General features: G+C 63.9%; 219 protein-coding genes, 4 tRNA genes, 1 other RNA gene and 13 pseudogenes (2 of these 237 running past the window's edge). 120 read left to right on the forward strand and 117 right to left on the reverse strand.

The window, feature by feature from the left end:
- From IVA98_RS34710 to IVA98_RS34745, 8 genes are all read left to right on the forward strand, one after another.
- Nucleotides 1-238 carry the 3' portion of a TRAP transporter small permease gene (locus IVA98_RS34710; protein ID WP_247277892.1) on the forward strand. 272 nt of this gene lie to the left of the window's left edge, so 238 of the gene's 510 nt are visible here — the last part of the coding sequence; its start codon lies beyond the left edge, outside the window; the stop codon is at nt 236-238.
- Between the two features lie 2 nt (nt 239-240).
- Nucleotides 241-1,560 carry a TRAP transporter large permease gene (locus IVA98_RS34715; RefSeq protein ID WP_247294557.1) on the forward strand — a complete coding sequence of 440 codons (1,320 nt, stop codon included), beginning with the start codon at nt 241-243 and terminating at the stop codon, nt 1,558-1,560.
- Nucleotides 1,561-1,572: 12 nt separating this feature from the next.
- Nucleotides 1,573-2,034, forward strand: a complete 462-nt coding sequence (locus IVA98_RS34720) for a DUF3237 domain-containing protein (RefSeq protein WP_247294556.1) — start codon at nt 1,573-1,575, stop codon at nt 2,032-2,034.
- Between the two features lie 239 nt (nt 2,035-2,273).
- Complete coding sequence (locus IVA98_RS34725) at nt 2,274-3,083, forward strand: crotonase/enoyl-CoA hydratase family protein (protein WP_247294555.1); 810 nt, start codon at nt 2,274-2,276, stop codon at nt 3,081-3,083.
- Nucleotides 3,080-4,963: a feruloyl-CoA synthase gene (locus IVA98_RS34730; RefSeq protein WP_247294554.1), complete on the forward strand. Its 1,884-nt coding sequence runs from the start codon at nt 3,080-3,082 to the stop codon at nt 4,961-4,963. Before IVA98_RS34725 ends, IVA98_RS34730 begins: the two co-directional genes overlap by 4 nt.
- Nucleotides 4,964-4,988: 25 nt before the next feature.
- Entirely contained in the window at nt 4,989-5,750 is a 762-nt protein-coding gene (locus tag IVA98_RS34735) for an SDR family NAD(P)-dependent oxidoreductase (protein ID WP_247294552.1), read from the forward strand.
- A gap of 10 nt (nt 5,751-5,760) precedes the next feature.
- The gene (locus IVA98_RS34740; protein ID WP_247294550.1) at nt 5,761-6,180 is read left to right on the forward strand and encodes an acyl-CoA thioesterase; all 420 of its coding nucleotides are present in this window, start codon (nt 5,761-5,763) and stop codon (nt 6,178-6,180) included.
- A gap of 90 nt (nt 6,181-6,270) precedes the next feature.
- On the forward strand, nt 6,271-7,422 hold the full coding sequence (locus IVA98_RS34745; RefSeq protein WP_247294547.1) for an ABC transporter substrate-binding protein: 1,152 nt from the start codon (nt 6,271-6,273) through the stop codon (nt 7,420-7,422).
- Nucleotides 7,423-7,570: 148 nt separating this feature from the next.
- Here IVA98_RS34745 and IVA98_RS34750 read toward each other — a convergent pair.
- Both IVA98_RS34750 and IVA98_RS34755 read right to left on the reverse strand, forming a co-directional pair.
- Nucleotides 7,571-8,298, reverse strand: a pseudogene (locus IVA98_RS34750) (glutathione S-transferase family protein).
- Nucleotides 8,299-8,334: 36 nt separating this feature from the next.
- Nucleotides 8,335-8,595, reverse strand: coding sequence for a hypothetical protein (locus tag IVA98_RS34755; protein WP_247294543.1), 261 nt, complete (start codon nt 8,593-8,595; stop codon nt 8,335-8,337).
- 113 nt (nt 8,596-8,708) lie between these two features.
- Here IVA98_RS34755 and IVA98_RS34760 point away from each other — a divergent pair, with 113 nt between their 5' ends.
- Nucleotides 8,709-9,407 carry a helix-turn-helix transcriptional regulator gene (locus IVA98_RS34760; RefSeq protein WP_091890491.1) on the forward strand — a complete coding sequence of 233 codons (699 nt, stop codon included), beginning with the start codon at nt 8,709-8,711 and terminating at the stop codon, nt 9,405-9,407.
- Between the two features lie 5 nt (nt 9,408-9,412).
- Nucleotides 9,413-9,736 carry a YkgJ family cysteine cluster protein gene (locus tag IVA98_RS34765; RefSeq protein WP_247294541.1) on the forward strand — a complete coding sequence of 108 codons (324 nt, stop codon included), beginning with the start codon at nt 9,413-9,415 and terminating at the stop codon, nt 9,734-9,736.
- Here the strand turns inward: IVA98_RS34765 and IVA98_RS34770 are convergent.
- Nucleotides 9,733-10,143, reverse strand: a complete 411-nt coding sequence (locus tag IVA98_RS34770) for a hypothetical protein (protein ID WP_247294539.1) — start codon at nt 10,141-10,143, stop codon at nt 9,733-9,735. The two genes, IVA98_RS34765 and IVA98_RS34770, sit on opposite strands and share 4 nt — an antisense overlap.
- Before the next feature lie 185 nt (nt 10,144-10,328).
- Nucleotides 10,329-10,676 (reverse strand): DUF3307 domain-containing protein, encoded by a 348-nt coding sequence (locus IVA98_RS34775; RefSeq protein ID WP_247277938.1) that lies wholly within the window; start codon nt 10,674-10,676, stop codon nt 10,329-10,331.
- Nucleotides 10,677-11,078: 402 nt separating this feature from the next.
- On the opposite strand from IVA98_RS34775, the gene IVA98_RS34780 reads away from it, so the two are divergent.
- From IVA98_RS34780 to IVA98_RS34795, 4 genes are all read left to right on the forward strand, one after another.
- Nucleotides 11,079-12,524: a TAXI family TRAP transporter solute-binding subunit gene (locus IVA98_RS34780; RefSeq protein ID WP_247356686.1), complete on the forward strand. Its 1,446-nt coding sequence runs from the start codon at nt 11,079-11,081 to the stop codon at nt 12,522-12,524.
- Between the two features lie 124 nt (nt 12,525-12,648).
- Nucleotides 12,649-12,867, forward strand: a complete 219-nt coding sequence (locus IVA98_RS34785) for a hypothetical protein (RefSeq protein ID WP_247294533.1) — start codon at nt 12,649-12,651, stop codon at nt 12,865-12,867.
- 162 nt (nt 12,868-13,029) lie between these two features.
- Complete coding sequence (locus IVA98_RS34790) at nt 13,030-14,139, forward strand: cyclic nucleotide-gated ion channel (RefSeq protein WP_247294532.1); 1,110 nt, start codon at nt 13,030-13,032, stop codon at nt 14,137-14,139.
- Nucleotides 14,140-14,151: 12 nt separating this feature from the next.
- On the forward strand, nt 14,152-14,934 hold the full coding sequence (locus tag IVA98_RS34795; protein ID WP_247356688.1) for an enoyl-CoA hydratase/isomerase family protein: 783 nt from the start codon (nt 14,152-14,154) through the stop codon (nt 14,932-14,934).
- A 72-nt stretch (nt 14,935-15,006) separates the two neighbouring features.
- On the opposite strand, the gene IVA98_RS34800 is transcribed toward IVA98_RS34795, so the two are convergent.
- Nucleotides 15,007-15,627, reverse strand: coding sequence for a glutathione S-transferase N-terminal domain-containing protein (locus tag IVA98_RS34800; protein ID WP_524536453.1), 621 nt, complete (start codon nt 15,625-15,627; stop codon nt 15,007-15,009).
- The gene (locus tag IVA98_RS37895; RefSeq protein ID WP_524536449.1) at nt 15,557-15,712 is read right to left on the reverse strand and encodes a hypothetical protein; all 156 of its coding nucleotides are present in this window, start codon (nt 15,710-15,712) and stop codon (nt 15,557-15,559) included. The genes IVA98_RS34800 and IVA98_RS37895 overlap by 71 nt, the downstream gene beginning before the upstream one ends.
- Nucleotides 15,713-15,740: 28 nt before the next feature.
- Between IVA98_RS37895 and IVA98_RS34805 the strand changes: the two genes are divergently transcribed.
- Nucleotides 15,741-16,721, forward strand: a complete 981-nt coding sequence (locus tag IVA98_RS34805; protein WP_247356699.1) for a helix-turn-helix transcriptional regulator — start codon at nt 15,741-15,743, stop codon at nt 16,719-16,721.
- A gap of 135 nt (nt 16,722-16,856) precedes the next feature.
- Nucleotides 16,857-17,105, forward strand: coding sequence for a hypothetical protein (locus IVA98_RS34810; RefSeq protein ID WP_247294526.1), 249 nt, complete (start codon nt 16,857-16,859; stop codon nt 17,103-17,105).
- A gap of 61 nt (nt 17,106-17,166) precedes the next feature.
- Here the strand turns inward: IVA98_RS34810 and IVA98_RS34815 are convergent, their stop codons facing one another.
- The 3 genes from IVA98_RS34815 to IVA98_RS34825 all read right to left on the reverse strand — a co-directional run bounded on the left by IVA98_RS34815 (nt 17,167) and on the right by IVA98_RS34825 (nt 20,104).
- Nucleotides 17,167-18,114: a fatty acid desaturase gene (locus tag IVA98_RS34815; RefSeq protein WP_247294524.1), complete on the reverse strand. Its 948-nt coding sequence runs from the start codon at nt 18,112-18,114 to the stop codon at nt 17,167-17,169.
- Between the two features lie 14 nt (nt 18,115-18,128).
- Nucleotides 18,129-19,145 carry an alpha/beta fold hydrolase gene (locus IVA98_RS34820; protein ID WP_247334974.1) on the reverse strand — a complete coding sequence of 339 codons (1,017 nt, stop codon included), beginning with the start codon at nt 19,143-19,145 and terminating at the stop codon, nt 18,129-18,131.
- A gap of 155 nt (nt 19,146-19,300) precedes the next feature.
- Complete coding sequence (locus tag IVA98_RS34825; RefSeq protein ID WP_247334972.1) at nt 19,301-20,104, reverse strand: MBL fold metallo-hydrolase; 804 nt, start codon at nt 20,102-20,104, stop codon at nt 19,301-19,303.
- A 185-nt stretch (nt 20,105-20,289) separates the two neighbouring features.
- On the opposite strand from IVA98_RS34825, the gene IVA98_RS34830 reads away from it, so the two are divergent.
- Nucleotides 20,290-21,489 (forward strand): MFS transporter, encoded by a 1,200-nt coding sequence (locus IVA98_RS34830; RefSeq protein WP_247294518.1) that lies wholly within the window; start codon nt 20,290-20,292, stop codon nt 21,487-21,489.
- Between the two features lie 134 nt (nt 21,490-21,623).
- On the opposite strand, the gene IVA98_RS34835 is transcribed toward IVA98_RS34830, so the two are convergent.
- Entirely contained in the window at nt 21,624-23,237 is a 1,614-nt protein-coding gene (locus IVA98_RS34835; RefSeq protein WP_247294516.1) for an acyl-CoA synthetase, read from the reverse strand.
- Between the two features lie 211 nt (nt 23,238-23,448).
- Between IVA98_RS34835 and IVA98_RS34840 the strand changes: the two are divergent.
- Nucleotides 23,449-24,652: pseudogene (locus IVA98_RS34840) on the forward strand (ABC transporter substrate-binding protein).
- Nucleotides 24,653-24,748: 96 nt separating this feature from the next.
- Here IVA98_RS34840 and IVA98_RS34845 read toward each other — a convergent pair.
- Entirely contained in the window at nt 24,749-27,805 is a 3,057-nt protein-coding gene (locus IVA98_RS34845; RefSeq protein WP_247334968.1) for an ATP-binding protein, read from the reverse strand.
- A gap of 259 nt (nt 27,806-28,064) precedes the next feature.
- Between IVA98_RS34845 and IVA98_RS34850 the strand changes: the two genes are divergently transcribed.
- A complete protein-coding gene (locus IVA98_RS34850; RefSeq protein ID WP_247277917.1) occupies nt 28,065-28,559 on the forward strand; it encodes a hypothetical protein in 495 nt (164 codons plus the stop codon).
- Nucleotides 28,560-28,867: 308 nt separating this feature from the next.
- A complete protein-coding gene (locus IVA98_RS34855) occupies nt 28,868-29,905 on the forward strand; it encodes a thermonuclease family protein (protein WP_247294510.1) in 1,038 nt (345 codons plus the stop codon).
- 89 nt (nt 29,906-29,994) lie between these two features.
- Here the strand turns inward: IVA98_RS34855 and IVA98_RS34860 are convergent.
- Nucleotides 29,995-30,071: transfer RNA gene (locus IVA98_RS34860), tRNA-Met, on the reverse strand.
- Between the two features lie 511 nt (nt 30,072-30,582).
- Complete coding sequence (locus IVA98_RS34865; RefSeq protein ID WP_247294508.1) at nt 30,583-31,344, reverse strand: SDR family oxidoreductase; 762 nt, start codon at nt 31,342-31,344, stop codon at nt 30,583-30,585.
- Nucleotides 31,345-31,480: 136 nt separating this feature from the next.
- Between IVA98_RS34865 and IVA98_RS34870 the strand changes: the two genes are divergently transcribed.
- The gene (locus IVA98_RS34870; RefSeq protein ID WP_247294507.1) at nt 31,481-31,993 is read left to right on the forward strand and encodes a CvpA family protein; all 513 of its coding nucleotides are present in this window, start codon (nt 31,481-31,483) and stop codon (nt 31,991-31,993) included.
- 201 nt (nt 31,994-32,194) lie between these two features.
- Entirely contained in the window at nt 32,195-32,977 is a 783-nt protein-coding gene (locus IVA98_RS34875) for an SDR family oxidoreductase (RefSeq protein WP_247294506.1), read from the forward strand.
- A gap of 47 nt (nt 32,978-33,024) precedes the next feature.
- Here the strand turns inward: IVA98_RS34875 and IVA98_RS34880 are convergent, their stop codons facing one another.
- Nucleotides 33,025-33,501, reverse strand: a complete 477-nt coding sequence (locus IVA98_RS34880; protein WP_247294505.1) for a DUF3775 domain-containing protein — start codon at nt 33,499-33,501, stop codon at nt 33,025-33,027.
- A 112-nt stretch (nt 33,502-33,613) separates the two neighbouring features.
- Between IVA98_RS34880 and IVA98_RS34885 the strand changes: the two genes are divergently transcribed.
- The 6 genes from IVA98_RS34885 to mbfA all read left to right on the forward strand — a co-directional run bounded on the left by IVA98_RS34885 (nt 33,614) and on the right by mbfA (nt 39,487).
- Nucleotides 33,614-34,462, forward strand: coding sequence for an MBL fold metallo-hydrolase (locus tag IVA98_RS34885; RefSeq protein WP_247294504.1), 849 nt, complete (start codon nt 33,614-33,616; stop codon nt 34,460-34,462).
- A gap of 210 nt (nt 34,463-34,672) precedes the next feature.
- Nucleotides 34,673-35,515, forward strand: a complete 843-nt coding sequence (locus IVA98_RS34890; RefSeq protein WP_247294503.1) for a fumarylacetoacetate hydrolase family protein — start codon at nt 34,673-34,675, stop codon at nt 35,513-35,515.
- 175 nt (nt 35,516-35,690) lie between these two features.
- Complete coding sequence (locus tag IVA98_RS34895) at nt 35,691-36,302, forward strand: glutathione S-transferase family protein (protein WP_247294502.1); 612 nt, start codon at nt 35,691-35,693, stop codon at nt 36,300-36,302.
- Nucleotides 36,303-36,317: 15 nt separating this feature from the next.
- Nucleotides 36,318-37,187 (forward strand): MBL fold metallo-hydrolase, encoded by an 870-nt coding sequence (locus tag IVA98_RS34900; RefSeq protein WP_247294501.1) that lies wholly within the window; start codon nt 36,318-36,320, stop codon nt 37,185-37,187.
- A gap of 116 nt (nt 37,188-37,303) precedes the next feature.
- Nucleotides 37,304-38,452 (forward strand): alpha/beta hydrolase, encoded by a 1,149-nt coding sequence (locus IVA98_RS34905; protein WP_247294500.1) that lies wholly within the window; start codon nt 37,304-37,306, stop codon nt 38,450-38,452.
- A gap of 63 nt (nt 38,453-38,515) precedes the next feature.
- Complete coding sequence (gene mbfA, locus IVA98_RS34910) at nt 38,516-39,487, forward strand: iron exporter MbfA (RefSeq protein ID WP_247294499.1); 972 nt, start codon at nt 38,516-38,518, stop codon at nt 39,485-39,487.
- A gap of 62 nt (nt 39,488-39,549) precedes the next feature.
- On the opposite strand, the gene rnhA is transcribed toward mbfA, so the two are convergent.
- Genes rnhA through ispH form a run of 3 tightly spaced genes read right to left on the reverse strand, consistent with a single transcriptional unit; the run spans nt 39,550 to nt 41,981 of the window.
- Nucleotides 39,550-40,014, reverse strand: a complete 465-nt coding sequence (rnhA, locus tag IVA98_RS34915; protein ID WP_247294498.1) for a ribonuclease HI — start codon at nt 40,012-40,014, stop codon at nt 39,550-39,552.
- Nucleotides 40,011-41,006 (reverse strand): homoserine kinase, encoded by a 996-nt coding sequence (locus IVA98_RS34920; RefSeq protein ID WP_247334960.1) that lies wholly within the window; start codon nt 41,004-41,006, stop codon nt 40,011-40,013. The genes rnhA and IVA98_RS34920 overlap by 4 nt, the downstream gene beginning before the upstream one ends.
- Before the next feature lie 6 nt (nt 41,007-41,012).
- Nucleotides 41,013-41,981, reverse strand: coding sequence for a 4-hydroxy-3-methylbut-2-enyl diphosphate reductase (gene ispH, locus IVA98_RS34925; protein WP_247294494.1), 969 nt, complete (start codon nt 41,979-41,981; stop codon nt 41,013-41,015).
- Nucleotides 41,982-42,247: 266 nt separating this feature from the next.
- Here ispH and IVA98_RS34930 point away from each other — a divergent pair, with 266 nt between their 5' ends.
- Complete coding sequence (locus IVA98_RS34930) at nt 42,248-42,943, forward strand: DUF1013 domain-containing protein (RefSeq protein ID WP_247294491.1); 696 nt, start codon at nt 42,248-42,250, stop codon at nt 42,941-42,943.
- A gap of 141 nt (nt 42,944-43,084) precedes the next feature.
- Nucleotides 43,085-43,270: a hypothetical protein gene (locus IVA98_RS34935; RefSeq protein ID WP_247294489.1), complete on the forward strand. Its 186-nt coding sequence runs from the start codon at nt 43,085-43,087 to the stop codon at nt 43,268-43,270.
- Between the two features lie 208 nt (nt 43,271-43,478).
- On the opposite strand, the gene IVA98_RS34940 is transcribed toward IVA98_RS34935, so the two are convergent.
- From IVA98_RS34940 to IVA98_RS34955, 4 genes and pseudogenes are all read right to left on the reverse strand, one after another.
- Entirely contained in the window at nt 43,479-43,745 is a 267-nt protein-coding gene (locus tag IVA98_RS34940; RefSeq protein ID WP_247294487.1) for a hypothetical protein, read from the reverse strand.
- 124 nt (nt 43,746-43,869) lie between these two features.
- Nucleotides 43,870-45,780 (reverse strand): propionyl-CoA synthetase, encoded by a 1,911-nt coding sequence (locus IVA98_RS34945; RefSeq protein WP_247334958.1) that lies wholly within the window; start codon nt 45,778-45,780, stop codon nt 43,870-43,872.
- Nucleotides 45,781-46,153: 373 nt separating this feature from the next.
- A pseudogene (locus IVA98_RS34950) lies at nt 46,154-46,387 on the reverse strand (lysozyme inhibitor LprI family protein); the annotation flags it as partial.
- 155 nt (nt 46,388-46,542) lie between these two features.
- Nucleotides 46,543-47,304 carry a tetratricopeptide repeat protein gene (locus IVA98_RS34955; protein ID WP_247334956.1) on the reverse strand — a complete coding sequence of 254 codons (762 nt, stop codon included), beginning with the start codon at nt 47,302-47,304 and terminating at the stop codon, nt 46,543-46,545.
- Between the two features lie 82 nt (nt 47,305-47,386).
- Between IVA98_RS34955 and IVA98_RS34960 the strand changes: the two genes are divergently transcribed.
- Both IVA98_RS34960 and IVA98_RS34965 read left to right on the forward strand, forming a co-directional pair.
- A complete protein-coding gene (locus tag IVA98_RS34960; protein ID WP_247334955.1) occupies nt 47,387-48,964 on the forward strand; it encodes a cation:proton antiporter in 1,578 nt (525 codons plus the stop codon).
- An 84-nt stretch (nt 48,965-49,048) separates the two neighbouring features.
- A complete protein-coding gene (locus IVA98_RS34965; RefSeq protein ID WP_247294483.1) occupies nt 49,049-49,819 on the forward strand; it encodes a hypothetical protein in 771 nt (256 codons plus the stop codon).
- 63 nt (nt 49,820-49,882) lie between these two features.
- Here the strand turns inward: IVA98_RS34965 and IVA98_RS34970 are convergent, their stop codons facing one another.
- From IVA98_RS34970 to IVA98_RS34990, 5 genes are all read right to left on the reverse strand, one after another.
- Nucleotides 49,883-50,689 (reverse strand): SDR family NAD(P)-dependent oxidoreductase, encoded by an 807-nt coding sequence (locus tag IVA98_RS34970; protein ID WP_247294482.1) that lies wholly within the window; start codon nt 50,687-50,689, stop codon nt 49,883-49,885.
- Between the two features lie 17 nt (nt 50,690-50,706).
- Nucleotides 50,707-51,120, reverse strand: coding sequence for a DUF1850 domain-containing protein (locus IVA98_RS34975; protein ID WP_247294481.1), 414 nt, complete (start codon nt 51,118-51,120; stop codon nt 50,707-50,709).
- Nucleotides 51,081-53,192 (reverse strand): TRAP transporter permease, encoded by a 2,112-nt coding sequence (locus tag IVA98_RS34980; protein ID WP_247294480.1) that lies wholly within the window; start codon nt 53,190-53,192, stop codon nt 51,081-51,083. Before IVA98_RS34980 ends, IVA98_RS34975 begins: the two co-directional genes overlap by 40 nt.
- A 112-nt stretch (nt 53,193-53,304) precedes the next feature.
- Nucleotides 53,305-54,252 (reverse strand): TAXI family TRAP transporter solute-binding subunit, encoded by a 948-nt coding sequence (locus tag IVA98_RS34985; RefSeq protein ID WP_247294478.1) that lies wholly within the window; start codon nt 54,250-54,252, stop codon nt 53,305-53,307.
- Between the two features lie 263 nt (nt 54,253-54,515).
- The gene (locus IVA98_RS34990; RefSeq protein WP_247281447.1) at nt 54,516-54,995 is read right to left on the reverse strand and encodes a hypothetical protein; all 480 of its coding nucleotides are present in this window, start codon (nt 54,993-54,995) and stop codon (nt 54,516-54,518) included.
- Nucleotides 54,996-55,188: 193 nt separating this feature from the next.
- Here IVA98_RS34990 and IVA98_RS34995 point away from each other — a divergent pair, with 193 nt between their 5' ends.
- Entirely contained in the window at nt 55,189-55,494 is a 306-nt protein-coding gene (locus IVA98_RS34995) for a hypothetical protein (protein ID WP_247281448.1), read from the forward strand.
- Nucleotides 55,495-55,609: 115 nt separating this feature from the next.
- Here the strand turns inward: IVA98_RS34995 and IVA98_RS35000 are convergent, their stop codons facing one another.
- Both IVA98_RS35000 and IVA98_RS35005 read right to left on the reverse strand, forming a co-directional pair.
- The gene (locus IVA98_RS35000) at nt 55,610-56,824 is read right to left on the reverse strand and encodes a hypothetical protein (protein WP_247294476.1); all 1,215 of its coding nucleotides are present in this window, start codon (nt 56,822-56,824) and stop codon (nt 55,610-55,612) included.
- 56 nt (nt 56,825-56,880) lie between these two features.
- Nucleotides 56,881-57,507 carry an NUDIX hydrolase gene (locus tag IVA98_RS35005; protein WP_247294473.1) on the reverse strand — a complete coding sequence of 209 codons (627 nt, stop codon included), beginning with the start codon at nt 57,505-57,507 and terminating at the stop codon, nt 56,881-56,883.
- Between the two features lie 71 nt (nt 57,508-57,578).
- Between IVA98_RS35005 and IVA98_RS35010 the strand changes: the two genes are divergently transcribed.
- The 5 genes and pseudogenes from IVA98_RS35010 (at nt 57,579) to IVA98_RS35030 (ending at nt 61,907) form a co-directional block, all read left to right on the forward strand.
- Nucleotides 57,579-58,004, forward strand: coding sequence for a PaaI family thioesterase (locus tag IVA98_RS35010; protein WP_247294471.1), 426 nt, complete (start codon nt 57,579-57,581; stop codon nt 58,002-58,004).
- Between the two features lie 271 nt (nt 58,005-58,275).
- On the forward strand, nt 58,276-59,298 hold the full coding sequence (locus tag IVA98_RS35015) for an aldo/keto reductase (RefSeq protein ID WP_247356701.1): 1,023 nt from the start codon (nt 58,276-58,278) through the stop codon (nt 59,296-59,298).
- 15 nt (nt 59,299-59,313) lie between these two features.
- Nucleotides 59,314-60,626 (forward strand): annotated as a pseudogene (locus IVA98_RS35020) (tetratricopeptide repeat protein).
- A 196-nt stretch (nt 60,627-60,822) separates the two neighbouring features.
- Nucleotides 60,823-61,401, forward strand: a complete 579-nt coding sequence (locus tag IVA98_RS35025; RefSeq protein WP_247281454.1) for a hypothetical protein — start codon at nt 60,823-60,825, stop codon at nt 61,399-61,401.
- Between the two features lie 185 nt (nt 61,402-61,586).
- Nucleotides 61,587-61,907 (forward strand): hypothetical protein, encoded by a 321-nt coding sequence (locus tag IVA98_RS35030; protein WP_247294466.1) that lies wholly within the window; start codon nt 61,587-61,589, stop codon nt 61,905-61,907.
- A 45-nt stretch (nt 61,908-61,952) separates the two neighbouring features.
- Here IVA98_RS35030 and IVA98_RS35035 read toward each other — a convergent pair whose 3' ends face one another.
- From IVA98_RS35035 to IVA98_RS35120, 18 genes and pseudogenes are all read right to left on the reverse strand, one after another.
- Nucleotides 61,953-63,224 (reverse strand): flavin monoamine oxidase family protein, encoded by a 1,272-nt coding sequence (locus tag IVA98_RS35035; RefSeq protein ID WP_247334949.1) that lies wholly within the window; start codon nt 63,222-63,224, stop codon nt 61,953-61,955.
- An 8-nt stretch (nt 63,225-63,232) separates the two neighbouring features.
- Complete coding sequence (locus tag IVA98_RS35040) at nt 63,233-63,943, reverse strand: RibD family protein (RefSeq protein WP_247356703.1); 711 nt, start codon at nt 63,941-63,943, stop codon at nt 63,233-63,235.
- A gap of 41 nt (nt 63,944-63,984) precedes the next feature.
- Nucleotides 63,985-64,137 (reverse strand): annotated as a pseudogene (locus IVA98_RS35045) (FABP family protein); the annotation flags it as partial.
- A 339-nt stretch (nt 64,138-64,476) separates the two neighbouring features.
- Nucleotides 64,477-65,256 (reverse strand): DUF2182 domain-containing protein, encoded by a 780-nt coding sequence (locus IVA98_RS35050; RefSeq protein ID WP_247294459.1) that lies wholly within the window; start codon nt 65,254-65,256, stop codon nt 64,477-64,479.
- Between the two features lie 63 nt (nt 65,257-65,319).
- Nucleotides 65,320-65,952, reverse strand: a complete 633-nt coding sequence (locus tag IVA98_RS35055) for a DUF1326 domain-containing protein (protein WP_247294455.1) — start codon at nt 65,950-65,952, stop codon at nt 65,320-65,322.
- Nucleotides 65,953-66,281: 329 nt separating this feature from the next.
- On the reverse strand, nt 66,282-66,428 hold the full coding sequence (locus IVA98_RS35060; protein ID WP_247294452.1) for a hypothetical protein: 147 nt from the start codon (nt 66,426-66,428) through the stop codon (nt 66,282-66,284).
- A 171-nt stretch (nt 66,429-66,599) separates the two neighbouring features.
- Nucleotides 66,600-66,675, reverse strand: a tRNA-Phe gene (locus tag IVA98_RS35065).
- A 182-nt stretch (nt 66,676-66,857) separates the two neighbouring features.
- Nucleotides 66,858-67,040: a DNA gyrase inhibitor YacG gene (gene yacG / locus IVA98_RS35070; protein ID WP_247281461.1), complete on the reverse strand. Its 183-nt coding sequence runs from the start codon at nt 67,038-67,040 to the stop codon at nt 66,858-66,860.
- Between the two features lie 150 nt (nt 67,041-67,190).
- Complete coding sequence (locus IVA98_RS35075; RefSeq protein WP_247294449.1) at nt 67,191-67,820, reverse strand: Maf-like protein; 630 nt, start codon at nt 67,818-67,820, stop codon at nt 67,191-67,193.
- Between the two features lie 155 nt (nt 67,821-67,975).
- Nucleotides 67,976-68,443, reverse strand: coding sequence for an arsenate-mycothiol transferase ArsC (locus IVA98_RS35080; RefSeq protein WP_247294447.1), 468 nt, complete (start codon nt 68,441-68,443; stop codon nt 67,976-67,978).
- 5 nt (nt 68,444-68,448) lie between these two features.
- Nucleotides 68,449-68,946, reverse strand: coding sequence for a UPF0262 family protein (locus IVA98_RS35085; protein WP_247281464.1), 498 nt, complete (start codon nt 68,944-68,946; stop codon nt 68,449-68,451).
- Entirely contained in the window at nt 68,943-70,238 is a 1,296-nt protein-coding gene (hisD, locus tag IVA98_RS35090) for a histidinol dehydrogenase (protein ID WP_247356705.1), read from the reverse strand. The genes IVA98_RS35085 and hisD overlap by 4 nt, the downstream gene beginning before the upstream one ends.
- Nucleotides 70,239-70,404: 166 nt before the next feature.
- Entirely contained in the window at nt 70,405-70,848 is a 444-nt protein-coding gene (locus IVA98_RS35095; RefSeq protein ID WP_247294442.1) for a DUF2948 family protein, read from the reverse strand.
- Nucleotides 70,849-71,039: 191 nt separating this feature from the next.
- The gene (locus IVA98_RS35100) at nt 71,040-71,864 is read right to left on the reverse strand and encodes an alpha/beta fold hydrolase (RefSeq protein ID WP_247294440.1); all 825 of its coding nucleotides are present in this window, start codon (nt 71,862-71,864) and stop codon (nt 71,040-71,042) included.
- Between the two features lie 19 nt (nt 71,865-71,883).
- Nucleotides 71,884-72,393: a hypothetical protein gene (locus IVA98_RS35105; protein ID WP_247294438.1), complete on the reverse strand. Its 510-nt coding sequence runs from the start codon at nt 72,391-72,393 to the stop codon at nt 71,884-71,886.
- A 234-nt stretch (nt 72,394-72,627) separates the two neighbouring features.
- Nucleotides 72,628-72,936, reverse strand: coding sequence for an EthD family reductase (locus IVA98_RS35110; RefSeq protein WP_247281469.1), 309 nt, complete (start codon nt 72,934-72,936; stop codon nt 72,628-72,630).
- A 191-nt stretch (nt 72,937-73,127) separates the two neighbouring features.
- Nucleotides 73,128-74,834 (reverse strand): FAD-dependent oxidoreductase, encoded by a 1,707-nt coding sequence (locus IVA98_RS35115; protein ID WP_247335042.1) that lies wholly within the window; start codon nt 74,832-74,834, stop codon nt 73,128-73,130.
- Nucleotides 74,835-74,873: 39 nt separating this feature from the next.
- Entirely contained in the window at nt 74,874-75,056 is a 183-nt protein-coding gene (locus IVA98_RS35120; RefSeq protein ID WP_247294434.1) for a hypothetical protein, read from the reverse strand.
- 316 nt (nt 75,057-75,372) lie between these two features.
- Here IVA98_RS35120 and IVA98_RS35125 point away from each other — a divergent pair.
- Nucleotides 75,373-75,447, forward strand: a tRNA-Thr gene (locus IVA98_RS35125).
- A 1,254-nt stretch (nt 75,448-76,701) separates the two neighbouring features.
- On the opposite strand, the gene IVA98_RS35130 is transcribed toward IVA98_RS35125, so the two are convergent.
- From IVA98_RS35130 to IVA98_RS35140, 3 genes are all read right to left on the reverse strand, one after another.
- The gene (locus IVA98_RS35130; RefSeq protein ID WP_247294590.1) at nt 76,702-77,178 is read right to left on the reverse strand and encodes a cyclic nucleotide-binding domain-containing protein; all 477 of its coding nucleotides are present in this window, start codon (nt 77,176-77,178) and stop codon (nt 76,702-76,704) included.
- 733 nt (nt 77,179-77,911) lie between these two features.
- Entirely contained in the window at nt 77,912-78,544 is a 633-nt protein-coding gene (locus IVA98_RS35135) for a ferric reductase-like transmembrane domain-containing protein (protein ID WP_247294432.1), read from the reverse strand.
- A 14-nt stretch (nt 78,545-78,558) separates the two neighbouring features.
- The gene (locus tag IVA98_RS35140; protein WP_247281471.1) at nt 78,559-79,062 is read right to left on the reverse strand and encodes a peptidase associated/transthyretin-like domain-containing protein; all 504 of its coding nucleotides are present in this window, start codon (nt 79,060-79,062) and stop codon (nt 78,559-78,561) included.
- 245 nt (nt 79,063-79,307) lie between these two features.
- Between IVA98_RS35140 and IVA98_RS35145 the strand changes: the two genes are divergently transcribed.
- The 6 genes from IVA98_RS35145 (at nt 79,308) to IVA98_RS35170 (ending at nt 84,054) form a co-directional block, all read left to right on the forward strand.
- Nucleotides 79,308-80,315: an LLM class flavin-dependent oxidoreductase gene (locus IVA98_RS35145; protein WP_247294430.1), complete on the forward strand. Its 1,008-nt coding sequence runs from the start codon at nt 79,308-79,310 to the stop codon at nt 80,313-80,315.
- A complete protein-coding gene (locus IVA98_RS35150) occupies nt 80,312-80,530 on the forward strand; it encodes a hypothetical protein (protein ID WP_247334944.1) in 219 nt (72 codons plus the stop codon). Before IVA98_RS35145 ends, IVA98_RS35150 begins: the two co-directional genes overlap by 4 nt.
- 60 nt (nt 80,531-80,590) lie before the next feature.
- A complete protein-coding gene (locus tag IVA98_RS35155) occupies nt 80,591-81,886 on the forward strand; it encodes an O-acetylhomoserine aminocarboxypropyltransferase (RefSeq protein WP_247356707.1) in 1,296 nt (431 codons plus the stop codon).
- 4 nt (nt 81,887-81,890) lie between these two features.
- Nucleotides 81,891-82,673, forward strand: coding sequence for an alpha/beta fold hydrolase (locus tag IVA98_RS35160; protein WP_247356710.1), 783 nt, complete (start codon nt 81,891-81,893; stop codon nt 82,671-82,673).
- Nucleotides 82,674-82,741: 68 nt separating this feature from the next.
- A complete protein-coding gene (locus tag IVA98_RS35165) occupies nt 82,742-83,245 on the forward strand; it encodes a DUF6496 domain-containing protein (RefSeq protein ID WP_247281475.1) in 504 nt (167 codons plus the stop codon).
- Between the two features lie 77 nt (nt 83,246-83,322).
- Entirely contained in the window at nt 83,323-84,054 is a 732-nt protein-coding gene (locus IVA98_RS35170) for an SDR family NAD(P)-dependent oxidoreductase (protein ID WP_247294421.1), read from the forward strand.
- A gap of 231 nt (nt 84,055-84,285) precedes the next feature.
- Here IVA98_RS35170 and IVA98_RS35175 read toward each other — a convergent pair whose 3' ends face one another.
- Genes IVA98_RS35175 through phnG form a run of 9 tightly spaced genes read right to left on the reverse strand, consistent with a single transcriptional unit; the run spans nt 84,286 to nt 91,272 of the window.
- Nucleotides 84,286-84,897, reverse strand: a complete 612-nt coding sequence (locus IVA98_RS35175) for a pyridoxamine 5'-phosphate oxidase family protein (protein ID WP_247302868.1) — start codon at nt 84,895-84,897, stop codon at nt 84,286-84,288.
- Nucleotides 84,898-84,926: 29 nt separating this feature from the next.
- On the reverse strand, nt 84,927-85,523 hold the full coding sequence (gene phnN / locus IVA98_RS35180) for a phosphonate metabolism protein/1,5-bisphosphokinase (PRPP-forming) PhnN (protein ID WP_247302866.1): 597 nt from the start codon (nt 85,521-85,523) through the stop codon (nt 84,927-84,929).
- Entirely contained in the window at nt 85,520-86,677 is a 1,158-nt protein-coding gene (locus IVA98_RS35185; RefSeq protein WP_247356721.1) for an alpha-D-ribose 1-methylphosphonate 5-triphosphate diphosphatase, read from the reverse strand. The genes phnN and IVA98_RS35185 overlap by 4 nt, the downstream gene beginning before the upstream one ends.
- Nucleotides 86,678-86,688: 11 nt before the next feature.
- Nucleotides 86,689-87,399 (reverse strand): phosphonate C-P lyase system protein PhnL, encoded by a 711-nt coding sequence (gene phnL / locus IVA98_RS35190; protein WP_247302863.1) that lies wholly within the window; start codon nt 87,397-87,399, stop codon nt 86,689-86,691.
- A 10-nt stretch (nt 87,400-87,409) separates the two neighbouring features.
- Nucleotides 87,410-88,207 carry a phosphonate C-P lyase system protein PhnK gene (gene phnK / locus IVA98_RS35195; RefSeq protein WP_247302861.1) on the reverse strand — a complete coding sequence of 266 codons (798 nt, stop codon included), beginning with the start codon at nt 88,205-88,207 and terminating at the stop codon, nt 87,410-87,412.
- Entirely contained in the window at nt 88,200-89,090 is an 891-nt protein-coding gene (locus IVA98_RS35200; RefSeq protein WP_247302859.1) for an alpha-D-ribose 1-methylphosphonate 5-phosphate C-P-lyase PhnJ, read from the reverse strand. Before IVA98_RS35200 ends, phnK begins: the two co-directional genes overlap by 8 nt.
- Nucleotides 89,087-90,190, reverse strand: coding sequence for a carbon-phosphorus lyase complex subunit (locus tag IVA98_RS35205; protein ID WP_247302857.1), 1,104 nt, complete (start codon nt 90,188-90,190; stop codon nt 89,087-89,089). Before IVA98_RS35205 ends, IVA98_RS35200 begins: the two co-directional genes overlap by 4 nt.
- Nucleotides 90,191-90,194: 4 nt before the next feature.
- Nucleotides 90,195-90,803 (reverse strand): phosphonate C-P lyase system protein PhnH, encoded by a 609-nt coding sequence (phnH, locus tag IVA98_RS35210; RefSeq protein WP_247302855.1) that lies wholly within the window; start codon nt 90,801-90,803, stop codon nt 90,195-90,197.
- A 4-nt stretch (nt 90,804-90,807) separates the two neighbouring features.
- Nucleotides 90,808-91,272 (reverse strand): phosphonate C-P lyase system protein PhnG, encoded by a 465-nt coding sequence (gene phnG / locus IVA98_RS35215; protein WP_247302853.1) that lies wholly within the window; start codon nt 91,270-91,272, stop codon nt 90,808-90,810.
- A gap of 107 nt (nt 91,273-91,379) precedes the next feature.
- Between phnG and phnF the strand changes: the two genes are divergently transcribed.
- Nucleotides 91,380-92,111, forward strand: a complete 732-nt coding sequence (gene phnF, locus IVA98_RS35220) for a phosphonate metabolism transcriptional regulator PhnF (RefSeq protein WP_247302851.1) — start codon at nt 91,380-91,382, stop codon at nt 92,109-92,111.
- Nucleotides 92,112-92,293: 182 nt separating this feature from the next.
- Here phnF and phnE (IVA98_RS35225) read toward each other — a convergent pair whose 3' ends face one another.
- The 4 genes from phnE (IVA98_RS35225) to phnC all read right to left on the reverse strand — a co-directional run bounded on the left by phnE (IVA98_RS35225) (nt 92,294) and on the right by phnC (nt 95,904).
- On the reverse strand, nt 92,294-93,181 hold the full coding sequence (phnE, locus tag IVA98_RS35225; RefSeq protein WP_249817377.1) for a phosphonate ABC transporter, permease protein PhnE: 888 nt from the start codon (nt 93,179-93,181) through the stop codon (nt 92,294-92,296).
- On the reverse strand, nt 93,139-94,023 hold the full coding sequence (gene phnE / locus IVA98_RS35230) for a phosphonate ABC transporter, permease protein PhnE (protein ID WP_247302848.1): 885 nt from the start codon (nt 94,021-94,023) through the stop codon (nt 93,139-93,141). Before phnE (IVA98_RS35230) ends, phnE (IVA98_RS35225) begins: the two co-directional genes overlap by 43 nt.
- A gap of 74 nt (nt 94,024-94,097) precedes the next feature.
- Nucleotides 94,098-95,033 (reverse strand): phosphonate ABC transporter substrate-binding protein, encoded by a 936-nt coding sequence (gene phnD / locus IVA98_RS35235; RefSeq protein ID WP_247302846.1) that lies wholly within the window; start codon nt 95,031-95,033, stop codon nt 94,098-94,100.
- A gap of 61 nt (nt 95,034-95,094) precedes the next feature.
- The gene (gene phnC, locus IVA98_RS35240) at nt 95,095-95,904 is read right to left on the reverse strand and encodes a phosphonate ABC transporter ATP-binding protein (RefSeq protein ID WP_247334941.1); all 810 of its coding nucleotides are present in this window, start codon (nt 95,902-95,904) and stop codon (nt 95,095-95,097) included.
- Between the two features lie 187 nt (nt 95,905-96,091).
- Here phnC and IVA98_RS35245 point away from each other — a divergent pair, with 187 nt between their 5' ends.
- From IVA98_RS35245 to IVA98_RS35255, 3 genes are read left to right on the forward strand one after another with little or no spacing between them, the layout of a single operon-like run.
- On the forward strand, nt 96,092-96,763 hold the full coding sequence (locus tag IVA98_RS35245; RefSeq protein WP_247302842.1) for an LbetaH domain-containing protein: 672 nt from the start codon (nt 96,092-96,094) through the stop codon (nt 96,761-96,763).
- Complete coding sequence (locus IVA98_RS35250) at nt 96,760-97,953, forward strand: alpha-D-ribose 1-methylphosphonate 5-triphosphate diphosphatase (protein ID WP_247302840.1); 1,194 nt, start codon at nt 96,760-96,762, stop codon at nt 97,951-97,953. The genes IVA98_RS35245 and IVA98_RS35250 overlap by 4 nt, the downstream gene beginning before the upstream one ends.
- Before the next feature lie 18 nt (nt 97,954-97,971).
- Nucleotides 97,972-98,667 carry a DUF1045 domain-containing protein gene (locus tag IVA98_RS35255; protein WP_247302838.1) on the forward strand — a complete coding sequence of 232 codons (696 nt, stop codon included), beginning with the start codon at nt 97,972-97,974 and terminating at the stop codon, nt 98,665-98,667.
- Nucleotides 98,668-98,673: 6 nt separating this feature from the next.
- On the opposite strand, the gene IVA98_RS35260 is transcribed toward IVA98_RS35255, so the two are convergent.
- The 6 genes from IVA98_RS35260 to IVA98_RS35285 form a co-directional block, all read right to left on the reverse strand.
- The gene (locus IVA98_RS35260) at nt 98,674-99,282 is read right to left on the reverse strand and encodes a hypothetical protein (protein ID WP_247302884.1); all 609 of its coding nucleotides are present in this window, start codon (nt 99,280-99,282) and stop codon (nt 98,674-98,676) included.
- 83 nt (nt 99,283-99,365) lie between these two features.
- On the reverse strand, nt 99,366-100,766 hold the full coding sequence (locus IVA98_RS35265) for a selenium-binding protein SBP56-related protein (RefSeq protein WP_247356723.1): 1,401 nt from the start codon (nt 100,764-100,766) through the stop codon (nt 99,366-99,368).
- Nucleotides 100,767-101,050: 284 nt separating this feature from the next.
- Nucleotides 101,051-101,989, reverse strand: a complete 939-nt coding sequence (locus tag IVA98_RS35270) for a dihydrodipicolinate synthase family protein (RefSeq protein WP_247302834.1) — start codon at nt 101,987-101,989, stop codon at nt 101,051-101,053.
- A 131-nt stretch (nt 101,990-102,120) separates the two neighbouring features.
- Nucleotides 102,121-104,202, reverse strand: a complete 2,082-nt coding sequence (locus tag IVA98_RS35275) for a methyl-accepting chemotaxis protein (RefSeq protein ID WP_247334938.1) — start codon at nt 104,200-104,202, stop codon at nt 102,121-102,123.
- A 119-nt stretch (nt 104,203-104,321) separates the two neighbouring features.
- Complete coding sequence (locus IVA98_RS35280; protein ID WP_247302831.1) at nt 104,322-105,092, reverse strand: enoyl-CoA hydratase; 771 nt, start codon at nt 105,090-105,092, stop codon at nt 104,322-104,324.
- Nucleotides 105,089-105,538 carry a MarR family winged helix-turn-helix transcriptional regulator gene (locus tag IVA98_RS35285; protein ID WP_247302828.1) on the reverse strand — a complete coding sequence of 150 codons (450 nt, stop codon included), beginning with the start codon at nt 105,536-105,538 and terminating at the stop codon, nt 105,089-105,091. Before IVA98_RS35285 ends, IVA98_RS35280 begins: the two co-directional genes overlap by 4 nt.
- 234 nt (nt 105,539-105,772) lie before the next feature.
- Here IVA98_RS35285 and IVA98_RS35290 point away from each other — a divergent pair, with 234 nt between their 5' ends.
- On the forward strand, nt 105,773-107,500 hold the full coding sequence (locus IVA98_RS35290; protein WP_247334934.1) for an ATP-dependent Clp protease adaptor ClpS: 1,728 nt from the start codon (nt 105,773-105,775) through the stop codon (nt 107,498-107,500).
- Between the two features lie 37 nt (nt 107,501-107,537).
- Here IVA98_RS35290 and IVA98_RS35295 read toward each other — a convergent pair whose 3' ends face one another.
- The 6 genes and pseudogenes from IVA98_RS35295 to IVA98_RS35320 all read right to left on the reverse strand — a co-directional run bounded on the left by IVA98_RS35295 (nt 107,538) and on the right by IVA98_RS35320 (nt 114,597).
- A complete protein-coding gene (locus tag IVA98_RS35295) occupies nt 107,538-109,199 on the reverse strand; it encodes a tannase/feruloyl esterase family alpha/beta hydrolase (protein ID WP_247302822.1) in 1,662 nt (553 codons plus the stop codon).
- Nucleotides 109,200-109,280: 81 nt separating this feature from the next.
- Nucleotides 109,281-110,525 (reverse strand): phosphoglycerate dehydrogenase, encoded by a 1,245-nt coding sequence (gene serA / locus IVA98_RS35300; RefSeq protein WP_247302821.1) that lies wholly within the window; start codon nt 110,523-110,525, stop codon nt 109,281-109,283.
- Between the two features lie 149 nt (nt 110,526-110,674).
- Complete coding sequence (locus IVA98_RS35305) at nt 110,675-111,907, reverse strand: rhodanese-like domain-containing protein (RefSeq protein ID WP_247302819.1); 1,233 nt, start codon at nt 111,905-111,907, stop codon at nt 110,675-110,677.
- A gap of 104 nt (nt 111,908-112,011) precedes the next feature.
- Nucleotides 112,012-113,301 carry a DUF1963 domain-containing protein gene (locus IVA98_RS35310; protein WP_247302817.1) on the reverse strand — a complete coding sequence of 430 codons (1,290 nt, stop codon included), beginning with the start codon at nt 113,299-113,301 and terminating at the stop codon, nt 112,012-112,014.
- Nucleotides 113,302-113,445: 144 nt separating this feature from the next.
- A pseudogene (locus IVA98_RS35315) lies at nt 113,446-113,679 on the reverse strand (PepSY domain-containing protein); the annotation flags it as partial.
- A 33-nt stretch (nt 113,680-113,712) separates the two neighbouring features.
- Nucleotides 113,713-114,597, reverse strand: coding sequence for a dihydrodipicolinate synthase family protein (locus IVA98_RS35320; protein WP_247302815.1), 885 nt, complete (start codon nt 114,595-114,597; stop codon nt 113,713-113,715).
- 161 nt (nt 114,598-114,758) lie between these two features.
- Here IVA98_RS35320 and IVA98_RS35325 point away from each other — a divergent pair, with 161 nt between their 5' ends.
- The gene (locus IVA98_RS35325; RefSeq protein ID WP_247356725.1) at nt 114,759-116,171 is read left to right on the forward strand and encodes an FAD-binding oxidoreductase; all 1,413 of its coding nucleotides are present in this window, start codon (nt 114,759-114,761) and stop codon (nt 116,169-116,171) included.
- Nucleotides 116,172-116,182: 11 nt separating this feature from the next.
- Nucleotides 116,183-116,899: a GntR family transcriptional regulator gene (locus IVA98_RS35330; protein WP_247302811.1), complete on the forward strand. Its 717-nt coding sequence runs from the start codon at nt 116,183-116,185 to the stop codon at nt 116,897-116,899.
- A gap of 6 nt (nt 116,900-116,905) precedes the next feature.
- Here IVA98_RS35330 and IVA98_RS35335 read toward each other — a convergent pair whose 3' ends face one another.
- On the reverse strand, nt 116,906-117,043 hold the full coding sequence (locus IVA98_RS35335; protein ID WP_247302809.1) for a hypothetical protein: 138 nt from the start codon (nt 117,041-117,043) through the stop codon (nt 116,906-116,908).
- A 289-nt stretch (nt 117,044-117,332) separates the two neighbouring features.
- Between IVA98_RS35335 and IVA98_RS35340 the strand changes: the two genes are divergently transcribed.
- The 4 genes from IVA98_RS35340 (at nt 117,333) to IVA98_RS35360 (ending at nt 121,734) form a co-directional block, all read left to right on the forward strand.
- On the forward strand, nt 117,333-119,354 hold the full coding sequence (locus IVA98_RS35340; protein ID WP_247302883.1) for a YgiQ family radical SAM protein: 2,022 nt from the start codon (nt 117,333-117,335) through the stop codon (nt 119,352-119,354).
- Nucleotides 119,355-120,016: 662 nt separating this feature from the next.
- The gene (locus IVA98_RS35345; RefSeq protein WP_247302806.1) at nt 120,017-120,592 is read left to right on the forward strand and encodes a DUF1993 domain-containing protein; all 576 of its coding nucleotides are present in this window, start codon (nt 120,017-120,019) and stop codon (nt 120,590-120,592) included.
- A gap of 427 nt (nt 120,593-121,019) precedes the next feature.
- Nucleotides 121,020-121,220 carry a DUF6494 family protein gene (locus IVA98_RS35355; protein WP_027547784.1) on the forward strand — a complete coding sequence of 67 codons (201 nt, stop codon included), beginning with the start codon at nt 121,020-121,022 and terminating at the stop codon, nt 121,218-121,220.
- A 166-nt stretch (nt 121,221-121,386) separates the two neighbouring features.
- Nucleotides 121,387-121,734, forward strand: coding sequence for a hypothetical protein (locus IVA98_RS35360; RefSeq protein WP_247302804.1), 348 nt, complete (start codon nt 121,387-121,389; stop codon nt 121,732-121,734).
- Between the two features lie 260 nt (nt 121,735-121,994).
- Here the strand turns inward: IVA98_RS35360 and IVA98_RS37900 are convergent, their stop codons facing one another.
- Entirely contained in the window at nt 121,995-122,114 is a 120-nt protein-coding gene (locus IVA98_RS37900; protein ID WP_524536454.1) for a GreA/GreB family elongation factor, read from the reverse strand.
- 1,023 nt (nt 122,115-123,137) lie between these two features.
- On the opposite strand from IVA98_RS37900, the gene IVA98_RS35365 reads away from it, so the two are divergent.
- The 4 genes from IVA98_RS35365 (at nt 123,138) to IVA98_RS35380 (ending at nt 126,103) form a co-directional block, all read left to right on the forward strand.
- Nucleotides 123,138-124,160: an LLM class flavin-dependent oxidoreductase gene (locus IVA98_RS35365; RefSeq protein ID WP_247302802.1), complete on the forward strand. Its 1,023-nt coding sequence runs from the start codon at nt 123,138-123,140 to the stop codon at nt 124,158-124,160.
- A 354-nt stretch (nt 124,161-124,514) separates the two neighbouring features.
- Nucleotides 124,515-124,859 (forward strand): DUF1236 domain-containing protein, encoded by a 345-nt coding sequence (locus IVA98_RS35370; protein ID WP_247302801.1) that lies wholly within the window; start codon nt 124,515-124,517, stop codon nt 124,857-124,859.
- Nucleotides 124,860-124,973: 114 nt separating this feature from the next.
- The gene (locus tag IVA98_RS35375; RefSeq protein WP_247302799.1) at nt 124,974-125,333 is read left to right on the forward strand and encodes a hypothetical protein; all 360 of its coding nucleotides are present in this window, start codon (nt 124,974-124,976) and stop codon (nt 125,331-125,333) included.
- A gap of 233 nt (nt 125,334-125,566) precedes the next feature.
- Nucleotides 125,567-126,103, forward strand: coding sequence for a hypothetical protein (locus IVA98_RS35380; protein WP_247302797.1), 537 nt, complete (start codon nt 125,567-125,569; stop codon nt 126,101-126,103).
- Nucleotides 126,104-126,214: 111 nt separating this feature from the next.
- Here IVA98_RS35380 and IVA98_RS35385 read toward each other — a convergent pair whose 3' ends face one another.
- Nucleotides 126,215-126,484: a hypothetical protein gene (locus IVA98_RS35385; protein ID WP_247302795.1), complete on the reverse strand. Its 270-nt coding sequence runs from the start codon at nt 126,482-126,484 to the stop codon at nt 126,215-126,217.
- Between the two features lie 50 nt (nt 126,485-126,534).
- Between IVA98_RS35385 and IVA98_RS35390 the strand changes: the two genes are divergently transcribed.
- A complete protein-coding gene (locus tag IVA98_RS35390) occupies nt 126,535-126,963 on the forward strand; it encodes a hypothetical protein (RefSeq protein WP_247302793.1) in 429 nt (142 codons plus the stop codon).
- Between the two features lie 169 nt (nt 126,964-127,132).
- Here IVA98_RS35390 and IVA98_RS35395 read toward each other — a convergent pair whose 3' ends face one another.
- The 3 genes from IVA98_RS35395 to IVA98_RS35405 all read right to left on the reverse strand — a co-directional run bounded on the left by IVA98_RS35395 (nt 127,133) and on the right by IVA98_RS35405 (nt 128,210).
- Nucleotides 127,133-127,588 carry a hypothetical protein gene (locus IVA98_RS35395; protein ID WP_247302791.1) on the reverse strand — a complete coding sequence of 152 codons (456 nt, stop codon included), beginning with the start codon at nt 127,586-127,588 and terminating at the stop codon, nt 127,133-127,135.
- Between the two features lie 10 nt (nt 127,589-127,598).
- Complete coding sequence (locus tag IVA98_RS35400; protein ID WP_247281520.1) at nt 127,599-127,817, reverse strand: hypothetical protein; 219 nt, start codon at nt 127,815-127,817, stop codon at nt 127,599-127,601.
- A gap of 234 nt (nt 127,818-128,051) precedes the next feature.
- Nucleotides 128,052-128,210, reverse strand: coding sequence for a hypothetical protein (locus IVA98_RS35405; protein WP_247302789.1), 159 nt, complete (start codon nt 128,208-128,210; stop codon nt 128,052-128,054).
- Between the two features lie 241 nt (nt 128,211-128,451).
- Here IVA98_RS35405 and IVA98_RS35410 point away from each other — a divergent pair, with 241 nt between their 5' ends.
- Entirely contained in the window at nt 128,452-128,778 is a 327-nt protein-coding gene (locus tag IVA98_RS35410; protein ID WP_247302787.1) for an antibiotic biosynthesis monooxygenase family protein, read from the forward strand.
- 84 nt (nt 128,779-128,862) lie between these two features.
- Here the strand turns inward: IVA98_RS35410 and queD are convergent, their stop codons facing one another.
- From queD to IVA98_RS35425, 3 genes are all read right to left on the reverse strand, one after another.
- A complete protein-coding gene (queD, locus tag IVA98_RS35415; RefSeq protein ID WP_247302785.1) occupies nt 128,863-129,219 on the reverse strand; it encodes a 6-carboxytetrahydropterin synthase QueD in 357 nt (118 codons plus the stop codon).
- 66 nt (nt 129,220-129,285) lie between these two features.
- Nucleotides 129,286-129,362 (reverse strand) — tRNA-Arg (locus tag IVA98_RS35420).
- 253 nt (nt 129,363-129,615) lie between these two features.
- Nucleotides 129,616-131,118: an ATP-binding protein gene (locus tag IVA98_RS35425; RefSeq protein ID WP_524536450.1), complete on the reverse strand. Its 1,503-nt coding sequence runs from the start codon at nt 131,116-131,118 to the stop codon at nt 129,616-129,618.
- 350 nt (nt 131,119-131,468) lie between these two features.
- On the opposite strand from IVA98_RS35425, the gene rpmH reads away from it, so the two are divergent.
- The 10 genes from rpmH to dapE all read left to right on the forward strand — a co-directional run bounded on the left by rpmH (nt 131,469) and on the right by dapE (nt 140,228).
- A complete protein-coding gene (rpmH, locus tag IVA98_RS35430; RefSeq protein ID WP_212501943.1) occupies nt 131,469-131,603 on the forward strand; it encodes a 50S ribosomal protein L34 in 135 nt (44 codons plus the stop codon).
- A 28-nt stretch (nt 131,604-131,631) separates the two neighbouring features.
- Nucleotides 131,632-132,024: a ribonuclease P protein component gene (gene rnpA / locus IVA98_RS35435; protein WP_247302783.1), complete on the forward strand. Its 393-nt coding sequence runs from the start codon at nt 131,632-131,634 to the stop codon at nt 132,022-132,024.
- Nucleotides 132,024-133,892 (forward strand): membrane protein insertase YidC, encoded by a 1,869-nt coding sequence (gene yidC, locus IVA98_RS35440; RefSeq protein ID WP_247302781.1) that lies wholly within the window; start codon nt 132,024-132,026, stop codon nt 133,890-133,892. The genes rnpA and yidC overlap by 1 nt, the downstream gene beginning before the upstream one ends.
- A 140-nt stretch (nt 133,893-134,032) precedes the next feature.
- Nucleotides 134,033-134,686: a ribosome biogenesis GTP-binding protein YihA/YsxC gene (yihA, locus tag IVA98_RS35445; protein ID WP_247302779.1), complete on the forward strand. Its 654-nt coding sequence runs from the start codon at nt 134,033-134,035 to the stop codon at nt 134,684-134,686.
- Nucleotides 134,686-135,051 (forward strand): DUF423 domain-containing protein, encoded by a 366-nt coding sequence (locus IVA98_RS35450; RefSeq protein ID WP_247334922.1) that lies wholly within the window; start codon nt 134,686-134,688, stop codon nt 135,049-135,051. The genes yihA and IVA98_RS35450 overlap by 1 nt, the downstream gene beginning before the upstream one ends.
- Nucleotides 135,052-135,157: 106 nt before the next feature.
- Nucleotides 135,158-136,045, forward strand: a complete 888-nt coding sequence (argB, locus tag IVA98_RS35455; RefSeq protein ID WP_247276433.1) for an acetylglutamate kinase — start codon at nt 135,158-135,160, stop codon at nt 136,043-136,045.
- A 230-nt stretch (nt 136,046-136,275) separates the two neighbouring features.
- On the forward strand, nt 136,276-137,262 hold the full coding sequence (locus tag IVA98_RS35460) for a DUF1036 domain-containing protein (RefSeq protein ID WP_247302879.1): 987 nt from the start codon (nt 136,276-136,278) through the stop codon (nt 137,260-137,262).
- Nucleotides 137,263-137,276: 14 nt separating this feature from the next.
- Nucleotides 137,277-137,966 (forward strand): pyrimidine 5'-nucleotidase, encoded by a 690-nt coding sequence (locus IVA98_RS35465; protein WP_247334921.1) that lies wholly within the window; start codon nt 137,277-137,279, stop codon nt 137,964-137,966.
- A 239-nt stretch (nt 137,967-138,205) separates the two neighbouring features.
- Nucleotides 138,206-139,051, forward strand: a complete 846-nt coding sequence (gene dapD / locus IVA98_RS35470) for a 2,3,4,5-tetrahydropyridine-2,6-dicarboxylate N-succinyltransferase (protein ID WP_247356726.1) — start codon at nt 138,206-138,208, stop codon at nt 139,049-139,051.
- 10 nt (nt 139,052-139,061) lie between these two features.
- The gene (gene dapE / locus IVA98_RS35475) at nt 139,062-140,228 is read left to right on the forward strand and encodes a succinyl-diaminopimelate desuccinylase (protein WP_247302770.1); all 1,167 of its coding nucleotides are present in this window, start codon (nt 139,062-139,064) and stop codon (nt 140,226-140,228) included.
- Nucleotides 140,229-140,321: 93 nt separating this feature from the next.
- Here dapE and truA read toward each other — a convergent pair whose 3' ends face one another.
- From truA to def, 3 genes are all read right to left on the reverse strand, one after another.
- A complete protein-coding gene (gene truA / locus IVA98_RS35480) occupies nt 140,322-141,059 on the reverse strand; it encodes a tRNA pseudouridine(38-40) synthase TruA (RefSeq protein ID WP_247302877.1) in 738 nt (245 codons plus the stop codon).
- Nucleotides 141,060-141,178: 119 nt separating this feature from the next.
- Nucleotides 141,179-142,114 (reverse strand): methionyl-tRNA formyltransferase, encoded by a 936-nt coding sequence (gene fmt / locus IVA98_RS35485; protein ID WP_247302768.1) that lies wholly within the window; start codon nt 142,112-142,114, stop codon nt 141,179-141,181.
- 126 nt (nt 142,115-142,240) lie between these two features.
- Nucleotides 142,241-142,765: a peptide deformylase gene (gene def, locus IVA98_RS35490; protein ID WP_247302766.1), complete on the reverse strand. Its 525-nt coding sequence runs from the start codon at nt 142,763-142,765 to the stop codon at nt 142,241-142,243.
- A 171-nt stretch (nt 142,766-142,936) separates the two neighbouring features.
- On the opposite strand from def, the gene IVA98_RS35495 reads away from it, so the two are divergent.
- The 3 genes from IVA98_RS35495 to IVA98_RS35505 all read left to right on the forward strand — a co-directional run bounded on the left by IVA98_RS35495 (nt 142,937) and on the right by IVA98_RS35505 (nt 146,088).
- The gene (locus tag IVA98_RS35495; protein WP_247302764.1) at nt 142,937-144,136 is read left to right on the forward strand and encodes a DNA recombination protein RmuC; all 1,200 of its coding nucleotides are present in this window, start codon (nt 142,937-142,939) and stop codon (nt 144,134-144,136) included.
- Nucleotides 144,137-144,266: 130 nt separating this feature from the next.
- Nucleotides 144,267-144,569 carry a GIY-YIG nuclease family protein gene (locus IVA98_RS35500; protein WP_247302762.1) on the forward strand — a complete coding sequence of 101 codons (303 nt, stop codon included), beginning with the start codon at nt 144,267-144,269 and terminating at the stop codon, nt 144,567-144,569.
- Nucleotides 144,570-144,729: 160 nt separating this feature from the next.
- Nucleotides 144,730-146,088 (forward strand): AmpG family muropeptide MFS transporter, encoded by a 1,359-nt coding sequence (locus tag IVA98_RS35505; protein ID WP_247302760.1) that lies wholly within the window; start codon nt 144,730-144,732, stop codon nt 146,086-146,088.
- A gap of 144 nt (nt 146,089-146,232) precedes the next feature.
- On the opposite strand, the gene IVA98_RS35510 is transcribed toward IVA98_RS35505, so the two are convergent.
- The 6 genes from IVA98_RS35510 to IVA98_RS35535 form a co-directional block, all read right to left on the reverse strand.
- Nucleotides 146,233-146,667, reverse strand: coding sequence for a hypothetical protein (locus IVA98_RS35510; protein WP_247302758.1), 435 nt, complete (start codon nt 146,665-146,667; stop codon nt 146,233-146,235).
- 27 nt (nt 146,668-146,694) lie between these two features.
- Nucleotides 146,695-147,297 carry a recombination mediator RecR gene (recR, locus tag IVA98_RS35515; protein ID WP_247302756.1) on the reverse strand — a complete coding sequence of 201 codons (603 nt, stop codon included), beginning with the start codon at nt 147,295-147,297 and terminating at the stop codon, nt 146,695-146,697.
- Nucleotide 147,298: 1 nt separating this feature from the next.
- The gene (locus IVA98_RS35520) at nt 147,299-147,619 is read right to left on the reverse strand and encodes a YbaB/EbfC family nucleoid-associated protein (protein ID WP_247276423.1); all 321 of its coding nucleotides are present in this window, start codon (nt 147,617-147,619) and stop codon (nt 147,299-147,301) included.
- A gap of 26 nt (nt 147,620-147,645) precedes the next feature.
- Nucleotides 147,646-149,463, reverse strand: coding sequence for a DNA polymerase III subunit gamma/tau (locus tag IVA98_RS35525; protein WP_247302753.1), 1,818 nt, complete (start codon nt 149,461-149,463; stop codon nt 147,646-147,648).
- 92 nt (nt 149,464-149,555) lie between these two features.
- An RNA gene (ffs, locus tag IVA98_RS35530) (signal recognition particle sRNA small type) lies at nt 149,556-149,652 on the reverse strand.
- A gap of 127 nt (nt 149,653-149,779) precedes the next feature.
- Complete coding sequence (locus tag IVA98_RS35535; RefSeq protein ID WP_247334915.1) at nt 149,780-150,781, reverse strand: GlxA family transcriptional regulator; 1,002 nt, start codon at nt 150,779-150,781, stop codon at nt 149,780-149,782.
- 105 nt (nt 150,782-150,886) lie between these two features.
- On the opposite strand from IVA98_RS35535, the gene IVA98_RS35540 reads away from it, so the two are divergent.
- From IVA98_RS35540 to IVA98_RS35570, 7 genes are all read left to right on the forward strand, one after another.
- Nucleotides 150,887-151,528: an HD domain-containing protein gene (locus IVA98_RS35540; RefSeq protein WP_247302750.1), complete on the forward strand. Its 642-nt coding sequence runs from the start codon at nt 150,887-150,889 to the stop codon at nt 151,526-151,528.
- Nucleotides 151,529-151,868: 340 nt separating this feature from the next.
- Entirely contained in the window at nt 151,869-152,288 is a 420-nt protein-coding gene (locus IVA98_RS35545) for an HIT domain-containing protein (protein WP_247276420.1), read from the forward strand.
- A gap of 9 nt (nt 152,289-152,297) precedes the next feature.
- Nucleotides 152,298-153,242 carry an NAD(+) diphosphatase gene (gene nudC, locus IVA98_RS35550; RefSeq protein WP_247302748.1) on the forward strand — a complete coding sequence of 315 codons (945 nt, stop codon included), beginning with the start codon at nt 152,298-152,300 and terminating at the stop codon, nt 153,240-153,242.
- A 13-nt stretch (nt 153,243-153,255) separates the two neighbouring features.
- The gene (locus IVA98_RS35555; RefSeq protein ID WP_247302746.1) at nt 153,256-154,209 is read left to right on the forward strand and encodes a sugar kinase; all 954 of its coding nucleotides are present in this window, start codon (nt 153,256-153,258) and stop codon (nt 154,207-154,209) included.
- A 67-nt stretch (nt 154,210-154,276) separates the two neighbouring features.
- Entirely contained in the window at nt 154,277-154,786 is a 510-nt protein-coding gene (locus tag IVA98_RS35560; protein WP_247276417.1) for an Lrp/AsnC family transcriptional regulator, read from the forward strand.
- A gap of 138 nt (nt 154,787-154,924) precedes the next feature.
- Nucleotides 154,925-155,209, forward strand: a complete 285-nt coding sequence (locus IVA98_RS35565) for a hypothetical protein (protein ID WP_346657763.1) — start codon at nt 154,925-154,927, stop codon at nt 155,207-155,209.
- On the forward strand, nt 155,206-156,672 hold the full coding sequence (locus IVA98_RS35570; RefSeq protein WP_247302873.1) for a methyl-accepting chemotaxis protein: 1,467 nt from the start codon (nt 155,206-155,208) through the stop codon (nt 156,670-156,672). Before IVA98_RS35565 ends, IVA98_RS35570 begins: the two co-directional genes overlap by 4 nt.
- A 65-nt stretch (nt 156,673-156,737) precedes the next feature.
- On the opposite strand, the gene IVA98_RS35575 is transcribed toward IVA98_RS35570, so the two are convergent.
- The 6 genes from IVA98_RS35575 to IVA98_RS35600 all read right to left on the reverse strand — a co-directional run bounded on the left by IVA98_RS35575 (nt 156,738) and on the right by IVA98_RS35600 (nt 163,729).
- Nucleotides 156,738-158,237, reverse strand: coding sequence for a phosphomannomutase/phosphoglucomutase (locus IVA98_RS35575; protein ID WP_247334907.1), 1,500 nt, complete (start codon nt 158,235-158,237; stop codon nt 156,738-156,740).
- Between the two features lie 150 nt (nt 158,238-158,387).
- The gene (locus IVA98_RS35580) at nt 158,388-158,696 is read right to left on the reverse strand and encodes a HepT-like ribonuclease domain-containing protein (RefSeq protein ID WP_346657759.1); all 309 of its coding nucleotides are present in this window, start codon (nt 158,694-158,696) and stop codon (nt 158,388-158,390) included.
- A gap of 28 nt (nt 158,697-158,724) precedes the next feature.
- A complete protein-coding gene (locus tag IVA98_RS35585) occupies nt 158,725-159,021 on the reverse strand; it encodes a nucleotidyltransferase family protein (protein WP_247302740.1) in 297 nt (98 codons plus the stop codon).
- Between the two features lie 61 nt (nt 159,022-159,082).
- Nucleotides 159,083-159,595, reverse strand: a complete 513-nt coding sequence (locus IVA98_RS35590; protein ID WP_247302738.1) for a TIGR02281 family clan AA aspartic protease — start codon at nt 159,593-159,595, stop codon at nt 159,083-159,085.
- A gap of 159 nt (nt 159,596-159,754) precedes the next feature.
- Nucleotides 159,755-162,229, reverse strand: coding sequence for an ATP-dependent helicase HrpB (gene hrpB / locus IVA98_RS35595; protein ID WP_247302736.1), 2,475 nt, complete (start codon nt 162,227-162,229; stop codon nt 159,755-159,757).
- Nucleotides 162,230-162,412: 183 nt separating this feature from the next.
- Nucleotides 162,413-163,729: a UDP-glucose dehydrogenase family protein gene (locus IVA98_RS35600; protein ID WP_247302734.1), complete on the reverse strand. Its 1,317-nt coding sequence runs from the start codon at nt 163,727-163,729 to the stop codon at nt 162,413-162,415.
- 194 nt (nt 163,730-163,923) lie between these two features.
- Between IVA98_RS35600 and IVA98_RS35605 the strand changes: the two genes are divergently transcribed.
- The 3 genes from IVA98_RS35605 (at nt 163,924) to IVA98_RS35615 (ending at nt 168,961) form a co-directional block, all read left to right on the forward strand.
- A complete protein-coding gene (locus IVA98_RS35605) occupies nt 163,924-164,994 on the forward strand; it encodes an acyltransferase family protein (RefSeq protein WP_247302732.1) in 1,071 nt (356 codons plus the stop codon).
- 102 nt (nt 164,995-165,096) lie between these two features.
- Nucleotides 165,097-168,177 (forward strand): DNA polymerase I, encoded by a 3,081-nt coding sequence (gene polA / locus IVA98_RS35610; protein ID WP_247356730.1) that lies wholly within the window; start codon nt 165,097-165,099, stop codon nt 168,175-168,177.
- A gap of 148 nt (nt 168,178-168,325) precedes the next feature.
- A complete protein-coding gene (locus IVA98_RS35615) occupies nt 168,326-168,961 on the forward strand; it encodes a LysE family translocator (RefSeq protein WP_247302728.1) in 636 nt (211 codons plus the stop codon).
- A gap of 48 nt (nt 168,962-169,009) precedes the next feature.
- On the opposite strand, the gene IVA98_RS35620 is transcribed toward IVA98_RS35615, so the two are convergent.
- Complete coding sequence (locus IVA98_RS35620; protein WP_247302727.1) at nt 169,010-169,636, reverse strand: glutathione S-transferase family protein; 627 nt, start codon at nt 169,634-169,636, stop codon at nt 169,010-169,012.
- A 174-nt stretch (nt 169,637-169,810) separates the two neighbouring features.
- Between IVA98_RS35620 and pyrE the strand changes: the two genes are divergently transcribed.
- Both pyrE and IVA98_RS35630 read left to right on the forward strand, forming a co-directional pair.
- Nucleotides 169,811-170,374, forward strand: a complete 564-nt coding sequence (pyrE, locus tag IVA98_RS35625; RefSeq protein ID WP_027575142.1) for an orotate phosphoribosyltransferase — start codon at nt 169,811-169,813, stop codon at nt 170,372-170,374.
- Nucleotides 170,375-170,623: 249 nt separating this feature from the next.
- The gene (locus IVA98_RS35630) at nt 170,624-171,397 is read left to right on the forward strand and encodes a DUF2865 domain-containing protein (protein WP_247302724.1); all 774 of its coding nucleotides are present in this window, start codon (nt 170,624-170,626) and stop codon (nt 171,395-171,397) included.
- 105 nt (nt 171,398-171,502) lie between these two features.
- Here IVA98_RS35630 and IVA98_RS35635 read toward each other — a convergent pair whose 3' ends face one another.
- Both IVA98_RS35635 and IVA98_RS35640 read right to left on the reverse strand, forming a co-directional pair.
- Nucleotides 171,503-171,934 carry a hypothetical protein gene (locus IVA98_RS35635; RefSeq protein ID WP_247276404.1) on the reverse strand — a complete coding sequence of 144 codons (432 nt, stop codon included), beginning with the start codon at nt 171,932-171,934 and terminating at the stop codon, nt 171,503-171,505.
- A 198-nt stretch (nt 171,935-172,132) separates the two neighbouring features.
- Entirely contained in the window at nt 172,133-172,366 is a 234-nt protein-coding gene (locus tag IVA98_RS35640) for a hypothetical protein (protein ID WP_247302722.1), read from the reverse strand.
- Nucleotides 172,367-172,578: 212 nt separating this feature from the next.
- Here IVA98_RS35640 and IVA98_RS35645 point away from each other — a divergent pair, with 212 nt between their 5' ends.
- Complete coding sequence (locus IVA98_RS35645; protein WP_247302720.1) at nt 172,579-175,095, forward strand: glycogen/starch/alpha-glucan phosphorylase; 2,517 nt, start codon at nt 172,579-172,581, stop codon at nt 175,093-175,095.
- 211 nt (nt 175,096-175,306) lie between these two features.
- Nucleotides 175,307-176,122, forward strand: a complete 816-nt coding sequence (locus tag IVA98_RS35650) for an acyl-CoA thioesterase (RefSeq protein ID WP_247302719.1) — start codon at nt 175,307-175,309, stop codon at nt 176,120-176,122.
- 164 nt (nt 176,123-176,286) lie between these two features.
- On the opposite strand, the gene IVA98_RS35655 is transcribed toward IVA98_RS35650, so the two are convergent.
- The 3 genes and pseudogenes from IVA98_RS35655 to IVA98_RS35665 all read right to left on the reverse strand — a co-directional run bounded on the left by IVA98_RS35655 (nt 176,287) and on the right by IVA98_RS35665 (nt 179,704).
- The gene (locus tag IVA98_RS35655) at nt 176,287-177,903 is read right to left on the reverse strand and encodes a phosphoenolpyruvate carboxykinase (RefSeq protein WP_247276400.1); all 1,617 of its coding nucleotides are present in this window, start codon (nt 177,901-177,903) and stop codon (nt 176,287-176,289) included.
- Between the two features lie 464 nt (nt 177,904-178,367).
- A pseudogene (locus IVA98_RS37905) lies at nt 178,368-178,538 on the reverse strand (CHAT domain-containing protein); the annotation flags it as partial.
- A gap of 416 nt (nt 178,539-178,954) precedes the next feature.
- Entirely contained in the window at nt 178,955-179,704 is a 750-nt protein-coding gene (locus IVA98_RS35665; protein ID WP_247302715.1) for a HugZ family pyridoxamine 5'-phosphate oxidase, read from the reverse strand.
- A gap of 242 nt (nt 179,705-179,946) precedes the next feature.
- Here IVA98_RS35665 and IVA98_RS35670 point away from each other — a divergent pair, with 242 nt between their 5' ends.
- The 5 genes from IVA98_RS35670 (at nt 179,947) to IVA98_RS35690 (ending at nt 183,931) form a co-directional block, all read left to right on the forward strand.
- Nucleotides 179,947-180,648, forward strand: coding sequence for a response regulator transcription factor (locus tag IVA98_RS35670; RefSeq protein ID WP_008542552.1), 702 nt, complete (start codon nt 179,947-179,949; stop codon nt 180,646-180,648).
- A 116-nt stretch (nt 180,649-180,764) separates the two neighbouring features.
- Nucleotides 180,765-182,561, forward strand: coding sequence for a sensor histidine kinase (locus IVA98_RS35675; protein ID WP_247334900.1), 1,797 nt, complete (start codon nt 180,765-180,767; stop codon nt 182,559-182,561).
- Nucleotides 182,558-183,082, forward strand: coding sequence for an HPr kinase/phosphorylase (locus IVA98_RS35680; RefSeq protein WP_247302711.1), 525 nt, complete (start codon nt 182,558-182,560; stop codon nt 183,080-183,082). The genes IVA98_RS35675 and IVA98_RS35680 overlap by 4 nt, the downstream gene beginning before the upstream one ends.
- A gap of 133 nt (nt 183,083-183,215) precedes the next feature.
- Nucleotides 183,216-183,617, forward strand: a complete 402-nt coding sequence (locus tag IVA98_RS35685) for a PTS sugar transporter subunit IIA (protein ID WP_007597752.1) — start codon at nt 183,216-183,218, stop codon at nt 183,615-183,617.
- A complete protein-coding gene (locus tag IVA98_RS35690) occupies nt 183,614-183,931 on the forward strand; it encodes an HPr family phosphocarrier protein (RefSeq protein WP_247276396.1) in 318 nt (105 codons plus the stop codon). The genes IVA98_RS35685 and IVA98_RS35690 overlap by 4 nt, the downstream gene beginning before the upstream one ends.
- 114 nt (nt 183,932-184,045) lie before the next feature.
- On the opposite strand, the gene IVA98_RS35695 is transcribed toward IVA98_RS35690, so the two are convergent.
- Entirely contained in the window at nt 184,046-185,671 is a 1,626-nt protein-coding gene (locus IVA98_RS35695; RefSeq protein ID WP_247302709.1) for a glycosyltransferase family 39 protein, read from the reverse strand.
- 114 nt (nt 185,672-185,785) lie between these two features.
- On the opposite strand from IVA98_RS35695, the gene lepA reads away from it, so the two are divergent.
- From lepA to IVA98_RS35725, 6 genes and pseudogenes are all read left to right on the forward strand, one after another.
- The gene (gene lepA, locus IVA98_RS35700) at nt 185,786-187,597 is read left to right on the forward strand and encodes a translation elongation factor 4 (protein WP_247276394.1); all 1,812 of its coding nucleotides are present in this window, start codon (nt 185,786-185,788) and stop codon (nt 187,595-187,597) included.
- 641 nt (nt 187,598-188,238) lie between these two features.
- A pseudogene (locus tag IVA98_RS35705) lies at nt 188,239-188,483 on the forward strand (plasmid stabilization protein).
- A 10-nt stretch (nt 188,484-188,493) separates the two neighbouring features.
- On the forward strand, nt 188,494-188,727 hold the full coding sequence (locus IVA98_RS35710; RefSeq protein ID WP_247276393.1) for a metallothionein: 234 nt from the start codon (nt 188,494-188,496) through the stop codon (nt 188,725-188,727).
- Between the two features lie 71 nt (nt 188,728-188,798).
- Complete coding sequence (locus IVA98_RS35715) at nt 188,799-189,740, forward strand: complex I NDUFA9 subunit family protein (protein WP_247302706.1); 942 nt, start codon at nt 188,799-188,801, stop codon at nt 189,738-189,740.
- 460 nt (nt 189,741-190,200) lie between these two features.
- Nucleotides 190,201-191,358 (forward strand): acyl-CoA dehydrogenase family protein, encoded by a 1,158-nt coding sequence (locus IVA98_RS35720; RefSeq protein ID WP_247356732.1) that lies wholly within the window; start codon nt 190,201-190,203, stop codon nt 191,356-191,358.
- A 15-nt stretch (nt 191,359-191,373) separates the two neighbouring features.
- A pseudogene (locus IVA98_RS35725) lies at nt 191,374-191,572 on the forward strand (acyl-CoA dehydrogenase family protein); the annotation flags it as partial.
- Here the strand turns inward: IVA98_RS35725 and IVA98_RS35730 are convergent.
- Nucleotides 191,521-191,762 (reverse strand): annotated as a pseudogene (locus IVA98_RS35730) (SRPBCC domain-containing protein); the annotation flags it as partial. The pseudogenes IVA98_RS35725 and IVA98_RS35730 overlap by 52 nt on opposite strands.
- Nucleotides 191,763-192,201: 439 nt before the next feature.
- Between IVA98_RS35730 and IVA98_RS35735 the strand changes: the two are divergent.
- Together IVA98_RS35735 and IVA98_RS35740 are read left to right on the forward strand one after the other, a co-directional pair.
- Entirely contained in the window at nt 192,202-193,422 is a 1,221-nt protein-coding gene (locus IVA98_RS35735) for an MFS transporter (RefSeq protein WP_247334897.1), read from the forward strand.
- Between the two features lie 11 nt (nt 193,423-193,433).
- Nucleotides 193,434-194,585, forward strand: coding sequence for an acyl-CoA dehydrogenase family protein (locus tag IVA98_RS35740; protein ID WP_247302702.1), 1,152 nt, complete (start codon nt 193,434-193,436; stop codon nt 194,583-194,585).
- Here the strand turns inward: IVA98_RS35740 and IVA98_RS35745 are convergent.
- Nucleotides 194,512-194,803 (reverse strand): annotated as a pseudogene (locus tag IVA98_RS35745) (hypothetical protein); the annotation flags it as partial. The gene IVA98_RS35740 and the pseudogene IVA98_RS35745 overlap by 74 nt on opposite strands.
- A gap of 26 nt (nt 194,804-194,829) precedes the next feature.
- The gene (locus IVA98_RS35750) at nt 194,830-195,189 is read right to left on the reverse strand and encodes a winged helix-turn-helix transcriptional regulator (RefSeq protein ID WP_247276386.1); all 360 of its coding nucleotides are present in this window, start codon (nt 195,187-195,189) and stop codon (nt 194,830-194,832) included.
- Nucleotides 195,190-195,297: 108 nt separating this feature from the next.
- On the opposite strand from IVA98_RS35750, the gene IVA98_RS35755 reads away from it, so the two are divergent.
- From IVA98_RS35755 to modC, 7 genes and pseudogenes are all read left to right on the forward strand, one after another.
- Complete coding sequence (locus tag IVA98_RS35755; protein ID WP_247302700.1) at nt 195,298-196,002, forward strand: glutathione S-transferase family protein; 705 nt, start codon at nt 195,298-195,300, stop codon at nt 196,000-196,002.
- Between the two features lie 107 nt (nt 196,003-196,109).
- On the forward strand, nt 196,110-197,054 hold the full coding sequence (gene mepA / locus IVA98_RS35760) for a penicillin-insensitive murein endopeptidase (RefSeq protein ID WP_247302698.1): 945 nt from the start codon (nt 196,110-196,112) through the stop codon (nt 197,052-197,054).
- Between the two features lie 174 nt (nt 197,055-197,228).
- A complete protein-coding gene (locus IVA98_RS35765) occupies nt 197,229-197,438 on the forward strand; it encodes a TOBE domain-containing protein (protein ID WP_247302696.1) in 210 nt (69 codons plus the stop codon).
- Nucleotides 197,435-197,631 (forward strand): annotated as a pseudogene (locus tag IVA98_RS35770) (hypothetical protein); the annotation flags it as partial. The gene IVA98_RS35765 and the pseudogene IVA98_RS35770, both read left to right, overlap by 4 nt.
- 191 nt (nt 197,632-197,822) lie before the next feature.
- Complete coding sequence (modA, locus tag IVA98_RS35775; protein ID WP_247302694.1) at nt 197,823-198,608, forward strand: molybdate ABC transporter substrate-binding protein; 786 nt, start codon at nt 197,823-197,825, stop codon at nt 198,606-198,608.
- 13 nt (nt 198,609-198,621) lie between these two features.
- Nucleotides 198,622-199,317, forward strand: a complete 696-nt coding sequence (modB, locus tag IVA98_RS35780) for a molybdate ABC transporter permease subunit (RefSeq protein WP_247302693.1) — start codon at nt 198,622-198,624, stop codon at nt 199,315-199,317.
- Between the two features lie 2 nt (nt 199,318-199,319).
- Nucleotides 199,320-199,982, forward strand: a complete 663-nt coding sequence (gene modC / locus IVA98_RS35785) for a molybdenum ABC transporter ATP-binding protein (RefSeq protein WP_247302691.1) — start codon at nt 199,320-199,322, stop codon at nt 199,980-199,982.
- A 26-nt stretch (nt 199,983-200,008) separates the two neighbouring features.
- On the opposite strand, the gene IVA98_RS35790 is transcribed toward modC, so the two are convergent.
- Complete coding sequence (locus IVA98_RS35790; protein ID WP_247302689.1) at nt 200,009-200,269, reverse strand: PepSY domain-containing protein; 261 nt, start codon at nt 200,267-200,269, stop codon at nt 200,009-200,011.
- Between the two features lie 166 nt (nt 200,270-200,435).
- Nucleotides 200,436-202,229 carry a potassium/proton antiporter gene (locus IVA98_RS35795; RefSeq protein ID WP_247356734.1) on the reverse strand — a complete coding sequence of 598 codons (1,794 nt, stop codon included), beginning with the start codon at nt 202,227-202,229 and terminating at the stop codon, nt 200,436-200,438.
- Between the two features lie 217 nt (nt 202,230-202,446).
- On the opposite strand from IVA98_RS35795, the gene IVA98_RS35800 reads away from it, so the two are divergent.
- From IVA98_RS35800 to IVA98_RS35825, 6 genes are all read left to right on the forward strand, one after another.
- On the forward strand, nt 202,447-203,760 hold the full coding sequence (locus IVA98_RS35800; protein WP_247302685.1) for a mechanosensitive ion channel family protein: 1,314 nt from the start codon (nt 202,447-202,449) through the stop codon (nt 203,758-203,760).
- A gap of 118 nt (nt 203,761-203,878) precedes the next feature.
- Nucleotides 203,879-204,697 (forward strand): type I methionyl aminopeptidase, encoded by an 819-nt coding sequence (map, locus tag IVA98_RS35805; RefSeq protein WP_247302683.1) that lies wholly within the window; start codon nt 203,879-203,881, stop codon nt 204,695-204,697.
- Between the two features lie 89 nt (nt 204,698-204,786).
- A complete protein-coding gene (locus tag IVA98_RS35810; RefSeq protein WP_247356736.1) occupies nt 204,787-205,389 on the forward strand; it encodes a JAB domain-containing protein in 603 nt (200 codons plus the stop codon).
- Between the two features lie 163 nt (nt 205,390-205,552).
- Nucleotides 205,553-206,794, forward strand: coding sequence for a tyrosine-type recombinase/integrase (locus IVA98_RS35815; protein ID WP_247356737.1), 1,242 nt, complete (start codon nt 205,553-205,555; stop codon nt 206,792-206,794).
- Nucleotides 206,737-208,155: a PDDEXK nuclease domain-containing protein gene (locus IVA98_RS35820; RefSeq protein WP_247356738.1), complete on the forward strand. Its 1,419-nt coding sequence runs from the start codon at nt 206,737-206,739 to the stop codon at nt 208,153-208,155. Before IVA98_RS35815 ends, IVA98_RS35820 begins: the two co-directional genes overlap by 58 nt.
- A complete protein-coding gene (locus IVA98_RS35825; RefSeq protein ID WP_247356740.1) occupies nt 208,152-209,054 on the forward strand; it encodes an abortive infection family protein in 903 nt (300 codons plus the stop codon). Before IVA98_RS35820 ends, IVA98_RS35825 begins: the two co-directional genes overlap by 4 nt.
- Here the strand turns inward: IVA98_RS35825 and IVA98_RS35830 are convergent, their stop codons facing one another.
- The 4 genes from IVA98_RS35830 to IVA98_RS35845 are packed head-to-tail and all read right to left on the reverse strand — an operon-like array spanning nt 209,055 to nt 213,612.
- The gene (locus IVA98_RS35830; protein WP_247356769.1) at nt 209,055-210,431 is read right to left on the reverse strand and encodes an SAVED domain-containing protein; all 1,377 of its coding nucleotides are present in this window, start codon (nt 210,429-210,431) and stop codon (nt 209,055-209,057) included.
- Nucleotides 210,432-210,477: 46 nt separating this feature from the next.
- Nucleotides 210,478-210,933 carry a Mov34/MPN/PAD-1 family protein gene (locus tag IVA98_RS35835; protein ID WP_247356742.1) on the reverse strand — a complete coding sequence of 152 codons (456 nt, stop codon included), beginning with the start codon at nt 210,931-210,933 and terminating at the stop codon, nt 210,478-210,480.
- On the reverse strand, nt 210,911-212,602 hold the full coding sequence (locus IVA98_RS35840) for a ThiF family adenylyltransferase (protein ID WP_247356743.1): 1,692 nt from the start codon (nt 212,600-212,602) through the stop codon (nt 210,911-210,913). The genes IVA98_RS35835 and IVA98_RS35840 overlap by 23 nt, the downstream gene beginning before the upstream one ends.
- On the reverse strand, nt 212,599-213,612 hold the full coding sequence (locus tag IVA98_RS35845) for an SMODS domain-containing nucleotidyltransferase (protein ID WP_247356745.1): 1,014 nt from the start codon (nt 213,610-213,612) through the stop codon (nt 212,599-212,601). Before IVA98_RS35845 ends, IVA98_RS35840 begins: the two co-directional genes overlap by 4 nt.
- Before the next feature lie 385 nt (nt 213,613-213,997).
- On the opposite strand from IVA98_RS35845, the gene IVA98_RS35850 reads away from it, so the two are divergent.
- Together IVA98_RS35850 and IVA98_RS35855 are read left to right on the forward strand one after the other, a co-directional pair.
- Nucleotides 213,998-217,570: an AAA domain-containing protein gene (locus IVA98_RS35850; protein WP_247356747.1), complete on the forward strand. Its 3,573-nt coding sequence runs from the start codon at nt 213,998-214,000 to the stop codon at nt 217,568-217,570.
- Nucleotides 217,567-219,447 carry a phospholipase D-like domain-containing protein gene (locus IVA98_RS35855; protein ID WP_247356749.1) on the forward strand — a complete coding sequence of 627 codons (1,881 nt, stop codon included), beginning with the start codon at nt 217,567-217,569 and terminating at the stop codon, nt 219,445-219,447. The genes IVA98_RS35850 and IVA98_RS35855 overlap by 4 nt, the downstream gene beginning before the upstream one ends.
- A gap of 49 nt (nt 219,448-219,496) precedes the next feature.
- Here IVA98_RS35855 and IVA98_RS37910 read toward each other — a convergent pair.
- The 3 genes and pseudogenes from IVA98_RS37910 to IVA98_RS35860 form a co-directional block, all read right to left on the reverse strand.
- A pseudogene (locus tag IVA98_RS37910) lies at nt 219,497-219,678 on the reverse strand (IS110 family RNA-guided transposase); the annotation flags it as partial.
- An 89-nt stretch (nt 219,679-219,767) separates the two neighbouring features.
- Nucleotides 219,768-219,896: a DUF2274 domain-containing protein gene (locus tag IVA98_RS37060; protein WP_346657760.1), complete on the reverse strand. Its 129-nt coding sequence runs from the start codon at nt 219,894-219,896 to the stop codon at nt 219,768-219,770.
- 50 nt (nt 219,897-219,946) lie between these two features.
- On the reverse strand, nt 219,947-220,855 hold the full coding sequence (locus tag IVA98_RS35860) for a restriction endonuclease (protein ID WP_247356752.1): 909 nt from the start codon (nt 220,853-220,855) through the stop codon (nt 219,947-219,949).
- A 541-nt stretch (nt 220,856-221,396) separates the two neighbouring features.
- Between IVA98_RS35860 and relB the strand changes: the two genes are divergently transcribed.
- The 3 genes in view from relB to IVA98_RS35875 are tightly spaced (each overlapping or abutting the next) and all read left to right on the forward strand, a layout consistent with a single transcriptional unit that may run on beyond the window.
- Nucleotides 221,397-221,972, forward strand: a complete 576-nt coding sequence (gene relB, locus IVA98_RS37915; RefSeq protein WP_247356753.1) for a type II toxin-antitoxin system RelB family anti-toxin — start codon at nt 221,397-221,399, stop codon at nt 221,970-221,972.
- Nucleotides 221,969-223,288 (forward strand): SIR2 family protein, encoded by a 1,320-nt coding sequence (locus tag IVA98_RS35870; RefSeq protein WP_247356755.1) that lies wholly within the window; start codon nt 221,969-221,971, stop codon nt 223,286-223,288. The genes relB and IVA98_RS35870 overlap by 4 nt, the downstream gene beginning before the upstream one ends.
- Nucleotides 223,288-223,676 carry the 5' portion of a hypothetical protein gene (locus IVA98_RS35875; RefSeq protein ID WP_247356757.1) on the forward strand. Its footprint extends 142 nt past the window's final position, so the window shows 389 of its 531 coding nt (coding positions 1-389); it begins with the start codon at nt 223,288-223,290; the stop codon falls past the right edge of the window. Before IVA98_RS35870 ends, IVA98_RS35875 begins: the two co-directional genes overlap by 1 nt.

Here is a 223,676-nt window from a genome sequence, read left to right on the forward strand (position 1 = left end):
CGCAACGCTGGTGCTGCTGTTCGTCGTCACGGTGCAGACCTGGACGCTGTTCGACAAGGTGCGCGGCACCTACAACGACAACGTCCAGACTTTCGACATGCACATGCCGACCTGGCCATTCTTCGCGATCGCATGGATCGGCGACGTCTCCGCCGTGCTGCTGATCGCGATTCGCACCTACCGGCTGATCTTCCATCCCGAAGAGATGCACGATCCCAAAATCAAGGCGACGGAGTGATCATGAGCACCGATGCCGTCGCCGTAATCGGCTTCGTTTCCCTGTTTGTCCTGATGCTGTTGCGCGTGCCCGTCGGCATGGCCATGGGCCTCGTCGGCGTCTCCGGCTTCTCCTATCTGGTCGGCGCGACGCCCGCGCTAAAGCTGGTTGGCCAGACTTCGATGCGCACGGTCACCGACTACACCTTCGGCGTCATTCCGATGTTCCTGCTGATGGGTTCCTTCGTCAGCAATTCCGGCATGAGCCGCGAGCTATTCCGCGCCGCCAATGGCTTCGTCGGGCATCTGCGCGGCGGGCTCGGCATCGCCACAGTCGGTGCCTGCGGCGGCTTTGCCGCGATCTGCGGCTCCTCGGTCGCAACCGCCGCGACCTTCTCCGCCGTCGCCTATCCGGAGATGCGCCGCTTCGGCTATCCACAGTCCTTTGCCACCGGCGTGATCGCGGCCGGCGGGACGTTAGGTGCGATGTTGCCGCCCTCCACCGTGCTCGCGGTCTACGGCATCATCACCGAGCAGGACATCGGCAAGCTCTTCATCGCCGGCATCATCCCGGGTCTGCTCGCGATGACCATGTACATGATCACGATCGGCCTGATCGGCTATGTCAGGCCTGACTTCCTGCCCAAGGGCAAGGTGCTGCCGTGGCGTGAACGCTTTGCCGGATTGAAGGACATCTGGGCGCCGGTGCTGCTGTTCGTGTTCGTCATCGGCGGCCTGTACGGCCTGCCGTTCCTGCCGCGCTTCACCCCGACGGAAGCCGGCGGCGTCGGCGCCACCGGCGCCTTCATCATCGGCGTGCTGACCGGCCGGCTCGACCGCGAGAAGGTGCTGGCCTCACTGCTGCAGGCGACGCGCACCGCGGCCGCGGTGTTCACGGTGCTGATCGGCGCGCTGATCTTCGGCTACTTCCTGACGGTGACGCAGACGCCGCAGAAGGTCACGGAATTCCTCACCGGGCTCGGCCTCGGTCCCTACGGCGTGCTGGCGCTGATCATGGTGATGTATCTGGTGCTCGGCTGCCTGATGGACGCCATGGCGATGATCATCCTCACCGTGCCGATCATCTTCCCCGTGATCATGCATCTTGGCTTCGACCCGATCTGGTTCGGGGTCATCATCGTCATGACCGTCGAGCTTGGCCTGATCCATCCGCCGGTCGGCATGAACGTCTTCGTCATTAAGAGCGTGGTGAAGGACGTCTCCTTCTCCACCATCTTCAAGGGCGTGATCCCGTTCGTGGCGACGGATTTGGTGCGCCTCGTGATCCTGATCGCCTTCCCGCTGCTGGCAACCTGGCTGCCGACGCGGATGATGGCGCATTGACGAGGTGACGCGATGACCAATCCGACGCTCGAGACAAAGTACGTCTTCACCATCACAGCAAAAATCGGCGACGTCGTCAGCGCCGGCGAGACCGGGATCGGCGTGCGACGCATCATTCCGATCATCGGCGGCGAGGTGACGGGCGCGATCGCCGGTCGTGTGCTCCCCTTCGGCGCCGACTTCCAGACCATCCGTCCCAACGAGCTGATCGACCTCGAAGCCAGATACGCCTTCCAGACCGACGACGGCGCGACCGTTTATGTCGAGAACAAGGGCATGCGCTTCGGCCCGGTGGAGCTGCTGCAAAAGCTCAAGCGCGGCGAGCCGGTCGATCCGAAGCTGATCTATTTCCGCACCGTGCCGAGATTCGAGACCGGGCACGAGACCTATCGCTGGCTGATGGAACATATCTTCGTGGCGTCAGCCGCGCGCCATGCCGACCGCGTGGTGATCGATGTGCACCAGGTGATGTAAAACACACCCCGCCGTCCTCCTGGCGAAGGCCCGGACCCCTACCGCGTGGTCCATCGATTGTAGACGGCCGGAGTACCGGGCAAGGGGTCTTCGCCAAAGTGCTCCCTGGGGGGTATGGGTTTCGGCCTTCGCCGGGACGACGTCGCGTTTTGGAGCAGCATTCTGGCGCGCCTGGACCGCCCCCGCCTTGACTCCCCCAAAATTCGTTATACAACATAACTATTCTGACAAGGACGCAAATGACACAGGGAAACGCCGAGACCGCGAAGGCGGGCGCCTCCGGGCTGTTGAGGATCGAGCGGGCGGACCGGATTCTGACCGTGGGTCTGAACCGGCCGGCCAAGCGCAATGCGCTCAATGACGGCATCATCCTGGAAATCGGCGAGTGTTTTGCGTCCCTGCCCGACGATATCGGCGCGGTCGTCATTCACGGCATCGGTGACCATTTCTCCAGCGGTCTCGACCTGTCCGAGCTGACCGAGCACGACGCGACCGGCGGCCTGCTCCATTCCCAGATGTGGCACCGGGTGTTCGACCGCATCCAGTATAGCCGCGTGCCCGTGATCGCCGCGCTCAGCGGCGCCGTGATCGGCGGCGGGCTGGAGCTCGCCTGCGCCGCGCATATCCGCGTCGCCGAGCCCTCGACCTATTTCGCGCTGCCGGAGGGGCAGCGCGGCATCTTCGTCGGTGGTGGCGGCTCGGTGCGCCTGCCGCGGCTGATCGGCGTCGCCAGGATGATGGACATGATGCTGACCGGCCGGGTCTATAGCGCGACCGAAGGCGCCTCCTACGGCTTTGCGCAATATCTGACGGATGCCGGTAACGGACTCGGCAAGGCGTTGGAGCTTGCGACCAAGGTGGCCTCCAACGCGCCGCTGACGAATTTTGCCGTGCTCCAGGCACTGCCGATGATCGCGGAGGCCAATCCGCAGACCGGCCTGCTCATGGAATCCCTGATGGCGACCGTCGCGCAGAGCGACAAGGAGGCCAAGCGCAGGATCCGCGAGTTCCTCGAACACAAGACCGCAAAAGTGAAGCCGAAGTCATGAGCGCGCAGCCGTCCTCTTCCAGCATGGAGCGCGGCGCGAGCACTTTCCCGCTGCGGCCCATCTCGTTCGGCGATCCCCTCGTCGATATCGAACGCCGCGACGACGGCACGATCTATCTCAGGCCAAAGCAGCCGCTCGGCGACTATCCCCTTCGCATCACCGACCGCCTGCATCATTGGGCGAACACGACGCCCGACCGCGTCTTCATGGCCGAGCGCGAAGGCGGCCGCGGATGGCGCAAGATCACCTATGCCGAGCTGCTCACGGCGAGCCGGCACATCGCATCAAGCCTGATCGCGCGCGGCCTGTCGGCGGAGCGGCCAGTCGTCATTCTCTCCGGCAATTCGATCGATCACGCACTGCTCGCCTTCGGCGCGTTCTATGCCGGCATTCCGTTCTGCCCGGTGTCGCCGGCCTACTCGCTGGTGTCAAAGGACTACGGCAAGCTGTCCTACCTGATGAAGCTGCTGACGCCCGGCCTTGTCTTCGCGGAGGATGCCGACAAGTTCGCCGGTGCGCTCGCCGCCAATGTCTCGCTCGGCACCGAGATCGCCGCGTCCTATGGCAAGGTGCCGGGCCGCGACGTCACCCTCCTCGCCGACCTCATGGCGACGCCGATCCGCAGCGATCTCGACGGCGTCCACGGCAGGATCGGCCCCGACACGATCGCAAAGTTCCTGCTGACATCGGGCTCGACCGGCAATCCCAAGGCCGTCATCAACACCCAGCGCATGATCTGCGCCAACCAGGTGATGCTGCGCGAGACGCTCGCCTTCCTCAAGGACGAGCCGCCCGTCATCGTCGACTGGCTGCCCTGGAATCACACTTTTGGCGGCAACCACAATATCGGGCTGACGCTCTACAACGGCGGCTCGATGTATCTGGACGCCGGCAAGCCGGTGCCCGGCGGCATCGAGGAAACGGTGCGCAATCTCCAGGAGATTTCGCCGACGGTCTATTTCAACGTACCCAAAGGCTACGAATCGCTGCTGCCGTATTTGCGCGACGACCAGGGCCTGCGCGCAAAGTTTTTCGACCGGCTGCATGCGATGTTCTTCTCGGGCGCGGCGCTGTCGCCCTTCGTCTGGAACAGCCTCGACGAGCTCGCGGTGAAGGAGAAGGGCTATCGCGTGCCGATGCTGACCGGCTTAGGTGCCACCGAGACCGCGCCGTTCTTCATGTCCGTCAATCCGCGCACCAGCCGCTCCGGCCATGTCGGGCTCCCGGTGTCAGGCAATGACGCAAAACTGGTGCCGAACAACGGCAAGCTCGAGGTCCGCGCCAAGGGGCCGAACGTGATGCCCGGCTACTGGCGCCAGCCCGACATCAGCGCGAAGTCGTTCGACGAGGAAGGATTTTACAAGCTGGGCGACGCGCTCAAGCCCGCCGATCCCAACGATCTCAACGCCGGCTTCGACTTCGACGGGCGCGTCAGTGAAGACTTCAAGCTCGCCAGCGGCACCTGGGTCAGCGTCGGCCCCTTGCGCGCGCGCTTCGTTGCGGCCTGCGCGCCGCTGGTGCGCGATGTCGTCATCGCCGGCATCAACCGTGACGAGATCTCTGCGCTCGTGGTGCTCGACCTCGACGGTTGCCGGCTGATCAATCCGACGCTGCCCGCCGACGATCTCGTCGTCGCTGCGCGCGACCGGCTCGTGCGCGAGGCGTTCCGCGAACGCCTGACCGGTTTCCTGTCTTCGGCGACCGGCTCGTCCACACGGATCACGCGCGCGATCCTGATGGACACGCCGCTCTCGATCGACAAGGGCGAGGTCACCGACAAGGGCTCGATCAACCAGCGCGCCGTGCTCGAGCATCGCGCTGCATTGATCGACGAGCTCTATGCTGCCAATCCATTCGACCGTGTGATATCGGTCGGGTAAGAAACCATCGCTCTAGGAGAACGCCATGTTGTTGAAGGATCAGCCAGCCATCGTCACCGGCGGCGCATCGGGATTGGGCGCGGCGACCGCGCGAAAACTGGCGGCGCAGGGCGCCAAGGTCGCGGTGTGCGACCTCAATGCCAAGCTCGCGGAGACGGTTGCCGCCGAGATCAAGGGTGTGGCCGTGACCTGCGATGTTTCCGATGCCGCCTCGGCTGAAGCCGCCATCGCGCAGGCGATCAAGGCCCACGGCCCAGCCCGCGTGCTGGTCAATTGCGCCGGCATCGGCGTTGCAAAACGCGTGGTCGGCCGCGACGGTCCGATGGCGCTCGCTGATTTCGACAAGGTGATCAAGGTCAATCTGATCGGCACCTTCAACATGCTGCGCCTTGCCGCCGCCGAAATGTCCAAGCTCGAACCGCAGGCAACCGGCGAGCGCGGCGTCATCATCAACACCGCCTCGGTTGCCGCCTATGATGGCCAGATCGGCCAATCCGCCTATTCGGCCTCGAAGGGCGGCATCGTCGGCATGACGCTGCCGATCGCGCGCGAGCTCGCACAATTCGGCGTCCGCGTGTTGACGATCGCGCCGGGCCTGTTCCTCACGCCCCTGCTCGCCAACCTGCCGCAGGAAGCCCAGGATTCGCTCGCCGCCGCGATCCCCTTCCCTCGCCGGCTTGGCAACGCCGACGAGTTCGCCGCGCTCGCGCTGCACATGGTCGAGAATGCCTATCTGAACGGCGAAGTGGTGCGCCTCGACGGCTCGCTGCGCATGGCGCCGAAATAAGGCGCGTCGCATGTTCGTGAACAGGCGCGACGTCCAGATCCAGTGGGGCGATTGCGACCCCGCCAATATCGTCTACTACCCGCGTTATTTCGCGATGTTCGACGATTCGACGTCGACCCTGTTCGAGGTCGCTGGATTCTCCAAACAGGATCTAGTCCGCAAATACGGCCTGGTGGGGATTCCCATGGTCGACACGCGGGCCAAGTTTTACATCCCCTCGACCTACGGCGACTGGATCACGATCGAGACCAGAATCGAGAGCATCAAGCGCTCGAGCTTCGAGGTGAAGCACAACGTCTACAAGGGTGACGCGCTGGCGCTCGAGGGATTCGAGACCCGCGTCCTGGTCGGGCGCGATCCCGTTAACCTCGACAAGCTGAAATCGGCACCGTTCCCCGCGGAAATGGTAGCCAAATTCACGGGGAGTTAGAGCCCGGAGCTAATCGCCGCATCACCAAAAGAGGGGGCTGAATTACCCCCCGATTTCTGCTTTCAAAGAAGAACGTAAAGGGAGGAATAGATGAAACGCTTTTACCTGACCGCTGTCGTCACCGCGGCCGCGCTGGCGCTGCCGGCCCTGCCCGCGCTGGCTCAGACCAGCGAGATCACCATCGGCATCACCACCACCACGACCGGCCCGGGCGCTGCGCTCGGCATTCCCGAACGCAACGCGCTGGAATTCGTGCCGAAGGAGATCGGCGGCGTGCCGCTGAAAGTGATCGTGCTCGATGATGGCGGCGATCCCACCACCGCGACCACCAACGCCCGCCGCTTCGTGACCGAATCCAAGGCCGACATCATCATGGGCTCGGCGCTGACGCCGCCGACCATCGCGGTCTCCAACGTCGCCAACGAGGCCGGCATTCCGCATTTCGGCCTCGCGCCTTTCCCGATTACGCCGGAGCGCATGAAATGGTCGGTGGCGATGCCGCAGCCGATCCCGATCGTGGGCAAGGTGCTGTACGACCACATGAAGGCCAAGGGCGTGAAGACCCTCGGCTATATCGGCTATTCCGACTCCTATGGCGACCTCTGGTTCAACGACCTCAAGGCCCAGGCCGTGCCGATGGGCATCACCATCGTCGACGAGGAGCGCTTCGCCCGTCCCGACACCTCGGTGACCGGTCAGGTGCTGAAGCTCGTCGCCGCCAATCCCGACGCGATCCTGGTCGGCGCCTCCGGCACCGCGGCCGCGCTGCCGCAGACCGAGCTGCGCGAGCGCGGCTATCAGGGCCTGATCTACCAGACCCATGGCGCGGCCAGCATGGACTTCATCCGCATCGCCGGCAAAGCGGCCGAGGGCGTGCTGATGGCCTCGGGTCCGGTGATGGACCCGGAAGATCAACCGGACACCGCGCTGACCAAGAAGCCGGGACTCGCACTCAACTCGGCCTATGAAGCCAAGTATGGTCCGAACAGCCGCAGCCAGTTCGCCGGCCATTCCTACGATGCGTTCGAGATCCTCAAGCGTATCATTCCGGCGGCATTGAAGACGGCCAAGCCCGGTACGCCGGAATTCCGCGAAGCGATTCGTCAGGCCTTGCTGACGGAGAAGGAATTGGCGGCAAGCCAGGGCGTCTACAACTTCACCGAAAAGGACCGCTACGGCCTCGACGACCGCTCGCGCATCCTGCTCACGGTGAAGAACGGCAAGTACTCGCTGGTGAAGTAGCCACGGCGAAGGTTTCCCAAAGAGAAGAGCCGGCCCGATGGGCCGGCTCTTCCGTTTTACGGTTGAGACCCTCACCCGGCGCTTCGCGCCGACCACCTCCCCCAAACAAGCGGGAGAGGTGCAGCGAGCGGTGGACGCGAATTGCGTCTCAAGCCGCCTGCCGCAGCGGGGTCCAGGCGAACTCCGGATAATACGTGTCCATCATGCGGTCGACATAGGCGGTGAGGTTCGGAAATCCCTCGGCGCGCTTGCGCAAGGCCGATTCGAAGAACGGCGTCAGGATCCCGGCAAGTGCGCCGAAAGCGGTGGCATCGACACCGCAGGGCCTGCTGCCCATCAGATACGACTTGTCGCCGAGCTGCACCGAGAGCGCGAACAGCGAGCGCACGGCGAGATCGACATCGTCGTCGGGCGCATGGCGGCCCAACCCGGAGAGCAGATAATTCTCGGCAACACGGAATTGCGCGTCCTCGCGCAGCTTCTCACGGTTGTGCTCGGGCGCGCCGTCGAAAAAATGCGACGGGCCCTTGGCGAAATTGACCGGATCGACCCAACGCGCCCCGACCAGTGCCCAATAGACGTGGTGCTCGATCATCCGCTCGAACGCCCAGGCCTGTGCGCGCTCGGTCAGCGACAGGCCGGCGTCGAAATCGAAGCCGTAGCGCCGCTCGATATGGGCGCGGATGAAGGTGGAATCGGCCACCGCCTCGCCGCCGTCGTCGATGAAGGGCAGCTGCCCCTTGGGCGAAGCGGGCGGCATCGCGCGCTCCTTCCGGTAGGGCAGCCCCGCCTCTTGAGCTGCACCTCCGTCTTGGTGACGAAGGGGCTGATTTCCGGCAGGCCGAAGCCGGTGCCAAAGCCGTAAAGCGTGATCATGAAACCTCTCCTGAACCTACCGAAAACTGCCGGAACCTATCTGCCGGCTGCTGCCACCATGGTGGCAGCAGCCGTGATATCTTCTGCAAAACGGGCCCCCTGCCAGGCGCGGGCCATGACGTGGTGGACGAGCGCGTCCGCAGCCTGGATCAGCGAGCGTGCCACCACGCTTGCGAACGCAAATCGGAGGTCAGCAGCCATGAGATCGAACGAGACGAGGCGGCGAAGCCCCCGGGCCTGCCACATCTGGGCGCGCCACAGCGGACCGGCCGAGCCGAAATGGGTTGGAATGATCATGGACAAATCCTCTTCAGTCGACGTGTTGTCCCGGTATAGAACTCCCCTGCTGCCAACATCCTGTCAGCAGCCGCGCGCCGCCTTTTGAAAAGACCACGAACAAGAGACCAGTCATGAGACGTGCCGACCGGCTGTTTCAGATCATCCAGGTGCTGAGGCGTACGCGTAAACCGCTGACGGCGGACGCGATCGCGGCCGAGCTCGAGACTTCGAAGCGCACCATCTATCGCGACATCGCAACGCTGATCGGCCAGCGCGTCCCGATTCGCGGCGAAGCCGGCATGGGCTACATCCTGGAAAAGGGTTTCGACCTGCCGCCGCTGATGCTGACGCCCGACGAGATCGAGGCAGCAGTGCTGGGCGCGCAATGGGTCGCGGGCCATGCCGATTCCGCGCTGGCGCGCGCCGCCGAAGATTTGATGGCCAAGATCGCCGACACCGTCCCCGAGCGCCTGCGTCCCTTCGTGCTGGAGCCGGCGAGCCGCGCGCGGCCAAGCTGGAACAGGGAGCCGGACCGCCTCGACATGGCGCGCACGCGCACGCAGATCCACGAAGGCAAGAAGATTATGTTGCGCTATCGCGACGAGCAGGGCCGCGCCAGCGAGCGCATGATCTGGCCGATTTCGGTCGGCTATCTCGAAGCCGTGCGCCTGCTCGCGGCTTGGTGCGAGCTGCGCAGCGACTTCCGCAGCTTCCGCACCGACCGCGTGGTGGAGGCGACCTATCTCGACGAAAAATATCCGGAGCGGCGCGACGTGCTGCGCGCAAGATGGCGGCAGAGCCTGGTCTGGGGTCCGCCAAAGGACACGTGACCACGATGGAACAGATCTCGCCGCTCGATCCGTCGAGCTGTTGCCAGAGTTGCGGTGCCTGCTGCGGCTATTCGGCGAACTGGCCGCGCTTCTCGATCGAGAGCGACGAAGAGCTTGCAGCTATCCCGGAGGCGCTCGTCAACGCGCGCCAATCCGGGATGCGCTGCGAGGGCGATCGCTGCTCGGCGTTAAAGGGAGAGATCGGCACGACGACGGCATGCGGCATCTACGCGGTGCGGCCGGAGGTGTGCCGCACCTGCATGCCGGGTGACGCCGAATGCACGATGGCGCGGCGGAAATTCGGGCTCCCGGCGCTAGAGGCCGTCTAAGCCGGAACGGCTACGCCGATCTCGCCGCTGATCTCGTCGTCGAGCTCGTCCTCGAGCGGGGCCAGCACCGAGAGCGGCTTGGTCGACAGCGTGATCGGCTTGCGCCCGCCCGAGAGCGACGGCGAGGATTTCGCAGCGCCTGCGCGCGACAGCGCATAGAGCGTCGAACCGACGCGGCCGCCGTTCTCGATCAGGTCGCGCTCGCTACAGCTTGCGGCGATCGCGAGCGCCAGCGGATGCAGATGGCTGCGGCGATAGCAGAACAGCGCCAGCCTGGCGCGCGCGTCAGGGGCAACACTCTCGACCAACCTTGGCAGGCCACTCTCGCTGGCGCGGTACATCTCGCCAAGGAGCTCGTCGCGGACCGGGCAGAAATCGCTTTCAAAGGTGTCGCGGCTTGAAAACATTGCAGTTCTCCCTCGTGTACGGAAGATGCCGCGCAATTCTCTAACGAAAGGTTAACCACGCCGCCCGGTAGTCACCCGGGGTCCTTGCGCCCTGGCCGCGAATCGCGGGACGCGACTGCCGCCACAGCGCTCTGGCCGCGCCTTTATGCCGGTCAGGAATTGCCCCGCATCGCGCTAGCCCGGGCTCAGTTCGCCGCCATGAAGATGGAGAGGCCGAAGCCGGTGAGGTGATGCAGTGCCTGATCGACGCCGATCAGGGTCCAGAACCAGGGGTGCGCCATGTCGACACCGAAATTGGCCGAGACCAATCCCTTGGCGCGGTCGATCGTGATGTGGATCACGAAATCGATGAATGCCACGAACCAGAATTTCGGGGCCACGATCAGGATCAGCGGCAACGCAACCGCAAGGTGAACGAGGCAGTGCACCAAAAGCGGCAGGGCCCAGCCGTGCTTCTGATCCTTACCCTGCGCCATCCAGGCGGTCTGGAGGACGAAATCGGCGATGATGTGCTTGAAGGTGAGCAGCAGCATCCAGCCAATGAGCGCTTCAACCGGAACCGCCGATGACATGGGTGGAAACGACAAGCTGACGCCCTCATGACGTGACAAGAAAAATTGGAGCGTTCAGCGCAACTTCTTCTTGGACCGGTCAAACGGCCGGGACCTGTGATTTATGACATCTCCCGCGGCGGAATGCAGCCGGGGGGAACCGGAAAATCATCAACTGTGGCTAACTGGTGATAGGATGACCAATCGCCGCGGTGGCGCCGAGTAAGGTTACCTACGGCTCGAAATTTGCATTCCGCGACCTTGGCGCTATCATCACCGGTAGAGAAATACGTTCTTTTTTCAGGCGTTTACGAATTACAAGCGCCCGCTGCGCTTCCCGTCCACGCGCCGCCGCCAGCCAAAGAATAAGGCCAGAGTGCTGCCATGAGTGCTGAAGGCCCCACCGTATCACCGATCGAGCCTCCGCCCCGGCGCCCCAAAGTGATCAAGACCAACCAGCAGCAGGTTTTCCTCTACGTCGTGCTGACTCTGCTGCTGTCGCTTGCCACCGTCTGGGCCGGCCGCACGTTGGTGCACAATTCGGAAACGCTGACCTTTGCCGTCGGCGGGCCCAATAGCGACGAGGCGCTGTTCGCGGCCAAGCTCGCCGCTCTCCTGAAGAACAACGCCTCGCGCTTTCGGATCAAGATTGCCAACAATGCGGACAACGGCAAGGCGATCGCACAGTTCGACCGCAAGCAGGCCGACCTCGCCGTGCTGCGCACGGACGCAAAAGTGCCGCTGCGGGCGCGCACGCTTGCGGTCCTCGAGCACGATCTCGTGCTCCTGCTTGGTCCCGGCAACAAGAAGATCAAGTCGCTCGCCGAGTTGAAAAAGAAGAAGGTCGCGGTCCTCGCCGAGAACGAATCCTCGCTCGCCTTCGTCCGCAGTGTTCTCGACGTCCCCGACGGCCCCGATGCCACGAAAATCCAGATGGCGCCGCAGGGCGCAACGTTCGACAAGCTGTTTGCCCCGGCAAATGGCTTTGGCGCGGTGATTGCCATCGTCCACGCCTCCAGAGCTGTCAGGGACAAGTCCTATCAGCAGGTCGCCAAGCGCGGCGGCTTCACGCTCAACGCGATCGATGAGGCCAAGGCCCTGGCGCGCAAATTCCCGGGCATTTCCGACGAGACGCTGACAGCGGGCACGTTATCGACATCCCCGCAAATTCCCGAGGACGATCTCGACACCATCGGGCTCGAATGGCTCCTGGTCGCACAATCGAGGATGTCGCCGACCACCGCAGGCGAGCTCGCGCGCATCGTCTACGAGAACAAATCCGCGCTCGGGCTCGACAACGGCTTTGCCACCAGGATAGAGCCGGCCTCTGTCGAGAAGGATGCCTTCGTGATCGCGCATCGGGGCGCCGCCGATTACATCAACGACGACACCAAGTCGTTCATGGATAAGTACAGCGACCTGCTGTATCTGGGCGCCGCCGCGTTCAGCATCATCGGCTCGATCTTCGCTGCGATCTACGCCAAGATCACGAGGATCGCGCCGGAGAAGGCCAGCGAGCTCTCCACCGCCATTCTCGACATCGGCGAGCGGATCGAGCACGCCCATTCGCTGGATCAGCTCGAGTGCCTCCAGGATGAGTTGGAGAGCATCTTGCGCGGGGCCGTCATTGGACTCAGAGACGGTACGATCAGCACCGACGGGCTCGATACCTTCAAGCTCGGCTATGAGCTCGTCCGCGACGAGATCGGGATGCGCCGCGACTATCTGAAACGTCATGCCAGTGAGAATGAACAGGCCGCCCGCGATGCCGGCTCGCCCCAGCACGACGATAGCAATGTCGTGGTGGTCAAGACTGCCCAGAGCGCCTGATCCGCGGGTTTGATGCCCTCAGCTCGGGCTGACGGACGTCCTGCCCGGGAGATCGACGGCAGGAACTCAGGAACCGTCACCAGCCACAACCGTTGGCTCCCGGATTGCAACCGGAGAACGCGCCATGCGTACACTCCTCGTCATCTTCCTGCTGGGAATGCTGGCGGCGGTTGGCTATTTCGCCTATTCCGCCATGGCGGTCGAAGGCGAGCCGATCCCGGCGGAAGGCTATTGGGCCCTCGCGCTGGGGGCCGGATTTTCCGTCGTCGTCGGCATTGGCCTGATGGTGCTGCTGTTTTTCAGCAGCCGCCGCGGCTACGACGAGCCACCGCATTTCAGGTAGCGTCTCTCGGCTTGGCGCTCCGCCAGGCACCTTGCCTGCCCTCAGTGTCCGCCCCCGACGACGCTGCGGCCCGAGGCCGTCGTTGACGGCCTAGGCCCGGGCGGGCACTTTGGTCCTGAAGTCCCAGCCGGGACCACGAGCCAGAACCGAGCCGCCTTCCCCATGTCCAAGCCGCTGATCTCCGCTCTGGCCCAGTTCGCGGCCGCCACGGCCGGCCGCAACATGACCAAGGCGGCCTATGTGGCCGTCGGCGTTGGCGTGCTCGGCATGGTGCTGCTGACGGTCAATCCGGCTTATGAGGCGTCGCGCCGCTGGGTCGATATCCTGCTGTGGGCCTGCCTCCTCTATTTCGTATTCGAGTGGCTGGTCCGGCTGCGCCATATGGCGCGGCAGGGGCGGCTTTCGCTCTACATGTCGTCCTCGGCCGGCATCGTCGACGCGGTCGGAGCGCTGGCCGTGCCGACTGCGCTGGTTCTCGGCGTCGAGCCGAAGACGGCATGGCTGCTCAGCGTGCTCTGGGTGCTGAAGGTGGTGCCGGGCATTCCGGGCTTGCGGCAGCTGCGCCGCGTGCTGGTGCTGGAATCGGGACCGCTGATCAGCGTGCTCGTGATCTTCTTGATGGTGATCTTCCTCGCCTCGGTCGCCGAATATTTCCTGGAACGGGACGTGCAGCCGCAGACGTTTGGCAGCGTCCCTGCCGCGCTATGGTGGGCCGTCGCCACACTGACGACGACGGGCTATGGCGACGTCGTGCCGATCACTCCACTCGGACGCATGGTGGCGGCGCTGGTCATGATCTCCGGCCTCGGCGTGTTCGGGCTATGGACCGGTATTCTGGCGACCGGCTTTGCCGCGGAGACCAGGCGCGACAATTTCCTCAAGACCTGGGAATCCGTCAGCAAGGTGCCGTTCTTCGCGGCGCTCGGGCCTGCGGCCATCGCCGACGTCACCCACATGCTGCGTACCATGGAGCTGCCAGCACGCACCGTAGTCATCCGCAAGGACACGCAAGGCGACTGCATGTATTTCATCGCCGCCGGCGAGGTCGAGGTCGACCTGCCCGGCAAGAAGGTGCAGCTCGGCGAGGGTGCCTTCTTCGGTGAGATGGCGCTGCTCGGCAACAACAAGCGCGGCGCCAATGTCTCGACCACGAAAGTGTCGCGGCTGTTGGTGCTCGACCTCGTCGATTTCCGCGTGCTGATGGCGCGGCATCCCGAGCTCGCCAAGACCATCGACGCCGAGGCGAAGCGGCGCGCGCTCGAAAACACATGAATGGAGACAAGAATGTCGGACGCAGCCGACGCGACCAGCCCCGTGCTCGAAATCACTGGCGCACGCGCCACGATCCGCCTCAATAGACCAAAGCATCTCAACCGGCTCCAGGCGGAGGATCTTGGCGAACTGGTCAAATTGTTCGACCGAATCGAGAGCGATCCTGAGATCCGCGTGCTGGTGCTCACCGGCACCGGGCGCGCCTTCTCCGCGGGCTACGATCTCAATTCGGTGGCGGAACGCGCTGTCAGCGCCCAGGAGCAGCAGAGCGCGGGCTCGGCTTTCGAGGCGGTCGTCAATCGGCTCGAGGATTTGGGCGTACCGACGATCTGCCGGCTCAACGGCGGCGTCTATGGCGGCTCGACCGACCTCGCGCTGGCCTGCGATTTCCGCATCGGCGTCGACACCGCCGAGATGTTCATGCCGGCGGCGCGGCTCGGGCTGCATTATTACCCGAGCGGCATCAAACGCTACGTGACCCGGCTCGGCGTCGACAATGCCAAGAAACTGTTTCTGACCGCGCAGAAGATCAGCGCTCCCGAAATGCGGCGCATCGGCTATCTCACTGCCATGGAGCCGCTGGAATTCCTGGACGAGGAGGTCGACAGGCTCGCCACTATCCTCGCCGGCAACGCGCCGCAGGCGATGCGCGGCATGAAGCGCGCCATCAACGAATTCGCCCGCGGGGAGCTGGACGAAGCCGCCGCCGACCAGCGTCACCGCGACAGTATGCGCGGCGACGAGATCAAGGAAGGCATCAAGGCGTTCGCGGAGAAGCGGCCGCCGCGGTTTTGAGAGCTTGTGGCCGACGATGCCGCCCCATATTGCATCGTCGTCCCGACCAGCGCGCCGCGGGCGCGCGACCCATCACCCTCCAGCGGCCGCCGCATGCTGCGCGGCCATCTCCTCATCCGCCGCATTGATGCGCTGGAACGCAGGCCGCGATGTCATGCGCTCGGCATAGCGGACGAAAACGTCCTTCTTCGGCACGATACCGAACATCATGGTCCAGCTTAACGCGACGCCCCACAGCACGTCCGCCGCCGTCATGCGCTCGCCGAGCAGATACGGCCCCTTCGCCAGCTGCGTCTCGAGGGCGCCCAGCATGGTGTCGTAATCGGCATAGGGCGATTGCGTGATCGGCGCCGGCTCGCGCTGCATGAACTTGTCGATGAGGGCCGGTTCGAAGGATGAGCCGTAATAGGCAATCCAGCGCAGGTAGGGCCCGCGCAGCGGATCGTTCAACGCGGGCGTCAGCCCCGCCTGCGGGAAGAGATCGGCGAGATAGATGGTGATGGCGACCTGCTCGGTCACAAGCGCCTCGCCGTGGCGGACCGCGGGCACCTTGCCGAGCGGGTTGATGGCGAGATAGGCGGGCTTGCGCTGCTCGCCGGCCTTCATGTTGAGGACATGGAGATCATAGGGGGCACCCAACTCCTCCAGCAGCACCCGCGTGCCGGTGGCGCGGCTCTGGGGCGAATAATACAGCGTGATGCGGTTCGGATCGGTCATGGCGGGTCTCCCATCTGGCCTTTTGGCTATAGTGCAGCTTGTAGCGGAGCATACCTGACATCTTGTGTCAGGTATGATCTAAGGAGATCATGCGCGCGAGCCGGATGTTGTCGATCCTCACCACCCTCCAGGCCAAGGGGCAGGTCACCGCGCCCGAGCTGGCGGAAGCCTGCGAGGTGTCGGTGCGCACGATCTATCGCGACATCGATGCGCTCGCTGCGTCCGGCGTGCCTGTCTACGCCGACCGCGGCGCCGAGGGCGGCTATCGCCTGCTCGACGGCTATCGCGTGCGGCTGAACGGACTGTCGCAAAGCGAGGCAGGCGCGCTGTTCCTGGCGGGATTGCCGGGCCCGGCCGCGGCGCTCGGGCTCGACGCCGCGATGATCGCCGCGCAGAACAAGTTGATGGCGGCGCTGCCCGCGAATCTGCGCGAGGACGCCGGACGGATGCAGGAGCGATTTCACCTGGACGCGCCGGGCTGGTTCGGCGAGGCCGAAGAGCCAAAGCATCTGCGCACCATCGCTGGCGCAGCTTTGCGCGGGACGCTGATCAAGATCCGCTACCAGAGCTGGCGCGCTGAGAAGCAGCGCCGCGTCGCTCCGCTCGGCCTCGTGCTGAAGGGCGGCAGCTGGTATCTCGCAGGGCAAGTCGACGGCAATGTGCGCACCTACCGCGTTGCGCGGGTGCTCGACTGCACGGCGCTCGACGATCGCTTCGATCGTCCCGCCGGGTTCGATCTCGCTTCTTACTGGCAGGCCGCGATACTTCGTCTCGAGGCCGAGATGCACCCCAATGTGGCGATCGTCCGGCTGTCGCCATTCGGCGTCAAGCTGCTGGACGCGTTGAGCCAGCCTTACGTCAAGGCACGCACGCAGCTTGAAGCTACCGCCGACGCAGACGGCTGGCGCATCGCCAGGGTCCCGGTCGGCAAGACGTCATGGCATGCCGCGGCCGAACTGCTGCGGTTGGGCCCCGAGGCCGAAGTGCTGGAGCCCGCCGATCTCCGCGACAAGATGATCCAGCTGACGCAGGCGATGGCCGCACGCTATCACGTGACGCGGAAAGCCTGACGGCGGCACTATTGTCGCGGCGCACGAAACAATCCTGAAACACGATTCTCAGCCAACGCCATGAACGCATTCGCGTCTCGGTCCGACCGAGATGCAGGGACACAACAATGGCACTGCGCCAAATGGAGAATGAAGATGTTTCGTAAGCTTGCACTTGGTCTGATCGCTGCCGGCTCGCTCGGCGTTGCCGCGCTCGCCCCCACCGCCGCCTCGGCCGGCGGCTTCCATCACCATTGGGGCCATCACCATTGGGGTCCCGGCTGGGGCTTTGGCGGCGTCTACGTCAACACCGGCGTCAGCAACTGTTACCAGGAGCGCCTCATCCAGACCCGTCACGGCCTGCGCGTGCGCGTCGTGAATGTCTGCGCCTACGGGATCTACTGATACCTCGCATCGTCGACAGAGCCCCGATCGCTCCGCGATCGGGGCCTTTGCGTTGAGCTAGCTAGCCAAGCTGCCGCTGCCGACGAAACCAGGCCCAGGTCTCGCGCGTCGTTCTGATGTAGCCGCGGCCGCGATGGACGATCTCGCTATCGACGATCTCGTTCAGCTTCGGCAGCGCATGAAAGGGGATCGAGGGATAGGCGTGATGCTCGATATGATAGGGCATATTCCACGCGAACCATTTGACGATCGCGCCGGTATAGGTCGTGCGGGTATTCTGGAAGGCGCTGCGGGTGCGGTCGCAGCCAGTATGCTCGGCGTAGAGATAGGGCCGCAGGAACAACTGCCCGACCACGAGCGGGACGGTCCAGACCCAGAGCAGCATGGCCGACGAGAGCCACAGCGACAGCGCAAGCAACATCGCGTAGAGCGCGACATAGGCGCGCGCCTCGGCCACGATGATGGCGCGTTTGCTCTCAGGGATCCAGGGCACGACGACCTTGCCGGTGACGGCATGGCCGAGCATCAGCCATAGCCGGCCGGCGACCTGAAGCAGGCCGCTATAGGCGATCGCGAGCTGGGTGTCGGATTTCGGCTTCACGCCGACGATCAGCTCGGGGTCTTTGTCCGGATCCTGGGTGTAGCGGTGGTGATCCCAGTGGAACAGGCAATAATATTCGTAAGGCAATCCGATGATGAAAGCCGAGAGATAGCCAACAGCGAGATTGAGGCCGCGGCTTTTGAAAGCGGTCTTGTGCGCTGTCTCGTGCACCGCCATGAACAGGAAGGCAACGATATAGCCCTGCACAGCCATCAACGGCAGCGCCCAGAGCACGCCATGGCGCGATGCGACCATCCAAATCAGCATGCCCACCAGCACGATCGCGCCATAATGACCGAGGCTCTGCGCCGCGCCCCTGAGGTCGGAGCGGACCGACAATTGGCGCAGCATCGCCGGTGTCAGCGGTTTCAAGCGATGGCCGGGATCTGAAACGGTTGTGTCAGCCATGTCCGAATGCCTGCCTACCTGCTGAGAAGCGCTGCGATCTCGGCCTTGATGAAAGCCTGATCGCGCGGATTGTTGACGGGGTTGCCGGCGCGATGGCCGTGCAGCGACGGGATCGGATGCAATACCGCCGATTTCGCGCTGGTCAACCGGCCGAGCTCATCTTCGTTGTCGCGGACGTCGAAATAGCGATCGGTCGCACCGGGCATCAGCAACATATGTGCCTTGATCGCGGCGAGCGCGCGGCCGAAATCGCCACCGAATGCGGCGCAGCGGCTGACATCGCCATTCTGCCAGATCTCGATCTGCGCCAGGAGATCGTTGGCGTCGCGTCGCGCAAAGGCGGCATCCCAGCCACGCACGAGATAATCTTCGAGCGAGGTGAAACCGGCGTCGCGCCAAATCTCGTCGCGATAGAAGCCGTGCGACATCGCCCAGCCGGCATAGACACGTCCCATCGCGCGGTAGCCGGCGACGGGCTTCTCGACGAAGCGGCCATCGCGGAAGGCGGGATCGGCGGTCAGGGCGGCCTTCACGCTTTCCAGAAAGACATGATTATAGGGCGCGCAGCGCGCGCTGCCGCAGACGATCGCTGCGCGCTCCACCATATCAGGGTGCAGCGCCACCCAATGATAGGCCTGCATACCGCCCATCGACCAGCCATAGACCAGCGCGAGCTTCGAGATGCCGAAACATTCGGTGAGCAGCCGGTGCTGGACCGAGATCGCGTCGTGATAGGTGACCTTCGGGAACGGCGCGGCGGTATTCGACGGCGATGAGGACAGGCCGTTGCCGAACAGGTTCGGTATGATGATGAAGTAGCGTGTTGGATCGAGCACGCCGTCGGGCCCGATCAGCCATTCGGTGTCGACGTGCTGCGCGCTGAAGGAGGTCGGGTAGAGGATGACGTTGTCCCTGGCCCGGCTCAGCGTTCCATAAGTCTTGTAGGCGAGCTTCAGCCCGGGAAAGACGGTGCCGGACTGGAGCGTGACGTCGCCGGCCTCGAATATCTCGTAATCGCTCGCTGCCGTCATGGGCCAAACTCCCGCTCACGCATCGCAAGGCGTGCGGCGTTTGGCAATGCACCGATCATGCCGAATCCACCAGCGCGCCATCGCGCCCGCACTCAATAATGTACTTATAGTACAGTTATTCTGGCGCGGCAAGCGCTCCCAAACCGGCATGTGACTCAGGCGATGGCCGCCAGATAGCGTGCGACCGAGGCAGCAAAAGCGGCCTTGGCGCCTGCGGCGACGTTGCGGCCCCACCAGGCGCCATAGATGCGGTCGAAGGCGAGCGGCTCGACGGCAGATGCGATCCGCCGCACCGCGGCGGCGTTGAGCGGCATGTAGTTGGGGTAGGAATACATGAAGCTGACGAACCGGCGATCCATCGTCACCTGCGCGATATCGCCGGTGAGCAGCGCGCCCCTGCCGTCCGCACCATGCCGCCAGTGCAACACGGTGGCACCGGCGAAATGACCGCCGGTGCGCAGCAGCAGCACGTCGTCGGAGATGCGGTGGTAATCGCCGGTCCAGTGCACGATCGATGCATGCGGCCGCGTCACCCATTGGCGATCATCTGCGTGTAGATAGACCGGCACGCCGCCGAACGCCTCGCTCCAGTCGGCGAGCGCGCCATAATAATGCGGATGCGAGATCGCGATCGCCTTCAGTTCGCCGAGCGAACGCACATGCGCAATCGCCTCTGGTGTTGCCAGCGGTATGCAGTCCCACATCATGCAGCCGCCGCTGAGCGGGACCAGCAGCGCGCGCTGGCCGATAGCGAAGCTCGGCTCGAGCGAGAGGCCGGTCAGGCCGAGATCGTCGCGCCAGACGACGCCGTGGCGTTCTGCCAGCGCCTCGCGCGTCAGGAAACTTTGCCCTTTCCAGCCCACAAACTGCCGTTCGTCCTCGCAGATCGGACAGGATGCGGGCGGACGTCCGCTGTCCGGAAATTGCGCGCCGCAGGTTTCGCAAGTCCAGAGTGGCATGGCCGAGATCCTGATTGAGACAGTCGCAAGTATGACATGACGTCGCGGTCCTGCGATCGCAAGGGCGATCGGAACCAACGCGACGAGCGCAGGTTAGGTTCTGGTCCGCCCGGGCATCTATGGGCCCGAACCCTCCGCCTCATGCGAGATCCTATTCGATCGGCAGCATTGCGTTCAGCGTCTCGATGACATCGCGCCCTTCACCGTCTCGTATCTGGCCCCTATTCGCGCTCAACTTCTTCATGGCCGACATGCAGTCGGGCATCGGGCCGTTCGTCGGCGTCTTCCTCCAGGAGCGCGGCTGGGCGAGTGGATTGATCGGCACTGCACTGACGATCGGCAACGTCGCGGGCATGTTGATCACCACCCCGATCGGCGGCTTAATCGATTCCAGCCGCAACAAGCGCATGTGGGTCGTCATCCCCGGCATCTGCGTGGTGCTGGCATCTGCAATCATCCTGATCTCGCAAAATTTCTGGGCCGTCACCTTTTCCCAGGTCGCCCAATCGCTGGCGAGCGCCGCGATCGTGCCAGCGGTGACAGGCATCACGCTCGGCATCGCCAAGCAGAAGGGCTTCAACGCGCTCAACGGCCGCAATCAGGCATTCAACCACGCCGGCAACATGGTCGGCGCCGCGCTGTCGGGCTATCTCGGCTACAAGTTCGGCTATGTCGCCGTGTTCGTGCTGGCGGCCATATTCGGCGCGATCGCGATCGCCTGCGTGCTGATGATTCCTGCCAAGGCGATCGACGATCGCGCCGCGCGCGGCAGCAAGGAGGACGATTCCAAAGCTCCGCCGGATGCGATGACGATGCTGCTCAAGCACAAGCCGCTGCTCGTGTTGGCACTCGCGCTCGCCCTTTTCCATCTCGGCAATGCCGCGATCGTGCCACTCTATGGACTTGCGGCAGTGGCCGACGGCCAGGCCAATGGCCCGAGCTTCGTCGCGACCACTGTCGTGATCGCGCAGGGCGTGATGATCGTGACCTCGCTGATCGCGATGAAGGCCGCGAGCAAGCGCAATTACTGGCCGGTGATCCTCATCTCCTTCATGTTCCTGCCCATCCGCGGCGTGCTCGCTTTCTTCGTCACGGGATGGTGGGGCGTCGTGCCGATGCAGGTGCTCGACGGCATCGGCACCGGACTCCAGACCGTTGCCGTCCCCGGCATGGTCGCGCGGTCGCTTAACGGAACCGGTCGCATCAATCTAGGCCAAGGCGCGGTAATCACGGTGCAGGGCGTCGGCGCGAGCTTCAGTCCCGCGCTCGGTGGCTGGATCGCGCAATGGATCGGCTACGGCCCGACGTTCCTGCTGCTCGGCAGCTTTGGGCTAGCCTCGATGGCGCTGTGGCTGGCGTTCGCCGCGACGGTGAAGAAGTATTGAGGGCGCATCTCCGCAATGACGATGTGGAAACGCTGTTGTTCCAAGGCTGACCGTGGAGTCGCGGGGCTCCCTCACCCGGGATTCTCTCTCAAATTCCAGCTCTCCCGGCACGCATGGAGAGGCGAAAAGCGCGTTCATGTTCCAAAATTCTTCTGGATCGCCTTGTCGAGCGTGTCGCCGCCGACGAAGCGCTGGCGCAGCTCCCGCTTGAGCAGCTTGCCGCTCGGATTCTTCGGCAAGCTATCCACGAAGATGACGCGCTTGGGCACCTTGAAATGCGCCATCTGGCCGGCGCAATGCTTGATGACGGCCTCTTCGTCCAGCGTCTCGCCGTTCTTGACCACGATAATCGCGGTCACCGCCTCGATCCAGCGCGGATCGGGCAGGCCGACGACGGCGACCTCGGACACAGCGGGGATGCGGTAGACCATTTCCTCGACCTCGCGGCTTGCGACGTTCTCGCCGCCGGTCTTGATCATGTCCTTGACGCGATCGACCACGGTGATGTGGCCCTCGTCGTCGACGGTCGCGAGATCGCCCGAGTGAAACCAGCCGCCTGAAAACGCCGCCGCGGTCTTCACCGGATCGTTGTAATAGCCGGAGAGCAGATGCGGCGAGCGGTGCACGATCTCCCCGACCTCACCCACCTTGACGTCCTCCATGGCAGTGTTGACCACCCGCGTCTCGACGTTGAGCACCGGCTTGCCGGCCGAGCCGGCCTTGCGCAACTGATCCTCCGGTCGCAGCACGGTCGCGAGTGGCGCAATCTCGGTCTGGCCGTAGAAATTCCAGAATCTGACGTTGGGCAGGCGGCGCTGCAGTTCGAGCAGCACCTCCACCGGCATGATTGAAGCGCCGTAATAGCCCTTCTGCAAGCTTGACAGGTCGGTCTTGTCGAAATTCGGCGAGCGCAGCATCGCGATCCAGATCGTCGGCGGCGCGAAGAACGAGGTGATCTTGTGCGCCTGGATGTGCGCCAGGATGTTGTCGGCGGTCGGCTTGCCCGTGATCACGCCGGAAGCGCCGAGATAGATTTGCGGCCCCAGAAAGACGTCGAGCTGGGCGCAATGATAGAGCGGCAATGCGTGCAGGAACTTGTCATCCACGCTCATGCCGCCGTCGATGATGCAGCTAACATACTGCCACATCACGGCTTCATGGGTCAGCATCGCGCCCTTGGGCAGCGATTCCGTGCCGCTGGTATAGACGATTTGTGCGAGATCGCGGCTGTCGACCGACGCGTCCAGGAACGAGCCGTCGGCATGCAAGATATCATCGAAGGTGGTGAGGCCCGAAGGTGCCGTGGCCGGATCCTCGCCCGGCACCCAGATCATCTTCTCGACGGCGCAATCCTTGGCGCTGGCCGCGCGCCCTGGCTCGACGAAATCAGGACCGGTTGCGAGCAGCTTTGCCCCAGAACTCTTCAGGATGAAGTTGATCTCGTCCGGATTGAGCATGAAGTTGATCGGCACCAGCACGGCGCCGATCCGTGCCACGGCAAAGCGAAGCGCCGCGAAGGCGTGCGAATTGCGCGAGAGCACGGCGAGACGGTCGCCTTTTTTGACGCCGAGACGGACCAAGCCGCGGCCGAGCCGGTTGCAGATCATGTCCATCTCGGCAAAGCTCCAGCTCACATCGCCGCAGCTCACCGCGAGCTTGCTCGGCTCGCGGCCTGCCGACCGACGTAGGAGATCGCCGATGGAATGCTCGCGGGCTTTCGCGATGGTGGCTGCGGTATCGCTGGTCATTTCCGTCCCCTGATTTGCGATCTGCGCGGAGCCGGCCCGAACAGTCGTCAGGCGGGTTGCATGCGCACGCTTCCCATGTTTGCGCAAACCGTAGTTGGCGCGATCGCCCGCGTCAATTCAGCCGGTGAGCGCGGCGCCGTTACGCAAGAATTGGCACTTCAGAGAGGCAATCTGGGCTGGTGCACCAATTATAAATATCAGAGGAAATGCCATGTGTCGGATTATGCGTGCCGCTTTCGCGGCCGGACTCGCCGTGCTCGCGACCAGCCCGTCTTCTGCCCAGCAGGCACCGCTCAAGATCGGCGTGCTCTCCGACTTCTCCTCCGTCTATTCCGACATCGGCGGCATGGGGAACGTCGAGGCCACCAAAATGGCGATCGAGGATTTTGGCGGACAGATGTTCGGCAAGCCGATCGACCTGGTCTCGGCCGACGTGCTCAACAAGCCCGACGTTGCCTCCACCATCGCCCGCAAATGGTGGGAGACCGAGGGCGTCGACATGATCATCGACCTGCCGACTTCGGCCACTGCGCTCGCGGTGATGGAGCTGTCGAAGCAGTACGAAAAGATCATGATCGTAACCGATGCGGCCAGCTCCGACATCACCGGGAAATCCTGCTCGCCTTACACCGCGCACTGGACTTACGACACCTATTCCAACGCCCACACCGTCGGCAGCGCCATCGTCAAGAACGGCGGCGACAGCTGGTTCTTTCTCACCGCGGACTACGTGTTCGGCCATTCCATCGAGCGCGACACCGGCGAAGTGGTGAGGGCGGCTGGCGGCAAGGTGCTCGGCAGCGTCAAGCATCCGCTCAACACCGCGGACTTCTCGTCATTCCTGCTCCAGGCCCAGGCCTCCAAGGCCAAGATCATCGGGCTCGCCAATGGCGGCGGCGACACCATCAACGCGATCAAGCAGGCCGGCGAGTTCGGCATCGTCGCCGGCGGCCAGAACCTGGCTGCGATCGTGATGTTCATCTCCGACGTGCACAGCCTTGGGCTCAAACTCGCGCAGGGGCTGATCGTCACCGAGGCCTATTACTGGGATCTCAACGACAGGACCCGCGCCTTCGGCAAGCGCTTCCTGGAGCGCGTCAAGCGCATGCCGACGATGAACCAGGCCGCGACCTACAGCGCCACGCTGCATTACCTCAAGGCCGTGCAGGCCGCGGGCACGAAGGACACCAAGACGGTCATGGCCAAGATGCGCGAGCTGCCGGTGCGCGACGCCTTCACCGACAACGGCGTACTGCGAGAGGACGGCCGCATGGTGCACAGCATGTACCTGTTCCAGGTGAAGAAGCCGGAGGAATCGAAAGGTGCCATGGGACTACTACAAATTGCTCGCCGAGGTGCCCACCGACCAGGCGTTTCGGCCGTTGAAGGACGGTGGCTGTCCGCTGGTGAAGTGAGGCTCGCGGCAAGCATAGAACCCGTCGGTCGGCCTCAGTTCGTTCGCAGTGACGCTGAGGTCGGCCGCAGCGGTGCCGTCGCGGACCCTGTCGGGGTCAGGTCAGCTCGTCGCCCCGCGCCAGCATATCGTTCAGCATCGCCTCGGCCTTGTGCTGGAGCGGCCGCGCGCCGCTCTCGGAGGCGATCGCGATGCTGGCGCGCAGCGCGGCGAGGACGGCGGCCTTGCCTTCGGCGCTGGACGCCGGCGTCACCACGGCTTCGCCAAGCAGGGCCTCGGCCTCGAGGCCCGAAAACCCCTGCTGGCGCGCCGTGTTGCGCGCCTCGCGCAGCATGTTCTGCGCAGTCCCGGCATCGCCGAGGCGCCAGGTCGCCAGCGCCAGGTAGATCGAGCTGCGCAGCACCGCCGAGGTATAGCCGACCGCCTTCGCCTCCTCGCGCGCCTCGGTCAACATGCCCCGCGCCCGGTCGAACAGGCCCTGGTCCAGATAGGCCATGCCGAGATGGCAGGCGAGCACCGGCACGAACAGCCGGATGCCGTGCTTCTGCGCGAGGACAAACCCGTCCTCAAGGATGGAAGCGGCGGCTGCCGGATCATTCTGCCCCAGCTTCAGCCAGCCGCCGCTATAGGCGGCTGCGACGCGGTCGTAGGGACGACCCGTCTCCCCCGCTATCGCAGCGGCCTCACGCTGGAGCTGCTCGGCGACATCGAGCTCGCCCATCACGGTGCGGGTGATGCTGTTCATCATGCAGCAAAGGAGGAGCAAAGATCGTGGGGTCGTGCCGATCGGAGCACTCGCTGTTGGACTCGCGAGATGGGCGCGGGCCGTGGCCAGCATCTTCTCGGCGTGATGGTAGCGGCCGGAAAGAAAATAGGCCTGCCCAAGACCATATTGGGCGAGGTTGCGCCAGCCGGGATTGCCCGAGCTTTCGGCCAGATCCACCACGTCTTCCCCGATCGCGACAGCTTCGACCGGCGCTCCATAGAAGTTCTGTGCGCCCGCCCTCATGGTCATGGCCGCGACCTTGCGCTCAATGTCGTTGATCGCATCGGCTCGCCGTTCGGCCTCCCTTCCCAGATCCAGGGCTTCCGCGACGCGCCCAGATCCGGCAAAGGCCAGACGTGCTTCCATTCGGATGTCAATGGCGTCCACCTCTCGCGCGTGCGTCATTGGGGTCTTGTCGAGAGATCCCATCGCAATCTCGAAATAGTCGACCGCGCCGGCATAGGCCGAGCGAACCAGGCATTTTCGAGCAGCGCTCCTGCCATGCTCGAACGCCTTCTGCCAGTCCTTTGCTCGCGTCGCGTGATAGCAGAGCGTATCCGGATCGTCGGCCCATGCCTCGTCGCCTTCGAGGGCGGCAAGTATGCTGGCATGGATGCTTTCGCGCACCTTCTCGACCATCGAATCGTAGGTCACCTGCCTGACCATCTCGTGCCGAAATTCGAGCGAGTCCTCCAACTCACTGTCGATCTTGACCAGCAATTCGGCCCGGTCGAGTGCGGCGAGGCAATCCTGCAGGACTTTTTCCGGCAGGGCCGCTACTTTCCGCAACATGGCTTGGTTGGCCCGGCGTCCGAGCGCCGCGGCGATCTGAAGAAGTGACCTTTCCTGCCGAGACACGCGATCGAGCCGTGCCGCGATCACACCTTGAATGCTGCTGGGAATGCCGAGCTCGTCCACAGGACGCACAACGGAAAGATCACCCCACTGGCCAAGAAGCAGGCCGCTGTCCTTCAGACTGCGGCAGACCTCCTCGATGAACAGCGGAACGTTGGCCGTGTGAGAGATGATCCGATTCTTCAGGTCCGTATTCGAGGTAGCGGGGCCAAGCATCTCCGCGAGCATGGCCAGACCCGAATCGTCGTCGAGAGGCCGCATCGCCACGATCTCCGCCTGACAATTTGCGATCCACACCGGCATTCCGTTGGGCCGCGTCGTCAGCAGCACAAGCAAATCGGGGCTTTGCAGCCCGGAGAGGGTGGCCACAATCGTGTCGCTGGCCCGATCGATCCAATGCAGGTCTTCGATCAGAAGGACGGTGCGTTGGCGACGGGCGACGCTCGCGACGATCGCGCAGCTCGCGTCTGAAATCGCGCGGCCGCGGGCGTGAGGCTCCAATTCGTCCCATTGCGGATCGGAAATCGGTAAGTCCAGGACCGCATCGATGGCGCGCTGCTGCACCACCGGCAACGCGCCTCTGGGATTATCCGTCCTGGTCTGATCCCTCCCAGCTGCATCAAATACCGACAGCAACAAGCGCTTGAGGGCGCTGTACGGAGCGCCCTGGAGATTCGGGCTGCACTCGGCATCGATCAGCCGCCAGCCGCTGGCTCGAAGGTCCTGGGCGAACTCATGTGCGAGCCGCGACTTACCAATGCCGGCATCCCCCATCAGCAGAACCGTTTGCCGGCCGGCGGCGACCCTTTCCGTCGCGCGCCATAGCAATGCCCGCTCCGTCGTGCGGTCGACGAAACGGGAAACGCTGCGCGCACGTCGGACCCGCCAGCTCGACAGATCGCTCGCGCCCATGATCCGGTACACGGGCATGGGCTCGCCAAAACCACGGAGCGCTTTTCGGCCCAGGAATTCAAAGCGCACATGTCCGTCCGCGAGCTCCTGGCAGGCTTGCGAAACATAGATCTGGTTCGCCTCGGCCGCGGCTTCCAGCCGGGCTGCCAGATGCTGGGCGGCTCCGCCGATCTCATAGACTTTGGAAAATTCGCTGGCGACCATGTAGGCCACTACATGGCCTGAGTGGAGGCCAACCCGGACCTGAAGCCCCGGGTCCCCCAGGCTGCCGACACGCCGGACAAGTTCGATGGCTGCGTGGCACGCTAGCGGGGCATGGTTGTCGTCGGCGATCGGAGCGCCGAATACCGCGGCCAACCCGTCGCCCAACTCTTTACTGACGATGCCGCCAAACTGGCGCACCGCGCCTCTCATCGCCGCAAGAGCCGGTTCGAGACGCGACACCGCCGCCTCGGGCTCCAGCTCGGCAACAAGTCCCGTGGAATCGACGACGTCAGCGCGCAGAATGGTCACAAAGCGTCGCTCGCTGTCGGGATCAACACGCTCGCGCACCGCCGCTCCGCATTTGGAGCACCAGCTATCGCCGGGATCAATCGTCGACTGACACGCGAAGCAATGCATTTCAGCCCCTTCAACGAACTGCCTCGGCAGTCCCGCTTCCAACGCCTGCGAGGCGTTTGGCGTACATTACCCATAGAGGAATGCATGGCAATCGGGCTTGCGCGATACGCGATGTTACCGGATCGTGGCTCTCTGGACGAAGTGCAGTCGTGGGTGGTAGCGTGCCTGCACACAACGAATGTGTGATCGGCGGCAGCGTGACGCGTATTTCGGCCGCCAGCACCAAGTTTTGACAACAGGCATATCGGGGAAAGAGGCGATGGCCGGACTGGTATATAGCGGCAAGGCATTTCGAGACTTGATGAACAGAAATTACTATCCCCTGGCGAACATGAAAAAGAGCGTCGCCAAGCTCAAGGAATCGGACGACATCGATCTGCCGACGCTGGAATATGGCCAGTACCACCTGATCCTGAACCCGCCATCCAAGTGGCCGCAGGGAAGCGCCAAGTACTGGCACAAGGAGAAGGGCCGGGCCCGCGTCGACCTCAGCACCCAGCCGAACACGGCCCCGCTGTCCAAGGACGAGCCCGGTGTCATCCCTCTGACGCGATGCGATCTGCTCGATGCGTGCGTCCGGAAATGTTTCAATTCCGAACCGCCGATCCCGATGAAGACGAACATCATCACGCACAAGGCGAGCGATGCCTATGCGCACCGCCACGAGATCCGGCTGGAGTGGGAGTACAGGAATGGCGAGGACAAGGCGCCGACGCTGCTCTATCTGACGATGGTCTGTCCGCACCGATCGTGATCTTCAGAAGCATTCTTCTTGGTTCAAGAACCCATTGCCGCCCGCGCGACAGGCGCGCGGGCGCCTTATTGCGACTGACGCCACTCGCCCAAGGCCTGCCGTCCGGCGCTCTACCCCTTCGAGCGCATGCCCCCGTGACAACGTCGTTGCCAGCATGGCGTAGCCGAGAGCTGGCGCCACGGCGGCAACGCGTCGCGCCTGTCCTGGCCGCCGTCATGGGCCTGTCGCACGAAGATGCTCGGTTACGCCTCACTGTTCGCGCGAATCGCTTCCTCAGAAGTCGTCGTGCGCCGTGACAGGAGCGGCCAATGCCCGTTGGACTGTTGGAGGTTGAAGGTACGATTGATGTCGGCCAGTTCTGGCCGGAGGGGCGGTCGGACGCCGACACCACCAAGGTCGTGGTGGCCATCGCGCCGGACGCGATCCGCTTCCGCAAGAACGACTCTTCGCCATTCCAGCCGACCCACGCCTTCGGGGGCGCCAAGGTCAAGGGCCGGACCACAACGGCACCGATCAAGAACGGCAAGCTCACCGTCCGCCTCCAGGGCATCGACGCACCGGAGCTGCACTACCAGCCCTCGCCTCTCTCGACGGCCGAGAAGAAGGGGCTGACGGAGGCCAAGCGGCAGGCCTATCACGAGGTCACGCATTCCTACCGGCAATTCCTCGGCGCCACCGCCAGCAAGGTGCTGCACGATTTCCTCAGCCGTCCCGGCGAAGTCACCCTTCCCTGCCGCGTGTTCACCCATGTCGATGCGCCGAACGAGGTGTTCGACACTTATGCGCGGCTGGTCGGCGACATCGAGGTGACGATTGGTGGCGAGACCATCGACATCAATCACTGGCTGGTCGAGCAGGGCTTTGCCTATCCGACGTTCTACTCCTCGATGAATGAGGACGAGATCAGGGCCTTCCTCGCGCTCGCCAAGACGGCGCGCGCGAAGAAGCTGCCGGTCTGGAAACATCTCGCCAAGACGATTGGCGCCTTCGACTTCGGCCTGCGCGAGCCCAGGGCCGGCGAGACCGCTGTGCTCGCGACCGACAAGGGCCCGGTGATCCTGCCAAAGCTCTACCGCCGCTACACCAACTGGTCGGCACGCAAGAAGGCCAAGATCGCGAGCCAGACCTTCCAGAAGTTTTTGGGCGAAGGCTCCGGTGGCAAGCCCGACACCTGTTACGAGATCGATGACTTCCTGGCGAACGGCGTGCACTCGGCGACGCCGCGCAATTTTGCGGAGTTCGTCGAGGGCGGGAAGACCATCAAGTTTCAGCCGGAGGGGCTGGTGTTTGGGGAGGCGCCGTCGACGCTGGTGGGCGCGGACGGGAAGGTGGTTAGGGAATTTTGAGGGGCGGGCTTTAGCAAACAAACATTTACTGAACAAAAATGGCCCGCTTCATGCGGGCCATTTCGTATCAGATCTGGTCAATCCGAATTTGGTTGCGGGGATAGGATTTGAACCTATGACCTTCAGGTTATGAGCCTGACGAGCTACCGGGCTGCTCCACCCCGCGTTAAACACTTGCTTTGCCTTCGCCAAAGGCCGGGGACGATCGGTTGAGGCCGGCGCTGTTCGCGTGGCTTGCTTCGTCCGTCCCAAAGGCTTCCTTGGAAGGCGACCCGGGGCAAAGCCCGTCGGGTGCGGGGCGTATGTAACAAGGCGGGCCGCCTTTGGAAAGGGCTGCGGGAACGTTTTTTTCGACTTTGTGACATGCGGATGGACCGGTTTTGGGGCCGCTTGGCATGCACTTGCCAGGAGTTCCGCATAGAGCCAGCTTGGCCGCAGCAAAATCAGGGTGCATCGTCATTTTTGGGGAATGCTGCCAGGACCGTGCCTGGACCACCCCTTGGACAGTCCCTGACAAACACCCCGCTGTGCAGGCACTGGAGGATGCCTTTCGTGCCATGGTCGCGCGGGCGCGGCCGAGCCGGGTCGCGGCGGCCGCGGGACGCAATCTGATGCCTGTTGCTTTGTCCGGGACGAGATCGGAGTAAAGCTCTCGCGCGCCAATAGCGCAGCGTAACTCAATTCAACAAGAACCCGCCGTCCACCGTCACCACACTGCCCGTCATGTAGCGCGAGGCGTTCGACGCCAGCAGCAGGATCGCGCCGTCGAGATCGGACTCGGCGCCGACGCGGCGCTGGGGGATGCGCTTGGTCAGGCGCTCGCCTGCGGGCGTCGACCAGAAGGCGTGGTTCATCTCGGTATCGATATAGCCGGGCGCGAGCGCGTTGATGCGGATGTTCTGGCCCGCAAGCTCCAGCGCCATCGCCTTGGTCGCTTGGAGGATGCCGGCTTTGGAGATCGCGTAAGGAGAGACCGCCTTCAGCACGCCGGTGCCGAGCACGGAGGCGATGTTGACGATGTTGCCCGGCTGCTTGCGCGCAATCATGCGCCGCACCACTTCCGTCGCGAGAAAGTAGGCGCCCTTCAGGTTGGCGCCGATCACGGCATCCCAATCAGCCTCGGTCTGCTCGGTCGCGAGCTTCTCGATGGCGATGCCGGCATTGTTAATCAGCACGGTGACAGGCCCGAGCGCGGCTTCCGCCGCATCGACCGCCCTGGCGATCGACGCGGTATCGGTGACGTCGAGCGCGACAGCCGCGGCGCGACCACCCGTGCCGCGGATCTCTTCTTCCAGGCTCTTCAGCTTGTCGGTCTGCCGCGCCGCAAGCGCGACGGATGCACCATGCGCCGCCAGCACCCGGGCAAATTGCCGCCCCAGCCCCTGGCTCGCGCCGGTCACGAGGATGGTTTCTTTACTGACGTCGAATAGGTCTGCCATGACGATTTCCTTGGGCGTAATCCCTGAGCTTTTGAAGCCATCAATACAGACGATTTTAGCGATCTGAAACCGGAATGATCGGCTTGGCGTTCATTCGTTCCAGCGCAGCAGCGTTCGCCGAGGTGGGCTCGCAGGCATGAACAGTTTCGATCTCGCGGTCTATTCGGCACTCGCCATCGCGGTCGGCCTCGGTTTCAGGACCGGGCTGCTGCGCAGCGCCATGACCATCCTCGCCTATCTGCTCGCCGCGCCGATGGCGGTGGCGCTGATGCCGCTGATCGCGCCGCAGATCGCAGCCAACGCGAATTCACCGCTGCTCCAGAACTGGATCTGGTTCTTCGCCATCTTCGTGGTGATCGGCATGCTGCTCGGGCATATCGGCCGCACCGCGCTGAACGACACTATCGGCGAGGCCGGCATCGGCGACCGGCTCGGCGGCGCCGCGCTCGGCACCATCAGGGTCGGCCTCGTCGCCACCACGCTGGTAGCGGTGTTCGACCAGATCGTGCCGGCCAACCGCCAGCCGCCTTTTCTCGCCGGCTCGCATCTGCGCCCGCTGTTCTCGACGGTAGGACAGATGGGATTCAAGTCGCTGCCGCCGGAGGCGGCTGCCGCGATCGACCGCCTCAAGCAGGAGCGGCGCATCTGAAGCGCGATAAGATCGCGCTTTGTTGTTTGGGCATGATCTCTTCGGAAAACCGCGATAAATTCTTCCGGACCATGCCTGCGCATTTGCATCGCCGCAACGCGCGCCATGCATTTTGAAGCGGGCCCGTCCCTTATCAGCAGCGTTGAGGTTGGATAGAGTAGCCGCTGTCCAAAACCAATCTGACATTACGGGAGTGAAACAGTGGATCTTGGGATCAAAGGTCGCCGCGCCATCGTCTGCGCATCCAGCAAGGGCCTCGGGCGCGCCTGCGCCATCTCGCTGGCCGAGGCCGGGGTTCATGTCACCCTAACCGCGCGCGGTGCCGAGGCCTTGAAGAAGACGGCCGACGACATCCGCAAAGCCTATCCCGACGTGACCGTCACCGAGATCGTCGGCGACATCACGACGCCGGCAGGCCGCGAGGCCGTGCTGAAGGCCTGCCCCGAGCCTGATATCCTGATCAACAATGCCGGCGGCCCGCCGCCCGGCGATTTCCGCAACTGGACTCGCGACGATTGGATCAAGGCAATCGACGCCAACATGCTCACCCCGATCGAGCTGATCAAGGCGACGGTGGACGGCATGATGGCGCGCAAGTTCGGCCGCATCGTCAACATCACCTCGGCCGCCGTGAAGGCGCCGATCGACATCCTCGGCCTTTCCAACGGCGCGCGCGCCGGCCTCACCGGCTTCATCGCCGGCCTGTCGCGCAAGACCGTGATCAACAACGTCACCATCAATGGCCTGTTGCCTGGCCCGTTCGAGACTGACCGCCTGACGGGCACCGCCAAGGCCGAGGCCGACAAGCGCGGCGTCACGCCGGAGCAGATCCTGGCCGAGCGCGCCAAGCAGAACCCCGCCGGCCGATTCGGCCAGCCCGACGAGTTCGGCTATGCCTGCGCCTTCCTGTGCGGCGCCAAGGCCGGCTTCATCACCGGGCAGAACATTTTGCTGGATGGCGGCGCGTTCCCGGGGACGCTGTAGTCGCGCATCTCGCTCTCCCCGTTCTTACGGGGAGAGCACTCTCCGTCTCACCGCTGCTTGGTCGGCTCGTCTTCGTCCTGCTGACTTGGAGCCGAGGAATCAGCGGTGGTGCGCTCGTCGGTCCAGTCGATGCCGAATGCGTCGAGACCGTCGGCGAGCAGATCGCCCAGCATGGGCTCGCCGAGCAGATAGCGCACCGTTTCGCGGCGCGGACTGCGATATTCACTCCGCGCCTCCACTGCGCGGGTGCGCAAATCGTCCCAATCATCGATCGTGCCGTCGCCGCGGCCGAGCCAGGTCAGCGCGACGAGATCGAGCTGCTCGTCCTCGTTCAGGGCAATCATGAAGCTCCCGAGCTCTTGGACGACGGGATCGGAGCCGTCGTCCTCGAGAACGTCGAGCGCATCGTCATCGCTCGGGTTCGAGCCGGAATCCGGATCGGAATCGCCCTCCTTGACGTCCAATTCGCGCGCCTTCTCAATGATGAAAGCGACTTTTTCAGCGGATATTGCAAGCTCTGGCATGGCTCCTCCTCCGGTTCCCGCGATAACGCCGCATCGCGTCAGATGATCCATTGCGCTCCATGGCGGAAGGCCGCATGTTTCGGCACCAAAACAAGAACATGGGAAGGCGCCGATGCGGTGGAAGGTGGGCAGGGTCAAAATCACGAAGGTGGTGGAATTGGAGACGGTCGGCTCGACCCGCTTCATCCTGCCGCTCGCAGGGAACGCAGAGATCCAGAAGTTGCCGTGGCTGATCCCGCATTTCGCCACCGAAGAAGGCCGGCTGAAGATGTCGATCCATTCGCTGGTGGTGGAGACGCCGACGCGCCGGATCGTGGTCGACACCGGGCTCGGCAACGACAAGCAGGGCCGCAACGTCCCAACCTGGAATCATCGCAGCACACCATTTCTGGAGACGATGACAGCGGCAGGCTTTGCGCCTGACAGCATCGACACGGTGCTGTGCACGCATCTTCACGTCGATCATGTCGGCTGGAATACGACGCTGGTCGACGGCCGATGGGTGCCTACATTCCCGAAGGCGCGGTACGTCTTCGGCAAGACCGAATACGAGCACTGGCGCGACCACTCCGCTGAACCGGACAAGGCAGCGGTGTTCAATGATTCCGTGCAGCCGATCATCGATGCCGACAGAGCCGATCTTATCGCGAGCGACCACCGGCTCTGCGACGAGATCAGCATGATCCCGACGCCAGGCCACAGCCCCGGCCATATGAGCATCCTGATCCAGTCCGACGGCGAGCAGGCTCTGCTCACCGGCGACGTCGCTCATCATCCTTGCCAGATGGCGCATCTCGACTGGTCCTCGACCGCGGATTCCAACCAGGCGCAATCGGCCGAAACGCGGCGCGACTTGTTCGGCCGCTTTGCCGACACGCCGACGCTGGTGATCGGCGGGCATTTCTCGGCCGGGCATATCAAGCGGGATGGAGATGCGTTCAGGTTTGTGGCGCTGGGGTGACGGTACTCCTCATGGTGAGGAGCGCGTCTTCGCGCGTCTCGAACCATGAAGGCCCCGCCCGCGGCCATCCTTCGAGATGCCCGCCTTCGACGGGCCCTCAGGATGAGGGGGTGTAATGCGGAAACGCCCGGCAGTGAGCGGTTGAATTTCCCGCCGCCCTGTTCCATGAAGCTGTTCAACCGATCGGTCCATTCCCAGGGAGAAACGAGAATGAAGCTTGTTCGTTATGGCGAGAAGGGTGCGGAAAAGCCCGGCCTGATCGACAAATCCGGCCAGTTGCGCGACCTGTCGGCGCATGTGAAGGACCTGACCGGTGAGGCCTATGCGCCGGAATCTCTGAAAAAGCTGGCGGGCCTCGACCCCGCCTCGCTGCCCGCGGTGTCCGGCAAGCCCCGCTTCGGCGCACCCGTCACCGGCATCTCGAAATTCGTCGCCATCGGCCTCAATTACAGCGACCACGCCAAGGAGACGGGCGCTGCAATCCCGACCGAGCCGATCATCTTCATGAAGGCCAACACCTCGCTCTCCGGCCCGAACGATCCGGTCGAGAAGCCGCGCGGCTCGACCAAGCTCGACTGGGAAGTCGAGATCGCCGCGATCATCGGCACCCGCGCCAAATATGTCTCGGAAGCCGACGCGCTGAACTACGTCGCCGGCTATTGCGTCTGCAACGACGTCTCCGAACGCAACTTCCAGACCGAGCGCCTGGGCCAATGGACCAAGGGCAAGTCGCACGACACGTTCGGCCCGCTCGGCCCATGGCTCGCCACCAAGGACGAGATCAAGGACGTGCAGGAGCTCTCGATGTGGCTCGACGTCAACGGTCAGCGCCGCCAGACCGGCTCGACCAAGACGATGATCTTCTCGATGGCCAAGTGCGTCTCCTACGTCTCGCAGTTCATGACGCTCTTGCCCGGCGACATCATCACCACGGGCACCCCGCCCGGCGTCGGCCTCGGCATGAAGCCGCCGACCTTCCTCAATGTCGGCGACGTCGTCACGCTCGGCATCGAAGGTCTCGGCGAGCAGCGCCAGGAGATCATCGCGGCGTAGGCGTCTCCGCCTCATCCTGAGGAGCGCGCAATGCGCGTCAAGGATGCGCCAATAACACGGTCACTCGACGCATTGGCCGGGTGACGAGAGAACGCCTCCCATTCCATCCTTCGAGACGCGCGAAGAGGCGCGCTCCTCAGGATGAGGCTTGTATGTTTGGATAGAGGTTATTCAGATGAAACTCACCTTCTCCCCCGCCTCGCCCTTCGCCCGCAAGGTGCGCATCGCTGCGATCGAGCTCGGGCTGATCGACAAGATCGAGCTCGTGCCCGCAACGGTCGCGCCGGGCATGGCCAACGAGGATTATTCGCGCATCACGCCGCTGAAGAAGCTGCCGGTGCTGATCACCAACGACGGCGACGTGATTTTGGACTCCTACGTCATCGTCGAATATCTCAACGAGATCGCCGGCGGCAGCCTGATCCCGGACTACGGGCCGCGGCGCTGGAAGACCAAGACCAACCACTCGCTGCTCAACGGCATGCTCGATTCCATGCTGCTGTGCCGCTACGAGAAGATGGTGCGGCCGCAGGGCCTGCAATGGCAGGCATGGTCGGACGACCATTGGAACAGGGCCTGGACCGGCATGGCACGCTTCGAGAATATGCCAGAGGTTCTGAACGGCCCGTTTGACATCTCGCAGATCGGCCTCGTTTGCGTGCTCGGCTATGCCGACTTCCGCTTCGCCGATTGCGGCTGGCGCAAGGCCTATCCGAAGCTCGACGCCTTCCATCAGAGAATGCTGGAGCGGGCTTCCGTGAAAATCTCGGCGCCGCCTCCGGCATAATTCGCAGGAGCTCTCATGAGCCTCAAATACTCCGTCGGCGAGCTCACCATCCATCGCGTCATCGAGCAGGAAGTCCCGTTCTTCCCGGCGCTGGAGTTCATTCCCGGGCTGACGGCGGAGGTGCTGGCCGAGAACCGGGCATGGATGCGGCAGGCCAAGGCACTGGACGAGCAGGACACGCTGATCCTGTGCTTCCAGTCCTACGTGGTGAAGACGCCGCATCACACCATTCTGATCGACAGTTGCATCGGCAACGACAAGCCGCGGCCGCAGCGGCCGAAATGGCACATGAAGACCGACGACACGTATCTGCGCGGGCTCAATGCTGCCGGCGTATCGGTGGACGACATCGACTTCGTGATGTGCACGCATCTGCATGCCGATCATGTCGGCTGGAACACCCGGCTCGAGAACGGCCGCTGGGTGCCGACCTTCCCCAAGGCGCGCTACGTCTTCGCTAAGCGTGAGTTCGACTACTGGACCGAGCAGAATGCGAAGGCGGAGATCCCGCCCTTTGCCGACAGCGTGCTGCCGGTGGTGGAGGCGGGGCGCCACGAACTCGTCGGCAGCGACCATCAGATCGGCGATCACATCCGCATCCTGCCGACGCCGGGCCACACGCCGGGCCATGTCGCCTTCACTGCCGGACGCGGCAAGGACGATGCGGTGTTCTCCGGCGATCTCATCCACTCGCCGTTGCAGGCGCTCTATCCCGAGCTGTCGATGAAGTTCGACGTCGATCAGGCGACCGCGGCGAAAACGCGCCGCGGCTTCCTGGAGCGCTATTGCGACACCGACACGCTGTGCTGCACGGCGCATTTCCCATCGCCGTCGGTGGGCAAGATCAAGCGCAAGGGCAGCGGCTTCGTCTGCGCGGCGGCCTAGCGGAACGGCCTCTCTTCACATGCCCGGGCTTGTGCCTGGCATCTAGGTTCTTACAATCAACGGCAACGAAGAACGTAGATGGCCGGGACAAGCCGGGCCATGACGAGGAAGCGCCTATGGCCGATCTCCCCGACATCCCGCTCCCCGCGGGCATCCGCGCACGCTATGTCGATGGCATCAACGGCTTGCGCATGCATGTGCTGGAAGCCGGGTTCGAGACCGGGGGCCGGCCCTGCATGCTCCTGCTGCACGGCTTTCCCGAGCTGGCCTTCTCCTGGCGCAAGGTGATGCCGGTGCTAGCTGGGGCGGGCTATCACGTGATCGCGCCGGACCAGCGCGGCTATGGGCGCACGATGGGATGGCGCGCCGAGTACGACGGCGATCTCGCGCCCTTCTCGCTCTTCAACCTGGTGCGTGATGCGCTCGCCCTGGTGGCGGCGTTCGGCTACCGGCAGCTCGATGTGGTCGGCCACGATTTCGGCAGCGCGGTCGCGGCCTGGTGCGCCCTGATCCGACCCGACGTGTTTCGCTCGGTGACGATGATGAGCGCGCCGTTCGGCGGACCGCCGCCGCTGCCTTTCAACACAGTCGACACGCCGGCAAAGCCCGCGGCCGAAGACGCCGTTCATCGCGAGCTCGCAGCGCTGCCGCGTCCGCGAAAACACTATCAATGGTACTATTCGACACGCGCAGCCAACGCCGACATGCACTGCGCGCCGCAGGGCGTACACGATTTCCTGCGCGCCTATTATCATCACAAGAGCGCGGACTGGTCCGACAACAAGCCGTATCCGCTGGCGTCATGGTCGGCGAATGAACTGGCGAAGCTGCCGACCTACTACGTGATGGACCTGAACGAGACGATGGCCGAGACGGTGGCCAAGCAGATGCCGTCGCCGGCCGCGATCGCCGCCAATCAATGGCTGCCGGATCGCGAGCTCGCCTACTACAGCGCCGAATATGGCCGCACCGGATTCCAGGGCGGGCTGCAATGGTATCGCTGCGGCACCTCGGGCGCTTTCAATCGCGAACTGCAATTGTTCTCTGGCCGCAGCATCGACGTGCCCTCCTGTTTCATCTCGGGCAAGCAGGATTGGGGCACCTATCAGCGCCCCGGCGCGTTCGAGGCGATGCAGGCGCGCGCGTGCACGAAGATGCTCGGCTGCCATCTCGTCGATGGCGCCGGTCATTGGGTGCAGCAGGAGCAGCCGGCCGAAGTCAGCCGGTTGTTGCTGGACTTCCTCGCCAAGGCCCGCACCGGCTGATTTGACCGGGGAACCGCGGCGGCCTATAGTTTAGAATAGTTCTAAACTAATGGCAGGGCCGTCGTGAAGAACTTTGCCGACCTGACCGAGCGCGAGGTGCTTGCGGTCGCGATTTCCTCCGAGGAGGAGGACAGCCGCATCTACATGACCTTCGCCGAGGACTTGCGCGAGCGCTACCCGGACACGGCCAAGATCTTCGAGGAGATGGCCGAGGAGGAACGCGGCCACCGGCATCGCCTGCTCCAGCTCTACGAGGCGCGGTTTGGTACGCATCTGCCGCCGATCCGCCGCGAGGACGTGAAGGGTTTCCTGCGCCGGCGCCCGATATGGCTGACCAAGAACCTGCCGCTCGACACGATCCGGAAGGAAGTCGAGACCATGGAGCTCGAAGCCGAGCGCTTCTACGCGCGGGCTGCCGAGCAGGCCGAGGATGTCGGTGTGCGCCGCCTGCTCGGCGATCTCGCCGAGGAAGAGAGGCATCACGAGAACCGGGCCGTCGCGCTCACCGACGAGATCCTCAAGCCCGACGTGCGCGCCGAGGAAGACCGCACGCGGCGGCGGATGTTCGTGCTGCAATATGTGCAGCCGGGCCTCGCGGGCCTGATGGACGGATCGGTCTCGACGCTCGCGCCGCTGTTTGCGGCAGCCTTCGCCACGCATCAGAACTGGCAGACGTTTCTGGTCGGCCTTGCGGCGTCGATCGGCGCCGGCATCAGCATGGGCTTTGCGGAAGCGCTCTCCGACGACGGCTCGCTCACGGGGCGCGGCTCGCCCTGGCTGCGCGGCCTCACCTGCGGCGCAATGACGACGCTCGGCGGGCTCGGCCACACCGCGCCCTATCTCGTGCCCGACAGCTGGGCCAACGCATTCTGGGTCGCGACCGCCATCGCCTGCGTCGTCGTGTTCTTCGAATTGTGGGCGATCGCCTTCATCCGCTCGCGCTACATGGACACGCCGTTTCTCCAGGCCGTGTTCCAGATCGTGCTCGGCGGCGCCATCGTGCTGGCGGTCGGGATCGTGATCGGGGCGGCGTAGTAGCCTCACCCTCGGTTGGCCGGACGATGACGCTGGAGAGAGCTTGGCGACGCCCGAGACGCTTACTCCTGCACTCTCTGCTGCAACCGCGCCATCGCGATCCCGTCCCGCGCCAGCTGATCGGCACGCTCGTTCTCCGGGTGCCCGGCATGGCCCTTGACCCAATGCCAGCGGACCTCGTGCTGCTTCAGCGCGGCATCGAGACGCTGCCACAGTTCGACATTCTTCACCGGTTTTTTGTCGGCGGTGCGCCAGCCGTTGCGCTTCCAGCCGAAGATCCACCCCGTGATGCCCTGACGGACATATTGGCTGTCGGTATAGAGATCGACCGTGCACGGCCTCTTCAGTGCTTCGAGCGCGGAGATCGCCGCCATCAACTCCATCTGGTTGTTGGTGGTGTGGCGCTCGCCGCCGTTCAGCTCCTTCTCCTTGTCGCCGAACTTCAGGATTGCGCCCCAGCCGCCCGGACCGGGATTTCCCGAGCAGGCGCCGTCGGTATAGATCGTGACGTTGGGACGCTCGCTCACGCCACCAGTCCTGACGGCATCAGCCCATAGTCGCGCACGCTCGTCACGCTCTGGTGGAAGCGCAGCTTGCGGACATATTCCAGCGGATCCTTTGGCCGCACCAGCGCGCCCGGCGGCACGTTGAGCCAGTCGACCAGCCGCGTCAGCAGGAAACGGATCGCAGCGCCGCGCGCGAGCAGCGGCAGCGCCGCCTCTTCGGCTTCGGAGAGCTTTCGCACCCGGCCATAGGCATTGAGGAAGGCGCGCGCCTTGGTGACGTTGAAGGAATGATCCGGCTCGAAACACCAGGCGTTGAGGCAGATCGCGACGTCATAGGCCAGTATGTCGTTGCAGGCGAAGGTGAAGTCGATGATCCCCGAGAGCCGGTCGCCGAGAAAGAAGACGTTATCGTTGAAGAGGTCGGCGTGGATCACGCCCTCCGGTAGATTGGTGGGCCAGACCCCGCTCGAGAGATGATCGAGCTCGGCGGCGAGAAAAGCGCGCAGACCCGGCTGCACCTCGTCGGCGCGGCTTGCGGCGGCATCGAACAGCGGCCGCCAGCCCGCGACCGAGAGCGCATTGGCGCGCTTGATCGCAAAGTTGGCGCCAGCCAGGTGCATCTTCGCCAGCGCCTCGCCGACGCCGGCGCAATGGGCCACATTCGGCTTGCGCGGCCACATGCCCTCGAGAAAGGTGATGATCGCGGCCGGCCGGCCCGCCAGCTCGCGCAGCGCCTCGCCGTCCCTCGCCTTCACCGGCAACGGGCAGTTGATGCCATGCTCGGCGAGATGCGTCATCAGCGCGAGGAAGAACGGCAGGTCGTTCTTCGCCACGCGCTTCTCATAGAGCGTGAGGATGAACGAGGCCTGCGTGTTTCCCTGGCGCGTGTGCAGCAGGAAGTTGGAGTTTTCGACGCCCTCGGCGATGCCCTTGTAGGAGAGCAGTTCGCCGAGATCGTATTGCTTCAGGAAATCCGCAAGCTCATCGGCGGCAACGTCGGTGTAGACCGCCATGCAGATTTACTCTGCGGCGGCTTCGGGGCGCACCGAGCGCGGCAGCGGGAAGAACTCGTTCTCTTCCGCGGCCGAGACCGTCTCCACATGCAGCGTGTAGCGCTCTGCGAACGCGTCCATGATCTCCTCGACGATCACTTCCGGCGCGGATGCCCCCGCGGTGATGCCGAGGCTGGCGATGTTGTCGAACTTGCCCCAGTCGATGTCGGCGGCGCGCTGCGCCAGCACCGCGGTCTTGCAGCCCTCACGCTCGGCGACCTCGCGCAGGCGCTGCGAGTTCGACGAGTTCGGCGCGCCGACCACGATCAGGGCGTCCACCACCGGCGCCACCTTCTTCACCGCGAGCTGGCGGTTGGTGGTGGCGTAGCAGATGTCTTCCTTGTGTGGCCCGTTGATGTTCGGGAAGCGTTCCTTGAGCAGCGCCACGATCTCCGCCGTGTCGTCGATCGACAGGGTGGTCTGGGTCACGAAGGCGAGGTTGTTGGGGTCCTTTGGAGTGATGGTCTTGGCGTCCTCGGCGGTCTCGATCAGGGTCACGGCGCCGACTGGAAGCTGGCCGAGGGTGCCGACCACTTCAGGATGATGGGAGTGGCCGATCAGGAAGATCTCGCGGCCCCGCTTGAAGTGGATCGCGGCCTCGCGGTGCACCTTGGTCACCAGCGGGCATGTCGCATCCAGCGAGAACAAATTGCGGGACTGGGCATCGGCCGGAACCGACTTCGGCACGCCATGGGCCGAGAACACCACTGGCGCGGTGGTATTCTCAGGGATTTCCGCGAGCTCCTCGACGAAGATCGCGCCCTTCTTCTTCAACCCATCGACGACGTACTTGTTGTGCACAATCTCGTGGCGAACATAGACGGGAGCACCGTATTTATCGAGCGCCCGTTCCACGGTGTCGATCGCCCGGACCACCCCGGCGCAGAAGCCGCGGGGAGAACAAAGCACGATCTTGAGGTCTGGTTTGGCTGACATTGAGCGATCTCGGGACCGAATCACCCGTTTCGCCTTCTGGCGGGGGGCGGTCGATGGATGGATTGGGCTTTAAAACAGTCTGCCTGGACTTTACAGGCACTTCAGAGGGAATTGGGCCCCCTTTCGGGCGCTGTCAAGGCACTATCTATAGCAGAACCATTGCGTGGCTACCCCCTCCGGGCTTATATAGCGCGAATTCCCTGTCATCGCTGATGACCACCGGTTTCGCCTCCAGAGGGGTGGGCGAAGCACAAAGGAGATTTGCCATGAGCAACGCACCTCTGATGCCCAAGGCGACCGCCGTCTGGCTGCTCGACAACACCGCGCTGACCTTCGACCAGGTCGCCGATTTCACCAAGATGCATCCCCTCGAGGTGCGCGCGATCGCCGACGGCGACGCGGCCCAGGGCATCAAGGGCATGGACCCGCTCTCCAACGGCCAGTTGACCCGCGAGGAGATCGAGAAGGGCGAGAAGAACCCGGACTACCGGCTCCGCCTCCAGGAGAGCAAGGTGGTGCTGCCGCCCCAGCCCAAGCGCAAGGGCCCGCGCTACACGCCGGTCTCGCGCCGCCACGAGCGCCCGAGCGCCATCCTCTGGCTGCTGCGCAACCATCCTGAGCTGAAGGACGCCCAGATCATGCGTCTGGTCGGCACCACCAAGAGCACGATCGCGAGCGTGCGCGACCGCACCCATTGGAACACGTCGGCGCTGACCCCGATCGACCCTGTCACTCTCGGCCTGTGCTCGCAGATCGAGCTCGATTTCGAGGTGCAGCGCGCAGCCAAGGAAAAGCCGATCGACGCAGCCTATGGCGGCGCCACGCTGCTGCCGGCCTCCGAGACCACCCGCAAGGACGAGTACGAGCCCGCGCAGAAATCCAGCGACGACCTCAATGTCGACGCGGTATTCGCCAAGCTCAAGACGCTCGGCGGCAAGAAGCAGGAGAACGAGCAGGAGTAGGCTCACTTCCCTGCACTGCATCCGGTTCGAACGCGGCGGGAGCGATCCGCCGCGTTTTTGTTTGCGAGGGGAACTTTCGCGACGCCTCTGCCGGGAACGATGCGGCCGACCTCGCATTGTTTCCAGCGCGGAGGATCAGCGATGCGGGACGACGAAGATCATTTTGCGTTGATGCTGGGACGCGCTGTCCTGGCAGCGTGGGGCGACATGCCCCGGGATATCCAGGAAGCCTTGTTCGAGATTGCCGTCAGAGACCGCCCTGGCGATCGCGACGACCTGGCGAAGCTGCTGCATGATCGGCATCCGCGGACGGTGCACGCCGGCTAGCCGCGTCCCGTGTGTTCACATTCGCCGATGTGACGGCGCCAACCGCACCGTCAAGGTCAGCATCTCCTTCAGCTATTTGTAGCGCGTTGTTGCGCGAGTCAACGTCGGAACAGAGAGCGGACAACGATTTCGACTGCTGCGTTGCAGGCGCATCATGGGAGACGTGAATGCGAGCAAGCGGCGCGGCACGATAATTCCGGGTCGGCACTCACGGCCGTTCGGGATGGTTCAGCATGTATTCGCCGAGATCACGCTGACGGCGATCGGCACGCGCGGTGGCCGCATTGCGCTGGACATCACGATCCTTGCGGCAGGCCACGTATTCCGGCGAGCCCTGCGCATAACCGCGGCTCTGGCACACCGCGTCGTCATCGTCGCCGCCGACCGCTATAGGCGTCTGGTAACGCGCGGAGCAGGCGGAGAGTGCGATGGCGAGTAGGAAGATGGCGCCATACTGCGCGAGCTTGGCTGACATTGATCGGTCCTGTCTCATTCGTCATTGCCGGGCTTGACCCGGCAATCCATCGAAATCAAGGCAATTGCCTGCTCATTGATGGATGCCCGGGTCAAGCCCGCGCATGACGACCGGAGCGCACAATTCACACCCGTCCCTTCAGCGCCGCGCCGATCTCGTCGAGCACCTTCGGATCCTCGATCGTCGCCGGCATGGTCCAGGCTTCGCCGTCGGCGATCTTCTTAATGGTGCCGCGCAGGATCTTTCCGGAGCGCGTCTTGGGCAGGCGGCCGACGGTGATCGCAAGCTTGAAGGCGGCGACCGGGCCGAGCTTGTCGCGCACCAGCGCGACGATCTCCTTCTCGATCTCGGCGGGCGCACGCGTCACGCCCGCTTTCAGCACCAGGAAGCCGCAGGGCACCTCGCCCTTGATCGCATCCTTGATGCCGAGCACGGCGCATTCGGCCACGTCCGGATGCGACGCCAGGATCTCCTCCATGCCACCGGTGGAGAGGCGATGGCCGGCGACGTTGATGATGTCGTCGGTACGGCCCATGACGAAAACATAGCCGTCCTCGTCCTTGTAGCCGGCGTCCGAGGTTTTGTAATAGCCGGGGAATTCGCTGAGATACGCTTCCTTGAAGCGCGCGTCCTGATTCCACAGCGTCGGCAAGCAGCCCGGCGGCATCGGCAGCTTGATGACGATCGAGCCCATGGTGTTGGGGCCGACCGGCTTTGCGGATTCGTCGACGATCTCGACCTGATACCCCGGCATCGGCACCGTCGGCGAGCCGTGCTTCACCGGCAGCATGCCGAGGCCGACCGGGTTGCCGGCGATGCACCAGCCGGTCTCGGTCTGCCACCAATGATCGATCACCGGCACCTTCAACTGCTGCTCCGCCCATTCCACCGTCGGCGGATCGGCGCGCTCGCCGGCGAGGAACAGCGTGCGGAATTTCGAGAGATCATATTGCCGGATGAATTTGCCTTCGGGATCCTCCTTGCGGATGGCGCGGAAAGCGGTCGGCGCCGTGAAGAAGGCGACCGCCTTGTGCTCGCTGATGACGCGCCAGAACGCGCCGGCATCGGGCGTGCCGACCGGCTTGCCCTCATACATGATCGAGGTCGCGCCGTGCAGCAGCGGGCCGTAGACGATGTAGCTGTGACCGACCACCCAGCCGATGTCCGAGCCGCACCACCAGACCTCGCCCGGCTTGACGCCATAGAGGTTGAACATCGACCATTTCACCGCGACGAGATGGCCGCCATTGTCGCGCACCACACCCTTGGGAATGCCCGTTGTGCCCGAGGTGTAGAGGATGTAGAGCGGATCGGTCGCGGCAACCGGCATGCAGGGCGCCTTCTTGCCGTCGTTCAGCGCCTTGCGCCGCAGGCTCGCCCAATCATAGTCGCGTCCCGGAGTGAGGTCGCAGGTGTGCTGCGGACGTTGCAGCACGATGCAGGCCTTCGGCTTCGCGCTCGCGAGCTTGATCGCCTCGTCGAGCAGCGGCTTGTACTGCACGATACGGCCAGGCTCGACACCGCAGCTCGCGGAGAGAATGAGCTTTGGCTGCGCATCGTCGATGCGGGTGGCGAGCTCCTTGGCAGCAAAGCCGCCGAACACCACGGAATGCACCGCGCCGATGCGCGCGCAGGCGAGCATCGCGACGACCGCCTCCGGCACCATCGGCATATAGAGGATGACGCGATCGCCCTTGGCGACACCAAAATCCTGCATGATTGCGGCGAGTGCCTGCACCTCGCTCAAGAGCTCGGCGTAGGTGAATTTGGTGATGCTGGCCGTCAGCGGCGAATCATGGATCAGCGCGACCTGGTCGGCGCGGCCGCGTTCGACATGGCGGTCGAGCGCATTGTAGCAGGTGTTGACCACGCCGCCGGTGAACCAGCGGCCGTAGGTTCCTTGCGTCGCATCGAAGATCGTTTTCGGCGGCTCGATCCAGTCGATCTCCTTGGCCGCCTCGGCCCAGAATCCTTCCGGATCGGCCAGCGAGCGCGCATGGACCTCGTGATAGAGACTCTTGCCCTGGATGTTCATTCCCGCGCTCCCGTTCCCTTTGGTCGCCTCGTCTTGACCTGACGGCAGGAGAAGCGTCCCGCCAGGACCAGGATCAAGTGCCGGCCTTGCTTGACGCGTATTTTCCCGGGAACGGGCCGCGGTTCAAGCCGAAAAGGATGGGCCTTTTGGAGGAGAGGCGTAGAGCTTGCGCGCATCGGCACTCCCTCTTCCGCCTGCGAGGAGGCTGGGGTGCCTCCGCGTCGGGAGGCCTATGGAGGAAGTCTGCAAGGCGATAAAGCCCTCACCCGCCGCGCTCTGGAAGATGCTTCGCACCGCCGGGGAGACATCGATCTCTTCCGCAAGCGGGAGAGCTAACCGAGCCCGCCGTGCGACTTCGGTTCTTCAGTGCTTCTCAGCTTGCCATCGCATTGAGCCACTGCAGGCGGTCCTTCGGGACCTTCTTCAGATCATAGCCGGGGCGGCCGAAGCTCGCGTTGCGCGTCGTGAGGAAATCGCGCTGGGTTTTGCGCAGGTCGGCCGCCAGACGCGCTGTCGCAGCCCGCAGCACACGCTCGTAGGTCTCGGCGATCTGGCGGTCCAGCACGCCGAGTTGCGGATCGGCACAGATCACCTTCTCGACCTCGCGGAGGTGCGCACATTCGCTTCGGCGCGCGCGACGAGGGCCGCGGAGCGATCCGACGCCGGATTTGCGGTCTGGTGGCAAAGGATGGGTTCAAATCGGGCGTGCGGAGAGCTGCCCGCACTCCCTCGCCCCGCTTGCGGAGAGAGGCGGAGGTCCCGTCAATATCCGTCCACACCGTTCAGCCGCTGCAGGCGCTCCTGCATCGCCTTCTTCAGGTCGTACCCTGGCCGGCCGAATCCGGCATTGCGACGCGCGACGAATTCATCCTGCGCGCGCTGGAGCGTCTTGGCTTCACCCGCATTGCGCGTCTCCCGGACCACGCGCTCATTGGCGGCAAAGATCTCCCGGTCGAGATCGGCGAGCTCGCGATTGCCGCAGATCGCCCTTTCCACGGCGCGTCGCGCACGGGCGCAATTGAAGCTGGGCTTGCCGGCGACCGCCATCTGCGCCCCGATCCGCTCGAGCTCGCGCGCCATTGCCTTGTGATTGGCCTTGGCCTTCTCGTGGTTGGGATCAATCTTCAATGCCGCGCCGAAATCCTGCACTGCCTTGGGCCTGTCCCCCTTCTTCAGCCAGAGCTCACCGCGCGCGTTGAAGATGTCGGCGAGACCGGGATCGAGCTGCAGAGCCCGGCTGTCGTCCGCGATCGCACGGTCGATCTGCTCGTGCCGCGCATAAAGCGCGCCCCGCGCGACCAGTGCCTTGATCAGGTCTTCCTTCGCGGTCTTCTCATCGTCGATCACTGCCGCGCAGGCCGTGAGGGCCTTGTCCATATCGTCGGCCGCGGTCGCCGCAAGGCATGGCGCGACATCGACCTGCGCCACCGCGACCGGCTCGCCGCCCGTCGCGGCATGGGCCGCGGCGACCGAGAGCGCGCAGAGCAACCCCGCGCCTGACAGTCGAATGAGAAAGGAACGCATGTTCGTCACGGTCGGAACGTCTTGCCTTCAATCTTGCCGGTCGCCCCACTATCCATCATTACGGCCGGATTGGTGCTAGCTTGTGGCGCCGCTCAAATCGGTTTCGGGAATCATCGTGTCGACATTCGAATGGATCATCGTGCTTCTGCTCGGCGCCGTCGGCTTATCGGCGCTGGCGCGGCGGATCAAGGTCCCCTACCCGACCTTCCTCGCCATTGGTGGCGCGCTGATCGCTTTCGTGCCGTCGAGCCCGTCCTGGACGCTGGAGCCGGACCTGGCTTTGGCGCTTTTTGTCGCACCGGTCCTGCTCGATGCCGCGTTCGACACCTCGCTGCGCGATCTGCGCAACAATTGGGTTCCGGTCTCGACCCTGGTCGTCGCCGCGGTCGGCTTGACCACGGCCGCCGTGGCCTATGTCGCGCACCGGCTGATGCCCGATATGCCCTGGGCTGCCGCGGTCGCGCTCGGCGCCATCGTGGCGCCGCCGGACGCCGCGGCTGCGGTCGCGATCCTCAGCCAAGTGAAGCTGCCCCACCGGATGGTGAAGGTCCTGGAGGGCGAGAGCCTGCTCAACGACGCGACTGCGCTCTTGATCTATCGCATCGCGGTCGGCGCGGTTGCTACCGAGCACCTGACGTGGAGCCAGGTCGCACCGACCATGGCGCTGGCGCTGGTTGGCAGCGTCATCGCCGGCCTGCTCGCGGGCCGCATTGTTCCGCTGTTCATCGAACGGGTGAAAGAGGCACCGAGCGCGATCATCTTGCAGTTCGCCACCACCTTCCTGGTCTGGATCGCCGCCGAGCATCTCGGGCTTTCCGGCATTCTCACCATCGTCGTCTATGCCATGACGATGGCACGCAGGGCGGGGCTGCGCATGCCGGCGCGGCTACGGGTGCCCTCCTATGCGGTGTGGGAGACGATGGTGTTCGTGCTCAACGTGCTCGCCTTCATGCTGATCGGCATGCAGATGCGACCGATCTGGACGCGGCTCGATGCCGACGTGCGCTGGGAATATTGCGTCGCCGCCGCCTGGATCCTGCTCACGGTGGTGCTGGTCCGGCTGCTCTGGGTGACGTTCTACCGGACGACGCTCCGCGCGCTGATCGCGCAGCGGATCTATCGCCCGAAGGATCCGAAGCAGGTCGCCTCTGCCAAGGGCGGCCTCATCATCTCCTGGTGCGGCATGCGCGGCCTCGTCACGCTCGCCACCGCTTTTGCCCTGCCGGAACACTTTCCACATCGGGATTTCATCGTCTTCATCGCCTTTGCGGTGGTGCTGGGTTCGCTGGTGATCCAGGGCCTGACGCTGCGGCCGCTGATCCTGACGTTCGCCCTCAGGGACGACGATCCCGTCGGCATCGAGGTCGCGCGCGGACGCGCGGTCGCCTATCGCGCCGCGCTCGACGCCATCGAGAGCGATCCGTCGGAGGAAGCGGAAATCCTGCGGCTCGAATATCGCGCGATCCTGATGCAGGCGGAAAACGATCCGAACGGCGGCATCGCCAATGGCGAGCTGCCCGCCGATCCCCTGCGCCGCCGCGCCATCGAAGCCGCGCGCAAATCGATCTTCGACCTGCGCGCGACCGAGGTGATCGGCGACGACGCGTTCCACAAGCTTGAGGAAGAGCTCGATCGCGCCGAATTGAGCGCGGGGGGATAGTCTCATCGTCCCGGATCTGCGCTTACACTTGTGCGGGACGACAGCGGGATTGAACCAAACCCCGCCTTGCCAGACTCATTCCAGATGACGACCCTGATCGACGACCGTCGTGTCCGCGCGCGTGATGCGTCGCCAGCACGATATTTCTATCCCCATATGTCGCTCGCTTGCGCGGCTACCGCGTTTCTGGGCTTTGCACCGACCTATTGGGTGCCGCTTGCCAACCGGACATTCTCCGCAAGTCCCGTGATTCATTTTCACGGTCTCTTGTTCTTCACCTGGTCACTCTATTTCGTGCTTCAGACCTGGCTCGCAGCCTCGGGCCGCGTGGCCAATCACCGCGCACTCGGCATCGCCGGAGTCTCGCTCGCGACCGCGATGACGATCTTCGGCTTCCTGGCCTCCGTGCATGTGATGCAGCATTCCGCCACGCTCGGGCAGAAGGAGGCCGGCATCGCGTTCTCGATCGTCCCGATGAGCGGGATCGCGTTTTTCGCGATGGTATTCGTGCTCGCGATCGTGAACGCGCGGAGACCCGAGGTCCACAAGCGCCTGATGCTGCTCGCGGCGGTGTCAATTCTGGATGCCGCGATCGCGCGCTGGTTCCTCACCTTCCTCGCGCCTCCAGGACCGCCGGGGCCGCCGCCGGTGCCCGTCACCATCGCGCCGGCCGCCGTCGCCTCGCTCCTGCTCCTCGTCGCCATGGTGCGCGACTGGCGCACCATGGGCCGCGTGCATCTCGTCTACATCTACGGCACGCTCGCACTGCTGGCGGTGAAGGTGCTGAACTGGCCGGTCAGCGAGACGGCGGCTTGGCACGCGTTTGCGGGCGGGATTCTGGCGCTGGCACAGTAGGTAGCTCTCACCTCCGCTGTCGTCCCGGATGAGCGAAGCGCAGATCCGGCACGACGGCGGCGCCTAGGCCCCCGCCTTGCAGGTGATCCCGCCATCAACCACGAGCTCGATCCCCGTCACGTATTTCGACTCGTCCGACGCCAGGAACAGCGCGGCGTTGGCGACGTCGAAGGCATCGCCCATGTGGCCCATCGGCACCTGCGCATCGCGCGCGCGCCACATCGCCTCGACGTCGCCCTTGGCATAGCTCGCGGCAAGCCCGGCAGAGTGCTCGACCATCGGCGTCTTCATCAGGCCGGGCAGGATTGCATTGACCCGCACATGATGGCGCGCGAACTCGATCGCGGTGGTGCGCGTCATCTGGTTCATCGCCGCCTTCGAGGCGCCGTAGGTGACGTAGGAGATGCCCATGTGGCGGATCGAAGCGATCGAGGAGATGTTGATGATCGAGCCGCCACCCTGCTTCACCATCACGGGAATGACGTGCTTCATAGCGAAATAGGCGCTCTTGAGGTTGACGCTGAAGACACGATCCCAGCTCTCCTCGGTCACCTCGACCACGCTGCCCATCTCGGCGATGCCGACATTGTTGTCGAGCACGTCGATGCGGCCATGGGCCTTCAGGCACGCCGCCACCATCGCCTCGATCTCGGCAGGCCGCGAGACGTCGGCCGTGAATGCCGTCGCCTTGCCGCCTTCGCCATTGATGATCTTCGCGGTCTCCTCGGCCGCCGCACCGTTGCGATCGACGCAAAACACCTGCGCGCCCTCGCGCGCAAAGGTCACCGCGGTCGCCTTGCCGTTGCCCCAGCCGGGTCCAATCGAGCCGGCGCCCACCACCATGGCAACCTTGCCGTTGAGCCGATCCATCGTGATCTCCCTTATTTCTATTGTTGTTCGCAGATGCTCATTTTGGTGACGTTAGCACCGATCGGATGGCCGACAATCTCTGACAATGTCCGGCACTTTCCAGCATGGCACAGCCGCCACTCCCCCGCCGTGCCCGAATTGCCCAGCACCACCTCCGGCATCGGCGCGCGGTTCGGCTGCCACTGAAACCAGCCGTCGACCAGCCGCGCCGCGGGCGGCGGCTCCATACCGGGGCCAGTGCCCTTGACGCGGGCCTGCACCAATTCGAGGCCGGCGGGCGTGGCCCGCCAGTCTTCCTGCCACTCGACCTTCGCGATCGAATGCGTCCAGGCCAACGTGAAGGCGGACAGCGCCAGCGCCTTGACGCCGCCTGCCGTTGCCAAGCAGAGGCTCACACTGCCTCGACCGCCGCCGGCGGACGCCGGTGCCATTGCCACAGCACCAGCGCCGCGGAGAGCACGAAGCCGGCCGTGTCGCTGAACGGGAATTCGCCGAGCAGGCAGAACGCGGCGCCGAGCGCGACCAGCCGCTCGACCAGCGTCAGCCGCGTGAACAGGAAGCCGATCGCGACCATGCCGAACAGCGCAATCGCCACCAGCGCCTTGAAGCTCGCGAGTGCCACCGCGCCGTAGAAGCCGAGCTTGGCCGCCATGGGATCGCCGGCCTGCAGCATCAGCGCAGGCGAATAGACGAAGATGAAGGGGATGACGTAACCGGCGAGCGCGATGCGCATCGCCTCCCAGCCGATCTTGTCCGGGTTCTCCTTCGCGATCGGTGCCGCCGCCAGCGCGGCGAGCGCCACCGGCGGCGAGAGGTCGGCCATGATGCCGTAATAGAACGCGAACATGTGGCTCGCGATCAGGGGAACGCCGAGCTTGGCGAGCGCCGGCGCGGCGAGCGCGGCGGTGATGATGTAGGTCGGGATGGTCGGGATGCCGGTGCCGAGCAGAATCGACAGCAGCATGGTCATGATCAGCGCCAAGAACAGGCTCTTCTCGCCGAGGCCAATCACCCAGCCGCCGAAGATGGTGCCGACACCGGTCTGCGACATCATGCCGATGATGACGCCAACGATGGCGCAGGCCATGCCGACGGTGATGGCGGATTTGGCGCTCTCGGCCAAGGCATCACGGCAGGCGCGCAACGCCGCAAAGCCGCCGCGCACGAACGCCGTGATCACGATGAGCCCGACCACGACGCAAGCGACCGGCACGATCTGGAGGCCGTCGCGCGACAGCGCGGCGACGACCAGCGCGAGGCCGATCCAGAAGATGTAGCGAATGACCGTCGCGGACATGCCGGCCGTGATGCTGGTCCCCAGGATCAGCGCCACGGTCAGCGCAAGGCCCATGCTGCCGGCATAGAGCGGCGTAAAGCCTTCGAACAGCATGTAGACGAGCGCGGCGAGCGGCAACACGAGATACCAGCGCGTCACCAGCGCCTTCCAGGCGCTCGGGATCTCCGAGCGCTTCATGCCGACGAGCCCGTGCTTGCCGGCTTCCAGATGCACCATCCAGAACGCTGAGGCGAAATACAGGATCGCAGGAATTGCCGCCGCCTTCACGATCTCCGAATATTGCACGCCGAGCGTCTCGGCCATGATGAAGGCAACCGCGCCCATCACTGGCGGCATGATCTGCCCGCCCATCGAGGCCGTCGCCTCGACGCCCGCCGCGAACGCGCGGCGGTAACCGAACCTGATCATCAAGGGGATCGTGAACTGGCCAACCGTGACGACGTTGGCAACCCCGGAGCCGGAGATCGTGCCCATCATGCCCGAGGCGAACACAGCAACCTTGGCAGGTCCGCCGCGGGTGCGGCCGAACAGGCCGAGCGAGACGTCGGTGAAGAGCTGGATCATGCCGGCGCGCTCCAGGAAGGAGCCGAACAGGATGAACAGAAAGATGTAGGTCGCCGAAACGTAGATCGGCACGCCGTAAAAGCCTTCCGTGCCGAACGACAGATGCGTGACGATCTGGTCGAAATCATAGCCGCGATGGTTGAGCGGCGACGGCAGATATTGGCCGAAGAACCAGTAGACGAGACAGGCGCCGCACATCAGCGGCAGCGCCGCGCCCATCAGCCGCCGCGTGCCCTCGAAGATCAGCACGGCCAGCAGCGTGCCAACGACGAGATCAAGCCGCGTGGGATCGCCGTCCCGGGCGATCAGGTCGGCATAGAAGATCCATTGATAGAGCCCGCAGAAAAAACCGGCGCCGCCGATCACCCAGCCGAGCGCACGGCCGAAATTACTCTTGGCGGTGAAATTGCCGATCAGGCCAAAGGTGAGCAGCACGAGGAAGCCGACATGGACGCCGCGCACCACCTGGCTCGGCAGATAGTTGAAGGCGGCGACATAGAGCTGGAAGGTGGCAAACGCGATTCCGATCCAGTAAGCGAGATGGCCCCACCAGCCCGGACCAAAGCCTTCCGGAAAGCCGTGCTCGAAATTGTCGAACTCGACCTTGATGGGCGCAGCTTCGGTGCCCTCTGCCTGCAACATCGATATGTCCCCGCGCCCTGAAATCGTCATGCCCGGGCTTGACCCGGGCATCCATCGAAAGATGAATCCTGGTGGATGGATGGCCGGGTCGAGCCCGGCCATGGCACCTGTATTACTTGATCAGCCCCTTTTCCTTGTAATAGCGGATCGCGCCGGGGTGCAGCGGAACCGGGCTGCCGCTGGCGGCCGTCTCGAGCTTGATCTCCTTGCCGGCTGCATGCGCGTTGGCGAGCTCGGGCAGCGACTCGTAGACCAGTTTCGTCATCTGATAGGCGAGATCATCCGACACCGCCGAGCTGGTCACGAGGTAGTTCACGACGGCAGCCGTCGGCACGTCCTTGTCCTGCCCGGTGTAGGTGTTGGCCGGAATGATCGCGGAGATGAAGGGCGGGCCGATCTTGTCGACGGTCTCCTTCGGCACCGACACCACCGTGATCGGGCTCGAGGTCGACAGGTCCTTCAGCGAGGCGACGCCGAGGCCGGCCGATTGCAGCGTCGCAGCGAGCTGGCGGTTCTTCATGAGATCGACGGACTCGGCGAAGGGCAGATATTCGACCTTTCCGAGATCCTTGTAGCTCATGCCGGCGGCGGCGAGGATCGCGCGGGAATTGAGCTCGGTGCCGGATTTGGGCGCGCCGACCGAGAGGCTCTTGCCCTTGAGGTCGGCGAGCGTCTTGATGCCGGACTCAGTGGTCGCAACGATCTGGATGTAGTTCGGATAGATCGCGCCGATGGTCCTGAGCTTGTCGAGCTTGGTCTTGAAGCCCGCCTCCTCCTCGCCGTTCCAGGCGGCTTTGAGCGAGTCACCCAGCGTGAAGGCGAGCTCGCCGCGGCCCTGCTGCAGCAGGATGAGGTTCTCGACCGACGCCTTGGTGGCCTGCACCTGCGTCTTCACATTCGGAATCTTATCGCCGTAGATCTTTCCGATCGCGACCCCGAGCGGATAGTAGACGCCGGAGGTGCCGCCGGTCAGCACATTGATGAAGGATTGCGCCTGAGCGCAAGGCGCCGACGCCGCCAGAGCAAGAGCCGCGGCTACGCCGAAGATCGTCCGTTTCATGGTTGTTGTACTCCCCAAACCGGCGGCGAAATTGGCCGGATGAAGGGGACGGGTCAACCCATCCAAAAGGCAAAACAGGACTGCGGTAAACGGCCGTTCCGGCTCGATTTTTTTGGGGAACCCGGCGGGGTGCGGCGAGGTGGCGCAGCGCTCGCCTCTCCCGCTCGCGGAGAGGTCGCGAGGCTCTCTCCTCTAGGGGGATTGCCCCGACCGCGGATGCCCGCTCTCGCCAACACTCCCCGCAAGCAGGAGGGAGCGCACCCTCACTGGAAGGTCATGTCCAGGCACTTGGAGATATCGGAGCCGAGGCCGGAGGAGATGATGATGCAGCCGCGCACCTTTTGCGCGCTGGCATCGGCGGCCCAGACCGAATAGCCGCCGGGGCCGAAGAACGAGTTGGTGTTCGGCGGCTCGGTCTCGGTGGCGTCGAAATCGTATTTGCCGTCGGTCTCGAAGATGCGCGGCTTCCTGGTGCAGCCGCCGTCGGTCTGGACGTTGATGACTTCCTTGTTGTCGCGGGTCAGCGCCAGCGAGACCTGGCAGCGGAAATATTCCGAGGTCTTGGTGTTGAACAGATAGGTGTAGGACTTGCAGGTCGCGGTGTTCAGCTTGCCGGGGGCAAGGCCGCGGCTGCACGAAATGCGCTGGTTGTGGCTGAGCTGGTAATCATCGGCCCGGGCGGCTGGTGCCAGCGCCGTCAGTGACAATGCAGCAGCCCAGCAGAGTTTAATCACATGGCGCATCCGAATCATCCCCACCCATAATTTGTCGAGTTGCGTTCTAGACGGAAAGCGGAACATAGTCGCGAGGGGACGAAGGGAAAATCACAAACCGCTGGGCGAGACGTGATGCGCTGCGGCGCTTTCGCGAATTGACCCGGAAATACCGTTCGTGATTTGTTCAAACCCAGAATGTCCCGACGGTGGGAGGATGGGAATGACGGGATTTTCAACCAAGTCATTTGCAATTGCAGTCGCGCTCGGCGCCGTTGCCGCGCCCGCACTGGCGCAGACCGCGGCAACGCCGTGGGAGCTCAAGCCCGACACGGGCTACGCCTACGACAAGGAGGGCAAGACCTATTCCTATAAGATGGGCACCAGCAATGCCGGCGAGCTGCTGAAGGGCGCCAAGAAAGTGCCGAAGGGGACGCTGTTCTTCATCGGCCACAACGGCCAGCTCTACATGCGCACCGGCCCGTATCTCGAAGGCGACGGCAAGTTCAAGTTCGGGCCGGATCAGTAGGGCTTGACCTGGTGGGCGATAGCGGCGCCACACACTCGGCGTCATCGTCCGCGAAGGCGGACGATCCAGTATTCCAGTGGGTACGCTTCGCTTTGCCTACCTACGACAGCGCTCACTAAAACGCCCCCGCCAGCTCCTTTGCGCCGGCCTTGCTGCTGTTCGAGTCCATGCGATCATCCGTCACCGCCAGCAACTTCGCCACCGTGTTGTGGCGGATCGCGACCGGATTGCGCTCGTAGCCGCCGCGCTGGAAGAAGTTCGAGGTCGGCACCTGTTCGCGCATCGCCTGCGGCATCGTCACCATGTCGAGGCCGGTGCCATCGCCGGTGAGGTTCATCATCTCGAGCTCGGCCGCGCTGAGCGGCCGGGTATAGCCCTTGGCCCGCGCGAACAGCACCGAGGTCAGGAGCTTGTGGGTTTGGAGCATCGGGCCGACATCGACGTCGAGCACCATGGCATGCATGGCCCAGCCCTGGGCGGTGTTGCCGATCTTCTCGTGCTCGGACCAGGTGTCGGGCACCGACTTCGCATGCGCGACCATTTTCTTCAGTACCGCGAGCTTGTGCTCGAGCGCCTGGCGCGCCGGGCCCGAGCTGCGCGCCACCTTCTCCGAAAGCGCACGGATGAATTCATGGCCCTGCTCGGCCAAGAGCTCGACACTGTTGGTGGTGAGCAATTGGTTGTAGCCCATCGCGGTCGAGATCGCGCGCTTGCCACCATGCTCGATTCCCGCCTGCACGTCGTAACTGCCGGTGCCGCCGGTCTCGAACGAGTAGACCCGCACGGCCTGCTCCCGCGTCAGCCCCGAGGCGAGCGCGTAGCGCGCATAGGCGCGCTTGAACTCGACCTCGTTGGTCGGGCGCTGCGGCGTGAACTGGTAGAGCTCCTGCGCTGCGCGCAGGAAATCAGCGACCACCGGAATGGGCTTTCGTGGCGGGCGCTCCGGCGCTTCCTCCGGCTCCGGGTTCACCGGGCGCTTCGGCCCGCTGTAGAGCGGCGGATGCTCCAGCACGTAATCGTCGAGCGTGATCTGTTGGCCGCTGCGCCGCTTGGCGTTGCGGGTGCGGCGCTTCTCCGAAATCTGGCTCCAATAGGCGCCCGCTTCGGCGTCGAAGGCGGCCCGCGCCGCCTGATATTCCGCGAGCTTGCGGCGATATTCGAGCACAGCCGGCGAGGCCCCACCTTGCGCAAAAAACTGCGACAGGAGCTGAGCGTTGGCATTGCTGACGGCGGGCGGAAGCGCATCGGCGCCGCCGCGCGCGGCGGGTGCGAGCAGCACGAGCGCGAATGGAACCAGCGTCAGGGCGCGTCGAATCGGTGGGTGATGCATGCTGCCCTCTTAGCAGGCATCCGGTAACCGTCACGTTAACGTGTCGTTTACCATCGTCATTTCCAGGCGAACACCGGTTGTTCCAGCTCAGTCACGCGGGTGTGCCGGCCCGCCAGCACCTCGCGGAATTGGTAGATGAGCGCGGCCGTCGGCGCGTGGATCAGGCTCGCCTGATGATGGAAGCGAATCACGCGTCGCGCGCTTTCGGGGATCGCGACGAAGTCGAAAGCGTCCTCGCGCTCGATCGTGGCGAGCGCGACGCGATGGACGGACGCCACCTCGTCCGGGTTCGGCCTGATCACGGCGCTATCCGACGCCCAGACCACGACCGGCGTGATCAGATAGCCGGAGCGTGTCGGATAATCGTCGAGGGTGCCGAGCACGTCGGCGCTGGTGAGGCGAAGGCCAAGCTCCTCGTCGAGCTCGCGCAGCGCCGCCTCGACCGGCGTCTCGCCGGGATCGCAACGTCCGCCCGGCAAGGCCCATTGGCCGCGATGGGCACGCAGATGCGATGCGCGCAGCGTGAGCAGCAACGCAGTGTCATCGCCCTCGCCTGCCGCGGTCAGCGCAACTGCCACCGCGGCACGCTTCAATGCCGCCGGCGCTTCTTCCTCAGGCAGGCGCGCGAAGGCCGCGCAGGCGGCGGCGATATTCCGCCGTGTGGCATCGTCGAACGGTCTCATGATGCTTGACTACACCACGTCCGGCCTCGATGAAATGAGATCGCAAGGGCCGCACAGGAATGGACGACGACATGACCAACAAGGCCGCCGCAAGCCTGAAATCAGAGGGCTGGACCATTCTCGAGACCACCGGCTTCATGCACCTGATCGGCCCCTTGTGGGAACGCAAGGTCGACGGCCATTACGAGTTCGCGCTCGCCACCGAAGACAAGCACCACAACCGCCGCGGCATGGTCCAGGGCGGCGTGATGATGACCTTCGCCGACCGCACCTGCGGCATGACCGCCCGCTACGTCTCCGGCAAGGAGTTCATGGCGACGGTGCAGCTCGACACCCATTTCGTCGAGGCCGGCCAGATCGGCGACATCCTGATCTCCCGCCCGCGCGTCGTGCGGGCGACGCGCAGCCTGATCTTCATGAGCACCGAGGTCTCGGTCGATGACCGCTGCATCGTGATGGCCAATGGCGTGTTCAAGTTCTTGAAGGGGCCGGGGTAAATTCCACACCCACGGCTGTCATTCCCCGCGAAGGCGGGGAATCCAGCACGCCGCGGCCCCTCAATCAATCACAACCGTCTCGGAGTACTGGATCGCCCGCCTTCGCGGGCGATGACACTAAATATGAGGCACAAGCGTGCCCACCATCATTGCGAGCGCAGCGAAGCAATCCAGAATCCCTCCGCAGACACATCTCTGGATTTGCTTCGCTACACTCGCAATGACCGGCGTTGCTGGCTATGCTGCCCTCCACCAATATCGAGGACAGCCCATGCAATACCGCCAGCTTGGCCGTAGCGGCCTGAAAGTGTCGCCGATTTGTCTGGGCACCATGATGTTCGGCGGGCCGACGGATGAAGCCGCGTCCAAGCGGATCGTCGCGAAGGCATTCGATGCCGGGATCAATTTCATCGACACCGCAGATGCTTATGCGAAGGGTGCATCCGAACAGGTCGTCGGACGCGCGATTGCCCACAATCGTCACGCCTGGGTGCTCGCCACAAAACTCGCCAATCGCATGAACCATGATATGGGAGACGATCCCAATCGCGGCGGGCTGTCGCGGCGCTGGGTGTTGCAGGCAGCGGACGAGAGCTTGACGCGGCTCGGCACCGACCACATCGACATCTACTATCTGCACAAGGAAGACCACGCGACGCCGCTGGAGGAGACGGTGCGCGCGATGGGCGACCTGATCCGCGCGGGCAAGGTGCGCTATTTCGGCGTGTCGAACTACCGCGCCTGGCGCGTCGCCGAGATCTGCAACATCTGCGACCGGCTCGGCATCGACCGGCCCGCGGTGAGTCAGCCCTATTACAACGCGATGAACCGCATGCCCGAGGTCGAGCATTTTCCGGCCTGCGCCTATTACGGCCTCGGCATCGTGCCCTACAGTCCCTTGGCGCGCGGCGTACTCACCGGCAAATACAAGCCCGATGCGCCCCCCGACAAGGAGACGCGCGCAGGCCGCAACGACACCCGCATGATGCAGACCGAATGGCGGCCGGAATCGCTCCAGCTCGCCCAAGAGATCAAGCATCACGCCGAGAACAAGGGCATCACCGCCGGCCAGTTCGCGGTCGCCTGGGTGCTGAACTCCGCTTTCGTGACCTCCATCATCGCCGGCCCCCGCACGGAAGAACAGTGGAACGACTACATCCGCGCGCTCGACTATCGCTTCACCGCAGAGGACGAGGCACTGATCGACCGGCTGGTCGTGCCGGGCCATCCCTCGACGCCAGGCTACAACGATCCCGCCTATCCGATCGAAGGACGCCGGGCGCGGATGGCTTGAACTGCGGAGACGACCATGGCTCACGAAGACCGCTACGGCCTGCCGCTCTCCACCACATCCGATGCGGCAGCCTCCGCCTATCGCGACGGCGTCGACCTCATGCTCTCGGGGTGGACCGGCACGGCAGAGGCGCTGGAGCGCGCGATTGCGACTGACCCGGATTTCGCGCTGGCCCATATCGCCCGCGCCCGCGTGCACGCGTTCTACCAGCAGGGCGATCTCGCGCGCGGCAAGGCGGCGATCGCGCGCGAGCTCGTGGCCAAACGCGGCACCGAACGCGAGCGCTCCCATGTCGAGACGCTGGCGTTGGCGATCGCGGGACGGCTGCCCGAGGCGATCGCGGCGACGCGCAAGCACGTCGAGACATGGCCGCGCGATGCATTGGTGCTGTCGCTGCCGCTCGGCGCGTTCGGTCTGTTCGCCTTCTCCGGCATGGCTGATCACGACCGCGCCCGGCATGAGCTCTGCGAGAGCGTCGCGCAGCACTATGGCGAAGATTGGTGGTTTCTCACCATGTATGGCTGGGCGATGACGGAGGATGGCGACGTCGCCCGCGGCCGCGGCTCACCGAGCGCGGCTTCGGACTGCGCCGGGCGAACGCCCATGCCGCGCATGCCGTGCTGCATGCGATGTTCGAGGACGGCTCGTTCGAGGCGGCCGATCGTCTCGTTGACGACTGGATCCCGTGTTACGACCGGGCCGGAATTTTGCACGGTCACATCCGCTGGCACCAGGCGCTCGGCGCGCTGGAGCACGGCGATGCAGCCCGGGCGCTGTCGATCTATGCCGACGTGCTCCAGCCGTCGGTGACGCAGGCGCCGCCGCTCAACGTCATCACCGACGCCGCATCGCTGTTGTGGCGCCTCTCGACCTACGGCCACACCGTACCGAAGGCGCTCTGGCTCGATGCCGATGCCACCGCGCAAGAGCTGTTTCCGAAGTCGAGCCTGCCGTTCGCCGACGTCCACATGGCCCTGCTCGCCGCCGCAACGCAGAATCACGAGGCGCTTGCCGCGCGCCTTGCGGTGATCGAACAGCGGCTCGCGGACGGCAAGCTGCCGGCCGGCCCGGTGGTGCCCGCGATCTGCCGCGCGCTTCTGGCCTTTGCGGATGAGGATTACACGGCGTGCGTGAAAACGCTCGCGCCGGTGCTGGCTGACGTCGTGCGCATCGGCGGCAGCCACGCCCAGCGCGAATTGATCGAGGACACCTACCTCGTCGCGCTGATGCGCAGCGGCGAGCTCTCCCGCGCCCGCGCCGTGCTCGACGCCCGCCTGCACCGCCGGCCATCCTTGCGCGATCGGCGTTGGCAGGCGGCGATGGGCTAGCTCTGCCACCAAAAAAACACTAGCCTGACGGCAAGTGCCGGCTGGGACAGGCTGGGCGATTTCGGCGAATCGCCGTTGGGATGACGCGGTGGTATTCCAGATGGGTTGGGCAAGGCACACGGGATCGCAGCCAATTTGCGGTTCGATGCTTATCGGACGGAGCTTTTCCCTGGTTCTCTGGCATATGAGCCTTCCGATGCGCCTCCGCCGACCGGTCCTCGGTGCCGCCCTCATTGCCCTGGCAAGCCCTTGCTTTGCCGAGTCTTCCGCTCCCATTCCCGTCAAAAATCCGCTCGAGCAGCAGAACGCCTTCATTGACCTGCTGGCGCTGATGTCGGGCAAGTGCAAGACGCTCAAAGTCGCCGGGCGCACCTATGCCTGCAAGACGATCGCCTACGCCCATGGCGACAAGGGCCGGGTCAATTTCGCGGTCGCGGTCGACGATCCCACCGACGCAAATCATGTGGTGTCGTTCTCGGGCGAGAACGGCAAGCGCGCCGACGACAATTCCTACGAGCTGCCGATCGACCGCATGCTGCTCAACTCCAAGGACCGTCCCAAGGTCGACGGCCTGCCGGTGCCGTCCGAGCAGACCTCCACCGGAATCTGCCGCCAGACCGGCAATTTCGCCGCCAGGAAGGTGAACGACGTCACCTGCTCCGCCACCGACAGCGAAGGCCGGCGCTACGAGCTCTTGTTCGTCTCCGACGGCACGCCGGTCAGCGTGCGCCGTATCCGGCAATCGGCGCCGTCGATTCAGGATCCGTTCAAGTAGCATCCTCTGTTCGCGGCGGCATGATGGCAGCGGCGCAACAACGCCTACCTTGCGACAATAAATCCGACGACACGGGTCATTCGCACGAACCGGACGTCAGACGCTGCGTCGTTTCGACGCCCGCTCTGGTGGGAACGCGTTGCATGCTCATCTGTTGTCACACGACATTCAACCGGAGTGATGACATGAAGTATCTCTTTGTCGCGATGGCCATCGGTGCTGCGGCGCTTGCCGGGGGATCTGCGGCGAACGCGGCCAATAATTCGAGCGCGAAGCAGAACGCGCAAGACAGCCGATCGACCGACATCAGCGCGCAGCACAGGCACCATTATCACGGCCATCGGCACCATCATCACTGGCGTCATCACCACCATGGCCATTATCGCCCCCATTACCGCAGCTACGGCTATTACCCGCGGCACCACGGCTATTATGGCGGCGGCCCGTACGGATATTACGGCGGTGGTCCCGGCGTAACGTTCAGCTTCGGCGGCGGTCGCTGGTAAGACGAAAAGGGCCCGCAAGGCCCGCAGAGATGCGGGCCTTCTTTCTTAGCTCCGCAAGATCATCCCTGCCGTCTCCAGGCCGCTCGTCAGCGCCGCTTCAACCGTGCCCATATCGCGGCCGCGGTAGAGCGCTTCGCCGGACAACAGCACCAAGCCGTCGGCGCGGGCGAGTATCGCTTGCGCCTCGCGCGTCCGCGGCGTCGCCCAGGAATAGGCGCCGCGGGCAAAGCGATCGTGCGCCCAATTGCTCGCGGCCGCCGCCACGAGATCGCGCGCGATGTCCTCGCGTGACCGCTTGAAGATGGCGGCGAGCGAATCGAGCCCGGCCTCGATCAGTCCTTTCGAATCGAGATGCGACAGCGCCGCCGTCCGTGGACCGCCGAACCAGCCGGTGAGCAGGGGATGCTGGTCAGGATATCGCGTCCACCACACCGGAATCGCTTCGTCGGACAGCAGGAAGGTCATGTCGACGAGGTCGTCTTGTCGGTCGCGCCACCATGGCCGCGCGAAGCAAAGCAGGATCTTGATGACGTTGCCGAAGCCGATGTCGTCGGCGGCAGCAAGCCTCGCGCTTACGCTCGCCGGCAGCGCGATCTCGCGCAGCAGCGGCAGCGGCACGGTGAGGATCGCCCGGTCGCAGACAAGCCCATCGCCGCCGGCGCAGCGAATCGCTACGGCGCCGCCCTCTTCCACGATCGCCAACGCGGCGCAACCGAGCCGGATCGCAACGCCGCAGGCGCGGCACTCGGCCGCCAGAAAATCGATCAGTGCGGCATAGCCACCGTTGATGCGCGCCTGCGGAGCGTGACCGCCATCCATCCATTCCTCGCGCAACGCCAGCGTCGAAGCACGCTCGGGGTCTGCCGCGTCATAGCCCTCGACCATCCGCTCGATCGAATGGCGCAGCCGCGCATAGTCCTCCCCGGCAAAATGACGGCGCAGGAAATCGGCCACAGTCAGATCATTCTTCAAGTCCCGCAGCGCGGCTTGCAGCTCCGCCTCATGCGGATCGTGGCGGTCCTCACGCGAGAGGCTTGTGCCGTCAAAGCTCCATTGCGTCCCTTCGATCTCCTGAAGGAACAGCCCGGCTTCGCGCAGCAAAGCCCGCGTGACCGGCGCCTCGCCATGGACGAACTCGGCTCCGCCGTCGGCGGGATAGCCGAATTGCAATCCCGGCAGCGGATGGATGCGCCCGCCGCAGCGCTCGCGCGCCTCCAGGATGGTCACGCGTCTGCCCGCACGCGCCAGCTCCCGCGCTGCCATCAGGCCGGCGGCGCCGGCGCCGACGATGACGATGTGCTCCGATGATTCCGACATGCCGGCGCTTACTTGGCCACGGCCTGCGGGTCGTTCTGGATCAGATAGCGCAGCAGCAGGACCCCGCCGCCGAGCTCGCGCGTGCTCTCCAGCGTCATCGCCACGATGGGCGCACGCTTGTCGCTGTCCGCGGCCGCCGAGTCGAACACGAAGGGCGCGCCGCTCGCGCCATCCACCGCGGGGCTGAGGATCAGATTGAATTCGTCGATGAGACCCGCGCGCAGGAACGCGCCATTGGCGATACCTCCGCCCTCCACCAACAGACGCTTCACGCCGAGCTCACGGCTGAGAATGTCCAGCGTCAGCGCCAGATCGATCTCGGACTTGCCGGCGAAGACGTAGGACACACCCTCGCCGCGCAGCCCTGCGAGATGCGAATCCGGCACGCTTTCGGTTAGCAGGACGACAATTGGATCCCCGCCGATGTCGGAGCGGCCCCAGCCGATCTTGCCCTGCGCATCGAGCACGACCCCAAAGCTTTTCGCATCGCGTCGTGCGAACCAGTTCTCGCGCGGAAATTTCTCGCTCGTCCCGGTCGGATACGGCTTGCCCTTGGCGAATTCCGAGCCAGTAACGCGGCCGATCACCCAGGCGTCGCCGCCGAGCTCGTCATGGATTTTCTCGAACCAATCCGTGCCCGCACCCTTCGGACGCCAGCGGCTGGGATGCGTGCGGCCATCCAGGCTGGCGTGCATCAGGCAGATGACATAAGGCTTCATGTGATTCTCCGGTCTCAGGCCGCCGATCCGCCAGCCTTGGCACGCTGCTCCGGCCCCTCCGCCTTCGGATTGACGCCGAGGCCCTTGTCCGCGTGCCAACTGCCGGCGAGACGGCGGAGCGGACCGAGATTGGCAAGGCCGTCGGGCGAAACGTCCTCGGGCTCGGTGAAGATGTCGGCGGGAGTAGGGAGCATGGGGGCCTCGCGGGATTGCGAGGAGCAGCAATAGCACGGAGGCGGGAACGCGGCTCGTGCTCAAGTCTCACAATTGCGAATGGACATAGGCGCCACGCGCAGACGGTTGTTGGAAGGACCTTGCCAAGGGAGCGAAGTGGAGCTGAGCCTCCTCACGGCCCGTCGCCACGACTTTGGTGGCGCCGCGGCCGCAAGCGCCGCGCGGGTGCTGTTCATAGCGCGAAGCCAGGTGAAGCAGCCTTAAGCTTTGGTTGGGGCAAAGCTCAATCCTTCTGACGACATCAGTTTGACCACGGAGGCGGCTGGAAGGCGATAGCATTGGTCATCGGTCCCGGCCTCTCACATCGCGCGCGCCAGAACGATCGTGCCGGACAGGATGAGGACCGCGCCCGCCGCATAACTCAATCGCCGGCCGAGCGGCAGCAGTTTCTCAGCGGCGACATAGAGCGCAATGCCGATGACCCAGGCCAGATTCATCGCGCCGCCGACGAACAGCAATGCCATCAGAAACCAGCAGCAGCCGACGCAATAGCTGCCGTGGCGAACTCCCATCCGGAATGCTCCGCGCGTGCCGGGCCGCCAATGCCGGCTGAGAAACAGCAGCGGGCTGTCGCAGTAGCGCAGGCAGGCATGTTTGAGCGGCGTGAACTGGTAGAGGCCTGCGGCCAGCAGAATGCTGCCGCCCAAGATTGCGCTGGTGCTGGCCATCGCCATCGACAGCAATCCCAAGCGTTCCAACGCCGATTGCGCCACGACCGCGACAACACTGAACCCCGCCCATGTCACGAGATAACCGGCGAGAAAGATCCAGGCGTCGATTGCGGCCCGGGATGCAGTCTCCTGCTTGCGCTTGACGGTCGCATACAAGAGAACGGTGGGTGCCGCGCTCGGCGCCATCATCGCGATCATCATCACCCACCACATCACGAACAGCAGCGCAGCGTAGAGTGGCGTCCACGGCATTGGCGCCATGTCCGGCATGGCGGCCATCATCTCGGTGTCCATGCCGGCGCCCCCGGCGAGATAGGCCCAGGCGAGCGCCGCCACCGTAGCGGTCCCGATCGCGACGATCAGCCGGTCGCGGTGAAGTAGGCGTTCCAGCATCACGCGCCCCCGCATGGACTTTTCCAGGATCGCGATGAGGCGCCGACACCGAGGCCTCGTCTCGATGTCAGCGCCGCATCATGCCGCAATGCCCTCGGGCGTTTGCACGACATGGGCGAGCGAGCTGTGCGTGCCCTGGGTCTCGAACGGGATCGCACCGGTCGAGCGGATGTTGGCGGACGCGACCTCGGCAGCCCTGTGCTCGAATCCCTCGGGCATCACCACCTGGATGCGATGCGGATCACCCGTCACCGGATTCCTGATCGGCTCGACGTCGGTCTCGAGCACGCCCGTGGCGATGAGTTTTGCGACGCGGCCGTCCTTGTCGAAGGAAAATTCGAAGGGGGCAAAAATCGGATCGTGGATCTTGGTGACGATGAGGCTGACAATCTGAAAAAACGTACCCTCGGCCGAATGCTTGCCTGAAAAGATATTGAACAACGCTTGGCGCTGTTCCGGCGCGGCGCGTTCGTCGATGATGGGCTGGATTGTCCCGTTGCCTTCATGCAGCGGGCCGGGGAAATCGACCGTGATCGCGAAGCAGAGACCGTCGAGCCTGGTTCCCTCGAAATGTCCTTTGGCGATCCGCATGCCGAACATTCCCTTGCAATAGCCCTTGGTGGGCGGCGCATTGAAATCGCAGGGGCAGCCAAACGCGCAGGTGCAATTCTTCATCCATTCGCCTTCGAGACGCCAGTCCGATGCAGCCATGGCACATCTCCCAATGTGAGCGAGGGACGCGGCAGCCGTAGACGAATTTGTTCAGCGTTATATCGAGGCGTTGCGAGAAGATGCGAGCGGGATCGAATCCGATCAGAAGGCCGGCATCGCGGGAAAGTCTGTGGCCAGCTGCCATTTACCGTCCTATGGCCAAGAGCATATCAGCTGCAGCCGGGCGCGTACAGCGAGCGGATGCGGCAGAGCAGCGGGCTCTTGGGACGTCGAACTGCCACCTTTCAGGCCATCTGCAGCGATGCTGGCTCAGTGCCGCATTGAAGTGACCCGGCGGAGATGGCGCTCATTTGCGCAACGCCGGCTTGCTAGAGGGTTTGGGCGTCGATGCCGATGCCGACGTTACCCGGCGCCGTGATGAGCGAGAAGACGGCCTGGCCGCCCAGGACCGAAAAGGGAGAGGTGTAGGTGATGCCAAGAGCAAGGGCGTCCCCATGCGCGTTGAGTCCGGTCACAACCGAGCCGCGCGCGCCATTGCTGGTGACGAAATTCTGCGCCGCTCCGGCGTTCGCCTGGAGGTGCAGGTAGACCGTCGCATATGCCCAGCCAGGAACGGCCAGCGCGCGCGTAACGCGTGCCGATCTTGGCCTTACTTAACTTCGTGCTTCAGCGCGAGAAAGCGTAGTTGGTGCCCAGGGGCGGAATCGAACCACCGACACTGCGATTTTCAGTCGCATGCTCTACCAACTGAGCTACCTGGGCGTGCTCCAAGAGAGGGGCCAAAGCCCATCGAGCGGGCGGTTTATAGTGGGCCGAGAGCGGCCTGTCCACCCGCCTTCGCCTGAAGGCTGCGCCGGGCGCGGCCCGGCTGTGCACAAGGTGGGGCAGTATCGCCGCGGCTGCGCGCGGCGTTCCTGAACTCAACAAATCATTGATATTGCTTTCTATTCTACGTCGTCTACCTCGTCGTCGCGGCCGGGGATGACGTAGGAGCCCTTCAGCCAGCGGTTCAGGTCGACGTCGCGGCAGCGCGAGGAGCAGAACGGGCGGGTCGCCTGCGACTGCGGCTTTCCGCAGATCGGGCAGGTCTTGAGGGGTTTGGCGGGCGTTTTGAGGTGATCGTTCATGGTGTCGGCGCTTACACGAGGTGAAGGAGTTCAACAGCCTGGCGGGAAAACGGGTTCCTCGGCGGCGCAGGCGTTCGCGCGGCGGGCCGGTGGGGCCATTCTACTGCGCATGGGGTTGTTTCGCGATTTTTGTCGACGGCGCTGTCGTGCTCACAGCGCGGTGGCGTTGAGCCAGCCGAAGCGGATCGGAAAGCCCTCGCCGCCGAGCAGGGTCGTGGTCTCGTACAGCGGCAGGCCGACCACGTTGGTGTAGGAGCCGACCATCTTGACCACGAACGAGCCGGCGATGCCCTGCACAGCATAGCCGCCGGCTTTGCCGCGCCATTCGCCCGAGCCGATATAGGCCTGGATGTCGTCTTCCGACAGGCGCTTGAAGCGGACGCGGGTCTCGACCAGGCGCTGACGAAAGGCCTCGCGCGGCGTGACGACGCAGATCGCGGTGTAGACGCGGTGGTTGCGGCCCGAGAGCAGCCGCAGGCACTGCGCGGCTTCGTCGACCAGGTTGGCCTTGGGCAAAATGCGGCGGCCGACCGCCACCACGGTGTCGGCAGAGAGGATGAAGGCGCCGCGCAGCTCATCATCCAGCTGCACCGATTTGAGCGCCGCATCGGCCTTGGCCCTCGCAAGGCGGTTGGCGCAGGCGCGCGGCAGCTCGCCCCGCTTCGGCGTCTCGTCGACGTCGGCCGGCCGGAGCGCGTCCGGCTCGATGCCGGCCTGATTGAGCAGCGCAAGGCGCCGCGGCGAACCGGAGGCAAGTACGAATTTGGGGCGGCCGAGCATCAGGTGATTTGGGGGATGAAGCGGGGTGAATTGCGCGCGGAACCTATCGGAAGGGGGCCGGTTTCACAACCCGGGAACCGGAGGTTTGGTGATTCGAGAGTTGCCAACACGCGTGTGCGTGCGCTCTGTGACGCGGGTGTTACGCACGCCGCATGCTATCCGCTCGCCGCACCCACCTTCGCGAACCGCCTGCGGATGCGCATCAAGAGCTGATCGCAAACCGCGCGATAGGCGGCGAGCTTCTGGTCACGGCTGCCTTCGATGGTGGTGGGATCCTGCGTCGGCCAGTATTCGACCTCGGCGGCAAGCGTGCGGGTCAGCTCCAGCGCCTTGTGGTGGGCCTCCGGCGACAATGTGATGATGAGGTCGAAGTTCAGGCCCTCCCAATCCTCCAGCTCCTCGAAGGTCTGCGGCTTGTGGGCAGAGATGTCCTGGCCGAGTTCGGCCATCACGGACACCGCAAATGGATCGAGGTCGCCCTTCCTGGCACCGGCCGACTTCACGTAGAGGCCCTGCGGAAACATGTGCTGCAACAGGCTCGCTGCCATCGGCGAGCGCACGCTGTTCATCGCGCAGGCGAACAGCACCGATTGCGGATCGCGTGCGCGTGGCGGCGCCGCCATCGCGCTTAGCCTTTCCAGTGCAGGACAGTAATGAGCGTGAACAGCCGGCGCGAGGTCTCGAAATCGACCCGCACCTTGCCCTTCAGCCGCTCCTGGAGCGTGCGCGATCCCTCGTCATGGATGCCGCGGCGGCCCATGTCGATGGCCTCGATCTTGTCCGGCGTCGCGGTCCGGATCGCCTGATAATAGCTGTCGCAGATCATGAAATAGTCCTTCACAATCCGTCGGAACGGCGTCAGCGACAACAGATGCGCGACCACGGGCGTGCCGTCCTCGCGGCGGATGTCGAACATCAGGCGGTTGCCGGTGATGCCGATATGCAGCGTGAACGGGCCCTGCCCTTCCGCACCGTCGGGCGCGAACAAGTTCTGCTCAATCAGGTCGTAGATCGCGATCGCGCGCTCATGCTCAATGTCCGGCCCGGAACGGCCGATCGAGTCCTCGTCCAGCGTGACGCCGACGATGCGATTGGTCGAGTCGTCCTGTTCGGGCGGCCTTGTCATGACTGATTGAGGCGCAATCCAATCGAGCGCGAATGGGCGTCCAGCCCTTCCGCCTGTCCAAGCGTCATCGCGGCCGGACCTAGCGCACGCAGCTGATCCGGGCCGCATTTCAGGATCGAGGTGCGCTTGATGAAGTCGTGCACCGACAGGCCCGAGGAGAACCGCGCCGAGCGCGCTGTCGGCAGCACGTGGTTGGAGCCGCCGACATAATCGCCGATCGCCTCCGGCGTATGCGCACCGAGGAACACCGCACCTGCATTGCGGATCTTGGCGGCGAGCGCATCGGGATCGCTCGTCATGATCTCGAGATGCTCGGCGGCGATCTCGTCCGCGAGCGGGATGGCGCCAGCAATATCCTTCACCATGATGATGGCGCCGAAATCGGCCCACGAGGCGCCGGCGATCGCAGCGCGCGGCAGCGTCTTCAGCTGCGCCGCGACTGCCTGTTCGACCTCGGCGGCAAGCCGCGCGGAATCGGTGATCAGGATCGATTGCGCGCTGGCATCGTGCTCGGCCTGTGCCAACAGATCCGCGGCGATCCAGTCGGCATTGCCGGTGTCATCGGCGATCACCAGCACCTCGGACGGGCCGGCGATCATGTCGATGCCGACCTTGCCGAACACCAGCCGCTTTGCGGCGGCGACATAGGCGTTGCCGGGCCCGACGATCTTGGCGACCGGGGCGATCGTCGCGGTGCCGTGCGCGAGCGCGGCCACGGCCTGTGCGCCGCCAACCCGGTAGATCTCGGTGACGCCGCCGAGATGGGCTGCCGCCAGCACCAGCGGGTTGAGCTTGCCGTCGGGCGAGGGCACCACCATGACGAGGCGCGCAACGCCGGCGACCTTCGCGGGCACGGCGTTCATCAGCACCGAGGACGGATAGGCCGCGGTGCCGCCGGGCACATAGAGGCCGGCGGATTCGATTGCGGTGTAGCGCCAGCCGAGCTCGACGCCGAGCGGGTCGGTGAAACGTTCGTCCGTCGGAAGCTGGCGGCGGTGATAGATCTCGATGCGGTCACGCGCGAGCTTCAGCGCGTCCAGCGTCGCGGCATCACAGGCCTTTGTCGCGGCTTCGATCTCGGCGGCGGTGACGCGCAGGGAGGCGGCATCCAGCGTAAGCCGGTCGAATTTTTTCGTGGCCTCGAGCAGGGCCGCATCGCCCCGCTTGGCGACGTCGTCGACGATTGCGCGCGCGGCGGCCTCGACGTCCGCCGAGACCTCGCGTTTGGCGGCGAGGAAGGCCGCGAATCGCTGGTCAAAATCGGCGCTGCTGCGGTCGAGACGAACGGGCATTTTGGCTGGGCTTCTGCTGGTCTTTGGGGCGGATTGGCTCACCCGACCCCTGCTCAATGGCGCGGCGGGGAAGCGGCGTCAACCCTTGGGCCGGGTCGTTTCCCTCCGCTGTCGTCCTGGCTTTCGCCAGAACGACAGCGGAATGCGTTGGCTTGGCATGCCATTCTCACCCCTCGATCCCCGGACCCGCCCCCAGCGCGTCCGTCCCGAGGTCGGTCAGCTCGCATTCCAGGCATTCGACGTCGAGGCGGATGGCGCCGCCCTGGGCGAACAGAAGCAGGGCACTGCCGCCGGGCTCCTCGCTGCGGCCACCCTGGGGGTGAAACTCGATGCCGACGAGGTCCAGCACCTTGTCCGGCGCGGCGAGGTCGATGTTGCGCGACTTGCAGGCAAGCACGCGGTCGAAGCGGAGCGCGGCGACCAGCCGGCGCGGCTCGGCCTCGCCTTCCAACGTCTGCTCCCAGTCCAGCCGGCTCATGCCGACGACAAGCCGCTTCTCGCTCTGCCGCCAGATGATGTCGGAGGCCTGGACACGGGCGTCCTGGACATGGGTCGAGATGACAGCGAGATCGTCGGCGTCAAGTGCGATCAGTTTGAGCTGGGGAGACATCGCCGACGCTTCTCCTTCAAGGGCGGACGGGACTCAACGCGCGCGAGCGCCGAAATTTCCGCGCCAAACTATCTGCGCAGCGGACTAGAGGCTATTGATATCCTCCATTTTCAGCATCTTACCTCTCCCGGGCGACGCGGATCATGGCGCGGTGACGAGCGATGGTGAGATCCGGCGGAGCACGCGAAGCTTCACTCCTTGAAGAACGCCAGGAGGTCCGCGTTGATGGTCTCGGCGTGCGTGGTCGGCATCCCGTGCGGGAAGCCTTTGTAGGTCTTGAGGATGCCGTTTTTCAGCAGCTTGGCCGACAGCGGTGCGGAATCGGCGTAAGGCACGATCTGGTCGTCGTCGCCGTGCATGACCAGCACCGGCACGTTGATCTTCTTCAGGTCCTCGGTGAAGTCGGTCTGCGAGAACGCGACGATGCCGTCGTAATGCGCTTTTGCGCCGCCCATCATGCCCTGGCGCCACCAGTTCTGGATCACCGCTTCCGACGGCTTTGCGCCGGGACGATTGTAGCCATAGAACGGGCCGGCGGGGAGGTCGCGATAGAATTGCGTGCGGCTGGCCGCGAGTTGCGCCTGGAGACCGTCGAACACGCTCTTCGGCAGGCCGCCGGGATTGGCCGCGGTCTGCACCATGAGCGGCGGCACCGCGGCCAGGAGCGCCGCTTTCGCGACGCGGCTCTCGCCGTGGCGCGCGATGTAGTGCACGACCTCGCCGCCACCGGTGGAGTGGCCGACATGGATGGCGTCCTTGAGGTCGAGATGCGCGGTCAGCGCGGCAAGGTCGTCGGCGTAATGATCCATGTCGTGGCCGTCGGCGACCTGCGCCGAGCGGCCGTGGCCGCGGCGGTCATGCGCGATGACGCGGTAGCCGTGCGAGACGAAGAACAACATCTGCGCGTCCCAGTCGTCGGCCGAGAGCGGCCAGCCATGGCTGAACACGATCGGCTGGCCCGAGCCCCAATCCTTGTAGAAGATCGCGACGCCGTCTTTGGTGGTGATGGTGGGCATTGCTAGGCTCCTTGAACGATCAGACAAACGCCATCGGCCTGAAGCGGCGCCAGGCGCCGATGGTGAGCAGCACGAAGAACACCAGCACGATGCCCTGTACCACCGCGAACACCGGACCCGAGGGCGGCGCCGGCGGCACGGCGGGCGCGAGCGCGGCGAGCGCCGGCACCTTCAGGAACGACTGGATGACCAGCACGAAGACGTTGAAATAGAGCGAGACCATCGCGGTCACGATATAGATCGGGCGCCAGGCGCCTGCGAGCTTCATGCCGTAGAGCGCGATGCAGGCGATCGCGAGCAGCAACAGCGAGATGATGCCGATGACGTGCGACGGCAGCAGCTTCTCGAAAGGAAACAGGAAGCCGGTCGCGCTGGTCAGGATAGTGAACAGCAGGAAGATTGCGGTGAGGCCCGGCATCGACTTCGAGCCGAGCAGGCCGAACATCACGACGAGGCCCGCGACGATGGCAATCAGGCTGATGACGGCATGGATCATCGTAAACGCAGACAGGCTCAACCCAAGCACCATGACGTCTCTCCTACGTGTCCAGCATTGAGGTCAGGCGATTGATATTACGGTCCTCATCGGATTGCCACATGCGATGGCGCCGCACATGCGCCCCGAGCCATGCGCCATCGTGCGAAAAGACAAACGCGTGCTCGGATTTTTTGCAGCGCTGTCACAAACGACAGCAGGTTTTCGACGAACTTGATTCATCTTCGAAGAGCGGCCCGCGATATGCGGGCCGCCCTTGCGCGTGGTTCACACTTCCTTGGTGTCGAAGATCAGCAGGTCGGCGCCGCCGCTGGCGAATTTCGGCACGTCGCCCGCTGCCGCTTTGCCTTCTGCGCTGCCGAATGCCGCCTGAATGGCGGCCACGCTGTCGAAGGTGAGAATGGCGACGAGGTGGACTCCGGAAGGACCAGCGGGAGAGCCGACCGGGCCGGTGCTGACCGCGTACTTCTTCAAGCCGGGCAGTTTCTTGGCGAGCGGGATGTGGGTCTCGGCATAATGCTTGTCGAAGGCCGCAGCATCCTTGGGCGTCTTGTAGAGCACGACGAGTTCAGCCATTTAGTCCTCCCTTGAACATATTGTGTTTAGACCCTCATGGTGAGGAGCGTGCGAAGCACGCGTCTCGAACCATGAGGGCCGGATCGTGGTTCGGGGCCTGAGACGCGCGCTTAGGCGCGCTCCTCAGGATGAGGGGATAGTCTGTAGCTGCCGACAAGATGGCAAGCTACATTCCCTTGTCTTCTGCTTGCCTAAAGCGCCGGTTTTGCGGCGTCGCCGAGATAGCCGTGCAGGGAGGCCACGACCTGCGCGCCTTCGCCGATGGCGCCGCCGACGCGCTTGACCGAGCCGGAGCGGACGTCGCCAACGGCAAAGACGCCGGGCACGGAGGTCTCGAGCGGCGCCACCAGCCGGCCCTGATTCTGCTCGGATTGCGCGCCGGTCACGATGAAGCCGCCGCGGTCGAGCGTGACGCCGCAGCCGTCGAGCCAGTTGGTGGCGGGATCGGCGCCGACGAACAGAAAGAGATTGCGGATATCGGCAGAATCCTCGTCATCGGAAAGCCGGCTTTTCCAGCGGATGCGGCGCAGCAGCGAAGCCTCGTCGCCTTCGAGCGCGGTGATCTCGGTGTTGAATATCAATTCGATGTTCGGCGTCGCTTCGATGCGTTCGATCAGATAGCGCGACATGCTCGCGCCCAGGCCGCCGCCGCGGATGATCATCAACACCTTCTTCGCATGCCCCGACAGGAACACGGCGGCCTGGCCGGCCGAATTGCCGGCACCGACCAGCGCCACCTCCTCGCCGGCGCAGAGCCGCGCCTCGACAGGAGATGCCCAGTACCAGACGCCGCGTCCTTCGAACTTGTCGAGGTTCTCGATCTCGGGCCGGCGATAACGCGCGCCGCTCGCGACCACCACCGCGCGTGACCGCAATGTGTCGCCGCAATCCAGCGCCAGCGCGAACGTACCGGCGCTGCGCGAGCAGTCCAGCGACTTCACCGACATCGGGATCATGATTTCGGCGCCGAATTTCTGCGCCTGGGTGAAGGCGCGACCCGCAAGCGCCTGGCCCGAGATGCCGGTCGGAAAGCCCAGATAATTCTCGATGCGCGCGCTGGCGCCGGCCTGACCGCCGAAGGCGCGGGTGTCGAGCACGGCGACGGACAGCCCTTCGGACGCCGCGTAGACCGCCGTCGCAAGGCCTGCCGGTCCACAGCCGACGATTGCGACGTCGTAGATGCGGTCATCCTTCGCGCCGCCGATCATGCCGATGGCGCGGCCAAGCGCGGTTTCGCTGGGGTTGCGCAGCACGGTGCCGTCGGCGGTGACGACGAGCGGCCAATCCTCCGGCTCGGGCGAATAGCGCGCGATGATCTCGGCGGCGTCATGCTCGCTGTTGGGGTCGAGCAGATGATGCGGCTGGCCGTTGCGGGTGAGAAAGCCTTGCAGGCGCACCACGCCGGCGGAGTTCGACGGACCGATCAGCACGGGGCCGCCAATGCCGCCCTGGATCAGGCTCACCCGGCGCAGGATCAGCGCGCGCATGATGCGCTCGCCAAGCTCGGCTTCGGCCACCAGCAGCGCGCGCAGCCGGTCCGGGCGTACCAGCAGCACCTCGACATCGCCCTCGGCGCGTCCGTCGACCAGCGCCGGCCGTCCCGAGAGCTGGCCGAGCTCGGCGAGGAATTGCCCCGGCCCCTGATCGATCACGGGCGTGACATGGCCGAGCCCGTCGCGCTGGGTGATGACAACATGGCCAGACAGCACGACGAACATGCCGGGCCCGGGCTTGCCGGTCTCGAACAGGAACTCGCCGTCGGCATAGCTGCGGACCTCGCCGAAATGCCTGATACGCGCGATCTCGGCTGATGCCAGCGTCGGAAAGGTTTGCTCGGGACGGGTGAACCGCGACATCAGCGCGTCGCGGTCGGTTCGTTGCTGTCCGTCCTGCCCCATTGCCACTTCGATGCACTCCAAAATGTTAGCCGCCGGCCTTCAACTGCCGGTCTCGCCGGCGGTCCCCTTACCCAGGGAATCATCGTCGTTCTGCGAAGGCTCGGTCCCTGCGGCGCGTTCGCGCGCCTGCACCTTCCGCCGCTTCAGGTTTTCGCGCAGCGCCGATTTCAGCCGGTCCTGCCGGCGATCAGCGGCCCGCGTCTTGTCAGTCTCGTCGCTCATCGTGGCCCATCACGTTGTCGGCGGCAGGATGCCACCGAATGACGACATCTCAAGAGGTACAAGAGGCCGGCGCAACGAAGCCAGCGAGATTTGGTCGAATTCGAGGGCGGGACCAACTGGCCAGATGGCTGGGGCTCGCCGGCAGAAAAATCACCCCAAAATCGGTCATTTCGGGGCAATAAGGCCGCCTCGGTCGGGCAACCGCGCCGATTTTCTCGATTTGGCAGGGCCGGCAAGCTTGCACATGAGGGGGCCTTGTGGCATCCATCGCCCCGCTTGGCGGGCCTGGTGGCGGCCCGATTCTGTGCCAGCATCTGCTGCCGTAGCTCAGTGGTAGAGCACTCCCTTGGTAAGGGAGAGGTCGACAGTTCAATCCTGTCCGGCAGCACCAGTGTTCCACACATGACAAGGCATTCTCGTGGCTCGATGCGCCCGAGTTTTGCTCTATTCCGCGCCCCTCTTCGGTGAAGAGGGCGCAGGGAAGGCCGGGTGCCGGCTGGCACCCACGGTCCGCTGTGCGAAAGCACACGCAGAAAAACTGCACAGCGGCATACAGGTGAAGCCGAACACACGGCCTTCCCTGCGCAGTGGTTTGACGGCTTATGCCTGCTCTCCCCGGAGCCGAGTTCCTTCTGGCCTCCGTCACCTCGCGAATTGGCGATGCCGCGAGGCCCGGTTGAGCCTCAAAGCATCTCCGCAAGGCTTGACCGTAGCAACGACGGCCAGGACCACACGGTTTTGCCGTACGCAGCAATCCGGCTTCACCCAAAGGGCTTCGCCGGACACGGGCGCCGTCCGTCCGCACGCAGTCAAGGACCTCACGAGGTTCATCTCGCCCTGGCCTCGCCTAGGCATGCCCGACGCTGCCGCGTCCACCGCACCCCCGCCCACGTTTCGTGACGACGTACGATCGTCCCTCTCCTCGGGCCGGGATGGGTGGGAGAATGCCGCAATTCCGAATTTCGGTAAAGTGGAATATTTTTACGGCAGGGGATTGATGAGGTTTTGTATGGGGCGGGTGTTTTGCCCGACGGGTAAAAATTGCAGTGACCCGATATCAGCTTTGTTACGGCGGCTTTCCCTTGAACCTGTACGAGCGACCAACGAATAGACTTGCCAATAGCAATGCAACGATGCCGCCGAAGCCAACCCACGCGCCCCATGGACCGATGTTGCCATGCCGGGAAAGCCCGACCATACACATGCATACCAGTCCTGCCGTAACTCGCAGAATTTCCCAAACAACCCGCTTGCCACCACTTATCACGGACCTGAGCAGCGCTAAGACAACGAAGACCACTAGCCCCCCTGCGAGGAGATTAACTATTAACTTGGCCGTAAAAAGCTGGTCCATACTCTTAATCGGCTCGACAGTTTTGAGTGGCTTCTTGTTTCAATATCTCGCAATAGCGACGCACTTGAGGCGCAACCAATTCCTTCACGAGCGTAGCGCATGCGAGTTGTTTTACTCACAATCCGCTAGGCTGCTTTATGGCTCGCTGTTTAACGGAGCGTTAGTGAAGCACAGACCAAGTCGACGTCTGCTAGCTCGTAAGATGGCTAGAGCGAAGCGAAACCCATCGAGGCCTTGCCTCAGTGACGAAGCATGATGGGTTTCGCAAGCGCTGTACCCGTCTACGGACGGTCAATTGTCGTCACGCATCCGCTGTCCCATGAAGCGCTCGTCGGCACGGCGCAGCCGTCGGCACAATTCGCGATTGATGTTCTGCAGGACGATCACATAGGCGTGGATATCGGCCTTGTAGCAAGCGTAGAGCTTTTGGGCGGTCAACTCGTACAGCACCGTCGGCCCTTCCGCCATCACCGTGGCGGAGCGATTCTGCATTTCAATCAGCGTCATTTCACCAAAGAAATCACCAGGCTCCAGAGCGGAAATTGGGATGACGCTCCCCGAATTCGCCCGTTTGCGCACCGCCAGCCGACCGGATTTGACGATGAACATCGAGCGTCCCTGCTCGCCCTCCGCCACGACGGTTGCTCCGGCATCAAAGCGGCGCTCGACCAGCATCGAGATCAGGAGGTCGAGACTCGGTTTCGGGAGACCACCGAAGAACGGCGTGGCGAGCAGGAACGCCTTCAGATCAGGAGCGCTGACAGCCATCACGCAAGGATACGCCCCGTCGCCATCTGCGGCAAGCAGAGCAGCAGACATCGGCGCTGACGATGCCCGACGTGTTCGCAAGAAGAGGCCAACAAAATACGCGTAGGATGGCTAGCGCGATCTGTCCGCCGTAGCTCAGGCAGTGAAAACGGTAGCGAAATCCACCAAACCCGTTCGGCGGCGAAACGTGGCGGATTTCGCAAGTGCTCTACTCATCCTACGCTTGCCGCCACGCAACACTCCCGCCGCGCACCGTTCGCTTTTTCCAGTGGCGCAACCCGGATGGAGTGCAAGCGTAATCCGGGGCCATTAGCCGCGGACGCAATCCGTTTGACCCTCAAATTCATGGTGATAATGTCGTAATCTGCCGTCTGTCCGGGAGGACACAATGGGATGGTTTGACCGGCTGTTTGGAAGGACGTCGGCGCCTACGACCCCACTCTTTGCGAGATTTAGGCGGAAATCACGGGCACCGACTGATCCCGATCTTCTGAAGATTGCCAAAGACCGAAAAGGGCATATTTCGCGGAGAGCCGTGAGAGATGAATATAATCGGCTGCTTCTGGAGAAGTACGCGCACGACAAATCGTGATCTCTGATCACGTCCAGCTCGTGCGATCGGGAGAGCGATTTGTCCGCCGTAGCGCAAAGAGCCAAGGCGGCAGCGAAGCCCGTCGAGGCTTGCCGATGACGAAGCACGATGGGTTTCGCAAGTGCCCTACCCATCCGACGCCTACTGCCGCGCAATGCCCTCTCCGCGCAGCCTCCGCTTTCTCCAAACCAGATCAGCCATCACTTTGATGGCCGCCCCGAGAACGAGCGCACAAAGCACAACCTTCGAGATCGTCTCCATCGTCCCCTCGATCAGCAGGCAATGGGCCACGCTGGCTGCGACGATGACGATCGCGAGGGGAATATGGACGATGCGCCAGGTTCGCAGCCGCAATCCCAGCCGCCGCCGCAAGAGAGCCAGAAGCGCGACAGCGAAGATGGCCCACATGGCGACCACGCCAAAGGGCGAGAATGGCGTCGGCGATGAGAAGGTAAGGGCGTCGATCATGTCGGGCGGACTGGTGATCCAGAGGCCGGCGACATGGATCACCACCGCAAAGGCCAGCGCGCCGCCGATCCAATGATGGGCACGCCGTCCGCGATAAGCCGACAGCCCCGGCAAATATCCGCCGATCAATAGGGGCTGAACGAGCACAAGACCGAGGGCGACGATCCCTGCGAAGCCGGCGAGGATGTAGACCGGACCGCGCCAAGCGAGCAGGTCGCTTCCTGCTGCGGCGGCGATCGGCACGCAAATGGCCAAGGCAAGGGCGACCCAGATCAGGATCGCCCGGGCCGATTCCCATCCCTTCATTTGCAATTCGCGGCTCAAGCCGGCTGCAGGACGAAGTGCGCCTCGAGGCTGGTTTCCTTTGCGCTCCGCATCACCGGACGCAGAAAGACGGTTTTGAACTCGCCGCTGTCATAGGCGAGGTGGCCATGCGGCTGGCCGAAGATGGGAATGATCTGCGGCATCTCGAGCCGGAACTTGCCGTCCTTGTCGGTGAGCGTGGCGCCATGACTCTGCGGCTCGTGCTCCTGCCCCTCGACGGTGTGCGCCCAGATCTGGATGCGCTGCCCGGCGAGCGGAGCCCCGTCGCCGGCGCGGCGCACGGTACCGCTCATCCAGAAGCCACCCTTTCCGATCCGCTCCACGATCGCCGCGCCCTTGCGATAGTTGTTCGCCCCGCCCGACATCGACTCGGTCGGCGCGAGACCTTCGGCACGGGCGGGCAACAGCAGCCCGGAAACTCCGCTCGCCAAAACCCCGGTTGCGAGCACCGAGCCGCCAGCGGCGAGGAGGTTGCGGCGGTTGAGTACGACCGTGGTCATGTCAGTTCCTCCTGGCAACCGAGCAGTACTCCGGCAAGCTACAACAACAGGCGCAAAACGCCCAGTTGAGACGAAGGGCGCGATAGATCGCAATAACAGTGTTGTGAACGGGCGGCGCGGGCTGCAGCGCGAAGGATGCGCTGCTCCGTCAAGATCAAAGTCGCGCGACAAGTTCGAGCAGCATTCCCACCCCTGGGCCCCTATATGTGAGGCCCGCGCACACGCGCCCTTCACGGGTACCACACATGATCCCCTTCTCCGTGCTCGACCTCGCGCCCATCCGCCAAGGTGGCGACGCCGCGCAGGCGTTTCGCAATTCGCTCGATCTCGCCCGGCATGCGGAGGCCTGGGGCTACAAGCGGTTCTGGCTGGCCGAGCATCACAACATGACGGGGATCGCAAGCGCGGCGACGTCAGTGGTGATCGCCCATATCGCGGGGGGAACGAAAACCATCCGCGTCGGGTCCGGCGGGATCATGCTGCCGAACCATTCGCCGCTGGTCATCGCCGAGCAGTTCGGCACGTTGGAATCGCTCTTTCCCGGACGGATCGATCTCGGCCTCGGGCGGGCGCCGGGCACCGACCAGTTCACAGCAAAGGCGCTGCGGCGCGACCTTGCCACGGCTGCGGAGAACTTTCCGCATGACGTGCTGGAATTGCAGGCGCTGCTCGGCGATGTGCAACGGAACCAGGCGATCCGCGCGGTGCCGGGCATGGGCACGAAGGTGCCGCTGTGGATCCTGGGATCGAGCACCTTTGGCGCGCAGCTTGCGGCGATGCTGGGCTTGCCTTTCGCGTTCGCCTCGCATTTCGCGCCGCAGATGATGATGCCGGCGCTGCGCGAATATCGCGCGCGCTTCGAGCCCTCGGCGCAACTCGACAAGCCTTATGCGATGATTGGTGTCAACGTGTTTGCCGCCGATAGCGACGCCGAGGCGCAGCGCATGTTCTCATCGCTGCAGCAGCAGTTCATCAATCTGCGCCGGGGCACGCCGGGCCCGCTGCCGCCGCCGGTCGACGACATGGATGTGCTGTGGTCACCGGCGGAGAAGGCCGGTGTCGGCCAGGCGCTGTCCTGCTCCGCGGTCGGCTCGCCCAGAATCGTGGAGGAGAAGCTGAAGGCACTGATCGCCGAGACCGGCGCGGACGAGCTGATGACGACGGGCCAGATCTACGATCACGCCGCCCGGCTGCGCTCGTTCGAGATTGCGGCCGAGGTGCGGGATCGGCTGGCGGGGCAGAAGGGAGCGTGAGCGCGTTGGGCCTTGATGTGCTGGAGGCTGACCGTGAGCTGGCCGAACGCGAACTGCATCATCGCCATCCTCGCCGCGATGCGGCGCAGGACGCGCGGAAGATCGTCGCGGCCAACGAGAAGAGGTTCGAAGCTACCAGACGCGGAGATCTTGCTGCGCGAGGCCGGGATTATCGCGCAGGCGATCCGGTCTTAGAGGCGCTGTCAATGGGCTGACGCAGCGCTTCTTTTTGTGGCACAAGGGCGGCCTCCGCCGATCGACCAACGAGGCCACGCATGCCCGCGCCAAAGCCGCCTGCCTTCGAGACCCTGAGCCTGCATGCGGGCCAGCATCCGGATCCCGTAACCGGCGCCCGCGCCGTGCCGATCTACCAGACCACGTCCTATGTGTTCCAGGATTCCGATCACGCCGCCGCGCTGTTCAACCTGGAGCGTGCCGGCCACATCTATACGCGCATCTCCAATCCGACCACAGGTGTGCTGGAGGAGCGGCTCGCGGCGCTCGAAGGCGGTGTCGGTGCGATCTGCACCGCCAGCGGCATGGCCGCGCTGCATCTGGCGATCGCGACACTTTTGAACGCCGGCGACCACATCGTGGCATCGAGCTCACTCTATGGCGGCACCATCAACCTGCTGGCGCATACGCTGCCGCGCTTCGGCATCACCACCAGTTGCGTCAAGCCGCGCGATCTCGACGCGTTCCGCGCCGCGATCGGGCCGACCACGAAGCTCGTGATCGGCGAGACCATCGGCAATCCCGGGCTGGAAGTGCTCGACATTCCCAAGGTCGCGGCGATCGCGCATGAGGCAAAAATTCCGCTGCTGATCGACAACACCTTCGCCACGCCCTATCTCAGCCGCCCCATCGAGCTCGGCGCCGATATCGTCATGCATTCGGCGACCAAATGGATCGGCGGCCACGGCATCGCGATCGGCGGCGCCATCGTCGACGGCGGCCGCTTCGACTGGCGCGGCTCCGGCAAGTTCGGCGTACTGACCGAGCCCTATGGCGGCTATCACGGCATCGTCTTCGACGAGCAGTTCGGCACCGCGGCCTTCATCATGCGCGCGCGCACCGAGGGCCTGCGCGACTTCGGCGCATGCCTGTCGCCGACCAACGCGTTCCAGCTGCTTCAGGGCATCGAGACGCTGGGCGTGCGCATGGACCGGCATATGCAGAACACGCACCTCGTGCTGGACGCGCTGAAAGCCAACAAGGCCGTCGATTGGGTGCTGCATCCCTCGCTGGAGAACCACCCGGACTTTCAGCTCGCAAGGGCGCTGCTGCCGCGCGGTGCCGGCTCCATCGTCTCCTTCGGCATCAAGGGCGGCCGGCCCGCCGGGCGCAAGTTCATCGAATCGCTGCGCATGATCAGCCATCTCGCCAATGTCGGCGATGCCAAGACCTTGGTGATCCACCCCGCCTCGACCACACATCAGCAGATGGATGCCGAGCAGCTCAAGGCCGCCGGAATCGGCGAGGAGCTGGTGCGGCTCTCGGTCGGCATCGAGACGGCAAGCGACATCATCGACGATCTCAACCAAGCGCTGCGCATCTCGCAAAAGGTCTGACGCCATGAAGGTTTCCGTCAACGGTACCGATGTGTTTGTCACAACCGGCGGCCGCGACTTCGACAAGTCGCTGCCGACGGTCGCCTTCATTCACGGCGCCGGCTTCGATCATTCGACCTGGGGGCTGCACACGCGCTGGTTCGCCCATCACGGCTTTTCGGTGCTGGCGCCAGACCTGCCCGGCCACGGGCGCTCGGCCGGGCCGTCGCTGTCGACCATCGCCGAGATGGCCGACTGGACCGCGGCGCTGCTGGATGCGGCCGGCGCCGCGAAGGCCCACCTGATCGGCCATTCCATGGGCTCGTTGATCTCGCTGGAGGCGGCGGCGCGGCATCCGGACAAGGTTTCTGCGCTGAGCCTGATCGGCACCGCCGCGACCATGACCGTCGGCCCGGATCTGCTCAAAGCCGCAGAAGCCAATGACCAGGACGCCGTCGACATGGTCTCGATCTGGGGTCTCGGCTTCAAGGCCGAGCTCGGCGGGAGCCTCGCGCCGGGCCTTTGGATGCATGGCGGCGCGCAGGCCGTGTTGAAGCATTGCGAGCCGGGCGTGCTGTTCAGGGATCTGTCGGCCTGCAATGCCTATGCGAATGCACTTGCCGCGGCTGCGAGCGTGAGGGTCCCGGCCACGCTGATTCTCGGCGAGCGAGACATGATGACCCCCGCGAAAGCCGGCAAGGCGCTGGCGGCGGCGATCCCGCATGCGAAGACTGTCATCGTGCCGGGCGCGGGGCACATGATCATGGCCGAGCGCCCCGACGAACTGCTGGCGGCGCTGAGGAACTGAAAAGGATCAATCGTCCGGGTTATGCGTTGCGGTGAGACATCCCTGTCATCTCGAAGGGAACTCGACCCATGCCAAGACAGGAAATCATTCGCAAAGCGAAGCAGGACAAGCGCGCCGGCAAATCTGCGAGCACGCAGGCCGGCGAATTCGTCAAGGACGAGATCGACAAGATTCGTAAAGGCAAGCACGGCGCGCGCTCGACAAAGCAAGCCATTGCCATCGGCCTTTCCGAGGCACGCCGCGCCGGCGTCGATCTGCCGCCGCCGCGCAAGGGGCGCACCAAGAAATCGACGCGCCGCAGCGCCAAATATGCCTATGAGGTCGGCCAGGGCAAGCGCACCCCGAAGCGCCGGCCGCGCGTGTCGCGCGCCGTGGAAAATGTCCTGAAGAAGGAGCCGCGCTCGACGGCGTCGCGCAGCGCGTTGTCAAAACAGGCCAAGAGCGCCGCGAGCCGGCGAACCGCGGCGTCACGTTCGGCCGCTGCGCGGAAAGCGAGCCGCACCAAAGGCGCCAAGACCCGCTCCGCCGCCGCCAAGAAGGCGGCGCGCACCAGGGCGCGCCGGCGGCGCTAATTCATGTAGCGGCCTTTTGACTTGAACGGCAGTGGCTGACGCCCGACGATCCCGCTGTGATCGGATCGGAGTTTCTCATGTCAGACAGTCTGAAGGGGCGCACGGCGCTCGTCACCGGCGGCTCGCGCGGAATTGGCGCGGCCGTCTGTCGCGCGCTGGCCGAAGCCGGTGCCGCCGTAGCGATCAACTGCCGCGAGCAGATCGGTCAGGCCGAGCAGCTGGCAGGTGAAATCGGCGAGCACGGCGGCCGCGCCATCGTCGCCGCAGCCGACGTCTCGCAGCGCGAGGCCGTGGCCGGCATGGTCGAGCGCGTCACGGCCGGACTCGGACCGATCGACATCCTCGTCAACAATGCGGGCATCGCGATCACGCGCGGCATCGATGATCTCAGCGAAGAGGATTTCGACCGGACCATCCTGGTCAATCTGAAATCCGTGTTCCTGTGCACGCAGGCCGTGCTGCCGTCGATGCGCTCCCGGACGTGGGGCCGCATCGTCAACGTCTCCTCTGGGGCTGCGCGCGGTGCCGGCTCGATAGGGCCGCACTACAACGCGTCCAAGGCCGGCATGGAGGGCCTCACGCGGGGTTATGCCGCGCGGCTGGTGAAGGAAGGCATCACCGTTAACGCGGTGGCGCCATCGCTGATCGAGACCGACATGATGAGCGGACAGCAACAGCTCGTCAGCCGCATCCCGCTCGGCCGCTTCGGCACGGCGGAGGAGGTGGCGAAGGCGGTGATGCTGCTGGTCGACAATGCCTACATGACGGGTCAGACCATCGCGCTGAGCGGCGGCATGGCGTTTAATTGAGGTGAGCCGCCGCCGCGGACTCGTTCTTCCCTTCTCCCCTTGTGGGAGAAGGTGGCCTTCGGCCGCCGTTCTCAAGAACGCCGAAGCGAAGCTTCGGCTATGGCGCCGGATAAGGGGTCTCTGTCCGCGAGATCAGCTGTGAGACGGGCGCTCGCGGAGAGATACCCCTCACCCGTCTCGCCGCTATCGCGGCGAGCCACCCTCTCCCACAAGGGGAGAGGGTAAGAAACGTCACCACATCGTCGCTGCGGCTCGCGCGGGCCAGGCGCGGTCGTACTCCGCGCCGCCGACCCTGTTCTCGCTCATCTCGGCCAGGATCTGGCCGGGCGTCGGCAGGGTCTTTGGGTCGACGCGCTTGTCGGGATTCCAGAGGTCGGCGCGGACGATGGCGCGGGCGCATTGGAAGTAGATCTCGTCCACGCTCATGACCATGACGCAGCGCGGTGCCTTGCCTTCGACCTTGAACGAGGCCAGCAGTTCGGGATCAATCGAGAGATGGGCGCGGCCGTTGGCACGAACCGCATTGCCGGAGCCGGGAATCAGGAACATCAGCGACACCCGGGGATCGCGCACGATATTGCGCAGGGAATCGACCCGATTGTTGCCGCGGCGGTCGGGCAGCATCAGCGTCTTCGGGTCATGAATGCGGACAAAGCCGGGGAGATCGCCGCGCGGCGAGCAGTCGATGCCCTCCGGCCCGATCGTGGCGAGCGCCGCGAACGGCGCCTTCTCGATGTAGATGCGGTAGAGCGGGGTGACATGGTCGGCGACTTTCACGGTCGAGGCATCGTTGGTGACGCCGTAGATGGCCTCCAGCTGTTCGACCGTTTCGATCACCGACATTCTTCCACTCCTCCTTAGCGTGCCCGCCATTACTCATGCCAACCTTCATTCCTGATCACGCGCACGAGCTGTCGGCTGTGATACTCCGCGCTGCCGGCGTTGAGGATGGTGATATCGGCATGCGCCCGCGCGACATCGACACTGCGCGACAGCCGCGCCGCGATATTGCCGTCGCTGTGCCGCGCCCGCGCGGCAAGCCGCTGCGCCAGCACGTCTGGCGGGGCCGTGATCGCGACCACCACGACATTTGCATAGGCTTGGCGCAGCGCGCCGATCACCGTGCGCGAGACATTGACGACCACCGTGCGTCCGGCACGGATATCGTCGTTGATCTCGAGCGGCAGCGCGTAGGAATGCCCGTGCGCCTCCCAGTGCATGGCGAACTCGCCATGCTGCTGACCGCGGCGGAATTCGTCGGGGCCAAGCGCGAGGTTGTCTTCGGCAGCGGAGGATTCCCGCGTCACGAGGCGGCGTGGAAAGACGATGTCGTGATCCTCACTGCACGCCGCCCGCGCCAGTCGCAAAAGCGTGTCCTTGCCGGCGCCGCTGGGACCGACCACAAGCACCAGCCGCCCGGGTCCGATCGCGCCCGCGACCTCCTGCGCCATGGCCGCGGTCTCGCTCATGCGACACGACTCCCTTCGCGCCAGACGCTGCGCACGACGGGGACGCTGCCGGCAACATGCACGCGGATCAGGTCGGCGCGCTTGCCGACCGCGATCTCGCCGCGATCGGTGAGTCCGACCGCATCGGCAGGCGCCTTGGTTACGGTGCGGATCGCCGACGGCAGATCGATCGCCGGCACATGCTCGGGCAGCTGCAGCGCGCCCATCAGCAGGCTCGACGGGATGTAATCCGACGACAGGATATCGAGCAGGCCTTCGCGGGCGAGATCGATCGCGGCGATATTGCCGGAATGCGAGCCGCCGCGCACGACGTTGGGAGCGCCCATCAGGATGTCGATGCCGGCGTGATGCAGACCGCGCGCGGCTTCGAGCGTGGTGGGGAATTCCGCCACGGCGACACCGTCGCGCACGGCATCGGCGACGTTCTCCTCGGTGGTGTCGTCATGGCTTGCGAGCGAGATCTTGTACGCATGCGCCAGCGTCACGATCTCGCGCATATTGGTCGCGGCATAGGCCTTCTGATAGGCAAAGCGCTTCGCGAACAGTTCGTCGAGCTCGGCGTCGGTCTTGCCGCCGCCCTTGCCGCGATAATAGTCGCGCAGCTTGACCTCGTCGCGAAACTGGCGCTGGCCCGGCGTGTGATCCATCAGCGACATCAGCTTGACGTCGGGCCGGCCGATCAGCTCCTTGGCCTCCTCGACGACGCTCGGCATCGGGATTTCACAGCGCAGATGCAGGAAATGGTCGGCGCGCAAGAGGCCGGCATCGCGCGCGATCGTGATCGCGGCGGCGAGCACGCCGGCGCGGCCATCGACTTCCTCCGCGCCGTCCTCGCGCCAGACCCGGAGCGAATCGAACACGGTGGTGATGCCCGAGGTCGCGAGCTGGCCGTCATACGAGATGACGGCGGCGACCGGATTCCAGAACACCTTCGGTCGCGGCACGTAATGGGCTTCGAGATGGTCGGTGTGAAGCTCGATCAGGCCGGGCATGACGAGGTCGCCGCCAGCATCCTCGGCGCCGGCGGGCGCCCTGCCCTCGCCGATCTCGGCGATGCGTCCGTCGACGAGAGCAAGCCAGCCCTGATCGATCACCCGGTCAGCCAGCACGATCCTGGCGTTGGCGATGACCGTGTCCTTCGGCTTGGCGTTCATGTCCATTTCCTTCAAGCCGCGGCGGCGAAGCTGGTGACATCGACGATGCGGTCGGCAATCAGATGCCGGATTTCGTCGTCATGGACAATGGCGACCATGGCGACGCCCTGGCGTTTTTTCTCAGCGATCAGCTCGACCACCACAGTGCGGTTGGCGGCATCGAGCGAAGCGGTCGGCTCGTCGAGCAGCAGGATCGGCAGATCCGAGATGAAGCCACGCGCGATGTTGACGCGCTGCTGCTCGCCGCCGGAGAAGGTCGCGGGCGGAAGCTGCCACAGCCGCTCGGGAATGTTGAGACGATGCAGGAGCACGCCCGCGCGGGCTTGCGCCTCCGCGCGCGCCAGGCCGTTCACGATCAGAGGCTCGGCGACCACGTCGATGGTCGCAACGCGGGGCACGGCGCGAAGGAACTGGCTGACATAACCGATGGTGGCGCGGCGGACGTTGAGCACCTGCCGCGGCTCGGCGGCGGCAAGATCGATCAGCGCGCCGCGGTGGCGGATGCCGATGCGGCCGGAATCGCAGCGATAATTGCCGAAGATCATCTTCAGGATCGACGACTTGCCGGCGCCTGACGGCCCCGACAGCACGACGCCTTCGCCGGGATCGACATGGAACGTCACGCCGCGCACGACCGGCAATTTGATGCCGCCTTGCAGGTGCATCGTAAAGGTCTTCCGGGCGTCGGCGATGTCGATCATGGCAGTCGTTGCAAGGCTCATGTTGGCAGGCTCATGGCGGCAGAATCGAGGAGACGAGGAGTTGCGTATAGGGCTCGCGCGGATCGTCGAGCACCTGATCGGTGAGGCCGGTCTCGATGACGCGGCCGCCCTTCATCACCATCACGCGGTGCGACAAAAGGCGGGCCACCGCGAGATCATGCGTGACGATGATGACGGCGAGGTGCAGCTCGGCGACCAGGCTGCGCAGGAGATCGAGCAGGCGCGCCTGCACCGACACGTCCAGGCCGCCGGTCGGCTCGTCCATGAACACCAGCCGCGGCCCGGTGACGAGGTTGCGCGCGACCTGGAGCCGCTGGCGCATGCCGCCGGAATAGGTGCGCGGCGCATCGTCGATGCGCGCGACGTCGATCTCGACGCGCATCAGCCAGTCGGAGGCGGTGTCGCGGATGCGGCCGTAATGATTCCATCCCACCGCCATCAGCCGCTCGCCGACATTGGCGCCGGCCGAGACCGCCATGCGCAGGCCTTGCGCAGGATCCTGATGGACATAGCCCCAGTCGGTGCGGAACAGAAAGCGCCGCTCGGCCTCGCCGAGCGTCGTAAGATCGCGGGTGACGCCGTCGCGCATCCGGTAAGAGACCCGGCCGGCGCTCGGCGTGAGTTGAGCCGACAGCATTTGCAGCAGCGTCGACTTGCCCGAGCCGGATTCGCCGACGATCGCCAGCACCTCGCCGGGATAGAGCGCAAAGGACACCTCTCGGCAGGCGGCGATGCGGCCGAAGGACTTGCTGAGCGACTCCGCCACCAGCAGCGGCTGGTCGTTTTCGAGCGTATCGAGTTCAGCCATGTGAGCCCGCCCTCTCCTTGTACGGTGCGGCGCTCAGGCTGCCGTGATGGCCGGCGGCCTGCCGGCCCTCGCAATAATCGGTGTCCGAGCAGACGAACATCCGGCCGCCCTTGTCGTCGGTGACGATCTCGTCGAGATAAGAGCTTTCCGCACCACACAGAGCGCAAGGCGCGTTGAAACGGTACGGCTCGAACGGATGATCCTCGAAATCGAGCGACACGACTTTCGTGTAGGGCGGGATCGCGTAGATGCGCTTCTCACGGCCGGCGCCGAACAATTGCAGCGCGGCACAATTGTCCATCTTGGGGTTGTCGAATTTCGGCGTCGGCGACGGGTCCATCACGTAGCGCGCGTTCACCTTGACCGGATAGGCATAGGCAGTCGCGATATGGCCGAAGCGGGCGATGTCCTCATAGAGTTTGACATGCATCAGGCCATATTCGGCGAGCGCATGCATGCGCCGCGTCTCGGTCTCGCGCGGCTCGAGGAAACGTAGGGGTTCAGGGATCGGTACCTGATACACCAGCACCTGGTTTTCATGCAGCGGCGTCTCGGGAATGCGGTGGCGCGTCTGAATCACGGTTGCCTCGTCCGTCGCCGTCGTGGTGGCGACGCCCGCCGTCTTGGCGAAGAACTTTCGGATCGAGATCGCGTTGGTGGTGTCGTCGGAGCCCTGGTCGATCACCTTCAGCACGTCCTCAGGTCCCAGGATCGCCGCCGTCACCTGCACGCCACCGGTGCCCCAGCCATAGGGCATCGGCATTTCGCGGCTGGCGAACGGCACCTGATAGCCGGGGATCGCGATCGCCTTGAGGATCGCACGGCGGATCATCCGCTTGGTCTGTTCGTCGAGATAGCCGAAATTATAGGCGGGCGCGTTCATTCCGCGGCCTCCTTCATGGCATCGGGCGCATTGGCCTCGGCAAATTCCTGGCGCAGCTTGCGGAGCAGGCCGAGCTCGGACTGGAAGTCGACGTAATGCGGCAGCTTGAGATGCTCGACGAAGCCGGTCGCCTGCACGTTGTCCGAATGCGACATTACGAACTCCTCGTCCTGCGCGGGGGCACGCACCTCCTCGCCGAGCTCGCGAGCGCGCAGCGCACGATCCACCAGCGCCATCGACATGGTCTTGCGCTCACTCTGGCCGAAGGCGAGGCCATAGCCGCGGGTGAAGCACGGCGCTTCCGTCGCCGAGCCCTTGAACTGGTTGACCATCTGGCACTCGGTCAGCTCGATCGAGCCGAGCGGCACGGCGAAGCCGACGTCCTCGGCGAAAAATTCGACATCGACCTCGCCGAAGCGAATCTCGCCGGCAAAGGGATGGTTCCGGCCGTAACCGCGCTGGGTGGAATAGCCCATCGCCAGCAGAAAGCCTTCGTCACCACGCGCCAGATTTTGCAGGCGCAGGTCGCGGTCCGCCGGAAAATTCAGCGGCTCGCGGGTGAGATCGCCGACGCTGGCGCCGTCCTCGGCCTGCGGCGAGGACTCGATCAGTCCGTCGCGGCCAAGAATATCCGTCACGCGCGGCGTGGGTGCCGTTGATGCTTCCGCCGTCACTGGCGCTTCCGGCACAACGCCTTCTGCGAGCGAAGGATCGAGCAGGCGGTGGGTATAATCGAAGGTCGGCCCGAGGATCTGGCCACCTGGAATATCCTTGAAGGTCGACGACACTCGCCGCTGCACGCGCATCGCGCCGGTGTCGACCGGCTCGCTCGCGCCAAAGCGCGGCAGCGTGGCGCGGAAGGCACGGACCAGGAAGATCGCCTCGATCAGATCGCCCCGCGCCTGCTTGATCGCGAGCGCGGCGAGCTGGCGGTCATAGAGCGAGCCCTCGCTCATGACGCGGTCCACGGCGAGACCGAGCTGCTCCGAGATCTGCTCGAGCGTGACTTCCGGAACGCTTGGGTCACCGCGCCGCGCGTTTGCAAGCAGGAGATGGGCGTTCTCGATGGCGCGTTCGCCGCCTTTGACTGCGACATACATGCGGTCAGCTTCCCTTGTTCGCGACGCGCGTGGTGCGCGGGATCGCAACCACGGCATCATCGGCAACCAGCACCACATCGAGGCCGCGCGGAAACAGCGCCTCGTTGAACCGCAGGCGCTCGAACAGATCGAACGGCTTGATCGACGCCTGGAGCGTCGTGGCGCTATCGATGCCGGGGCCGCGCAGCTCCAAGCTGCGTCCCGAGCCCAGACTATCGACCTGAAGGATCAATGTGGTCGAGCGATCCGGATATTCGTTGGTGCCGAGCGCAAAGCTTTCGAGCGGCGGCAGCGCCGCGCCGTCGCTGATCAGCGCGAAGCTGGCAATCGAAGTGTCCTGCACCACCGGCGCGCCAGTGTGGAACTTGAGCCATTTCATCACGTCGGAATTTTCTGCCATGCGCGCATCGAGCCAGAGTGGCGTGTCATGATCGAACAGCGTCAGCGCGATCGCGGCGGTGCCGCGCATCATCGTATGGGGCGCTCCGGCTGTCGGAACGATGCGCTGGACCGAACCCGGCCGCGCCATCGCATCCATGACCGAACGAAAGGTCGATTGCGCCGACAGAACCCTGTCGGCGAAACCCGGCGGCAGTTCTGCAATCGTGGTCATGATCTCACCCCTCACCGCGCACCATGGTGTAGAAATCAACCTTCGTCGCGGCAGTCTTCGCCGCTGCCTGCTGGCGCCTCGTCATAAGCTGCTCGCGCAACGGCGCGATAATTTCGCGCTCGACGGCTGCGCCAAAATCGCTGGACTGCACCAGCGCGTCGCACAGCGCGATCAGCCGCGCCTTCTCACCATCGCGGCCGAGTGTGTAGCCGAAGCCGACCTCGCCACTGGCAAGCCGGACCGCCGCACGCGAGACCGTGGCTTCGCCGAGGTTGAACGGTGCACCGTCGCCGCCGACCCGGCCGCGCAGCATGACGAGACCGTTTTCGCCTTCGCGCAGATTTTGATGGGCCGGCAGGGCGAGTGTGCGGAGGCGGGCGGCGATCTCGCCCGCCTCCGCGTGCGCCAGCACGGCCATCGCGGCCTTGCGCTGGGCTTGCTGGTCATTCTGCTGGGTCACCAAATCCACCGAACTTGCCGATTCTAAGTTGTCTATGATACTAGACAACTTCATAAAGGAGCGCCATGACTGTTTCGTGACAAAGGCGTGATTTCTCAGCTAGGCTGACCAGCGATATGAGCATGCAAGACACTGCATCTTCGGGCGTCGCGCTGTGGCGCCTCATCGCCGACGGCATCGAGCGCGGTATCGCCGACGGCCGCTTTGCCGCCGGCGACAAATTACCGGGCGAGATGGAGATCGCGGAAACCTACCGCGTGAACCGCCACACCGTGCGGCGCGCGCTGGCCGCGCTGGCCGAGCGCGGCCTGGTGCGGGCCGAGCGCGGCAGCGGAACCTATGTCGAGGCGCAGAAGCTGGCCTATCCGCTGCGCTCGCGCACCCGGTTCTCCGAGATCGTCGGCGCCGGCGGCCGCGAGCCGCGCGGCCAGTTGATCGAGACCTCCAATGACGTCGCAACCCGGGAGCTGGCGCGCGAGCTCGGCTTGAAGGCCGGCGCGCCGCTGGTGCGGATCGAGGCGATTCGCCTCGCCGATCGCACGCCGATCTGCGTCTCCACCACGTGGTTGTCGGCCGAGTTGTTTCCGGGCGCAGGCGCCGTGTTCGCCGCGACGCGCTCGATGACGAAGTTGCTGGAGCACTACGGCATCCGCGACTACCGCCGCGGCGCGACCCGGATAACGGCCGGCATCGTCGACGCGACCGACGCCGCCCGGCTCGATCTTGCACTGGGACGACCGATCCTCGTGGTCGATGCCACCGACCACGATCTCGGCGGCAGACCGCTGGTGACAAAGCACTCGCGGTTCGCGGCGGAGCGGGTGGAGTTTTTGGTGGAGAACGGGTGAGCCCTCTTCCCCTCTCCCCTTGTGGGAGAGGGTGGCTCGCCGCACAGCGGCGAGACGGGTCAGGGGTCCTCTCCGCGAGTCCAGCTCTCATTTGAATGCGCGGAGACGGATCCCTCATCCGGCGCTTCGCGCCCCCTTCTCCCACAAGGCGAGAAGGGAAGAAGACTGCGGCCGCACCTGAGTTAAGCGATAGCCCTTCGTCCGATAATCGCAAAGCGCAGCTTGCCGGAAATGAAATCGATCGCGGCAACCGCAACCAAGATCATCAGGATCAGGAACGACACCTTCTGCCATTCCAAGACGCGGATCTGCTCGGCGAGCTGGAGGCCAATGCCGCCGGCACCGACAATGCCGATGATTGTGGCCGAGCGGGTGTTGGATTCGATGAAATAGAGCACCTGACCGGCGATCACGGGCAGGACCTGCGGCAGCAGCCCGAAGCGAATCTCGTGCAGCGCGCTGCCGCCGGAAGCGCGGATGCCTTCAACCTGCTTCTGGTCGGCGCCCTCGATCGCCTCCGAGAACAGTTTTCCGAAGGCGCCGAAATCCGACACGGCGATGGCGAGCACGCCGGCGAACGGGCCGAGCCCGACCACATTGATCCACACCAGCGCCCAGATCAGCGTGTCGACGCCGCGGATCGAATCCAGCAAGCGGCGAACGGGAAAGCGCAGGATCTTCGACGGCACCACGTTGCGCGCGGCCAGCAGACTGACCGGGAGCGCGAACAGCGCCGCCAGCGTCGTGCCGAGCAGCGCGATCGACAGCGTCTCGCCCAGCGCCTTCAGATAGACCGGAAACGAGGAGCCGGGATCGGGCGGGATCATCATCAGGCTGATCCAGCCGAGCTGGCTGAGGCCTGCGAGGAATCGTGACGGCGAGAAATCGAGATCGACCAGACCATAGATCAGGATCGCGAACGCCGCGACGATCATCGCGGGCGTTGCAAGCCGCGCCGAGGCCGGCCGGTCGAACACATCGGGATAGCGGGCGCGGATTTCTCGCGACTCGACTTGCTGCGGCCCGGTCACGTCCGCGCCTCCTTGCCGAACAGCCGGCCGCGCAGCCATCCGGTGGTGATGTCGATGATGAAGACGGTCACGATGATGGTGAGCAGGATCGCGCTGACGTCGGAGTAATAGAACTTGCGGATGGCGACGACGAGCTCCTGGCCGATGCCGCCGGCGCCGACGAAGCCCATCACCGAGGCTTCGCGAACGTTGATCTCGAAGCGCAGCAGCGCGTAGCTGGCATAACCTGCGGTGACCTGCGGCACGATTGCAAAGCGCATGCAAGACAGCCAGCTCGCCCCGGTCGAGCGGACGCCCTCGACCGGCTTCATGTCAGCATTCTCCACGATCTCCGAGAACAGCTTACCGAGCGCGCCGGTGGAGTGAATCGCGATCGCGAGCACACCCGCCATCGGACCTAACCCGAAGGCGATGACGAAGATCAGCGCGAACACGATGCCGGGAACGGTGCGGGCGAATTCGAGCAGGCGCCGCACCGTAAAGCGCAGCCAGGGCGCAGGCGAAGTGTTCTCCGCCGCGAAGAAGTTCAGGGCAAAGGCGAAGGTGGCGCCGATCAGCGTGCCGACATAGGAGATCAGCAGCGTCTCACCCAGCATCCTCAGCCATTTGCGCCAGCCCCAGAGCCACTCGCCGAGATCGGTCCAGACCCGCTGGCCGTTGTCGAGCGTGAGGATGCGATCGAAATAGCTGATGAAGTTGCCGAAATAGGTGAACAGCGTGCGCAAATTCACTTCGGCGCCGATCGCGGCGAGGACCAGCGCACCTGCGAAGATACCGGCTCCCAACAGCAGGCGCCAACGCTTGCGCGCGACCGCCTGGCGATAGGCGGCGTTGAGCACCGCAAGCTGCTGCTCGGGAAGGATCGAAACCGCGACGGTCATCTGGTCAGAACAAGTGGTCGATCAAAGAGAAAGAGCCGGGTCCATCGACCCGGCTCCAGTGCATCGTCCCAAACTCAGGACGCCTTCTTCTTACGCAGCGCATCGACGAACTTGATCAGCTCGATCGTGCCATCCCAGTCCTTGTTGGTGGCGGGATGAAAGCCCTTCTTCTGGCCGTCCTGGAGGCGATCGAAGGCCGCCTTGTCCTTGGCCGGCGCGTCGAAGAACGCCTTCGCGATCGCCGCCTTGGCGTCGTCCGGCAGGTCCGAGTTGTAGGCGTATGGGCCGTTGATGATCGGCGCCGACTTATGGATGATGCGGAAATCGTCCTTCTTCATCGGCGAGCCGTCGGCATTCTTCAACATGCCCTTGGTCAGCATCTGCGCCAGCGTCGAATCGTCATCGCTGGTCCACTGGTTGGCGGCGACGTCGACCGTGCCCTGCGCCAGCGCCAGCATCGCGTTCTCGTGGCTGCCGGTGAAGACGACCTTGCCGAAATAGGTGTCGGCGTCGGCGATGCCCATCTTGTCCAGCTCGAAGCGCGGCACGTTGTTGCCCGAGGTCGAGTTCGGGTCGACGAGGCCGAGGTTCTTGCCCTTGAGGTCATCGACCTTCTTGTAGGGGCTGCTCGCCTTGACGAAAAACACGGAATAATAGCCGGTCGAGCCGTCGGCGTTGATGTCGTTGGCGAAGGCATCGGTCTTGACGCCGGTCAGACGGGCGCGGGCGAACGAGGCCGAGCCATAGCTCGCGATATGGATGTTGCCGGCGCGCTGGCCCTCGATCACCGCGGCGTAGTCGTTGGCGATGCGCAGCGTGACCTTCACGCCCAATTCCTTGGAGAGATAGCTCATGAACGGCGCCCAGCGCTCAGTGACGCCCGAAGCGTTTTCCGCTGGAATGACCGCGAAGGTCAGCTCGGGATATTTGGCTTTCCAGTCGTCCGCCGAGGCGGAGGTGGCAAGCGCGAGCGCGGCGGCGCCGGCAAGGATTAATCTGCGAGTGATCATGATACCCTCTTCGTCGGTTGGGGTCGGTTGACGCAAAAGACTTGAACTAATCGGGCGAGGCTCAGGCGGCAGCCGCCGTTCCAAGCGCCGGGACGCCCTCGGGCGCCGGGATGGGCATGCCGCCCATGACGTCGGCAGCCTCGAGATCGTAGAGCTCGCGCGCCACGTGATCGGTCAGCGCGGCCGGCGCGCCATCGAACACCACGCGGCCCTGCGCCATGCCGATCAGGCGGTCGCAATAGCTGCGCGCCAGATCGAGCGAATGCAGATTGCAGAGCACGGTGATGCCGAAATGCTTGTTGATGCGCAGCAGCGCATCCATCACGATCTTGGTGTTGCGCGGATCGAGCGAGGCAATCGGTTCGTCGGCGAGGATGATGTCGGGCTGCTGCACCAGGGCGCGGGCAATCGCCACGCGCTGCTGCTGTCCGCCGGAGAGCTGGTCGGCGCGCTGGGCGGCGAGCGCAGCGATGTCGAACTGCTCCAGCGCGGACATCGCCAGCGCCTTGTCCTGCTCGGGCCAGAGCTGCGACAGCGAGCGCCAGGCGGGCATCGTTGCGAGGCGTCCCATCAGGACGTTGGTGAGGACATCGAGCCGGCCGACCAGATTGAACTGCTGGAAGATCATCGCCGAGCGCGCCCGCCATTGCCGCAGCTCCTTGCCGCGCAGCGCGGTGACATCGGTGCCATCGAACAGGATGCGGCCCGCGGTCGGCGTCGCCAGGCGGTTGATGGTCCGCAGCAGGGTCGACTTGCCGGCGCCGGAGCGTCCGATCACACCGACGAAGCCGCCCGGGGAAACTTGAAACGAAGCGTCGTCCACCGCGGCCTTTGCGCCGAAGCGACACGTCAGACCTTCCACCACCAGCATGCAGGGCTCCAGATTAACTGAACCCACCGCTAACGCTGGCGCTTAACACTTGTGTGACATCCGCGTTGCGGTGCGGCGATCCAACACACGTCATCCCCTGTCATCGCCACGTCATGACGTTGTCATCAAAGCATTGTCATCAAGCCGCTCCAAGAAAAATGCCCCACCCTCGCGCTTCGGATGCAACATGGCCGCCAGAGCTCTTTCGATTCAGCCGACCATTGATCCCTCGGCCAAGCTGCACGAGGCCAGGCTCGGCGCCTACACCGAGGTCGGCGCGCGCACCGTACTGCATGACGTGGCGATGGGCGATTACTCCTATGTCGTCAACGATGCCCAGATCACCTACACCACCATCGGAAAGTTCTGCTCGATCGCGGCAATGACGCGGATCAATCCCGGCAATCATCCGATGCATCGTGCGACCCAGGCGCATTTCACCTACCGTTCAAGCGCCTATTTCGAAGGCGAGAGCGACGACACCGAGTTCTTCGACTGGCGCCGTCAACATCACGTCCATATCGGTCACGATGTCTGGATCGGCCACGGCGCGATCGTGCTGCCCGGCCGCAATATCGGCACCGGCGCGGTGATCGCGGCGGGCGCTATCGTGACCAAGGACGTGCCGGCCTACACCATCGTCGCCGGCAATCCGGCGCGCATCGTGCGGCGGCGGTTCTCGGAGCAGATCGCCGGCCGGCTCGCCAAGCTCGCCTGGTGGGACTGGGATCACGACAAATTGCGTGAAGCGCTGCCCGATTTCCGCAAGCTCGGGATTGAAGATTTCCTCGCGACATACGAAGCACGGGCGAGCTCTTTCACCGGTCCTCCTGCCAGCAAACCAAGCGCGGTCGCGTGACAGACATTTTCCTTGAAGGCGGCCGGGCCCTGATCGGCGCCGAGCTCGTCGAAACCTCACTTCTCGTGTCCGGAACGGACATTGCGTTGGTCGATGTCCCTCGCGGCCGCGCGCGGCTCGCGATTGATGCGCGCGACCTGCTGGTGCTGCCAGGCATCGTCGATCTGCATGGCGATGCCTTCGAGCGCCAGATGATGCCGCGCGCCGGCGTCGATTTCCCGATCGACGTCGCGCTCGCCGACAGTGATCGTCAGGCGATCAGCAACGGCATCACCACGGTGTTCCACGCCACGACCTGTTCGTGGGAGCCTGGCCTGCGCAGCGCTGGCAATGCGCGCGGCTTGATGGAGGCGATCGAGCGGCAGCGTCCGCAATTCGCCGCCGACACCCGCTTCCATCTGCGGCACGAGACCTACAATCTCGATGCCGAGACCGAGATCAGCCAGTGGCTCGCGGAAGGCCGCGTCGACCTGTTCGCCTTCAACGACCACATGGACGGCACGCTTGCCGATATGGCCAAGCCGCGCAAGCGCAACCGCATGGTGGAGCGCACCGGGCTGTCGAGCGAGGAATTTGACCGGCTGGTCGAACGTGTGGTGGCGCGCGCCGCCGACGTTCCGGCGTCGCTCTCGCGGCTCGCGGCGGCGGCCCGCGCCGCCGGGGTGCGGATGCTTTCGCATGACGATGCGACGCCGGCGATGCGCCAGGAGTTTCGCGATCTCGGTGCGATGATCGCCGAGTTTCCGATCAACGAGGAGACAGCGCGGGCGGCAGCAAGCCACGGCGACGCCATCGTTTATGGCGCCCCGAACGTCGTGCGCGGCGGCAGTCACACCGGCTGGACCAGAGCGTCGGACATGGTCGCCAAGGGTCTCTGCTCGGTGCTGGCCTCGGACTATTACTATCCGGCGCAGCTGCTGGCCGCATTCCGGCTCGCCGCCGACCGCGTGCTGCCGCTGGAGCAGGCCTGGGATTTGGTCTCTGCCGGACCTGCGCGTGCAACCGGCCTTACCGATCGCGGCGCCATCGCGCAAGGGCGCCGCGCCGACATTCTTTTGGTCGACGACAGCGTGGAGTTGCGGCCGCGGCTGATCGCCGTGATATCAGGCGGCAAGCTGGTGCATCTCACCGATGCGACGCGGCTGCTTGCGGCAGCGGCGGCGCCGCGCGAGGCTGTCGTTGCGGCTTAGATTGGTTATGCTGAGGCGATGACAGGTTTTCCCCGCTACGCGATCTATTTTGCGGCCGGCGCCGACAGCGCCCTCTCCCGCTTCGGCGCCGAGCTGCTCGGCTATGATGCCTACAGCGGCGACGAAGTGCCGTTTCCGCGCGAGGCACTGGATGTCGCGCCGGACTGGCGCGATATCAGCGCCGATCCCCGCAAATACGGCTTTCACGCCACACTGAAGGCGCCGATGATGCTGGCGCCGGGCAAGAGCGAGGCCGAGCTCGCGGCGGCCTGCGCGGCATTTGCTGGTAAGGAGCGACCAATTCCGGCGATACGACCGGTCGTCGATGCCATCAGCGGCTTCATCGCCGTCATTCCGGCCGAGCCTGTCGGCGCGCTCGGGCAGCTCGCCGCCGATTGCGCCCGCGACTTCGATTCTTTTCGTGCGGCCCTGACGGCGGAAGACCGCGCACGACGCAGGCCCGAGAAGCTGAGCGAACGGCAGCGCGATTATCTCGATCGCTGGGGCTATCCTTATGTGATGGAGGAGTTCCGCTTCCACATGACCCTGACCGGCCGGCTGGATGCGGAGCGGCGCGGACCGATTATCGAGATGCTGCGGTCCCGGTTTGCAGCGCTCGGTCTCGACACGTTGGCGATCGACCGCATCGCGCTGTTTCGGCAGCATGATGCCGCATCGCGCTTCCGCATCGTCGGCGAGTGGGCTCTGACGTAGTAGATTTCAGCGCCAGCTCGCAAGATTGAAGGCGAGCGCCACAATCCCAACTACAATGAGGCTGGTCGCCCAGATCACATCCAGGTTGAACCAGCTTCGGGAGACAAACCTCAATCCCAGATAGCGGTAGACCAGCCACGCCAGGCATCCGCCCGCGCTGATCATGGCGGCAACGTGCACCAGAGAGACCAGCACCGCCATCCCGAGACTTGCCTTCACAAGACTTGCCTTCATCAGCGCGCCGGCAGCGGCATGGCCGGCATCGAGTCCAAAAGCCTGGCAGAGACCGAGATAGATCGGCACCAGCATCAAGGCGGCGCCGTGAGCAATGGCAACGGCAAACGACCAGAGCGCCAATTGCGTTGGCGGAATTCGTGCCAGCGTGCGGGGATGGCGCCGCGCAATCAGCCGATAGACGCCGAAGCCGATGACGAGAAGGCTCGCGCTGATCTGGATCGAACGCTGCCACTCGGCCAGCACGAGCAGCAGCGCGAACGGCAGCAGCACGAGAAGCGTTGCCAGGAGATGCCCGGCCGAGAGGGCCCACAACGCACGGAAGAGCGCGCGCGGGCTCTTGTCCATGAGCCCGGCCGAAACGGCGAGCGGCCATCCCATGCCCGGATTGACCCCGTGATAGAAGCCGCTCGCAACAAGAGCGAGCCAAAGCCAGCCAGGCGCCGGGCTCGCCTGTCCCCAATCTAGGCCGACGGGTAGCAAAAGGAGTCCGTCGAACAATCGCCGCCCTCCAGCCTGATCTGGTGCGCACGATATCCGTCGGGGAAGCTTACGAAGTAATCCTTGTGGAGCTCGAGACCGCCGTCGCGACCGACATTGGCCATGACTTCCACGCCCGGAACTCCGTCGGGATAGAACTGGTCATCCCAGGTGGAATAGAGCGAATTGGTCCAGTACACGCGCCTGCCATCGCGGCTGATCTCGACCATCTGCGGACCTGCCGCAAAGGGCTTGCCGTTCGGATGTGGCGTGCGGCGCGCGATGCCGCCGATGTGGACGGAGCCTGCAAGCTTCGGCTTTCGCGGATCACTGACGTCGTACTGGCGCATTTCACCCGTGCCCCAACACGAGACATAGAGAAAGCGATCATCCATCGACAGGTCGATATCGGTCACCAGAGGCGGCACAGCACCAAAGCCCTGGAGCAGCGGCGGGAGCTTCTCCTTTGGCGCGGGCTCCGGCTGGATCGTCGCCGTCTTCTCCACGTGGAATGTCCCGCCTTCGCGCCACCAGGTCCAGATCGATGCTTCGAGATTGGTGGTGTCGACCACGACGCCTACGAAGCCGTATTCGCGAACCGGATCGTGCGCGGGCCGCACCTCCAGGGCCATCTGATGATTGGCGCCGAGGTCGATGGTCTGGACGTTGCGACGGGCTCGAAGATCCCAGAAGTGGAGACGATGGCCGTATTTATTCGCAAGCAGATCTTCCGGGACGATCCCGTTCTCGAACTGCGGCGGCAACGCCCATTCACTCGTCACCATGTAGTCGCGCGGCAGGTTCCACCAGAAATCATAGTGCAACGTCTGCGGACCGCGGTCGATCTCCCATCGTCCCAGGACCTCGAACGTCTCGCAATCCATGATGAAAACGCCCGGAGGGCCGTTGGTGCCGTCTTGGCCGCCGCCGCCCAGCGTGCTCACATAGATGCCGTCCGGCCCGCAATGGATGGTATGCGGCCGCGAGTAACCGGTCTTTTTGAAGACTTCTTCGGGCTCGATGATCTTGTGAATCTTGGCTTTGGTCGGACCTGGCTTGGTGTCGATGATGTAGATCCGCGACGAGCGCAGTCCGGGGATGATGAGATAGCGCCGCTCGATGAAGGCATGTCCCGCGAGCGGCGACAAGGCGGAGGAGCAGGCATTCCAGCCGAAGTGGTGAAACTCATCGCCCTTGTTGGGCATCGTCACGGTATGGACGATTTGGCTGTAGGTCGGCGATCCCGGCTTGACGTCGATGACCGCGAGAGCATCAGGTTTTGAGAAATCTGGACTGAGCAACAGCGTGTAAGCAAAATTCTCCGCTGGTGCTTCCATCGCAAGCTTGGGCGATGCGTGAAAGGTGGGATCCGGCCTCATCGTCATGGCACTGCCTCCCTGTTCCGTCGGTTCACGCCAACCTGGCTCGAAATAGCGGCAAAAGAAGAGCTGTTACGCGATGTCCTGGATTCTCCGCAGGCCTGGTTGGCGAACGTACAATATGTCATCGCCGGGCAGCGGGAAACCACCCGAACCGCGCTAATTCGACGCCTTCAGCCGAAATGGGCGGACCCGTCGTTGCGAGCGAAGCGACGCAAATCCAGACTTTCTCCGCCGAAACAGTTTGGATTGTTTCGTCGCTTCGCTTCTCGCAACGACGGTGGAGAGCCCTACTTCCCCCACCGCAGCGCCAGCGCGTCGCGCTCCTTGGCCAGCTCCAGCAGCCCCGCGCGCGTCGCCGGATGCAGCGGCTGCAGCGGATGGCGCACCGTGTCCGACTTGATCACGGCACCGGCCTGCATCATGACCTTGCAGGCGATCAGGCCGCATTGGCGGTTCTCGTAATTGATCAGCGGCAGCCAGCGCTCGTAGGCCGCCTTGGCCTCCTCGCGCTTGCCGGCGAAATAGGGATCGATGATCTGGCGAATGCCGTCGGGATAACCGCCGCCGGTCATCGCCCCGGTGGCGCCGGCATCGAGATCGGCGAGCAGCGTGATCGCCTCCTCGCCGTCCCAGGGGCCCTCGATGTCCTTGCCACCCGCATCGATCAGGCTGCGCAGCTTTGCGGCAGCGCCGGGCACCTCGATCTTGAAATAGCGGATGTTGGAGAATTCGCGCGACAGCCGCGCAAGCAGCTCGACCGAAAGCGGCGTGCCGGCAACGGGCGCATCCTGAATCATGATCGGAATGGTGATCGCGCCCGAGAGCACCTTGAAGAATTCGACGATGCCCTTCTCGGGGACGCGGAAGGTCGCGCCGTGATAGGGCGGCATCACCATCACCATGGCGGCGCCGGCCGCCTCGGCCTGCCTGCTGCGCGCCGCGCAGACGGCCGAGCTGAAATGCGTGGTGGTGACGATCACGGGAACCCGCCCGGCGACATGCTCCAGCACCGTATGCATCACGGTTTCGCGCTCGGCATCGGTGAGCACGAACTGCTCGGAGAAATTGGCGAGGATGCAGATGCCGTGCGAGCCGGCGTCAATCATGAAATCGATGCAGCGGCGCTGTCCTTCGAGATCGAGCTCGCCGCGCTCGTCGAAGATGGTGGGTGCGACCGGGAACACGCCGCGGTAGGGGCGCTGGGCCTTGTGTGGGGTGACCGGCATCGAACTCTCCATCCCTGATGTGTCTTACGTCTGGCGCCGCGCACACGCTGCGAGGCGGCACAGATGTACCCGCCGCGGCGACCTGCGGCAATGCCGAAGGCGCGACGTTGGAAATCAGGAATGAGGCGAAACTACGCGGTCTTCACCGCTCCCAAAAAGCCCTCGACCGCGACGCGGAGACGATCGGCGTCAGCCGACATCTTCTTGACGGAGTGAGACAGCACCGTGCCGGCGTTGCCGGTCTCCTGGTTGAGCCTGGCGACGCTGCCGATGGTGTCGGTGACCTCGCGGGTGCCTTGTGCGGCCTGCTGGAAGTTGCGCGAGATCTCGGTGGTGGCCGCGCGCTGCTGCTCGACGGCCGCGGCAATCGCCGTCATCTTCTCGTCGATGCCGCTGATGGCGCCGCCGATCGACCGGATGGCAGCAACGGCCTGGCCCGTCGCGCCCTGGATCTCCTCGACCTGACGCGAGATCTCTTCCGTCGCGGTCGCCGTCTGCGCCGCGAGGCTCTTGACCTCGCCGGCGACCACGGCAAAGCCGCGGCCGGCTTCGCCCGCGCGCGCGGCCTCGATCGTGGCGTTCAATGCCAAAAGGTTGGTCTGGCCGGCGATGGCGTTGATCATCTTCACGACCTCGCCGATGCGGCTCGCGGTCTGGTCGAGGATCTCAACGGTCGCGTTGGTCTGCGCGGCCTGCGACACGGCTTCGCGGGCCTCGCGAGCGCTGGCCTGCACCTGCGCGGAGATCTCGCCGACGGACGCGGAGAGCTCCTCGGTCGCCGCCGCGATGGTCTCGAGATTGTTGGTGGCCTGCTCGGCCGCGGAGGAGACCGCCGCGGTCTGGCTGCTCGATTGTGAGACCAGCGAGCGCACGCCGCTGGCGGTGTCATCGAGCTCCCGCGTCGAGGCCGCAACACTCTGGATGACAGCCTGCACGGTGTCGTCGAAGCTGTGGCAGGCGGAATCGACGGTGCCGGAGCGGGCGAGCTGGAGCGCCTGCTGGGATTCGCGTTCCCGGCCGAGGCGCTCGGCGGTCGCAGCACTTTCGCGCAGACTTTCGAGCGCGGCGGCCATGGTGCCGAACTCGTCAGGATGCCGGGATTGCGGCACCGGCGTCGCATAGTCGCGTGCGCTGATGCGGGCGATGGCGTCGAGAATGGCGCGCACCGGGCGCATCAGGCGATTGCGCACCACAAACACACCGGCCAGGGTCACGGCCAGCGCCACGAGGAATGCCAGCGACTGCACGATCAGATTGGTGAGGGCTTTATTCTGAACGGTCTCCGCGCGCGCGATCGACTGGTCGAGGGCTTTGTTCGCGACAGCGACGATGGACGCGAACGGCGACTGGCACAACGCGTTCCATTCCGAAGCGGGCATCGCGGGGCGGCCGCTGCCGTCGAGGTTCTTGGTCAGTTCGCCGATCTGCTTGAGCACTCCATCGGTCTTGGCCCGTGCCTCCTTGGCCGCATTGGCGAGGTCCGCCGTCACGTCGGGCGCAGCCAGCAGCTCCTCCATGCCGGTCCAGCCGGCGCTGACGATGCCGTTCCAGCTGGCCACGGTCTGCTTCTGGGTCTCGTCGAGCGGCTTGGAGCTGTTGACGTTCGGGCGCAGGGTCGAGCACTGGATGCCATAGCGGTCGCGCACCTGCCAGGCGAGGCGGCGAGCCTGGATCATGCGGGCGATGAAAGGATCGTTCATCCAGGCGCGGTTCGACACCGCCGTGGACGCGAGATTGGCAGTCTCGATCACCTTCGTGACGGAATCGTACCAGGCGGCGGTGCGCTCCACCTTGCGCTCGCCGCGCGGCAGCCGGGCCTCCTCGTAGAACAGCTGGAATTTCGGCGCGGCCTCGCTCCAGCGCTGCTTCAAGGTGTTTGCGAGCTCGTCGCGCCGGCCGAATTCCACGGTGGAGAGCGCGGCGATGATGGCGTCAAAGCCGGCCTGCTCTGCCTTTTCGGCGGCGCCGAGCTTGGCACGCGGATCGTCCTCGCCGAGCAGCGCGCTCTGGGCATCGCCGCGATTGTTGCGCAAGGACAGCACGCCCTGGAAGATCGCCTTGTCCGCGTTCGCAAGCCGTTCGGTCTCCAGACTGTCGCTGTAGCGGCCGAAGGCCCCGAACATCTGGATCGCCGTGCTGGCCAGCGCGCCGGCGGCCAGCAGGGCCATCAAAGTCAGGAGAAGCGAGCTTACCGATTTCTTAAACATTGCCATGGGTCGGGGGCCTACTCTTCACGAGCAGCCACCTTGCACCGCGACATGCCAAGGTTTGGTTAAGGCTTTAATCGAATACCTGGGTTGTGCCCGCTGCGCCTGCGGCAGGCCGCGTTCCCTCACGCAACCCTGGTGAAATCCGGCGGTCGGCGCTCGGCAAAGGCAGTGAATGCCTCGCGCGCTTCGGCGGTACGCAGGCGCTGCGCGAACTGCTCGCCCTCCGCGTTCAGCTGCGCAACCAGCGCCTCGCCATTGCGCATCAGCTTCTTGGTGGCGATGAGCGCACCGGCCGGCTGGCGGGCCAGGCGCTGCGCGAGCGCAAGCGCCTCGGCATCGAGCGTGTCGAGCGGCACCACCCGGTTGGCGAGGCCCCATTCCAGCGCGGCCTGCGCCGGCACGGTCTCGCCAAGTGCGAACATCTCGTAAGCTCGGGCGTAGCCGATCCGCGCCGGCATCAACAGGCTGGAGGCCGCTTCCGGCACTAGCGCGAGGCTGACGAAGGGCGTCGACAATTGCGCATTGTCGGCGAGCACGACGAGATCGCAATGCAGCAGCATGGTGGTGCCGACGCCGACGGCGCGGCCCTGCACCGCCGCAACCAGCGGCCGGGTGCAACGTGCCAGCGACTGAATGAACCGCACGACGTTGCGGCTGCCTTCCGACTTGCCCGCTGCAACCGCGGCAAATTCGCCGACGTCGTTGCCGGCAGTAAACATGTCGCCCTCGCCGCGGATCAGGATCACGCGAGCGGACGGATCGAACTCGGCGGATTCGATACTGTCGGCGAGCTTGCCGTACATCGCGTCCGTCAGCGCGTTCTTCTTGTCGGGGCGCGCCAGCGTGAGGGTAAGAATTCCGCTGTTGTTCTCGATCCGGACGTGCTCGGTCATTCGTCTGCTCCTCTTGGAAACTTGTCCTGAATGCTCATCAGCCAGCGTGCGACGATGTCGATCTCCGCAGCCGTAAATCCCTCCGTCAGCGCCGCGTTGACCTCCGCCGCGCCTGCTTTCGCCTGCGCCAGCGCGCTGCGCCCCTTCGGCGTCAGCCAGATCCGCCAGGCGCGCCCGTCCTCGTGGTCGGCCCGCCGCTCGATCAGTTTGGCGGCTGCCGTGCGATCGACCAGGCCGGAAATACCGGCCGGGCCAAGATCCAGCGCCGCGCCCGCCTCGCCGATCAGCACACCATCCTGCTTGCCGAGAATGAACAGCAGCCCGGCCTGCGCCGGCGTGACCTCGCTCTCGGGGCGAGCCGCCATCCAGCGCTGCAACCGGCGTTGCGCGACGCTCAGCAGGTAGATCAGGCGATGGTGGCTCGCTGCGGCTTCCTTATTTCGCATACGAAATATATAATGCGAGGCCAATCGCGTTGTCAAAGAGGGGTTGCCGATGCGGCATGGCCATGGCGATCGCGGTCGTGCCGATCGTCAAGCCGACGCGGCACGAAGGCGGCGAGTGGGATGGCGCATTGAAATTCCATCGGGAATTTGACGCACCCGTTGGCGCTTGACGGCCGCCCTCCTTTATGTTCCATATTTGTTCTTCACTCGTTTTGGTTGCAATAGGATCATTTCATGACGAAGGATGCGCGCGGCGAGCGCGAGCCGGCTCAGCTCGTGATTCACAATGATGACGAAACGCCGGACGAGTTTGTCATCGGGTTGCTCCGCCAGGTTTTTGGCAAATCGGAGCGTGAAGCGGCCGCGGTGATAGCGCGGGTCGAGCGGGAGGAGAAGGCCACTTGCGGTCCGTACCCGCAATCGGTCGCCGAGGCGCTGTTCAAGTCGGCTCAGCAATATATCTGGCTCGGCCAACATCCGCTGAGGATCACGCTTGAAGAGATTAAGACCCCCTGCGAGCTCTGCGGCAAGCCTGAGGGACAGACCGATGTTCGGATCGGGAGCCGCACGGTCTGGCTGTGCAGCGACTGCATTCGCGCAGCAGACACCGTGAACACACCGCAAGAGCCGGAAGAGGAGTTCGAATACGCTTGCGACGTGCTTGACTGGCATTTTGCCAACGTCTCGCGTAGCAATCTCGTGACCACCATCCGCCAGTTTCCCGGCCATATGCGGGTCGATGTCCAGGCAGCGATCGAGGGACTGTTCGGCAAGTCGATCCGGCTGTTCGGGCTGAACGAAGAACAGCGCTACGAAACGCTGTCGATCTCACGGCTCCTCCGCGATGGCCGCAATGCGCTCGCGATTGCTCCGCTGCAATATTCCGACGTGGATGTCGGCGAGAAGAGCCCGGTCAAATGTCTCGATAACGGCCTCTGGCTGTGCGAGCAGGATGGCCTTCGTTACGCGGTCTTGCTGTGTGCCCACCGCGAATACAGCCGAGAACCGGGAATTCGGATCGAGATCCTCGTGCCGGCAGGCACCGCGGGCGCGGCACTCGTGCAGCAGTGTTTTGGCGAGCTGGAGCAGGCCGTGCAAGCTGCGCGCAGCTATCGCGGCAAGATCCTGTCCCTCGACGCCGATTCCGACTATCGCGGCCGCTCGCGCGGCATCACGGTGCATCGGCTGCCGCCGGTTGCGCGCGATGAGGTGATCCTGCCCGAACAGACCCTGCGGCTGCTCAATCGCAACGTTCTGACTTTCGTCAACACCCGAGATCAATTGCGCCGGCTCGGCCAGTCGACACGTAAGGGCATCTTGCTTTACGGACCGCCGGGCACCGGCAAGACCCATACGATCCGCTATCTGGCAACTCATTTGCCCGGGCACACGACACTGATCATCACCGCCGAGCAAATCGGGCTTCTCGGCGCTTATATGAGTCTGGCACGGCTGCTCCAGCCGTCGATGGTCGTTATCGAGGATGTCGATCTCATCGCCCGCGACCGCGACGACATGGGGCCGTGCGAAGAATCCATGCTGAACAAGTTGCTCAACGAGATGGACGGGCTGAAGGAGGACGCGGACATCCTGTTCGTCCTGACCACCAACCGGCCTGAGGACCTCGAAGGCGCCCTCGCCGGCCGCCCGGGCCGCATCGATCAGGCCATCGAAGTCCCGCTGCCGGACGAGACCGGCCGCGGCAAGCTGGTCCGGCTCTACGGCAAGGGGCTGCCGCTCGACGATGCAATCATCGCAGAAGCGGCCCGCCGCAGTGAGGGCACGAGCTGTGCCTTCATCAAGGAATTGATGCGACGGCTTGCGCAAGGGAGCCTCGCGCGAGACGGTGGCAATTCCGTCGTGTCTGCCGACATCGACGAGGCGCTCGACGACATGTTGTTCTCCGGCGGCAAACTCAATGCGCAATTGCTCGGAGGCGCACAGGCGATGGCGACGAGATAACGCCTACCCACCGAAGTGGCGGGCTTGGACTGAGCGTTTACGGCGCGCAGGTGAAGCTCGAGGCCTCCGTCACCGGGCCCGACTTGTAATGAGGCCAGGCCGGCCAGCGGCACAGCGGCATCGCGCGCAGCGTCGCGAACGACGGCGCTTCGACCTTCTGCTCGGCGACTTCGAGATCGCCGGGCGCCTTGCCCTGCTCGACCCAGTCGACCAGCACGTTCAGCATGTCAACATTGGCCGGCGCGCCGGAGCCGACATGGTCGACCCCGGGCGCGGTGTAGAGCCGCGCGAACTCCGCGGTCTCCGCCTTACCGAGCTTGCGCTCGACGCTGTCGAAATAGCGGATGCCGGCATAGGGGCTCTGCGCATAGTCGGCCATGTGCTCGAGCATGATCAGCCGGCCGCCGCGCATCCGGAAGCGGCTAAGGTCGGGATCGGTCGAGTCCATCAGCGTGGAGATCTCGAGCAGCCGCGCCTTGTGCTCCTCAACCTTGTAGGTCGTGACGTCGAGCTTGGGATCGCGCGCAAATACATATTGGATGCCGCCGGCGCCGTAGATCCAGGCGATGCCGTTGTTGGGCGCAGGCGGCTGCGCGGGCGGCGCGGTGCCGAGCCACCATGCGACCCAGCCGCCGGTCGGGCCGATTGCCGGCGTGTCCTCGCCGGAGACGCCCCAGCCCGGATAATCGTCGAGACCATTGGCGAGCGCGAACGGGAATTTGTAGGGCGCGTGCAGCGTGTTGACGGCCTTGATCTGCGCGTCAGTGAGGCACTGATCGCCGCTCTCGCCCGCCGCGCAGCGCAGCGTCTCGACCTTGAACGCCGCCTTGCAGGAAACGGGATCCTGCACCAGCGCATCGTCGGAGCCGTCGGCCTTGTCGCAGGCCGCGCGCACGGCATCACCGACGAGCTTGACCTGCGCCGGATTGATCCAGCCCTCGCCCATGGTCACGAGGCCCGAGCGGGTGCCGGCATGCTGCAAGCCGACCCAGTTGATGACGGGGACGCGGGCGAAGATGCCGTCGAAATCGTCGGGATAACGCTGCGCCATGGTAAGGCCTTCGCGGCCGCCTTCGGACGAGCCCATGAAGTACATCTTGTCCGGCTTCCTGCCGTAGGCGCGCTGCATCAGCGCAACCGCAGCATCGCGCACCTTCTTGTAGGCGCGATGGGCGAAATTCTCGAACGCTTCGTCGTTGAGCGCGAACAGCTGCGGCGGCTCGCCCTGCTTGGTCTCGTGGCCGGAATCGGTGCCATAGGTGACGAAGCCGCGCGCGAGCGGTGACGGCTTGTCGAAGGGATAGGCCGGCGGCAGCGCAAGGCCGGTGATCAGCACGCCGTTGAAACCGCCGCCGCCATATTGCAGCGAGCGCCCGTTCCATTCGGCGGGAAGGTTGACCTGGAATTTGATCGGCGGCGCCTTGGGGTCGGTGGGATCGATGTGGCCGAGCACCTTGCAGAAGCGCGGATTGGCCGGCGTGATGCGCCCCGACGGGGTCGGCCCGCGCTCGGCGACGGCGAGTTGCGACGGCGCCAGCAATGTCGCGGAATCAATCTTCACCGCATCAGTGCCGCCAACAAGACCGTTGCAGACCGTCTCGGCGTCGTCTGTCAGCGTCGCCGCCGAGGCGCTACCCGCAATCAATGCAGCCGCCGTCCCTACGAGCAGCGCACGGAGCTTCGCACGCATTTGCGCCATGGTTCCCCCTGTTTTCTGTTCTCGTTCGATCCGTCAGGAGGCCGCATTGAAGGCGACCTACCGCCGGCCGTCAATGATGCGCTAGTGCTCGAACACCAGCCGCGCGCCGACCGTGCCCTCGAGGCTGCGGATCTGCTGGAGCAGCGCTGCCGAATCCTGACCGGCCAAGTCGGCATCGAGCACGACGTAGCCGAGATCGCCGGCGGTCTCCAGATATTGCGCAGCGATGTTGATGTCGCGTTGGAGAAAGACTTCGTTCAGGCGCCGCAGCATGCCGGGTACGTTGCGATGGACGTGGCTGAAGCGCGCGCCAGAGGGCCGCAAGTGCAACTGCACCTCCGGGAAGTTCACCGCGCCCATGGTCGAGCCGGTGATGAAATAGTCGACCAGCTTGCGCGCAACCTCACCACCGATCCGCTCCTGCGCCTCCTCGGTCGAGCCGCCGATATGCGGCGTGAGGATGACGTTCTCGAGGCCCTGCATCGGGCTGTTGAAGCGATCCGCGTTCGAGGACGGCTCGACCGGAAACACGTCGACGGCCGCGCCAGCGAGATGGCCGTCGCGCAAGGCGCGCGCGAGCGCATCGAGATCGACCACGGTGCCGCGGCTGTTGTTGATCAGGAACGAGCCTGATTTCATCGCCCGCAGCTCCTTCTCGCCGATCATGCCGGCGGTCTCCGGCGTCTCGGGCACGTGCAGGCTGACGACGTCGCTCTGCGCCAGCAGCTCCTCCAGTCTCTCGACCGGCTCGGTGTTGCCGTGACGGAGCTTGTCGGTGCGGTCGAAATAGATCACGCGCATGCCCATGGCCTCGGCGAGCGTCGAGAGCTGCGAGCCGATATTGCCGTAGCCGACGATGCCAAGGGTGCGGCCGCGCACCTCGCGACTGCCGGTCGCCGACTTGTCCCAGCCGCCGCCATGCGCCGACGCCGAGCGCGGAAAGATCCGCCGCAGCAGCATCACGATCTCGCCGATCACGAGCTCGGCGACGCTGCGCGTGTTGGAGAACGGCGCATTGAACACGGGAATGCCGCGCTTGCGCGCCGCCGTCAGATCGACCTGGTTGGTGCCGACGCTGAAGCAGCCGACCGCGAGAAGCTGGTCGGCGGCCCCAAGCACCTCATCGGTGATCTGGGTGCGCGAGCGGATGCCGAGCAGCGACACGCCCTTGAGCGCCCGCCGGAGATCCTCGCCGTCCAGCGCCTTGGTCAGGCGCTCGACATTGGTGAAGCCCGCGCTTTTGAATAGGTCGACTGCGCTATCATTGACGCCTTCGAGCAGCAGCGCCTTCGCATTCCGCTCGGGGCTTTGGCCTGGGGCTGGCATTGTATCTCCGTAAGTAGCACCTTTGCCGCAGCTCATAGACCGCGGACGGTGCGCGGCACAATAGGGCCTAGATACGGGGAGAAGATGGCGGGCGCCCGTCATGCTTGCGTCAGCAATTCCGCCATCCGAGAGGGTGACGGGCAACAGACTCAGATCACATAAAACCCGTGCGTTCCGTCCCGGCGGAGCTGCTCGACCAGGCCGTACTCCCAGTTCAGATAGGCCTGCATCGCACCTTCCGCGACGTCGGTGCCTTCATAGGGGCGGCGGTAACGATGTGCCGGATCGGGCTTCGGCAATACGCGCGACGGGCCGATCTCGAGCGCACCGTCATAGCCGCCTTCGAGCACATAGACCTCCCAGCCCATCTGCGCGAGCCAGGACGCCGTCACGTCGGCACGGACGCCCTTGTCGTCAGTCAGGAGGATGCGCGCCCCACGCACCGGCGCGGCCATGTCGGTCTCCTGGACGAGCTGACCGCCAGGATAGTGGCGGAAGCCGGGAAGATGGCCGGCCGCATATTCCTCGGCATCGCGCACGTCGAAGCGATAGAGCGTGCGCTCGGCCTGCGCGACAAGCGCCGCCGCCTCGCTCGCGCCGATATGACGAACGCCGGCGCGATAGGCCACGTCGCGGGCATTGGCGGGGCCGCCTTCGAACGGCCCGATCGCGCCGCGCCTGTCGGCGCCGTGATCGAGCCTGTGCCGCGCCAGCGTCCAGCCGATTGTGCCGTTGCGCAGCGCGCACACTTTGTTGGGCACGCCGGCATTGATCAGCGACTGGGTGCCGATGATCGAGCGCGTGCGGCCGGCGCAATTGACGATGATCGTGGTGGCGGGATCGGGCGCGGCGCTGCCCGCGCGCAGCACCAGCTCCGCGCCCGGCACGCTGACCGAGCCCGGAATGTTCATGGTCGCATATTCGTCGAAGCGGCGAACGTCGAGAATGGCGATGTTGGCCTTCTCGGCAATGAGTCTTGCCACCTCGTCGGCGCTGAGGGAAGGCGTGTGGCGGCGCGCCTCGACCAGTTCGCCAAATGCTTTTGAATAGGAATTGACGTCCTCGAACACCTCGTAACCGGCCTTGCGCCAGGCCTTCAGCCCACCATCGAGCACGCTGATGTTGCTGTAGCCGAGCGCGGCCAGACGTTCGGCGCCGGTCGCAACCAGCTCTTCCCCATCATCATAGAGCACGATCGCCACGTCCTTGCGCGGCAGCCTGACCTCGGCTTCGACCGCGATCCGGTCGGCAGCCATGTTAGCAGCGAACAGCGGATGGCCAGTCGCGAACGCCGCCTCGTATCTGAGATCGAGCAGCGCGATTTCTTCACGCAGCAGCAACGAGCGGCGGATCTCGGCGGGAGTGACGGTCGGGAGCTTCATGGCATGGACTCGATATGTGGGCCGGAAGCTTTTGAACCATTGCAGCGGTGTTGGCCAGCCATATCGGAGAGCAGGAGAATCGCGAATTCGCCGCGTAGATCCGTCTAGTCGCATTCGTATGTGGCGACGACCTGCGAAAAATCGCGCCGGGCAAGAGCATCCCGATCGATCCAAAAATGCAGCACACCGCCGACGTCGGAGTGCCAATCAAAGAACGCAAGATCGCCTTGTATCTGGAGCAACAACATGTCTTCCAGATGCTCCTCGGTCGCATCCTGCGGGCCGCTGCCATACCCCAGCATCTGATGAAGCGCCGTGCTGAAGTGGCGGCGCTGCCCTTCTTCGACAGTTGGCGTCTTCCAGTGATTCTGCCGCGCGAGATTCGCAACATAGCTGAGAGGGACGTCATCGCAACCATCGGCACGTTGGGTCGCCATGCAACGAATCGTGTGGTTGATGGCGTTGCCCAGGTCCCTCGGGAGTTCGCTCGCGTATGTGCGCACTTGCCCGTCCAGCTTCTCGTAGGCTCGCACGACATCGAACCACCAGGATCTGAAGCTCGCTTTTGTGTCCAAATCGATGCCATCCATCTGGGTGAGCGCCCGACACCGCTCGAGCCACCCGACGGCACCAGCGCGAAGCCGCTTCAATTCCATGGTTGCTTCGTCGGTGAGCGGCTTGCCGTAGTATCCACGCGTCAGATCGCGTTGGACGTGCGACAATACCGACCGAACCACGTAAGTGATCAGTAGCCAGTTGAAGGGCCAATCCTCGTCCTTCTCGTATTTGGCCGCACCTCGGAATTGAAGCAGATCACTCTCCGGCGGCTCCCCCGGACCCAAAGCCTTGCATAATTCTTCCACCATAAGCTCACCTCCGACTGCGTCCTCGCGGAAGTAGAAGTCGCGGAATAACCGGAAGGAGATCGGATATTTGAACTCGACCTTGGAATGAAAATCGAAGTTGGGGTCGAGCCATTTGACTTGGTAATCACCATCAGTGCCGGCCAGCGGCATCAAATTTGGCGGCGGCGCACGGTCAGGATAAGCGCCACCGTCGCTCGGACCATAGAGGACACGGCAAGGTGGACGCCCCTCGCCGACGAATACCGAACTGCAAAAGAAATAGAGTGTGCCGCGTTTCGGAAGCGGCGACCAACCTGAACCGGGCAGTTCGGCCAAGTCAATTTGAGCCACGAACGTGAGCGCAACTGTCTCCAAGGTTTCGTTTGCTCTGACTTCCGCCGTCGGCCATTCGAATTGCGGGGGCAGCTTGGGAAGACCGCCGAAGAAGCTTCGCGAAGGATGAGCAAGGGGCACGGGCAGATCGCTACGTCGAACGAGCACCGCAGGCAGCGCCGCTTGTTCAAGTTCGTCTCGTTCGGATCGCGCCATCAAGCCCCCTCACGACCTTAGCGTGTATCATGAGGATCGAACCATTTCGCGAAACCGCACACAAGTGTTTCTTAGTCGCAGCGGCAATACCCAGCTCGTCATGTCCTTAAGACGGACTGTTCGGGAGCCGCTGAACGCTGAACCTCACTCGCCCGGAACGAGCCGGCCGGGCGGCGGCTGCGCCGGGCGCCGAAGCCTGCGGCGGGACAGGTAGAGCAACATGCCCGTGACCGAGAACAACGGCATTAAAGCCGCGGCGATCATGAAGGCGACCTTGCCCGGCCGCCCCAGGATGGCGCCGCGATGGATGTCGAGCACGTTGGCGACAATCCTCTCGCCAAAAGTTTTGTTGGCTTAGCGCTCCGCGGAGACCAGTTGTTCACCGTGGGCCCGTCGCGATTCTGCGTGATCTCACGCGACAGCGGGAGCCATCAGTTCATCGAGCTTTCGCTGGAACGCGGCGCCGTCGGACAACGCGCGGAGCGGCGGACGCACACGCAGCCAGCTGGTATCGCCTGTCTGCGCCGCGAGAATGGCCTTCAGCGTCGCGACCAGAGATGGCGTCTTGACCACGACGTCGATCGCGGCTTGCATGCGCGCTTCGACATCCTTGCCGTCGACCATGGCCTTGACCAGCTCCGGCACGACATTGGCCATGCCGCAGATGGTGCCGGCACCGCCGGCGGCGATCGCACGGGCGATGTCGGCTTCGTTGCCGACAGTAATCGCGAGGTCGGGCGCGGCGTTGCGGAACGCCTGGAATTGCTTGAAGTCGCCACTGGAGTCCTTCAGGCCCGCAATCAGCTTGCCGTAGCGCTTGCGCAGATTCGCAGCGACACTGGTCGGGATCGCGACGCCCGAGACCTGCGGAATATGATAGAGCGAGGCGCGCAGGCGATCGTCGCCGACGCCGTCGATGATCGCGGCGAAGGCATCCTCGATGCCTTCAGGGGTGACGTTGCGATCGACGTAAGGCGGCAGCAACAGGACGTGACGCAGGCCGAGGCCGAGCACGGCGCGCGTCAATGCGATGCCGTCGGTGATGGCGGGGAAGCCGCCGCCGATGCCGATACGTTCCGGCGCGACGCCGGCCTTGAGCACGGCTTCGATGGTCGCGATACGTTCGGCGGCATTGAACGAGGTGCCCTCGCCAGTGGTGCCGAACAGCACGACACCGTCGATCCCTCTACTGAAGAGTTGCTTGGCATGAGCCGCGAGCTTTGTGCTGTCCACGCTGCCGTCCGTCGCCAGGGGCGTCACTGATGCCACCCAGAACCCGCGAATTGCCTCCATCATGATACCACCCATTGCTGCGCTTCAGACTAAGCCCCTGATTTCTCGCGATCTTCAGGCCTGTCGAAGCGGTGTTTTTGCTTTACTTCTTCTGATGTACCTTACATACAAGGCGAACGCAATCCCGCGGCGATCGGCGGCCGCAGATCGTGAGGAGGTCTCGCATGGACATGGCGCCCAACATTGAGCTTCCCGACCAGTTGCTCTGCGCACTTCGCGACAAGCTCGGCGCGGCCGCGGTGCTGACCGGCAGCGACGTGCCGGCGCGCAATTGCAACGATTGGAGCGCAAGCCTGCCGCAAACGCCGCGCGCGGTGATCCGTCCGCTCGATGCGCAGGGCGTTGCCGATGCGATTCTGGTCTGCCGGCAGGCGCGGCTTCCCTTCGTGCCGCAGGGCGGATTGACCGGGCTGTGCCGCGGCGCATCGCCCGAAACAGGCTGGGTCGCAATCTCGCTCGAGCGCATGACCGGCATCGAGGAGATCGATCCTGCGTCGGCAACGATGACGGTGAAGGCAGGCACGCCGCTGGAGACGATCCAGAAGGCCGCAGATGAGGCCGGCTTCTTCTTTCCGCTCGATCTCGGTTCGCGCGGCTCCTGTGCCATTGGCGGCAATCTCTCGACCAATGCCGGCGGCAACCGCGTGATCCGTTACGGCATGACGCGCGAGCTTGTGCTCGGGCTCGAAGTGGTGCTGCCCGACGGCACCATCATCACCAATCTCAACAAGCTGATAAAGAACAACGCCGGGTACGATCTGAAGCATCTCTTCATCGGCTCGGAAGGCACGCTCGGCATCATCACCCGCGTGGTGCTGCGGCTGTTTCCAAAACCGCGTTCGACCATGGCTGCGCTCTGCGCGCTGAAGGACTATGCCGCGGTGATCGCGCTGCTCGGCGCCGCACGCAGCGGGCTCGGGCCGCTGCTGTCGGCCTTCGAGGTGATGTGGCCGGACTATTGGGACGTGATCACGATTCGCGCCGGCGTGAAGCCGCCGGTCGCAGCAGGCCACGGCCTCTACGTGCTGGTCGAGGCGCAAGGCACCGACGAGAGCATCGACGCGCCGCGCTTCCAGACCTGGCTCGAAGAGCTCATGGAGCGCGGGCTGCTGACTGACGCGGCGGTGGCGCAATCGCTGGCGCAAACGCAAGCGTTCTGGCGCGTGCGCGACATCTGTGCCGAGTTCGGCCAGGTGCTGGGGCCGCACATCTCCTACGACATCGGGCTAGCGGTGGCGCGGATGGACGAGTTCGCGACGCGCTGCAAGGCCGCACTCGCCGATGGCATCAAGGGCTCCGAGAGCGTCTATTACGGCCATATCGGCGACGGCAATCTGCATCTCGTCTCCTGGGTCACGGGTCTCTCCGTCGCGCAGCAGCCGAAGGAGGAAATGGACGCGATCATCTACGGTCTCGTGCGCGAGATGGGCGGCAGCGTCTCCGCCGAGCACGGCATCGGCACGCTGAAGAAGAAATGGCTGGATCACGCCAGGAGCGAGCCTGAGATCGCGCTGATGCGCACGCTGAAGGCCGCGCTCGATCCCGAGCATCTGCTCAATCCCGGCAAGGTGATCTGACCGAACAGCCCATGAAATCGCTGAAGCTCGATACGCCGAAATCGCTGTCGCAGCGGGTGATGCAGCGGCTGCGCCAGGCCATCATCGACGGTGAGTTCGCGCTCGGCGCCGCCATCTCCGAGGAGATGGTGGCAAATTCCTTCGGCGTCAGCCGCACGCCGGTGCGCGAAGCGATGGGCCAGCTGCAGGCGCAAGGCCTCGTGGTGATCCGGCCGCAGGTCGGCAGCTTCGTATTCACGCCGAGCGCGGAGGACATCCATGCGCTCTGCACCTTCCGCATCGCGCTCGAGCCGAAGGCCGCTGAGTTCGCCTTCCGCCACGACCGCGACGGTGCTGTCGCGGCGATGAGCGCAGCGATCGCCGCGATGGAGCCGGCGATCGCGGCAAGAGACAACATCGCCTATGGCCGCGCCGACGCCGCTTTTCACGAGGCGCTGTTCGCCCATTGCGGCAACCGCTACCTCGCCGAATCCTATCAGCTCGTCTCCGGCCGCGTCGCCGCGCTCCGCACCAATTTGACCTCGCCGATCGACGTGCGCACCCGCTCGTCCTTCGACGAGCATCGCAGGCTGCTCGATCTGTTCGCACGCGGCGAGCAAGCCTCCTTCGAAGCACTGATGACGACGCACATCACCAATTCGGGCGTGGTCTATGCCAAGGCGCTGAAAGTAGAGGCGCTGAAAGTAGAGGCGGTGAAGATGAAGATGGAGGCGCCGAGGGTGGATTGAGCGTCGTCACGGCTCCTCCGCCGGTCCCGGCCTGTCCAGAAAATCCAGCGCGGTGTTGATCTGTTCGAGCTGGTGCTCGAGCCTGTCGCGGTCTTCGACCGACTGCGCTGTCTCGAGCTGTTCCACGAGCTTCTGCTTCCGCATCAGCAAGTTCTCTATGACGGTGCTCACAATTCCCCCATCGCCAGAGGCGACGTCACGAACGCCGAGATGGTGGAGGCGCGCGCGACTCGGGCCCGGTTAGAACCCTGAACCAGAATGTTCGCAGCGGCGATTGGTTCCCGCGGGCGCCACCCGATCTGGGCGGCCGCGAGGCTGGAACTCCGCGCTCAACTCGTCATGACGATGCCGCCAAGCTGCATCGGCGAGACATCGGCAAAGGCCGCGCATCGATCGGTTGTATTCACCCGCCCGGAGCCCTATGCCTATCCGTATGGACACCCAGATCGTCACCGTCGAAAAGCCTCTGATGACACAGGCGCGCCCGCGCAAGCCGGCACCGTTCCTCCCCATGAGCCGTGCCGAGATGAATGCGCTCGGCTGGGATGCCTGCGACATCGTGCTGGTGACGGGCGATGCCTATGTCGATCATCCGAGCTTCGGCATGGCGATCATCGGCCGGCTGCTCGAGGCGCAAGGTTTTCGCGTCGGCATCATCGCGCAGCCGGACTGGCACTCGGCCGAGCCGTTCAGGGCATTGGGCCAGCCGCGCGTGTTCTTCGGCGTCACCGGCGGCAACATGGATTCGATGGTGAACCGCTACACCGCGGACCGCCGCCTGCGCCATGACGATGCCTATACCGCCGGCGGCGAAGGCGGCAAGCGGCCGGACCGCTGCACCATCGTCTACGCCCAGCGCTGCCGCGAGGCGTTCAAGGACGTCCCGATCGTGCTCGGCGGCATCGAGGCCTCGCTGCGCCGGATCGCGCATTACGATTACTGGTCCGACAAGGTGCGCCGCTCGGTGCTGGCCGATGCCAAGGCGGACCTTCTGCTCTACGGCAATGCCGAGCGCGCCGTCGTCGAAGTGGCGCAGCGGCTCGCCGCCGGCGAAGCGCCGCGCGAGCTCGACGACATCAGGGGCGTCGCGCTGTTCCGCAAGGTCCCTGCGGATTACACTGAGCTGCACGCCGACGATCTCGACTCCGCCGATGAAGGCGCATCGCGCCAAAAAGGCTCCACGGTGATCCGCCTGCCGGCCCTCGAGCAGGTCGAGCAGGACCGCGAGGCCTATGCGCGCGCTTCACGCGTGCTGCACCGGGAGAGCAATCCCGGCAATGCGCGGCCGCTGGTGCAGCGTCACGGCGATCGCGATCTCTGGCTGAACCCGCCGCCGATCCCGCTCACCACCGAGGAGATGGACGCGGTCTACGACCTGCCTTACGCGCGCGCGCCGCATCCGTCCTACGGTGATGCAAAGATCCCCGCCTGGGAGATGATCAAGTTCTCGGTGACGATCATGCGCGGCTGCTTTGGCGGCTGCACCTTCTGCTCGATCACCGAGCATGAGGGCCGCATCATCCAGAACCGTTCGGAGGGCTCGATCCTGCGCGAGATCGAGAAGATCCGCGACAAGACGCCGGGCTTCACCGGCGTGATCTCCGACATCGGCGGCCCTACCGCCAACATGTACCGGATGGCGTGCAAGGATCCGAAGGTCGAGGCGGCGTGCCGGCGGCCGTCCTGCGTCTTCCCCGAGATATGTCCGAACCTCAACACCTCGCATGACGATCTGATCCGGCTCTATCGCAAGGTGCGCGAGACCCGCGGCATCAAGAAGGTGATGGTCGCCTCCGGCGTGCGCTACGATCTCGCGGTCGAGAGCCCCGAATACATCAAGGAGCTCGTCACCCATCACGTCGGCGGCTATTTGAAGATCGCGCCGGAACATACCGAGCGCGGCCCGCTCGACAAGATGATGAAGCCGGGCATCGGCGCCTACAACCGCTTCAAGCGGATGTTCGATGAAGCCGCCGAGCAGGCCGGCAAGAAATATTATTTGATCCCCTATTTCATCGCGGCACATCCCGGCACGACCGACGAGGACATGATGAATCTCGCGCTCTGGCTGAAGAAGAACCGCTATCGCGCAGATCAAGTGCAGACCTTCCTGCCCTCGCCGATGGCGACCGCCACCGCGATGTACCACACCGGCGTCAACCCCTTGCGCGGCGTCCGCCACGGCGGCAGCGACAAGGTCGAGGCGATCAAGGGCCTGCGCCAGCGCCGCCTGCACAAGGCGTTTCTGCGCTACCACGACCCCGACAATTGGCCGGTGCTGCGCGAGGCGCTGAAGGAGATGGGCCGCGCCGATTTGATCGGCTCGCAGCCCCACCAGCTCGTCCCCGCGCACCAGCCCCCCGGCACCGGCAAGGCCGCCGGCACGAAGCGCCCGGTGCGCCCCGGCGGCAGGACGCAGCGGTTTACAACCAAGGGCGTGCGGGTGATGAAGTAGCGGGACGAGGGAGCTTTCGTGCCCCCCGCAACAAAAAATGTCGAAAACAACCCCATGCACAGTAGCCGCCCCTAGCGGGATCAATGGCTTGGACACCTTGCAGAGACGCTGACCCGTCGGGCAAAAAGTCGTTGCCCCGTCGGGCAACACAGGCGCATGATGGCATCATTGGGCAGGCGGGATAGAGCGAGCCCGGTCTCTGCCCGCATCGATATCCTCGAGCTTCACACCGCGTCCCGCGCGCAGGCTGTCACACGCCTGTTCGACGCGTGCAGGGGGATATACTCCCCGGGGAATTAGCACTTTGGCACCGTGTGACACCGGCTTCACCCTTCGCGGCTGGTGGTCCACGCCCGAGCCGTCACAGCTTCGTCAACACGGCCGACACCAAATCCGAGGCGCTAGGGCGTGCATTTATCGATCAGCCCCCAAGCAGGCTGCGTCCGTTCTGCCTTCGAAAGCAGACCTGGCCGGTTCGCCTTTGGAAGTCAGCTAAGGGCCACATGCTGAAGCGAAGAGACTTCACGCCCCTAATCCGCTCTCCACCTCAAAGCAGACGGTCGTTGCATGGTCGGGCGAGGCAGCTACAGGCCAAGAGGGTGCATCGGCGCGAGAGCCAGCAGTTGGTGTTAAGTTGTCCGCTCTATGATACAATTTTCACCATGGCACAGGTTGCGACATCACTCTACGACCTCAGCGTTCCGACTTTCCTGCAGACCGCTAGGGCCGTCGGAGGCTTTCTCGACCGCACGACCAAACATTGCGCCGAGACCGGGGCCGGCCTGGAAGAAGTTGTGAAGGCCCGCCTCTTCCCCGACATGGCACCTTTTCACTTCCAGATCGAAGCCCTGACGCATCATGCAATATGGGGGATGGAGGCTGTGAAGACCGGCGTGTTCGCCCCACCGCCCCTGGTCGGCGCGATGCCGTTTGCCGACCTACGAACGATGGTCGGCCACGCAATAGTGGCGCTGGAAGCGTTCTCACCCGATGAGGTCAATAGTTGGTCCGGCAAGAATCTGGACATCGAAATCTATCAGCCGCTCGACGTGGACAATCCCACAACTTCGGGCTGGGTCCCGCGGACATTGGCCCTCACGCCAGAGACTTTCCTCCTCTCGTACTCACTACCCAACTTCTATTTCCATGCTGTCACAGCGTACAACATCCTGCGCACGCGGGGCATACCGCTTGGAAAATACCATTTCCAGGGACAGTTGCGCACCAGACCGATCTAAGCCAACGGCGCATGCACTCTAATGGAGGCGAGTAGTCGGCTAGCAGAGCATGCATCTTGCCGACGGCACGCGCCCATAGATGCCCGCTCCGGGTCACGAGCAGCGATCGCGCTGGGGCCGAACTATGTCCAGTTAGTCCCAGCGAGCAGACTTACGGATGGAGCATTCGGTCTTCAGCAGGCCAACAGGCGACATTCTGACGAGCGACGCCGCGAAGCGAGGCGGCTTACTCGCGTCGTCAAACCTTGACCACTGAGATGACCAAGATCGCAGCCAGTCCCGGCAACAAGATTGAACTCGCCACGATGCCCAGAAGCAACGGGCGAATGAACGTCCCGATCATTGATCTCTAGTCCGGGACTTGGGGGCTGTAAACACGGGATCGCCAATGTGTTAGGCTTTGCCCAGCCGATCAGGGAGAAAAGCCATGACCGCCGAGTTCGATGAAGACCGCTTCAATATGGCTATCCGTAAGTTTCTGAAGCATGTCGGAGTTACATCGCAGCGTGAAATCGAGAATCTAGTGCGTAGCGGGGCGGTGAAAGGTGGCGAGCTCAAACTGCGAATGACGCTGTCCGCTGAGGGGACGCCGCTGAAACATGTTGTCGAGGAAACAGTCGCACTCTGACGAGGGCACACCGACCCAACGTCCGTTCAGGGTCAGAACCAGCCGTTTAATAGCGAGGACCGCCGTTGATAGCGTCTCGGCGCTCTGACGTGATCGAGAGCCATCGGCGAAGCTCAGGCGTTGGCGGCCGAATGACTTGCTTTGCGCGACGGCCAATCGATCTGGCATGTCGGAAGAACCCATACGCGGTGAGCAGGATCACAACCATTGTGGTCGCGAAGTAACCAGCCTCAAAAAAGACGATACACCACGCGACGAAGAACACGACCTGCCAGAGCAAGGCGAACCCGAGATAAGTTTTGCCGGTTGGGATGCCTTTGCTCATACTGATCACTTATGCATCCTTGCAATCCGCGGCACCCCCCAAGTTGATCCTTCCGGCTTGCGACGAGCCCATGGTAAAGATTGCGTTGCGCGTCGAAACGCGGAACTTCCGCTCCGGGTCAAAAGCGCCTATTGGGCAGCTGGAGTGCCATTTCCGGTTTGCCCTGACGAGGAGATGGCTGAACGGTGAGACCCGACTTCGCATTCGGCCCACAATCGGACTCATCCAGTGCAGAACAACCATCAAAGATCTTCCCGCAGTGCGCCTTGAAAGAGCCGTGGGTAAGCAGCGGTGGGTGCCCAGCTCGATTATAGATCGAGAGGGCAGTTCAGTTGGACTTAAAGCCCTGAAGAAGGTTGCCAGGTAGTACGACAGCCAGAACGACGGTGATATCGATGACTGTTAAGGCGGCCTGTTTAGCTGAACCATGGCGCATGCCAACGCCTCCTTCAGTTCGACACGCCGAGTACCCTCCATGGTCGCCTGTTTTGGCCTGGCGCTTGGAACTCGATGGCCTGGCCAACCGATAAGTCGAACAACGCAGTTCCAACCGGCGCAAGAACCGAGATGCTTAGCGAAGGATTGTTCCAGGTTCTCCAGCATCAGACACGAAGCATGCGATGCGGCGGGTGCCCCGGCTAACTGGCCTTGGTGCGATACACCTTGCTGTATGTAAATGCGTGCCATGGCCGAAGTTGCCAGATTTTCCCGCGGGTCCAGCGAACGGGCCAAGTCTTAAAAGAAGAGGGGCTGGCAATGCACTACGTCCGCGCGCACGAAGTTGTAGTTCTTCACGACCGCCTTGAAGCGCTCGTTTTTCAACTTGCCGAGTTGGAACAGTTGCGAGCGCAAGTGCTTTTAGCCGAGCAGAAGGCGGAGAGAACTGGAGGAAAGTGCGAGCGCGGGGAGGCTCACGGGAAGCGCCAGTTGCCTGCGAAATAGGGCCGCTGCCGGAAGGCAACAACCGGTGCTCCGGTCTGCGCCTCTTTGCGGCAGGTAAGGGACATTACCAGCACAGAGGCAAGATTTTCGGTCTCCGTCGGTTGAATTCAGGCGACGATAATGAGCCAGTACGTAGAGGCGCGTTACGCGCTCCTGATATTGCAAGAAGCGCGGGAGACCTGCGAAGATCAAGCAGCAATATTGCTCAACAATCTAATGCAAGACCTTAGGCCAGCACAGCAAGATGACCCGCGTCGTGCCGGTGCGTTAGCTTCTATCCGGCATTTGGCCGTAATTTTACGCGAGCACCGGATGCCCGCATCGTCTTATTGGGAAGCGGCGCTAGACGCTGCGCAGGCATGGCGAGACCATGCAGAGCGATGACGGGGCCTCGGCTCTGGGCTGTCGGGCGAAGATGTTTTCCAAATGCGTCGCTGTCGGCAACATTTGGTCGTCTGTTCAGCGTCAAAACGCGACGCCGACCCCAGAGGCCCGAACGCCTGCGATGGGTCAAACTGCGAAATGACGGCGTTGTCTGCTTAGGTCTGCTTCTCCCCAAAGGGCGGCACTTGCGAGTACACGCCTTCCGCTCTGTCCAACTTTCCTCCAGCCGTATCGCAAACTCCTGCGATCATACTTACTTTTCCTCCATGAAAAAGATTGGATTCTTGTCCTTCGGACACTGGACGCCCTCGCCGCAGTCACAGACCCGCTCGGCCGCGGACACGCTGCTGCAATCGATCGAGCTTGCGGTTGCGGCGGAACAGCTCGGCTTGGACGGCGCCTATTTCCGCGTCCACCATTTCGCCCGGCAGCTCGCATCACCCTTTCCGCTGCTCGCCGCCGTCGGCGCCAAGACCAGCAGGATCGAGATCGGCACGGCCGTGATCGACATGCGTTACGAGAACCCGTTCTACATGGTGGAGGACGCAGGAAGCGCCGACCTCATCGCCGGAGGGCGGCTCCAGCTCGGCATCAGCCGCGGCTCGCCCGAGCAGGTGATCGACGGCTGGCGCTATTTTGGCTATCGCCCGGCCCAGGGCCAGAGCGATTCCGACATGGGTCGGCGCCACGCGGAAGTCTTCCTCGACCTGCTCCGCGGCGAGGGTTTTGCCGAGCCCAATCCGCAGCCGATGTTTCCCAATCCGCCCGGGCTGTTGCGCCTCGAGCCGCATGCGCAAGGCTTGCGCGAACGCATCTGGTGGGGCGCCGGCTCGAACGCCACCGCGGTGTGGGCAGCAAAGCTCGGCATGAACTTGCAGAGCTCGACGCTGAAGAACGACGAGACCGGCGAGGCTTTTCATGTGCAGCAGGCGGCGCAGATCCGCGCCTATCGCGCGGCGTGGAAAGAGGCGGGGCACAGCCGCGAGCCGCGTGTATCGGTGAGCCGCAGCATCTTCGCGCTGATCGACGATCGCGACCGCGCTTATTTCGGCGGGGAGCGCGGAGGGGAGGATCAGATCGGCTTCATCGACCCGCGCACCCGCGCGATCTTCGGCCGCTCCTATGCGGCGGAGCCTGACGTGCTGATCGAGCAACTGCGCCAGGACGAGGCGATCGCGGAAGCGGACACGTTGCTGCTGACGATTCCCAACCAGCTTGGCGTCGCCTATTGCGCGCATGCGCTCGAGGCGATCCTGACTCAGGTGGCGCCGGCGCTGCGGTGGCGGTGAGGCAAACGACCGGCAGCTGTCGCTCGTACGATGCCGTTCAGTTTTTAGAAAGCGGGCGACGTAGGGCTGACGAGGTCGTCGAGAATTCCTTGCAGCTATGCAGCCCCGGCTTCTTGCATTCAGAAACCGGGGCCTTTGCATTTAGTGCATGTGGCCAATGAGATAGATGCCACCGCCGACAACCAGGATCGCCGGCACGGCCCAGAGAATCAATACAGGCATTATCCTCTCCTCCGAATAACTGCTCCCGAGGAAGAAACAGGAAAAAACGGCAAACGTTCCGCGTTCCTGCGGAACGGCCGAGCTGATGGCGAGTTCATCGCAGCGCCGCATCAAGCGGCGAGGGAGAATGCGATGAAGAAGTTCATGCTGATTTCGGCCGCCGCTCTGCTCGTGTCGACGAGCGCGATGGCGCAAACCACCGTCACCACGACGACCGGGGCCGGACACGGCGCGACCGTGCAGATCGAGCCGGAATACCGCACCAAGATTCGATCTTACGTCACCGAGCACAAGATCCGTCCGGTCGAGACCCGCGAAAAGATCGTGGTCGGCTCGCCGGTCCCGCGCGACGTCGAGCTCGCCAGCGTGCCGGCCGATTGGGGCCCGTCGCTGACGAAGTATCGCTACGTCTATTCGGGTAACCGGGTCATGCTGGTGGACCCCGAGACCCGCATGGTGGTCCAGGAGGTGGATTAACTGCGCCGCGCGGCGGGCCGTGGAGGAGCGGCTCGCCGTGCATCCTGCTTTCATTTCGCGGTAGGGGGCCCGATGCCCATCATTCGATATTTCCTGTTTGCAGGCGCATTGGTCGTGGCGCTGCTCTTCGCACTCGATCGCAATCTGCCGCCACTTGGCGAGCGCTCCGTCGGCCCGGAGGTCGACAGAAGCATCATTCGCATCCACTCCGCACGAGCCTTGCCTGAAAAAATCATCTTCGACACGTCCACTCAGATCGCCGCCACCGTCTCTTCGCCTCTGCTCGCCGCCGATCCGCCGGGCCACGTTACGAGCAACGCATTGGCGATGGCTGAACCGCGGAAGCCAGACACGAACACGCCCGCACCTCAGCGCGCCACGACGCGAGCAGCCGGTCTCCGTTCAAATCGCGCAGCTCGCTCGGCGTCCTCACGTCGACTCTACGATCGCCAGGTGATGGTCGGGGCATTCTGAGATGTGCTGATGCAGCGTGATCGCGGCGCAAGAGGCGCGCAGCCGTTCGCGCTCGCTCCAGATGAACGCCAGATGAATAAGAGGATGCGTGGCCGTGTTCGCGGATCGCGGAACTTCACTTCAGGTTGCGCAAGAGCGTCAACGTGTCCGACGCAAGGAACGTTTGCGTGTTTGCCAATTTATCCCGTGCCTGATTTGGCGATTTGTTTTTGGAAACCCTGGAGGAAATGGACATGAGGATCCTGAAGCTTTCCGCGGCTGCGGCCGCGCTGTTGGCCGGCACGGCACTCGCTGTTGCGCAATCGAGTTCGACGGTCGGCACCGGCGGCTCTTCGGCCGGCGGCGGCACCAGCAACTCGACGGTCGGAACCGGCGGTTCATCAGCAGGCTCGGGCAGCGGATCAGGCTCCGCGTCGACGCTGGGCACTGGCGGCTCGTCTGCAGGCGGCGGCACCAGCAGTTCGACTGTCGGTACCGGTGGCTCCGCGGCCGGCAGCGGCTCGGGAAGCGGCTCGGCCTCGACGCTCGGCACCGGCGGTTCGTCGGCTGGTGGCGGCAAGAGTTCGTCAAGCGTCGGCACCGGCGGCTCGGCGGCTGGCTCGGGCTCCAACTCCGCATCGACGGTCGGCACCGGCGGCTCTTCGGCCGGCGGCGGCAAGAGCGGCTCGACGGTCGGCGCGGCCGGCTCGTCTGCGGGCCATGCCAGCGACATGGGCATGGAGAAGGGCAAAGGCCACCACAAGGACGAGATGAAGAAGGACAAGGATTGAGCCTTTACCCGGAGCGGCAGCAATGCCGCTCCTTCGTCTTTGTTGGAGGAGGACGCGCATGAACAGATCAATCATAGCGATCGCAGCGTTGGCTTTGATGAGCGGCGCGGCTCAGGCAACAACCATGGAAAAGACAGGAAAGACGGCTTCGGGCGAGACCTGCAAGGTGACGGTCGAGAAGCACGCTGACGGTAGCATTACCGCGGTCGGCTCATCTGGTTCAGGCACGACCGGATCGACCTCATCGAGCGGTTCGCTGTCGAGCTCAAGCTCGGCCGGCGGATCATCGGTGCACGTGCAGGCCGGCGGCGGCAACGTCTCGAGCTCGTCGTCGACGGCTGGCGGTCCTGGCTCCACCAGTGCCAGCACCATCACCGTCAATGGCTGCACAATCTCGACCTCGTCACCCTAAATTTATAGAGGATTGAAACATGAGAAACTTACTCACGACCGCGGCGGCCGCGGCCCTGCTCGCTGCCGCTTCGCCGGTTCTTGCACAGAAGAGCGTCACCGGCGGAAGCGGCGGCTCGGCTGCCGCGGGCGGCACCTCCGCCTCCACCGTCGGCACCGGCGGCACGTCCACGTCGCCGACCGGCAGCACCGGCTCCTCGATCGCGGCCGGTGGAAGCGCCGCTTCCGTCAACGGCAAGTCCCAGACCGGCGTCAGCATGAACAAGGGCAACGGGCCCGTGCTGAATTCCAACGCGCGGGCGCAGGCCCATGAAGGCGGCACGTTCAGCCGCTCGCATACGCGCACCAAGGTCAAGGCCGGCGAAGAGGTCGGCTCGACCACCAAGTCGATGTCGCATGTACCGGGCTCGAAGCCGACCATGTCGACGACATCGACGACGGCTCGCTAGGGCGTATCGGTTCTGGTTGAATCAGAACCGAAGCTCCTTGTCTTGAAGCTCCTTGACGCGTTTTCGTCGCGAACCAGTATCCACGTCGCTAGAAAACGCGCTCATCCTCACGACCTGCTGCCCGAGTCGCTCGGGCAGCCTTTTTTGTGTTGTTTGTGTTGTCTTCCGGTCAACCGGCACTCAGGCTGTGGCTGATGCGCGTCACGATGCCGTCCCATTGCCGCTTCTCAGCCGCCGGATAATTGATCAGCACGCAATGGACGTAGCGCCGCGAGAAATTGCAACGGTCGTACCAGATCTTGCCGCGCTTGATGCTGGAGACTACGAAAAATCTCGGTGTGATCCGTTTATAGATGATCCCGGACGGCGGATTCTTCCTGGCGAGAAATTCGGCCGGCGAGAGACCTTGATTGGGAACAGCTTGCACGGTGAGATCGGCGCGGCCATCGGAGGTGCGAAATTGCTGGCCGTATCCGTCGGGCTTTCCGGCGGGCTCGGTGAAAAGCGAGGCGGGAATGTCGGCCGACGTTCCGGATTCCGGAATCCGGTAGGTCGTCCAGCTGTCTGCCCCGGCAACGGATGATGTCGCCCAGAGCGCGATGACCACAGCAGCTGCTGTCCTCATGTCGGCCTCATCAATGACGCGGCGCCAGTTGCAATTCCATCAAGGCGATCCTCTGCAAGGCGGCGGGGTTGCGCTCACCCGCACCGGCCGTGCGCAGGATGGATTCGGCGAGTGCATTGACGTGCGAGGAATGCACGGGCTCCGGCAGGGTCGCAATCGCAGCTTCCAGCGCGGTGGTCATCAGCTCGATCACCTCGGGGGAAAACTCGGTATTGGCAAAGTTCTTCATCGGTGGACCGTGCGAGCCGCCTGCTCAACGTCGGGAAAAAGTGGAAGTTCCTGCGGGGCGGCAAGCCCGGCATCAATCCGAGAGGGCGACGCGGATGACTGGGCAATGGCAATTCGATGATGCCCGGCCCGCCGTTACAGAGCGTTCTTTGTGTCCATCCTTCGAGACGCCCGCCTCTGTGGCGGGCCCTCGAGGGCTCGTCTCGCGGCGAAGGGCGATTTTACTCGCGCGACCTCAGAATAATGCGGCCTTCAGCGCCTGTCCGTAGATCATGGCGGCAACGAGGAAGATTAGCGCCCACGCTCCCGCGAAGATCATGAGGATCTTCAGGGTCTCGACGTCGATGGTGATTCTCATTGCACGGGATAGTGCTTTTGCCAGTGCAGCCATCATCGCCAGCTCCGGACCAGGCCGCGCAGAGCGCGGTCTGATTCGTCTAGCGTCATTGGGGGCGTTTGCGTGTGAAACAGATTACACGCGGCGGTCAGCTGAGTTCAGAAGAGCACTTATGCCGAAGACCATCATTGCTTCAGCTCAATGATGTGGCACCAAGTTCGAGGGACGGCTGACGGCCGTGACATGGAGACGCTGGAACGAGAATGCGAAGCACGGCGTTCGCCCGAAGGAGTCCCCCATGCCGACCAAACCGACCATCGCCCGCATCTGGCGCGGCCGTACTCGCCGCGAGGTCGCTGACGCCTACCAGGCCTACCTGCAGGCGGAGGGCATTCCGCCGCTGTTGAAGACGGCGCTCGGCGTGCAGCAGCTGCGCGAGGACCGCGATAAGGAGACGTGGTTCACGACCATCTCCTACTGGGCGGACGTCGAGGCCATGACGGCTTTCACCAAAGGCGAGCCGATCAAGGTGCATCATCTCCCGCGCGATCCGGAATTCCTGATCGAGTTACCGGAACGCATCGAGATCCACCGCATCCTGATCGACGAACAGGGGCTGCGGTGATTGCCACCACGCGTATCCCAGCCGAGCGAGGCTCCGGTTCGGGATACGATGTCGAGCGCATTTTGACCACGGCGCCGTCGCGCGTCACCGCCCCTGATATTCGGCCCAGCAGTCCGCCGTTTCGTAAACGCGGACAGCCGAGATTTGCCGCATGCTCGGCACCAGCCGGTCCCATATCCAGATCGCAATGTTCTCGGCCGTCGGGTTCTCGAGCCCCTCGACGTCGTTCAGGCACCTGTGGTCCAACGCGCCCACGATGTCGGCGAAGCACTTCTCGAGATCGAAAAAGTCCACGACGAAGCCCGTGCGCGGGTCGACCGGTCCGTCGAGCTGAACCTCTACTCGGTAGGAATGACCATGCAGCCGGCTGCATCGGTGCGTCTCGGGCACCTTCGGCAGCCGATGCGCCGCCTCGAATTTGAATGCCTGCGATATCTTCATTGGTTCCCGACAGGGCGCGGCCGATCCGCGATCTCGGATGCCGGTTGCCTGACCGGCGTCAAGGAATGGCGCGCCCGGAACGATTCGAACGTCCGACCCTCAGATTCGTAGTCTGATGCTCTATCCAGCTGAGCTACGGGCGCGTTTTTCGCAAGCAGCGATGGCGGGCATGGCCCGCGACGCATCTCCCGGAGGGCCGGGAGGGGTGCGAAAGAGCGCTCTGACTAGCCGCTCTTGTCCCTGTTGGCAAGATCCGGGATGGGGAGATTTTGCAAGGAGATGACCGTCAGCGTGACCCCGCCAAGCGAGAAGTGCGGAATCTCGCGCCGAAACCTCTGATTCCGCGCCCGTCCCTTTGGGCCGTCCCGGAATGACGAGAGACTGTCGGCTGGCCGGCTACGCCCGCGCCCGCTCGTTGCGGATGGAGAGCAGTTCCACGGGGCGGTCGGGGATGACGATACGGAAGGTGGCGCCGATGGTGCCTTCGACGAGGTGGATGTCGCCGCCATGGGCGCGGACGAGCTCGGCGGCGATGGCAAGGCCAAGGCCGCTGCCGCCGGGGCGACCGGAGGTTTGGAACGCCTCGAACAGGTGCTCCCGGGTTTTCTGGGGCACGCCCGGGCCGGTGTCGGAAACCTCCAGGATGGCGACCGCGCCCTCGCGTTTTCCGGTGATCCGGATCTGCTGCACGCCGCCGTCGCCGGACGAGGCATGGCTTTCCAGCGCCTGGGCGGCGTTACGGACGAGGTTGAGCAGCACGCGGAACAGCTGGTCGGGATCGGCATCGACCGCAAGCCCGCGCTCGATCGCCGAAACCCAGGCGATCGAGGCGTCGTTGGCGAGGCCAGCGGTCTCGCGCACCTCCAGCACCACCGGCTCGATCAGGATCATGCGGCGGTCTGGTGCGGCCTCCTGAGCGCGGCCATAGGACAAGGTGGATTGGCAGAAGGCGATGGCGCGCTCCAGCGAGCGCACCAGTTTTGGCGCGAAGCGCTGCACCCGCGGATCCGGCACGCTGGCGAGTTGGTCCGACAAAAGCTGCGCCGAGGCCAGCAGGTTGCGCAGATCGTGGTTGATCTTGGAGACGGCGAGGCCGAGGGCGGCGAGCCGGCTCTTCTGATTCAGCATCGACATCAGGTCGCGCTGCATGTCGGACAATTCGCGCTCGGCCACCCCGATCTCGTCGCTGCGCTGGCTCGGCACGATGATCCGCGCCGAGCTCTCGGGATTCTCGTGGAAGCCGACCAGGCTCGCAGTGAGCCGCCGCATCGGGCGCACGAAGAGATAATGCAGAGCGAGATAGACGAGGCCCGCGGTCAGCGCCGCGATGATCAGCGCAACCACCACGACATTACGGGAGAAGCGGTACATCTGCTGCCGCAGCGGCAGCTCGTCGGTGACGATCTCGATGAATTGGGCGTTGCCGACGCCCGGCCCAACGATGCGGATGGCTTGGTTGCCGGTCTCCAGCATCATCCGGAACGAGCCGGTGATCGCCTCCCACGCCGTCACGTCGCGCAGATCGATGTCATGCTCGATGGCCGTGGGAAGGTTGTCGCTGGCGAGCAGCCGGCGCTGCTGGCCCATCTTGATGGCGACGGCGCGGGCATTGATGCTCTTCAATATCTGCCGCGACAGCGAATCGGGAACCATGCCGAGCGGCGCGGCGTCCAGCACCAGCGCCGCGGTGTTGGCCGCCGCCACCCGGTCGTTGAGCCGGTTGACCCAGAAGTTGGCGATGGCGGGCACGTAAAGCAGGCTGGCCGCGATCATCACCAGCGGGACGGTAAGCAGCAGCAGCTTGCCTGACAGCCCGAGCCCGCGCGAGCCGCGCGGCCGCATCGCCGGCTGGTCCGGCTGATCCAGATCCTGGATCGGCTGGCGATCTGTGGCTGCCACGAAATTCGCCCCTGTTGGCCTTGGCTGATGCAAGATGCGACCGGCCCCGGGCCCGGTCAAATTACGGATCGCTAATCTGCCGAGGTGAGATGTAAGCGCTGATAAAGCGAGTCGCTACCTCAAGGGTTAAAAACCCCGCACAAACAGCGATATTCACTGGAAACGCGCGCTTGTGCGGCGTTGACGAAAACAAGGCGCTCGCTTATAAGCCGCGCGAATTGTCCGCGATGACCCGGTGCGACACCGGGAGCGGCTCTCTTGGGGCCGGAAAAGGGCCCGTTTTGGGCCGCATCTTCCGGACTTTACCATCAATTCTACAGGCAAATTGCCCGGTCAGCGGAGAAAAACCCGTGAAGCGGACTTATCAACCCAGCAAACTGGTGCGCAAGCGCCGTCACGGCTTCCGTGCCCGTCTCGCCACCGCCGGCGGCCGCAAGGTTCTCGCCGCCCGCCGCTCCCGCGGCCGCAAGCGTCTGAGCGCCTGAGCCGGACCCCCTTTTTCCGGGATTCATCATGGATCGGCTGAGGCAGCGGGCGGATTTCCTCGCCGTTGCCAATGGCGCGCGGGTGAATAGTCCCGCGTTCGTCCTGCAAAGCCGTCGCCGGGACGACGGCGGCCCGATCCGGATCGGCTTTACCGTTACCAAAAAGAACGGCAACGCCCCCGAGCGCAATCGTATCCGGCGCCGGCTTCGCGAACTGGTGAAGCGGTTAGATCCGGTGTCGATGCAACCCCATCATGATTATGTGCTGGTCGGCCGAAGGGACGCGCTCTCGCGCGACTTCGCGACCATGCTCGACGATCTGCGCATAGCATTCGCGAAGCCCGCGCGGCATACGCCCAAGGGACCGGCGAAAGCCGGGCCCCGCGATAAGCCGCAAACCGGATTGATGACGAGAGAATGATGACAGACAATCGCAACACCATCCTCGCCGTCATTCTGTCCGGCCTGGTGCTGATCGCCTGGCAGTATTTCTACAACGTGCCGCAGATGGAGAAGCAGCGCGCCCAGCAACAGACGCAGGCCGAGCTCCAGAAAGGCACACCGCAGCCGACGGCGTCGCCGACGCCGGGTGCCGCGCCGCAGGCGGGCGGCACTCCCTCGGCTCCCCCTGTCGCGAACCAGCCGGCCCAGCCGATCGTCAGCCGCGAGGCCGCGATTGCCGCCTCCCCTCGTGTCAAGATCGAAACGCCTCGTTTGACCGGCAGCATTTCCTTGAAAGGCGCGCGCATCGACGACCTCGCGCTCGTGCAGTATCGAGAAACGGTCGACCCCAAGTCGCCGCCGATCATCCTCTATTCGCCCTCGGGCACGGCGGAGCCGTATTACGCCGAATTTGGTTGGGTGGCCGCGACAAGCGACACGAAGGTGCCTGACCGGACCACCGATTGGCAGCAGGAGGGCTCCAACAGCCTGACGCCGTCCACGCCGCTGGTGCTGAAATTTGATAACGGTCAGGGCCTCACCTTCCGCCGCACCATCACGATCGACGACCGCTACCTGTTCAGCATCAAGGACGAGGTGACCAATGTCGGCAACGCGCCGGTCAAGCTCTTTCCGTTCGCATTGATCTCGCGCCACGGCACGCCGCAAGTCTCAGGCTACTACATCCTGCATGAAGGCCTCATCGGCTATCTCGGCGACCAGGGCTTGCAGGAGAAGGCTTATAAGGCCGTCAGCGAAGCCCCTGCGATCGGCAACGGCGGACACGGATTCGAATTCAACAAGGTCACCAATGCCTGGCTCGGCATTACCGACAAATACTGGGCATCCGCGCTCCTTCCCGACACGTCGGCAACGCTCAAGGCACGTTTCGTCGCCGAACCAGGTACCCAGATCCGATACCAGACCGACTACCTGCAAGATGCGCAGACCGTCGCAATCGGCGGCACGACGACAGCCAACACGCGGCTGTTCGCGGGCGCCAAGGAAGCCGGCGTGGTCGGCATCAACTTCCCGCTCGCAGGCCTCGGCGGCTACAACAAGGAGCTCGGCCTCAACCATTTCGATCTCTTGATCGACTGGGGCTGGTTCTACTTCATCACCAAGCCGATGTTTCTCGGCCTCGACTTCTTCTATCGCTTCTTCGGCAATTTCGGCATCTCGATCCTGCTCGTCACGGTGATCGTGAAGCTGTTGTTCTTCCCGCTGGCGAACAAGTCTTACGCCTCCATGGCGAAGATGAAGTCGATCCAGCCGCAGCTTCAGGCGCTGAAGGAGCGCTATCCCGACGACAAGGTGAAGCAGCAGCAGGAGATGATGGAGATCTACCGCAAGGAGAAGATCAACCCGGTCGCCGGCTGTCTTCCCGTGGTGATCCAAATCCCGGTGTTCTTCTCGCTCTACAAGGTGCTGTTCGTCACCATCGAGATGCGGCACGCACCGTTCTATGGCTGGATCAAGGACCTCTCGGCGCCCGATCCCACCAACCTGTTCAACCTGTTCGGGCTGATCCCGTTCGACCCGACCACGATCCCCGTGTTCGGCCACTATCTCGCGCTCGGCATCTGGCCGATCATCATGGGCATCACGATGTGGTTCCAGATGAAGCTGAATCCGACGCCGCCGGATCCGACGCAGCAGATCATCTTCAACTGGATGCCGCTGATCTTCACCTTCATGCTGGCCGGCTTCCCGGCGGGCCTCGTGATCTACTGGGCCTGGAACAACCTGCTCTCGGTGGTCCAGCAGAGCTACATCATGCGCCGCAACGGCGTGAAGGTGGAGCTGTTCGACAATCTCAAGGCGACGTTCGCGAGGAAAGCGACGTAGGCCGAGGACTTCGAACCTCATCCTGAGGAGCGGCCGCGAGGCCGCGTCTCGAAGGATGGCGACGGGCTCCCGGGCCTGCATGGTTCGAGACGGCGCTTGCGCGCCTCCTCACCATGAGGAACTAGCACTGGGCCTTGAGCATGACCGACGACAAAGATGCGAAGCTGATCGAGGCCGGGCGCAAGCTGTTCGCGCGCGACTGGCAGTTCATCTGGGCCTCGCCCTCGATTGCCACGTTGCCGCCGATGGCGGGGCTGGAGATCGCCTTTGCCGGCCGCTCGAACGTCGGCAAGTCCAGCCTGATCAACGCGCTCACGGGGCGCAACGCGCTGGCGCGCACCTCGCATACGCCGGGCCGCACCCAGGAGCTGATCTTTTTCGAGGTCCCGGGAAAGAGTGACCTGCGCCTCGTCGACATGCCCGGCTACGGCTATGCCAAGGCGCCCAAGAGCCAGGTCGCGTCCTGGACCGAGCTGATCCACAAATTCCTGCTGGGACGTGCCTCACTCGCGCGCGTCTACGTGCTCATCGACGCGCGACATGGTCTCAAGGACGTCGATCTCGAAGTTCTGAAGACACTCGACCGCTCCGCCGTCAGCTACCAGGTCGTGCTGACCAAGGCCGACCAGGTGAAGGCGTCCGAGCTGCAATCGCGCATCGCCGAGACCGAGGCCGGGCTGGCCAAGCATCCCGCTGCATTCCCGAACGTGCTCGCGACCTCGTCGCGGAGTTCGATCGGCATGGCCGAGCTGCGCGCCGCCATGGCGAAGCTCTTGGAAGAGCGGACCGCCTGATGACGGCACAACGCCTGCTGATTGGGCTTGCCGGCTTGATGGGCGCCGCCGGCGTTGCGCTGGCGGCCGCCTCGGCGCATGACGGCGATGCGAGCCGGCTGGCATCTGCCAGCGCCATGCTGCTGTTTCATGCAACTGGCATACTTGCAACCGTCGCCTTGCTCGCGCGCGGCCTTCTGCATGGCGGAATTGGCCTCGTTGCCGCGTTCGGCCTTGCAGCAGGCGCCGCGCTGTTCGCGGGCGATCTCACCTTACGGCAATATGCGGGATCTGGGCTATTTCCGTATGCAGCGCCGACGGGTGGAACGGTGATGATGTTGGGCTGGCTGGCGGTGAGCGTGGCGGCGGTGGCGGTGAAGACGTAGCTCTCTTTCTTACCCTCGCCTGGAGGGAGCGTAAGAGCACTTTGCGCCACGCCCGCCAATCGGATAGAACGCAGCCCGCGTTAGTCCCGCCAGCGAGATCCGCCTCATGACCGACATCTCCCCGCTCGACCAGGCCCGCATCCTGTCCGAAGCGCTGCCGCACATGCAGCAGTATGACGAGGAAACCATCGTCATCAAATATGGCGGCCATGCCATGGGCGACGAGGAGACGGCCAAGAACTTTGCGCGCGATATCGTGCTGCTGGAGCAGACCGCGATCAACCCGGTGGTGGTGCATGGCGGCGGGCCGCAGATCGCGACCATGCTCAAGCGCCTCGGCATCGTCTCGGAATTCGCCGCCGGCCTGCGCATCACCGATGCCGCGACCATCGAGATCGTCGAGATGGTGCTCGCCGGCTCCGTCAACAAGCAGATCGTCGGGTACATCAACGAAGCTGGCGGCAAGGCCGTGGGTCTGTCGGGCAAAGACGGCAACATGGTGAAAGCGTCGAAGACGACGCGGACCATCATCGATCCGGACTCGAACATCGAGAAGGCGATCGATCTCGGCTTCGTCGGCGATCCCGAGAAGGTCGATCTCACCCTGCTCAACCAGCTGATCGGCTACGAGCTGATCCCGGTGCTGGCGCCGCTCGCGACCTCTCAGGACGGCCAGACGCTGAATATCAACGCCGACACGTTTGCGGGTGCGGTGGCCGGCGCGCTCAAGGCCAAGCGCCTCTTGCTACTCACCGACGTGCCTGGCGTGCTCGACAAGTCCAAGAAGCTGATCCCGCAATTGTCCGTCAAGGACGCGCGAAAGCTGATCGCCGACGGCACCATTTCCGGCGGCATGATCCCGAAGGTCGAGACCTGTATCTACGCGCTCGAACAGGGCGTGCAGGGCGTCGTCATCATCGACGGCAAGATGCAGCATGCGGTGCTGCTCGAGCTCTTCACCAACCAGGGCACGGGAACGCTGATCCACAAGTGATGCGGGAACGGGCAAGGAAAGAGGGCGTCATGCCCGGGCTTGTCCCGCCTGCGCGGCCGAAGCCGCTTCGGCGAGGCGAAGGCCCGGCCATCCACGACTCTCGCATTGCTCGGTCATTTCGGAGCGCCCGAAGGGCGAATCCGGAATCTCGAGATTCCGGGTTCGATGCTTCGCATCGCCCCGGAATGACTGGATCGCAGCACCGCCGCTCGCCCCTCACCCGCTGCCTGATGACGCTGCCTGCCGCAGCCGCCTCGTTCTTCTTCTCCTCCGCGCCGGCCTTTGCGGACCTCAAGATCTGCAACCGCATGTCCTATGTCGTCGAGGCCGCGATCGGCATCGACGACAAGGCCGCGACCGCGACGCGGGGCTGGTTCAGGATCGATCCCGCCACCTGCCGCGTGGTGGTGCAGGGCATGTTAACCGCCGACCGCATCCTGCTCAATGCGCGCGCGCTCGGTGTCTATGGCGCCTCGCCGATCCCGCAGAACGGCCGCGACATGCTGTGCGTGGCGCAGGACAATTTCGTCATCGCGGCGGCGCGGCAGTGCCGCAGCGGCCAGACCCAGGCCGCGTTCACGCAGGTGACACCGACGCAAGGCGCGGACGGCAACCTCATTGCCTATCTCGCCGAGGATTCCGAATATGACGACGAGCAGGCGCGCCTCGCCGGCATCCAGCGGCTGCTGGTGATCGCGGGCTACGACGTCGGCGCGATCGACGGCGTCGATGGGCCGAAGACGCAAGCCGCGCTGGCTGCCTTTTTGAAGGGCCGCGGGCTGTCGTCCGACGTGGTGTCGTCGCCAAATGTCTTCAAGACCATGATCGATGCGGTGCAGACGCCGTCGGCGACTGGCCTCACCTGGTGCAACGACACGCCGCACAAGGTGATGGCGGCGGTCGCGACCGACGACGGCAAGTCGGTGACGAGCCGAGGCTGGTATCGCATCGATCCAAAGACATGCCTGCATCCTGATGTGACCGGCCAGCCCCGGCAGATCTTCAGCTTCGCCGAAGCGGTCGATGCCGACAACCGCGTCATCAAGCTGAAGGACCGGCCGCTGAACTGGGGCGGCGACAAGCAGCTCTGCACGCGCGAGACCAAATTCGAGACGAGCGAGCAGGCCGATTGCAGCGCGCGCGGATTTGCGGCAACGGGGTTTGGGGCGGTGGATATGTCGAGCGGCGGCAAGACGCTGCGGTTTGCGATGCCGTGAGCGAGAGTGTTGTGATGAAATCTCCCCGCGCCTTTGCTCAGGTCGACACCTGGGTGTTCGATCTCGACAACACGCTCTATCCGCATCACGTCAATCTGTGGCAGCAGGTCGATGCGCGGATCGGTGAGTTCGTGTCGAGCTGGTTGAACGTGACCCCAGAGGAAGCGCGCAAGATTCAGAAGGATTATTACCTGCGCTTCGGCACCACCATGCGCGGCATGATGACCCTGCACGGCGTCTCCGCCGACGACTACCTCGCCTACGTCCACAAGATCGACCACTCGCCGCTGGAGCCGAACCCGGCGCTCGGTGCAGCCATCGCTGGACTGCCGGGCCGCAAGTTGATCCTGACCAACGGCTCGGTCGACCATGTCGATGCGGTGCTGGCGCGGCTGGGCTTCGCCTCGCATTTCGACGGCGTGTTCGACATCATCGCCGCCGAGTTCGAGCCCAAGCCGGCGCCGCAGACCTACCGCAAATTCCTCAGTCAGCACGCCGTCGATCCGACCCGCGCCGCTATGTTCGAGGATCTCGCCCGCAACCTCGCCGTCCCGCACCAGCTCGGCATGACCACGGTGCTCGTGGTGCCCGACGGCGCGAAAGAGGTGGTGCGCGAGGACTGGGAGCTGGAGGGCCGCGACGCCGCTCATGTCGACCACGTCACGGATGATCTGACGGGGTTTTTGGCCAAGCTGTCGGGGTAGGCCTTATCGCTCAACCATGCATCGTCATTCCGGGGCGCCCGAAGGGCAAACTACGGTGCGCAATTGCGCACCGGAGAATCTCGAGATTCCGGGTTCGATGCTTCGCATCGCCCCGGAATGACGGTGGAGATACCCGGGGCAAGCCCGGTAGCGACGAATGTGCGCTTGACTTGACCTTTCCAAATCCCGAAAAAGCGCCCCAATCCATCAAAATTCCCGTTTCCTTTGAGGAAATCCCGATGTCCCTTGCAGCCCTCGAATCCACCATCAACAGCGCCTTCGACGCGCGCGAGACCATCTCGACCACGACCAAGGGCGAGGTGCGCGAGGCCGTGGACCAGGCGCTGGAAATCCTGGACAAGGGCGAGGCGCGCGTTGCCGAGCGCGGCAGCGACGGCAAGTGGAAGGTCAACCAATGGCTGAAGAAGGCCGTGCTGCTCTCCTTCCGCCTCAACGACATGGACGTCATTCCCGGCGGATCGGGCAAGGCGACCTGGTGGGACAAGGTGCCCTCGAAGTTCGAAGGCTGGGGCGAGAACCGCTTTCGCGATGCCGGTTTCCGTGCCGTCCCCGGCTCCATCGTGCGCCGCTCGGCCTTTATCGCCAAGAACGTCGTGCTGATGCCGTCCTTCGTCAACCTCGGCGCCTATGTCGATGAGAGCACCATGGTCGACACCTGGGCCACCGTCGGCTCCTGCGCCCAGATCGGCAAGCGCGTGCACATCTCCGGCGGCGCCGGCATCGGCGGCGTGCTCGAGCCGCTCCAGGCCGAGCCCGTGATTATCGAGGACGACTGTTTCATCGGCGCGCGGAGCGAGGTCGCCGAAGGCGTGATCGTGCGCAAGGGCGCGGTGTTGGCGATGGGCGTGTTCCTGGGCGCCTCCACCAAGATCGTCAACCGCGAGACCGGCGAAATCTTCATGGGCGAAGTGCCCGAATATTCCGTGGTGGTGCCGGGCGCGCTGCCCGGCAAGCCCATGAAGAACGGCCAGCCCGGTCCGAGCACCGCCTGCGCCGTCATCGTCAAGCGCGTCGACGAGCGCACGCGGTCGAAGACGAGCATCAACGAGCTGCTGCGGGATTGATCGGACGCGCATGACCGATGCTCTCTCCATTGCCCGCGATCTCATCCGCTGCCCCTCGGTAACCCCGGCCGATGCCGGTGCGCTCGGGGTGCTTGAACAAGCCCTGAACGCAGCAGGCTTCACCTGTCACCGCGTGACCTTCAGCGAACCCGGCACCGCCGACATCGACAATCTCTATGCGCGGATCGGCAGCGAGGGCCCGCACATCACCTTTGCCGGCCACACCGACGTGGTGCCGCCCGGTGACGAGAGCGCCTGGAGCGTCGGCGCGTTCTCGGGCGAGGTCCGGGATGGTTTCCTGCACGGCCGCGGCGCGGTCGACATGAAGGGCGGCATCGCCTGCTCGGTGGCGGCGGTGCTGGAGCATCTCGCCGCCAATGAGGGCAAGCCGCGCAAGGACGGCAAGGGCTCGATCTCCTTCCTGATCACCGGCGACGAGGAAGACGTTTCGATCAACGGCACGGTCAAGCTGCTGGAATGGGCCGCCGAGCGCGGCGAAAAGTTCGACCATTGCGTGCTGGGCGAGCCCTCCAACGTCGAGACGCTCGGTGACACCATCAAGGTCGGCCGCCGCGGCTCGCAATCCGGCACGCTCTATGTCGACGGCGTGCAGGGCCATGTCGCCTATCCGCATCGCGCCTCCAACCCGGTGCCTGATATCGCGCGGCTGATCGTGGCGATCTCCGACGAGCCGCTCGACCATGGCAGCGCCCAGTTCCAGGCCTCCAATCTCGAATTCACCTCGGTCGACGTCGGCAACAAGGCCAGCAACGTCATCCCCGGCGAGGCCCGCGCGAAATTCAACATCCGCTACAACGACAACCACACGCAAGCATCCTTGCGCGAATTGGTCGAGGCGCGCCTCGCCAAAGCCTGCGGCAACCGCATCCGCGCCCGCATCGTCTGGGATCACTCGAACTCCAACGTGTTCGTGACCAAGCCCGGCCCGTTCACCGATCTTGCAGTGTCCGCGATCGAAGAAGTGACGGGCCGCAAGCCGGAGCTGTCGACCTCGGGCGGCACGTCGGACGCGCGCTTCATCTCCAGCTACTGCCCAGTGATCGAGTTCGGCCTGGTCGGCCAGACCATGCACCAGATCGACGAGCGGGTGCCGGTGACGGATCTGGAGAAGCTGACGCGGGTGTATCGGGGAATTTTGGCGCGGTATTTTGCGTAAGGTGCTGCTGCTTTGCCTGCGGTGTCTTCGCCAAATCCTCCGCCGTCATGCCCGGGCTTGTCCCGGGCATGACGCTACTGGCGGCATTAGGCTCTAATAATCCACCTTCACCAGATACAGCCCCTGCGGCGGGGCGACGATGCCGCAGGCGGCGCGACTGCGGGCGGCGAGTGCGGCCGACAGATCATCGGCCGTCCAGCGTCCCTCGCCGACCCAGACCAGCGATCCCACCATCGAGCGCACCTGGCTGTGCAGGAACGAGCGCGCAGAGGTGACAATGGTGATCTCGCGGCCGTCGCGTATCACGTCGAGCTGATCGAGCGTCTTCTCCGGCGACTTGGCTTGGCACTCGGTATCGCGGAACGTCGTGAAGTCGTGCTTGCCGAGCAGACGCTGGGCTGCTGCATGCATCGCGTCACTGTCGAGCCGGCGCGGCACGCGCCAGGCGCGACCGACGTCGATGGCGAGATTGGCGCGGGTGTTGATGATGCGGTAGCGGTAGTGGCGCTTGATGGCCGAGAAGCGTGCCTCGAAGGTCTCGGGGACGATCTCGGCCTCGAGCACCGCGATCGGATGCGGGCGCAAATGCGCGTTGAGCCCGTCGCGAAAACGATCCGGCGCAAATTGCTTGCCGATGTCGACATGCGCGACCTGGCCAAGCGCGTGCACGCCGGCATCGGTGCGGCCAGCGCCATGCACCCGCGCGCCCGCGCCGGTCATCGCCTTGACCGCGGCCTCCAGCGCGCCCTGCACCGAGGGCAGCGTCTCCTGCACTTGCCAGCCGAAGAACGGCGCGCCGTCATATTCGATGGTGAGCTTGTAACGGGGCATCGTGTCCAGTTTCACCGTCATTGCCCGCGAAGGCGGGCAATCCAGTACTCCGCAGCCTATCAGATCAACCGAGAAGCCTCGGCGTACTGGATACCCCGCCTTCGCGGGGTATGACAGTGTCAGCTGAATTTCGCGCCCGCCCTCACAGGCACGCCGCGCAGAAAGTCCGCGGCCCGCATCCTGGCCTTGCCTTCGCGCTGCAGCTCGAGGATGCGAACCGCACCCTCGCCGCAGGCGATGGTGAGGTGGTCGTCGAGCACCTCGCCCGGCGCACCTGAGCCGTTCGCCAATTCACATCGCAGGATCTTGACGCGCGCATTTTCGCTGACGTCCACAAGCTCGGTCCAGGCGCCGGGAAACGGCGACAGGCCATGGATGTGGCGCAGCACCGCGCGTGCGGGTTTGGTCCAATCGATCCGCCCCTCGGCCTTGTCGATCTTAGCGGCATAGGTGACACCGTCCTCGCTCTGCTTTTTGAGCTGGAGCCCGCCGCGTGCGAGCGCCGCCATCGCGCGCACCATCAAATCGGCACCTAACCGGGACAGGCGATCGTGCAGATCGGCCGCGGTCATGCTGTCGGTGATCGCGATGCGCTCGGCCATGGCGACGTCGCCGGTATCTAAGCCGACATCCATCTTCATCACCATCACGCCGCTTTCGGCATCGCCCGCCATGATGGCGCGGTTGATCGGCGCGGCGCCGCGCCAGCGCGGCAAGAGCGAAGCGTGCAGATTGTAGCAGCCGAGCTTCGGCGCATCGAGGATCGCCTGCGGCAGGATCATGCCATAGGCGACGACGACGGCGGCATCGGCATCGAAGGCGCGAAACTCGTCGAGCGCTTCCGGCGTCCTCAACGTCTTCGGCGTCAGCACGTGAACGCCGAGTTTTCGCGCGGCTTCTTCAACCGGAGTGGGCTGCAATTGCAGGCCGCGCCGTCCGCCCGGCTTCGGCGCGCGGGTGTAGACGGCGGCGATCTCGTGGCCATGCGCGACCAGCTCGAGCAGCGTCGGCACGGAGAAATCGGGCGTGCCCATGAAGATCAGGCGGAGGGGCATGTGGAAGACCTGCGAAAGGCGCAATCCCGTGACAGTCATTCCGGGGCGGCGCGAAGAGCCGAACCCGGAATCTCGAGGTTCCGGGTTCGATGCTTCGCATCGCCCCGGAACGACAGAAAGCCTACTCTACCCCGCGCGCTTGGCGGCCTTCTCGAACTTCTTCATGACGCGGTCGCGCTTCAGCTTCGACAGGTAGTCGACAAACAGGACGCCGTTGAGATGATCGATCTCGTGCTGGATGCAGGTGGCATAGAGGCCTTCGGCATCCTCTTCGTGCAGCTTGCCGTCGAGATCGGTGAAGCGCACGCGCACCTTCGCCGGGCGCTCGACCTCCTCGTAATATTCGGGGATCGAGAGGCAGCCTTCCTCGTACACTGAAAGTTCCTCCGAGGAGGAGAGAATCTCCGGATTGATGAAGACGCGCGGCTCGTGCCTGGTCTCGCCGTCCTCGTCGCGCTTGGCGAGGTCCATGGTGATCAGCCGCAGCGGCTGCGCGACCTGGATCGCGGCGAGGCCAATGCCAGGCGCGTCGTACATGGTCTCGAACATGTCGTCGGCAAGCTTGCGGATCTCCGACGTGACCTTCTCGATCGGCTTGGAGACCAAACGCAGCTGCTTGTCGGGCAGGATGATGATTTCTCTTAGGGCCATGGCCGCGATTTAAGCTGCGTGTCGGGTGCGGTCAATCCGGCGCGGAACTCCGTTAACCCTCCGCTAACCATAAAACTTCAGATTTCGTTAACCATAAGAATCAACGGGACTTTGGCCATAGACGTTCGCTATTCGTTCGTGGAGCCCGGCGAATCGGCTAGAAGGGTCGGCATGAACGAGATCATCTTCGTGCTCGGCGACTGGCCGGTGCGCACCATCGACGCGCTGATCGGCTTCGGCGCCCTCGTCCTCATCCTGCTGGTGGTGATTGCCGTGGTGATCGCGCGCTCCGGGCGGCGCGGCGCGGAACTCGCGATGGCCAATGCCATCCGTGCCGACGAGCTCGAGGAGCGCCTGAGCGAGGTGCTGCGGGCGCAGAGCGAGGCTTCGGGCCGGGTCGACGCCATGACCCAGGCGCTGGCCGGCCGCCAGGCCGAGATGGCACGGGCGGTCAATGAGCGGCTGGATTCGGTGACGCATCGCGTCGGCCAGTCCATGGAACACTCCACCCGCAACACCATGGAGAGCCTGCGCGCGCTGCATGAGCGGCTCGGCATCATCGACAGCGCGCACAAGAACCTCACCGACCTCACCACCCAGGTGACGACCCTGCGCGACGTGCTCGCCAACAAGCAGTCGCGCGGCGCCTTCGGCCAGGCGCGGATGGAGGCGATTGTCCAGGACGGTCTTCCAAAGGGGTCCTACGAGTTCCAGTTCACGCTCTCGACCGGCAAGCGGCCGGATTGCGTCGTGTTCCTGCCCGACCAGCGCCCGCTCTGCATCGATGCAAAATTTCCGCTGGAGGCGGTGACGGCCCTGCACGATGCCCGCACCGACGAGGAGCGGCGGATTGCCACGCAGCGGCTACGCGGCGACGTGATGAAGCACGTCAGCGACATCGCCGAAAAATACCTCGTCACGGGCGAGACCCAGGAGATGGCGCTGATGTTCGTGCCGTCGGAATCGGTCTATGCCGAGATCCATGACGGCTTTGACGACGTGATCCAGAAAGCGTACCGCGCTCGCGTGGTGCTGGTGTCGCCGTCGCTTTTGATGCTCGCGATCCAGGTGATGCAGCAGATCATGAAGGACGCGCGCATGCGCGACGCAGCCGACCAGATCCGCACCGAGGTTATCAAGCTCGGCGACGATTTGAGTCGTCTGCGCGACCGAGTGCTGAAACTGCAAAAGCATTTCTCCGACGTCAACGAGGACGTCCGCCAGGTTCTGATCTCGGCCGACAAGATCGAAAAGCGCGCCGGACGTATCGAGGAGCTCGATTTCAGCAAGAGCGATGCCCCCGATGCCCCACGGCTGGTAGCGACGGGCGCGGGCGAGGTGTTCCCGAGGAAGCTGCAGGCAGGGGAGTGAGATTTGGGGCACACTGTCATGCCCCGCGCAGGGGGCATCCTGTACGCCGCGGCAATCGTGGTTGAGCCGAGGCGCTGGTGATTACTGGATCGTCCGCCTTCGCGGACGATGACAGCAGTAGGGGTGTCGCATGAGTGCACGCCATTACTACGTCTACATTCTCGCCAGCAAAATTGGCGCAACGCTCTATATCGGCGTGACAAATGACCTCATCCGCCGGGTCGCAGAGCACAGATCAAAAACTCGTCGAGAGCTTCACGGAAAAGTACGACGTCGCAAGGCTGTCTACTTTGAGCAGTTCGATGATCCCGAGAACGCAATAAAGCGCGAGAAGCGCCTTAAGAAGTGGAACAGGGCCTGGAAGATCCGGCTGATTGAGCAGCACAACCCGAACTGGGATGACTTGTATCCCGGAATAGCCGGGCTGCCATAAGGTCGTCATGCCCCGCGAAGGCGGGGCATCCAGTACGCCGCGGCGGTCCTATTGGATCGAGACGCTGGTGGATACTGGATCGTCCGCCTTCGCGGACGATGACAGCGGAGAGGGCGACGACACCTCCCTTGTGGCGGCCAGAATCTGCTAACACCTCCGCATGACCGCACCCGACGCGACCTCCTCCGCCGGCGCTGCCGCCGCCTCTTGGCGTGACAGCCTTGCCGTGTACCTGCAACCGCGGGTGCTGATCGTGCTGTTCCTCGGCTTCTCATCCGGCCTGCCGCTGGCGCTGTCGGGCTCGACGCTGCTGGTGTGGATGCGCGAGGCCGGAGTCGATCTCAAGACCATCGGGCTGTTTGCGCTGGTCGGCACGCCCTACACGCTGAAATTTTTGTGGGCGCCATTGGTGGATGCGATGCATGTGCCGCTGTTCACCCGCGCCTTCGGGCGGCGGCGTGGCTGGCTCTTGTTCTCGCAGATGTTGCTGATCATCGCCATCCTGCTGCTGGCGCTCACCGATCCCGCGCGCTCGCCGTTCTACGTCGCGCTCGGCGCGCTGCTGGTCGCAACCATGTCCTCGACCCAGGACATCGTGGTCGATGCCTTCCGTGTCGAGAGCTTGCCCGAGAGCGAGCAGGCAGCCGGCATGGCCGCTTATGTCGCGGCCTATCGCATCGGCATGCTGGTCTCGACCGCGGGCGCGCTGTTCATCGTCTCCGGCTTCGAGGGCACCGGCATTAGCCGGCAATCGGCCTGGATGTGGGGCTATGTGGTGATGGCGGCGATGGTGCTGATTGGCACCATCACGGCGCTCCTCGCAACCGAGCCCGAGCAATCGGTGCGGGCGGAAGCTGCGACAAAGGCCGAGACCGCGTTCGCGCGCGTGCTGCGCGCCGCGATCGGGGCGTTCTCGGAATTCCTGTCGCGGAAAGACGCGCTCGCCGCGCTCGCCTTCGTCGTTCTGTTCAAGTTCACCGACGCGTTCTCCGGCACGATGACCGCGCCGTTCGTGATCGACCTCGGCTTTTCCCGCAACGATTATGCGGCGATCGTGAAGGGGGTCGGGCTCGCCGCGACGTTGCTCGGCGGCTTTGCCGGCGGTTTTGTCGCGCGGCGTTATTCGCTCGCGACCAGCCTGTGGATCGGCGGCGTGGTGCAGGCACTCGCCAACCTTTCGTTCTCCTGGCTGGCGTTCGTCGGCACCAGCCAATGGGCGCTCGCCTTCGCCATCACGGCTGAGAACTTCACCAGCGCCATCGGCACCGTGATCTTCGTCGCCTATCTCTCCGCCCTGTGCAAGAACCCGTTGCACACGGCGACGCAATACGCGCTGCTCACCGCGCTCGCGGCGGTGGGGCGAACGTATCTCTCCTCAGGTGCCGGCTTCGTGGCTGATACGACCGGCTGGGCGCTGTTCTTCGTGATCTGCGTGCTGGTGGCGATCCCGAGCCTGGTACTGCTGGCCTGGCTCCAGAAGCGCGGGCATTTCAAGACGCTGGGGCCAGTCAGGGTATAGGACCGACGTCTCGCCTTCATCGTTGCGAGGAGCTCTTGCGACGAAGCAATCAAGACCGTTTCCGCGGAAGAATTTCTGGATTTGCTTCTTCGCTCGCAATGACGGCGGAGAAAGCCGCGGCAAGGGGGCAATCGCGAGCCATTCCTACTGCTTCTTGATCAAACTCCACTTGGTGATCACGGCCTCGCTCATCTGGCCGGCATCGCTGGCGCAGGCGATCTCGTCAACCTTGACCGAGATTTCCTTGCCGACGAATGATTTCAGCTGCGCGGCCTGCGCGTCGCTGGAGGTGACGAGCTGGAAGGTTTCGGGGCCGGTCTCGAGATTGCACAGCCCGTTCGGGGGCGGCAGGCGGCGCGGCTCGGAGGTGATCTGGTAGGTTGCAACGCGCTTGCCGTTCTTGAGGTCGCGCACCTTCATCGCATTCAACTCGCCGGAGAGCACGTCGCCGGTGTTGATCGGCTTGCCGGGCTTGGACGGCGGCAGCGCCTCATCGCCCTGCTGCGCGGAGATGGCCGGGCTCACCAGCATCATCATCGTCGCAACCAAAGCCGATCGTATGGCGAAAGGTTTCGTCATGTCGTCCGTTCCGTAAATTCTGGATGGCTAGAACAGGGTACGCTGCCGCATCGCAGCCGATAGCGTACCTTCATCGAGATAATCAAGCTCGCCGCCGACAGGAACTCCATGGGCGAGCCGCGTCACCTTCACATTGGCGTCCTGGAGCAGGTCGGTGATGTAGTGCGCCGTGGTCTGGCCGTCCACCGTTGCGTTAAGCGCCAGAATGATCTCGTGCACCTGCGAATCATGCGCGCGCGCCACCAATGCGTCGATGGTGAGGTCCTGCGGGCCGACGCCGTCGAGCGGCGACAATGTCGCGCCGAGCACATGATAACGCCCCTGGGTGGCATTGGCCCGCTCCAGCGCCCAGAGGTCGGCGACGTCGGCGACGACGACGATGATGGAGGGATCGCGCTTCGGATCGGTGCAGACGGTGCAGGGATTCTGCGTATCGATGTTTCCGCAGGTCTTGCAGACCTCGACCTTGTCGAGCGCGACCTGGAGGGCCGACGAAAGCGGCACCATCAGCGCTTCGCGCTTCTTGATCAGATGCAGCGCCGCGCGCCGCGCCGAGCGCGGGCCGAGGCCCGGCAGCCGCGCGAGGAGCTGGACCAGCCGCTCGATCTCCGGACCTGCAACGGCGCCCATATTACTGGCCGAACAACCCCGGCGGCAGGCCGAGCCCGCCGGTCAGGGCCTGCATCTTCTCCTGCATCGCAGTCTCCGCCTTGCGGCGGGCATCGCCGAAGGCGGTGACGAGCAGGTCTTCCAGCACCTCGCGCTCGTCCGCCTTCATCAGCGCAGGGTCGATCTTGACGGCCTTAACGTCCATCTTCGCAGTCATGCGCACCGCGACGAGGCCGCCGCCGGAGATGCCTTCGACTTCCACGTTGGCGAGTTGGTCCTGCATCTCCTGCATCTTGGATTGCAGCTGCGCCGCCTGCTTCATCATGCCGAGAAAATCAGCCATCGGTGCTCGTCCTTGGAAAGAATGGCTCAGAGCTCATCGTCGCCGTCGGAACCGTCGGGCGGATCGTCACTGCCATAGTCGGCGTTAATATTGGCTTCCGGCAGCTCGGGGGCAAGCCTGCGGACCTCGACGACCTTCGCACCGGGGAAACGCGACAGCACCTCCTGCACGCGCGGATCGGCCTCGGCGGTGCGCGCATGCTCCTGCTTCGCGGCCTGGTTCACCGAGCGCAGCGTCGGCTGGCCCTGCTCGTTGGAGACGATCACGGTCCAGCGGCGCCCGGTCCACAGCTCGAACTTTTTCGCGAGCTCGGAGATCATGGTCTTGGAGGCGTTGGGCTCGAGCGCGACTTCCAGCCGGCCCTCCTCGAAGCGGACGAGGCGCATGTCGCCTTCGAGCGCGCTCTTGGTCATGATGTCGCGCTTCTGCCCGGCCAGCGCGACGAGCTGGGTGAAGCTGGTGACGCGCAGCACCGGCGCTGCAGCTTGCGGATCCGGCGCGGGCGCCGCCATTTGCGGCCGGGCGCTGGCACCGAACGGGGACGGCGCGGATGTCGGCATGCGAACCGGCGCAGCAGACGCGACCGGTGCGGAAGGCGCGCTGCGCGTGACACTGCCGCTGCTCACGACCGGCGAACCGCCGCCGTTCTGCTCCAGCATCCGGATCGCCTCGTCCGGCGTCGGCAGGTCGGCGACATAGGCAATGCGCACCAGCACCATTTCCGCCGCCGCGGCGGGACGCGTCGCGGCCTGCACCTCGGTGATGCCCTTGAGCAGCATCTGCCACATCCGCGACAGCACGCGCATGGAAATCTTGGACGCGAAGTCCCGCGCGCGGACCCGCTCGGTCTCGCCATAGGCGACGTTGTCGGCGGTCGCCGGCACGATCTTCACACGGGTGACGAAATTGACGAACTCGGCGAGGTCCGAGAGCACGACGATGGGATCGGCGCCGACATCGTACTGGTCGCGGAACTCCTTGAAAGCGGCCGCGATGTCGCCGCGCGCCAGTGAATCGAAGAGATCGATGACGCGGGTGCGATCGGCGAGGCCCAACATCTGCCTGACGGCATCGGCCTTCACGGTGCCAGCCGCATGCGCGATCGCCTGGTCGAGCAGCGACAGCGAATCGCGCACCGAGCCTTCGGCGGCGCGGGCGATGATGCCAAGCGCCTCGGGCTCGATCTCGACGCTTTCCTTGGCCGCGATGTTGGCGAGGTGCTTCATCAGCACGTCGGCCTCGACGCGGCGCAGGTCGAAACGCTGGCAGCGCGACAGCACGGTCACCGGAACCTTGCGGATTTCGGTCGTGGCGAACACGAACTTGGCGTGCTCCGGCGGCTCCTCCAGCGTCTTCAGGAAGGCGTTGAACGCCGCCGTCGACAGCATGTGGACTTCGTCGATGATGTAGACCTTGTAGCGGGCGCTGGCGGGGGCATAGCGCACGCTGTCATTGATCTGGCGGACGTCGTCGACGCCGGTGTGCGAAGCGGCGTCCATCTCCAGCACGTCCATGTGCCGGCTTTCCATGATCGCCTGGCAGTGCACGCCGAGGGTCGGCATGTGGATGGTCGGGCCCTTCACCGAAGCATCCGGCATCTCGTAGTTGAGCGCACGGGCGAGAATACGCGCGGTGGTCGTCTTGCCCACGCCGCGGACCCCGGTGAGGATCCACGCCTGCGGAATGCGACCGGTCTCGAACGCGTTGGAGACGGTGCGGACGACAGCCTCCTGGCCGATCAGATCATCGAAAGAGGAAGGGCGGTATTTGCGCGCCAGCACGCGGTAGGGTGCGGCGGCCTGGCTCGCGCTGTCGGGATCGGGAGGGGCGCCAGCGTCGGTCATCGGTCGATCCGCAATGAAATGTCTGTTGGCCGGCTTTTGCGGAAAGGAGCGCGCCAGCGGGGGGCCGCTGGCGCAATTCGCTCGAAAAACAGGTAGGAGACTGACGAGCGACCCGATCCGGACCTCGTTAGGGCTGCTTCCTTCCGGACCTGACCCGGTTGGCGAGTGGCTCGTCCACCGCCAATCTCCCGGTCCCTATTTGGGGCCAAAGGAAGCGGAAAGCAAGTCGGCTGTCCACGGACATAGTTTCCCTGTCGGGGGCCATCCCCAATCCAGCATACCTGCCGGGTACCGCCAGATCGGATGCCGAGCGTGGTCAGGGCACCTGCCCCGGAACCTCAGCCATGTGCGCAAACTGCTTGCGATATTCGGCCGGCGTCACGCCGACGTGGCGAGCGAAAGCGCGCCGCAAGGTATCGGCATCCGCAAATCCACAACGAATCGCCACTTGCTTTGGCGCTTCGTTACCGAACTCCAGCAGCCGCCTCGCGGCGTCGACGCGGGCTTCTTCGACCCAGGTCGCAGGCGTGATACCTACCTCGGCATGGAACAGCCGCGCGAAATGCCGCGGGCTGAGTTCCATGCGTTTGGCCAGATTCGCAACCCGATGGTCCAGACCGGGATTGGCGGCGACCCAGCGTTGGAGCTCCTGCAATGCCGCACGCCCGGCAGGAACGGCCGCGCCCTTGCGGGTGAATTGCATCTGCCCACCGGGCCGCTTGAAGAACATCACGAGTTGGCTAGCGACTTTCATCGCGATCCCGCGTCCAAGGTCTTCCTCCACCAGTGCAAGCGCGAGATCGAGCCCTGCGGTCACGCCGGCTGCTGTGCGAAGTTTTCCGTCGATGACGTACATCGCGTCCTTGTCGACCGTGACCGACGGAAATTTACTCGCGAGGGTATCGGCGACTGCCCAATGCGTCGTAACCCGCCGGCCGTCGAGAAGGCCGGCCGCCGCAAGGAAGAATGCGCCGCTGCACACCGACCCGAACCGCCGCGTCCTGGACGCTCGCTGGCGAAGCCAGCCGACCACACTGGCATTCGCGGGGATCTCGGTAGCGTTCGGGCATCCGGCGACCAGCAGGGTGTCGATCGGCTCCTGGAAGTCGCGGTCGATGATTCGGTCCGGCATTAAGCGGATGCCGGAGGAGCTGAGGATCGGGCCCGGCTCGGTCGCAGCCACGAAAAGCGCATAGGCCGCACGGCCGGCCTGCACGTTGGCCTCGGCGAACACGTCGAGCGGCCCGGCGACGTCGAGAAGCTGCACCCCTGGCAGCGCAACGATCACAACAGTCCTCGATTTTGGCTTCCCATTCATGTCCGCCTCGGTGCAGATTTGTCCGTTTTAGACGTATCGCGTCAATTGCAGACAGAATAGCCCAGACTTAGCTTGCCAGCCACCAGAGATTTTCAGGAGAACGTCATGTCGAAAATCAACGAAGCCGCCCAGATTCCCGACAGCATGCTCGCGCGTGCCATTACCGAATATATCCGCGACACCGAGACGGACCTGCTCTTCAATCATTCCAGCCGCGTCTACCATTTCGGGGCGCTGGCAGGCATCCGCCGCGGACTGAAGTTCGACCGCGAGCTGCTTTACGCCGGCGCCATGTTTCACGATATCGGCCTGATGCCCGGCCATGGCAGCAAGCACGAGCGGTTCGAAGTCGATGGCGCCCACGCGGCGCGCGATTTCCTGCGCAGCCACGGCATCCCGGAAGCGGATGCCTACACGGTCTGGAGCGCGATCGCGCTGCACACCACGCCGGGCATTCCCCAGCACATGCATCCCGTCGTCGCGCTGGTGACCGCTGGCGTCGAAATGGACGTTCTCGGGCTCACCTACGACGAATATCCCGATGAGGAACGCGAGGCCGTGGTGAAGGCATTTCCGCGAACGGCGCACTTCAAGGAAGACATCATCCAGGCGTTCTACGACGGCATCAAGCATCGGCCCCAGACGACGTTCGGCAACGTCAAGGCCGACGTCATCGCCGACAAGGAGCCGCATTTCCATCGCGGCAATTTCTGCAGCGTCATCCGCAACTCCCATTGGCACGGCTGAGCCCTCGGGACCCACATCATGTCGCGGCGCGCCGCCTTGCGCTCACACATCATCGATAAGGAAACCGTTAGATGACTGACAAGCCGCGAATGGGTTAGGCGTCTTCGCGCCTATCGCAAGGCGATCCGGATGGAATTCGGCGATACCAGAGAGGCACGAGGCTGGTCACTACGAGTCTTCGTCAAACGAGTCCCTCGGCAATGGTCCCGGATCGGCGCGCTTGTCCAGGGCGACGATCGCGTATGCAGTGGCGGCGGAGCCTCAACCTTCCCCTCGCTGACTCCGTATCGTATGGTCGGCTCCAACAAGCCCGAACCCGTCGGGCCCATCCGGAACCTCCATGCCCGAACCCGCCTGGTCGCTGCACTCCCGCCTGAAAGAGGACACGATCGACATCGGCGATCTGCCGCTGTCGAAGGTGCTGGTCATCAAGGACGCGCATTATCCCTGGCTGCTGCTGGTGCCGCGGCGGCCCGATGCGATCGAGATCATCGATCTCGACGAGGTGCAGCAGGCGCAGCTGATGACCGAGATCTCCCGCGTCTCGCGCGCGCTGAAGGAGATCACCAAATGCGACAAGCTCAATGTCGCCGCGCTCGGCAATCTCGTGCCGCAGCTTCATGTTCATATCATCGCGCGCCGCACCAGTGATGCGGCTTGGCCGCGGCCGGTGTGGGGCGTGATGCCGCCGCTGGCGCACGACGCCACTGAAGTGCAGAATTTCATCAGCGCGCTCCGCCGCAAGATTTGGTTGGGTTGAAAGAAAAAAATGTCAGCATTCGACGCGTTCCCGCTGGGACAGCCGGCCTTCGTCACCAACGTCCTCGATCGTGCCGCGCATCTGCGCCGTGACGACGAAAAGCTGTTCGCGCTGGAGCAGAAGCCGTCATCGCGCGCCTATGTGGTCTATCGCGACTCGCTCCTGGTGAAGCGCGAGGGCGAGAAGGTGCGGGCGCTGCTGGGAATTGACGAGGCAGTGAAATGCGGCGCCAATCCCGGCACGGTCTTTCTGGGGCTGCGCGACGGCGCAGCAATGTTCGGCATGGGGATGTCGCAGGCGGCGGCCGAGAAGCTCGTCGGCCGCGACGACTACACCGTGACCGAGCTGCGCGGCATGGCGATGCAGGGCGCGCTTCCGCCACAGGAGCTGTCGGCGATCGCGATGGCGAAGTCGATGGTGAGCTGGCACCAGCGCCACGGCTATTGCGCCAATTGCGGCGCGCGCACCAGCATGAAGGAAGGCGGCTGGAAGCGCGACTGTCCTGCCTGCAAGGCCGAGCACTTTCCGCGCACCGATCCCGTCGTGATCATGCTGGTCGCCTCCGGCGACAAATGCCTGCTCGGCCGCCAGAAGCAGTTTCCACCCGGCATGTATTCCTGCCTTGCCGGCTTCGTGGAGGCGGCCGAGACCATCGAGGACGCGGTGCGCCGCGAGATCCTGGAAGAGTCCGGGATCCGCTGCACCGACGTGCACTATTACATGACGCAGCCCTGGCCATATCCGTCGTCGCTGATGATCGGCTGCAGCGCGCGGGCGCTGAACGAGGACATCGTCGTCGATCGCATGGAGCTGGAAGACGCGCGCTGGTTCACGCGCGAGGAGGCCGCTCTGATGCTGACGCGGACGCACCCCGACGGGCTCGCCGGCCCTCATCCCTTCGCGATCGCCCATCACCTGCTCGGCCGCTGGGTGCACGACAAGAGCCGCTCCTGAGCTGAGAGCGCCCATGACCGGAACGGGACACGCGCCGGGCATCCTCTGCATCGGCATTCCCGTGCGCGACCTCACCTTCCGCGTCGAACACGTGCCAGCGCGCGGCAGCAAGGCCCACGCGAGCCAGCTTGCGGAGATCTGCGGCGGCAACGCGCTCAATGCCGCGATTGCCATTGCGCGACTCGGTGGTCGTGTCGCGTTCGCTGGGCCGATGGGCGATGCGCGGGAGACGTCGAGCAGCTTCATCCTCGAACGGATGGCGCTGGAGGGCATCGACGCCAGCCATATCGTTCGCATGCCGGGCCTGTCCACGCCGGTCTCGGCGATCATGATCGAGCCTTCCGGCGAGCGGACCATCACCATCTATCGTGATCCGGCTTTGTGGAGCGTGGAACTGCCGGACCTGGACGAATTGCTGGCCGATTGCCGCGCGGTCCTCGTCGAAAGCCGCTGCGCCTCGTTCGCGACTTCCCTCTGCACCGAGACACGGCGGCGCGGCATTCCCCTCATCGTCGGCGTGGACCGCGCGATGTCGTTGCAGGACGGCCTGCTCACGGCCGCCTCGCATCTGCTGTTCGCCAGCGAACAGGTGCAGGAGACCGCCAGCATCGCCGACGACGGCGAGGCATTGAAGCGCCTCGCCAAGCTGACGCCGGCCTTCCTCGCCACCACACGCGGTCCCCTCGGCACGATCTGGCTGAACGAGACAGGCGAGTTGAAGGAGACGCCAGCCTTCCCTGTTCAGGCAGTGGATACGCTCGGCGCCGGCGACGTCTTCCATGGCGCATTCACGCTGTGCCTTGCCGAGGGTGAGGGGACGCGGGAGGCGCTGCGATTCGCCGCGGCCGCCGCGGCGCTGAAATGCACCCGCCATGGCGGTGGCCTAGCCGCCCCACAACGCGTTGAAGTTGAAGAGTTTTTGAGAGGGCAGCAGGCGACGATGCCCGGTCAGGCGCCAGCACTATAGACTTGCTATAGAATGATTTTCTCTGTATCAGGGAAATTCGCCCCTGAAATGGAACAAAGTTCTTCAAATGACCGACCTTGCTGTCCAGATCCCCGAGACCAGCCGCCGCCTCGATGCCATCGACCGCAAGATCCTGATGGTGCTCCAGGAAGATGCCTCCCTCTCCGTCGCCGAGATCGGCGACCGCGTCGGCCTGTCCTCGACCCCCTGCTGGAAGCGCATCCAGCGGCTTGAGGCCGACGGCGTGATCATCAAGCGCGTGGCCCTCGTCGACCAGAACAAGATCGGGCTCGGCATCTCCGTGTTCGTTTCGGTGGAGAGCGCCGATCACTCGGACGCCTGGCTGAAGCGGTTCGCCGAAGCCGTCAGCGCCATGCCCGAGGTGATGGAGTTCTATCGCATGGCCGGCGACGTCGATTACATGCTGCGCGTGGTGGTGGCGGACATGCAGGCCTATGACGTCTTCTACAAGAAGCTGATCAGCGCCGTGCCGCTGAAGAACGTCACCTCGCGCTTCGCGATGGAGAAGATCAAGTCGGTCACTGCGCTGCCGATCCCGGCGGTGGTCGCGGCATAGAGCGGCAGGCTCGCGAGGGCTCGGCTTTCTTCTACCAGAGATTTACGCTCGGTTAGCTTCGTGAAGCTATGATCCTCGGAGATGGAGTCGGGGAACGTCCTCAGAACAAGCTGGCTGCCGGCAGCAGCGTTGCTGCTGGTGAGCTGGGTCGCGGTCGCAGCACTTTCGCTGCAGGCGCGACCGAACGCTGAGGTGGTGGCAGTGGCATTCCCGCCCTGGTGGGACGCCCAGCAGGCGTTGCTGGCCGCCGCATCGGCGAACGCCGCGTTTGTGCGGATGACGGCCGCGCCGGCCGTTCTGGTGCTGCGTCCCGACAGCCACGATGGATTGAAGAAGCTGCACGAGGCGGGGGCCTGGCTGACCCTCGACCCGCAAGCGATCGATGCCTGTTTCACGAACAAGCCATTGGGGACTGGGGAATGACCTTCGAAGGTGATGAACTGGCGGTCCTGCGCGCGGGCACGAGCAAGATCCTGCTCGTGGCGCTCTGGCTGCATGTCCCGCTCGCGGTCGTGGTCGGCGTGATCTTGGGCACCGGGTGGTTGCTACCGGCCATTTTCATGGCCGCGATGGCCTCGGCCGCAAGCATCGCGTGGTCGGCTGGAGGAAACGGACCTTCGACCCAAATGATCGTTGCCGTTGCGCTGATGGGCGGCGTTTCGATGCTGGTGTTCCAGTTCGCCGGTCACCCGTGGCAGGTCGACATGCACATGTACTTCTTCGCGGCGCTAGCCTGTCTCGTCGCGTATTGCGACTATCGTCCGATCGTCGCCGGCACGGTTGCAGTCGCTTTGCATCACCTGACGCTGAATTTCGTTCTGCCGGCGGCCATCTACCCCGGCGGCGCGGATCTCGGCCGCGTGGTGCTCCACGCCGTCATCGTTCTGATCGAGGCCGGCGTCCTGATCTGGCTCGCGCATACGGTCACCGGGATCTTCGCAATGGCGGCTCAGAAAACCGCCGAGGCCCAGGCTGCGAGCGCCGCTGAAGCCCGCGCCAACGCAGACCGACTGGAGGCAGCACGCGCCAAACAAAAGCGGGACGACGCCCGTCGCAACCTTGCAGCCGGTTTCGAGCACAGGATCAGCGGTGTCGTCGAAGCGGTGGCGCGCGCTGCGGGCGAGATGCAGGACCTATCCGCGTCGATGCGGGGCAGTAACGTCGAAGCGATGCGGCAGAGCACGGCTGCTGCCACGGCTTCGACCTACGCGACGGCCAATGTAGAGACCGTTGCGGCGGCAACCGAAGAGTTCACGGCTTCGATCAACAGCATCTCCGAGCAGGTGACGCGATCGGCCCAAATCGCGGCGAAAGCCGCTGAGGAAGCGCGTCGGACCAATACGGTTGTCGAAATGCTCGCAACCGGCACGCAAAAGATCGGGGAGGTCGTGACGCTGATCCAGAGTATTGCCAGCCAAACCAACCTGCTGGCCCTGAACGCGACCATCGAAGCGGCGCGAGCCGGTGAGCATGGTCGGGGCTTTGCGGTCGTCGCAAGCGAGGTCAAGGCACTGGCCAATCAGACCGCCAAGGCAACTGAAGAGATCTCCGCCCAGATCCAGGACATCCAGGCGGCCACCGGTGAGGCGGTCGGCGCGATCGAGGCGATCGGCGGCACTATCGCCGAAATCGACCGCATCTCCGGTGAGATTGCCGCTGCGGTCGAGCAGCAGGGCGGAGCGACGCGTGAGATTGCCAACAATTTGCAACAGGCTGCCGACCGGACCAGAGACGTTAACAAGAACATCCTCAGTGTCAGCCGGGCATCGGAAGACGCGAGCAAGGCCACTGACCGGCTGCTAGAGGCAGCCAACGGCTTGTCGTCGCAATCCGATCAGTTGAAATCCGAGGTGAACGGCTTTCTCGGTGCGCTGCAGGCGGCGTGAGCCGCCCGCGCATGGCATAGTCGGCTGCACTCGCCTCGACTCAGGCCGCCGCGGTTCGGCGCGCTTCAGATCTTCTGGTTGTACTCGCCGACCTCGGGATGCGTGCGCAGCACGCTGTTCACCATCTCGAACATGTCGTGCATGCGCTGCTCCGAGACCGGGCTCTCGACCACGACGACGAGTTCGGGCTTGTTGGAGGAAGCGCGCACCAGGCCCCAGCTGCCGTCTTCGACCGTGACGCGCACGCCGTTGACGGTGACGAGATCACGGATCGCCTGGCCGCCGATCTTGGCGCCCTTCGCCTGCAACTCCTCGAAATGCTTCACAACGGCGTCGATGACGCCGTATTTGACCTCATCGGCGCAGTGCGGCGACATGGTCGGCGACGACCAGGTCTTTGGCAGCGCGTTCTTCAGGTCGGCCATCGACTTGCCCGGAGCGCGGTCGAGCATGTCGCAGATCGCGATCGCCGAGACCAGGCCGTCGTCATAACCGCGGCCGAACGGCTTGTTGAAGAAGAAGTGTCCCGACTTCTCGAAGCCCGCCAGCGCGCCCATCTCGTTGGTGCGGCGCTTCATGTAGGAATGACCTGTCTTCCAATAGGCGACCTTCGCGCCCTGCTTCTGGAGCACGGGATCAGTGACGAACAGGCCGGTCGACTTCACGTCGACGACGAACTGCGCGTCCTTGTGGATCGCCGACATGTCGCGCGCCAGCATCACGCCGACCTTGTCGGCAAAGATCTCCTCGCCGCTGTTGTCGACGACACCGCAGCGGTCGCCGTCACCGTCGAAGCCGAGACCGACATCGGCTTTGTGATGCAGCACCGCGTCCCGGATCGCGTGCAGCATCTCCATGTCCTCGGGATTTGGATTGTATTTCGGGAAGGTGTGGTCGAGCTCGGTATCGAGCGGGATCACCTCGCAGCCGATCGCCTCCAGCACCTGAGGCGCGAATGCGCCGGCTGTGCCGTTGCCGCAGGCCGCAACGACCTTGAGCTTGCGCTTCAGCTTCGGACGAGAGGTGAGATCGGCGATGTAGCGCGCCGGATAGTTCTCGTGGAACTGATAGGAGCCGCCGGCCTTGTTCTTGAACTCGGCGCCCAGCACGATCTGCTTCAGCCGCGTCATCTCGTCGGGACCGAAGGTCAGCGGGCGGTTGGCGCCCATCTTCACGCCGGTCCAGCCATTGTCGTTGTGCGAGGCTGTCACCATGGCGACGCAGGGCACGTCGAGATCGAATTGCGCGAAATAGGCCATCGGCGTCACCGCAAGGCCGATGTCGTGCACCTTGCAGCCGGCCGCCATCAGGCCGGAGATCAGCGCGTATTTGATCGAGGCCGAATAGCCGCGAAAATCATGGCCGGTGACGATCTCCTGCCTGACGCCGAGCTCGGCGAACAACGCGCCCAGGCCCATGCCGAGCGCCTGCACACCCATCAGGTTGATTTCCTTCTGGAACAACCAGCGCGCGTCGTACTCGCGAAAGCCCGTCGGCTTCACCATCGGCTCGGATTCGAAGGCATAGGTGTTGGGCAACAATACGGACTTCGGCTTCGGGAACATTGAGACGGTCTCGTGAAAAGGGAGGCAGGATTTGCTGCAGCCTTAACGAATGCTGGGCCGCAGCGGAAGGCGGGAATGAAGGCTTATGGCCGATAATTGCGGCAGTTTGGTAACGAAGCGCGCGCGATATAGATGTCTGACCAGAATGGGCTAACGCTGTAGTCGTGCAACCTCCTCTTCAAGGACCTCCCTGAGGGGCGGCAGAGCCCGTTGAACAGTCTCCCACACGAAATGGGCGGCAACGTCCTCATAGTTGTCGCGATAGACATTGCCGGCGGCTGCCATCTGTTTCCACGCGATCGCCGGGTGCCTCGCCTTCAACTCCTCGGGCAGACGGCGGGATGCTTCTGAAATAATCTCCAGACACCGCGTAACTGCGTAGACGGTCCGCAGATCCGCCGCGAATTCCTCGCGATCAAGACGTCTGGCGAATTCAGCCGCCAAATCGATGTGATGCAAGATGTCTCGCAGAGTCGCAGGGATGCGATCAGAAGGCATAGATAGCGTCGGCCGTTGCGGCGGGAGCGACGTATGATTTCAGGCCGTCACGGTTGACGACGTCAACGGGTTCATCAAAAAGCTTGGCAATATATTCCTTGAGCTCGACGTAATCGAAGACCGTGATCCCCGCATTCGGATCGATCTCGACCATGATATCGACATCGCTGCCGGGATGATTTTCACCCCTCGCCACCGAGCCGAACAACGCGACATGCAAAACGCCCCGCTCGCGCAGGGCAGGCTCGAACTGTCGCAGAATCGCTATCGCATCGGGGCCGTTCATGAATCGAATATAGCACCCCGCCTGCTCCGGTGGGAGAGCCTCTTCGGCCGCTAAAGCGAACTTACTGCTCGAGCACCATCTGGCCGTTGGCGTATTCGAAGCGCTTGAGGCGGGACAAGAAGGAAAGGCCGAGCAGGTTCTCCGACAGCGCTGCGTCCGGCAGCACCATGGCATCGACGTCACGCACGATGAGGCCGCCGACCTCGAGCATGGCGATGCGGGTGCGCGCGGCCCTGATGGTGCCGTTGGCAGTGGAGACGGTCGCGTTGTATTCGCTGCGCGAGGGACGCAGACCGAAGCGGGCCGCCGAGGTCTCGTTCAGCGCAACGACGGACGCGCCGGTGTCAACCATGAAGCCGATACGCTGGCCTTCGATCCGGCCCTCTGCCTGGAAATGACCGCGGCCGTCGCGAGAGATGGCGAGGCTGCGGCCGCCGGCCGGCGCGGAGGAAGCGACTGCCACCGTCGTGCGCGGCACCGAGGTGGCGGAGGCGGAGCTCATCTTGTCCGCCATCTGCGCCATGAAGGTGCCGAGGCCGATCATGACGGCCGCGAAGATCACTATGTTACGCATCACACCACTTCCGAGCCGGAAAGCTCGATTTCACCACGCGGCACGCCCGTCCACGAGCGAAGCCACGGCTGGACCGATGCCATTTTGACGAAAAGGATGAGCGGACGGTTAATGCGGCCGCCTGACCTCTCCCCGCCTGCGGGAGAGCGAGAAGACATCTCACGTCCCACGCGGCTTCGCCCGCCTTGTCGGCAGCGCGCTGGCCGGATCATCCGGCCAGGGATGGCGCGGGTAGCGGCCGCGCAGGTCGGAGCGTACCGCATTGTAGCTGCCGCGCCAGAAGCCGGGAAGGTCGCGCGTCACCTGCACCGGGCGCTGCGCGGGTGACAGCAATTCCAGCACCAACGGCACCTTGCCGGCGGCGATCGAGGGATGGGTGTTGAGGCCGAACAATTCCTGCAGCCGCACCGCGATCGTCGGCCCCTGCTCGGCCTCGTAGTCGATCGCCAGCATGCTCCCGGTCGGCGCCTCGAAATGCGTCGGCGCCTCGCGGTCGAGCCGCGTGCGCATGTCCCACGGCAGCAGCGCCATCAGTGCATCGGAGAGATCGCCGGCGGAAACATCCTTGAGCGCGGTCTTGTCATAGAGCGCCGGCACCAGCCAGTCGTCGCGCCGTGCGACCAATCCGTTGTCGGACAGGTCAGGCCAGCTCTCGCCCTCGGCCTTGCGCAGGAACATCACCCGATCACGCCACTGCTTGGCGGCTTTTGACCAGGGCAGCCGGTCGAGGCCGGCGGCGATCAGGCCATCGGCGAAGATGCGCGCCGTTTCCTCCGAGGGCGACACGGCAAGCGTCGCCTCGGAGAGCGTGATCGCGTGCAGCGCGCGCTTGCGCCGCGCCCGCAACGCCATCGCGCCGCGATCGAAGAATATCTCGTCGGTGCTCTCGATATGCGAAGCGAAATGCCGCTCGATCTCGTCCTGCGTGATCTGCGCGGCGAGCAGAATGCGTCCGCTCGCGGCCGTTCCCGTCATTTCGCCGATTGCGATGTAAGGCGCGCGGGCCAGCGAAGAGGTCTGCTCGACGGAAGCGCCGCGGCCGTTGGCCAGCACGAAACTGCCATTGCCGCGGTTGCGCGCGACACGATCCGGAAAGGCATAGGCGAGCATCAGGCCGGTCGAAAGTTCCTCCTGCTGCCCCGCTGTCTCCGATGCCGCCACCTGCGAGGCCCAGCGCCGCGCCAGCTCGCGCGCGCTCGCGGCACGCGGCGAGCGGTCGCGGCGGAACTGGTCGCGCCGGTGCTCGAGATCGACGCTGTCGCCGCCGAGCCCACGCTCGGTGATAATGGCCGCGATCTCAGCAGCCGCCTCGCCGCTGCCGGCGCGATGCGAATCCACGATCATGCGCGCCAGCCGCGGCGGCAGCGCCAGCGCACGCAGGCTCCTGCCCTCCGCGGTGATGCGGCCGTCGCCATCGAGCGCGTTGAGCTCCAAGAGCAGGCTCTTGGCTTCTTTCCAGGCCGGCTGCGGCGGCGGATCGAGGAACGACAGCGCTGCAGGATCGGCAACGCCCCATTGCGCGAGATCGAGCACCAGCGACGACAGATCGGCGCTGAGGATTTCCGGCTGGGTATAAGGCGCGAGCGAAGCCGTCTGCGGCTCGTCCCACAGGCGGTAGCAAACGCCGGGCTCGGTGCGGCCGGCGCGGCCACGGCGCTGGTCCACCGCCGCGCGCGAGGCGCGCACGGTCTCGAGCCGGGTCAGCCCAATGTCGGGCTCGTAGCGCGGCACGCGGGCGAGACCGGAATCGACGACGATACGCACGCCCTCGATGGTGAGCGAGGTCTCGGCGATCGATGTCGCCAGCACCACCTTGCGTATGCCCTTGGGCGCCGGCGCGATGGCGCGGTCCTGCACGGCGGCATCGAGCGCACCGAACAGCGGCACGATCTCGATCGAAGCGTCCTGCACACGTTCGGCGAGAAAGTTTTGAGTGCGGCGGATTTCGGCGGCGCCGGGGAGGAACGCCAGCACCGAGCCGCTATCGGCGCGCAGTGCCGCCGCGATCGCGTCGGCCATCTGCCGCTCTAGCGGTGCGTCCGCTTTGCGGCCGAGATAGCGGGTCTCGACCGGAAAGGCGCGGCCCTCGCTCTCGACGACGGGCGCCTCGCCGAGCAATCTTGCCACGCGCGCGCCATCGAGCGTGGCCGACATCACGAGGATACGGAGATCCTCGCGCAGGCCGGTTTGCGCATCGCGCGCCAGCGCCAGGCCCATGTCGGCATCGAGCGAGCGTTCGTGGAATTCGTCGAACAGGATCGCGGCAACGCCCGAAAGCTCGGGGTCATCGAGGATCTGACGGGTGAAGATGCCTTCGGTCACGACTTCGATGCGCGTGGCGCGCGAGATCTTGGAGCCAAAGCGGACCCGATAGCCGACGGTCTCGCCAGCGCGCTCGCCAAGCGATTTGGCCATGCGGTCGGCACTAGCGCGGGCGGCGATGCGGCGCGGCTCCAGCACGATGATCTTCTTATCCTTGGCCCAGGGCGCATCCAGCAGCGCCAGCGGCACCCGCGTGGTCTTGCCCGCACCCGGCGGCGCCACCAGCACGGCCGCGTTATGCGCCTCCAGCGTGCGCGAGAGGTCATCGAGCACGGCATCGATCGGGAGGGGCGTGTCGAAGCTGCGGGGCAAGTATCTGTCCGTTCGTCGTGCCCGGGTTGGTCCCGTGCATCCACATCCTTGGACTAAAAAACAGACGTGGATGGCCGGGACCCGGCTCCGCGAATGCTTCGCCGGGCTTACAGAATCGGGCCGGCGAAGCCTAGGCGAAAGACGGCAAGCCCAGCCATGACGGAATTATTTGGCGGCAGATCGTCAGCCCTGAACCGACGGGCGGCCGATGCTCTCGTAGACGAAGCCGGCGGCTTCCATCTCCTCGGGGCGGTAGATGTTGCGGAGATCGACGACCACGGGCTTTGCCATGGTCGCCTTCAGCCGGTCGAGATCGAGCGCGCGGAACTGCACCCATTCGGTGACGATGACGAGCGCATCGGCGCCTTGCGCGCAGGAATAGGCATCCTCGCAATAGATGATGTTGGGCAGCTCACCCTTGGCCTGCTCCATGCCGACGGGATCGAACGCCTTGACGCTCGCGCCCATGTCGATCAGGCCGGTGACCAGCGGGATCGAGGGTGCATCGCGCATGTCGTCGGTATCAGGCTTGAAGGTGAGGCCGAGCACCGCGATGGTCTTGCCGCGCAGCGAACCGCCGAGCGCCTGGCTCACTTTGCGCGCCATCGCGCGCTTGCGGTTCTCGTTGACGGCGAGCACGGATTCGACGATGCGCAGGGACACGTCATAGTCCTGCGCGATCTTGATCAGCGCCTTGGTGTCCTTCGGAAAGCACGAGCCGCCGAAGCCGGGGCCGGCATGCAGGAATTTGGTGCCGATGCGGTTGTCCAGACCAATGCCGCGCGCGACCTCCTGGACGTTGGCGCCGGCCCTTTCCGAGAGATCGGCGATCTCGTTGATGAACGTGATCTTGGTCGCCAGGAACGCGTTGGCGGCGTATTTGATCATCTCGGCGGTGCGGCGCGCCGTGAACATCAGCGGCGCCTGGTTCAGCGACAGCGGGCGGTAGATGTCGCCCATCAGCTTGCGACCACGCTCGTCCGAGGTACCAACCACGACGCGGTCGGGGAATTTGAAGTCGCGGATCGCCGCGCCTTCGCGCAGGAATTCGGGGTTAGAGGCGACCACGACGTCGGCTGACGGATTGGCTTCGCGGATGATGCGCTCGACCTCATCGCCGGTGCCGACCGGAACGGTCGACTTCGTCACCACGACGGTGAAGCCGGTGAGCGACTGCGCGATCTCACGAGCGGCGGCGTAGACGTAGGAGAGGTCAGCGTGCCCATCACCACGACGCGAGGGCGTGCCGACCGCGATGAACACGGCATCGGCCTCCGCGACCGGTTTGGACAGATCAGTGGTGAAATCCAGCCGCTTGGCTTTCACATTGTTCGCCACCAGCTCGTCCAGCCCTGGCTCGTAAATCGGGATTTCGCCGCGATGAAGCGCCGCGATCTTCTTCTCGTCCTTGTCGACGCAGGTGACGTCGTGACCGAAATCCGCAAAGCAGGCCCCGGACACCAATCCCACATAGCCCGTGCCGATCATCGCGATGCGCATGAAAATCCCTGTCTTAGATTGGTTAATGAAACCCCGACGCGGGGCGGTTTAGCATTTTCCCGAGGGGAGGGAAGAGTCCGCATGCAAAAAAGCGGCACGGGAATTGAACCGGTAAAGAAGTCTGAAACCGCAAGGCGCCACACTGCCCCGCTGACAGACGGAGAGCGGCGGAACACGCCTCAAAAGGGGACACCATGGCACGATCAGGCACAATCGCTGCAGGCGGCCGTTCCAAGCCCCCTTCTGCCGCGCGTGTCGACTGGGTCGACTACGCCAAGGGCATCTGCATCGTCATGGTCGTGATGATGCATTCGGTGCTCGGGGTTGAGCTCGCCGCTGGCCAGACAGGCTTCATGCATGTCGCCGTCGCCTTCGCAAAGCCGTTCCGGATGCCGGATTTCTTCCTGATTTCGGGCCTGTTCCTGGCCCTGGTGATCGATCGGGACTGGCGAACCTATCTCGACCGCAAGGTGGTGCATTTCGCCTATTTCTATGTCGTCTGGGTGACAATCCAGTTCGGCTTCAAGGCGCCGGCCTTCGCGGCGGAAACGAACTGGCGCGAAGTTGGCCTCTTGTACCTCGAATCCTTCATCGAGCCGTTCGGCACGCTCTGGTTCATCTATCTGCTGCCGATCTTCTTCGTCGTCACGAAACTGACACGCAAAATCCCGCCGCTCGCGATCTGGCTCGCCGCCGCGGCGCTGGAGACGGCACGCATCACGACCGGCTGGACCGTCATCGACGAGTTCTGCGCGCGCTTTGTCTATTTCTATTCGGGCTATCTGTTCGCGCCTTACGTGTTCGCGCTGTCGGATCGCGCACGCAGCCGTCCCGCCCTTGCGCTTGCGGCGCTCGCGGGCTGGGCCTTGGTCAATGCCGGCCTCGTCGCGCATGGGGCCAGCGAATGGAAGATCGTCTCGCTCGTGCTCGGTTTCGCCGGCGCTTGCGCCATCATCACGATCGGCACGCTGCTCGCGCGCGCGCAGTGGCTGAACTTTCTCCGCTTCTGCGGCGAGCATTCGATCGTGATCTATCTCGCCTTCTTCCTGCCGATGGCGGCGACGCGGACGCTGCTGCTGCGCACGGGCGTCATTGGCGACATCGGCACGGTCTCGCTGATCGTCACTGTTCTCGGCGTGCTCGGGGCACTCGCGATCTGGCAGATTGCGCTGCGGCTCCATGCGCACTTCCTGTTCGAGCGGCCCGATGCGTTCTGGATCGCGCCGAAGAAAAAAGCCGGGGCGGTGTTGCAGGCGGCGGAATAGCTGTCATGCCCTCGCGGAGGCGGGGGATGACCGTGGGGATAGCGAGCCAAAAATCCGCCTCCGAAGGCTGTCAAAGCCCGCAAAAACTCATACATTGCGGCCATGCCCAAGACATCCCCGAAGACCACCGCCATAGCTGACACCAAGGCCGCACCTAAGGCGGCCGCCGAGAGCAAATCGTCTGCTGCCAAAGCTGCTGCCAAGCCGGTCGCGGCGAAGGCGGCCGGCAAGGGCGACCATGTCTTCCTGGTCGACGGTTCCTCCTACATCTTCCGCGCCTATCACGCGCTGCCGCCGCTGAACCGCAAGTCCGACGGCCTCCAGGTCAATGCCGTGCTCGGCTTCTGCAACATGCTGTGGAAGCTGTTGCGCGAGATGCCCGAGGACAACCGGCCGACGCATCTGGCGATCGTCTTCGACAAGTCGGAAATCACTTTCCGCAACACGATCTATCCCGACTACAAGGCGCACCGGCCGCCGGCGCCTGATGATCTGATCCCGCAATTTTCACTGATCCGCGAGGCCGTGCGCGCCTTCGACCTGCCTTGCCTGGAACAGGTGGGGTTCGAGGCCGACGATCTGATCGCGACCTATGTGCGGCAGGCCTGCGAGCGCGGCGCGAGCGCGACCATCGTGTCCTCCGACAAGGACCTCATGCAGCTCGTCACCGATTGCGTCACGATGTACGACACCATGAAGGATCGCCGCATCGGCATCCCCGAGGTGATCGAAAAGTTTGGTGTGCCGCCGAACAAGGTGGTCGAGGTGCAGGCGCTCGCGGGCGATTCGACCGACAACGTGCCCGGCGTGCCCGGCATTGGCATCAAGACCGCGGCGCAACTGATCACCGAATATGGCGACCTCGACCAATTGTTGTTCCGCGCCGGCGAGATCAAGCAGCCCAAGCGGCGCGAGGCGCTGCTCGAGAATGCGGAGAAGGCGCGCATCTCGCGGCAGCTCGTGCTGCTCGACGACAAGGTGGGCCTCGAGGTGCCACTCGACGATCTCGCCGTCCACGAGCCGGATGCACGCAAGCTGATCGCCTTCCTGAAGGCGATGGAATTCACGACGCTGACGCGGCGCGTCGCCGAATATTCCCAGATCGATCCCGCCAGTGTCGATGCCGATCCCGGCTATACGAGCGGCGCCAGCGTGTTCTCGCCGTTGCCACCCTCGGACGTCGTGCCCGCGCCGAGCACCGGCACGCCGGCACAAGCGGCTCCCAGCCAACGCAATAAATCGGCGAGCAAGGAGGACAAGGCCGCAAGCCAGAAGGGTGCGCCGATCTCGCTGGCCGCCGCGCGCGAAGAGGCACTGCGCAAGCTTCCGGTCGAGCGCAGCAAGTATCAGGCGATCAAGACGCTCCAGGAGCTCAACGCCTTTATCGCCCGCATCCATGACGCCGGCCACGTCGCGATCGAGACGAGAGCCAACTCCATCGATCCGATGCAGGCCGATCTCTGCGGCATCGCGCTGGCGGTGGCGCCGAACGAGGCCTGTTATGTGCCGCTGGCGCACAAGCAATCCGGCGGTGGTGCCGGCCTGTTCGACGCGGGTCTGGCACCCGACCAGATCAAGCACACTGATGCCATCGAAGCGCTGCGGCCGGTTCTGGAATCGTCAGGCATCCTCAAGATCGGCTTCGACGTCAAATTCACCGCCGTGATGCTGGCGCAGCACGGAATCACGCTGCGCAACATCGACGATGCGCAGCTCATCTCCTACGTGCTCGACGCCGGCCGTGGCTCGCATGCGATCGAGCAGCTCGCCGAGCGCTGGTTCGGCCATGCCATGCTGAAGGAGAGCGAGCTGCTCGGCAGCGGCAAGGGCAAGATCACGTTCGACCAGGTGACGATCGACAAGGCCGCGCCGCTCTCGGCGGAAGCTGCCGATATTGCCCTGCGAGTCTGGCGCGTGCTGAAGCCGCGCCTCGTCGCCGAGCACATGACCACTGTCTACGAGACGCTGGAACGGCCGCTGGTGTCCGTGCTCGCGCGCATGGAGCGGCGCGGCATCTCGATCGATCGCCAGGTGCTGTCGCGGTTGTCGGGCGAATTCGCCCAGACCGCGGCGCGGGTCGAGGCCGAGATCCAGGAGATTGCGGGCGAGCCGGTCAATGTCGGCAGCCCCAAACAGATCGGGGACATCCTGTTCGGCAAGATGGGACTGCCCGGGGGCACCAAGACAAAGACCGGCGCGTGGTCGACAACCGCCCAGGTGCTCGACGAGCTCGCCGAGCAGGGCCACGACTTCCCGAAGAAGATCCTGGAGTGGCGCCAGGTCTCGAAACTGAAATCGACCTACACCGACGCGCTGCCGACCTACGTCAATCCGCAGACCCACCGCGTCCACACCACCTACGCGCTGGCCGCGACCACGACCGGCCGGCTATCGTCGAACGAGCCGAACTTGCAGAATATCCCGGTGCGCACCGAGGACGGCCGCAAGATCCGCCGGGCCTTCGTCGCGACGCCCGGACACAAGCTGGTCTCCGCCGACTATTCGCAGATCGAGCTGCGGCTGCTGGCCGAGATCGCCGACATTCCCGTGCTGAAGCAGGCGTTCCGCGACGAGCTCGACATTCACGCCATGACGGCGTCGGAAATGTTCGGCGTGCCGATCAAGGGCATGCCGAGTGAAATCCGCCGCCGCGCCAAAGCGATCAATTTCGGCATCATCTATGGCATCTCCGCATTCGGCCTCGCCAACCAGCTCGGCATCGCCCGCGAGGAAGCGGCCGCCTACATTAAGAAATACTTCGAGCGTTTCCCCGGCATCCGCGCCTATATGGACGAGACGCGCGACTTCTGCCGCAGCCACGGCTACGTCACCACGCTGTTCGGCCGCAAATGCCACTATCCGGATATCAAGGCCTCCAATGCCTCGGTGCGCGCCTTCAACGAGCGCGCCGCGATCAACGCACGGCTCCAGGGCACCGCTGCCGACATCATTCGCCGCGCCATGACGCGGGTGGAGGACGCGCTGGCCGAGAAGAAGCTCTCGGCGCAGATGCTGCTCCAGGTGCACGACGAACTGATCTTCGAGGTGCCGGACGACGAGGTCGAGGCGACGCTGCCGGTGGTGCAGCACGTGATGCAGGACGCGCCCTTCCCAGCCGTGCTGCTATCAGTGCCACTGCATGTCGATGCGCGGGCGGCGACGAACTGGGACGAGGCGCATTGATCCTACTTTCACCGGATGTTGCGTGGCGCACGGTTTCACGTGCGCCACGTCCGGGACCCGAGTACTCAATTGTCCTCCGAGCAATTGTGCGATGGCGAGGCGATCCCACGCATATTAGAACCGTGCCGTCTGCCGCACCGGTCGCCCCATGCCCCACACCCCCGCCCTGCTCGGCTTTGCCCTCGTTTGCCTCGGTCTCGTGCTCACGCCCGGGCCGAACATGATCTACCTGATCTCGCGCTCGATCACGCAGGGGCCGATGGCGGGCATTATTTCGCTCGGCGGCGTGGCGCTGGGTTTCGTGTTCTACATGCTGTGCGCAGCTTTCGGCATCACGGCGCTGCTGCTCGCGATTCCCTTCGCCTATGACGCACTGCGCTTTGCCGGCGCCGGTTATCTGCTGTGGCTCGCCTGGCAGACGGTGAAGCCGGGCGGACGCTCGCCGTTCCAGGTCAGGAAGCTCGCAATCGACAGCCCGCGCAAATTGTTCGCGATGGGCTTCGTCACCAACCTGCTCAACCCGAAGATCGCGATGCTGTATCTGGCGCTGCTGCCGCAGTTCATCGATCCCACTGCCGGCAGCGTGCTGGCGCAGTCGGTGGTGTTAGGGGCGATCCAGATCGCAATCAGCGTCAGCGTGAATGCGATGATCGCGCTCGCAGCCGGATCGATTGCGCTGTTCCTCGCAAGTCGGCCGAGCTGGATGCTGGTGCAGCGCTGGCTGATGGGCACGGTGCTGGCCGGGCTCGCTGTGCGGATGGCGGTCGAGGCGAAGAAGGTGTGAGCTTTCTGACCCTCTCCTGGAAGGCCCTCCAGGGGAGGGTAAGCGAAATTAATCCAGCTTCGCCTCCATGCCCCGCTTCACGGCGGGCCGTGCCATCAGCGCCTCGTACCAGCGCTTGACGTTGGGGAAGTCGGCGAGGTCCACCTTGTGGCGAGGATGGCGCCAGGCCCAGCCCAGGATGGCAAAATCGGCAACCGAGAGGTCGCCGGCGACGAAGTCGCGACCCTCCAGCCGGCGGTCGAGCACGCCATAGAGCCGGCGCGTCTCCGCCATGAAGCGCTTGAGGCCATAGGCGCGGTCCTGCTCGTTTTCGAGCGCGATGAAATGGTGCACCTGTCCGGGCATGGGGCCGAAACCGCCCATCTGCCACATCAGCCATTCATAGACGGGGATGCGCCCGCCAAGCGATTTCGGCAGGAATTTGCCGGTCTTTTCGCCGAGATAGAGCAGGATGGCGCCGGATTCGAAGATGCTGACGGGCTTGCCGTCGGGACCCTCGGGGTCGACGATCGCGGGGATCTTGTTATTGGGGGAGAGCTTCAGGAACTCCGTGGCCATCTGCTCGCCCTTGGTGATGTTCACCGGGATCACCTTGTAAGGCAGCCCCATCTCCTCCAGCGCGACCGAGATCTTGCGGCCGTTCGGCGTGTTCCAGGTGTGCAGTTCGATGCTCATGCCTTGCTTCCTTGCCCCTGAAAGGTTCGGCCCTCACCTACTCCAGAAGGTTGCACCCCCACAACCGGCGGACCGGGATAGCCGATCCCTGTTGACGGGGGACGCCCCCTCTGGAATGTGGCGGCGGTCGCGGATAAATTCCGCCTCCTCCAAAAATGCTTCCGAGGGACCGCCGTGTCGAAATCAGCCTCCCGCGCCCGCCTGTTCGAAATCATCCGCCGGCGTTCATTCGGCCGCGGCGAGGTGACGCTCGCGTCGGGCCGCAAGAGCGATTTCTACTTCAACCTGAAGCCGACCATGCTCGACCCCGAGGGCGCGACGCTGCTCGCCGAGTTGACCTACGAGGCGCTGAAGGACGACCAGCTCGATTTCATCGGCGGGCTCGAGATGGGCGCGGTGCCGCTCGCCGGGGCGCTGGCGCAGATCTCCTGGATCAAAGGCCATCCGATCGCGGCATTCTTCGTGCGCAAGAAGCCGAAGGAGCACGGCGCCAAGCTCGCGATCGAGGGCCTGCCCAAGGGCGAGACCTTGGCCGGCAAGCGCGTCGTGATCGTCGAGGACGTCACCACCACCGGCGGCTCGGCAATGAAGGCGGTGGAATCCGTGCGCGAGACCGGCGCCAATGTGGTGCTGGTTCTGACCATGGTCGACCGCGAGGAAGGCGCCACCGACACGTTCGGTGCGGCCGGCCTGCCGTTCCGCTCGCTGTACAAGGCATCCGAGTTCTTGAAGGCTTGAGGCCGCGAAACAGCCCCGGCCGTCATGCCCGGGCGTGGCCCGGAAGCAACGATTTGTCGGAAGCTGTGCCCGGCCTCAAAGAGGTCACGGCCTCGACTTGAAACCGCCTCCGCTCAACTGCTCATTTACCATCCCGCTTTATGGTGAACCATGTGCCAAGACCTCGCTGGTCTCGGCCGGTTCAGTAGCGTCGGGTGGAGTAGCGCATTGCGTACAATCTCGTCCCATGCGCGCCGGCGGCGTCGCGCGATGTTTGTGGCCGCCAGCCTTGCCGCTCCGCTGCTCGCGGCCCCGGCCCCGGTTGCGGCCGAAGGCCTGTTCGACTTCTTTTTCGGCGCCATGCAGCAACAGCGCCCGCAGCGCGAGGTGCCGCAGCAGGCGGGCTCCTACGCCGATCCCTTCACCGGCCAGCAGAATACCGCAACCCCGCAATACGTGCCGCCGACCCGTTCGGCGGCGGCCGGCGGCTCCGGCCCGGCCTTCTGCGTGCGCAGCTGCGATGGTAAATATTTCCCGCTGATGCGCGGGCTCGCCTCGCCTGCCCAGATGTGTCAGGCGTTCTGTCCTGCAAGTGCGACGAAGGTTTATTTCGGCTCCTCGATCGAGGCGGCCGCGTCGCAGACCGGCGAGCGCTACACCGACAGCGAGAACGCGTTCGCGTATCGCAAGGCGCTGCGCGCCGACTGCACCTGCAACGGCCGCGAGCCGGTCGGCCTCGCGCCGGTCGATCTCGCGCTGGATTCATCGCTGAAAGCCGGCGACGTGATTGCCACGGCCGACGGCCTCGTCGCCTATACCGGCATCCGTGTCGGCAACGACCAGGCTGCGGACTTCACCCCGGTTGCCTCTTATCCCGGCCTCACCGCACAGGTCCGCGCGCGGCTCGGCGAGATGAAGGTGGCGCCGGTGCGGGCCGAGACGGTCGCGGCGGATGCCCCGGCCGCCGAGATCGTGCGCGAGGCGCTGCCTGACGTCACGGTGCCGAAGACGGCAAAGCCGGCCAAGCGCGCAGGGTTGGATTAGTGGAATGAGTTGTCATTCCGGGGCGATGCGTCAGCATCGAACCCGGAATCTCGAGATTGCGGGTTCATCGCTGCGCGATGCCCCGGAATGACGGCAACTGAGCCGTCACCTCCCGATGATCACCCCGATCACATTCGGCGCCGCCAGATATTTCTCCTCGATCGCCGTGCGCGCAGCGGCGCGGTTTTCCGGCGTGAGGAGGCCGCGCTTCTCGGCCAGGATCATCCAGCAAAAGCCCCACCAATCGGTCAGCATGCCCTGATCGTCGACGAGGTCATAACCCTGCTCGGCCGCGAAGATGCGCGCATGCGCTTCGTCCAGCGTGTCGAGGAACAGATGGTCGTCGGTCGAAAACAGCTCGTCGCTGATATCGTCGATGGTGTAGCCCCAGATCGACTGGCACACCGCATTGAACTCGCGGTCGAACTGGTCGTCATCGATCCTCTGGCGCCGCGCCGCCCGATGCAGAAGCGACAGCGACCGCGCAAAATCGGCGATCCGGGTGAGGGCAAATTGATCGAAGGCAATGGTGGACATGTAGTCCTCGCAAAGTCTGACGGACGCTAGATATTGTGTCGGCACGGCGCCGAATCACTATGATATATCAAAGACTTGCTAAAGTGTTCTTAATTCGTTCTGATGAGTCCAGAAGGTCGTCCCGGCCTTTGCCGAGAAACAACCCGCGTGAAAGCCTTCGCCCAAACGAACGCTGATTCCGCGGTACGATCCCTCGCCTCACCTCGCCGCCGACATCAACTTGTCTCCGCACGCGCTCGCATAAAACTTGCCGCCGCATTGGCGCTTGATGGCGGCGCAGCGTGCTGCTGACGTTGCGTTTTGCGGGAGGGAGACGGCGCAACTGAGGCCATCGGCGCTGCGGCCCGGCCTGCCGGCGGCGGAGGCGGCGGTGGAGACGGTGATGCAGACGACGAGCAAGGTCGCAGTGGCGATTTCGATCAGCAGTCTCATCAGAGGTCTCAACGGTCTCCTCCATAGTGATGGCTGAATTGGCCTGCATTCTAGCAGCAAATCCGTGTTTCTCCGTGCTCGTCCGGGTTCCCAAGCCGGCGCGTTCCTTGCATAAGTTTAAGCCAGCGCAGTGCACGGCCGCACCAGTGACGGTTCCGGCGCAGAAGCAAGACGCGTAGGGTGAGTGTTCAGTCGACCAGGAAGTGAAGGCCTTGCAAGATCAATCGTTCCAGCCGAATTTTCCCGCTCCCGGACAGCCTATCGACGAGCTCGCGCTGGCTGAGATCAAGGGCGCGATCCTCGCCAAGCTGCGCCTTGCCATCGGCAAGGACGCAGGCATGGCGACCCGGCACGATTGGTACCAGGCCGCAGCGCTCGCGCTGCGCGACCGCATCGTGCATCGCTGGCTGAGCGCGGAGAAGCTGAGCTACGATGCCGGGCGCAAGCGCGTTTATTATCTCTCGCTCGAATTCCTGATCGGCCGCCTCTTCACCGACGCGCTCAACAATATGGGGCTCCTGAAGATCTTCGAGGTCGCGCTCGGCGACCTCGGTGTCTCCCTGCCCGAGCTGCGCAAATGCGAACCGGATGCGGCGCTCGGCAATGGCGGCCTCGGCCGGCTCGCCGCTTGCTTCATGGAGAGCATGGCGACGCTGTCGATCCCTGCGATCGGCTACGGCATCCGCTACGATTACGGCCTATTTCGCCAGATCATCAATCAAGGCTGGCAGCAGGAATATCCGGACGAATGGCTGAGCTTCGGCAATCCCTGGGAATTGCAGCGGCCGGAGGTGATCTACGACATCAATTTCGGCGGCGCCGTCGAGCATGTCGACGATAAGGGCCGCGACCGCGCCATCTGGCATCCGGGCGAGACCGTGCAGGCGATCGCCTACGACACGCCGATCGTCGGCTGGCGCGGCCAGCACGTTAACGCGCTCCGCCTGTGGTCGGCGCGCTCGCCCGATCCGCTCAGGCTCGATGCCTTCAACAAGGGCGACTATGTCAGCGCCAGCGCCGAGCAGGCGCGCGCGGAGGCGATCTGCAAATTCCTCTATCCGAACGACGAGAGCCCGGCGGGCCGCGAGCTGCGGCTGCGGCAGGAATATTTCTTCGTCTCCGCCTCGCTCCAGGATCTGGTGAAACGGCACCTCGCCTCCGACGGCCAGCTGCGCAGCCTCGCCAGCAAGGTCGCGGTCCAGCTCAATGATACTCATCCGAGCCTTGCGGTCACCGAGCTGATGCGGATCCTCGTCGACCTGCATAATTTCCGCTGGGACGAGGCCTGGAAGATCACCGTCGCCACGCTCTCCTACACCAACCATACACTGCTGCCCGAGGCGCTGGAGACCTGGCCGGTCGAGCTGTTCGAGCGACTCTTGCCGCGGCATCTGGAGATCATCTACCGCATCAACGTGCAGCATCTGGCGCTCGCGGAAGCGCGCTGCCCCGGCGACATCGACTTCCGCGCTTCGGTCTCGCTGATCGACGAGAAGAGCGGCCGCCGGGTGCGCATGGGCCAGCTCGCCTTCGTCGGCTCGCACCGCATCAACGGCGTCTCGGCGATGCATTCCGACCTGATGCGCGAGACCGTGTTCCACGATCTCAACCATCTCTATCCCGGCCGCATCACCAACAAGACCAACGGCATCACCTTCCGCCGCTGGCTGATGCTGGCGAACCCGAAGCTGACCGATCTCTTGCGCGAGACCTGCGGCGAAGCCGTGCTCGACGATCCCACCCAGCTCAGCCTGATCGAAGCTCGCGCCAGCGACGTCGAATTCCAGAAGAAATTCCGCGCCGTCAAGCACGCCAACAAGGCGGCGTTGGCGCGGCTGATCGGCGAGCGGCTCGGCATCAAGGTCGATCCCGGCGCGCTGTTCGACGTGCAGATCAAGCGCATCCACGAATACAAGCGCCAGCTCCTCAACGTCATCGAGACGGTCGCGCTGTACCAGTCGATCAAGGACGATCCCAACGGCAATTGGGTGCCGCGGGTGAAGATCTTTGCCGGCAAGGCGGCGGCGAGTTACCGCTATGCCAAGCTGATCATCAAGCTGATCAACGACGTCGCAGAGGCCGTCAACAACGATCCCGCTATCAGCGGCAAGCTCAAGGTCGCCTTCCTGCCCGACTACAATGTCAGCCTCGCGGAAGTGATCATTCCCGCGGCCGATCTGTCCGAGCAGATCTCGACCGCCGGCATGGAGGCCTCCGGCACCGGCAACATGAAGCTGGCGCTGAACGGCGCTATCACCATCGGCACGCTCGACGGCGCCAATATCGAGATCCGCGACCATGTCGGAGCTGAGAACATCGCAATCTTCGGCTTGGAGGCCGGCGACGTGATGATCCGCCGCAAGCAGGGCCTGGATGCGTCCGACATTATCCGCAACTCGCCGAAGCTCCAGCGCGCCATCAATGCGATCGCGACCGGCGAATTCTCGCCCGGCGATCCCGGCCGTTTCGAATCCATCGCGCACGCGCTGCGCTATCTCGACCATTACATGGTCAGCGCCGATTTCGATTCCTATTATGAGGCGCAGCGCGCGGTCGATGCGCGCTGGCAGGTGGCGCCGGCCTGGACGCGCGCCTCGATCCTCAACGTCGCGCGCATGGCGTGGTTCTCGTCGGACCGTACCATCCGCGAATATGCCGAGGAGATCTGGAACGTGCCGGTCAATCCGACCACGCCGCTGCTGCCAAATCTGCGCGACGTCGCAGGCTGATTTTCCGCGACGTGAAATCGGCGTTACCTGCGAGGTTATTGCATCGGGCGCTGCGGATGATGATATGGTCGTCATCATCTCCAAGGCGTCGATATCGAGGCCGCTACCTCAAGCGCCGTCATTGCGAACGCAGCGAAGCAATCCAGAATCCCTAGTCTCGATTTGCTTCGCTGCGCCCGCAATGACGTTGGTGAGACACCGAGGACCAACAATGCACGCCAAGCTCCCGCACCCCTTCGATGACGCCACCCGCGTCAGCGCCGGCGACTCCAGTTGGCAGGGGCATACCAGCGACGATTATTGGGCCTTTGTCGGCCCGTTCGGCGGCGTCACTGCCGCGACGATTTTGCGCGCGCTGATCGACCATCCGGACCGCGCCGGCGATCCGCTCGCGCTCACCGTCAATTACTGCGCGCCGATCGCCAAGGGTCCGTTCGATCTCGACGTGCGCCTGGTGAAGGCCAATCGCTCCAGCCAGCATTGGAGCGTCGAGCTGAGCCAAGGCGGCGGCGGCGTGGCAACGCTCGCCACCGCGGTGTTCGCCGAGCGGCGACCGTCCTGGGAGCAGAGGGTGGCGAAGTGCCCGGATGCCAAACCGTTCGAACAGACGCTGCCGTTTCCGAAGATCTCGGCGTCCTGGGCCAACCAGTATGAATTCCGCTTCGTCGAGGGCGAGATGCGGATCGGCCCGCCGCAGACCGAGCCCGCCAGCACCTATTCGAAAATCTGGATCAGCGACCGCACGCCGCGCAAGCTCGACATGCTGTCGCTGATGTCGATGTCGGACGCCTTCTTCGGCCGCATCTTCCACGCACGGCGCGAGCTGGTGCCGTTCGGCACGGTATCGCTGACGACCTATTTCCACACCGATGCCGAAGAGCTTGAGGCTGAGGACATCACCCGCGTGCTGGCGACGGCCGATGCGAAGATCTTCCACAAGAGCTATGGCGACCAGAACGGCGAACTGTGGTCCCCGAACGGACGGCTGCTCGCGACTACGACGCAGATCGCTTATTTCAAGGCGTAGCTGCTTCCGCAAAACTCGTCATTGCGAGCGCAGCGAGCAATCCAGACTGTCTCCGCGGAGAGATTCCTGGATTGCTTTGCTGCGCTCGCAATGACGCTGGAGAGATATCGCGTAAGCAAAAAGGGCGGCCTCGCGGCCGCCCTTTGCATTCCAAGGCGCGAGGCCTACTCCGCCGCGAGCTTCAGGTCGGGCGCGGCTGCGCGCACTTCGGCGTCGACCTGGGCTTCGAACTTGGCGAAGTTCTTCTGGAACATGCCGACCAGCGCGCGAGCGGTCTTGTCGAACTCGTCCTTGTCCTTCCAGGTGTTGACCGGGTTGAGGATCTCGGCCGGTACGCCCGGCAGCGCGGTCGGGACCGCAAAGCCGAAATATTTGTCGGTGCGGAATTCGACGTTGCGAAGCGATCCGTCGAGTGCGGCGGTCAGCAGCGCGCGCGTCACCTTGATCGGCATGCGCGAGCCGACACCATATTTGCCGCCGGTCCAGCCGGTGTTGACCAGCCAGCAATCGACATTGTGCTGGGCAATCAGCTCGCGCAGCATGTTGCCGTAGACGGATGGATCGAGCGGCAGGAAGGGCGAGCCGAAGCAGGTCGAGAATTCCGGCTGCGGCTCGTTGCCGAGACCGCGCTCGGTGCCGGCAACCTTGGCAGTGTAGCCGGACAGGAAGTGGTACATCGCCTGCGCCGGCGAGAGCTTGGCGATCGGCGGCAGCACGCCGAACGCGTCGGCGGCGAGCATCACCACGTTCTTCGGCTGCGGCGCGCGGCCGGTGTGCGAGGCGTTCGGGATGAAATCGAGCGGGTATGCAGAACGCGTGTTCTCGGTCTTGGAGCCGTCGTCGAAATCGACGATGCGGGTGTCCTCGTCGAGCACGCAGTTCTCGAGCACTGCGCCGAAACGCGTCGACGCCGCGTAGATCTCGGGCTCGGCTTCCTTCGACAGCTTGATGCACTTGGCATAGCAGCCGCCTTCGAAATTGAACACACCGTTCGGGCCCCAGCCGTGCTCGTCGTCGCCGATCAGGGTGCGGTTCGGATCGGCCGATAGCGTCGTCTTGCCGGTGCCGGACAGGCCGAAGAAGATCGCGGTATCGCCCTTGGCGCCGACATTGGCCGAGCAGTGCATCGGCATCACGCCGCGCTCGGGCAGATAGTAGTTCAGCGTGGTGAAGACCGACTTCTTCATCTCGCCGGCATAATAAGACCCGCCGATCAGGACAATCTTGCGGGCGAAATCGATTGCGACGACGTTCTCCGAGCGGCAGCCGTGACGTTTAGGATCGGCGCGGAAGCTCGGCATGTCGATGATGGTGAGCTCCGGCACGAAGGTCGACAGCTCGATCGCCTCGGGGCGGATCAGAAGCGTGCGGATGAACAGCGAGTGCCAGGCGAGCTCAGTGAAGACGCGCGTCTTGATCCGATAGGCCGGATCGGCGCCGCCGTAGAGATCCTGCGCGAACAGCCTCTTGCCTTCGGCGTGCTTGAGGAAATCCTGGTAGAGCGTCTCGAACTGCTCTGCGGTGATCGACTGGTTGCCGGCCCACCACATCTTCTTGTCGGTGGTGGCGTCACGCACCGTAAACTTGTCCTTCGGGCTGCGGCCGGTGAACTCGCCAGTATCGGCGCAGAGTGCACCGTCCGCTGACAGCACCGCCTCACCCGCGGAGAGCGAGTACTGATAGAGTTGCGGCGCACCGAGGTTCCAGTGAACCTGCTTGAGATTCTTTAAACCGAATTTATCGGCGCCGAAGGCACCGTTGCGCACGCCCGTCTCTTGCACGAAAAAGTCCTCCTAGAACCCGCGACACTCAGCGCGACCAAGCTTTGGCACCATCGCGGTCACCGTGAATAATAGGCCCGTTTGGCCTCGGCTGGAACGACCTAATACTGATGAACGCTGGCGTTGCCAAGCTGATCCCGTAGGATTTGGTTTATTCAAAGACCGCGCCAAACGTCGCGCATGTCAGCTCTGAGCAAGCGCATCAAAAAGTCCGAATGATCGCGCAACCAAACGCGCGTTCGCGGGTTACGTCAGGTTATTGCGACGCACAATGCCGAGTTGGCTTCCCATCTTACCTCGGCTTTGCCGATGCGTGCGAACCGCTCCCACATCGCGGGTAGGCATTGCGGTGACGAGGCGGCATCGAGATAAGTCAGCATCACACGCGCAAGGCTTTGCCGCGACCGATCTTCGGTAGTTCTTGTTGACGTGGTCAAACGCGTGGCCGCTTCCGAATTCACCGCTCAATGCGACACAAGAAGCGCGCAGGCACCGGCATAGAAGAACGAGCGCGCCAATCCCGACCGGGCCTCGGCCCGGCTTGTCGCCCGCGATGTGTTGCAGGTCGACAGCACAATCCGGTCCGCATTGAGCTTGAGCTGGGTGACTTCGCTCGCAGTGAGCAGGCCGTCGTCGAGCTCCGATGGCTGATCGGGATCAAGAGTGCAAGCGAGGGCTCACCGAGTCCTTTTGATGTCGCAGCGAAAAGGCCGTGGGTAGCAAAGTTGATGATGCCATCTTGAGCAAGCGCTGCACGCTCGAGCGTCGTTTCACTGGCGTCGCAGCCGAGGTGGATGTCGGCATCCGTCGCCGACATCGCTCGCCACCGCGTTCAACTCGGCGGTATTCGGCAAGCACCCATGAGCGGGTTGATCCACGCGCCCGCCGCGGCAAGACTTCCTTTCTGGGCAAGGGCTGGCGTGGTGATCAATGCGCTCGCCGCGGGCGCGAGGTCTGCGATCAGCGCCGGCCGATTCCATCTTGCGAGCACCATTCTCGCTGCGCCGTCGGACCGATTACGGTCTTGGATCGCAGCGATGAGCCGCGACGTTCAACGTGTTGCGCCTTGGTCCAGCTTCTTGCGCGCGTCACCGGCGAGGCGGACCAGCATCTTGCGCAGTGCCGTGCCATCCGTCACCCGCTCCGGGAACTCCAGCCGGAGCGCGGTCTGATCCATTTGCATGTCGAGACCCTCCGGATCGCAGCCGGTGCAGCGCCAGTCACCCTCGGGCGCGCCGAGGAGCCTCGTCGCATAGAGGTTCATGGCGTCGCGATGGTCGGCATTCATGTGCTCCACGGCGCCCTGTTCCGCCGCCAGGAGATCCTCGGCGCCGGTGAGGTCCGTGAGGAACTGCTCAGGCTTGAGGTCAACGATCCGGCCGAAGCCGGCGACCAGATGGGCTCCCGTGGGCCGGATCCGAAAGAAGGAGAAATCCTTAAACGAAACAAAGCCTTCCGCCGACGGATGGGCATTGAGATAGCGCCGCTGAAGCAAGTCCTTGTCGGCGTCAGCCTGCTCGGCCCGGCCGGACAGCATGATCCGGGCCCCTTCCAGGGGATCGCCGGCCGCGCGCTCGTCCAGCATCAGCGAGACCCTGCTGTCCGCCAGGATGTTCCTGGTGTGCACGGCGAGGCGCGAGATCAGCAGGATCGGTGAGCCATCGGGGTGGCTCGCCAGATTGACCAGGGAACAATAGGGATCGCCGCTGCCGGCCATCAGGGTCGCCAGCGCCCCCTGCCGCGGCCGTCGCAGCAGCGATTTGGCGAGTTTCGCGGGGTCGAAATCCGGGGTCGGTTGCATCGGCTTTCTCGGGTCGGGTGGTTGCAAGAGAGGCCTTTTCTCGGGTAAACGGGGGTCAGGTTATGGGTCGAGATGCGGCGAATCTGCCGCGTTTCGTGGAACTTGGTCACACTTCAGCCCAGCTTGCATTGCTCGGTGACAAAGTTCGAACGCCGATTTCGGCACCCATGTATGCGGCGCATCACTGGATTGCTCGCCGTTTCAAGCCACGACCCAAAACGGAAAGCAGAAAGCAGAGGCTCATGCCCACAATCGCTTTGGTCGACGACGACCGCAACATTCTCACATCCGTCTCGATCGCGCTGGAAGCCGAAGGCTACCGCATCATGACCTACACCGACGGCGCTTCCGCACTTGACGGTTTCCGCACCACCCAGCCCGATCTCGCCATCCTCGATATCAAGATGCCGCGCATGGACGGCATGGAGACGTTGCGCCGTCTCAGGCAGAAGTCCGACCTGCCGGTGATCTTCCTGACGTCCAAGGACGAGGAGATCGACGAGCTGTTCGGCCTCAAGATGGGCGCCGACGACTTCATCCGCAAACCGTTCTCGCAGCGCCTTTTGGTCGAGCGCGTCAAGGCGGTGCTGCGCCGCTCGGCGCCGAAGGACCCGACCGTCGCGCCGAAGGAGAACGACGCCAAGGCGCTCGATCGCGGCCTTTTGCGCATGGATCCGGAACGGCATACCTGCACCTGGAAAAACGAGCCGGTGACGCTGACCGTCACCGAATTCCTGATCCTCCAGGCATTGGCGACCCGGCCCGGCGTGGTGAAGAGCCGCAATGCGCTGATGGACGCCGCCTATGACGACCAGGTCTATGTCGACGACCGCACCATCGACAGCCACATCAAGCGGCTGCGCAAGAAATTCAAGGTGGTCGACAACGAGTTCGAGATGATCGAAACGCTCTACGGCGTCGGCTACCGCTTCAAGGAAGCCTGAGACTCGCGCAGTTTCACGAAAGAGGAGAGCATCGCTGGTTCTGATTCCATCGGAACCGGGATGGCTCTAGGATGCGGGGACCTTCTCAACGAGCTGTCCTAACGCGGGCGTAAGCATTGCTTGACCGAACGCAGCCTGATCCAAACCAGAGCGCCGAGGATATCGCATCCGACGGCGTTCCGGAGCACGTTGCCGAAGACAAGCCGCAGGGCTGGCGGCCGCTGAACTGGCTGAAGCGCGCCGGTCAGTTCTTCTTCGCGCTGTCCTTCTCGAGCCTGACCCGCCGCATCGTCTCGCTCAACCTCGCCGGCCTGGTCGCGCTGGTCGCCAGCATCCTGTATCTGTCGCAATTCCGCGCCGGCCTGATCGACGCGCGGGCGCAGAGCCTGCTGGTGCAGGCCGAGATCATCGCCGGCGCGATCGCGGCCTCTGCGACCGTGCAGACCAACGCCATCACCATCGACCCCGACCGGTTGCTCGATCTCAAGCCAGGCGAGACCTATGGCGGCTCGGACGAATATTCGCCGCTGGATTTCCCGATCAATCCGGAGCGGGTGGCGCCGGTGCTGCGCACGCTGATCTCGCCGACCAAGACGCGCGCGCGCATCTACGATCCGAACGGCAGCCTGCTGGTCGACAGCCGCAACCTCGAAAACGTGCTGCGCTACAATCTGCCGCCACCGGCCGAGAAGCCCGGCATCGTCGAGCGCGGCATGGTCGCGGTGCGAACCTGGCTGAACCGCGGCGACCTGCCGCTCTACCGTGAGCTCGGGCCCGAGAATGGCAATGGCTACGCGGAGGTGGGCGATGCGCTCCACGGCCAGAAGCGCTCGATGGTGCGGGTCAACGCACGCGGCGAGGTGATCGTCTCGGTCGCGGTCCCCGTGCTGCGCTCGCGCGCAATCCACGGCGCCTTGATGCTTTCGACCCAGGGCGACGACATCGACCAGATGGTCACTGCCGAGCGCCTCGCCATCCTGAAGGTCGGCGGCGTTGCCGCAGCGGTCATGATCATGCTGTCGCTGCTGCTTGCCAGCACGATCGCAGGTCCGGTGCGCCGGCTCGCCGACAGCGCCGAGCGCGTCCGCCGCCGTATCAAGGCCCGCATCGAGATTCCCGATTTCACCCGCCGCCGCGACGAGATCGGCCACCTCTCGGGCGCGCTGCGGGACATGACCAGCGCGCTCTACAGCCGTATCGAGGCGATCGAGATGTTCGCCGCCGACGTCGCCCATGAACTGAAGAACCCGCTGACCTCGCTGCGCTCGGCGGTCGAGACGCTGCCGCTGGCGCGCAACGAGACCAGCCGCGCACGCCTGCTCGAGGTGATCGAGCACGACGTCAAGCGGCTCGACCGTCTGATCTCGGACATCTCCGACGCCAGCCGCCTCGATGCCGAATTGCAGCGTCAGGATGCGATCCCGGTCGACGTGCGCCGCCTGCTGACGACACTGGTGTCGGTCGCCAACGAGACCAAGCTCGGCCACGACGTCGCGGTCGAGACCCGCTTCGAGGGCCGCGGCCCGACCGACACGTTCTCCGTGACCGGTCACGATTCGCGGCTCGGACAAGTGGTCTCCAACCTGCTGTCCAACGCGCAATCCTTCTCGGAAGCCGGCAGCAAGGTGCGCCTCACCTGCCGCCGCGTGCGCGGAGAGATCGAGATCGTGGTCGACGACGACGGGCCCGGCATCCGCGAGGACGCGCTGGAGCGCATCTTCGAGCGCTTCTATACCGATCGTCCGCACCAGGGCTTCGGCCAGAACTCCGGCCTCGGGCTGTCGATTTCCAAGCAGATCGTCGATGCCCATGGCGGGCGGATCTGGGCCGAGAACCGCGCAGGCCCGCTGGATGCCGAAGGCGCGCCGACGGTCGCCGGCGCGCGCTTCGTGGTGAGGCTGCCGGCGCTATGAGCGACGGCGGCCCCAGCGTGCACGCCTCCGCCGTCAAGGTCGGGACTTTTGCCGTGCTGATCCGCGGTCCCTCCGGCTCCGGCAAGTCGCGCCTTGCCTTCGATTTGATCATGGCGGGCCGGTCAGGCCTGATCGAAAGGGCCGTTCTGGTCGGAGATGACCGTGTCCATCTGGCGACAGTCGGCCATGAAATTGAAGTCCGCCCCGCTCCGGTCTTGGCTGGCCTGATCGAGATCCGGGGCTTGGGAATTCGCCGCTGCGACTTCGTGGAGCACGCGATCGTCGGCCTCGTGGTCGATCTGGACGCACCGGATGCCGAGCGTCTGCCTGCGACAGAATCGCTGAAAGCCAGCATTTCTGGTGTCGAAATACCGCGCATCCCGGTCGAGCGCGGCTATTCGCCCCTCCCGCTGGTTGTCGCGGCCTTGACCACTACCAAGAGTTCATCTTCCGTTAACCCCTCAGGCGATTGTTTGAAGGGAAATGGTAACCATATGAACCCCACTATCGCGACCGAGTAGACCGGCGCAGCTTCCCTCATCCATCCGTCTAGGTTCAGGGAGATACGCAACATCCCCTCTTGCGCGGGGGCTCTGGATGGTCAAAGTGGCGCGTTCGTGCGGTGCACCAAAAGCGCCCGCGAGGAGTTTTCCGATGATTGGTCTAGTACTTGTGACCCACGGGCGCCTTGCCGACGAATTCAAGGCAGCGCTTGAGCATGTCATGGGCCCACAAAAGCAAATCGAAGCGATCACGATCGGTGCCGAAGATGATTCCGATCTCTGCCGAAGCGACATTATCGAGGCGGTTAACCGCGTCGATTCCGGCGACGGCGTTGCGATCCTCACCGACATGTTCGGCGGCACGCCGTCGAACCTCGCAATATCCTGCATGAGCCGGCCGAAGGTCGAAGTGCTCGCGGGCATCAACTTACCCATGCTGGTGAAGCTCGCCAAGGTGCGCGAGGAACGTCCGCTGCCCGACGCGATCGCGATGGCCCAGGAAGCGGGCCGCAAATACGTCACCATCGCCAGCCGCGTGCTCGCCGGCAAATGAGCGACGACGCGCCGCAAGCCGCAGCGGGCGTGCCCGCAGGCGCGATCTCCAAGGAGCTCCTGATCATCAACAAGCGCGGCCTGCACGCCCGCGCCTCGGCGAAATTCGTCCAGGCCGTCGAGCGCTTCAACGCGCAAGTGTGGGTGACGCGCGGCGGTGAGACCGTCGGCGGCACTTCGATCATGGGCCTGATGATGCTTGCCGCGGGTCCTGGCACGACCATCACGGTCGCCGCGGCCGGCGAGGAAGCCGAAGCGGCGCTCGCGGCGATCACCGAACTCGTCGAGAGCAAGTTCAACGAGGAAGGGATTTGAGCCAAGCGCTCGACGCCGGGTGGGCCAAGGCGCAATGCGCCGTGGCCACCATCTCTCTCATCGTGTGCTGAAATTGATGGGCACGCTTCGCGTTGCCACCCTACGATATCCCGATCACTTTCCCGGCGGCACGATGTAGACGTTCCAACTCATCGCCGGGCCGGCCTTGCCGTGGGTGAAGCGGCGCGTCGTCATCACCATGCGCTCGGCATTCGGCGCGATCGCCGACACCCATTTCTCGAACGCGGGCAGGCGTTCGTCGGTCGGATCGAACACGCCGATGAAGCCGTAGGTCTTGACATCGTCGAGCGAGGTCAATCCCGACGCCCAGGCTTCGTTCGGCGTGAACGGGCTGGGGTGATCGGGGCTGTAGAACACCATCGGCTGAATGGTCTCCATCGTACCGGCAACGACCGCCCAGCGTGAGGCAAAGCGCGCGTGCCAGGCCTGCGTCAGCTCGCGCGCGAGCTCCGAACGCGCGCCATAGGTTGCGGTATTGCCGGCATTGGCCGCCATCTCGCGCGCGGCGATCCACGGCGAGGCCGCGAGCGTGGCTGCGCTGAGCACGAGCCAGATCGCGGCGATGTTGAACAGCACAGAGCTCTGCACCCGCAATGCGGGGATCGCGACCAGCGCCAAGGGCACCAGGAAGAACAGCGAGATGCCCCAATCGGTCTTCATGTAGATGCTGAAGGCCAGCGCGCCGAGCGGCGGACCGAACGCCACGATGATCTGGATGATCCAGATGTTCAGCGCCTGCGAGAGGTTGACGCCCGGGTTGACCCCGCGCGCCCAGGCCCGCGTGACGATGCGCGACGGCGCCCGCACCAGCAGCGTGAGCCACGGCGGCGCCAGCGCCATGGCGAGCGCGGCCAGCGCGACCGGCAGGGCCAGCAGTGCCAAATTATGCAAGACGTAGCCCGCGACGAGCTGATGCACCTGGCTCGAGTCCTGGAGGCTGTAGGTGTCGCCGGCATAGGTCAGCGGCACGAAATGCGCATCCGCCAGCCAAACGAAGTGCGGGATCATCGCCACCGCCATCGCCGCGACCGCGACCCATGGCGCCGGCGACGACAGGAAGCGCAGCCGCTCGGGATGGATCAGCGCGGCAAGGCCGATGGCGCCGATCATGGTCAGCACCCAATATTTGGTCATCAGCGCCAGCGCACCGGCAAGCCCGAGAAGGATTCCGGATTGCCAGCTCCGCTTCGCGAAGGCGTTGAGGTAAGCGAGCACGAGCAGCGGCAGCGTGACGAGCTGGAGCAGATCCGGATTGTACTTGAAACCCTTGAAATTGAAGATCGGATAGAGAGCGATCATCACCATGACCAGGAACGCGCGCCGCGCGTCGACCACGCGCAAGGCAACCATCCAGCAGACCACCATGCCGATACTGACGGTCGCCATCGCAAGCGCATAGGTCGCCCAATCCGCCGCCGGAAACAGCTTGAACCAGAGGCCGGCGACCCAGCCCGACAGTGGCGGATGCTTGCCGTAACCCCACAGGAATTTCTGGCCCCAAGCATAAGCTTCTGCGACGTCCATGTGAACGTCCTGCGCCGCCTTGAGATTGATCAGGATGAAGGTCCAGAGCACTGCATGCAGGATGGCGAGCTGGATCACCAACCAGAGGCGGGCCTCGGGCCGGATCGCGCAGGCAACCAACCAAGCCCGGAAGCGGGCATAGCTCACCCGGGTCTTCGCGCGCGCTTTGGCAGAGGGGATCGAAGTCGTCGACATGAGCGGTTGCCTAGCGTGTTTTGGCCGATCGTGGAATGAGCTTGGCGTGAACAAAGGCCCTGAAAATACAGCAATATGGTTGCCGCACGGGGATGTGAGTGGTATCCCGCGCCCATGACGACCGTCCCCATTTCCAACATCCGCAATTTCTCCATCGTCGCCCATATCGACCATGGCAAATCGACGCTGGCCGACCGCCTGATCCAGATGACCGGCGGCCTGTCCGACCGCGAGATGGCGGGCAAGGAGCAGGTGCTCGATTCCATGGACATCGAGCGCGAGCGCGGCATCACGATCAAGGCGCAGACGGTGCGGCTCCAATACCGCGCCAAGGACGGCAAGGATTACATCTTCAACCTGATGGACACGCCCGGCCATGTCGACTTCGCCTACGAGGTCTCGCGGTCGCTGGCGGCCTGCGAGGGTTCCCTGCTGGTGGTCGACGCCAGCCAGGGCGTCGAAGCGCAGACGCTCGCCAACGTGTACCAAGCGCTCGACAACAACCACGAGATCGTCCCGGTCCTGAACAAGGTCGACCTTCCCGCCGCCGAGCCCGAGAAGATCAAGCAGCAGATCGAGGACGTCATCGGCATCGACGCCTCCGACGCGGTGATGATCTCGGCCAAGACCGGCTTAGGGGTCCCCGATGTGCTGGAAGCGATCGTCACCCGCCTGCCGCCGCCGAAGGGCGATCGCGAGGCGACCTTGAAGGCGCTGCTGGTCGACAGCTGGTATGACGTCTATCTCGGCGTCGTCGTGCTGATCCGCGTCGTCGACGGCGTCATGAAGAAGGGCAGCCGCGTGCGCATGATGGGCACCGGCGCTGCCTACGACGTCGAGCGCGTCGGCTTCTTCACGCCGAAGATGCAGCAGGTCGACGAGCTCGGTCCCGGCGAGATCGGCTTCATCACCGCCGCGATCAAGGAAGTGGCCGACACCCGCGTCGGCGATACCATTACCGATGACCGGAAGCCGGTGACGGAGATGCTGCCCGGCTTCAAGCCGGCGATCCCGGTGGTGTTCTGCGGACTGTTCCCTGTCGATGCCGACGACTTCGAAACGCTGCGCGGCGCCATGGGCAAGCTGCGGCTGAACGATGCCAGCTTCTCCTTCGAGATGGAGACCTCGGCTGCACTCGGCTTCGGCTTCCGCTGCGGCTTCCTCGGGCTGCTGCACCTCGAGATCATCCAGGAGCGGCTGTCGCGCGAGTTCGATCTCAATTTGATCGCGACCGCGCCGAGCGTCATCTACAAGATGAAGCTCACCGATGGCCAGGAGATCGAGATCCACAATCCCGTCGACATGCCCGACGTGGTCAAGATCGCCGAGATCGACGAGCCCTGGATCGAGGCGACGATCCTCACGCCCGACGAATATCTCGGCAGCGTGCTGAAGCTGTGCCAGGACCGCCGCGGCGCGCAGAAGGAGCTCACCTATGTCGGCTCCCGCGCGATGGTGAAGTACGACCTGCCGCTCAACGAGGTCGTGTTCGATTTCTACGACCGCCTGAAGTCGGTCTCCAAGGGCTACGCCTCGTTCGACTATCATCTCACCGACTACAAGCCGGCCGACCTCGTCAAGATGCAGATCCTGGTCAATGCCGAGCCGGTCGACGCGCTCTCGATGCTGGTGCATCGCACCCGCGCGGAAGGGCGCGGCCGCGCCATGGTCGAGAAGATGAAGGAGCTGATCCCGCCGCACATGTTCCAAATCCCGATCCAGGCGGCGATCGGCGGCAAGGTGATCGCGCGCGAGACGGTGCGCGCGCTCCGCAAGGACGTCACCGCAAAATGCTACGGCGGCGACATCACGCGTAAGCGCAAGCTTCTTGAGAAGCAGAAGGAAGGCAAGAAGAAGATGCGGCAGTTCGGCAAGGTCGACATCCCGCAGGAAGCTTTCATTGCCGCGCTGAAGGTGGATAGCTGAGGCGGGCTTAGGCCTGTTTCAAGCGTGACGAGATTGGTTGGTCCGGGACGTTTGGGACCCGAAAAAGATAATATCGAAAAACAACCCCATGCACAGTAGCCGGGGTCTTGTTTGTATTGCGTTTTTTCGATTTTACGAAATCCATTTGACCCGTCGGGCAAAACAGGGGCATGATGGCATCATCGCAACGGGCGTGAGGCCGGCGCCGATCAGCACGCAACATCTCGACCGCCGACCGACTAGCCTTCGATCTCGGGATCCGAACGCCACATCGGTGATGGCTTTGCGTCGGCTTCCGGGCCCCCTGCGGGAATGCCGGCGAAACAATTCGCCGCGGTCGGCAAACTGCATTGGCAAAGGCCCGCGAACATCCTCGGACTTCCGAAAGGCATGGCGCAAGTTGACGGTTCGACCAATCAACTTGATCCCGCCTCTCTTCGGTTGCCCTGGATGCTAACTGAGTGTCTCAGCGGGCGGTGCACACTGGCTCCTACACGGTCTGCGGTAAGTTAGGTCGCATAGGAACAATTGGTGAACTCCGCCGTTCGTCGCGCGAGGAGACGTACCTGAAGAGGGAAGCCGTGATGCCACGCGGAGACAAACGCAGCTACATCCATAAGCAGAAGCGATAGGCCGAACACATCGAGGAAGGCCACGAATCCCGAGGTGTACCCGACACGGAAGCCGAACGGCGGGCCTGGGCGACCGTCAACAAAGAAACCCATGGCGGGAAGAAGAGCGGGTCCCGCAGAGGCACCGAAGCAGACACCTCGCCGTCACGCAAGGGCGGCAGACTTGGTGGAAAAGCGCCAGCCAGCCGACCGGCCGATGAACGTACCAGGTCAGCCAAGAAGGCTGCTCAACTCGCAAACGCCGCGCGGCGTGAAGGAGGCACAATGTCGACATGCGAAACCTGCGGCAATGATTATGACAAGGCTTTTCAGGTGGTGATGAACGGCCAGGCGCACACGTTCGACAGCTTCGAGTGCGCAATTCATGCCTTGGCGCCAACGTGCAAGCATTGCGGAACGCGCATCGTGGGGCACGGCCTGGAAAAGAGCGGCACCTACTATTGCTGCGACCACTGCGCCCAGAAGGAAGGCGTGACCGACCTCCGCGATCGTGTGTAATGGACGACCGACGAGCCTGCGGTCTCCGCTAGCCATGCCTTGCTTGAGACGATCTCAGGACGAGTTGCGCCATGGCGCCCGCACATAATCGCCTTGTTACGGTGTTCGGTGGAACGGGGTTTCTCGGCCGCCGCGTTGTTCAACACCTGCTCCGGGCACCTGAGTTTTTCGTTCGGATTGCATCAAGACATCCCGAGCGAGGCAGACAGCTTTTTGGTCATGACGACCCACGCCTCCAATCTGTGAACGTCGATTTACGCGACGAGGGTTCGATAGCCGCTGCTGTTGATGGCGCATACGGCGCCATCAATACAGTCAGCCTCTATGTCGAACACGGACAGGAGACTTTTCATTCCGTGCATGTGGAATCAGCCCGGCGACTGGCGGCCCAAGCACATCAAGCTGGCGTCAAGCGGCTTATCCACGTTTCCGGAATCGGCTCTGACGCCACTTCGCCGTCCCTCTATATTCGCAAGCGTGGCGAAGGCGAACTCGCGGTCCGCGCAGTATTTTCTGAGGCTACGCTGGTTCGCCCGGCGGTAATGTTCGGCCCGGATGATGCGTTTCTCACCATCATCCTCAAGCTTGTCCGCCGATATCCGATCTATCCGATGTTCGGCCGCGGATTGACGAGATTGCAGCCGGCCTATGTTGACGATGTGGCCGACGCGATCACAAGAGCGCTTCTGAGAGCCGAAACAAGCGCAATCACATATGAATGCGCTGGTCCTCGCATCTACACATACGAAGAGCTTCTCAAAAAGGTTGCGCACGCAGCCGGCCGCAGCCCTATGCTCGTTCCAGTGCCGTTTGCTGCTTGGCATGTAGCGGGATGGATTTCGGAGCTGCTTCCAAGGCCACCCATCACCCGGAATCAGGTGGAGTTGATGCAGCTCGACAACATAGCGTCAGTGGGAATGCCAGGATTTTCCGAGCTTGGAATCCCGCCGCAGTCAGTCGAACAAGTTGTACCAACAATGTTACGGGAAAGTATCGGTCGAACCAGCTCTTGAGGCTGGTGCCTTTGATGATGGCCAGGAGTATGGATCGCGGTCCACTGATGGCTCTTCACAAACAGCCTCAAAACCCAGCGCGATCAGTGCGCAATAACCAGGATTAGCACCGCGAGCACGACGGCCCCGAGCAGCCCGGTCAGGAAGATTGCTCTCCTTGCCGGTGTAGCGAACTCGCATTCGCGCAAAATGGCGACGCCTGCTGAATAGCGGGTATCGGCTCATGCATCAGGAAAGCTGTGTTGACGCATAACCATCCGCCACGAGTCAATTAGCGGCATAAGAACAGCTCCCTCCGCCGCGTCACCGCACGTGTCGTTCGATTTTTGCGAAGGGGCTCAGGCCGAGGTGAAGGCATCGAGCCCGTCCCAGCTGGGCTACCGCTAGCACGGGATTTTGAACTGGAAAGGTCCGGCCCTAGAGGATTACGGTTCTCCTATCTTCTCGGAGGAGTACCGCCATGAGCCTCAATCAAGGTCACGATATCCAATCAGCGAGCCCGCGCAGTTCGATCGACATTGCGCGGGAACTCGGGCCCGTGTTCCAACGACGGGCCGAGCAGGCGACGGACGAAGATTGCTTTGTAGCCGAGAACTATGAGGACTTGAAATCGTCGGGATTGCTCGAAGCCGGCGTCCCCACCGAGCTCGGGGGCCGTGGAGCGGAGGTCGATGAGCTGGCCGAGATGCTCCGTGTCCTGGCGTATCACTGCGGATCCACAGCGCTTGCATTCTCCATGCACACCCACCAGGTCGCCATCACCGCTTGGCGCTGGCGGCATCAGAAAGTGACGGCGGTGGAGAACCTGCTGACACGTATCGCCCAGGAACGCATTTTCCTGCTCTCAAGCGGCGGTTCGGATTGGGTCGGCGGCTCCGGCAAAGCCGAGAAGGTGGACGGCGGCTATAAGATCACCGCTCGAAAGGTTTTCTCCTCGGGCTCGCCAGCCGGGACTCTCATGATGACGGGCGCGGTGCTGCAACAGGAGTGTGAGCCGCCAATGGTGCTTCACTTTGGTGTGCCGATGAGCTCACCCCAGGTGAAGATCTTGGACACTTGGCGAGTTTTGGGTATGCGCTCGACCGGTTCGAATGACGTGATGATTGATGGCTACGTAGTGCCTGAAAGTGCCGTATCGGCGCGTCGCAAGGCTGGTGAGTGGGATCCCTTATTCCAGACGATCGCAACCATCGCACTGCCACTGATTTACTCGGTCTATGTGGGCGTTGCCGAGAGCGCACGGGATATTGCTCTCTTGCTCGCGCGGCGCAAAGAGCTCGATCATAACGTTGTACAGCTGGCTGGCCGCATGGATACCGAGCTTGCTGGCGCACGGATGGCACGGCAAACCATGCTTGCAGCTGTGCGCCTGAATAAGCCGTCGGCCGAAACAGTGAACCAGGTGGTGATCGGCCGCCATCTCGTAGCGCGGCATGCAATCGCAGCGGTGGAGTTAGCAATGGAGCTCGCTGGCGGCGCGGGGTTCTATCGCGCGGCCGGTCTAGAACGGCGCTTCCGCGACATACAGGCCGCACGCTATCATCCCCTGCAGCCCGGCGCCCAAGCAAGATATACGGGTGCAATGGCTCTTGGGCTCCCAGTCGACCAAATTTACTGACGTCCCTACAGCGGGACGAGCGCCTGGTGTCTCGGCCAGTGCAGCGTCTGCGCGATAATCGCGGCCTCGCTCGATCACGACATTGCGCAGGAGATCTTCAATACGCCGCCCGGCATCCTAGCCTGGGGCGCGATCGCGCATGAGGCGCGCGGTCGAGGGCAGTTATCGCGTCACGGCACGCTGGGATCTTGCCTCGGGCTCGCGGCAGGCGAGCACCTCGAGGTAGCGCGCAAAATTATCGAGGATCGCCTGCCAGCCGCCTAGTGATTCGCTTCGCTATCGAAGACGACGCGGACGACAATGCCATTTGGGCCCGGCACGAACTCGACCTCGGCTTTTCGATCGCCGAATGCGTATTCGATCCGCTTGTGCTCGACGATCTCAGTGTAGGTGCCGGCGAAGTCGCCGAAATGGCTGTAGACCCCGACGAGCTTGTCGAGCTGAGGGGCACCGCCCCGCGTGCCGACCGGATAGCCGTCAGCCGCGCCGTAAAGATCGGCATCGGGACCGCTGTCTGAAAAGACCGGCCCCGGCTCGCCGGTTCGAATGTCCTCTGCGCATACTGAAGGTGCCCAGACTGCGGCGGCGAAAATGACGGGCAAGGCAAGCCTGCGGCGCCCACGCGGCCTGCACAGCGCTCCCCATTTCATTGGATTTGCCTCCTCGCACGTTGATGTGTGTGCGCTTGTGAGAACAACATCGCAGGCCGGTGATGTGAGGTATGATATCATTGCGGACGGGCCGTGTCAGCCCGCGGTGGCAACCCGCCTTGCTCTCGCCCGGCAGATAGGCCACCATCCCCTGCGCGCACCATCAACAAAATCAAAAGCGCTAGGGAAACGCATGAGCAAGCCGTCAAGCTTCGACTATGGCTGGGTCGTTGTCGCCGCGGGTGCGCTGATGACCTGTGTCGGATTCGGCACGATGCTGTCGCTGGCGGTGTTTTTGCAGCCGATCTCGGAAGCGATGGGCTGGTCGCGCGCCGGCGTGTCGGCGGCGGCGACGCTGGATTTTCTCTGCATGGGGGTGGCCGCGTTCCTCTGGGGCACGCTGTCGGGCCGGTTCGGCACCCGCATCGTAGTGCTTGCCGGAAGCCTGCTGCTGGGGCTCGGTCTCGTGACCGCGAGTCAGGCAGCAAGCCTGTGGCAGTTCCAGCTTTGCTTCGGCGTACTGATCGGCATTGCCGCCGGCAGCTTCTACGCGCCGATGATGGCGCTCGCGAGTGCCTGGATCGAGCAGAACCGCAGCCTCGCGGTGGCGCTGGTCTCTGCCGGCATGGGCGTCTCGCCAGTGACGATCGCGCCGACCGCGAGCTGGGTGATCACGGCCTATGACTGGCGCACCGCGATGCTGGTGATCGGCATCGCCGCCTGGGCGCTGCTGATCCCCGCCTGCTTCCTGGTGCGTCCGGCGCCCGCAGTGGCAGGCCCTGCAGCGGCGGACGCAGCGCCGGAGGTCGAGCTGACCGCGGCGCAGGCGCTGCGCACACCGCAGTTCGTCGCGCTCGCCGCTGCCCATTTCGCCTGTTGCGCCGCGCATTCCGGTCCGATCTTCCACATGGTGTCCTATGCGATGGTCTGCGGCATCGCGCCGTTGACGGCGGTGACGGTGTACAGCGTGGCCGGCGTCTCAGGCCTCGGCGGCCGCCTGCTGCTGGGCGCGCTGGCCGATCGCAGCGGCGCAAAGCCCGTGCTGGTCGGCGGGCTGCTCGTGCAAGCCATGTGCATCGCGACCTATCTTGCGGTGGCGCAACTCGGCGAGTTCTACGCGCTCTCGGTCGTGTTCGGCCTCGCCTATGGCGGCGTGATGCCGCTCTATGCGGTGCTGGTCCGCGAATTCTTTGGCGCGCGCATCATGGGCACGGTGTTCGGCGCGGTGTCGGCCTTTGCCAGCCTCGGCATGGCACTGGGGCCATGGGCCGGCGGGCTCGTGTTCGACAATTTCCAGCGCTACACGTGGCTGCACGCCGGCTCGTTCACGATCGGGCTCGCAGCGGTCGCGGTGGCACTGAGCTTTCCGACCAGACGCCGGCCATCGCTCGACTTTGGCCGCGCTGCGGCCTGACGAGGTGGCGCATGAACAGATCGCGGGCCTTCGATCTCGTCGAACGTGCCCGGGCGATCGCGCCGCTCATCGCGCGTGAAGCCGACGAGATCGAGCGGACGCGGCGGCTGACGCCTGCTGTGGTCGCCGCACTGATCGAGAACGGGCTCTACCGCGCGCTGCTGCCGCAAAGCCTCGGCGGCAGCGAAGCCCCGATCGATATCTTCATGCAAATGCTGGAGGAGATCGCGACGGCGGACGCCTCGACCGCCTGGTGTCTCGGCCAGTGCGGCGTCTGCGCGATGATCGCCGCCTGGCTCGATCACGACACCGCGCAGGAGATCTTCAATACGCCGCCGGGCATCCTTGCCTGGGGCGCGATCGGGCATGCGGCGCGTATCGTGGACGGCGGCTATCGCGTCACGGCGCGCTGGGATTTTGCCTCCGGCTCGCGGCAGGCGAGCTGGCTGGGGGCGCATGTCCGTATCGTTAATGCCGACGGCACCCCGCGGAAAAATGCCGATAGCTCGCCGGAGGTGCGCACCATTCTGTTTCCGGTCGCGAGCGCCGTGCTGCACGACGTCTGGCAGGCGATCGGGCTCGCCGGCACCGGCACCGATTCCTACGAGGTCACCGATCTCTTTATCCCCGAGCGTTTCACGGCGTTCCGCGACGTGCCGTCCGCGCTGCGCGAAAAGCGTCCTCTCTATAGAATCGGCACCGGCTCGACCTTCAGCCTCGGCTTTGCGGCAGTCTCCCTCGGCGTGGCGCGCGCCACGCTGGATGCGGCCATCGCGTTGGCGCGTGGAAAACACCAGTCACTCGCGGTCAGCGCCATGCGCGATAACGGGGCGGTCCAGGGACTGATCGGCCGCACCGAGGGCGATCTTCGCGCCGCCCGCGCCTATCTCTATGCCACCGCGCACGCGATGTGGCGCGATCTCAGCGCGACCGGCGAATTCAGCCCGACGCATCGCAGCGCGGTTCGTCTCGCCGCGACCTGGACCATCCACCAATCGGCGAAGGTGGTCGACGCCGCCTATCACATGGCCGGTGCGACGGCCGTGTTCCGCAGCAATCCGTTTGAGCGACGGTTTCGCGACATGCATGCTATCGCGCAGCAGATCCAGGCGCGCGACACGCATTATGAGGATGTCGGGAAGGCGATTCTCGCGGGGCATTGATAGCGTCCTCGTCGTCCGCATCAATGCCGCGCTGTGCGGCGAGGAGGATGATCTCCGCATTCGGCCTTGCCTTGCTGAACAGAAGCCGTGACCCTCATGGCAGCCCTCGGTGCGGAGACAGCAGAGCTCGAGTTCGGTCTCTACACTTTCGGCGGTGATGGTGACCTCGAGGCCCTTGCCCAGGCTGATGATGGGCGGATGATCGCTGGCGGTTCGCGCCGTCCAATCCCGAAGCTGGCTTCCTCTAATCGTGACGATCCGCCATCTCGCTGCGATCCGCCAATTCCGCGCGAGCGCTGTCGGTCGCTGCCCACCACTCACCCAGCGCATCTATCAGCGGCACGAGCGCGTGGCCGGACGGGGTCAGATCATATTCGACGCGCAACGGATATCCCTCGAACTCCGCGCGCTGGACAATGCCGGCGTCCTCGAGCTTGCGAAGCTCCAGGGCCAGCATCTTGTGCGAGATGGTAGGGTTGTCCCGGCGCAGGTCGCTGAATCGCTTGGTGCCCTCCTTCAGATAGTAAATCAGAAGCGTGGGCCAGCGGCCGCTGAGCACCTGCATCACTTCCTCGATGGGACAGCGGGAAACGAGATCTTTCATTGAGGGCTCGTGGTTACCAAAAAGTGCGTAATTTACTCGGCGGCACGGCCGAGTAGGTTCTGACTTCGCTGCGCAGCGTGATCATCAGAAGTCACGGAGAACAAGGCCATGGAACCGATCTTATTGTACGGCTTCCCGTTGGGAAGCTCTATGGGGCTCGTCGCCGCGCTCGAATGGCTGGGCAAGCCCTACCGGCTGTGTCGCGTCGATATGCTTGGCGAGATGCGCGAGCCTTCCTACGCCCGCATAAACGCCCGACACGAGACGCCGGTATTGATCACCGCGGAGGGACACGTGCTGACGGAGACTATGGCGATTGCCGCCTGGCTCGAGGCCCGAGATCCGGAGCGGCGCATCAGCTTCGACCCGCTCTCGCGTGAGGCCGACCGGATGCACCAGTTGTTGGCATTCCTAAATACCGGCTTCACGGCCGCATTCAGCCCGTTGTGGTTTGCGATGGAAATGAAGTCGCCCGACCCGGCGATGCAATCGGCGTTGCGGACCTGGGGGCGCGAGCGCGTGATTGAGCGCCACGACAAGCTCGAGCAGATGATTGAGGGAAGCACCTTCCTGGTCGGCGACCGCCCGACCTTGGCCGATGCCGTGTTCATCGGCGTAGCGCGCTGGCTCGAATTTCATAAAGTTGCCGACAAGGAACGGTGGCCGAAGATGGCGACTCTGCGCCAGCGGCTGGAAGCCGATTCCGCCGTCATTTATGCGGCCGATCTGGAGAAAGGGGCGACCAACCGTGGAAACGGGGCGCGCGCGGGCGACGTTGAACTCGCGGAGGTCATCGAGCGGTTCGGAACATAGAATGCCGCGCCGAAGGTCGTCGCGGCGGCATCCGAAGACACAGGTTACGGCGGGCTGAAAGTCTAATTCTTGGCCCTTGAGACGGCGTTGGGCTATAAAGTCCCGGCATGAGTCCCCGCCGTCTCACCCTCCTCCTGCTTCTGGCTGCGCTTCTGATTGCCGGCACCGCGCTGGCCCAGGACAAGGGCAGCGTCACCCCGAAGCCGCTGCCGCCGCTCGCCAATCCGAACGATCCCACGCTCGCTGCCAAGGAGCTGTTCGCGCGCAAGCTGCTGCCGTCGAAAGGATCGGCGCATGTCTTCGGCTCCTACACCAAGGGCTGCATCGGCGGCGCCATGCAGATGCCGCTCAACGGCGACAATTGGCAGGTGATGCGGCTGTCGCGCAACCGCAACTACGGCCATCCCGACATGATCGCCCTGATCAAGCGGCTCGCGGCCAAGGCGCACAAGGACGCCGGCTGGCCTGGCATTTTGGTCGGCGACATTGCCCAGCCGCGTGGCGGGCCGGCGCTGTCGGGCCATGCCAGCCACCAGATCGGTCTCGATGCCGACATCTGGCTGACGCCGATGCCGGACCGCCGGCTCTCGCGCGAGGAACGCGAGGAGATGTCGGCGGTGATGATGGTGCGTCCCGATCGACTCGATATCGATCCGAACGTGTTCACATCTGGCCATGTGCTGGTGCTGCGCGACGCGGCGCGGGAGCCGGCGGTGCAGCGCATCTTCGTCAACGCCGCGATCAAGAAGGCGTTGTGCCGCGAGGCCAAGGGCGACCGCGCCTGGCTATCGAAGATCCGCCCCTGGTGGGGCCACGACTATCACTTCCATATCCGCATGCACTGCCCGGCGGGCGCTGGGGACTGCGAGGGTCAGCCGTCGCAAGCCGAGGACGAAGGCTGCAAGCCTTCCGATCTTGCTTATTGGTTCTCGGATGCAGTGCTGCACCCAAAACCGCCGCCGGAGCCGCCGAAACCGAAGCCGCCGATGACGCTCGCCGACATGCCGACCGCATGCAAGGCGGTGCTGCACGCGCCGGATGCGAAGCCGTGACAGGCGCGCGGTAAAAACTCTGTCAGCGGCTGGTCCATGACCTCACGAATGCGCTATGGTGCAGCGTCGCGCTGCCGTAAGCGTGCGACACCCGCCGGGACGCGCATCCCGCTCCAGCCCATCCCGTCCGCACGCGCGGCGCTATCGCCGTGCGCCAGCCACCGCGAGAACTCCATGCGCATCAGTGCACGCAATCAGATCAAGGGCAATGTCGTCGAGGTCACAAAGGGCGTCACGACCTCGCACATCCGCGTCGACATCGGCAACGGCACGATCGTGACGTCCTCGATCACCAACGAAGCCGTCGACGACCTCGGCATAAGGGCAGGCGGCAAGGTCACCGTTGTGATCAAGGCCTCCGACGTCATGATTGCCGTGGATTGACCCTCTCGGCCGGGGCTTGGGTTGACGTGGTCCAGGACGGGCATGTCCTCAAGCCCGTGGCCTTTAGCGCGCGACCGATTGCGACGGCATCCGCAAGATCATGAAATATCAGCTGTCGGCACAGCTCTTCGTGCTCCAGGTCAGCGGCGCCAAGGACAATTCGGTCTCGATCGCGATCCTGCCGGCGCAATAGGCGCGCCTGGTTAGACAAACGCTCGCCTTTGACCTAAGACATGTGCCTGCTATCTTTGGGCAGCGATATCCCTGCCTGGCCGTAAGCCGCCGTGGGGCTCCGTGGAACAGCGCGTCCGCCCGTCGCATCAGACCCACCCAACGCCAAATTTGCGCGCGTCACCGCGCGCGAGTTCGCACGGAGCGCTATCCATGTTTCGTATTGCCGCACTTGTCACCGCCTTCGGCATCCTCGCGGGCGCGAGCCTGTCGCCCGCTAGTGCCGAGGACAAGACCATCACCGTGTTCGCCGCCGCCTCGATGAAGAACGCACTCGACGAGATCGACGCCGCCTACACCGCCAAGACCGGCGTTAAGTTCAGTGTCAGCTATGCTGCGAGCTCGGTGCTTGCGAGGCAGATCGAGCAGGGCGCGCCGGCCGACGTGTTCGTCTCCGCTGACACCGACTGGATGGACTACGCCATCGCCAAGAAAGCCGTCAACGAATCCACCCGGGTCAACCTGCTCGGCAACAGCATCGTGCTGATCGCGCCGAAGGACTCCAAGGTCGACAACGTCACGATCGCGCAAGGCCTCGACCTCGCCAAGCTCGCCGGCGACGGCAGGATCGCGACCGGTGACGTGAAATCCGTGCCGGTCGGCAAATACGCCAAGGCTGCGCTCGAAAAGCTGGGCGCCTGGCGGGCCGCCGAGCCGAAATTCGCCATGGCCGAGAGCGTGCGCGCCGCGCTGACGCTGGTGGCGCGCGGCGAGGCCGTGCTCGGCATCGTCTATGCGACCGACGCCAAGGTCGAGCCGGACGTGAAGATCGTCGGCACCCTCCCGGCCGATTCTCATCCCGCGATCATCTATCCCGTCGCCGCGACCACGACCGCGAAAAGCGAGACCAGCGACTATCTCGCCTTCCTGCGCTCGACGGCCGCCAAGACCATTCTGGAGAAATACGGCTTCAAGTTCCTTATCAGCCCCACCACATGATATCTCCGGCTTGATGTCCGAGATTTCACCCGCGGAATGGACGGCGATCCTGCTTTCGCTCAAGGTCGCCGTCATCGCAACGCTGGTGGCGACGCCGTTCGGCATCGCGCTGGCATGGCTGCTCGCGCGGCGCGATTTCTGGGGCAAGTCGCTGCTCGACGCACTCGTGCATCTGCCGCTGGTGCTGCCGCCTGTGGTCACCGGCTATCTGCTGCTGCTTAGCTTCGGCCGCCGCGGTCTCGTCGGCGGTTTCCTCGCCGACAATCTCGGCATCGTCTTCTCTTTCCGCTGGACCGGCGCTGCGCTCGCCTGCGGCGTGATGTCGTTTCCGCTTCTCGTGCGGCCGATGCGGCTGTCGATCGAGGCGATCGACCGCCGGCTCGAGCAGGCCGCCGAGACGCTGGGCGCGGCGCCGTGGAAGGTGTTCTTCACGGTGACGCTGCCGCTCGCGCTGCCCGGCGTGCTCGCCGGCATGGTGCTCGGCTTTGCCAAGGCGATCGGCGAGTTCGGTGCCACCATCACCTTCGTCTCCAACATTCCTGGTGAGACCCAGACGATCTCGTCCGCGATCTATTCGCTGATCCAGACGCCCGACGGCGACGCCGCGGCGGGACGCCTCGTCATCGTCTCGATCGTGCTCGCGCTCGGCGCTCTGATCGCGGCCGAGTGGTTCGCCCGCCGCGCCACCGCGCGGCTGCACGGGAATTGACCATGCTGCATGTCGATGTCGAAAAACAGCTCGGCGAATTCTCGCTGCACGCGTCATTCACCAGCGAAGGCCGCGTCATCGGGCTGTTCGGCGCCTCGGGCGCCGGCAAGACATCGCTGGTCAACATGATTGCAGGCCTGTTGCGGCCCGACCGCGGCAGCATCGTGATCGATGGCGAAACCGTCGAGGACACCGCGGCCCGCATCCATGTGCCGACCTGGCGCCGCCGCGTCGGCTACGTCTTCCAGGATGCGCGGCTGTTTCCGCATCTCAATGTCGCGCAGAATCTCGACTATGGACGGCAGATGAACCGCCTCGCACCCGATCCGGCCCAGCACAAGCGCATCGTCGACCTGCTCGACATCGGCGCCCTGCTCGGCCGCCGCCCCGGAAAGCTCTCCGGCGGCGAGCGCCAGCGCGTCGCGCTCGGCCGCGCGCTGCTGTCGAAGCCACGCCTCCTGCTGCTCGACGAGCCGCTCGGCGCGCTCGACGAAGGCCGCAAGCTCGAGATCCTGCCTTATCTGATGCGGCTCCGCGATGAAGCCAACGTGCCGATGGTCTATGTCAGCCACGACGCCGCCGAGCTGCGCCAGCTCGCCACGCAGATCGTGATGCTGAAGCAGGGTCGCGTGACCTCGTTCGGCGGGGTGAAGGTGCTGACATAAAGACGCAGCGGCCATATCATTCAGAGCTACCAGCCTCGCTCGACGTTGCGCACCTCACCGGTCCTCGCGTCAACATAGACTTCCATCCAGCGGCCTGCACGATCCCGCCCATCAATCTCCCATTCGTCGCCGAGGAAGTTGGTGTGCGAGACCGTCACGACGCCGAGATCTGTCGCGACATCGAGCGCGACCTGCATCGAGATCTGATCGCCGGTATCGTAGGCCATCGCCGGTGCGGCAGCGCCGAGCGCGAGGGCTGTTGCGATCGGAAGGATGAACTTTCGCATGGCATACTCCTGTCGGTCCAAGCTGTTACGCGGCTTAGAACGAGCGGCATGGCAGAGTGTTCCGGGTTTCGACGTCACGAAATCGCGCAAATCTTCGGCCGTTGCGGCGATTTGGTGGCGGTTCCTCATCGTGATTGTCCTGGCAAAAGCCGGGACGACAGCCAAGTCAAACCCCCGCCACCGACGCCCAGACGTCGGCGAGCTTGCGCCGTAGCGCCTGCGCACGGGTCGGCGGCGCCGGGGTCTCGTCCTCTTCCGGCAGGCGCAGGCCGACGACGTTGACGCGGCCGCCGGAGATCGAGCGCGCGACCAGCACAATCGTATCCAGCGCAAGCTCGGCGCCCTCTTTTGGCGCGTGATCGAGATGAACGTCGAAATAATCGGCCAGCGTCAGCTTACTTTCCTCCTTGTCGACCTTCACGCCGTAGATCTCGGCGAGCTCGGCGAGCGTGTGCTCGCCCGAGACCATGAAGTCGCCGAGCAGATGCGGATCGGGCGCCGAGCTCGGCTGCATGTCGACGAAGAAGCGGTCGAGTGCCTCCGCCTTTTCCGGCGGCGCCAGCAGGTAAATGTAATCGCCGGGCGCGATTGGATCGGCCTCCACCGGCATCAGGATATTCTCGTTGCGGATGACGAGCGTCGGCTTGGACCAGGATGGAATCAGGCCGCGGCGGAAATACAGGCTCTTCGGCCGCACCGGATAGCCGACCAGCTGCTGCTCGAGCTGGCCCGGCAGATCGAGTTCGACGCGGCGCGGCCCGCGCTCGGCGCGCGGCAGCGCCACGTGCAGCTTGCGCGCGGCGGGCGCCAGCGTCCAGCCTTGCAGCAGCAGCGAGATGATGACGACGACGAAAGCGACGTCGAAATAGAGATACGCCTTGGACAGGCCGACCAGCATCGGGATCGAGGCCAGGAAGATCGCGACCGCGCCGCGCAGGCCGGTCCAGGCGATGAAGACCTTCTCGCGCCAGTTGAAGCGGAACGGCGCCAAGCACAGGAACACGGCGAGCGGCCGCGCGACCAGCATCAAGACGAGCGCGACGCCGACGGCCGGCAGCACGCTGGCGCCAAGCCGGCTCGGCGAGACCAAGAGGCCGAGCAGCACGAACATCACGATCTGCGCCAGCCAGGTCGCGGCGTCCAGGAAGGCCACCACCGAATTATGCGCGCGCGTCGGCCGGTTGCCGATAATGATTCCGGCGAGATAGACCGCAAGAAAACCGGAAGCGTGCATGATCTGCGAGCCGCCGAAGATGACGAGCGCGCCGGTCGTCACGAACGGCGCATGGAGGCCCTGCGGCAGCGCCACCTGGTTGAGCGCGATGACGACCAGGCGTCCACCGATCACGCCGACGACGGCACCCAGCACCGCCTCCTGGACGAACTCCATCAGCACATGGCCGGGCGAGCTCGAGCCGAGCGAGATGTACTCGACCAGCATGAGCGTGAGGAAGATCGCAAACGGATCGTTGGTGCCGGATTCCGCCTCCAGCGTCGCGCCGACGCGCGGGCGCAGGCGCAGGCCCTGGGTGTGCACCAGCAGAAAAACCGCGGCGGCGTCGGTCGAGGCGACCACAGCGCCGACCAGCAGCGATTCCGACCAGTTGAGATCGAGCGCGTATTTCGCGAATGGCGCCGTGATCAGCGCCGTCAGCAGCACGCCGATGGTCGCCAGCACCACTGAGGGCGCGAGCACGGTGCGGATGCTGGCAAAGCGCGTCCGCAAGCCGCCGTCGAACAGGATCAGGGCGAGCGCGACCGAGCCGACCAGATAGGTGGTGCGGACGTCGTCGAACTGGAGCTGCCCGGGCCCGGAATCGCCGGCGAGCATGCCGATCGCAAGGAAGACAAGCAGCAATGGCGCGCCAAAGCGCAGCGCGAGCAGGCTCGAGAGGATGCCGGCCATGACGAGAACAGCGCCGAGCAATATGGCGAGGCTGACGGAGTCGAGGGAGGCCATCCACCTTCCGGGTAAAAATCGCTGGATTTGCATCCTTATCGTCGGCGGACTCGCGCGCCAACCTATTTTCTCCCGCTCGCGGCAATCTGCCCGCATTTTGCGGCCTTAACGCGCATCACTTCGCGGTGTATCGATGGTCCGGCCGTGCCCTTTGTGGGATTCTGCGGCGCCCTCGAATCAGAATCCTCCCGCCCGCTTTCCCGACGAGACCGACCCGATGGACATGGACCTCAAGGACTTCATGGAGTTCGTGCAGACGACCGGGCGCAGCGTCGGGGCGGAAATCTCCTCACCCTGGTTCTACCTGCAATTCGGTCTCATCCTGGCCGCCGCCGGCATCGCCTATGCCGCGGAGGCCGCCATTCGCAGCCGCCTCGACATGACGTCGCTGGCGATGCGCTGGCCGCTGCCGCTCCGGCACTTCGTCCGGGTGATGGTCGCGAGCGCCTCGACCGCGGTTTTCACCCTGCTCGTGATCATTTCGCGCGTGGTGATGTACCACGCGACCTGGCCGAGCCGCAGCTACCTGTTGATGGTCGCGGCCAAGCTCGGACTGGCGTGGCTGGTGATCCGGCTCCTCACTTCGGTGCTGCGCAACGCCTTCATCGTCAAGCTGGTGTCGATCACGGCGTGGTTCATCGCCGCCCTCTCCATCCTCGGCCAGCTCGATGCGACCGTCGAGCTGCTCGATTCCTTCGCGATCGTGCTCGGCGGCCTGCGCCTGACCCCGCTCTTGGCGCTCAAGGCCGGCGCGCTGCTGCTGATCGCGCTCTGGCTGACCAACATCGCGAGCAATTTCGCCGAGAGCCGGATCAATGCGACCACCGATTTGACGCCGTCGGTGCAGGTGCTGCTGGTCAAGATCATCCGCATTGGGCTGCTTGCGGTCGCGATCGTGATCGCGCTCGGGGCGGTCGGGATCGATCTGTCGGCGCTCGCGGTATTCTCCGGCGCGGTCGGTGTCGGCATCGGTATCGGCCTGCAGAAGATCGTGGCCAATTTCATTTCCGGCATCATCCTGCTCGCCGACAAGTCGGTGAAGCCCGGCGACCTCGTCACCATCGGCGACAATACCGGGCGGATCAGCGCGATGAAGACGCGCTATATTTCCGTCGCGGCCGGCGACGGGCGCGAATTCCTGGTGCCGAACGAGGATCTGGTGACGCAGAAAGTCGTGAACTGGACCTACACCGACAAGAACACGCTGGTGAAGATCGCCTTCGGCACCAATTACGACGCCGACCCGCGCCTCGTCTGCAAGCTCGCCGCCGAGACCGCCGCCGCCCACCCGCGCGCGCAGAAGGGCAAGCCGCCGAACAGCATTTTGACCGAGTTCGCCGAGGCCGGCATGAAGTTCTCGCTGACATTCTGGATCGCGGACCCCGACGGCATGGACAACGTCAAGAGCGACGTGATGCTGGCGCTGTGGGACGCCTTCAAGCGCGAGGGCATCCGGGTTCCCTATCCCGTCCGCGAAATCCGCGTGCGCGGCGCCCTGCCGGTCGAAACGGCCGTAGAAGTCCCGAATTAGGCCCGCTTTCGCGCGCAAACATCACGCTTGGCTTGCATGAAGGCCCGCAATCACTAGATTGGAGCCTGAAATCAGGCCTTTCCGCCGACATCGAGCCCCTTTGGAAGATCGCGCCCGCATGAGTTACGTCGAAGCCACCGAGACCTCCCTGCGCAAGACCGGACAGATCAAGCTGCATGGGCCGAGCGCCTTTGCCGGCATGCGCAAGGCGGGGGCGCTGGTGGCCAAGTGCCTCGACGAGCTCACCGATATCGTCGGGCCCGGCGTGCCGACCTCGCGCATCGACGAATTCGTCCGCGACTTCGCCTTCAGCCACAACGCCTATCCGGCGACGCTGATGTACCGCGGCTACCGGTACTCGACCTGCACCTCCCTCAACCACGTGGTCTGCCATGGCATGCCCGGCGACCGCCCGCTGAAGGAAGGCGACATCGTCAACATCGACGTCACCTTCATCGTCGACGGCTGGTACGGCGATTCCAGCCGGATGTATGCGGTCGGCCCGATCGCGCGCAAAGCCGAGCGGCTGATCGAAGTCACCTATGAAGCGATGATGCGCGGCATCGCCGCGGTGAAGCCCGGCGCCACCACCGGCGACATCGGCCACGCCATCCAGAGTTTCGTCGAGCCGCAGGGCATGAGCGTGGTGCGCGATTTCTGCGGCCACGGCCTCGGGCGCATGTTCCACGACGAGCCGAACATCATCCATATCGGCCGGCCCGGCGAGGGCGTGCAGCTCAAGCCCGGCATGTTCTTCACCATCGAGCCGATGATCAATCTCGGCAAGCCGCATGTGAAAATCCTCTCGGACGGCTGGACCGCGGTCACCCGCGACCGCTCGCTGTCGGCGCAGTTCGAGCATTCGGTCGGCGTCACGGCGACGGGTGTCGAGATCTTTACGCTATCGGAGCGGCACGGCGAGAAGCAGATCGGGTGAGGCTTTGGGCCGCCGGCCTACAATGAACGGCGTTTGCCATCGCAATTGACGGTTGCAAAACTGCGGTTCCGCGGCAATGCTGGCGGCCGATGCCCACCAAGCCGGACCACGACAAGAGCAAATCTGAGGATACGCCGCACTATCACGGCCATCGCGAGCGGCTGCGCGAGCGCTTCTACAGCGCGGGCGCGGATGCGCTCAGCGACTACGAGCTATTGGAGATGGCGCTGTTTGCCGCGCTGCCGCGGCGCGACACCAAGCCACTCGCAAAGACCTTAATCAAGACTTTTGGTTCGTTCGCCGAGGTCGTGCATGCGCCGGTGGCGCGCCTGCGCGAGGTCGAGGGCATCGGCGAATCCGCGATCAACCAGCTCAAGCTGATCGCAGCAGCGGCGCACCGCGTCGCCAAAGGCGACGTCAACAGCCGCAACGCGCTGTCGTCCTGGAACGAGGTGATCGACTATTGCCGCACCAGCATGGCCTTCGCCGACAAGGAGCAATTCCGCCTGCTCTTCCTCGACAAGCGCAACCAGCTCATCGCCGACGAGGTGCAGCAGACCGGGACCGTCGACCACACCCCGGTCTATCCCCGCGAGGTGATCAAGCGCGCGCTGGAGCTGTCGGCAACCGCGCTGATCCTGGTGCACAACCACCCCACTACCCCCTATTCGATCACGCTGGATCACGCTTGATCCCTCTGAAACACCTATAAAATAGTACTTTTCTCACGTTGCGCACTGGGGGTGGCTATGGCAAATTGGGAGCGGTTAGAGGGATAGCGAACGGCCTTCCGCTCCCAGCAAACGATCCCCCTTTTTCCCCGACCGATCCCAGTTGCGGAACAGAAGAAATGCCATGCCAAGCCTGACTGATACCGCGATCCGACACGCGCTGAAGCGCGTCGAACTCAGCCGGAAACAAGAAAACCTCGCAGATGGTGAAGGCCGCGGCACCGGCCGACTTCTCCTCGTCCTCAAGCCGATGCCGAAGCGTGTGACCGCAGACTGGATGGCGCAGCAATGGCGCGACGGCAAACGCGCTAAAAAGAAGCTTGGCGCTTATCCGTCGACGTCCTTGGCTCAGGCGCGCGATATCTTCAAGCGCGACTACGCCGATGTGATCCAGAAAGGCCGCAGCATCAAGATCGCAACGGATACTCGTCCCGGCACCGTCGCTGATCTGTTTGAGGGCTATGTTGCGTCGCTCAAGGCCGCCGGCAAACCGTCCTGGAAGGAGACAGAGAAGGGCCTCAACAAGATCGCTGGAACGCTCGGGCGCAACCGACTGGCTCGTGAGATCGAGTCTGAAGAGATCGTCGAACTTATCCGGCCGATCTACGAGCGTGGCGCCCGCTCGATGGCCGATCACGTGCGATGTTACATCCACGCGGCCTATAGTTGGGGGATGAAATCCGACAACGATTATCGGAATACATCCCCGCGCCGCTTCCGTATCCCATTCAATCCGGCCTCGGAAATTCCGACCGAACCCAAGGTTCAGGGCACGCGCTGGCTCGACGAGGAAGAGTTCGTGCAACTCTATCGCTGGCTGGAATGCCCCGATACGCCGGTTCATCCCTCCTATCCCCGCGCTGTGCAGCTCATCATGCTGACCGGTCAACGCGTCGAGGAAATCGCGCGCCTGCATGTCGATCAATGGGATGCGCCGGAGAAGATCATCGATTGGTCCAAGACCAAAAACCTTCAGCCGCACGCTGTTCCAGTGCCATCGATCGCCGCCGAATTGATTGAGTCAATCAAGCCAAATAAGTACGGCTGGTTCTTTCCCTCAGCGAAGGACCCGTCCAAGCCCGTGAGCCACGGTACGCTCTATAGCTTCGTTTGGCGTCAACGGGACCGCGGCGTGATCCCCTATGCAACGAATCGGGACCTCCGGCGAACCTTCAAGACCCTGGCTGGCAAGGCCGGGGTGTCCAAAGAAATTCGAGATCGTCTGCAAAATCATGCGCTCCAGGACGTCAGCTCCAAGAACTATGATCGCTGGCATTACATGCCCGAGAAGCGCGCGGGAATGGCAAAGTGGGACAAGTTCGTGCGCGCCATGCTGGCGAAGAAGCGCTTGAAGGTGGCCGCGTGAGCAGGCGACCTTCCAAATCCCTCTCGGCCCGAAAAAGGGCCAAACCGACGACCGAAATTGACGCGCGAAGCTATTCGGCGTTCGTCAGCGACCTTAAACGGAAGATCGCGGAGGCGCGGCATCGTGCCGCTCTCTCGGTGAACCGTGAGCTGATCCTGCTTTATTGGAACATCGGACGCGATATCCTCGCGCGGCAGGACCGGGAGGGATGGGGTGCCAAGGTCATCGATCGTCTAGCCGACGACCTTGGCCGAGCCTTCCCTGAGATGACCGGGCTCTCGGCCCGAAACCTGAAGTATATGCGCGCCTTCGCGGAGGCGTGGCCGGATGGCGGATTTGTGCAACAGGTTGTTGCACTTTTGCCTTGGGGCCATAACGTCCGCCTGCTGGATGCAGTCAAGGCGCCCGAGGAGCGCGCTTGGTACGCCCGCCAAGCGATTGAACACGGATGGAGCCGCAACGTCCTCATCCATCAGATCGATAGCAACCTCTTCGCCCGCCAGGGCAGCGCGCTCACAAATTTCTCGCGAACCCTGCCAGCCGAGCAATCAGAGCTCGCCCAGCAGATCCTGAAAGACCCCTACACTTTCGACTTTCTATCGCTCGGCCCCGAGATGCTCGAGCGCGATCTCGAACGTGGGCTGATCGAGCACCTCCGGTCGCTCATCCTCGAACTCGGTAAGGGCTTCGCCTTTGTCGGCAGCCAGTATCATCTCGAGGTCGCCGGCCAGGACTATTATCTTGATCTGCTCTTTTATCACCTCCGGTTACGCTGCTTCGTGGTAATCGAACTGAAGATCGAAGACTTTAAGCCCGAATTCGCAGGGAAGATGAACTTTTATCTCTCGGCCGTTGACGACCAACTCCGGCACCGGGACGATCAGCCGACGATCGGCATCATCCTCTGTAAGGGCCGTAACAAAGTGATTGTCGAATATGCTCTGCGCGACGCGAGCAAGCCGATGGGCGTAGCGCAATATCAGCTATCACCTGCTCTGCCGCCCCAGCTTCAGCAAGACCTGCCTACCGTGGAGGAGTTCGCTCGTGAATTTCCGCTCATGTCCGTCGTCAAGATGCGCATGGAGATCGAGAGGGCCTTGCGCAACTTCATGCGCGACCACGGCTTTGCTTCGACTCGACCGACCGGCCTCGGCGACATGCTGCGCGAATTGCATCGTCGCAGCCTCGCCCCCGTCAGCACGCCGCAGCTTCTGGACTCCCTGCGGGTCATGAACGAAGCCGCGCATGGTATGGACGTCGACCCGGCGACCGCGCAGCGAGCCGTCGATGCCGGCACGGTTTTTCTGGCGGAACTTCGAAACATGGGTGGAAACGGCTCCCTTGACGGCGAACCATCATGATCCATGACCTGTTCCTTCGCCGTTACCCTCAGCAGATCTATTGGGGCGATCGGCCGACCGCTGAGATTCACCAACTCTTCGTTCAGGTTGCACACATCATCTTCGGCGACCTTGTTGAGCCTTTGCAGCTCAACGATGACTTCTTCAAACGCGCGCACGACGCGCTCGCACGCGAAACAGGACGCGGGCGTCTCTACGACGCGCCGTCCTGGGACGCCGCTTGCGGGGAATTCCTGACCGAGGTGTATGACCTATGGAAGGATCGTCATGGGACCGCAGACACCTTTCTAAAAATGCGTCTCAGCTTGGTCGAGCTGCTCTTCCGTTTGGCGGAGGAGCGCGCTCGCCAACTCGGCCGAGCTGCCCCAGACGCAATCCCCATGGTCGCACGGGCCGTGGATGAGCTGAACAGTCGCTTCCGGCAGGCCCGGATGGCGATGCACTATCACAACGGGATCCTGCAGTTTGCGCGAGACGAGCTGACCGAGACGCGCATCGCGGAGCCCTGCTGGGCGTTACTGCGAGATGCGAAATGGGCAAACGTCGATCGCGAACTCAAGGAAGCGATCGAGCACGCCGACGGGCAGCGCCAAGATGCCGCCTTTCATGCGGCAAAGGCGCTCGAAAGCACCATCAAGATTATATCCGACGACAAGGGCTGGTCGACGGGCCGCGAGCGTGGCGCCGCCAACTACATCGACAACCTTGTCAGCCAACAGAACGGACGATTCATCGCCCCGTGGGAGGGGGACCTGTTGAGGGCCTACTTCATTCACGTTCGGAATCCGCATGGCCATGGCGCGGGGAGCCGACCACCACCCGCCTTGACGCCTGACCAAACAGATTGGGCTATTGAGACGGCGATGGCATGGATCAAGAATCTGGTCCGCCGCACCTGATCAAATCTGTGCAGTTGCAACATAGGTGCGATCAGCGATGACGAACTCGTGCAATTGCGTCGGCGGCATCGCGTTCCAGCGATGACCGAGCGCTATAGCGAAAGCCGCTGGTCCCGCGAAAAAAAGCTGAATCCCTTGAGGCCGCAGGCGTGCAACTGCGGCATCTGCCGACCGCTTGATAGTTGCGACACCGACCTGCGCAGCCTTGGCCGACGGAATTGGACGATCGAGAAAAAATCTCAGCACCGACTCGCTGGGGACGTCGATTGTCTCATTAAGATCGGGCGCTGGGTCGCGCAGAATCCCGATCGAAATGACCAGTTGGTCTCCGTGCAGTGCTGTCGGCTCAGCGATTTGCCAAGTTGGCGCGATGTCGCTCATTGAAGGCCGATCATCAGTCGCCCACGCGCCCGCCCTTGTCGGTATTTCCAGCTCGAATCCTATTGCCGCGCGCAGCGACCAGCCGAGGACGATCGCCGTCGTCAGACGATAGGAGCCACTGAGTGCGACCCGGGGCACGGTGTGGCTGCGAAGCCACCGCGCCGTTCGATCCAGCGGCACAACCAGATCATCCGTCCACTGCTTCTGCGGCGGGAATTTGCCGTCGCGACCGGAAAACCCACTGGCGTCGATCTCTAGGCTGCGCTCGTTTCCCTCGTTTCGGTCCGATCGGATATGCACTGGAAGGGCTTGCGGGAGCGGGAGCCGCGTCCCGAGGGCGTCTTCGATTATCCGCAACAGGACAAGTCGTCCGATTGGGGAGCCGATTGATCGTCGCGCCAATGCGCTCAGCGCTTCGAACGCCTCCGCGACCCGTTTCTGCGGCGCCTCGAGGGACGGATAAGTTCGATCGAGTTCAACCCCAAATGTCGCCAAAGCTGCATCACGGTCTGGCAGATTACGCTCGCTGACCTCGACCGATTCGGCGATGAACGCTCCCAATGGAACGCCATAGGTCTCGATGAGCCGATTCCGCAGCTCGGCATCGCTCGCCGCCATCACGTCGGCGAACGGCGCGTAAAACGGGCGAGCCTTGCGGACCCGGCTTGGATCCCGTGCGAGCCAGGCGACGGAGGGGGACAGCCGCGGCGTCACCAGTGTGTGCACGCGTGCCGCATGCGGAAAGGCGGTTTCGAATTGCAGGAACGTCTCAAAGACCTCGCGTACCCCTGCCGGCGTCAGCGAGCCGGCCTTCGCCTGGAAACGCTCCAGCAATCGCTCGCGCGGCGCATAGGGAGTAAAGAACCGCGCCTCCAAATCCTCCAACCCTTCGAATATGATCTGCTCAAAGGCGGGGTTGGCCAGCCAAAGCGGCAACCGGGCAAGGCCATCCCAAAGCTGGTAATCGAAACCATCCTGGGCGATCACGCCTCCCATTCCTCGGGCGTCAGTCAATGCCGGTGCATTATCACTGCTGCTCAACTTAAACCTCCAGCGAAACTGCGCGCTCGGCTCCTTGCGGATCAAAGAGCCACGCGCCAGCTGTCAGCGCCTCTGCATCTAGCCGGACGATCATCAAAATCGCAAAGTAGCCCACAAATTGCGAGTCCCGGACGAGGTCCCGCATCGTCGCCACATCCGTACCGCTGGGCTGCACAGCAAAACTCGGATGGCTGTGCCACTCACCAATGTAATTGTACCGCGTATATCTGTGCTCTGTCCGATCGAAAAAGCGGACGGCGTCCCTTGCCGCCTGCAACAGATCCACGATGAAACGCGCGAACGTACCCGGCCGGGACTGCACGGTCAGCTCGGTCACACGGAAATCCGATGGCGCAAGCTGTTCGCCGAACAGCTGACCGCCGATTTCCTTGACGCCTGCCTGCTTAAGAGCGGCAACGAGCCTGTGGGTCTGATCAGGCGCCAGCGCTATTTTCACCGAGCCACTCCTTAAACAGATTCACCGCGAACGACCTGGCCTCAGGATCGCCGGCGGGCGGAGCCCGGACCCCGCGCTCGCCCACACTCAGGCGGATCGTGTGGCTATGTCCGTCGAACAACCACGCCTTTCGGTATCCGAGCAACAGCCAAGCGGAATCGATCGAAGGCGGAGTGCCGTCGAGGATATCGAGGATCACGCGCGCTGCATGGCCCGCGGTCATCGTGATCGCGGCGTCATCGGCGATAACTGGCGTGCCATCCTCCGCCAGCATCTCGTACCGGCGCGGACCTGCCTCTGGCGGTTTGACACCCTGCACATCGCACCAGGCTAGAAACGTCGCCCGGCCCTCGACAAAGGGTGGGTCACGGCTCGGCACACAGGTTGCGATCAGGGCACCGAGGCCGCCTTCGAATACTTCAACCGAGACAAACGCTTTGTCATTGGCTTCTGCGATGGCTGCGAGAAACAGCGCGGTCGCCGGATCGCCTGTCGCATCGACGATGACCTCTCCTTCGGCGACCGCCTCGACCTGCCACGCGTGAGTCTTCGCAGACCGCTGCCAGTTCAAATTGACGTCGATCGCGTTCACGTCCGCGCCCGGTGCGATCCCGAGCAACCGCCGCTTCAGCCCATGCACTTTGCGAAATCCAATGTCACGCCAGTCAAGCGCATGGCGCTCCAGATTCCCGGGAAGGAGCACATCACCATCAACCAACGTCAACCGATGCACCCCCGAACGCAGGATCGCCTCGCCAATCTTGGACCCGACCGAGCCGGCACCGACGATCGTAACGCGCTTGGCCCCGACTTGCGCCGGGCGCGCCGACCGCGCACCGTCCTCATCAGGCAGGACAAAGACCCGGCGGCGGTGGGTCCCGCCGTCGGCGACAAGGTGAACCACTTCAAGCTCCGCGCCCTTGAAGACGACGACGCCGGCGGTCGAAGCCTCGGCCGCCGCCGCCGTCTCCGGATCGAAGCCGGTGGCGCCAATCAATCCTGCCCGATCGAGGTCGCCAGCCGGTGGCGAAGGCGCGTCGGATACATAGACAGCCACCTCGAAACGCCAGCTATTGAGGTCCGGCCCCGGCGGTCGCCGGGCGGCCTGTCGGTCCTCCTCATCATGGATCATGATCGGCCAGACGTCGTCGTAGGCCATCCAGCGCAGGGCACTCAGACCGCCTGCCCTGCCGGCCCGGATCCGTGCCGCGCAGCCCGAGCCGATCAGAACCGGATTGGCGCCCCAGTCATAGGCTTGCAATTGCCCGATATCGTGAGCCGATGGCGCGCGATGCTCCCCTTCTCCCAGGGGGTTCTCCACCACGAGGAGATTGTGGGCGCTGCGGAGAACATCCACACCGGTCGCGCCGGAGATCCAATTATCGGGCCGCAATTCGAGGCACAGCGTGCCTTTTCCGTACTGATGGGTGGTCCAACGGATTTCTCCTTGCGGTTCGACCCACGCCGGAACTTCAGGGTATTGGTCTGGATAGACAAGCCGGATCGGATAGCTGTGACCGTGCGCGATCAGAAGACCTTCGGCGCTCAACCTGCCTTCGTGAAATCGCCAGCGATCGAGCTCAAACCAGCTCTCTTCGCGCGCGAGCGCTTCGATCGCGGCTTTCTCCGCTGCCAACCTCGCCGAATCGGCCAGCCACCAGAACTTCAAGCGAAGCCACGCGGCTTATTGGCGGGCGCTGCCATCGCATTGGGAAACGTGTAGCCGGCAGGTACGGGGGATGCCGCAGCGAAGCCGCCGTAGGATGCGGCCTTGGCCACAGTCGCAGTCGCCTTGAATCTGTCACCGAAGACGCGCCTCCATTGGCGGGTCGCCTCCTCCATGTCCTCCGCTTCCTGAGCGCGTCGCGCAATGTCGGCATAGACACGGACCTTCTCAATGAAATCTTTCCACTGCGCGACGGTTACCTTGCCAAGGATGTCGTTTGACGGATCGGCTGGGTCGGCAATGAAGGGTTTCTGGTCGACCGCAGCGAGAAACCCGTACGCATCATAGAAATTCTTGAGCAGCCGTGCGAACGCCTCGCCATAATGCGTTTCTGTTGTCGGTGCGTGAAGCGAAACGAGCACTTCGAGCACGAAACCCTTCGGGCGGCGGCCACTGGGGTTCACACGGCGCCACCACTTGAAAAGCTTCACCAGCGGCTTGAAGCGGCCATCGAATTTCTCATTTTGTTTCGCGCTCCATGAGGTGTGCACCGGTGGATTGGTGAACTTCCAGGTGCCGTTGTCGCGATCCGGAATCATATATCCGTTCCAGGTCTGCACCACCGGGACGATATCCATGTCGGCCTGCCAGGTCTCAACTCGCACGGAACGCTTATTGATCCGCTCCACGACATAGCCATCGTCGCCAGCTTCCAGCGCGCGGCAGACCTCCTGCAGCACGTTATCGGGATGATCGCTGGTCTCAAAGTTCGTGACGATGATGATGTCGACGTCCGGACGCTCCTCACCATCAGCCGATGTCCGCGGCCGGATTGACGTGCTCCGGGCGTAACTCCCTGACAGAAAGCTCGTGACGTACCTGTCCTTGAACTTCTCCTGTGTTCGGAGGTGATCTCGAATGCCGGTATGGCCGCCGGAAGCCTGAGACTTTGTGGTTGGACTCGGCTCAAGGTCTGCGAGCAGCTCGGTAAAACGCGCCTGCGGAACTGGCATATGCCCCCCAATGTTCGCTATTCGTTCAATATTGGATGCTCGGGCCGCTGCGCAAGTACTCGGTCCAACGAATTAGACCGAAATACACTGTTTTTGTTCGCAAATTCCCAGAAATCCAGCCTGGGAGCAGCCAATTTCCTGGAACTCCAAAGGACCATAGTGATCCAGTTTGTTCCCAGCGTGGAGTCGGACCGGCATAGGCCGCGTGGCGTCAGCCGACACCCGGATGCGGAGCGAGAATCCTGGGTTCATCGAGCGCACCGGCCGGTTTCCGGTTGCGAACAAAACAGGAAATAGGAATCGTGTTAGGTCCACGGTCGGCCGATTCGAATAACGCGCAAGCTCTACATCGACGTTTGCGTTCAAAACGGCGGTAGGGAGATTGATGGATTCGACTCGCCGCAAACGACAGTTGGATACCCTCGAGAAGCGTTTCGAGCTCGATGAGAGCTTTTTGTCATCCCCGAATACGGCCACGCTGAAATCAGGAGTGATCCGCGCTACCGATCGTCGGACCGGCGACCCGGTGGTTCTCAAATACTGGGTGAAGACAGGGACTGCGGTCGACGCGGACTTCAGAGAGCTTTGGCGTCACGAAATGCGCCAAAGCGAGCGGGTGCGCGCTTTCCCCCGCGCGGACGAGGTGGTCGTCGAGGTAACGGCTTCGGGCGAAAGCGACGACGCGTTCTATATCGCCATGCCGGGCGACGTGGCTCCGCTCGAATATTCTGCGAGGTTCGTCCGTCCTGATCATTGGCTCCGGAACATGCAAGGGGCGCGCCAACGCGCACTACTCTGGAAGAACGTCCGCCGATTAGGGGAAGCCCTTGGCGCGGTCCACGGCCAAGGGCTGGTCCACGGAAGGATCGATAGCCGAGCGGTCTACTCCGCCGGAGCGGCGACCAAGCCGGACTTCCGCCTCGGCGGATTTGAATTCTGTTTGCGCGTGGCCGAGATCAATAAGGCGCCCTTGCGGATTATCGCGAAGAGCCGCCCAGTGGGATCGGTCATCTTCTCCTTCTTGGACGACTGGCGAGCCCTTGGGCAGGTTGTGACCGACTTGGTCGGGCTTGATGCAAGTACGCTGGAGCAAGAAGAGATCCAGTTCGTCGAGGGACGGACCAGGCTCGATCTTCGGTCATCAGAAATAGATCTGATGCGAATGCTGTTCCAACCGGAACGCAATCGCATTCTTGACGCTGCAACAGTTACCAGCCGAATAGACGCCATTCTAAATGAATTGGACGTGGAAGCATTTGCCGACAACGGCCGCTACGTTCTTGCTCTTCGACTGGGACAAACAAGTCGGTTATCTGCGACGTTGAATGCAGCGTCAGGCGACGCATTCGACACAGACGACGCGGATCGCCAAATGGATTTCATTCGCGCCGATCTGGAGACAGGTGCGAGCCTAGCGCGCACCGTGCGTGGCGACCTCCTGCTGATGACCGAAAATCTCGTCTATGATCTTCAACCTCTTCGAGCCGCAGGAGTGGACGAGACTTGGAATGTAGCATCCTGCGACAACGCTCGTCACAGGGATCGGGTAACTCTCGGTCGGCGAGAGACCATTGAATTGCCATCGCATCGCATCGAGATCATCCGATTCGGACAAGCTCCGCGTCGTTTGAATGAATTGCGCGCTGATGCCTTGGACTGGAGCGCGGCCTTCGACATGACCTCGGGCGACGACCCGACGGTTACGGTTCGCCGTGGTCTGCTGCTGGCGCAAATCGCCGAGGCTCTCTTCAAGGCCGCCGAGATTGCACCTGTCGAGCTTGTCAACCAACGTCGGCACGGAACCAGGCGAATTGTTGAAATCGCCGCAAGCGATTCTGAGCATCGTGTGCGATTGTCAGAAGCGCTCGGTGTGGATGAACCGCATAAACTCATGCGCCGGCTCTTCGATCGTGAAGAGGCAGACGTTGACGCCGAGTGGCAGCTAACGGAAGCCGCGGGCCTCGGCATGACGGTGCGGGCGGCAGCAGGTGTTCGATTCATTCGCCCGGTTCAGAAGGACAACCGGCGGCTTTATGAGTTCGAGGTTCTGGACGGCGTCGTGCCGCCGAACACGCAGCTTCATTTGCGAAAGGTCGATGAAACCGGAACCGAGCAAGTCTTGCGGCGTCGGCTTCGGATGCTGACAGCGCTGTCTACGCAATCCGAGCTTGCGCATATGCTCGCGGCCCCACGTGCCCGGCTTCGCAGCTATCAGGATGAGCCACTCAAAGAGGATGACTATTTCAATAAGCTTGACGAGTCGAAGCGAGACGCGCTGCGATCGATCTGGTCGACCGGCCCAGCCCAGTTCGTTGTCGGGCCGCCTGGTGTGGGCAAGACGACGTTGGTCACAGAACTCGTACGTAGAGTGCTGGATGGCGATCCGACAATCCGTCTTTTACTGAGTGCACAAGCGCATCAAGCTCTGGACCATCTAGCCGCGGCCGTTCAGAAGATGCTGAACAAAACCGGGCTGGCGGACGATGTCATCCTGGTTCGGTCAAGAGCGGACAGCGGTGCTGACCTTTCCGGCGCACAAACTCCCGATCGTGCAAAGGCTTATCTTAAGCAACTCAAGGATAGTCCGCTGCGTCAACGGGCACCACGCGCGATTCAGCGTTCGTTGAATGACATGACGGCGGCGGCCGATGTGAGGGGTCAGTTGCGAGCCAAGCTTTCGATAGAGACGCGGCGTCAGCAACGCTCTTTCGAAGCACTTGTTCTGCAATCGGCAAATGTTCTTTTCTCCACGACGAACTCCGGCGATCTCGCTCGTCTGATTGAGGATGGCGCTCAGTTTGACTGGACGATCGTGGAAGAAGCAGCGAAGGCGACCGGGCCGGAGCTGCTAGCTCCGCAGCTCCTTTCCATGCGACGTCTCCTCATCGGCGACCACAATCAATTGCCACCGTTCGACACTGACCGCATCGCAGCGTTTCTGGAGGATCAAACGAACGTAAAGCGCGCCCTTGCCGAAAGCGACCCTGTGATTGGCAACATATTCCGCGATTTCGGTTTGGACGATCTGAAAGAGGTTTTCGAGGACGAGAGCGTCTTGAGCGAGACGTGCGCATCGGCGCGTCGCATGCTGTTGCTATTCGAAAGCCTGGTAACGAGCGAGCTTGACCGACAAAAGCGGTCCGATCAGCAACGGCGCCGGGTTGCAACTGAGCTGTTGCAACAGCATCGCATGCACCCCGCCATCGGCACGCTGATTTCTGAATGTTTCTATGGTGGGACGCTTGAGACGCCCGAAGAGCGCCAGGCCGAGTTCTACAGCGAGAAACCGCCATTCATAATCACGGATGAATGGTTGCCCGATTCTCCAATTGTCTTTGTGAATCTTCCCTATGTGCAGCGTGGTGGCGACGCTGGAGAGCAACGCCCGACATATCACAATCCGGCAGAGCTACAGGCTGTGCTTTCCGTGCTCGGAATGCTCAAAGCTGCACCAAAGAAACCGAATGAACCGACAACACTGGCTGTTTTGTCGCCTTACAATGAGCAAGTCGAACGCCTGGGGCGCGCCATCGAGGATGGGTTGCAGGGCAAGCTTGCCAAACCTGTGGAATTCAAACCTGGGACCAATGCGCCCGGTTTCGAGAGTACCGTCGACTCGTTCCAGGGTAGCGAAGCAGATATTGTGGTTATCTCTTTGGTGCGCAACAACGACCATGTCGGGCGAGCGGCACTCGGTATCTTGCGCGATCGGCGACGCATGAATGTGTTGTTGAGTCGTGCCAAATGGAAGCTCGTCATCGTTGGCAGCATGGAATTCCTGAAAGTCCAGGGACGGCGATATCGGCGCCACCATAAGGACGATCGATCGGTCCCGGCCTTTCTTGGGAAGATGTCGGAGGCATTCGGGGATCTGGCGAAAGAGACGTTGCCCGACGAAAAAACCCCTAAATTTAAGGCCGTCGATTGGAGTTCGCTCAAGACGGATGCCAGATCATGAGCGCCAGGAACGCCGTTCGCGTCGCCGTACCGGTCAAGCTTGCGCGGCTTAGAGTATGGGTTGACAAAGGGCGCCATTGGAGCGCCGTCGATCGCCTTATCCTGTGGTCGTTGGCCAACCAGCCTAGCACCGCTGGAGAATTGGCCAAGGTTGCGCGCATCCCGGCCCGCCTGATCACGGAAGTCATCCTGCGTATGATGCGGTTCGGATGGGTCGAACTTGCCGCAGCTCCGAAGGGTGCTTCATTCCGCGCCACTGAGGCCGGCCGCGAGGTCGTTGAAACATTCGAGACGTTGCCGCCTGTTACCCGCCGGCAGGCGCGCAGGATATCATTCTCAATGGAGCCTTTCGCCTGGCGGGCCTATGGCCTGCGCGACTTGAAACCATACCGGCCCAGCGAGATCGAGACGATCGAACGGGAGCATGATGTCCGGCGCCTTGTGATCGACGGCGGCTGGGATCGATTGTCGAGCCTAGAGCTTTACGCCGCAGCGGAACAGGTTCTGACTGACGATGAGGAGCTGTCCAGCGTCGATTACAGTGCGTCTGATGCAGTGGACCAGTTTGCGCTTTTCACGGTGATCGGCAACAGCATAAAGGGTCTGCCGCCAGAGCCAGCCGAGCAGCTTATCGCAGCAATTCGTCGTGCGGCCAGGGACAACAAACCTGGTGCACCGATGAAAATCAAGGCGCCGGGACGGGCAGCAGCCTCGGTGATGACCAGCGATGTTGTCTCGGCCGCCCCTATCCGGTTTGACGACATCGTGCTGAGCGGAGAGGACCATCGCGAGCGCTTGATCGAAATTTTGCGCCAGGCGCGCTCCCGCTTTGTTATGCACTCGACATTCCTGCGCGAAGACGCATTTATCGAGCTTCAAGAGGAGTTTGGCCGGGCCGCCAAAAGAGGCGTCAGGATCGATATCTTTTGGGGCGCTGATCGCGATGAGAAAAGTCGCAAGGCCAATTTGGACGCCGCGATCGCCATCAATCACCGGATCAACGGCGATCGCAGCTTGCGAGGAAGGGCAAGGGTTCATCTCTACACCACGGGGTCCCATTCCAAGTTGCTAATCGCAGATGCAACTGGACGGGCCACTGGAGAATTTGTTGCCGTCGTTGGTTCGTGCAACTGGCTTTATAGCGGGTTCGATCGCGTGGAGACGTCGATCGTGCTGCGTCATCCCCATGCGGTAGCTCGGGTTGCTCAAGAATTTGCTGAGCTTGTTTTTGACATCAGCACGAGTTCGGAGGCCGCTTCCGATCTGACGTCGTTGTCCCGTACGCTGCGCTCGCACGACGCTGCGCAAGGGGGTGAAGCTGAGGTACGACTTGTGCGGGGAGACGAACACGCCCGACTGATGCGGCTGGCGCGCGAAACGGCCGAGCAATCGATCATGGTCGGCGGTGATCGCCTCGGTGTCGCAGCAGAAGCTCGCACGATCATCCCAATGATGGTCGCGGCGGAACGATCAGTGCAGGGAATTCTTTGTTATTCGAAACCGTCAGGCCCCCTTACAAACCGGGACGCACAGGAGTTGGCCGCGATCGCTCGTCAGGCGGGCGTTCGCTTGGTTCAGATTCATGATCGTGAACTGCACGGCAAGTTTCTGCTTTGGGACGACGACCACGTGGTGATCACGAGCTTGAACTGGTCGTCTGCTGATACACGACCCGACGCACCGCAGGGCGAGATCGGCTTGTACGCCAAGAGCCCGGGTCTTGCAGCCAACATTCGACGCCGGCTGATTGAGGGATGGCCCGCTCTAGATCCGTCGAGAAAGACACAGCTCGTCGAAGAAAGTATTCAACCACCGCGCCACCGACGACGACGGCGACGCAATAAGACAAAAGCTGTCAAAAAAAGTGGCGTGCGGTGAAGGGTGATCTGCAACTGGAGCCGCTCGACGGTCGTCTTTGTGTCATTCAGCTCCCCATTGCGCCCGTCTCAAGCCGATACGCTCCGCCAGTGGCGCATGTTTACGAAGTAACTTTGACAGATCTCCAGGATGAGACTTGGCCCTTCCTTCAAAAATTGCTTCTCCAGTCTCATTGACTACGCAAACCGCAGTCTCTCTCTGCGAGACATCTAGCCTGACGTATTGCCGCATGACGGCTCCTCCGAGTCGCTTGATTGCGAGAGGTAGACGATAACGGAGCTCTCGTGCCCCGAGCGCTGACCGCAAATACGTCATCGTGTTCAATTTTGGACGCCGACCCCCCACCCTAGGGGGCAGGCCGAATGACACCTGAAGACCTCCGCCGGCAGCTTTACGGTGAGCTTGACTGGCTTGTCATCTTCGAGCGGCCCACGCTTGAGCTTCGTCACGGCTTTCCTCCCTTGCCGTAAGGCGCCAAAACTAACGACTTAGCTAGAATCTAGCTGAGGCGCCGTTCCGGCAGATCGCCGATCTTCACTTCATGGTTCAACCCTCCCGTGGAAACGACGTAGCCCACCACGCCGTCCTTCGATTTGACGAATGCCACCGTGGATTGCCCACCGGAGAACGTGATTTGTCCGGACGCGATTTCCAGCGCTGTGTTTTCTCCGAGGTAGTGATGGAGCGTGATCGGGCGTTCCGTGACTTCAATCTCCAGTACGTAAGTGAATACAATATCCTCCACCTGGAAGCGCTGGCTCAGATTGTCGACAACGAAGAATCCATCCATGGGAACAATGACTTGACCGTTGAAGGTCTGTCGTGTGGTCGACTTGCGGACCTCGGGGGGCAGTTTGTCGATGATGTGGGATTGAATACCCTCGCCGGTGTAGGGCAAGCCGTCAGGCGTATAGACCGTGGATGGATTCGTGACTCTTCGCTCGTCTTCCACCACGCGAACGCGGGCGTCGACCGCGGTGAAGTTGTAAAATTGGCCGATGATGGTGACAGTGCGAATCCATTCAAAGGATTCCGCCTCGGCCAAATTCATGCACGTCAGGTTCAGCGCTTTAGCCTTGGTGCGAGCCGTACTTGTAAAGCCGTTCGCAGCGACTACGATTCCGTGATGGATCCCGGTCTTTTCGCACTTCTTAGCGAAGGCCTCGATCTGAGGAACTCCCACCTTTCGCCCTTGGTCCCTGCACTCAATGGCGGTCAGGTTCGGCCCGTGATGGGTATGACGGGTAATCACCACGTCGTGTTCGCGAAGCCGCCCGGTGTCCTTGTCGGGCAACCGTAAGGAGGAAGCCACGGTCACTCCGTCCTGGTGCGCGAACATGCGCTCCAAGGCAGCGACTAAATTATGGAATCGCTGACCGGGTCGTTCAAGAGGGACGGTTTGTTTCACTGGCAGATCCTATCTCCATCGTGTCAGCTTTGCACCCCAAGCAGGACGGGAAGCCTTCGCGATCTTTCGAAAGTAGTCCTTAGAGGGCTATGGAGTAGACATAGTCGCGTTCGTCGCGAGTTTACCGTTCGACATCGAGGGGCTTGAGCTTCGCCCGCCAAGTTCGTCGTCGCAAAACCTGTCCTCCGAGCCAACGCCAGAAGCTACAAATTTCGTGGTGACGAGGCGTAACGTCGGGGCAACTGGCCGGCACAGCTTTGTCGCGACATTCATTGGTTTTGCTGTCGGTACGAACGATCGGATCGGATACAAAGGGGAGCAGTGCAACGAACGGATGCCAACCTCGTCGCCCTTGACCCAACATAGCTTGGAAGCTATGTGAACATGGACGTCAGACTTCACGCCTCCAAGGCGGAGTTTCTGGGTTTCGAGCGCGGTGTTCAGACCGAACTTTTGGCCGTCGCGAAGCTGCTCGCCGATTCGGTCCGCGGCTCGGTCGGCGCCCTACGTCGACACGCTCAAAGGCTCGAAGCACGCCAACATGAAGGAGATGCGGTTCTCTGCCGCGGACGGCGAATGGCATGCGGCTTTCGCGTTCGATCCGGAGAGGAACGCCATCGCCATGGTCGCAGGCGACAAGTCGGGCAGTGGCCACAAGCGTTTCGACAAGCAGCTTATCGCAAAAACCGACAGCCGGTTTTCCGACCATCTGGAAAACCTGAAATCTTTAAAGAAGGGTGATCCTATGGGACGGAGCATCGATCAGGTCATAGCTTCTCTCCCCCACGACCAGCAGGATCAGATCGAAGCACGCTATGACGAACTCCAGCAGGAGGTCGAAGGACTGCGCGAGCTGCGTCAGATCGCGGGTAAGGCCCAGGAAGATGTCGCGACCGCCCTGAACATCAAGCAACCCTCCGTCTCCAAGATCGAGAACCAGGCGGACATGTATCTCTCGACGCTCCGCAGCTACGTCGAAGCGATCGGTGGCAAACTGGAATTGACAGTAAAGCTGCCGGCCCGGCCGCGCGTGAGGATCGAACATCTCGGCGACTTAAGTCAGCCAGCAGTGAAGCCATCGGCTCGGCGAGCTAGCTCTCGGCGGAGGCTCGCTTGACGCCTGAGACGATCACTCGACTGCTAGCCTCTATGAACGCTGGCCGCCTTCTGGTGGTCTGTGGCGCCGGGCTTTCGATGGCGCCGCCCAGCAGCCTGCCGTCAGCCCGCGCGGTCGCCGAGAGGTGCTTCGACAAATATCGTCTCGAATCCGATCCGAACTGCGACCTCGCTCTTCGGGACAATCTCGAAGCCCTCGCTGAGCACTTTGCGGGCCTCAACACCCTGCAATCGGTCTTCATCGAACATCTCGTGCCCTGGCCTACATTTGTGCGGCCTTCGAACACGGGGCATGCCGCGATAGCGGACTTTCTCATCACCCGTGCCGCCGTTGCCGGCATATCGAGCAACTACGACACGCTTATCGAGAGACGCACTTGGGACTACGGCGCGGACTTCCGGGGCTCCCTCGACGGAGACGAAGCCACCGTCGATTCCATCCGTCAAGCGCCCTTGCTGAAATTCCATGGCTGTTCCCACCGCGATCGGCCAGCTACGGTCTGGGCGCCTTCACAGCTCGACGATCCGACCATCTCGACCCGCATTGCGCGTAGCAAAGTTTGGATGGCTGCCAACCTCCGGCAGAAGGATCTGCTCGTTGTCGGCTTCTGGTCGGACTGGGAATACCTCAACGCCGTGATCGGCGAAGCGCTGATCGACATGCAGCCGCTCTCGATGACTGTGATCGACCTCTCACCGACAAATGCGCTTGAGCAGAAGGCCCCGCAGCTCTGGGAGATAGCGCACGCACAAAACGTGATGTTCGAACATGTCCAAGAGTCCGGAGCTGTGGCGCTCGACGAGCTTCGTCGCGCGTTCTCATCGAACTACCTTCGTCAGGTCCTGAATGCCGGACGGGCCGCCTTCGAGCACGCCACCGGCCTCCAGTGTGACCCAGCTTGGCTGAACGTTGGGAACTTCGATAGCGAGGCTCTGTATGGTCTGAGGCGAGATGCTGAAGGCGTCTCGGCGGCGGAGCCGGCTAAGCTTCTGCGCCCGGCAAATCCGGAAGCCCTCGGCTTCTTCCACTTGCTACTCCGCCAGGCCGGCGCTGTTCAACGCGCTGACGGTTATGACCTGAACGGCCGGAGCATCCGAGTCCTCAACGGTGCTCAATCGGTCCTTCGGACACTACGAGGAAAATTCGTCGAGCCGCCTGCCGCGATGCAGTCTGACATCGTTGTGGCAGTGGGCGCGACGGACTTGGGCGTGCCGGACAACGTCGTGCGCAGCGGACGCGTCGGTGATGTCATTCGTCCCGACCCAGCGGGGGAATGGTACGATCTCCCTGGGGCGAGAGCTGCGTTGGGCATCTAATGGACATCTTCACGCAAGCCGAAATCCTTCTTCGCGACGCCCAATATGAAACTTGGACGTGGACCGGCTCGGCCGGGCCAGTGACCTGTTTCGAAAACGCGGCACTGATGGGATTCGTCCACGTCTTCGACACCGCAGATGCTCTCCTCACCACCTGGAAGGAAAACCAGCAAGCCGCGCTCGCTCGGCACGCCGCTTCGCTGCGCGGCGCCGGAGCGAAGGCGTGGAACGTCTATTCGGTCTTTCTGACGCCGGATCAGGATGCGCGCCGAGCGCGCGAGATCGAGCGCATCGAAGAGGATTTCTCTTTGACTCGAAAGATCGCCAGAGCCTTGATCGCCACAGCCGACGACGTCGAGAAGGCGCTTCTACCGTTGCTGTCTATACG

Source organism: Bradyrhizobium sp. 160 (assembly GCF_023073735.1).
Lineage (GTDB): Bacteria > Pseudomonadota > Alphaproteobacteria > Rhizobiales > Xanthobacteraceae > Bradyrhizobium.

Excerpts from the sequence above, each read along its gene's own strand:
- IVA98_RS34920 (WP_247334960.1), bottom strand. The coding sequence starts at position 41,006 with ATGGCGGTCTACACCGACGTTGCCGCCGATGAGCTTGCGGATTTCCTG.
- IVA98_RS35685 (WP_007597752.1), top strand. The coding sequence starts at position 183,216 with ATGATTGGTCTAGTACTTGTGACCCACGGGCGCCTTGCCGACGAATTC.
- lepA (WP_247276394.1), top strand. The coding sequence starts at position 185,786 with ATGACGACCGTCCCCATTTCCAACATCCGCAATTTCTCCATCGTCGCC.
- modB (WP_247302693.1), top strand. The coding sequence starts at position 198,622 with ATGTCCGAGATTTCACCCGCGGAATGGACGGCGATCCTGCTTTCGCTC.
- IVA98_RS34895 (WP_247294502.1), top strand. The coding sequence starts at position 35,691 with ATGAAACTCACCTTCTCCCCCGCCTCGCCCTTCGCCCGCAAGGTGCGC.
- IVA98_RS34825 (WP_247334972.1), bottom strand. The coding sequence starts at position 20,104 with ATGCCACTCTGGACTTGCGAAACCTGCGGCGCGCAATTTCCGGACAGC.
- IVA98_RS35400 (WP_247281520.1), bottom strand. The coding sequence starts at position 127,817 with ATGAAGAACTTTGCCAATACCGAGTTTTCCCCCGAGGTGATCGAGCTG.
- IVA98_RS35520 (WP_247276423.1), bottom strand. The coding sequence starts at position 147,619 with ATGGCTGATTTTCTCGGCATGATGAAGCAGGCGGCGCAGCTGCAATCC.
- IVA98_RS35245 (WP_247302842.1), top strand. The coding sequence starts at position 96,092 with ATGGCCGCCAGAGCTCTTTCGATTCAGCCGACCATTGATCCCTCGGCC.
- IVA98_RS34855 (WP_247294510.1), top strand. The coding sequence starts at position 28,868 with ATGCCCGTTGGACTGTTGGAGGTTGAAGGTACGATTGATGTCGGCCAG.
- phnD (WP_247302846.1), bottom strand. The coding sequence starts at position 95,033 with ATGATCACTCGCAGATTAATCCTTGCCGGCGCCGCCGCGCTCGCGCTT.
- yacG (WP_247281461.1), bottom strand. The coding sequence starts at position 67,040 with ATGAACGATCACCTCAAAACGCCCGCCAAACCCCTCAAGACCTGCCCG.
- phnK (WP_247302861.1), bottom strand. The coding sequence starts at position 88,207 with ATGGCTGAACTCGATACGCTCGAAAACGACCAGCCGCTGCTGGTGGCG.
- IVA98_RS34985 (WP_247294478.1), bottom strand. The coding sequence starts at position 54,252 with ATGAAACGGACGATCTTCGGCGTAGCCGCGGCTCTTGCTCTGGCGGCG.
- IVA98_RS35095 (WP_247294442.1), bottom strand. The coding sequence starts at position 70,848 with ATGTCTCCCCAGCTCAAACTGATCGCACTTGACGCCGACGATCTCGCT.
- IVA98_RS34905 (WP_247294500.1), top strand. The coding sequence starts at position 37,304 with ATGGCCGATCTCCCCGACATCCCGCTCCCCGCGGGCATCCGCGCACGC.
- phnE (WP_247302848.1), bottom strand. The coding sequence starts at position 94,023 with ATGACCGTCGCGGTTTCGATCCTTCCCGAGCAGCAGCTTGCGGTGCTC.
- IVA98_RS35200 (WP_247302859.1), bottom strand. The coding sequence starts at position 89,090 with ATGAACGCGCCCGCCTATAATTTCGGCTATCTCGACGAACAGACCAAG.
- IVA98_RS35670 (WP_008542552.1), top strand. The coding sequence starts at position 179,947 with ATGCCCACAATCGCTTTGGTCGACGACGACCGCAACATTCTCACATCC.
- IVA98_RS35050 (WP_247294459.1), bottom strand. The coding sequence starts at position 65,256 with ATGCGGGGGCGCGTGATGCTGGAACGCCTACTTCACCGCGACCGGCTG.
- IVA98_RS35110 (WP_247281469.1), bottom strand. The coding sequence starts at position 72,936 with ATGGCTGAACTCGTCGTGCTCTACAAGACGCCCAAGGATGCTGCGGCC.
- IVA98_RS35275 (WP_247334938.1), bottom strand. The coding sequence starts at position 104,202 with ATGGCAATGTTTAAGAAATCGGTAAGCTCGCTTCTCCTGACTTTGATG.
- IVA98_RS34755 (WP_247294543.1), bottom strand. The coding sequence starts at position 8,595 with ATGATCATTCCAACCCATTTCGGCTCGGCCGGTCCGCTGTGGCGCGCC.
- relB (WP_247356753.1), top strand. The coding sequence starts at position 221,397 with ATGAAGGAGATGCGGTTCTCTGCCGCGGACGGCGAATGGCATGCGGCT.
- IVA98_RS35000 (WP_247294476.1), bottom strand. The coding sequence starts at position 56,824 with ATGCATCACCCACCGATTCGACGCGCCCTGACGCTGGTTCCATTCGCG.
- IVA98_RS34935 (WP_247294489.1), top strand. The coding sequence starts at position 43,085 with ATGCGGGACGACGAAGATCATTTTGCGTTGATGCTGGGACGCGCTGTC.
- IVA98_RS35330 (WP_247302811.1), top strand. The coding sequence starts at position 116,183 with ATGAAATCGCTGAAGCTCGATACGCCGAAATCGCTGTCGCAGCGGGTG.
- nudC (WP_247302748.1), top strand. The coding sequence starts at position 152,298 with ATGTCAGCATTCGACGCGTTCCCGCTGGGACAGCCGGCCTTCGTCACC.
- IVA98_RS35495 (WP_247302764.1), top strand. The coding sequence starts at position 142,937 with ATGAACGAGATCATCTTCGTGCTCGGCGACTGGCCGGTGCGCACCATC.
- IVA98_RS35695 (WP_247302709.1), bottom strand. The coding sequence starts at position 185,671 with ATGTCGACGACTTCGATCCCCTCTGCCAAAGCGCGCGCGAAGACCCGG.
- IVA98_RS35560 (WP_247276417.1), top strand. The coding sequence starts at position 154,277 with ATGACCGACCTTGCTGTCCAGATCCCCGAGACCAGCCGCCGCCTCGAT.
- IVA98_RS35500 (WP_247302762.1), top strand. The coding sequence starts at position 144,267 with ATGAGTGCACGCCATTACTACGTCTACATTCTCGCCAGCAAAATTGGC.
- truA (WP_247302877.1), bottom strand. The coding sequence starts at position 141,059 with ATGCCCCGTTACAAGCTCACCATCGAATATGACGGCGCGCCGTTCTTC.
- IVA98_RS35735 (WP_247334897.1), top strand. The coding sequence starts at position 192,202 with ATGAGCAAGCCGTCAAGCTTCGACTATGGCTGGGTCGTTGTCGCCGCG.
- IVA98_RS34980 (WP_247294480.1), bottom strand. The coding sequence starts at position 53,192 with ATGTTGCAGGCAGAGGGCACCGAAGCTGCGCCCATCAAGGTCGAGTTC.
- IVA98_RS34735 (WP_247294552.1), top strand. The coding sequence starts at position 4,989 with ATGTTGTTGAAGGATCAGCCAGCCATCGTCACCGGCGGCGCATCGGGA.
- IVA98_RS35405 (WP_247302789.1), bottom strand. The coding sequence starts at position 128,210 with ATGATGGCTGCACTGGCAAAAGCACTATCCCGTGCAATGAGAATCACC.
- IVA98_RS34970 (WP_247294482.1), bottom strand. The coding sequence starts at position 50,689 with ATGGATCGGCTCAACGGCAAGGTTGCCATGGTGGTGGGCGCCGGCTCG.
- IVA98_RS35155 (WP_247356707.1), top strand. The coding sequence starts at position 80,591 with ATGCCCGCGCCAAAGCCGCCTGCCTTCGAGACCCTGAGCCTGCATGCG.
- IVA98_RS35850 (WP_247356747.1), top strand. The coding sequence starts at position 213,998 with ATGGATTCGACTCGCCGCAAACGACAGTTGGATACCCTCGAGAAGCGT.
- IVA98_RS34835 (WP_247294516.1), bottom strand. The coding sequence starts at position 23,237 with ATGACCAGCGATACCGCAGCCACCATCGCGAAAGCCCGCGAGCATTCC.
- IVA98_RS35360 (WP_247302804.1), top strand. The coding sequence starts at position 121,387 with ATGTCGGAAGAACCCATACGCGGTGAGCAGGATCACAACCATTGTGGT.
- IVA98_RS35015 (WP_247356701.1), top strand. The coding sequence starts at position 58,276 with ATGCAATACCGCCAGCTTGGCCGTAGCGGCCTGAAAGTGTCGCCGATT.
- modC (WP_247302691.1), top strand. The coding sequence starts at position 199,320 with ATGCTGCATGTCGATGTCGAAAAACAGCTCGGCGAATTCTCGCTGCAC.
- queD (WP_247302785.1), bottom strand. The coding sequence starts at position 129,219 with ATGAAGATATCGCAGGCATTCAAATTCGAGGCGGCGCATCGGCTGCCG.
- IVA98_RS35570 (WP_247302873.1), top strand. The coding sequence starts at position 155,206 with ATGACCTTCGAAGGTGATGAACTGGCGGTCCTGCGCGCGGGCACGAGC.
- IVA98_RS35505 (WP_247302760.1), top strand. The coding sequence starts at position 144,730 with ATGACCGCACCCGACGCGACCTCCTCCGCCGGCGCTGCCGCCGCCTCT.
- IVA98_RS35290 (WP_247334934.1), top strand. The coding sequence starts at position 105,773 with ATGACGAAGGATGCGCGCGGCGAGCGCGAGCCGGCTCAGCTCGTGATT.
- IVA98_RS35130 (WP_247294590.1), bottom strand. The coding sequence starts at position 77,178 with ATGGCTGTCAGCGCTCCTGATCTGAAGGCGTTCCTGCTCGCCACGCCG.
- IVA98_RS34810 (WP_247294526.1), top strand. The coding sequence starts at position 16,857 with ATGTTTCGTAAGCTTGCACTTGGTCTGATCGCTGCCGGCTCGCTCGGC.
- IVA98_RS35540 (WP_247302750.1), top strand. The coding sequence starts at position 150,887 with ATGTCGAAAATCAACGAAGCCGCCCAGATTCCCGACAGCATGCTCGCG.
- IVA98_RS35010 (WP_247294471.1), top strand. The coding sequence starts at position 57,579 with ATGACCAACAAGGCCGCCGCAAGCCTGAAATCAGAGGGCTGGACCATT.
- IVA98_RS34780 (WP_247356686.1), top strand. The coding sequence starts at position 11,079 with ATGAGTGCTGAAGGCCCCACCGTATCACCGATCGAGCCTCCGCCCCGG.
- IVA98_RS34850 (WP_247277917.1), top strand. The coding sequence starts at position 28,065 with ATGGCCGGACTGGTATATAGCGGCAAGGCATTTCGAGACTTGATGAAC.
- IVA98_RS34765 (WP_247294541.1), top strand. The coding sequence starts at position 9,413 with ATGGAACAGATCTCGCCGCTCGATCCGTCGAGCTGTTGCCAGAGTTGC.
- IVA98_RS35555 (WP_247302746.1), top strand. The coding sequence starts at position 153,256 with ATGACCGGAACGGGACACGCGCCGGGCATCCTCTGCATCGGCATTCCC.
- IVA98_RS34730 (WP_247294554.1), top strand. The coding sequence starts at position 3,080 with ATGAGCGCGCAGCCGTCCTCTTCCAGCATGGAGCGCGGCGCGAGCACT.
- IVA98_RS35390 (WP_247302793.1), top strand. The coding sequence starts at position 126,535 with ATGAGAAACTTACTCACGACCGCGGCGGCCGCGGCCCTGCTCGCTGCC.
- dapE (WP_247302770.1), top strand. The coding sequence starts at position 139,062 with ATGACCGATGCTCTCTCCATTGCCCGCGATCTCATCCGCTGCCCCTCG.
- IVA98_RS35575 (WP_247334907.1), bottom strand. The coding sequence starts at position 158,237 with ATGTTCCCGAAGCCGAAGTCCGTATTGTTGCCCAACACCTATGCCTTC.
- IVA98_RS34865 (WP_247294508.1), bottom strand. The coding sequence starts at position 31,344 with ATGGCAGACCTATTCGACGTCAGTAAAGAAACCATCCTCGTGACCGGC.
- IVA98_RS35100 (WP_247294440.1), bottom strand. The coding sequence starts at position 71,864 with ATGCCCACCATCACCACCAAAGACGGCGTCGCGATCTTCTACAAGGAT.
- argB (WP_247276433.1), top strand. The coding sequence starts at position 135,158 with ATGACCGACATCTCCCCGCTCGACCAGGCCCGCATCCTGTCCGAAGCG.
- IVA98_RS35055 (WP_247294455.1), bottom strand. The coding sequence starts at position 65,952 with ATGGCTGCATCGGACTGGCGTCTCGAAGGCGAATGGATGAAGAATTGC.
- IVA98_RS34815 (WP_247294524.1), bottom strand. The coding sequence starts at position 18,114 with ATGGCTGACACAACCGTTTCAGATCCCGGCCATCGCTTGAAACCGCTG.
- IVA98_RS35525 (WP_247302753.1), bottom strand. The coding sequence starts at position 149,463 with ATGACCGACGCTGGCGCCCCTCCCGATCCCGACAGCGCGAGCCAGGCC.
- IVA98_RS35765 (WP_247302696.1), top strand. The coding sequence starts at position 197,229 with ATGCGCATCAGTGCACGCAATCAGATCAAGGGCAATGTCGTCGAGGTC.
- IVA98_RS35310 (WP_247302817.1), bottom strand. The coding sequence starts at position 113,301 with ATGGCGCGATCCGAACGAGACGAACTTGAACAAGCGGCGCTGCCTGCG.
- IVA98_RS35380 (WP_247302797.1), top strand. The coding sequence starts at position 125,567 with ATGAGGATCCTGAAGCTTTCCGCGGCTGCGGCCGCGCTGTTGGCCGGC.
- IVA98_RS35080 (WP_247294447.1), bottom strand. The coding sequence starts at position 68,443 with ATGGCGGCGCCGCCACGCGCACGCGATCCGCAATCGGTGCTGTTCGCC.
- IVA98_RS35115 (WP_247335042.1), bottom strand. The coding sequence starts at position 74,834 with ATGGGGCAGGACGGACAGCAACGAACCGACCGCGACGCGCTGATGTCG.
- IVA98_RS34830 (WP_247294518.1), top strand. The coding sequence starts at position 20,290 with ATGACATCGCGCCCTTCACCGTCTCGTATCTGGCCCCTATTCGCGCTC.
- IVA98_RS35395 (WP_247302791.1), bottom strand. The coding sequence starts at position 127,588 with ATGAGGACAGCAGCTGCTGTGGTCATCGCGCTCTGGGCGACATCATCC.
- dapD (WP_247356726.1), top strand. The coding sequence starts at position 138,206 with ATGTCCCTTGCAGCCCTCGAATCCACCATCAACAGCGCCTTCGACGCG.
- IVA98_RS35285 (WP_247302828.1), bottom strand. The coding sequence starts at position 105,538 with ATGCGAAATAAGGAAGCCGCAGCGAGCCACCATCGCCTGATCTACCTG.
- IVA98_RS34795 (WP_247356688.1), top strand. The coding sequence starts at position 14,152 with ATGTCGGACGCAGCCGACGCGACCAGCCCCGTGCTCGAAATCACTGGC.
- IVA98_RS34845 (WP_247334968.1), bottom strand. The coding sequence starts at position 27,805 with ATGCATTGCTTCGCGTGTCAGTCGACGATTGATCCCGGCGATAGCTGG.
- IVA98_RS37895 (WP_524536449.1), bottom strand. The coding sequence starts at position 15,712 with ATGTCAGGTATGCTCCGCTACAAGCTGCACTATAGCCAAAAGGCCAGA.
- IVA98_RS35365 (WP_247302802.1), top strand. The coding sequence starts at position 123,138 with ATGAAAAAGATTGGATTCTTGTCCTTCGGACACTGGACGCCCTCGCCG.
- IVA98_RS34880 (WP_247294505.1), bottom strand. The coding sequence starts at position 33,501 with ATGCCAGAGCTTGCAATATCCGCTGAAAAAGTCGCTTTCATCATTGAG.
- polA (WP_247356730.1), top strand. The coding sequence starts at position 165,097 with ATGCCCAAGACATCCCCGAAGACCACCGCCATAGCTGACACCAAGGCC.
- IVA98_RS35340 (WP_247302883.1), top strand. The coding sequence starts at position 117,333 with ATGGACACCCAGATCGTCACCGTCGAAAAGCCTCTGATGACACAGGCG.
- IVA98_RS35075 (WP_247294449.1), bottom strand. The coding sequence starts at position 67,820 with ATGCTCGGCCGCCCCAAATTCGTACTTGCCTCCGGTTCGCCGCGGCGC.
- recR (WP_247302756.1), bottom strand. The coding sequence starts at position 147,297 with ATGGGCGCCGTTGCAGGTCCGGAGATCGAGCGGCTGGTCCAGCTCCTC.
- IVA98_RS35035 (WP_247334949.1), bottom strand. The coding sequence starts at position 63,224 with ATGTCGGAATCATCGGAGCACATCGTCATCGTCGGCGCCGGCGCCGCC.
- IVA98_RS35800 (WP_247302685.1), top strand. The coding sequence starts at position 202,447 with ATGGACATGGACCTCAAGGACTTCATGGAGTTCGTGCAGACGACCGGG.
- IVA98_RS35755 (WP_247302700.1), top strand. The coding sequence starts at position 195,298 with ATGGAACCGATCTTATTGTACGGCTTCCCGTTGGGAAGCTCTATGGGG.
- modA (WP_247302694.1), top strand. The coding sequence starts at position 197,823 with ATGTTTCGTATTGCCGCACTTGTCACCGCCTTCGGCATCCTCGCGGGC.
- IVA98_RS35030 (WP_247294466.1), top strand. The coding sequence starts at position 61,587 with ATGAAGTATCTCTTTGTCGCGATGGCCATCGGTGCTGCGGCGCTTGCC.
- IVA98_RS35040 (WP_247356703.1), bottom strand. The coding sequence starts at position 63,943 with ATGAAGCCTTATGTCATCTGCCTGATGCACGCCAGCCTGGATGGCCGC.
- rnpA (WP_247302783.1), top strand. The coding sequence starts at position 131,632 with ATGGATCGGCTGAGGCAGCGGGCGGATTTCCTCGCCGTTGCCAATGGC.
- IVA98_RS35135 (WP_247294432.1), bottom strand. The coding sequence starts at position 78,544 with ATGAAGGGATGGGAATCGGCCCGGGCGATCCTGATCTGGGTCGCCCTT.
- IVA98_RS35295 (WP_247302822.1), bottom strand. The coding sequence starts at position 109,199 with ATGGCGCAAATGCGTGCGAAGCTCCGTGCGCTGCTCGTAGGGACGGCG.
- IVA98_RS34965 (WP_247294483.1), top strand. The coding sequence starts at position 49,049 with ATGACGACCCTGATCGACGACCGTCGTGTCCGCGCGCGTGATGCGTCG.
- IVA98_RS34930 (WP_247294491.1), top strand. The coding sequence starts at position 42,248 with ATGAGCAACGCACCTCTGATGCCCAAGGCGACCGCCGTCTGGCTGCTC.
- IVA98_RS35320 (WP_247302815.1), bottom strand. The coding sequence starts at position 114,597 with ATGATGGAGGCAATTCGCGGGTTCTGGGTGGCATCAGTGACGCCCCTG.
- IVA98_RS35005 (WP_247294473.1), bottom strand. The coding sequence starts at position 57,507 with ATGAGACCGTTCGACGATGCCACACGGCGGAATATCGCCGCCGCCTGC.
- IVA98_RS35465 (WP_247334921.1), top strand. The coding sequence starts at position 137,277 with ATGAAATCTCCCCGCGCCTTTGCTCAGGTCGACACCTGGGTGTTCGAT.
- IVA98_RS35305 (WP_247302819.1), bottom strand. The coding sequence starts at position 111,907 with ATGAAGCTCCCGACCGTCACTCCCGCCGAGATCCGCCGCTCGTTGCTG.
- ispH (WP_247294494.1), bottom strand. The coding sequence starts at position 41,981 with ATGTCAGCCAAACCAGACCTCAAGATCGTGCTTTGTTCTCCCCGCGGC.
- IVA98_RS34820 (WP_247334974.1), bottom strand. The coding sequence starts at position 19,145 with ATGACGGCAGCGAGCGATTACGAGATATTCGAGGCCGGCGACGTCACG.
- IVA98_RS35105 (WP_247294438.1), bottom strand. The coding sequence starts at position 72,393 with ATGGTGCTTGGGTTGAGCCTGTCTGCGTTTACGATGATCCATGCCGTC.
- IVA98_RS35640 (WP_247302722.1), bottom strand. The coding sequence starts at position 172,366 with ATGAGACTGCTGATCGAAATCGCCACTGCGACCTTGCTCGTCGTCTGC.
- IVA98_RS35605 (WP_247302732.1), top strand. The coding sequence starts at position 163,924 with ATGGCACGATCAGGCACAATCGCTGCAGGCGGCCGTTCCAAGCCCCCT.
- IVA98_RS35750 (WP_247276386.1), bottom strand. The coding sequence starts at position 195,189 with ATGAAAGATCTCGTTTCCCGCTGTCCCATCGAGGAAGTGATGCAGGTG.
- IVA98_RS35175 (WP_247302868.1), bottom strand. The coding sequence starts at position 84,897 with ATGTCGGTGATCGAAACGGTCGAACAGCTGGAGGCCATCTACGGCGTC.
- IVA98_RS35205 (WP_247302857.1), bottom strand. The coding sequence starts at position 90,190 with ATGTATGTCGCAGTCAAAGGCGGCGAACGCGCCATCGAGAACGCCCAT.
- IVA98_RS34740 (WP_247294550.1), top strand. The coding sequence starts at position 5,761 with ATGTTCGTGAACAGGCGCGACGTCCAGATCCAGTGGGGCGATTGCGAC.
- IVA98_RS35720 (WP_247356732.1), top strand. The coding sequence starts at position 190,201 with ATGAGCCTCAATCAAGGTCACGATATCCAATCAGCGAGCCCGCGCAGT.
- IVA98_RS34790 (WP_247294532.1), top strand. The coding sequence starts at position 13,030 with ATGTCCAAGCCGCTGATCTCCGCTCTGGCCCAGTTCGCGGCCGCCACG.
- IVA98_RS35370 (WP_247302801.1), top strand. The coding sequence starts at position 124,515 with ATGAAGAAGTTCATGCTGATTTCGGCCGCCGCTCTGCTCGTGTCGACG.
- IVA98_RS35845 (WP_247356745.1), bottom strand. The coding sequence starts at position 213,612 with ATGCCAGTTCCGCAGGCGCGTTTTACCGAGCTGCTCGCAGACCTTGAG.
- IVA98_RS34720 (WP_247294556.1), top strand. The coding sequence starts at position 1,573 with ATGACCAATCCGACGCTCGAGACAAAGTACGTCTTCACCATCACAGCA.
- IVA98_RS35815 (WP_247356737.1), top strand. The coding sequence starts at position 205,553 with ATGCCAAGCCTGACTGATACCGCGATCCGACACGCGCTGAAGCGCGTC.
- IVA98_RS35165 (WP_247281475.1), top strand. The coding sequence starts at position 82,742 with ATGCCAAGACAGGAAATCATTCGCAAAGCGAAGCAGGACAAGCGCGCC.
- IVA98_RS35185 (WP_247356721.1), bottom strand. The coding sequence starts at position 86,677 with ATGAACGCCAAGCCGAAGGACACGGTCATCGCCAACGCCAGGATCGTG.
- IVA98_RS34945 (WP_247334958.1), bottom strand. The coding sequence starts at position 45,780 with ATGAACATCCAGGGCAAGAGTCTCTATCACGAGGTCCATGCGCGCTCG.
- IVA98_RS34715 (WP_247294557.1), top strand. The coding sequence starts at position 241 with ATGAGCACCGATGCCGTCGCCGTAATCGGCTTCGTTTCCCTGTTTGTC.
- IVA98_RS35335 (WP_247302809.1), bottom strand. The coding sequence starts at position 117,043 with ATGCGGAAGCAGAAGCTCGTGGAACAGCTCGAGACAGCGCAGTCGGTC.
- IVA98_RS35510 (WP_247302758.1), bottom strand. The coding sequence starts at position 146,667 with ATGACGAAACCTTTCGCCATACGATCGGCTTTGGTTGCGACGATGATG.
- IVA98_RS34785 (WP_247294533.1), top strand. The coding sequence starts at position 12,649 with ATGCGTACACTCCTCGTCATCTTCCTGCTGGGAATGCTGGCGGCGGTT.
- phnL (WP_247302863.1), bottom strand. The coding sequence starts at position 87,399 with ATGAGCCTTGCAACGACTGCCATGATCGACATCGCCGACGCCCGGAAG.
- IVA98_RS35140 (WP_247281471.1), bottom strand. The coding sequence starts at position 79,062 with ATGACCACGGTCGTACTCAACCGCCGCAACCTCCTCGCCGCTGGCGGC.
- yihA (WP_247302779.1), top strand. The coding sequence starts at position 134,033 with ATGACCGACGACAAAGATGCGAAGCTGATCGAGGCCGGGCGCAAGCTG.
- IVA98_RS34775 (WP_247277938.1), bottom strand. The coding sequence starts at position 10,676 with ATGCTGCTGCTCACCTTCAAGCACATCATCGCCGATTTCGTCCTCCAG.
- IVA98_RS35810 (WP_247356736.1), top strand. The coding sequence starts at position 204,787 with ATGCCCACCAAGCCGGACCACGACAAGAGCAAATCTGAGGATACGCCG.
- IVA98_RS35260 (WP_247302884.1), bottom strand. The coding sequence starts at position 99,282 with ATGGGATGGCCGCTCGCCGTTTCGGCCGGGCTCATGGACAAGAGCCCG.
- IVA98_RS35535 (WP_247334915.1), bottom strand. The coding sequence starts at position 150,781 with ATGAATGGGAAGCCAAAATCGAGGACTGTTGTGATCGTTGCGCTGCCA.
- IVA98_RS35450 (WP_247334922.1), top strand. The coding sequence starts at position 134,686 with ATGACGGCACAACGCCTGCTGATTGGGCTTGCCGGCTTGATGGGCGCC.
- IVA98_RS35585 (WP_247302740.1), bottom strand. The coding sequence starts at position 159,021 with ATGAACGGCCCCGATGCGATAGCGATTCTGCGACAGTTCGAGCCTGCC.
- map (WP_247302683.1), top strand. The coding sequence starts at position 203,879 with ATGAGTTACGTCGAAGCCACCGAGACCTCCCTGCGCAAGACCGGACAG.
- IVA98_RS35665 (WP_247302715.1), bottom strand. The coding sequence starts at position 179,704 with ATGCAACCGACCCCGGATTTCGACCCCGCGAAACTCGCCAAATCGCTG.
- phnE (WP_249817377.1), bottom strand. The coding sequence starts at position 93,181 with ATGGCTGCGCGGCCGGCTGTTCGGCAAGGAGGCGCGGACGTGACCGGG.
- IVA98_RS35160 (WP_247356710.1), top strand. The coding sequence starts at position 81,891 with ATGAAGGTTTCCGTCAACGGTACCGATGTGTTTGTCACAACCGGCGGC.
- IVA98_RS34725 (WP_247294555.1), top strand. The coding sequence starts at position 2,274 with ATGACACAGGGAAACGCCGAGACCGCGAAGGCGGGCGCCTCCGGGCTG.
- IVA98_RS35830 (WP_247356769.1), bottom strand. The coding sequence starts at position 210,431 with ATGGGAGGCGTGATCGCCCAGGATGGTTTCGATTACCAGCTTTGGGAT.
- IVA98_RS34745 (WP_247294547.1), top strand. The coding sequence starts at position 6,271 with ATGAAACGCTTTTACCTGACCGCTGTCGTCACCGCGGCCGCGCTGGCG.
- IVA98_RS35545 (WP_247276420.1), top strand. The coding sequence starts at position 151,869 with ATGCCCGAACCCGCCTGGTCGCTGCACTCCCGCCTGAAAGAGGACACG.
- IVA98_RS34995 (WP_247281448.1), top strand. The coding sequence starts at position 55,189 with ATGACGGGATTTTCAACCAAGTCATTTGCAATTGCAGTCGCGCTCGGC.
- IVA98_RS35635 (WP_247276404.1), bottom strand. The coding sequence starts at position 171,934 with ATGTCCACCATTGCCTTCGATCAATTTGCCCTCACCCGGATCGCCGAT.
- IVA98_RS34805 (WP_247356699.1), top strand. The coding sequence starts at position 15,741 with ATGCGCGCGAGCCGGATGTTGTCGATCCTCACCACCCTCCAGGCCAAG.
- IVA98_RS35170 (WP_247294421.1), top strand. The coding sequence starts at position 83,323 with ATGTCAGACAGTCTGAAGGGGCGCACGGCGCTCGTCACCGGCGGCTCG.
- yidC (WP_247302781.1), top strand. The coding sequence starts at position 132,024 with ATGACAGACAATCGCAACACCATCCTCGCCGTCATTCTGTCCGGCCTG.
- serA (WP_247302821.1), bottom strand. The coding sequence starts at position 110,525 with ATGCCAGCCCCAGGCCAAAGCCCCGAGCGGAATGCGAAGGCGCTGCTG.
- IVA98_RS34770 (WP_247294539.1), bottom strand. The coding sequence starts at position 10,143 with ATGTTTTCAAGCCGCGACACCTTTGAAAGCGATTTCTGCCCGGTCCGC.
- IVA98_RS35600 (WP_247302734.1), bottom strand. The coding sequence starts at position 163,729 with ATGCGCATCGCGATGATCGGCACGGGCTATGTGGGATTGGTGTCCGGG.
- IVA98_RS35280 (WP_247302831.1), bottom strand. The coding sequence starts at position 105,092 with ATGACCGAGCACGTCCGGATCGAGAACAACAGCGGAATTCTTACCCTC.
- IVA98_RS35620 (WP_247302727.1), bottom strand. The coding sequence starts at position 169,636 with ATGAGCATCGAACTGCACACCTGGAACACGCCGAACGGCCGCAAGATC.
- phnC (WP_247334941.1), bottom strand. The coding sequence starts at position 95,904 with ATGCTGGTGGTGGAAGGTCTGACGTGTCGCTTCGGCGCAAAGGCCGCG.
- IVA98_RS35615 (WP_247302728.1), top strand. The coding sequence starts at position 168,326 with ATGCCCCACACCCCCGCCCTGCTCGGCTTTGCCCTCGTTTGCCTCGGT.
- IVA98_RS35085 (WP_247281464.1), bottom strand. The coding sequence starts at position 68,946 with ATGACAAGGCCGCCCGAACAGGACGACTCGACCAATCGCATCGTCGGC.
- IVA98_RS35590 (WP_247302738.1), bottom strand. The coding sequence starts at position 159,595 with ATGCGTAACATAGTGATCTTCGCGGCCGTCATGATCGGCCTCGGCACC.
- IVA98_RS35120 (WP_247294434.1), bottom strand. The coding sequence starts at position 75,056 with ATGAGCGACGAGACTGACAAGACGCGGGCCGCTGATCGCCGGCAGGAC.
- IVA98_RS35270 (WP_247302834.1), bottom strand. The coding sequence starts at position 101,989 with ATGCCGGTCACCCCACACAAGGCCCAGCGCCCCTACCGCGGCGTGTTC.
- mepA (WP_247302698.1), top strand. The coding sequence starts at position 196,110 with ATGAGTCCCCGCCGTCTCACCCTCCTCCTGCTTCTGGCTGCGCTTCTG.
- fmt (WP_247302768.1), bottom strand. The coding sequence starts at position 142,114 with ATGCCCCTCCGCCTGATCTTCATGGGCACGCCCGATTTCTCCGTGCCG.
- IVA98_RS35410 (WP_247302787.1), top strand. The coding sequence starts at position 128,452 with ATGCCGACCAAACCGACCATCGCCCGCATCTGGCGCGGCCGTACTCGC.
- IVA98_RS35255 (WP_247302838.1), top strand. The coding sequence starts at position 97,972 with ATGACAGGTTTTCCCCGCTACGCGATCTATTTTGCGGCCGGCGCCGAC.
- IVA98_RS35325 (WP_247356725.1), top strand. The coding sequence starts at position 114,759 with ATGGACATGGCGCCCAACATTGAGCTTCCCGACCAGTTGCTCTGCGCA.
- IVA98_RS35790 (WP_247302689.1), bottom strand. The coding sequence starts at position 200,269 with ATGCGAAAGTTCATCCTTCCGATCGCAACAGCCCTCGCGCTCGGCGCT.
- IVA98_RS35025 (WP_247281454.1), top strand. The coding sequence starts at position 60,823 with ATGCGCCTCCGCCGACCGGTCCTCGGTGCCGCCCTCATTGCCCTGGCA.
- IVA98_RS35715 (WP_247302706.1), top strand. The coding sequence starts at position 188,799 with ATGGCGCCCGCACATAATCGCCTTGTTACGGTGTTCGGTGGAACGGGG.
- phnN (WP_247302866.1), bottom strand. The coding sequence starts at position 85,523 with ATGAGCGAGACCGCGGCCATGGCGCAGGAGGTCGCGGGCGCGATCGGA.
- IVA98_RS35740 (WP_247302702.1), top strand. The coding sequence starts at position 193,434 with ATGAACAGATCGCGGGCCTTCGATCTCGTCGAACGTGCCCGGGCGATC.
- IVA98_RS34885 (WP_247294504.1), top strand. The coding sequence starts at position 33,614 with ATGCGGTGGAAGGTGGGCAGGGTCAAAATCACGAAGGTGGTGGAATTG.
- def (WP_247302766.1), bottom strand. The coding sequence starts at position 142,765 with ATGGCCCTAAGAGAAATCATCATCCTGCCCGACAAGCAGCTGCGTTTG.
- IVA98_RS35460 (WP_247302879.1), top strand. The coding sequence starts at position 136,276 with ATGACGCTGCCTGCCGCAGCCGCCTCGTTCTTCTTCTCCTCCGCGCCG.
- IVA98_RS34890 (WP_247294503.1), top strand. The coding sequence starts at position 34,673 with ATGAAGCTTGTTCGTTATGGCGAGAAGGGTGCGGAAAAGCCCGGCCTG.
- IVA98_RS35355 (WP_027547784.1), top strand. The coding sequence starts at position 121,020 with ATGACCGCCGAGTTCGATGAAGACCGCTTCAATATGGCTATCCGTAAG.
- IVA98_RS35825 (WP_247356740.1), top strand. The coding sequence starts at position 208,152 with ATGATCCATGACCTGTTCCTTCGCCGTTACCCTCAGCAGATCTATTGG.
- IVA98_RS34940 (WP_247294487.1), bottom strand. The coding sequence starts at position 43,745 with ATGTCAGCCAAGCTCGCGCAGTATGGCGCCATCTTCCTACTCGCCATC.
- IVA98_RS35855 (WP_247356749.1), top strand. The coding sequence starts at position 217,567 with ATGAGCGCCAGGAACGCCGTTCGCGTCGCCGTACCGGTCAAGCTTGCG.
- phnF (WP_247302851.1), top strand. The coding sequence starts at position 91,380 with ATGAGCATGCAAGACACTGCATCTTCGGGCGTCGCGCTGTGGCGCCTC.
- IVA98_RS35265 (WP_247356723.1), bottom strand. The coding sequence starts at position 100,766 with ATGACGATGAGGCCGGATCCCACCTTTCACGCATCGCCCAAGCTTGCG.
- IVA98_RS34955 (WP_247334956.1), bottom strand. The coding sequence starts at position 47,304 with ATGCGTTCCTTTCTCATTCGACTGTCAGGCGCGGGGTTGCTCTGCGCG.
- IVA98_RS35145 (WP_247294430.1), top strand. The coding sequence starts at position 79,308 with ATGATCCCCTTCTCCGTGCTCGACCTCGCGCCCATCCGCCAAGGTGGC.
- IVA98_RS35690 (WP_247276396.1), top strand. The coding sequence starts at position 183,614 with ATGAGCGACGACGCGCCGCAAGCCGCAGCGGGCGTGCCCGCAGGCGCG.
- IVA98_RS35630 (WP_247302724.1), top strand. The coding sequence starts at position 170,624 with ATGTTTGTGGCCGCCAGCCTTGCCGCTCCGCTGCTCGCGGCCCCGGCC.
- IVA98_RS35650 (WP_247302719.1), top strand. The coding sequence starts at position 175,307 with ATGCACGCCAAGCTCCCGCACCCCTTCGATGACGCCACCCGCGTCAGC.
- hisD (WP_247356705.1), bottom strand. The coding sequence starts at position 70,238 with ATGCCCGTTCGTCTCGACCGCAGCAGCGCCGATTTTGACCAGCGATTC.
- IVA98_RS35710 (WP_247276393.1), top strand. The coding sequence starts at position 188,494 with ATGTCGACATGCGAAACCTGCGGCAATGATTATGACAAGGCTTTTCAG.
- IVA98_RS34760 (WP_091890491.1), top strand. The coding sequence starts at position 8,709 with ATGAGACGTGCCGACCGGCTGTTTCAGATCATCCAGGTGCTGAGGCGT.
- IVA98_RS34990 (WP_247281447.1), bottom strand. The coding sequence starts at position 54,995 with ATGCGCCATGTGATTAAACTCTGCTGGGCTGCTGCATTGTCACTGACG.
- IVA98_RS34870 (WP_247294507.1), top strand. The coding sequence starts at position 31,481 with ATGAACAGTTTCGATCTCGCGGTCTATTCGGCACTCGCCATCGCGGTC.
- IVA98_RS35680 (WP_247302711.1), top strand. The coding sequence starts at position 182,558 with ATGAGCGACGGCGGCCCCAGCGTGCACGCCTCCGCCGTCAAGGTCGGG.
- IVA98_RS35795 (WP_247356734.1), bottom strand. The coding sequence starts at position 202,229 with ATGGCCTCCCTCGACTCCGTCAGCCTCGCCATATTGCTCGGCGCTGTT.
- IVA98_RS35345 (WP_247302806.1), top strand. The coding sequence starts at position 120,017 with ATGGCACAGGTTGCGACATCACTCTACGACCTCAGCGTTCCGACTTTC.
- IVA98_RS34975 (WP_247294481.1), bottom strand. The coding sequence starts at position 51,120 with ATGGCACCGGCGTCCGCCGGCGGCGGTCGAGGCAGTGTGAGCCTCTGC.
- phnH (WP_247302855.1), bottom strand. The coding sequence starts at position 90,803 with ATGACCACGATTGCAGAACTGCCGCCGGGTTTCGCCGACAGGGTTCTG.
- IVA98_RS34900 (WP_247294501.1), top strand. The coding sequence starts at position 36,318 with ATGAGCCTCAAATACTCCGTCGGCGAGCTCACCATCCATCGCGTCATC.